The 228311-nt window shown below is 63.2% G+C and carries 206 protein-coding genes and 2 tRNA genes (2 of these 208 cut by a window edge); 116 read left to right on the top strand and 92 right to left on the bottom strand.

The genetic code is table 11. The features are described 5' to 3' along the window. The 5 genes in view from BM269_RS01270 to BM269_RS01250 are tightly spaced (at most 57 nt apart) and all read left to right on the top strand, a layout consistent with a single transcriptional unit that may run on beyond the window. Nucleotides 1-345: the 3' portion of a DsbA family oxidoreductase gene (locus BM269_RS01270; protein ID WP_090434817.1), read on the top strand. It extends 306 nt beyond the left edge of the window; only the last 345 of its 651 coding nucleotides appear in the window; the start codon falls outside the window, past its left edge; the stop codon is at nucleotides 343-345. Between the two features lie 57 nt (nucleotides 346-402). Beyond that, nucleotides 403-1446 carry a GGDEF domain-containing protein gene (locus BM269_RS01265; protein WP_090434814.1) on the top strand — a complete coding sequence of 348 codons (1044 nt, stop codon included), beginning with the start codon at nucleotides 403-405 and terminating at the stop codon, nucleotides 1444-1446. Nucleotides 1447-1463: 17 nt separating this feature from the next. Further along, nucleotides 1464-1754 carry a DUF427 domain-containing protein gene (locus BM269_RS01260; RefSeq protein WP_090434809.1) on the top strand — a complete coding sequence of 97 codons (291 nt, stop codon included), beginning with the start codon at nucleotides 1464-1466 and terminating at the stop codon, nucleotides 1752-1754. Further along, entirely contained in the window at nucleotides 1755-2981 is a 1227-nt protein-coding gene (locus tag BM269_RS01255) for a metal-dependent hydrolase (RefSeq protein WP_090434806.1), read from the top strand. Further along, nucleotides 2978-3817, top strand: a complete 840-nt coding sequence (locus BM269_RS01250) for an ion transporter (RefSeq protein ID WP_090434804.1) — start codon at nucleotides 2978-2980, stop codon at nucleotides 3815-3817. Before BM269_RS01255 ends, BM269_RS01250 begins: the two co-directional genes overlap by 4 nt. Here the strand turns inward: BM269_RS01250 and BM269_RS01245 are convergent. Continuing rightward, the gene (locus BM269_RS01245) at nucleotides 3814-4668 is read right to left on the bottom strand and encodes an oxidoreductase (RefSeq protein ID WP_090434801.1); all 855 of its coding nucleotides are present in this window, start codon (nucleotides 4666-4668) and stop codon (nucleotides 3814-3816) included. The genes BM269_RS01250 and BM269_RS01245 overlap by 4 nt on opposite strands. Nucleotides 4669-4774: 106 nt before the next feature. On the opposite strand from BM269_RS01245, the gene BM269_RS01240 reads away from it, so the two are divergent. The 6 genes from BM269_RS01240 to BM269_RS29320 all read left to right on the top strand — a co-directional run bounded on the left by BM269_RS01240 (nucleotide 4775) and on the right by BM269_RS29320 (nucleotide 9880). Then, on the top strand, nucleotides 4775-5677 hold the full coding sequence (locus tag BM269_RS01240; protein WP_307152256.1) for a LysR family transcriptional regulator: 903 nt from the start codon (nucleotides 4775-4777) through the stop codon (nucleotides 5675-5677). Continuing rightward, nucleotides 5659-6567: a LysR family transcriptional regulator gene (locus BM269_RS01235; protein ID WP_090434798.1), complete on the top strand. Its 909-nt coding sequence runs from the start codon at nucleotides 5659-5661 to the stop codon at nucleotides 6565-6567. The genes BM269_RS01240 and BM269_RS01235 overlap by 19 nt, the downstream gene beginning before the upstream one ends. Before the next feature lie 116 nt (nucleotides 6568-6683). After that, a complete protein-coding gene (locus BM269_RS01230) occupies nucleotides 6684-7904 on the top strand; it encodes a CmpA/NrtA family ABC transporter substrate-binding protein (RefSeq protein WP_090434795.1) in 1221 nt (406 codons plus the stop codon). A gap of 11 nt (nucleotides 7905-7915) precedes the next feature. Further along, nucleotides 7916-8845, top strand: a complete 930-nt coding sequence (gene ntrB / locus BM269_RS01225; RefSeq protein ID WP_090434793.1) for a nitrate ABC transporter permease — start codon at nucleotides 7916-7918, stop codon at nucleotides 8843-8845. 1 nt (nucleotide 8846) lies between these two features. After that, entirely contained in the window at nucleotides 8847-9641 is a 795-nt protein-coding gene (locus BM269_RS01220) for an ABC transporter ATP-binding protein (protein ID WP_090434790.1), read from the top strand. Nucleotides 9642-9712: 71 nt separating this feature from the next. Beyond that, complete coding sequence (locus tag BM269_RS29320) at nucleotides 9713-9880, top strand: hypothetical protein (protein ID WP_170860248.1); 168 nt, start codon at nucleotides 9713-9715, stop codon at nucleotides 9878-9880. Here the strand turns inward: BM269_RS29320 and tsaD are convergent, their stop codons facing one another. After that, the gene (tsaD, locus tag BM269_RS01215) at nucleotides 9881-10915 is read right to left on the bottom strand and encodes a tRNA (adenosine(37)-N6)-threonylcarbamoyltransferase complex transferase subunit TsaD (RefSeq protein ID WP_090434787.1); all 1035 of its coding nucleotides are present in this window, start codon (nucleotides 10913-10915) and stop codon (nucleotides 9881-9883) included. 87 nt (nucleotides 10916-11002) lie between these two features. On the opposite strand from tsaD, the gene BM269_RS01210 reads away from it, so the two are divergent. Both BM269_RS01210 and BM269_RS01205 read left to right on the top strand, forming a co-directional pair. Then, on the top strand, nucleotides 11003-11632 hold the full coding sequence (locus tag BM269_RS01210) for a GntR family transcriptional regulator (protein ID WP_090434785.1): 630 nt from the start codon (nucleotides 11003-11005) through the stop codon (nucleotides 11630-11632). Then, nucleotides 11629-12096 carry an OsmC family protein gene (locus tag BM269_RS01205; RefSeq protein ID WP_090434782.1) on the top strand — a complete coding sequence of 156 codons (468 nt, stop codon included), beginning with the start codon at nucleotides 11629-11631 and terminating at the stop codon, nucleotides 12094-12096. Before BM269_RS01210 ends, BM269_RS01205 begins: the two co-directional genes overlap by 4 nt. On the opposite strand, the gene BM269_RS01200 is transcribed toward BM269_RS01205, so the two are convergent. After that, nucleotides 12093-13151 (bottom strand): 3-deoxy-7-phosphoheptulonate synthase, encoded by a 1059-nt coding sequence (locus BM269_RS01200; RefSeq protein ID WP_090434779.1) that lies wholly within the window; start codon nucleotides 13149-13151, stop codon nucleotides 12093-12095. The genes BM269_RS01205 and BM269_RS01200 overlap by 4 nt on opposite strands. Before the next feature lie 74 nt (nucleotides 13152-13225). Here BM269_RS01200 and ybiB point away from each other — a divergent pair, with 74 nt between their 5' ends. From ybiB to BM269_RS01150, 10 genes are all read left to right on the top strand, one after another. After that, nucleotides 13226-14185 (top strand): DNA-binding protein YbiB, encoded by a 960-nt coding sequence (gene ybiB / locus BM269_RS01195; RefSeq protein ID WP_090434776.1) that lies wholly within the window; start codon nucleotides 13226-13228, stop codon nucleotides 14183-14185. A gap of 36 nt (nucleotides 14186-14221) precedes the next feature. Continuing rightward, nucleotides 14222-15433 (top strand): BaiN/RdsA family NAD(P)/FAD-dependent oxidoreductase, encoded by a 1212-nt coding sequence (locus BM269_RS01190; RefSeq protein WP_090434773.1) that lies wholly within the window; start codon nucleotides 14222-14224, stop codon nucleotides 15431-15433. 197 nt (nucleotides 15434-15630) lie between these two features. After that, complete coding sequence (gene rpsU, locus BM269_RS01185) at nucleotides 15631-15843, top strand: 30S ribosomal protein S21 (protein ID WP_005665410.1); 213 nt, start codon at nucleotides 15631-15633, stop codon at nucleotides 15841-15843. Between the two features lie 125 nt (nucleotides 15844-15968). Further along, nucleotides 15969-16418 (top strand): GatB/YqeY domain-containing protein, encoded by a 450-nt coding sequence (locus tag BM269_RS01180; RefSeq protein WP_090434770.1) that lies wholly within the window; start codon nucleotides 15969-15971, stop codon nucleotides 16416-16418. A gap of 212 nt (nucleotides 16419-16630) precedes the next feature. After that, the gene (dnaG, locus tag BM269_RS01175) at nucleotides 16631-18427 is read left to right on the top strand and encodes a DNA primase (RefSeq protein WP_090434767.1); all 1797 of its coding nucleotides are present in this window, start codon (nucleotides 16631-16633) and stop codon (nucleotides 18425-18427) included. A 217-nt stretch (nucleotides 18428-18644) separates the two neighbouring features. After that, nucleotides 18645-20840 carry an RNA polymerase sigma factor RpoD gene (gene rpoD / locus BM269_RS01170; RefSeq protein ID WP_373994369.1) on the top strand — a complete coding sequence of 732 codons (2196 nt, stop codon included), beginning with the start codon at nucleotides 18645-18647 and terminating at the stop codon, nucleotides 20838-20840. Between the two features lie 45 nt (nucleotides 20841-20885). Continuing rightward, nucleotides 20886-20964: transfer RNA gene (locus BM269_RS01165), tRNA-Ile, on the top strand. 133 nt (nucleotides 20965-21097) lie between these two features. After that, nucleotides 21098-21346, top strand: coding sequence for a type II toxin-antitoxin system Phd/YefM family antitoxin (locus BM269_RS01160; RefSeq protein WP_090434761.1), 249 nt, complete (start codon nucleotides 21098-21100; stop codon nucleotides 21344-21346). Further along, nucleotides 21343-21729, top strand: coding sequence for a type II toxin-antitoxin system VapC family toxin (locus tag BM269_RS01155; protein WP_090434758.1), 387 nt, complete (start codon nucleotides 21343-21345; stop codon nucleotides 21727-21729). The genes BM269_RS01160 and BM269_RS01155 overlap by 4 nt, the downstream gene beginning before the upstream one ends. 310 nt (nucleotides 21730-22039) lie before the next feature. Next, on the top strand, nucleotides 22040-23092 hold the full coding sequence (locus BM269_RS01150; RefSeq protein ID WP_211482646.1) for a DUF5694 domain-containing protein: 1053 nt from the start codon (nucleotides 22040-22042) through the stop codon (nucleotides 23090-23092). Between the two features lies 1 nt (nucleotide 23093). Here the strand turns inward: BM269_RS01150 and BM269_RS01145 are convergent, their stop codons facing one another. Together BM269_RS01145 and BM269_RS01140 are read right to left on the bottom strand one after the other, a co-directional pair. Further along, on the bottom strand, nucleotides 23094-24014 hold the full coding sequence (locus BM269_RS01145; protein WP_090434755.1) for an alpha/beta fold hydrolase: 921 nt from the start codon (nucleotides 24012-24014) through the stop codon (nucleotides 23094-23096). A gap of 83 nt (nucleotides 24015-24097) precedes the next feature. Continuing rightward, complete coding sequence (locus BM269_RS01140; protein ID WP_090435564.1) at nucleotides 24098-25033, bottom strand: GlxA family transcriptional regulator; 936 nt, start codon at nucleotides 25031-25033, stop codon at nucleotides 24098-24100. 141 nt (nucleotides 25034-25174) lie between these two features. On the opposite strand from BM269_RS01140, the gene BM269_RS01135 reads away from it, so the two are divergent. Then, complete coding sequence (locus tag BM269_RS01135) at nucleotides 25175-25756, top strand: DJ-1/PfpI family protein (protein WP_090434752.1); 582 nt, start codon at nucleotides 25175-25177, stop codon at nucleotides 25754-25756. Here BM269_RS01135 and BM269_RS01130 read toward each other — a convergent pair. Further along, nucleotides 25753-26334, bottom strand: coding sequence for a TetR/AcrR family transcriptional regulator (locus BM269_RS01130; RefSeq protein ID WP_090434748.1), 582 nt, complete (start codon nucleotides 26332-26334; stop codon nucleotides 25753-25755). The two genes, BM269_RS01135 and BM269_RS01130, sit on opposite strands and share 4 nt — an antisense overlap. A 115-nt stretch (nucleotides 26335-26449) precedes the next feature. Between BM269_RS01130 and BM269_RS01125 the strand changes: the two genes are divergently transcribed. After that, entirely contained in the window at nucleotides 26450-27097 is a 648-nt protein-coding gene (locus BM269_RS01125; protein ID WP_090434745.1) for a glutathione S-transferase family protein, read from the top strand. Between the two features lie 9 nt (nucleotides 27098-27106). Here BM269_RS01125 and BM269_RS01120 read toward each other — a convergent pair whose 3' ends face one another. After that, nucleotides 27107-29257 carry a hypothetical protein gene (locus tag BM269_RS01120; protein ID WP_229204449.1) on the bottom strand — a complete coding sequence of 717 codons (2151 nt, stop codon included), beginning with the start codon at nucleotides 29255-29257 and terminating at the stop codon, nucleotides 27107-27109. Nucleotides 29258-29363: 106 nt separating this feature from the next. On the opposite strand from BM269_RS01120, the gene nosZ reads away from it, so the two are divergent. From nosZ to BM269_RS01060, 12 genes are all read left to right on the top strand, one after another. Continuing rightward, nucleotides 29364-31301 (top strand): TAT-dependent nitrous-oxide reductase, encoded by a 1938-nt coding sequence (gene nosZ / locus BM269_RS01115; RefSeq protein WP_090434742.1) that lies wholly within the window; start codon nucleotides 29364-29366, stop codon nucleotides 31299-31301. Between the two features lie 24 nt (nucleotides 31302-31325). After that, nucleotides 31326-33488, top strand: coding sequence for a 4Fe-4S binding protein (locus BM269_RS01110; RefSeq protein WP_373994372.1), 2163 nt, complete (start codon nucleotides 31326-31328; stop codon nucleotides 33486-33488). Between the two features lie 4 nt (nucleotides 33489-33492). Next, nucleotides 33493-34776, top strand: coding sequence for a nitrous oxide reductase family maturation protein NosD (locus BM269_RS01105; protein WP_373994368.1), 1284 nt, complete (start codon nucleotides 33493-33495; stop codon nucleotides 34774-34776). Then, on the top strand, nucleotides 34757-35677 hold the full coding sequence (locus tag BM269_RS01100; RefSeq protein WP_090434736.1) for an ABC transporter ATP-binding protein: 921 nt from the start codon (nucleotides 34757-34759) through the stop codon (nucleotides 35675-35677). Before BM269_RS01105 ends, BM269_RS01100 begins: the two co-directional genes overlap by 20 nt. Beyond that, nucleotides 35661-36485, top strand: coding sequence for an ABC transporter permease (locus BM269_RS01095; RefSeq protein WP_090434733.1), 825 nt, complete (start codon nucleotides 35661-35663; stop codon nucleotides 36483-36485). The genes BM269_RS01100 and BM269_RS01095 overlap by 17 nt, the downstream gene beginning before the upstream one ends. Then, nucleotides 36482-37000: a nitrous oxide reductase accessory protein NosL gene (locus BM269_RS01090; RefSeq protein ID WP_090434730.1), complete on the top strand. Its 519-nt coding sequence runs from the start codon at nucleotides 36482-36484 to the stop codon at nucleotides 36998-37000. Before BM269_RS01095 ends, BM269_RS01090 begins: the two co-directional genes overlap by 4 nt. A gap of 33 nt (nucleotides 37001-37033) precedes the next feature. Further along, on the top strand, nucleotides 37034-37357 hold the full coding sequence (locus tag BM269_RS01085; protein WP_090434727.1) for a c-type cytochrome: 324 nt from the start codon (nucleotides 37034-37036) through the stop codon (nucleotides 37355-37357). After that, nucleotides 37357-38418, top strand: coding sequence for an FAD:protein FMN transferase (locus BM269_RS01080; RefSeq protein WP_090434724.1), 1062 nt, complete (start codon nucleotides 37357-37359; stop codon nucleotides 38416-38418). The genes BM269_RS01085 and BM269_RS01080 overlap by 1 nt, the downstream gene beginning before the upstream one ends. Continuing rightward, the gene (locus BM269_RS01075) at nucleotides 38375-38686 is read left to right on the top strand and encodes a cupin domain-containing protein (protein ID WP_090434720.1); all 312 of its coding nucleotides are present in this window, start codon (nucleotides 38375-38377) and stop codon (nucleotides 38684-38686) included. The genes BM269_RS01080 and BM269_RS01075 overlap by 44 nt, the downstream gene beginning before the upstream one ends. 67 nt (nucleotides 38687-38753) lie before the next feature. Beyond that, nucleotides 38754-39332: an MEDS domain-containing protein gene (locus BM269_RS01070; protein ID WP_090434716.1), complete on the top strand. Its 579-nt coding sequence runs from the start codon at nucleotides 38754-38756 to the stop codon at nucleotides 39330-39332. A 7-nt stretch (nucleotides 39333-39339) separates the two neighbouring features. Next, on the top strand, nucleotides 39340-39708 hold the full coding sequence (locus BM269_RS01065) for a YbaN family protein (protein ID WP_090434713.1): 369 nt from the start codon (nucleotides 39340-39342) through the stop codon (nucleotides 39706-39708). Between the two features lie 7 nt (nucleotides 39709-39715). After that, nucleotides 39716-41569, top strand: a complete 1854-nt coding sequence (locus BM269_RS01060; RefSeq protein ID WP_170860247.1) for an NHL repeat-containing protein — start codon at nucleotides 39716-39718, stop codon at nucleotides 41567-41569. 1 nt (nucleotide 41570) lies between these two features. On the opposite strand, the gene BM269_RS01055 is transcribed toward BM269_RS01060, so the two are convergent. From BM269_RS01055 to BM269_RS01020, 8 genes are all read right to left on the bottom strand, one after another. Further along, the gene (locus BM269_RS01055) at nucleotides 41571-43703 is read right to left on the bottom strand and encodes an alpha-amylase family glycosyl hydrolase (protein WP_090434707.1); all 2133 of its coding nucleotides are present in this window, start codon (nucleotides 43701-43703) and stop codon (nucleotides 41571-41573) included. 109 nt (nucleotides 43704-43812) lie between these two features. After that, entirely contained in the window at nucleotides 43813-45105 is a 1293-nt protein-coding gene (locus tag BM269_RS01050; RefSeq protein ID WP_090434703.1) for an FAD-dependent oxidoreductase, read from the bottom strand. A 7-nt stretch (nucleotides 45106-45112) separates the two neighbouring features. Continuing rightward, nucleotides 45113-45427, bottom strand: a complete 315-nt coding sequence (locus BM269_RS01045; RefSeq protein ID WP_090435561.1) for a hypothetical protein — start codon at nucleotides 45425-45427, stop codon at nucleotides 45113-45115. 115 nt (nucleotides 45428-45542) lie between these two features. Then, nucleotides 45543-46817, bottom strand: a complete 1275-nt coding sequence (locus BM269_RS01040) for an HD-GYP domain-containing protein (protein WP_090434700.1) — start codon at nucleotides 46815-46817, stop codon at nucleotides 45543-45545. A 118-nt stretch (nucleotides 46818-46935) separates the two neighbouring features. Further along, nucleotides 46936-49884, bottom strand: a complete 2949-nt coding sequence (locus BM269_RS01035; RefSeq protein WP_090434697.1) for a TonB-dependent receptor — start codon at nucleotides 49882-49884, stop codon at nucleotides 46936-46938. 128 nt (nucleotides 49885-50012) lie between these two features. Further along, nucleotides 50013-51815, bottom strand: coding sequence for a glycoside hydrolase family 28 protein (locus BM269_RS01030; RefSeq protein ID WP_229204448.1), 1803 nt, complete (start codon nucleotides 51813-51815; stop codon nucleotides 50013-50015). A 95-nt stretch (nucleotides 51816-51910) separates the two neighbouring features. Then, the gene (locus BM269_RS01025) at nucleotides 51911-53122 is read right to left on the bottom strand and encodes a DUF4861 family protein (protein WP_090434692.1); all 1212 of its coding nucleotides are present in this window, start codon (nucleotides 53120-53122) and stop codon (nucleotides 51911-51913) included. 9 nt (nucleotides 53123-53131) lie between these two features. Continuing rightward, nucleotides 53132-54535, bottom strand: coding sequence for a glycoside hydrolase family 88/105 protein (locus tag BM269_RS01020; protein ID WP_090434689.1), 1404 nt, complete (start codon nucleotides 54533-54535; stop codon nucleotides 53132-53134). 162 nt (nucleotides 54536-54697) lie between these two features. On the opposite strand from BM269_RS01020, the gene garD reads away from it, so the two are divergent. The 4 genes from garD to BM269_RS29710 are packed head-to-tail and all read left to right on the top strand — an operon-like array spanning nucleotide 54698 to nucleotide 60492. Beyond that, nucleotides 54698-56254, top strand: a complete 1557-nt coding sequence (gene garD / locus BM269_RS01015; RefSeq protein ID WP_090434686.1) for a galactarate dehydratase — start codon at nucleotides 54698-54700, stop codon at nucleotides 56252-56254. A 16-nt stretch (nucleotides 56255-56270) separates the two neighbouring features. Continuing rightward, nucleotides 56271-57086 (top strand): NAD-dependent epimerase/dehydratase family protein, encoded by an 816-nt coding sequence (locus BM269_RS01010; protein WP_090434683.1) that lies wholly within the window; start codon nucleotides 56271-56273, stop codon nucleotides 57084-57086. Next, complete coding sequence (locus tag BM269_RS01005) at nucleotides 57083-57964, top strand: aldose 1-epimerase (protein WP_090434680.1); 882 nt, start codon at nucleotides 57083-57085, stop codon at nucleotides 57962-57964. The genes BM269_RS01010 and BM269_RS01005 overlap by 4 nt, the downstream gene beginning before the upstream one ends. After that, nucleotides 57961-60492: a family 43 glycosylhydrolase gene (locus tag BM269_RS29710; protein ID WP_090434678.1), complete on the top strand. Its 2532-nt coding sequence runs from the start codon at nucleotides 57961-57963 to the stop codon at nucleotides 60490-60492. The genes BM269_RS01005 and BM269_RS29710 overlap by 4 nt, the downstream gene beginning before the upstream one ends. On the opposite strand, the gene BM269_RS00995 is transcribed toward BM269_RS29710, so the two are convergent. Further along, nucleotides 60489-62258, bottom strand: a complete 1770-nt coding sequence (locus BM269_RS00995; protein ID WP_090434675.1) for a pectate lyase family protein — start codon at nucleotides 62256-62258, stop codon at nucleotides 60489-60491. The two genes, BM269_RS29710 and BM269_RS00995, sit on opposite strands and share 4 nt — an antisense overlap. 73 nt (nucleotides 62259-62331) lie before the next feature. Further along, nucleotides 62332-63033 carry a FadR/GntR family transcriptional regulator gene (locus BM269_RS00990; protein ID WP_090434672.1) on the bottom strand — a complete coding sequence of 234 codons (702 nt, stop codon included), beginning with the start codon at nucleotides 63031-63033 and terminating at the stop codon, nucleotides 62332-62334. Nucleotides 63034-63178: 145 nt separating this feature from the next. Here BM269_RS00990 and BM269_RS00985 point away from each other — a divergent pair, with 145 nt between their 5' ends. The 7 genes from BM269_RS00985 (at nucleotide 63179) to BM269_RS00955 (ending at nucleotide 70413) form a co-directional block, all read left to right on the top strand. Then, nucleotides 63179-63910, top strand: coding sequence for a FadR/GntR family transcriptional regulator (locus BM269_RS00985; RefSeq protein WP_090434669.1), 732 nt, complete (start codon nucleotides 63179-63181; stop codon nucleotides 63908-63910). Nucleotides 63911-64028: 118 nt separating this feature from the next. Beyond that, a complete protein-coding gene (kdgD, locus tag BM269_RS00980) occupies nucleotides 64029-64940 on the top strand; it encodes a 5-dehydro-4-deoxyglucarate dehydratase (protein ID WP_090435560.1) in 912 nt (303 codons plus the stop codon). Beyond that, the gene (locus tag BM269_RS00975) at nucleotides 64940-66520 is read left to right on the top strand and encodes an aldehyde dehydrogenase (NADP(+)) (RefSeq protein ID WP_090434666.1); all 1581 of its coding nucleotides are present in this window, start codon (nucleotides 64940-64942) and stop codon (nucleotides 66518-66520) included. Before kdgD ends, BM269_RS00975 begins: the two co-directional genes overlap by 1 nt. A 51-nt stretch (nucleotides 66521-66571) precedes the next feature. Beyond that, nucleotides 66572-68002, top strand: a complete 1431-nt coding sequence (locus BM269_RS00970) for an MFS transporter (protein ID WP_090434663.1) — start codon at nucleotides 66572-66574, stop codon at nucleotides 68000-68002. After that, a complete protein-coding gene (locus BM269_RS00965; RefSeq protein ID WP_090434661.1) occupies nucleotides 68002-68883 on the top strand; it encodes an SMP-30/gluconolactonase/LRE family protein in 882 nt (293 codons plus the stop codon). Before BM269_RS00970 ends, BM269_RS00965 begins: the two co-directional genes overlap by 1 nt. A gap of 82 nt (nucleotides 68884-68965) precedes the next feature. Next, nucleotides 68966-69697, top strand: a complete 732-nt coding sequence (locus BM269_RS00960; RefSeq protein ID WP_090434658.1) for a PEP-CTERM sorting domain-containing protein — start codon at nucleotides 68966-68968, stop codon at nucleotides 69695-69697. After that, nucleotides 69694-70413, top strand: a complete 720-nt coding sequence (locus BM269_RS00955) for a PEP-CTERM sorting domain-containing protein (RefSeq protein WP_090434655.1) — start codon at nucleotides 69694-69696, stop codon at nucleotides 70411-70413. The genes BM269_RS00960 and BM269_RS00955 overlap by 4 nt, the downstream gene beginning before the upstream one ends. On the opposite strand, the gene BM269_RS00950 is transcribed toward BM269_RS00955, so the two are convergent. After that, complete coding sequence (locus tag BM269_RS00950) at nucleotides 70410-71228, bottom strand: helix-turn-helix domain-containing protein (RefSeq protein ID WP_090434653.1); 819 nt, start codon at nucleotides 71226-71228, stop codon at nucleotides 70410-70412. The two genes, BM269_RS00955 and BM269_RS00950, sit on opposite strands and share 4 nt — an antisense overlap. Before the next feature lie 116 nt (nucleotides 71229-71344). On the opposite strand from BM269_RS00950, the gene BM269_RS00945 reads away from it, so the two are divergent. After that, the gene (locus BM269_RS00945; protein WP_090434649.1) at nucleotides 71345-72355 is read left to right on the top strand and encodes an alpha/beta fold hydrolase; all 1011 of its coding nucleotides are present in this window, start codon (nucleotides 71345-71347) and stop codon (nucleotides 72353-72355) included. A gap of 10 nt (nucleotides 72356-72365) precedes the next feature. Here the strand turns inward: BM269_RS00945 and BM269_RS00940 are convergent, their stop codons facing one another. After that, entirely contained in the window at nucleotides 72366-73202 is an 837-nt protein-coding gene (locus BM269_RS00940; RefSeq protein WP_090434647.1) for a class I SAM-dependent methyltransferase, read from the bottom strand. A gap of 100 nt (nucleotides 73203-73302) precedes the next feature. Here BM269_RS00940 and lpxO point away from each other — a divergent pair, with 100 nt between their 5' ends. Next, a complete protein-coding gene (gene lpxO / locus BM269_RS00935; RefSeq protein WP_090434644.1) occupies nucleotides 73303-74202 on the top strand; it encodes a lipid A hydroxylase LpxO in 900 nt (299 codons plus the stop codon). A gap of 12 nt (nucleotides 74203-74214) precedes the next feature. On the opposite strand, the gene BM269_RS00930 is transcribed toward lpxO, so the two are convergent. Genes BM269_RS00930 through BM269_RS00910 form a run of 5 tightly spaced genes read right to left on the bottom strand, consistent with a single transcriptional unit; the run spans nucleotide 74215 to nucleotide 79871 of the window. Further along, nucleotides 74215-74982, bottom strand: coding sequence for a substrate-binding periplasmic protein (locus tag BM269_RS00930; RefSeq protein WP_090434641.1), 768 nt, complete (start codon nucleotides 74980-74982; stop codon nucleotides 74215-74217). 3 nt (nucleotides 74983-74985) lie between these two features. Then, nucleotides 74986-75318 carry a hypothetical protein gene (locus BM269_RS00925; RefSeq protein WP_090434638.1) on the bottom strand — a complete coding sequence of 111 codons (333 nt, stop codon included), beginning with the start codon at nucleotides 75316-75318 and terminating at the stop codon, nucleotides 74986-74988. Between the two features lie 5 nt (nucleotides 75319-75323). Continuing rightward, nucleotides 75324-76586 (bottom strand): NRAMP family divalent metal transporter, encoded by a 1263-nt coding sequence (locus BM269_RS00920; RefSeq protein ID WP_090434635.1) that lies wholly within the window; start codon nucleotides 76584-76586, stop codon nucleotides 75324-75326. Between the two features lie 10 nt (nucleotides 76587-76596). After that, on the bottom strand, nucleotides 76597-76794 hold the full coding sequence (locus BM269_RS00915) for an oxidoreductase-like domain-containing protein (protein WP_090434632.1): 198 nt from the start codon (nucleotides 76792-76794) through the stop codon (nucleotides 76597-76599). Beyond that, nucleotides 76794-79871 (bottom strand): ligand-binding sensor domain-containing diguanylate cyclase, encoded by a 3078-nt coding sequence (locus BM269_RS00910; protein WP_090434629.1) that lies wholly within the window; start codon nucleotides 79869-79871, stop codon nucleotides 76794-76796. Before BM269_RS00910 ends, BM269_RS00915 begins: the two co-directional genes overlap by 1 nt. Before the next feature lie 118 nt (nucleotides 79872-79989). On the opposite strand from BM269_RS00910, the gene BM269_RS00905 reads away from it, so the two are divergent. Continuing rightward, a complete protein-coding gene (locus tag BM269_RS00905) occupies nucleotides 79990-81423 on the top strand; it encodes a DEAD/DEAH box helicase (protein WP_090434626.1) in 1434 nt (477 codons plus the stop codon). A 94-nt stretch (nucleotides 81424-81517) separates the two neighbouring features. Here BM269_RS00905 and BM269_RS00900 read toward each other — a convergent pair whose 3' ends face one another. After that, on the bottom strand, nucleotides 81518-82399 hold the full coding sequence (locus BM269_RS00900; RefSeq protein ID WP_090434621.1) for a sulfurtransferase: 882 nt from the start codon (nucleotides 82397-82399) through the stop codon (nucleotides 81518-81520). Between the two features lie 144 nt (nucleotides 82400-82543). On the opposite strand from BM269_RS00900, the gene BM269_RS00895 reads away from it, so the two are divergent. Next, nucleotides 82544-83104, top strand: a complete 561-nt coding sequence (locus tag BM269_RS00895; protein ID WP_090434618.1) for a DUF1444 family protein — start codon at nucleotides 82544-82546, stop codon at nucleotides 83102-83104. A gap of 59 nt (nucleotides 83105-83163) precedes the next feature. Here the strand turns inward: BM269_RS00895 and BM269_RS00890 are convergent, their stop codons facing one another. Then, complete coding sequence (locus BM269_RS00890) at nucleotides 83164-83466, bottom strand: c-type cytochrome (RefSeq protein WP_211482645.1); 303 nt, start codon at nucleotides 83464-83466, stop codon at nucleotides 83164-83166. A gap of 168 nt (nucleotides 83467-83634) precedes the next feature. On the opposite strand from BM269_RS00890, the gene dnaE reads away from it, so the two are divergent. From dnaE to BM269_RS00870, 4 genes are read left to right on the top strand one after another with little or no spacing between them, the layout of a single operon-like run. Continuing rightward, complete coding sequence (gene dnaE / locus BM269_RS00885) at nucleotides 83635-87171, top strand: DNA polymerase III subunit alpha (RefSeq protein ID WP_090434613.1); 3537 nt, start codon at nucleotides 83635-83637, stop codon at nucleotides 87169-87171. A 33-nt stretch (nucleotides 87172-87204) separates the two neighbouring features. Next, nucleotides 87205-88725: an MBOAT family O-acyltransferase gene (locus BM269_RS00880; protein WP_090434610.1), complete on the top strand. Its 1521-nt coding sequence runs from the start codon at nucleotides 87205-87207 to the stop codon at nucleotides 88723-88725. Nucleotides 88726-88727: 2 nt separating this feature from the next. Next, nucleotides 88728-89942 carry a hypothetical protein gene (locus tag BM269_RS00875; RefSeq protein ID WP_090434608.1) on the top strand — a complete coding sequence of 405 codons (1215 nt, stop codon included), beginning with the start codon at nucleotides 88728-88730 and terminating at the stop codon, nucleotides 89940-89942. Nucleotide 89943: 1 nt separating this feature from the next. Next, entirely contained in the window at nucleotides 89944-90207 is a 264-nt protein-coding gene (locus tag BM269_RS00870; RefSeq protein ID WP_090434606.1) for a KTSC domain-containing protein, read from the top strand. 77 nt (nucleotides 90208-90284) lie between these two features. Here BM269_RS00870 and BM269_RS00865 read toward each other — a convergent pair whose 3' ends face one another. Then, entirely contained in the window at nucleotides 90285-90515 is a 231-nt protein-coding gene (locus BM269_RS00865) for a DUF6139 family protein (RefSeq protein WP_055931772.1), read from the bottom strand. Nucleotides 90516-90695: 180 nt separating this feature from the next. On the opposite strand from BM269_RS00865, the gene BM269_RS00860 reads away from it, so the two are divergent. Next, entirely contained in the window at nucleotides 90696-92255 is a 1560-nt protein-coding gene (locus BM269_RS00860; protein WP_090435559.1) for an ATP-binding protein, read from the top strand. 2 nt (nucleotides 92256-92257) lie between these two features. Next, nucleotides 92258-92857, top strand: coding sequence for a response regulator transcription factor (locus tag BM269_RS00855; protein ID WP_229204447.1), 600 nt, complete (start codon nucleotides 92258-92260; stop codon nucleotides 92855-92857). On the opposite strand, the gene BM269_RS00850 is transcribed toward BM269_RS00855, so the two are convergent. Beyond that, on the bottom strand, nucleotides 92854-93687 hold the full coding sequence (locus tag BM269_RS00850; RefSeq protein ID WP_090434600.1) for a glycosyltransferase family 2 protein: 834 nt from the start codon (nucleotides 93685-93687) through the stop codon (nucleotides 92854-92856). The two genes, BM269_RS00855 and BM269_RS00850, sit on opposite strands and share 4 nt — an antisense overlap. 108 nt (nucleotides 93688-93795) lie before the next feature. Between BM269_RS00850 and waaF the strand changes: the two genes are divergently transcribed. The 3 genes from waaF to BM269_RS00835 all read left to right on the top strand — a co-directional run bounded on the left by waaF (nucleotide 93796) and on the right by BM269_RS00835 (nucleotide 96006). After that, the gene (gene waaF / locus BM269_RS00845; RefSeq protein WP_090434594.1) at nucleotides 93796-94815 is read left to right on the top strand and encodes a lipopolysaccharide heptosyltransferase II; all 1020 of its coding nucleotides are present in this window, start codon (nucleotides 93796-93798) and stop codon (nucleotides 94813-94815) included. A gap of 15 nt (nucleotides 94816-94830) precedes the next feature. Continuing rightward, complete coding sequence (locus BM269_RS00840) at nucleotides 94831-95514, top strand: alpha/beta fold hydrolase (RefSeq protein WP_090434592.1); 684 nt, start codon at nucleotides 94831-94833, stop codon at nucleotides 95512-95514. 114 nt (nucleotides 95515-95628) lie between these two features. Beyond that, entirely contained in the window at nucleotides 95629-96006 is a 378-nt protein-coding gene (locus tag BM269_RS00835) for a hypothetical protein (protein WP_139232641.1), read from the top strand. Between the two features lie 23 nt (nucleotides 96007-96029). Here BM269_RS00835 and BM269_RS00830 read toward each other — a convergent pair whose 3' ends face one another. After that, entirely contained in the window at nucleotides 96030-97565 is a 1536-nt protein-coding gene (locus BM269_RS00830; RefSeq protein ID WP_090434587.1) for a methyl-accepting chemotaxis protein, read from the bottom strand. 168 nt (nucleotides 97566-97733) lie between these two features. On the opposite strand from BM269_RS00830, the gene BM269_RS00825 reads away from it, so the two are divergent. Then, nucleotides 97734-98504: a substrate-binding periplasmic protein gene (locus tag BM269_RS00825; RefSeq protein WP_139232640.1), complete on the top strand. Its 771-nt coding sequence runs from the start codon at nucleotides 97734-97736 to the stop codon at nucleotides 98502-98504. On the opposite strand, the gene rng is transcribed toward BM269_RS00825, so the two are convergent. The 8 genes from rng to BM269_RS00785 all read right to left on the bottom strand — a co-directional run bounded on the left by rng (nucleotide 98491) and on the right by BM269_RS00785 (nucleotide 105457). Continuing rightward, nucleotides 98491-99957, bottom strand: coding sequence for a ribonuclease G (rng, locus tag BM269_RS00820; RefSeq protein ID WP_090434580.1), 1467 nt, complete (start codon nucleotides 99955-99957; stop codon nucleotides 98491-98493). The two genes, BM269_RS00825 and rng, sit on opposite strands and share 14 nt — an antisense overlap. Further along, nucleotides 99957-100577 (bottom strand): Maf family protein, encoded by a 621-nt coding sequence (locus BM269_RS00815; RefSeq protein WP_090434577.1) that lies wholly within the window; start codon nucleotides 100575-100577, stop codon nucleotides 99957-99959. The genes rng and BM269_RS00815 overlap by 1 nt, the downstream gene beginning before the upstream one ends. A 15-nt stretch (nucleotides 100578-100592) precedes the next feature. Next, complete coding sequence (rlmH, locus tag BM269_RS00810) at nucleotides 100593-101063, bottom strand: 23S rRNA (pseudouridine(1915)-N(3))-methyltransferase RlmH (protein ID WP_090434574.1); 471 nt, start codon at nucleotides 101061-101063, stop codon at nucleotides 100593-100595. Then, the gene (rsfS, locus tag BM269_RS00805) at nucleotides 101064-101771 is read right to left on the bottom strand and encodes a ribosome silencing factor (protein ID WP_090434571.1); all 708 of its coding nucleotides are present in this window, start codon (nucleotides 101769-101771) and stop codon (nucleotides 101064-101066) included. A 3-nt stretch (nucleotides 101772-101774) separates the two neighbouring features. Beyond that, nucleotides 101775-102422 (bottom strand): nicotinate-nucleotide adenylyltransferase, encoded by a 648-nt coding sequence (locus BM269_RS00800; protein WP_229204446.1) that lies wholly within the window; start codon nucleotides 102420-102422, stop codon nucleotides 101775-101777. Continuing rightward, entirely contained in the window at nucleotides 102419-103330 is a 912-nt protein-coding gene (hemF, locus tag BM269_RS00795; RefSeq protein ID WP_090434565.1) for an oxygen-dependent coproporphyrinogen oxidase, read from the bottom strand. Before hemF ends, BM269_RS00800 begins: the two co-directional genes overlap by 4 nt. A 124-nt stretch (nucleotides 103331-103454) precedes the next feature. Further along, nucleotides 103455-104726, bottom strand: a complete 1272-nt coding sequence (gene purD, locus BM269_RS00790; protein WP_090434562.1) for a phosphoribosylamine--glycine ligase — start codon at nucleotides 104724-104726, stop codon at nucleotides 103455-103457. A 5-nt stretch (nucleotides 104727-104731) separates the two neighbouring features. Continuing rightward, entirely contained in the window at nucleotides 104732-105457 is a 726-nt protein-coding gene (locus BM269_RS00785) for a YebC/PmpR family DNA-binding transcriptional regulator (RefSeq protein ID WP_057259822.1), read from the bottom strand. Between the two features lie 200 nt (nucleotides 105458-105657). On the opposite strand from BM269_RS00785, the gene BM269_RS00780 reads away from it, so the two are divergent. From BM269_RS00780 to BM269_RS00720, 14 genes are all read left to right on the top strand, one after another. Beyond that, nucleotides 105658-108141, top strand: a complete 2484-nt coding sequence (locus BM269_RS00780; RefSeq protein ID WP_090434559.1) for an alkaline phosphatase D family protein — start codon at nucleotides 105658-105660, stop codon at nucleotides 108139-108141. A 78-nt stretch (nucleotides 108142-108219) separates the two neighbouring features. Further along, nucleotides 108220-109143, top strand: coding sequence for a DMT family transporter (locus tag BM269_RS00775; protein ID WP_090434557.1), 924 nt, complete (start codon nucleotides 108220-108222; stop codon nucleotides 109141-109143). After that, entirely contained in the window at nucleotides 109140-109538 is a 399-nt protein-coding gene (locus BM269_RS00770; protein WP_090434555.1) for a methylglyoxal synthase, read from the top strand. Before BM269_RS00775 ends, BM269_RS00770 begins: the two co-directional genes overlap by 4 nt. A 65-nt stretch (nucleotides 109539-109603) precedes the next feature. Then, entirely contained in the window at nucleotides 109604-111178 is a 1575-nt protein-coding gene (locus BM269_RS00765) for an alpha/beta hydrolase family protein (RefSeq protein WP_170860246.1), read from the top strand. Nucleotides 111179-111188: 10 nt separating this feature from the next. Continuing rightward, nucleotides 111189-112163 carry a quinone oxidoreductase family protein gene (locus tag BM269_RS00760; RefSeq protein WP_090434548.1) on the top strand — a complete coding sequence of 325 codons (975 nt, stop codon included), beginning with the start codon at nucleotides 111189-111191 and terminating at the stop codon, nucleotides 112161-112163. A 6-nt stretch (nucleotides 112164-112169) separates the two neighbouring features. After that, nucleotides 112170-112298, top strand: a complete 129-nt coding sequence (locus BM269_RS29945; protein ID WP_255372298.1) for a hypothetical protein — start codon at nucleotides 112170-112172, stop codon at nucleotides 112296-112298. Nucleotides 112299-112508: 210 nt separating this feature from the next. Continuing rightward, nucleotides 112509-113255 (top strand): PEP-CTERM sorting domain-containing protein, encoded by a 747-nt coding sequence (locus tag BM269_RS00755; protein ID WP_170860245.1) that lies wholly within the window; start codon nucleotides 112509-112511, stop codon nucleotides 113253-113255. A 23-nt stretch (nucleotides 113256-113278) separates the two neighbouring features. Next, nucleotides 113279-114091, top strand: a complete 813-nt coding sequence (locus tag BM269_RS00750; RefSeq protein ID WP_090434543.1) for a sterol desaturase family protein — start codon at nucleotides 113279-113281, stop codon at nucleotides 114089-114091. A gap of 52 nt (nucleotides 114092-114143) precedes the next feature. Continuing rightward, nucleotides 114144-115643, top strand: coding sequence for a glycosyltransferase family 2 protein (locus BM269_RS00745; protein WP_229204445.1), 1500 nt, complete (start codon nucleotides 114144-114146; stop codon nucleotides 115641-115643). Further along, nucleotides 115640-116734: a polymer-forming cytoskeletal protein gene (locus BM269_RS00740; RefSeq protein WP_090434541.1), complete on the top strand. Its 1095-nt coding sequence runs from the start codon at nucleotides 115640-115642 to the stop codon at nucleotides 116732-116734. Before BM269_RS00745 ends, BM269_RS00740 begins: the two co-directional genes overlap by 4 nt. A gap of 41 nt (nucleotides 116735-116775) precedes the next feature. Further along, complete coding sequence (wecB, locus tag BM269_RS00735; RefSeq protein ID WP_090434538.1) at nucleotides 116776-117909, top strand: non-hydrolyzing UDP-N-acetylglucosamine 2-epimerase; 1134 nt, start codon at nucleotides 116776-116778, stop codon at nucleotides 117907-117909. Then, complete coding sequence (locus tag BM269_RS00730) at nucleotides 117899-118687, top strand: YaiO family outer membrane beta-barrel protein (RefSeq protein ID WP_090434536.1); 789 nt, start codon at nucleotides 117899-117901, stop codon at nucleotides 118685-118687. Before wecB ends, BM269_RS00730 begins: the two co-directional genes overlap by 11 nt. A gap of 2 nt (nucleotides 118688-118689) precedes the next feature. Continuing rightward, nucleotides 118690-119496: a hypothetical protein gene (locus BM269_RS00725; RefSeq protein ID WP_090434534.1), complete on the top strand. Its 807-nt coding sequence runs from the start codon at nucleotides 118690-118692 to the stop codon at nucleotides 119494-119496. Then, nucleotides 119483-120232, top strand: coding sequence for an alpha/beta hydrolase (locus BM269_RS00720; protein ID WP_090434531.1), 750 nt, complete (start codon nucleotides 119483-119485; stop codon nucleotides 120230-120232). The genes BM269_RS00725 and BM269_RS00720 overlap by 14 nt, the downstream gene beginning before the upstream one ends. On the opposite strand, the gene BM269_RS00715 is transcribed toward BM269_RS00720, so the two are convergent. Together BM269_RS00715 and BM269_RS00710 are read right to left on the bottom strand one after the other, a co-directional pair. After that, nucleotides 120233-121624: a C13 family peptidase gene (locus BM269_RS00715; RefSeq protein ID WP_090434528.1), complete on the bottom strand. Its 1392-nt coding sequence runs from the start codon at nucleotides 121622-121624 to the stop codon at nucleotides 120233-120235. Then, complete coding sequence (locus BM269_RS00710) at nucleotides 121611-122249, bottom strand: DUF4136 domain-containing protein (protein WP_090434525.1); 639 nt, start codon at nucleotides 122247-122249, stop codon at nucleotides 121611-121613. The genes BM269_RS00715 and BM269_RS00710 overlap by 14 nt, the downstream gene beginning before the upstream one ends. Before the next feature lie 162 nt (nucleotides 122250-122411). On the opposite strand from BM269_RS00710, the gene pepN reads away from it, so the two are divergent. The 3 genes from pepN (at nucleotide 122412) to BM269_RS00695 (ending at nucleotide 126201) form a co-directional block, all read left to right on the top strand. Next, nucleotides 122412-125027, top strand: a complete 2616-nt coding sequence (gene pepN, locus BM269_RS00705) for an aminopeptidase N (protein ID WP_090434521.1) — start codon at nucleotides 122412-122414, stop codon at nucleotides 125025-125027. Between the two features lie 23 nt (nucleotides 125028-125050). Beyond that, complete coding sequence (locus BM269_RS00700) at nucleotides 125051-126058, top strand: class 1 fructose-bisphosphatase (RefSeq protein ID WP_090434519.1); 1008 nt, start codon at nucleotides 125051-125053, stop codon at nucleotides 126056-126058. 67 nt (nucleotides 126059-126125) lie between these two features. Continuing rightward, nucleotides 126126-126201 (top strand) — tRNA-Thr (locus BM269_RS00695). 49 nt (nucleotides 126202-126250) lie between these two features. Here the strand turns inward: BM269_RS00695 and BM269_RS00690 are convergent. From BM269_RS00690 to BM269_RS00640, 11 genes are all read right to left on the bottom strand, one after another. Continuing rightward, nucleotides 126251-126517 carry a hypothetical protein gene (locus BM269_RS00690; protein ID WP_090434516.1) on the bottom strand — a complete coding sequence of 89 codons (267 nt, stop codon included), beginning with the start codon at nucleotides 126515-126517 and terminating at the stop codon, nucleotides 126251-126253. 150 nt (nucleotides 126518-126667) lie between these two features. Next, nucleotides 126668-127015: a hypothetical protein gene (locus BM269_RS00685; protein WP_090434512.1), complete on the bottom strand. Its 348-nt coding sequence runs from the start codon at nucleotides 127013-127015 to the stop codon at nucleotides 126668-126670. 43 nt (nucleotides 127016-127058) lie between these two features. Further along, the gene (locus tag BM269_RS00680; RefSeq protein ID WP_090434511.1) at nucleotides 127059-127283 is read right to left on the bottom strand and encodes a hypothetical protein; all 225 of its coding nucleotides are present in this window, start codon (nucleotides 127281-127283) and stop codon (nucleotides 127059-127061) included. 263 nt (nucleotides 127284-127546) lie between these two features. Next, on the bottom strand, nucleotides 127547-127882 hold the full coding sequence (locus tag BM269_RS00675; RefSeq protein WP_090434507.1) for a hypothetical protein: 336 nt from the start codon (nucleotides 127880-127882) through the stop codon (nucleotides 127547-127549). Between the two features lie 188 nt (nucleotides 127883-128070). After that, nucleotides 128071-128562 (bottom strand): SMI1/KNR4 family protein, encoded by a 492-nt coding sequence (locus BM269_RS00670; RefSeq protein WP_170860244.1) that lies wholly within the window; start codon nucleotides 128560-128562, stop codon nucleotides 128071-128073. Between the two features lie 77 nt (nucleotides 128563-128639). Beyond that, nucleotides 128640-129245 carry an Imm26 family immunity protein gene (locus tag BM269_RS00665; protein WP_090434502.1) on the bottom strand — a complete coding sequence of 202 codons (606 nt, stop codon included), beginning with the start codon at nucleotides 129243-129245 and terminating at the stop codon, nucleotides 128640-128642. Between the two features lie 49 nt (nucleotides 129246-129294). Then, entirely contained in the window at nucleotides 129295-129879 is a 585-nt protein-coding gene (locus BM269_RS00660) for an SMI1/KNR4 family protein (protein WP_139232639.1), read from the bottom strand. A gap of 32 nt (nucleotides 129880-129911) precedes the next feature. Beyond that, the gene (locus BM269_RS00655; protein WP_170860243.1) at nucleotides 129912-134171 is read right to left on the bottom strand and encodes an RHS repeat-associated core domain-containing protein; all 4260 of its coding nucleotides are present in this window, start codon (nucleotides 134169-134171) and stop codon (nucleotides 129912-129914) included. Between the two features lie 62 nt (nucleotides 134172-134233). Further along, a complete protein-coding gene (locus BM269_RS00650; protein WP_090434493.1) occupies nucleotides 134234-134665 on the bottom strand; it encodes a DcrB-related protein in 432 nt (143 codons plus the stop codon). Nucleotides 134666-134673: 8 nt separating this feature from the next. Continuing rightward, a complete protein-coding gene (locus tag BM269_RS00645; RefSeq protein WP_090434490.1) occupies nucleotides 134674-136695 on the bottom strand; it encodes a type VI secretion system Vgr family protein in 2022 nt (673 codons plus the stop codon). 188 nt (nucleotides 136696-136883) lie between these two features. Next, nucleotides 136884-137813, bottom strand: a complete 930-nt coding sequence (locus BM269_RS00640; RefSeq protein ID WP_090434487.1) for an alpha/beta fold hydrolase — start codon at nucleotides 137811-137813, stop codon at nucleotides 136884-136886. A 159-nt stretch (nucleotides 137814-137972) separates the two neighbouring features. On the opposite strand from BM269_RS00640, the gene BM269_RS00635 reads away from it, so the two are divergent. Then, nucleotides 137973-138926, top strand: a complete 954-nt coding sequence (locus BM269_RS00635; RefSeq protein WP_090434484.1) for an alpha/beta fold hydrolase — start codon at nucleotides 137973-137975, stop codon at nucleotides 138924-138926. On the opposite strand, the gene BM269_RS00630 is transcribed toward BM269_RS00635, so the two are convergent. Next, complete coding sequence (locus BM269_RS00630; RefSeq protein WP_090434481.1) at nucleotides 138877-139776, bottom strand: LysR family transcriptional regulator; 900 nt, start codon at nucleotides 139774-139776, stop codon at nucleotides 138877-138879. The genes BM269_RS00635 and BM269_RS00630 overlap by 50 nt on opposite strands. Before the next feature lie 128 nt (nucleotides 139777-139904). On the opposite strand from BM269_RS00630, the gene BM269_RS00625 reads away from it, so the two are divergent. The 14 genes from BM269_RS00625 to entS all read left to right on the top strand — a co-directional run bounded on the left by BM269_RS00625 (nucleotide 139905) and on the right by entS (nucleotide 162665). Further along, complete coding sequence (locus BM269_RS00625) at nucleotides 139905-141854, top strand: TonB-dependent receptor domain-containing protein (protein ID WP_090434478.1); 1950 nt, start codon at nucleotides 139905-139907, stop codon at nucleotides 141852-141854. Nucleotides 141855-141941: 87 nt separating this feature from the next. After that, on the top strand, nucleotides 141942-143054 hold the full coding sequence (locus tag BM269_RS00620) for an isochorismate synthase (protein ID WP_090434475.1): 1113 nt from the start codon (nucleotides 141942-141944) through the stop codon (nucleotides 143052-143054). Further along, a complete protein-coding gene (locus tag BM269_RS00615) occupies nucleotides 143051-144625 on the top strand; it encodes a (2,3-dihydroxybenzoyl)adenylate synthase (RefSeq protein WP_090434472.1) in 1575 nt (524 codons plus the stop codon). The genes BM269_RS00620 and BM269_RS00615 overlap by 4 nt, the downstream gene beginning before the upstream one ends. 15 nt (nucleotides 144626-144640) lie before the next feature. Continuing rightward, nucleotides 144641-145501 (top strand): isochorismatase, encoded by an 861-nt coding sequence (locus tag BM269_RS00610; RefSeq protein ID WP_090434469.1) that lies wholly within the window; start codon nucleotides 144641-144643, stop codon nucleotides 145499-145501. A gap of 8 nt (nucleotides 145502-145509) precedes the next feature. After that, on the top strand, nucleotides 145510-146343 hold the full coding sequence (dhbA, locus tag BM269_RS00605) for a 2,3-dihydro-2,3-dihydroxybenzoate dehydrogenase (RefSeq protein ID WP_090434466.1): 834 nt from the start codon (nucleotides 145510-145512) through the stop codon (nucleotides 146341-146343). A 16-nt stretch (nucleotides 146344-146359) separates the two neighbouring features. Then, nucleotides 146360-147514 (top strand): efflux RND transporter periplasmic adaptor subunit, encoded by a 1155-nt coding sequence (locus BM269_RS00600; protein WP_090434463.1) that lies wholly within the window; start codon nucleotides 146360-146362, stop codon nucleotides 147512-147514. Nucleotides 147515-147517: 3 nt separating this feature from the next. Beyond that, nucleotides 147518-150631, top strand: coding sequence for a multidrug efflux RND transporter permease subunit (locus BM269_RS00595; RefSeq protein WP_090434460.1), 3114 nt, complete (start codon nucleotides 147518-147520; stop codon nucleotides 150629-150631). After that, nucleotides 150609-150857 (top strand): hypothetical protein, encoded by a 249-nt coding sequence (locus tag BM269_RS00590; RefSeq protein ID WP_090434457.1) that lies wholly within the window; start codon nucleotides 150609-150611, stop codon nucleotides 150855-150857. The genes BM269_RS00595 and BM269_RS00590 overlap by 23 nt, the downstream gene beginning before the upstream one ends. Further along, nucleotides 150854-151150 carry a hypothetical protein gene (locus BM269_RS00585; RefSeq protein WP_090434454.1) on the top strand — a complete coding sequence of 99 codons (297 nt, stop codon included), beginning with the start codon at nucleotides 150854-150856 and terminating at the stop codon, nucleotides 151148-151150. The genes BM269_RS00590 and BM269_RS00585 overlap by 4 nt, the downstream gene beginning before the upstream one ends. A gap of 3 nt (nucleotides 151151-151153) precedes the next feature. Further along, nucleotides 151154-152800 carry a PepSY-associated TM helix domain-containing protein gene (locus BM269_RS00580; RefSeq protein WP_090434451.1) on the top strand — a complete coding sequence of 549 codons (1647 nt, stop codon included), beginning with the start codon at nucleotides 151154-151156 and terminating at the stop codon, nucleotides 152798-152800. Further along, the gene (gene fes / locus BM269_RS00575) at nucleotides 152797-154014 is read left to right on the top strand and encodes an enterochelin esterase (protein ID WP_090434448.1); all 1218 of its coding nucleotides are present in this window, start codon (nucleotides 152797-152799) and stop codon (nucleotides 154012-154014) included. Before BM269_RS00580 ends, fes begins: the two co-directional genes overlap by 4 nt. Next, nucleotides 154011-154223 carry an MbtH family protein gene (locus tag BM269_RS00570; protein WP_090434445.1) on the top strand — a complete coding sequence of 71 codons (213 nt, stop codon included), beginning with the start codon at nucleotides 154011-154013 and terminating at the stop codon, nucleotides 154221-154223. The genes fes and BM269_RS00570 overlap by 4 nt, the downstream gene beginning before the upstream one ends. Before the next feature lie 9 nt (nucleotides 154224-154232). Next, nucleotides 154233-161420 (top strand): amino acid adenylation domain-containing protein, encoded by a 7188-nt coding sequence (locus tag BM269_RS00565; protein ID WP_090434442.1) that lies wholly within the window; start codon nucleotides 154233-154235, stop codon nucleotides 161418-161420. 21 nt (nucleotides 161421-161441) lie between these two features. Then, nucleotides 161442-162665 carry an enterobactin transporter EntS gene (entS, locus tag BM269_RS00560; RefSeq protein ID WP_090434439.1) on the top strand — a complete coding sequence of 408 codons (1224 nt, stop codon included), beginning with the start codon at nucleotides 161442-161444 and terminating at the stop codon, nucleotides 162663-162665. On the opposite strand, the gene pcaD is transcribed toward entS, so the two are convergent. After that, a complete protein-coding gene (gene pcaD, locus BM269_RS00555) occupies nucleotides 162662-163453 on the bottom strand; it encodes a 3-oxoadipate enol-lactonase (protein ID WP_090434438.1) in 792 nt (263 codons plus the stop codon). The two genes, entS and pcaD, sit on opposite strands and share 4 nt — an antisense overlap. Before the next feature lie 103 nt (nucleotides 163454-163556). Between pcaD and BM269_RS00550 the strand changes: the two genes are divergently transcribed. After that, nucleotides 163557-164462 carry a LysR family transcriptional regulator gene (locus tag BM269_RS00550; protein ID WP_090434436.1) on the top strand — a complete coding sequence of 302 codons (906 nt, stop codon included), beginning with the start codon at nucleotides 163557-163559 and terminating at the stop codon, nucleotides 164460-164462. Here the strand turns inward: BM269_RS00550 and BM269_RS00545 are convergent. Beyond that, complete coding sequence (locus BM269_RS00545; protein ID WP_090434433.1) at nucleotides 164425-165549, bottom strand: branched-chain amino acid ABC transporter substrate-binding protein; 1125 nt, start codon at nucleotides 165547-165549, stop codon at nucleotides 164425-164427. The two genes, BM269_RS00550 and BM269_RS00545, sit on opposite strands and share 38 nt — an antisense overlap. A gap of 183 nt (nucleotides 165550-165732) precedes the next feature. After that, on the bottom strand, nucleotides 165733-167901 hold the full coding sequence (locus BM269_RS00540; RefSeq protein WP_090434430.1) for a coiled-coil domain-containing protein: 2169 nt from the start codon (nucleotides 167899-167901) through the stop codon (nucleotides 165733-165735). Between the two features lie 136 nt (nucleotides 167902-168037). Here BM269_RS00540 and BM269_RS00535 point away from each other — a divergent pair, with 136 nt between their 5' ends. Genes BM269_RS00535 through BM269_RS00515 form a run of 5 tightly spaced genes read left to right on the top strand, consistent with a single transcriptional unit; the run spans nucleotide 168038 to nucleotide 174787 of the window. Continuing rightward, on the top strand, nucleotides 168038-168298 hold the full coding sequence (locus BM269_RS00535) for a hypothetical protein (protein WP_057259799.1): 261 nt from the start codon (nucleotides 168038-168040) through the stop codon (nucleotides 168296-168298). Between the two features lie 15 nt (nucleotides 168299-168313). Next, the gene (locus BM269_RS00530; protein ID WP_090434427.1) at nucleotides 168314-170593 is read left to right on the top strand and encodes a catalase; all 2280 of its coding nucleotides are present in this window, start codon (nucleotides 168314-168316) and stop codon (nucleotides 170591-170593) included. Between the two features lie 38 nt (nucleotides 170594-170631). Next, nucleotides 170632-172257, top strand: coding sequence for an MFS transporter (locus BM269_RS00525; protein ID WP_090434424.1), 1626 nt, complete (start codon nucleotides 170632-170634; stop codon nucleotides 172255-172257). Further along, nucleotides 172254-173387, top strand: coding sequence for an HlyD family secretion protein (locus BM269_RS00520; RefSeq protein ID WP_090434421.1), 1134 nt, complete (start codon nucleotides 172254-172256; stop codon nucleotides 173385-173387). Before BM269_RS00525 ends, BM269_RS00520 begins: the two co-directional genes overlap by 4 nt. Continuing rightward, nucleotides 173384-174787, top strand: coding sequence for an efflux transporter outer membrane subunit (locus tag BM269_RS00515; RefSeq protein ID WP_229204444.1), 1404 nt, complete (start codon nucleotides 173384-173386; stop codon nucleotides 174785-174787). Before BM269_RS00520 ends, BM269_RS00515 begins: the two co-directional genes overlap by 4 nt. Here the strand turns inward: BM269_RS00515 and BM269_RS00510 are convergent. From BM269_RS00510 to BM269_RS00480, 7 genes are all read right to left on the bottom strand, one after another. Beyond that, nucleotides 174784-175302, bottom strand: a complete 519-nt coding sequence (locus tag BM269_RS00510; RefSeq protein ID WP_090434418.1) for a hypothetical protein — start codon at nucleotides 175300-175302, stop codon at nucleotides 174784-174786. The genes BM269_RS00515 and BM269_RS00510 overlap by 4 nt on opposite strands. Further along, nucleotides 175299-176081, bottom strand: coding sequence for an archaeosortase/exosortase family protein (locus BM269_RS00505; RefSeq protein ID WP_170860242.1), 783 nt, complete (start codon nucleotides 176079-176081; stop codon nucleotides 175299-175301). Before BM269_RS00505 ends, BM269_RS00510 begins: the two co-directional genes overlap by 4 nt. Continuing rightward, nucleotides 176078-178426: a VIT domain-containing protein gene (locus BM269_RS00500; RefSeq protein ID WP_090434415.1), complete on the bottom strand. Its 2349-nt coding sequence runs from the start codon at nucleotides 178424-178426 to the stop codon at nucleotides 176078-176080. Before BM269_RS00500 ends, BM269_RS00505 begins: the two co-directional genes overlap by 4 nt. A 90-nt stretch (nucleotides 178427-178516) precedes the next feature. Next, complete coding sequence (locus BM269_RS00495; protein ID WP_090434412.1) at nucleotides 178517-178981, bottom strand: AraC family transcriptional regulator; 465 nt, start codon at nucleotides 178979-178981, stop codon at nucleotides 178517-178519. A 10-nt stretch (nucleotides 178982-178991) separates the two neighbouring features. Beyond that, a complete protein-coding gene (locus tag BM269_RS00490; protein WP_090434408.1) occupies nucleotides 178992-182090 on the bottom strand; it encodes an efflux RND transporter permease subunit in 3099 nt (1032 codons plus the stop codon). Between the two features lie 9 nt (nucleotides 182091-182099). After that, on the bottom strand, nucleotides 182100-183254 hold the full coding sequence (locus BM269_RS00485) for an efflux RND transporter periplasmic adaptor subunit (RefSeq protein ID WP_090434405.1): 1155 nt from the start codon (nucleotides 183252-183254) through the stop codon (nucleotides 182100-182102). Nucleotides 183255-183267: 13 nt separating this feature from the next. After that, entirely contained in the window at nucleotides 183268-184671 is a 1404-nt protein-coding gene (locus tag BM269_RS00480; protein WP_090434402.1) for an efflux transporter outer membrane subunit, read from the bottom strand. A 140-nt stretch (nucleotides 184672-184811) separates the two neighbouring features. On the opposite strand from BM269_RS00480, the gene BM269_RS00475 reads away from it, so the two are divergent. Together BM269_RS00475 and BM269_RS00470 are read left to right on the top strand one after the other, a co-directional pair. After that, a complete protein-coding gene (locus BM269_RS00475; protein ID WP_090435555.1) occupies nucleotides 184812-186173 on the top strand; it encodes a DUF1800 domain-containing protein in 1362 nt (453 codons plus the stop codon). Nucleotides 186174-186184: 11 nt separating this feature from the next. Then, complete coding sequence (locus tag BM269_RS00470) at nucleotides 186185-187432, top strand: DUF1501 domain-containing protein (protein WP_090434399.1); 1248 nt, start codon at nucleotides 186185-186187, stop codon at nucleotides 187430-187432. A 219-nt stretch (nucleotides 187433-187651) separates the two neighbouring features. Here the strand turns inward: BM269_RS00470 and BM269_RS00465 are convergent, their stop codons facing one another. The 8 genes from BM269_RS00465 to BM269_RS00430 all read right to left on the bottom strand — a co-directional run bounded on the left by BM269_RS00465 (nucleotide 187652) and on the right by BM269_RS00430 (nucleotide 197140). Further along, the gene (locus BM269_RS00465; protein ID WP_090434396.1) at nucleotides 187652-188470 is read right to left on the bottom strand and encodes a response regulator; all 819 of its coding nucleotides are present in this window, start codon (nucleotides 188468-188470) and stop codon (nucleotides 187652-187654) included. After that, entirely contained in the window at nucleotides 188452-189813 is a 1362-nt protein-coding gene (locus tag BM269_RS00460) for a hybrid sensor histidine kinase/response regulator (RefSeq protein ID WP_090434393.1), read from the bottom strand. Before BM269_RS00460 ends, BM269_RS00465 begins: the two co-directional genes overlap by 19 nt. Before the next feature lie 42 nt (nucleotides 189814-189855). Next, nucleotides 189856-190569 carry a 2OG-Fe dioxygenase family protein gene (locus BM269_RS00455; protein ID WP_090434391.1) on the bottom strand — a complete coding sequence of 238 codons (714 nt, stop codon included), beginning with the start codon at nucleotides 190567-190569 and terminating at the stop codon, nucleotides 189856-189858. A 14-nt stretch (nucleotides 190570-190583) separates the two neighbouring features. Next, entirely contained in the window at nucleotides 190584-192509 is a 1926-nt protein-coding gene (locus BM269_RS00450) for a TonB-dependent receptor (protein WP_090435554.1), read from the bottom strand. A gap of 55 nt (nucleotides 192510-192564) precedes the next feature. After that, nucleotides 192565-193053, bottom strand: a complete 489-nt coding sequence (locus BM269_RS00445; protein ID WP_090434387.1) for a DUF6702 family protein — start codon at nucleotides 193051-193053, stop codon at nucleotides 192565-192567. Beyond that, nucleotides 193053-195416 (bottom strand): M1 family metallopeptidase, encoded by a 2364-nt coding sequence (locus tag BM269_RS00440; RefSeq protein WP_090434384.1) that lies wholly within the window; start codon nucleotides 195414-195416, stop codon nucleotides 193053-193055. The genes BM269_RS00445 and BM269_RS00440 overlap by 1 nt, the downstream gene beginning before the upstream one ends. A gap of 173 nt (nucleotides 195417-195589) precedes the next feature. Continuing rightward, nucleotides 195590-196588, bottom strand: coding sequence for an alpha/beta hydrolase (locus BM269_RS00435; RefSeq protein WP_090434381.1), 999 nt, complete (start codon nucleotides 196586-196588; stop codon nucleotides 195590-195592). A gap of 96 nt (nucleotides 196589-196684) precedes the next feature. After that, a complete protein-coding gene (locus BM269_RS00430) occupies nucleotides 196685-197140 on the bottom strand; it encodes a MarR family winged helix-turn-helix transcriptional regulator (protein WP_090434378.1) in 456 nt (151 codons plus the stop codon). Between the two features lie 123 nt (nucleotides 197141-197263). Between BM269_RS00430 and BM269_RS00425 the strand changes: the two genes are divergently transcribed. From BM269_RS00425 to BM269_RS00415, 3 genes are all read left to right on the top strand, one after another. Then, nucleotides 197264-197575: a hypothetical protein gene (locus BM269_RS00425; RefSeq protein ID WP_139232638.1), complete on the top strand. Its 312-nt coding sequence runs from the start codon at nucleotides 197264-197266 to the stop codon at nucleotides 197573-197575. A gap of 40 nt (nucleotides 197576-197615) precedes the next feature. After that, a complete protein-coding gene (locus tag BM269_RS00420) occupies nucleotides 197616-198683 on the top strand; it encodes an HD-GYP domain-containing protein (RefSeq protein WP_090434372.1) in 1068 nt (355 codons plus the stop codon). A 77-nt stretch (nucleotides 198684-198760) separates the two neighbouring features. After that, nucleotides 198761-201076, top strand: a complete 2316-nt coding sequence (locus BM269_RS00415) for a CHASE domain-containing protein (RefSeq protein ID WP_090434369.1) — start codon at nucleotides 198761-198763, stop codon at nucleotides 201074-201076. On the opposite strand, the gene BM269_RS00410 is transcribed toward BM269_RS00415, so the two are convergent. The 4 genes from BM269_RS00410 to BM269_RS00395 all read right to left on the bottom strand — a co-directional run bounded on the left by BM269_RS00410 (nucleotide 201045) and on the right by BM269_RS00395 (nucleotide 202815). Further along, nucleotides 201045-201668 carry a CPBP family intramembrane glutamic endopeptidase gene (locus BM269_RS00410; RefSeq protein WP_090434367.1) on the bottom strand — a complete coding sequence of 208 codons (624 nt, stop codon included), beginning with the start codon at nucleotides 201666-201668 and terminating at the stop codon, nucleotides 201045-201047. The genes BM269_RS00415 and BM269_RS00410 overlap by 32 nt on opposite strands. 4 nt (nucleotides 201669-201672) lie before the next feature. Next, a complete protein-coding gene (locus BM269_RS00405; protein ID WP_090435553.1) occupies nucleotides 201673-201909 on the bottom strand; it encodes a hypothetical protein in 237 nt (78 codons plus the stop codon). 154 nt (nucleotides 201910-202063) lie between these two features. Then, a complete protein-coding gene (locus tag BM269_RS00400) occupies nucleotides 202064-202387 on the bottom strand; it encodes a low molecular weight protein tyrosine phosphatase family protein (RefSeq protein ID WP_090434364.1) in 324 nt (107 codons plus the stop codon). Continuing rightward, nucleotides 202384-202815: a nuclear transport factor 2 family protein gene (locus BM269_RS00395; protein ID WP_090434361.1), complete on the bottom strand. Its 432-nt coding sequence runs from the start codon at nucleotides 202813-202815 to the stop codon at nucleotides 202384-202386. The genes BM269_RS00400 and BM269_RS00395 overlap by 4 nt, the downstream gene beginning before the upstream one ends. Nucleotides 202816-202956: 141 nt before the next feature. On the opposite strand from BM269_RS00395, the gene BM269_RS00390 reads away from it, so the two are divergent. Genes BM269_RS00390 through BM269_RS00385 form a run of 3 tightly spaced genes read left to right on the top strand, consistent with a single transcriptional unit; the run spans nucleotide 202957 to nucleotide 205565 of the window. Beyond that, a complete protein-coding gene (locus tag BM269_RS00390) occupies nucleotides 202957-204678 on the top strand; it encodes a ribonucleoside triphosphate reductase (RefSeq protein WP_090434358.1) in 1722 nt (573 codons plus the stop codon). Between the two features lie 10 nt (nucleotides 204679-204688). Continuing rightward, nucleotides 204689-204862, top strand: coding sequence for an anaerobic ribonucleoside-triphosphate reductase (nrdD, locus tag BM269_RS28945; RefSeq protein WP_139232637.1), 174 nt, complete (start codon nucleotides 204689-204691; stop codon nucleotides 204860-204862). Next, the gene (locus BM269_RS00385) at nucleotides 204855-205565 is read left to right on the top strand and encodes an anaerobic ribonucleoside-triphosphate reductase activating protein (RefSeq protein WP_090434355.1); all 711 of its coding nucleotides are present in this window, start codon (nucleotides 204855-204857) and stop codon (nucleotides 205563-205565) included. The genes nrdD and BM269_RS00385 overlap by 8 nt, the downstream gene beginning before the upstream one ends. Nucleotides 205566-205584: 19 nt before the next feature. Here BM269_RS00385 and BM269_RS00380 read toward each other — a convergent pair whose 3' ends face one another. From BM269_RS00380 to BM269_RS00325, 12 genes are all read right to left on the bottom strand, one after another. After that, the gene (locus tag BM269_RS00380; RefSeq protein WP_090434352.1) at nucleotides 205585-205890 is read right to left on the bottom strand and encodes an NIPSNAP family protein; all 306 of its coding nucleotides are present in this window, start codon (nucleotides 205888-205890) and stop codon (nucleotides 205585-205587) included. A gap of 53 nt (nucleotides 205891-205943) precedes the next feature. Then, nucleotides 205944-206420 (bottom strand): cupin domain-containing protein, encoded by a 477-nt coding sequence (locus tag BM269_RS00375; RefSeq protein WP_090434349.1) that lies wholly within the window; start codon nucleotides 206418-206420, stop codon nucleotides 205944-205946. Between the two features lie 22 nt (nucleotides 206421-206442). Next, entirely contained in the window at nucleotides 206443-206940 is a 498-nt protein-coding gene (locus BM269_RS00370) for a hypothetical protein (RefSeq protein ID WP_090434345.1), read from the bottom strand. A gap of 62 nt (nucleotides 206941-207002) precedes the next feature. Further along, nucleotides 207003-207455, bottom strand: coding sequence for a nuclear transport factor 2 family protein (locus tag BM269_RS00365; protein ID WP_090434342.1), 453 nt, complete (start codon nucleotides 207453-207455; stop codon nucleotides 207003-207005). A 45-nt stretch (nucleotides 207456-207500) separates the two neighbouring features. Further along, a complete protein-coding gene (locus BM269_RS00360) occupies nucleotides 207501-207872 on the bottom strand; it encodes a hypothetical protein (protein ID WP_090434338.1) in 372 nt (123 codons plus the stop codon). 2 nt (nucleotides 207873-207874) lie between these two features. Continuing rightward, complete coding sequence (locus BM269_RS00355; RefSeq protein WP_090434335.1) at nucleotides 207875-208297, bottom strand: hypothetical protein; 423 nt, start codon at nucleotides 208295-208297, stop codon at nucleotides 207875-207877. A 7-nt stretch (nucleotides 208298-208304) separates the two neighbouring features. Next, nucleotides 208305-208607, bottom strand: coding sequence for a hypothetical protein (locus BM269_RS00350; RefSeq protein WP_090434332.1), 303 nt, complete (start codon nucleotides 208605-208607; stop codon nucleotides 208305-208307). 72 nt (nucleotides 208608-208679) lie between these two features. After that, nucleotides 208680-209252, bottom strand: coding sequence for a hypothetical protein (locus BM269_RS00345; protein ID WP_139232636.1), 573 nt, complete (start codon nucleotides 209250-209252; stop codon nucleotides 208680-208682). A 106-nt stretch (nucleotides 209253-209358) separates the two neighbouring features. Beyond that, nucleotides 209359-209775, bottom strand: coding sequence for a hypothetical protein (locus BM269_RS00340; RefSeq protein WP_090434327.1), 417 nt, complete (start codon nucleotides 209773-209775; stop codon nucleotides 209359-209361). A gap of 43 nt (nucleotides 209776-209818) precedes the next feature. Further along, nucleotides 209819-210325 carry a DUF4240 domain-containing protein gene (locus tag BM269_RS00335; RefSeq protein WP_090434324.1) on the bottom strand — a complete coding sequence of 169 codons (507 nt, stop codon included), beginning with the start codon at nucleotides 210323-210325 and terminating at the stop codon, nucleotides 209819-209821. 83 nt (nucleotides 210326-210408) lie between these two features. Further along, nucleotides 210409-211227 (bottom strand): sugar phosphate isomerase/epimerase family protein, encoded by an 819-nt coding sequence (locus tag BM269_RS00330; protein WP_090434322.1) that lies wholly within the window; start codon nucleotides 211225-211227, stop codon nucleotides 210409-210411. After that, a complete protein-coding gene (locus BM269_RS00325; protein WP_090434319.1) occupies nucleotides 211224-212063 on the bottom strand; it encodes a phytanoyl-CoA dioxygenase family protein in 840 nt (279 codons plus the stop codon). Before BM269_RS00325 ends, BM269_RS00330 begins: the two co-directional genes overlap by 4 nt. A gap of 104 nt (nucleotides 212064-212167) precedes the next feature. Between BM269_RS00325 and BM269_RS00320 the strand changes: the two genes are divergently transcribed. The 3 genes from BM269_RS00320 to BM269_RS00310 are packed head-to-tail and all read left to right on the top strand — an operon-like array spanning nucleotide 212168 to nucleotide 214653. Then, nucleotides 212168-213103: a LysR family transcriptional regulator gene (locus BM269_RS00320; protein ID WP_229204443.1), complete on the top strand. Its 936-nt coding sequence runs from the start codon at nucleotides 212168-212170 to the stop codon at nucleotides 213101-213103. An 18-nt stretch (nucleotides 213104-213121) separates the two neighbouring features. Then, nucleotides 213122-213475 carry a DUF6404 family protein gene (locus BM269_RS00315; RefSeq protein ID WP_139232635.1) on the top strand — a complete coding sequence of 118 codons (354 nt, stop codon included), beginning with the start codon at nucleotides 213122-213124 and terminating at the stop codon, nucleotides 213473-213475. Further along, the gene (locus BM269_RS00310; RefSeq protein WP_090434310.1) at nucleotides 213472-214653 is read left to right on the top strand and encodes a DUF418 domain-containing protein; all 1182 of its coding nucleotides are present in this window, start codon (nucleotides 213472-213474) and stop codon (nucleotides 214651-214653) included. Before BM269_RS00315 ends, BM269_RS00310 begins: the two co-directional genes overlap by 4 nt. On the opposite strand, the gene BM269_RS00305 is transcribed toward BM269_RS00310, so the two are convergent. After that, complete coding sequence (locus BM269_RS00305; protein WP_229204442.1) at nucleotides 214620-215648, bottom strand: M29 family metallopeptidase; 1029 nt, start codon at nucleotides 215646-215648, stop codon at nucleotides 214620-214622. The two genes, BM269_RS00310 and BM269_RS00305, sit on opposite strands and share 34 nt — an antisense overlap. A gap of 109 nt (nucleotides 215649-215757) precedes the next feature. On the opposite strand from BM269_RS00305, the gene BM269_RS00300 reads away from it, so the two are divergent. Together BM269_RS00300 and BM269_RS00295 are read left to right on the top strand one after the other, a co-directional pair. Beyond that, nucleotides 215758-216213 (top strand): hypothetical protein, encoded by a 456-nt coding sequence (locus BM269_RS00300; RefSeq protein WP_090434307.1) that lies wholly within the window; start codon nucleotides 215758-215760, stop codon nucleotides 216211-216213. 56 nt (nucleotides 216214-216269) lie between these two features. Next, nucleotides 216270-216551 (top strand): hypothetical protein, encoded by a 282-nt coding sequence (locus BM269_RS00295; protein ID WP_090434304.1) that lies wholly within the window; start codon nucleotides 216270-216272, stop codon nucleotides 216549-216551. Here BM269_RS00295 and BM269_RS00290 read toward each other — a convergent pair. Next, on the bottom strand, nucleotides 216535-217173 hold the full coding sequence (locus tag BM269_RS00290; RefSeq protein WP_090434300.1) for a hypothetical protein: 639 nt from the start codon (nucleotides 217171-217173) through the stop codon (nucleotides 216535-216537). The two genes, BM269_RS00295 and BM269_RS00290, sit on opposite strands and share 17 nt — an antisense overlap. A gap of 51 nt (nucleotides 217174-217224) precedes the next feature. On the opposite strand from BM269_RS00290, the gene BM269_RS00285 reads away from it, so the two are divergent. Continuing rightward, the gene (locus BM269_RS00285) at nucleotides 217225-217548 is read left to right on the top strand and encodes a hypothetical protein (RefSeq protein ID WP_090434297.1); all 324 of its coding nucleotides are present in this window, start codon (nucleotides 217225-217227) and stop codon (nucleotides 217546-217548) included. Here the strand turns inward: BM269_RS00285 and BM269_RS00280 are convergent. Further along, entirely contained in the window at nucleotides 217545-219617 is a 2073-nt protein-coding gene (locus BM269_RS00280) for a tetratricopeptide repeat-containing diguanylate cyclase (RefSeq protein ID WP_307152103.1), read from the bottom strand. The genes BM269_RS00285 and BM269_RS00280 overlap by 4 nt on opposite strands. A gap of 278 nt (nucleotides 219618-219895) precedes the next feature. On the opposite strand from BM269_RS00280, the gene BM269_RS00275 reads away from it, so the two are divergent. Together BM269_RS00275 and BM269_RS00270 are read left to right on the top strand one after the other, a co-directional pair. Beyond that, nucleotides 219896-220771, top strand: coding sequence for an ABC transporter ATP-binding protein (locus BM269_RS00275; protein ID WP_090434295.1), 876 nt, complete (start codon nucleotides 219896-219898; stop codon nucleotides 220769-220771). Then, nucleotides 220768-222321, top strand: coding sequence for a hypothetical protein (locus BM269_RS00270; protein WP_090434292.1), 1554 nt, complete (start codon nucleotides 220768-220770; stop codon nucleotides 222319-222321). The genes BM269_RS00275 and BM269_RS00270 overlap by 4 nt, the downstream gene beginning before the upstream one ends. Here the strand turns inward: BM269_RS00270 and BM269_RS00265 are convergent. From BM269_RS00265 to phaP, 4 genes are all read right to left on the bottom strand, one after another. Continuing rightward, nucleotides 222318-224234, bottom strand: coding sequence for a methyl-accepting chemotaxis protein (locus BM269_RS00265; protein ID WP_090434290.1), 1917 nt, complete (start codon nucleotides 224232-224234; stop codon nucleotides 222318-222320). The genes BM269_RS00270 and BM269_RS00265 overlap by 4 nt on opposite strands. A gap of 78 nt (nucleotides 224235-224312) precedes the next feature. Further along, the gene (locus tag BM269_RS00260) at nucleotides 224313-225971 is read right to left on the bottom strand and encodes an ABC transporter ATP-binding protein (protein ID WP_229204472.1); all 1659 of its coding nucleotides are present in this window, start codon (nucleotides 225969-225971) and stop codon (nucleotides 224313-224315) included. Nucleotides 225972-226086: 115 nt separating this feature from the next. Continuing rightward, a complete protein-coding gene (locus BM269_RS00255; protein WP_090434284.1) occupies nucleotides 226087-227838 on the bottom strand; it encodes an ABC transporter ATP-binding protein in 1752 nt (583 codons plus the stop codon). Nucleotides 227839-228030: 192 nt separating this feature from the next. Next, on the bottom strand, nucleotides 228031-228311 hold the final stretch of the coding sequence (phaP, locus tag BM269_RS00250) for a TIGR01841 family phasin (RefSeq protein ID WP_090434283.1). It continues 337 nt past the right edge of the window; only the last 281 of its 618 coding nucleotides appear in the window; the start codon falls outside the window, past its right edge; its stop codon occupies nucleotides 228031-228033.

Here is a 228311-nt window from a genome sequence, read left to right as displayed (position 1 = left end):
ACTTTTGATGCGCATCGCCTGCTGCATTGGGCCGGCGAGCACGGCAAGCAAAAGGAGCTGAAGAAGGCCTTGTTCGAGGCGTATTTCACGCGCGGCCAGGACCCCAGCTCGCGCACCGTGCTGGTACAGGTGGCCGGCAAGGTCGGCCTGGATGAAGCAGAAGCTGTGCAAGTTCTGTCATCTGGCCGCTACGCGCAGGAAGTGCGCGATATGGAGCACTTCTATCACCGCAACGGCATCCAGTCGGTGCCGGCGGTCATCATCGATGAAAAACACCTGATTTCGGGCGGACAACCACCTGAAGCCTTTGAGCGGGTGCTGCGGCAGATCCTGGCCGCCAAATAAAGACTATTATCTTGCTAATAACCTTGTTACACTTGGTAAAGTAACAAGGGAGAGAGCATGTCTGCCGCAGCAAAAATCATAAGAACCCTGTACCCTCGGCAGTCGGACGAACACCAGCGCCTGGCTGCCCTGCACCGCTACGATGCCCTTGATGCGCCCACTAGCGAAGAATTCACCTTCCTTACCGAGCTGGCCGCCAAGGTCTGCGACGTCCCCTATGCGTTCATCACGCTGGTCGATGCCGAGCGTGCCGTTGTCACATCCTGTGCCGGGCTGGCGCTGGGCCCGATGCCGCGCAGCCAATGCTATTGCTCACTGGCGATGAGGGGCGACGCGGCCACCGAGATCTGCGACCTGAGCAAGGATGCCCGCACCGAGGCCATGCCGCTGACGAGGGAAGCACCGTTCATGCGCATGTACAGCAGCGTGCCGTTGAGCAGCAGCGATGGGTTCACCATCGGCACCCTGAGCGTGATGGACAGCAAACCCGGCCGCCTGTCGACTTCGCAGCGCGACATGCTGCGCAAGCTGGCGCGCCAGGTCATGGCCCTGTTCGAGCTGCGCGCCAACGACAAGGCACTCAAGGCCTCGGTGGATGAGCTGGAAACGCTGGCTACCACCGATGAGCTGACGGGGCTGCATAACCGCCGCTCGCTGCTGAACCGGCTCCGTTTTGAAGTCGCCCGTACGCGCCGCTTCCGTACGCCGCTGTCGGCGGTGATGGTCGACGTCGACCGCTTCAAGAACATCAACGACGAGTTCGGCCACCAGCTTGGCGACGACGTGCTGGCCGCGATCGGCCGGCTGGTGCGCGAAAACGTGCGGGTGATCGACGTGGCTGGACGCTACGGCGGCGAAGAATTGTGTATCCTGTTGCCGAACACACCGCTCGAAGGGGCGCGCAAGTTCGCAGAGACGTTGCGGTCGCGGATCGAAGCCCAGGTGCACAGCGCCGGGGCACGCGCAGTAACGGTGACGGCCAGCCTTGGCGTCGGTTCCTTCAATCATATGGATATTGATGATGCCGACATGCTGCTGAAGCAGGCCGACGCCGCGCTGTACCGGGCGAAAGCCAATGGCCGCAACCGTATAGAAGGTTGAACAGGACAGGAGTTTGCATGCCGAAGGCAATTTGGAACGGCGCCGTGATTGCGGAAGCCGATAGCAGCGAAGTCGAGATCGTCGAGCACAATATCTATTTCCCGCCATCGCGGGTCAAGCAGGACTATCTGCAACCGAGCCAGCACACCACGCTCTGCCCATGGAAGGGCGTGGCCAGCTATTACAACGTGGTGGTGGACGGCAAAGTGAACGCCAACGCGGCCTGGTACTACCCGGCGCCGAAAGAAGCGGCCCACAACATCAAGGACCGCATCGCCTTCTGGCATGGCGTGGAAGTCCAGCATTAATTGGACAATATCACCCATTCTGTCGTTGGTCTCGGCGTCGGCGAGCTGGTTCAGCGCTCGCTGCCGCCGGAAGCCGATCCGGCGCGGCATAAGACGCGCCATCGTTTGCTATTGACGGCTTGCGCTGTCGCCAGCAATTTCCCCGACCTCGACCTGGTGTTCACCCGGCTGGCGCCGGCGCCGCTGGGCTATTTGCTGCATCATCGCGGACATACCCATACCTTGCTGTACCTGCTGCCGCAGGCCTTGCTGTTGCTCGCCCTGTTGTGGGCACTATGGCCGAACGCGCGCGCGCTGCTGCGCGAGAGCCGCGATGCGCGGCGCGGCTTGCTGCTGGCGCTGGCCGCCGGCTTCCTGCTGCACATCGGCATGGACTCCATGAACAACTACGGTGTTCATCCGTTCTATCCATTCAGCGGGACCTGGTATTTCGGCGATATGGTCTACATCATCGAACCGGTGTTCTGGGTGGCGTTCGGGGTACCGCTGGCGATGGTGGCACCTTCGCGGCGGATGCGCATCGTGTTGCTGGCGGTGCTGCCGGTGGTACTGTTGTATGTGACGATGCATGGCTACCTTGGCTGGGCGTCGTTCGCGGCGCTCGTGGCGCTGGGCGGCACTGTGGCGGCGCTGCGCTTCATGCATATGCAAAGCCGGCGTGCACTGCTGCTGGCGCTGGGCGTGGCCCTGGCATTTGCCGGCATCCAGGCCTCGGCGTCGTACAAGGCGCGCCAGGCCGTGACGGCGGCACTGGTATTGCAAGACCCGCAGGCGCGCGTGCTGGATGTGGCGCTGACGGCTTTCCCGTCGCAGCCACTGTGCTGGAGCTTCACCTCGATCGAGTCGGACGGCAAGACTTACCAGCTCCGGCGCGGACACTTGAGTCTTGCTCCTTTGCTGCTGCCGCCGCGAGAATGCCCCGCGGCGCTGACGGCCGACGCTTCGCAGGAGATGGCCGGTACCGTGCCGGGCGTCCTGGTTTCTGGCTCGTGGCAGGGCGATGTGGCTGCCTTGCGTGCCCGCGCGGCTGCCGATTGCCAACTCGCCGCGTGGCTGCGCTTTGCGCGCATGCCGGCGGTGGATGCGGCGCAGGCCAGCGACCTGCGTTTCGCCACTACGCCGCGCGGCAATTTCACCACGTTGCTGCTGGCGGCGAAACCGGAATGCCCGTTCGACGTGCCGGGTTGGGGGAAGCCGCGCGCTGACCTGCTGGGGAGCGCGCAATGAAGACCTACGATCCACACCAGCGCTTCGGCCGGCCGGAAGGCGGCTGGCGCGAAAAGCTGTATGCCGTGATCTTCGAGTCCGACACGCGGGCCGGCATGATCTTCGACCTGGCGCTGATCGGTGCCGTCCTGCTTAGCGTGACGACGGTGGTGCTGGCCAGCGTGTCCGAGGTGGCGCGCGATTACGGCGACTGGCTGTTCGCAGCCGAGTGGTTCTTTACGGCGCTGTTCACCATCGAATACGTTTGCCGCCTGCTGAGCGTGCGGCACCCGCTGCGCTATGCCCGCAGCTTCTTCGGCATGATCGATTTGCTGGCGGTGTTGCCAAGCTATATGGCGCTGTTTGTGCCAGGCGCGCATGTGCTGCTGAATGTGCGGATCCTGCGCTTGCTGCGCATGTTCCGTATCCTCAAGCTCACGCTGTATATCGAGGAATATGGCATGCTAGGCCGCGCTTTGCTGGCCAGCCGCCGCAAGATCCTGATCTTCCTGTCGGTGGTGTTCATGATCGTGTTCCTGCTGGGGACCGTCATGTACGTGGTGGAAGGACCCGTGCATGGCTTCACCAGTATCCCGACTTCCGTCTACTGGGCGATTTCCGCGGTGACCACGGTGGGCTTCGGCGACCTGGTGCCGAAGACGGACCTGGGGCGCGGCATCGCGTCCATCATGATGCTGCTGGGGTGGGGCATTCTCGCGGTCCCGACCGGCATCATCAGCGCCGAAATCAGCCAGCAGCGCCGCTCGAGCCGTACTTGCGCCGGCTGCCTGGCCGGAGACCATGAGCAGTCGGCGCGTTTCTGCAAGAGCTGCGGGAGCAAGCTGCCGGGGAATTAAGCGGCCTGCCTGGCCGCTTGTTCGAAGTCGGTCGAGAGGGCCAGTTCCTTCCATTGCGCCAGCTCCTGCTCCACCTGCTGGTGCTTGGTATACGCACGGGCGACCGCATCGCTGCCCAGTTGCAGGCGCAGTGGCGGCTGCGCCGCGTCGGCCAGTTTCAGCAAGGCTTGCGACAGCTTGGCCGGATCGCCCGGCTGCGCGTGATTGGCAGCGGCCGCGAAGGTACGCATGGCGCCGACTGTGTCCTTATAATCTTCGATGCGTCTTGTGGTCTCCACCAGCGAGGTGGCGTCGAGGAAGTCGGTGCGGAAGAAACCCGGTTCCACCACAGTGACGTGCACGCCCAGCGGCGCAAGTTCCAGCGCCATCGCTTCGCTCAAGCCTTCCACCGCAAACTTGGTGGAGCCGTAGACACCCCAGCCGGAATAGGCCTGGTAACCGCCCAGCGAGGAAATGTTGATCACATGGCCGCTGCGCTGCTCGCGCATGACCGGCAGCACCGCGCGGCTGACGTTCAGCAGGCCGAAGACATTGGTCTCGAAGTTGCGGCGTACTTCCTCCGCCGAAGTCTCTTCGACGGCGCCGAGGATGCCGTAACCGGCATTGTTCACCAGCACGTCGATGCGGCCGAAGCGTTCGACTGCGGCCCGGGCGGCGACGACGGCAGCGGCTTCCTTGGTGACGTCCAGCTGCACCGGCAGCAGCTTGGGATGCACGCCCAGGGAGTCGACGATCGCTTGCGGGTTGCGGGCGGCAGCCACCACGGAATCGCCGCGCGCCAGGGCGTCGCGGGCAATCAGCAGGCCGAAGCCGCGGGACGCGCCAGTGATGAACCAGACTTGGTTGGCCATGATATTGCTCCTTCATTTGGGTGGGTTGGTGAAGGGAATATTAGGCTGTGGAAAGCTGTTACACTAGCCATGGTAAAGGTGATTGATCTTCAACCAGCGGTTGTAAATGGTGGACAAGGCGCGCGTCATCACACTATTCATCGGCGTCGTGCACGCCGGCAGCTTCAGCCAGGCGGCGGTAAATGCCGGCCTGTCCGCGCAGGCGGTCAGCAAGGCGATCCGGCAGCTGGAGGAGTACCTTGGCGTGCGCCTGTTCCACCGCACCACGCGCAGCCTGAGCCTGACCGACGAGGGCCAGCGCCTGTTCGAGCTTGCCCACCCTGGCCTGCGCTTGCTGGACGAAGCGCTGGACCATGTGCAGAACAGCCGCGCGGCGGTGGATGGCATGATCCGCGTCGCCGCGCCTACCTCGCTGGGCACGGTGATGCTGGCGCCGTTGCTGCGCGAATTCCAGGAGTTGTATCCCAGCGCGCATTTCGACATGCATTTCGACGACCATTTCACGGACCTGATCGAAGCCAAAATCGACGTCGGATTCCGGGCGGGGAATCCGCCGGAGCGCAACCTGGTCGCACGCCAGATGGGCAGGATCCCGTTGTATATCTGTGCTTCGCCCGGATATATCGCGCGCCACGGTGCGCCGCACATAGCGGAAGACCTGCTGCAGCACCGCTGTACCGGCTTCCGCCAGCCGAACAGCGGCCGCGTGATCCCGTGGGAGCTGAAGGGGCAGGGCGGCACGGTCTACCAGGACGTGCCCTGCGTGGCGACCTTCAACACGGCGGAAGGCGAAGTGGAGGCGGTGCGCGCCGGGGTCGGCATCGGCCAACTGGCGCTGTATATGGTGGAGCGCGACCTGGCAGAGGGGCGCTTGGTGCACCTGTTGCCGACCCACGTCACGGCGAATGCGGCGGTTTACATGTACTATCCGCAGCGCAGCCGCATGCCGATGCGCGTGCGGCACTTTATCGACTTCATGGTGAAACGCAAATGGACCGCCTTTACCTGATGACCGTCTACGTGGCCGTCGCCGAGGAGCAGGGCTTCGCGGCAGGCGCGCGCCGTCTCGGCATGTCGCCGCCGGCCGTCACGCGCGCGGTGGCGGCGCTGGAAGAAAGGCTGGGCGTCAAGCTATTGGACCGCACCACGCGCCATGTGCGGGTGACGGAAGCCGGCCAGCGCTACCTGGATGATGCGCGCCGCATCATCGCGGAAGTCGATGAGGCCGACGATGCTGTGGCCGGCATCAACGCCGCGCCGCGCGGCCACCTGACCGTGACGGCGCCGGTGCTGTTCGGCCGCATCTACATCGTGCCGGGCATCGTCGATTACCTGCAGCGCTATCCGGCGATGGATATCTCGACTGTTTTCGTCGACCGCGTGACCAACCTGCTGGAGGAGGGCATCGACGTCGGCGTGCGCATCGGTGAGTTGCCCGATTCGAGCATGCGCGCCATTCCGGTCGGGCAGGTACGACGCATGATCGTCGCCTCGCCCTCGTATATAGCCAAGCATGGCGCACCGCGCACGCCGCAGGAACTGGAACAGCACACCGTCGTCGCCTCGTCAGGATCCAGCGTGCCGCCGGACTGGCGCTTCCAGAACGGCGGCAGCACGCAATCGCTGCGCGTGAAGCCGCGCCTGGGCGTGAACAATAACGACTCTGCCATCGAGGCAGTGCGCAGCGGCTTCGGCATCGCGCGCCTGCTGTCCTACCAGGCGGCCGCACTGCTTGCTGCCGGCGAGCTGGTGGAGGTGCTGCAGGAGTACGCCATGCCGGCAGTACCCATCCATATCATTCATCGCGACAGCCGCCAGGGGTCGACCCGTATCCGCAGCTTCGTCGACTTGATGGCCGAGCGTTTGCGCACCGATCCGAGGCTCCGCCCGGTGCGCTGACAGCGCTAAATTGGTGCAGTGCACAAACAAGGTGCTGGTTTGCCACCGTTTTTCCCTCTGAAAGCGGGGTGGCACGACGCTTGCAATATCCCCATTATTTACAACCGGGGATAGCGATGGATCGCACGTTCAGCCTTACCCGTCGCCGCCTGCTTGCCGCGGGCGCTGCGACTGCCTTATCGAATTACGCCTGGGCTGCGGGCTCCGACAAGCCGGAGAAAGAAGAAGTCAAAGTCGGCTTCATCCCGCTTACCGATTGCGCTTCGGTCGTGATGGCGTCCGTGCTGGGTTTCGACAAGAAATACGGGATCAGGATCGTCCTGAGCAAGGAGGCTTCCTGGCCTGCGGTGCGCGACAAGCTGGTCAACGGTGAACTCGACGCAGCCCATGTGCTGTATGGGCTGGTGTATGGCGTGCACCTTGGCGCCGGCGGCCCGAAGAAGGACATGGCCGTGCTGATGAACCTTAATCACAATGGCCAGGCGATCACGCTGTCGAAGAAGCTGGCCGACAAGGGCGCAGTCGACGGCGCCTCGCTGGCGAAGCTGATGCACGTCGATCCTCGCGAGTACACCTTCGCGCAGACGTTCCCCACTGGAACCCACGCAATGTGGTTGTACTACTGGCTCGCGTCGTACGGCATCAATCCGATGAAAGAGGCGAAGGTGATTACGGTGCCGCCGCCGCAGATGGTGGCCAATATGCGGATCGGGAACATGGATGGCTTCTGCGTGGGCGAACCATGGAATCACCGCGCGATTGTGGATGGCGTCGGCATCACGGCCGCTACCACGCAGGATATCTGGCGCGACCACCCGGAGAAGGTGCTGGGCACCAGTGCCGAGTGGGTGAAGAAGTATCCCAACACAGCACGCGCGCTGGTTGCGGCGGTGCTGGATGCGGGGCGCTGGATCGATGCCTCCTTGTCGAACAAGGTGAAGATGGCGGAAGCCATTGCCGACAAGTCCTACGTCAACACGACGGTCGACGTGATAGGCCAACGCATCATGGGCCGCTACCAGAACGGCCTGGGCAAGACCTGGGACGACCCGAACTCCATGAAGTTCTTCAATGACGGCGCGGTGAACTTCCCATACCTGAGCGACGGCATGTGGTTTCTCACGCAACAGAAGCGTTGGGGCCTGCTGAAGGCGGAGCCGGATTACCTGGCGGTTGCCACGCAGATCAACCGGATCGACGTGTACCAGGACGCGGCGGCCATGGCCAAGGTAAGCGTGCCGAAGTCGCCGCTGCGCAGCGTGAAGATGATCGACGGGACGACCTGGGACGGTAGGAATCCCAAGGCCTACGCCGACTCGTTCAAGATCAAGGCGTAAAGGGAGGACGTATGAGTGCAATTTACGGATCGATAAGCGGTGCCGGCGCGAGCGAGCGCGATGCAGTTGCGGGAGCATCAGTGCAGGCGGTGCAGGCGGTGCCCGGAAGACCGACCCGCCGCATGCGGCTGGCGGCGAAGGGCATCCGCCTGGCGCCGGAGGGCGGGCGCTTGCGGCCCTTGGTGATGAAAGTGCTGCCACCGCTGCTTGGCCTGTCGTTGCTGGTGCTGGCCTGGCAAATCCTGGCGGTGCGCAATGCGGGCTTTCCCACGCCGCTGGAGACCTGGCATGAGGCGGTGAAGCTGTTTTCGGAACCGTTCTATCGCAAGGGCCCGAATGACCAGGGCATCGGCTGGAATATCCTTGCCTCGCTGCGCCGCGTGGCGCTGGGCTTCGGGCTGGCCGCACTGGTGGGCATCCCGCTCGGCTTCCTGATCGGCCGTTTCAACTTTGTGTACGGCATGTTCAGCCCGCTGATCAGCCTTCTGAAACCGGTATCGCCGCTTGCCTGGCTGCCGATTGGGCTGCTGGTATTCAAGGCCGCCGATCCCGCTGCAATCTGGGCCATCTTCATCTGTTCGATCTGGCCGATGATCGTCAACACCGCCGTTGGCGTACAACGCGTGCCGCAGGACTACCTGAACGTGGCGCGCGTGCTGAACCTGTCCGAATGGAAGGTGGCGACCAGGATTCTGCTGCCCTCCGTGCTGCCTTACATGCTGACCGGCGTGCGGCTCGCCATTGGCACTGCATGGCTGGTGATCGTCGCCGCCGAAATGCTGACCGGCGGCGTGGGCATCGGTTTCTGGGTGTGGGACGAATGGAATAACCTGAACGTGCCGCATATCCTGATCGCCATCGGCGTGATCGGCGTGGTCGGGTTGCTGCTGGAACTGGCGCTGGTCGGGCTGGCCAAAGCCTTCAGCTATGAGGAGAAATGAGATGGGGTCGAAATACATCGATATCAGCAGGGTCGAGATGCGCTTCGGCCCATTTCACGCGCTGAACGACATCAACCTGGCGGTGGAACAGGGCGAGTTCGTTACGCTGATCGGCCATTCGGGCTGCGGCAAGTCGACGCTGCTCAACCTGATCGCGGGCCTGAACCGGCCGAGCAGCGGCGTGCTGGTTTGCAGCGGACGCGAAATCGCCGGGCCGGGACCGGAGCGCGCGGTCGTGTTCCAGAACCATTCGCTGCTGCCCTGGCTGACCTGCTTCGAGAATGTCCACCTCGCGGTGGAGCGCGTGTTCGGCGGCAAGGAGACGCGCGCGCAACTGGACGAACGCAGCTGGAAGGCGTTGGAACTGGTGGGGCTGGCGGCAGCCGGTGGCAAACGTCCAAGCGAAATCTCCGGCGGAATGAAGCAGCGCGTCGGCATCGCCCGCGCGCTTTCGATGGAACCGAAGGTGCTGCTGATGGACGAACCGTTCGGCGCACTCGACGCACTGACCCGGGCCCACCTGCAGGATGAATTGATGCGTATCGTTGCCGCCACGGGGGCAACGGTGGCGATGGTGACGCACGATGTGGATGAAGCTGTCCTACTATCGGACCGTATTGTCATGATGACAAATGGGCCAGCCGCGACCATTGGCGGCATCGTCAAGATAAGGCTGGAGCGCCCGCGCGACAGGCTGGCGCTGGCGCAGGACCCGCTGTATCTTGACTATCGGACAAGCGTGCTGGAGTTTCTTTACCAACGACAGGGACGTCCGGTACAACGTTTTGCTGCATAGCAACGCGCAAAAGTGTGGCAGCGGGGCGACTCTGCTGCTACATTGGTGGTCTATACAAACGGAGATACCTGATGAGTACCGAAGTACAGCAGCACGAAGTTATCAAAGAAGCAAAGCGGGAAGAGAAGCCGAACCGCCACGAACTGGTGCGCCAGCAGATGAACCACACCGGTTTTCGTACCGGTATTGCAGCCGGCCTGCTGGCCCTGGTAGGCCTGAGCGCCTGGCTGCTCGCCTGATCAAATGACCCGCAGTTCGTCCAGCGGCCAACGCGGACGGACATTGAAGGAATAATCCCGCTGCGCCGCCTGCGGATTGATCTGCAAGCGCATGGCGCCGGCGAAGGCAATCATTGCGCCGTTATCGGTGCAAAATTCCAGTTCCGGGTAGTAGACCTTGAAGTGCTTCTTCCTGGCTGCCGCGTTCAGCGACGCGCGCAGTTGCGCGTTTGCGCCTACACCGCCGGCAATCACCAGGCGTTTCAGGCCGGTCTGCTTCAGCGCGGACAGGCATTTGGCCGTCAGCACGTCCACCATCGCATCCACGAAACCACGCGCGATATTCGCCTTGTCCTGCTGGCAGACATTGGCGGCGCCGCCGTTGTTGTTGACGACGGTCAGCACCGCTGTTTTCAAGCCGGAGAAGGAGAACATCAAATCCTTCGAATGCAGCATGGGGCGCGGCAGCTTGTAGGCTTCCGGATCGCCGAAATCGGCCATGCGCGAAATGGCCGGGCCGCCGGGGTAGCCCAGGCCGAGCAGCTTGGCGGATTTGTCGAAGGCTTCGCCGGCCGCGTCATCCAATGTTTCGCCCAGCAGCTCGTACTGGCCGACGCCGTCCACCCGCATCAATTGCGTATGGCCGCCTGAAACCAGCAGCGCCACGAAGGGAAACTCCGGCGGTTCGCTGGCCAGCAGCGGCGACAGCAGGTGGCCCTCCAGGTGGTGCACGCCCAATACCGGCTTATCCAGCGCCATGCCCAGCGCGCAAGCGATGGCCGAACCCACCAGCAAAGCGCCGGCCAGGCCGGGCCCTTGGGTGTAGGCGATGGCGTCGATCGCGCCGGCCTGCATATTGGCCTTGGCCAGCGCCTGCTCCAGCAATGGAATGGCGCGCCGGATATGGTCGCGCGAGGCGAGTTCCGGCACGACGCCACCGTATTCCTCGTGCATCGCCACCTGCGAGTGCAGGGCGTGCGACAGCAGGCCGCGCTGCGTGTCATACAGGGCCAGGCCGGTTTCGTCACAGGAGGATTCAACGCCGAGAACGATCATGGGAGTGCACAAAGGGAAAAGGGCAATCCGCCATTGTAATGGAAAGCCTGCTTGCGATCATTTGTATACGTGTATACAATTTATCGCATGAAGACACCTCCACCCCGTGCGCAAGGTGGTCCGGCCATCCTGGCGGCCCTGCGCGCCGACATCAGCAGCGGCAAGCTGGCGCCCGGCGCCGTGCTGCGCCAGGCCGAATTGGCCGAACAGTTCGGCACCAGCCGCATTCCGGTGCGCGAAGCGCTCAATGCGCTGCAGGCGGAAGGCCTGGTGCAGATCGAGCCGAATCGCGGCGCCTTCGTCACCACCTTGAGCGCCGAGGAGCTGCATGAGCTGTTCGACCTGCGCCTGCTGCTGGAAACCGATGTGCTGCGGCGCGCCGTGCCTTTGCATACGGAGCGCAGCCTGCGCCGCCTGGAGGCGATCCAGCACGAACTGGATGGCGAGACAGTGCCGCTGGAATGGCTGCGCCTTGACCGCGCCTTCCACGACGAGCTGTATGCGCCCAGCGCGCGGCCGCGCAGCCTGCAGCTGGTGGGGAGCCTGAGGGCATCGGTCGAGCGTTTTTACCTGGCGCGGCTGGGGCCGGAGGCGCGCCGTCCCGAATGGAACGATGAGCACCAGCGGTTGATCGCGCTGGTGAGGGCAGGGGATGCGGAGGGGGCTTGCGCCATGCTGGCAGGGCACCTGCGCGAAACTGAAAGGAGTATGCAATGAGCAGCCATACCAGCATTCATACCGCGCAAGTCGCATGGCATCGGCACGGCGCCAGATTCACCGATAACCGTTACAGCAGGCTGCACCAGTGGACGTTTGACGGCGGCGCGGTGGTGCCGGCGTCGTCGTCGCCGCATGTGGTGCGGGTGCCGCTGTCCGACCCTTCCGCGGTCGATCCTGAGGAGGCGTACCTGGCTTCGCTATCGAGCTGCCATATGCTGTGGTTCCTGAGCCTGGCGGCGCGCGATGGCTATGTGGTCGACAGCTATGTCGATGCGGCGGAAGGGGCGATGGAAGATGGCTGGATCAGCATGGTGACGCTGAAGCCGCTGGTTGCATTCTCGGGCGGGAAGGCGCCGACGGATGCGGAGCTGGACCGGCTGCACCATGAAGCACATGGAGCGTGCTTCCTGGCGCGTTCGGTCAAGTCCGAGATCAAAGTCGAAGGTGGCTGGCGCTATTAAGGACGGGCGCGCAGCTCGCGGTCGGCGTCTTTCAGCACGCGAACCGTGGTCTCCCAGTCGATGCAGGCATCGGTCACCGAGCAGCCGTATTTGAGTTCCGACAGGTCCGCCGGAATCTTCTGGTTGCCCGCCACAATGTTCGACTCGATCATCACGCCGACGACAGAGTCGTTGCCGTGCACGATCTGGTTGACCACATCGGTCATCACCAGCGGCTGCAGTTCCGGCTTCTTGTACGAGTTGGCGTGCGAGCAGTCGATCACGATATTGGCCGGCAGCTTGGCCTTCTGCAGCGATTGTTCCGCGATTGCCACCGACACGGAATCATAGTTAGGCCGGCCGTCGCCCCCGCGCAGCACCACGTGGCCATGCGGATTGCCGCGCGTGCGCACGACAGACACGGTACCCTGGCTGTTAATGCCCAGGAAGGCGTGCGGATTGGCCGCCGACAGGATCGCGTTGATCGCAATGCCGATATCGCCGTCGGTGCCGTTCTTGAAGCCCACAGGGGTCGACAGGCCCGACGACATTTCGCGGTGGGTCTGCGATTCAGTGGTGCGGGCGCCGATGGCGGTCCAGGCGATCAGGTCGCCCAGGTACTGCGGCGAGATCGGGTCCAGCGCCTCGGTGGCGGTTGGCAGGCCCAGTTCGCAGACGTCGAGCAGGAACTGGCGCGCTTTCAGCATGCCTTCGTCCACGCGGAACGAATCGTCCATATACGGATCGTTGATATAACCCTTCCAGCCGGTGGTGGTGCGCGGCTTTTCGAAATACACGCGCATTACCAGCAGCATGGTGTCCTTGACTTCTTCCTGCAGCGCTTTCAGGCGGCGTGCATAGTCCAGGCCCGCGACCGGGTCATGGATGGAGCAAGGACCCACGACCACGAACAGGCGCTTGTCCTTGCGCTCCAGGATGGCGCGCAGGTCGGCGCGGCCCTTGGTGACGGTGTCGGAGGCCTTGTCGGTCAGCGGCAGTTTCGCATGCAGCTCCTCGGGGGTAGGCATGGATGCGAACGAAGTAACGTTAATGTTTTCGAGGTTTTGGGCAATCATGATGAGCCTGCTAAATCAATGTGTTTTTGCTTATGGGGTCTAACAGTGTAGCCGAAATGCCGTAAACTGGTCGAATGACGACTAAACAACCTTTCCAGGCCGCCCCGTACATCAAGGAAATCGGCCGGGGCGCGAAGGGCGCCCGCAGCATGGAGCGCGAACAGGCACGCGAATTGTGGGGCGCGATCCTCGACGGGCGCGTATCGGACCTGGAGCTGGGCGGCATCTTGCTGTCGATGCGCATCAAGGGCGAATCTGTGGAGGAACTGGAGGGCTTCCTGGAAGCGTCCGAAGCCTCGTTCGGCAAGCTGCGCGCACCGGACGGCGCGTTTGCGCCGGTGGTCATCCCCAGCTATAACGGCGCACGCAAGATGGCCAACCTGACGGCTTTGCTGGCGCTGCTGCTGGCGCGCGAAGGCGTGCCGGTGCTGGTGCACGGCGTGGCGCACGACGTGGGCCGCGTCGCCACGGCGGAAGTGTTCGAGGCGCTCGGCGTGCATGCCGCGCCAGACCACGCGGCAGCCGAAACCGCGCTGGCAAATGGCCGCGTGGCCTTCATTACCATCGACGCGCTGGCGCCACGCTTGGCGTGGATGCTGTCGCTACGGCGGATTCTCGGCGTGCGCAATTCGACGCATACGCTGGTGAAGATCATGCAGCCATTCGAGGGAGCTGCGCTGCGGCTGGTCTCTTACACCCACCCGGAGTACCTGGAATCGCTGGGCGAGTTTTTCACGCTGAACAAAGGCCACGCCTTCCTGATGCGCGGCACGGAAGGAGAGACTGTCGCCAACGCCAACAAGGCGCAGAAGATCGACTGGTTCCACGGCGGCGAGCGCACCGTGCTGGTCGAGAAGCAGACCCTGGTCGAAAAACTGCCCGAGCTGCCGGAAGATAAGAGCGCCGCATCGACTGCCGCCTGGATCCAGGCCGTGCTGCGCGGAGAAATCCCGGTGCCGGATTCGATTGCCCAGCAGGTGGCGCACTGCAAAGATGTCGCGCGCGCGCTCGCTAGCAGCGCCACCCTCCTGTAAAATGGTGGGTTTGGTCTCAAGGCAGGGCGGCAGGAAATGGCAAATCAGTACGATGTAGCGGTGATCGGCGCGGGCGCGGCAGGCATGATGTGCGCGGCGACGGCTGGCAAGCGTGGCAAGCGCGTGGTCCTGCTCGACCACGCGGGAAAGCTGGCGGAGAAAATCCGCATCTCCGGCGGTGGACGTTGCAACTTCACCAATATTAACGCCGGCCCCGCCAATTTCCTGTCCGAGAACCCGCACTTCGCCAAGAGCGCGCTGTCGCGCTTCACGCCGCATGATTTCCTGGCGATGGTGAAGAAGCACCGCATCGGCTTCCATGAAAAGCACAAAGGGCAGCTGTTCTGCGACGACTCCGCCGAGCAGATCATCGAGATGCTGAAGGATGAATGCGCGGACGGCAATGTGCATTGGCGCATGCCCGCGAAAGTGGATGCCCTGCAGCAGAACGGTGCCGGCTACCTGTTGCAAACGGACGAAGGTGAAGAAATCCATGCGGCCTCGGTGGTTGTCGCCACTGGCGGCCTGTCGATCCCGAAAATCGGCGCCACCGATTTCGGTTACCGGATTGCCAAGCAGTTCGGCTTGAAACTGGTCGACCCGCGTCCCGCCCTGGTGCCGCTGACATTCGACGCCCAGGAATGGGCCCCGTTCGTGCCGCTGTCCGGCGTATCGCTGGAAGTGGATGTGGAAACCGGCTCCCTGAAGGGCCGCAACCCGACCGGCGCCCGCTTCCGCGAAGACCTGCTGTTCACCCACCGCGGCCTGAGCGGCCCGGCCATCCTGCAGATTTCCAGTTTCTGGCAGCCGGGCACCCCGATCACCATCAACCTGCTGCCGGAGATGGACTTGGCGCAGGCACTGATCGAAGGGAAGGGCACGCTGAAGAAGCAACTTGGCAACCTGCTGTCGCAATGGTTGCCAAGCCGCCTGGCCGAAGGCTTGCTGCAAGTGCAAGGCCTGGACCCCGAAGCGCGCATCGCCGACATGAAGGACGACACCCTGCGCAAGCTGGGCCGCGCCGTCAACCAATGGACCATCACGCCGAACGGCTCGGAAGGCTACCGCAAGGCCGAAGTCACGCGCGGCGGCGTCGATACCCGCGAGCTGTCCCAGCAATCGATGCAATGCAAGAACGTGCCGGGCCTGTACTTCATTGGCGAAACGGTGGACGTGACGGGATGGTTGGGCGGCTACAACTTCCAATGGGCCTGGGCATCCGGGGTGGCTGCTGGCCTCGCGATCTGATATCATTCCGCTTCCGGCAACGCATTTTTCGCCGGATTCATGATGTTAGCTCGGCTGAAATATTGCCCGCGAAAGACGTCGATATCCCCTTCGGAACCGCCTGAGTGGCCGGTTTGGCGTCTATTGTCTCTTCCATTTTTGAGCAAAACCTGCTAATATCGCTGTCTTTCCTGAACCCTAACGGTTTGAATTTTTACATGACTACTATCCGCCTTAAAGAAAACGAGCCGTTCGAAGTCGCAATGCGTCGCTTCAAGCGCACCATCGAAAAGACCGGTCTGCTGACCGAACTGCGCGCCCGCGAGTTCTACGAAAAGCCAACCGCAGAGCGCAAGCGCAAGCTGGCAGCTGCCGTGAAGCGCCACTACAAGCGCATCCGCAGCCAGCAACTGCCTAAGAAGCTGTACTAATTCAGCTCTCGTCGGCATTCTTGCAGGCGCATTGATCGCCACGGATGCCTACGCCAGAGTTTCAACCCGCTCCGGTATACGCCGCAGCGGGTTTTCCTTTTTCCACGCACACTTTTGAGGTAGCTATGAGCCTGAAAGCCAAGATCACTGATGACATGAAAGCCGCCATGCGCGCCAAGGAAGCCGGCAAGCTGGCCACCATCCGCCTGCTGCTGGCCGAGATCAAGCGCAAGGAAGTGGACGAGCAGATCGAAGTCAACGACACCCAGACCGTGGCCATCGTTGAAAAGATGATCAAGCAGCGCAAGGATTCGATCACCCAGTTCGAAGCCGGCGGCCGTTCCGACCTGGCCGACATCGAGAAAGCCGAACTGGCCTTCCTGGTCGACTACATGCCAGCCGGCCTGTCCGACGAAGAGATCGCCGCCGAAGTGAAAGCCGCAGTGGCCGCGTCCGGCGCCGCCGGTCCACAAGACATGGGCAAAGTCATGGCCATCGTCAAGCCAAAGCTGGCTGGCCGCGCCGACATGACCGTCGTATCCGCACTGGTCAAAAAGGCCCTCACCCCGGCATAATCTACAGCCGAGTTCGTGTCCCACCCTGGGGTCACACCCGAAACGGGACACGGCCTCGGCCATGACTCGGCTGAGGCCGTGTCTCATTTGGGGTGTGACCCCAGGGTGGGACACGAACCCAGCCATATCGTGGGCCGCGTGCGTTGAGGTGGATCAAATTCCCTTTGTGCGCGGCGGTATAGTCTGATTTATAACAAATACCGTTCAGCCTCGTGATTCCACAGTCATTTATTGCCGACCTGCTGAACCGCGTCGATATCGTCGATGTGGTGGGGCGCTACGTCCAGTTGAAAAAGGGCGGCGCCAATTTCCAGGGCTTGTGCCCTTTCCACAGCGAAAAATCCCCGAGCTTTACCGTCAGCCCGAGCAAGCAGTTCTATCACTGCTTCGGCTGCGGCGCGCACGGCACGGCGATCGGTTTCCTGATCGAATACTCGGGCATGGGCTTCGTCGATGCGGTCAAGGACTTGGCCCAGAACGTCGGCATGGTGGTGCCTGAGCAGGATGACAAGATTCCGCCCGCCCAGCGCGCTGCCCAGCAACAGCAATCCATGGCCTTGTCCGATGCCATGACCAGGGCTAACGAGTTCTATCGGGCACAGTTGCGCCTGGCGCCGCAGGCGATCGGCTACCTGAAAGGCCGCGGCCTGACCGGGGAAATCGCTGCCCGTTTCGCGCTGGGTTATTCGCCTAGCGGCTGGGATGGCTTGAAAGCCGTGTTCGCGGATTATGAAAACCCGGTCCTCGTGGAAGCCGGCCTGATCATCCAGAACGTGGACGAGGATGGCAAGCGCACCAAGCGCTATGACCGTTTCCGCGAACGGGTGATGTTCCCCATCCGCAACACCAAGGGCCAGGTGATTGCCTTCGGCGGCCGCATCATGGACCAGGGCGAACCGAAGTACTTGAATTCTCCGGAAACGCCTTTATTTTCAAAGGGCTCAGAGCTGTATGGCTTGTTCGAAGCGCGCCAGGCGATCCGCGATGCGGGCTATGTGCTGGTGACGGAAGGCTATATGGACGTGGTGGCGTTGGCCCAGATGGGCTTCCCCCAGGCGGTCGCGACGCTGGGAACCGCTTGCACCACGACTCACGTCCAGAAGTTGTTGCGTCAAACCGACAATGTGATCTTCAGTTTCGACGGCGACAAGGCTGGCCGCCGCGCCGCACGGCGTGCGCTGGAAGCCTGCCTGCCGCATGTGTCGGATGACAAGACGATCAAGTTCCTGTTCCTGCCGGCTGAGCACGACCCGGATAGCTATGTCCGCGAATACGGCGCCCAGGCGTTCGAGCAGCAGGTGCATGAAGCGATGCCGCTGTCCCAGTTCCTGCTGCGTGAAGCAGCCGGCGAGCATGATTTGACATCGCCTGAAGGCCGGGCCCGCGTCCAGTTCGACGCCAAGCCGCTGCTGCAGGCCATGCCGCCAACCTCGCTGCGCCTGCAAATCGTGCGCGGCCTGGCGACCATGACGCAGAGCACGCCGGGCGAGGTGGAGCAGTTGTTCGAGCTGGCCAAGCCGGTGGCCGCTAATAAGGTGGCGCCGCCCAAGAGCCGGCGCGTGCAGCCGGTGGGGCTGGAGTTGAAGCTGATCCGCGTGGTGCTGACCCACCCGACGCTGGCGCTGGAACTGGATGATGAGGCATTGCTGGCCTTCAGTCACTTTGGCCAGGAACCCGCCGAGCGCCTGGTGTGGCTGATGGTGCAGGCGCAATCATTGGGAGAGCAGGGTAGTTTCGCAGCCTTCTGCCAGTTGGTGAAAGAAACCGGCAGCGATTATGATGCACTCATCGGTGAGATTGCCGCCGCGCCGGAGCCGGATATCGAAGGCGAGCGCCTGTGGCTGCTGGCTACTGTGCGCCATTTGAAGATGGATGCGTTAAAGCAGGAGCTGGACCAGCTATTCACCGCCGGCCTGTCTTCTGAAGAAATTGGCGTACGCTACCGCGAAATTACTGCCAAGCAAGATCAACTAAGGAAGGAAGCTGAAGCTGATTTAAGCCCGAGGTAATTGCCCGCACGCACGGAAACCTTCCCGTCTGGTAATTGTAAAGTGGCGTGCTATAATAAAATGCTAAATATTGCAATATTTAGCGGGTCTGTTTTTTCGTTTGTTTTCAGTAAGTTACAGTAGTAGTTGTTGCGGTTTGTAGTGGACTTAACTATTCCCGAAAGCGCCTGTGCCAGCAAAGAAACCTGAAACCAAAGCGGCTGAAAAGCCTCGCAAAGTGACCGCCAAGCCTGCGACCAAGTCGGCTAATAAACCGGCAACTCGCGTCACGGCACCGCCGGTGGTTAGTCAGACAACGGACGCAGCTGCCCTGGCTGCCATCGATACTTCCGGATACGTGCTGCCATCCGTCAAGGTGCCGGGTCGCCGCGGCCGCAAGCCGAAGGAATTCACGCCGGAAAACGACGAGGTTGCAGCACTGAACGCTGTTGAGCGTGCCGAGCTGAAGGCTGCGGACAAGGCGAAAGCCAAGGACCGCAAGGCCAAGGAAAAGGCACTGCTGAAAGATGCGTTCTCGTCCGACACCGAGGCGACGGAAGAGGAACTCGAACGCCGCCGCCAGAAGCTCAAGACGCTGATCAAGTTCGGCAAGGAGCGCGGCTTCCTCACTTACGCTGAAATCAACGACCACCTGCCCGAAAATATCGTCGATCCGGAAGCGATCGAGGGCATTATCGGCACCTTCAACGACATGGGCATCGCCGTGTATGAACACGCGCCCGATGCCGAGACCCTGCTGCTGTCGGATAACGTCGCCACCGTCACCAGCGACGACGAAGCCGAAGCCGCTGCCGAAGCCGCGCTGTCCACCGTCGATTCCGACTTCGGCCGCACCACCGATCCGGTCCGCATGTATATGCGCGAAATGGGTTCGGTCGAGCTGCTGACCCGCGAGGGCGAGATCGAAATCGCCAAGCGTATCGAAGACGGCCTGCGCGACATGATCCAGGCGATTTCCGCCTGTCCGGTGACGATCGCCGAGATCCTTGCCACTTCCGAACGCATCCGCATCGACGAAATCAAGATCGACGAAATCGTCGATGGCCTGGTGGATGAGGATGGGGAAAACATCGCCACGGCTGCCGCCGCTTCCGACGACGAAGAAACGGACGAAGACGAGGAAGAAGAGGACGAAGAAGAAGAGGACGAAGCCGCCAGCCCAGGTGGCGCCGCGGCCGGCTACACCGCCGAGCAGCTGGAAGCGATGAAGCAGCTTGCCCTCGAAAAATTCGACAATATCGCCAACCAGTTCGAGCGCATGCGCAAGGCCTTCGAAAAGGATGGCTACAACTCAAAAGCCTACCTGAAGGCACAGGAATCGATTTCCGGCGAGCTGCTGGGCATCCGCTTCACCGCCAAAGTGGTGGAGAAGCTGTGCGACACCCTGCGCGGCCAGGTCGATGAAGTGCGCCATATCGAGAAGCAGATTCTCGACGTGGCGGTGAACAAGTGCGGCATGCCGCGCGCCCACTTCATCAAGGTCTTCCCGGGTAACGAAACCAATCTGGAATGGGTGGATGGCGAAGTCGCCGCCGGTCACGCGTACAGCGCTATCCTGGGCCGCAACATCCCGACCATCAAGGAACTGCAGCAACGCCTGATCGACCTGCAAGCGCGCGTCGTGCTGCCGCTGCCGGACCTGCGCAACATCAACCGCCAGATGGCGGCCGGTGAAATGAAGGCGCGCAAGGCCAAGCGTGAAATGACCGAGGCCAACCTGCGTCTGGTGATCTCGATCGCGAAGAAGTACACCAATCGCGGCCTGCAATTCCTCGACCTGATCCAGGAAGGCAATATCGGCCTGATGAAGGCCGTCGACAAGTTCGAGTACCGCCGCGGTTACAAGTTCTCCACGTACGCAACGTGGTGGATCCGCCAGGCGATTACCCGTTCCATTGCCGACCAGGCGCGTACCATCCGTATTCCGGTGCACATGATCGAAACGATCAACAAGATGAACCGGATCTCGCGCCAGATTTTGCAGGAGACGGGCGCCGAGCCGGATCCGGCCACCCTGGCGATCAAGATGGAAATGCCAGAGGATAAGATCCGCAAGATCATGAAGATCGCGAAAGAGCCGATCTCGATGGAAACGCCGATCGGTGACGACGACGACTCCCATCTGGGCGACTTTATCGAGGACAACAACACGCTGGCACCTTCGGACGCAGCGCTGCATGCCTCGATGCGCGGTGTCGTCAAGGATGTGCTGGATTCTCTGACGCCGCGCGAGGCCAAGGTGCTGCGCATGCGCTTCGGTATTGAAATGTCCACCGACCACACGCTGGAAGAGGTCGGAAAACAGTTCGACGTGACCCGGGAACGTATCCGCCAGATCGAAGCCAAGGCACTGCGCAAACTGCGCCACCCATCGCGCTCGGACAAGCTGAAGAGCTTCCTGGAAGGTAACTAAGACTTGACGGATGGGGCCTGCGGGCCCTATCCTGCCGAGTTCTCAGGGCCCTTAGCTCATGCTTGGTTAGAGCAGAGGACTCATAATCCTTTGGTGCGCGGTTCGACTCCGCGAGGGCCTACCAAAATTCGTTAATTGAAGAAAGGGTTAGCATTTGCTAACCCTTTTTTATTTCGGACACCGCTCGGCGCAGAGCTTTTTATTGAATTCCTAGCTTAGCCAGACTAGACTAAATCAAGCATCTAAAAGTGTTTGATATGAAAACGGTCAATATGCTGGAAGCCAAGTCTTCCCTGTCTCGTCTTGTCGAGGCCGTCGAGAACGGCGTGGCGAAAGAGGTCATCATCGCGCGCAATGGTCGGCCAGCGGCGAAGCTGGTGCCTGTAGATAACCATCCTACAGAGCGGAGAATTGGTGTCGCTAAAGGGAGGTTCGAAGTTCCAGATGACATCGATCAGCATAACGATGAAGTCGCACGGCTGTTCCAACGTGGCACAGTTAAGTGAACTTACTGCTGGATACTCACGTAGCGCTATGGGCGATTGCTGACAGTCCTAAATTGTCCAAGACTGCACGAGACTTGATCACATCCCCTAAAGCAGTTGTGTGGATCAGCACCGCTACTGTGTGGGAAATCGCTATCAAGCATGCTCTCGGTCGTGGGGATATGCCAGTGTCCAGCAGTGACGCCGTTCGCTATTTTCGCGAAGCCGGCTTCCGCTTTCTGGCAATTGAGGCCGAACACGCGATTGCAGTCGAGCGCTTGGCACCGATTCACCATGACCCGTTTGATCGCATGCTCGTCGCGCAAGCGCTCTTCGAGCCGATGCGCCTGATCACTCACGGCCCCTTGCTTGCACGTTATAGCGATCTGGTCATCAGCATATGAAGCGTGCATGAGTTGGTTGCTGTTCTGGTAATATTTCTCTCAAGCACATTTTTCGAATTCTGGAACCATCTTGGGCCAGCCTTGCGTTTTCCAACGCCTTGGCAGCGCCCCTCCAATTTAGCGCGAGGAAGTTCACGCCATTAGCTATTGCAGCAAGAACGGCGGCAAACTTTCCCTCACATTCACAGCGATTGGCGCGCGCCCCTAAATGCCATCCATCCGCTTAATCCTGCGGCCTGTCGGATTGTGAGGGCGCACACGCGCGCGCGATTCTAGAATCGGGCTTCCTATTAACCGTCAGGGGAGTGCAATGGGCATGTGGAAGAAAGCGATATGGGGGCTGGCTGCGGCATCGCCATTGATGGCGCAAGCGCAGGTGGATTTGACGAAGCTCGATCGCGACATGGTAGGACCGAAGTCGCGGGTATTGGTGCTCGGCACAGTGCACCTGAGCGAATTGCCGGCTGGCTTCAACGCCGCTTCGCTGGGCACCGTTATCGATCGTCTTGCTGCTTACAAGCCTGACATCATCACCATTGAGCACGAACCTGGTGAGGACTGCGACCTCGCGGCGCGGCACCCGGCAAAGTATGGTCCGGACTGGTGTCCCAAGACTGACGCGGCGAAGGCTGCAAGCGGACTCGATATGCCGGCCGCGCTGGCGGAAGTGGATAAAACGCTGAAGGAATGGCCCGCCCAGCCGTCGCCGTCGCAGCGCCGCCGGCTGGCTGCGGCGTTCCTGGCGGCGAACGATCCGGCATCTGCACTGGTGCAGTGGCTGCAATTACCCGCAACAGAGCGGCGTGCCGGCGATTCCCTGGATGGGGCGCTTGTGGCTACGCTGGAGAAGCTGGAGAAGCGCAAGAATGAGGACAGTCTGATCGCAGCTCCCCTGGCTGCGCGGCTTGGCTTGCAGAGGGTTTATCCGGTCGATAACCATACTGGCGACCGTATCGATGTGCCGGACATCAAGGCCTTCGTCAAGTCGATCGAGGCGGCATGGGCGACTGGCAACGGCGAGATGAAATCGCTGGAGAAGCGCAAGAACGAAATGGTGCTCGCAAACGATATGCTGCCGCTGTACCGCTACATCAATAGCCCGGAAAGCGTGCGTATTCACGCCGAGTCGAACATCGTCGGGCCGATGCGTGCGAAATCCGCAGAGGCTTATCCGCAGATCTGGGTCGGCGGTTGGGAGATTCGCAACCTGCGCATGGTGGCGAATATTCGCGAGACCTTCCGCGAGCGTCCAGGCGCTCGCGTGCTTTCCATCGTTGGCGCATCGCACAAGCCCTGGTTCGACCAGTGGCTGGGGCAATTGCAGGGTGTGGAAATCGTGGACGCGGCCGAAGTGCTGAAGTAGTTCACTCGAACGCGGCGCGTATTTCGCTGCTGGTTTGTTGCGGGGCTTGCAGGTGCGGGTAGTGACCAAGCTTGGGCAGGACGCTGAAAGGGTTGCCTGACTTGGCCGCAAATTCTTCGCCCATTCTCTTGTCGATATAGATGTCCTTCTCGCCCCACACAATTTGCACCGGCGTTTTCAGGCGTGCCAGGTTGGCTTCGAAATATTGCTGGTCACGCGTGAAGTGCGAGTAGTAGTGGAAAAAGGCGTCGCCGGTGCTTATGGTGCCTTGCGTCCAGCCGTTGCGCATGTCTTCCTTGAAATCAGCGGGCACATTGAATTGTTGGTTCATTTCCAGACCGCGGTGGAAGGTGTTTTCGATGATCTCGCTGCGGTTCTGGTTGATCGCGTTGCGGATCGCTTCCGAGGTTTGCGGGGCCTTTAGGCTGCGCAGGCGATCGGACATGTGTTGCGGCCGGTCGAACGGGGCGAAGTCGCCGACGATGATCTTCTTTGCGATATCCGGTTGCTCCAGTGCGAGCAACAGTGGCGGCAAGGCACCGATGTCGGTGGCGTAGATTACGAGCCTGGATTTGTCGATGCCGGCTTGATCGATGTAGGCCTTTACGACTTGGGCATAGTCGCGCGGCGCGTAAGCGAATTTTTCGGAGGAAGGACGGGATGACTGGCCATAGCCTGGCCAGTCGAATGCGTGCACTTCGTAATCGCGGCCAAGCTCCAGTGCGAGTTCGCGCCAGGTGAGTAATGTTTCGGGGAAGCCGTGCAGCAACAGTACCGTGCCCTTGGGGGCGGCATTCTGGAGGACCATGCGGCGCAAGGTGATATCCGGCTTGAGCTTCACATAGCTGATTTCCTGGGCGGCGGCTCCCGTTAATGCGAGGGTGCCTGCGGCTGCGATAACTAATTTCTTGAGCGCGGACATATCGAGGATCCTTGGTAAATGGTTCGAGATGCCTTCAATATAGGTTCCGCCCCTGATGTCGTAAATGACGTATTTCCCTCTTTTTATGACATGCGCGCAATGCGGCGCAATGCCTGTGGTGGCTGGCCGTAGGCGCGCAGGAACGCGCGCCGCATGCGTTCTGTATCGATAAACCCTGTTTCTGCGGCGATCTCTTCTACAGTGTGACGGCTTTGCTCGATCATCAGCCGCGCAGCTTCCAGGCGCAGATGTTCGATCCCCTTGGCCGGGGATTGGCCCGTTTCGGTCGTGAAGGCGCGGCTGAATTGGCGCGGGCTGAGATGGGCAATACCAGCCAGTTCCTGTACCGTTAACGCTGAGCTCAGGTTATTGCGCGCGTATTCGAGCACGCGCTGGATGCGGTCGGACTTGGCGCCGAGTTCCAGCAGGGCGGAATGTTGTGACTGGCCACCGGCGCGGCGATGGTAGACCACCAGCTTTTTCGCGACAGCCGCTGCGATTTCGGCGCCGAAGTCGGCCTCGATCAGTCCGAGCGCAAGGTCAATACCGGTGCTCATGCCGGCGGAAGTCCAGAGCGGGCCATCGTTGATAAAGATGCGATCCGCGTCGACTCGCGCCGAGGGAAATTGTTGTTGCAGCTCGCGGGCGAACAGCCAGTGCGTTGTTACGTGTCTGCCGTCGATCAATCCCGCTTCGCCAAGCAGGAAGGTGCCCGTGCAGACGGATGCGGTGCGGCGGGCGAGCCTGGCGGCGGAGCGAAGACGGTCCAATGTCAGCGTGTCGGTAGGCGTGGGGGCAACCAGCCCGCAGACGATCAGCGTGTCCAGCCGCCGCCGGGCAAGCGGCTGGGTTTCCACTGTCGCGCCGAACGAGTTGCCGACCGGGCCACCGGGTGCGGAGAACAAACCGATCTCGTACAGGCGCTCGCGCGCTGTGGTGTTGGCCAATTCGAAGGCGGAGGCGGCGGCCAGTCCCATGATCTGGAAGCCCGGCGGCAGCAGGAATCCAATTTTCAGCAAAATGGGACCTATGGCGTAAAAGGAGGTATTTAGATCATACGCGCCATTGGCGGCGAACCCCTGCATCCAATGTTATCCTCGTTAATCGCGCCGCAACTCGTGGGCGTATTTCGTCATGCAAGTTTGAACAAGGAGATCGGAATGGCAATCAAGAAGATCCTGTTTTTGACGGGCGATTTTGCGGAAGACTATGAAACCATGGTGCCGTTCCAGGCGCTGCAGATGGTTGGGCACACCGTGCATGCGGTCTGCCCCGGCAAGAAGGCGGGCGAGAAGATCAAGACCGCGATCCACGATTTCGAAGGCGACCAGACCTATACCGAAAAGCCTGGCCACCAGTTCGCATTGAATGCGAGCTTTGACGAAGCGCGTGCGTCGGCGTACGACGCGCTGATGATTGCTGGCGGACGGGCGCCGGAATATTTACGCCTCAATCCGCGCGTCTTGGAATCGGTGCAGGAATTTGCCAAGGCGGGCAAGCCAATTGCAGCAATTTGCCACGCTGCGCAGATCCTGACTGCGGCAGACGTCATCAAGGGCAAGCGTATCTCGGCTTACCCCGCATGTGCGCCTGAGGTACGCTCGGCCGGTGGAGAATATGTTTCGGTAGAGATGGACCAGGCGGTCACCGATGGAAACTTCGTGACGGCGCCAGCCTGGCCTGCGCATCCGCAATGGATGGCGCAATTCCTCAAGGTTCTCGGTACCGAGATCAAGCCTTAGTTCGCACCCAGCAGCGTTAGTGCTTGCTGGCGTGCCGCCGTACGCAGGGATGCGCGCAGCACAGGATCGTCGGTGGTACGGGCCAGCACCATGCCGCCGACGCAGAGCGCCACAATCGCTTGCGCGCGCTGTTCGCCATCGCTGAAGCCCTTCAAGGCATGGGCGTAAATGCGGGTAAGGTTGCGGATCAGGTCTGTGTATGCGCGTTGCGGCGACAGGCCGGCGCGGGCCACGTCGCCGGGCAGGGCATACAGCGGACAGTGGTTCTCAATGTCTTCCAGAACTTCGTCGCTCAGGTAGAGGTTGACCAGGCGGTGTGCCATGTCGCGCGGATCGCTCGTGGGTGCGCTCGCGATGTCCTTGCGGAAGGGGTTGCAGGTGGCGAAGCTGGCTACGGCCGCAGCGTACAGTTCATCCTTGCTTTCGAAGTGGTTGTAGAAACCACCGCGTGTCAGGCCGGCTTCAGACATGATGGTCTCGATCGATACCTGCTCGAAGCCGTGGCGGTTGAACAGCTTGCGGGCCGACTCGACGATTTTGGCGCGGGTACGTTCTTTGTGCTCTGCGGTGTAAGGCATGGGGTGACTCCTCCTTGTGCGGCATTATGCGTCCGATTCAAAATATGTTCTTGAACATATTAAGTATCTCCGTAATCTGGCCACATGTTCACACCCCAACCCTAAGGAGACAAACATGTACACCCTGATTACTTTGCGTTCCGTGCCCGATTTCGCTGTTGGTTACGTGCGCGACCTGCGCGTGCGCTGGGCGATGGAAGAAGCGGGCCAGCCGTATTCCGTCAAAACCATCGACCCGGAAGAGCAGAAGTCATCGACCTACCGCCAACAGCAACCGTTTGGGCAGGTGCCGGTGCTGCTGGACGGCGATCACGCGATCTTCGAGTCGGGTGCCATCCTGCGCCACCTGGGCGACAAGCTGGGATTGATGCCGGCCGGCGCGCGCGAACGCCAGCTGGCGGAAATGTGGCTCTATGCCGCCTTGAACTCCGTCGAACCATACTTCGGCAACTTCGTCGAACTTGCAGTCTTTCACGAGGGCGAGGCGTGGACAGTTGAACGCCGGCCTGTGCTGGAGGCCATGGTGAAGCGTCGCCTGGATGACCTGGAGGGATGGCTGTCGGGTAGCGACTACCTGGCCGGCACGTTCAGCGTGGCAGATATCATGATGTCTACCGTCCTGCGCCTGCTCGATGGCGCCGAGTTGCGCGAGCAATTCCCTACGGTCGAGGCTTACCAGCAGCGATGCATCTCGCGTCCGGCCTACCAGAAAGCCCTGGCGGCCCAGGTGGCGCTCTACTCCCCGGCGGAGGCGGCAGCATGACGATCGCCTTCAGCGCGGCACAATGGCGAACTGCGGCCGCTCGCTGTAGTTCGGTTTGACGCTGCGGTTGATGAAGCGGCTCCACGCCTCACGGGCATTGGGGATGCCGGTGACTGCAGCCATGGCCAGCGCCGGCTGCATGTTCGAAGGATAGCCTTCCTGCGAGGCGGAGTAGCCGGTCATCTCGCCGGCCAGCCATGGTGTGCGCCAGACCTTGGCATCCTTGTCGGCCTGCGTACGCCAGTTGGCCTGGGCCTGGCTGCCGCAGGGCTGGTCCAGGTAGCGTGCACCCGTGCTGTTGACCATTGGTGAGCCGTCGTTATTGCGCAGGGTGGCCTGGTAGGCTTCGGCGAAACTGGTGAAATAGCCGGACGTCGCGCTTGGCCGCACCATCAGGGCGTAGACCGCGCCGTCAATCCAGCAGTAGCCGCTGGCCATCATGCGGCCGACCGGGAAGCGCGCCTTCCACGTCAGGATCGGCTCCGCTGCCGTAAATCCCATTTCGTTCAGATGCCCGACGGCAGAGGTGAAGAAGTCGTCCATCCATGGGGCGACGCCGGTACCCGGCCCGGTAGGGCCGCCGTAAGCCACTGCGTAGCCGGTGGCTGTGTTGTCGATGAAGCCCAGCTGGTTGGTGGCACTGCCGGCGAAAGTCGTGTTGTAAAAATCCAGGTTGTCTTTCAGGACCTGGTTGAAGTAGGCCTTCATCGGATGCGCATCGGGCGTGATGTAGGCGGCGTGCCCCAGCGTGCGCAGCGACCATGCCTGGGCACGTACCTGGTTTCCCTTCACCAGGCCTTTGGAAAGGGCGCGGTAATGCGGGTTCATTGTGACCAGGTTCCAGTTCGCCCAGAACTGCAGTTCGTCCAAGTAATAGGTATCGCCGGTGAGGAGGTAGGGCAGGTAGGCGAAAGAAGGCTGATGGGCTGAATCGGGCGTATAAGGCGTTGCGCAAGCACCGGCTTCGGTTGAAGTACAGCGCGGCATGTCCTCGTGCTTTTTCGTGACCGGGTTGTAGCTGTCGGAGCCGATACGCAGGTCGCGTACATAAGGGTACTCAATGATCGATACCACCTGGTCCGTGTTCTTGTCGCGATAGTGGACCGGCCAGCTGCCCGCCAGATCGCCCAAGCCGGCTGTCACCTGCCTGGCGCGAGCATCCATGCTGAGGATGTACATCGCGGCCCAGGCGTGCTGCAGCCCGATATCGGGCCGTCCGCCAGTCGAAGGCATGTATTTGTTCACCAGCGGCATGGCCATCGGGCCACTGTCGGCCGCCTCCCAATCGGTCTTCATCCTGGCAAGGCCGGTTTGCGAGGGTACTACGGTCCGATCGTAATTGGGCAGGGCGCGCGTGCCAAGCAGGTACGCGATGTCGTGTTTGACGTGCACTTTCGGCTCAGCGCCGGCCCAGAACACCTTGCGCCAACGGGCGTGATGGAAGTGGCTTAGCGCGGCTCTGCTATACGTCAGCTGGTTGTTCACCACGACTTCGGCATCGTAAGTCACGTTTTTCGGGTTGGGCTCATAGGCCCAGTTGTTTTCGACCGTCACGTCGACCCGCGTCGGTCCCGGACGATCGGTGCCTGGCAGGCGGTAGCTTCGGATTGCGAAGCGCACGGCAAGGTGCGGGTGCGCGAGACCGTTCGCCAGCACAGGGCCGGCTACCTGCCATTCGTTGACCAGTGGCCCGGCAAGCCAGGTTTTATATGCTTTGCCAGCCAGCAGCTGTGCAGCGTCCGCACTGTAAGTGACGCCCCCTACGTTGAGCCGGACGACGGCGTTGAAGCCACTGGCCAGCAGGGCATCAGGGCCAGCGCCACCGGATGGAACAAGGACGGGTATCGTCGCTAGCGCCACGTCGGCAGTTTCTCCGCCGGCCAGCTGCGGCAGCACGGTAGTGAGTACGGCATGGCGTATCGAGCCATCGGCATGCGTGGCCTTGACGTCGGCCTGCAGCGGTATTGCGACGCCCTTGAACGTCGCCGCGATCGTTTCGCCGGCATTCACGTCCCCTTTTGCGAACACGTGGCCGACAGTGACAGGCACGCCGGCTTGCATCTGCGCCGACATGTCGTTCACTTGAAGCGCTGGTAGTTGCGCCGCGGCGGCGGTGCCTGCGGACAGTAAGGCTGCGAGGTAGGACAGGAATGATTTCATGGACGGTTCCTCTCAGATTGAAAGCGCTTGACCTGAATCAATTTAATTAATTGGCAAACTACGTAGAGTCCTGCACTGGAATAACACAGAGTAGGAGTATTGAAACATGGGTAGCGACAATGAGGTAAACGACGTGCAAACGAACAGCCGTCGGCGATTCCTGGGTAAGAGTGCTGCGCTAGGCCTGGCCGGCGCGGGCGTGCTGGCAGGCTGCAAGGAGAACGGTGCGGGGGCGCCCGGTTCTGCTGCAGGTTCGGCCAACGGCGCGGCGGCAGCGGGCAAGTCGCATGGCGCGAGCAAGTCGCACGTGGAGCCGGGCCAGCTGGACGACTATTACCTGTTCTCCAGCGGCGGCCACTCCGGCGAGGCACGCATCATGGGCGTTCCTTCCGGGCGAACTTTACGCCGTATCCCTGTTTTCAATATCGATCCTATGGTTGGTTGGGGTATCACCAACGAGTCCAAGGCCATCATGGGCACCAAGCCGGATGGCAGCCTGAAATACACTACCGGCGATACCCACCACGTGCACGGCAGCTACAAGGACGGCACCTACGATGGCCGCTTCCTCTGGGTGAACGACAAGATCCACTCGCGCCTGGCCCGCATCCGCATGGACACCATGGAGTGCGACAAAATCACCGAACTGCCTAACGTACAAGGCTTCCACGGCATCTTCCCGGACAAGTGCGACCCGGTCGACAAGTCGATCAACCACACCACGCGCGTGTTCTGCGGCGCGGAGTTTGCCATTCCCTTCCCGAACGATGGCCGTGACCTGGACGATCCTTCCAAGTGGGGCTCGCTGTTCACCTGCGTGGATGCGGAAACCATGGACGTGCGCTGGCAAGTGCGCGTGGACGGCAATATGGATTTGACGGCGACTTCCTACGATGGCCGCTTTGCCTGCTCCAACCAGTACAACTCCGAGAATGCGCCGGACCAGGCTGGCATGATGGCGGCCGAACGCGACGCCTGCGTGTTCTTCGACGTGGCGCGTGTGGAAGCGTTGGTCAAGGCCGGCAAGTTCACCACCATCGGCGCGTCCAAAGTGCCGGTGGTTGACGGCCGCAAGGCAGCCAATGCTGATCCCAAAACTGCCGTGACCTGCTACGTCCCGGTCGGCAAGAACCCGCACGGCGTCAATGCTTCCCCGGACGGCAAGTACATGGTCTGCTCCGGCAAGCTGTCGCCGACTGCGACGGTGATCGAGGTGGCGCTGGTGGCCAAATGGTTCGACGGCGAGCTGAAAACCGAGCGCGATGCCGTCGTGGCGGAGCCGGAAATCGGCCTGGGCCCGTTGCACACCGCTTTTGACGGGAAAGGCAACGCCTTCACCACCCTGTTCCTGGACAGCCAGATCGTCAAGTGGAACGTGGCGGCGGCCATTGCGCAGTTCAAGGGGGATAAGACTGTCAAACCGGTGGTGGACCGCGTGGACGTGCACTACCAGCCGGGTCACGGCTACGCTTCGATGGGTGAAACCAAGGAAGCGGACGGCAAGTACTTCAATTCCGGGAACAAGTTCTCAAAGGACCGCTTCCTGCCGGTCGGACCGCTGCATAGCGAAACGGAGCAGTTGATCGATATCACCGGCGACAAGATGGTGATCATCTCCGACCACACTGCCTATCCGGAACCGCACGACGCGATCATCGTACGCCGCGATATCGTGAAGACGCGCCAGATCTACAACATGGACGACTTCCCGAACAAGGTGACGGCGGATAACGCGGGCATCACGCGCAACGGCAACAAGGTGCACGTGCGCCTGATGTCCCAGGCACCGGCCTTCAGCATGCCGGTCATCAAGGTGAAGAAAGGTGACGAGGTGACGATCACGCTGACCAACTACGACAAGGTGGAAGACCTGACCCACGGTTGCGCGATCCCGACCTACGACATCAACTTCATCGTCAATCCGCAGGAGACCAGGTCGGTCACCTTCAAGGCCGATCATGCCGGTGCGTTCTGGATGTATTGCACGCACTTCTGCCACGCGCTGCACCTGGAAATGCGCAGCCGCTTCCTGGTGGAGGCGTAAGCCCGCGAGGGCGGTTCATTCATGCTGTATCGACTGATTTCCCTGCTTTGGGCGGCGCTGCTGGCGATGGCGTGCGCAGCCCCTGCCGCGGCCACTTCGATGTACGACACCGTGCTGTCCGCGGGGTTGATGGGTGGTCCCGATTTGTGTGCCGAAGCGCCATGCAGCGACGTGCTGCCTGCCGCGACGGCGTTCTCCAAGCGCAAAGGCACGCCGCCCTACGTTGAAGGCTACGTGCTGGAGCAGGGCAAGCAGAAGGTGGTGGGCTATGTGTTCCTGTCCACCGACGTGGTGGATATTCCAGCCTACTCTGGTAAGCCGGTCATCACGCTGATCGGCATGGATGCCAAAGGTTTGATTACCGGAGTGCGTATCCTGAAGCACTCCGAACCGATTTTGTTGGCGGGTATTCCCGAAACTGTGTTGACGAAGTTCGTCCGCCAGTACCTGGGCAAGCCCGGCGATGCCAAGCTGGAACTCGGTCTTGGACGTGATGGTGGTGATCTTGATGCGATCAGCGGGGCCACCGTTACTGCCATAGCCGAGAACCAGACCATTGCGCAAAGTGCGTACGAGATAGGCAAGCAGGTGGGCATCTTCAAGGGGATGGTCAAGCCGCGCGCACATTTCACGCAGCTACGCGAACGTCTGGACTGGGCCGCGCTCGTTGAGGAGGGCGCGGTCCAGCACCTGCGCGTTGAAAGCACTGATGTCGGTTTGCCGCCCGGCGGCAAGCCCTATATGGACCTGCATTTCGGCTACCTGAACGTGCCGAGCGTCGGCATCAGCCTGCTCGGCGAGCGCAATCACCAGCGCCTGATGCAGGACCTGAAGGAAGACGAGCATGCGATCTTTATCATCGGCACCGGCCTTGAATCGTTCAAGGGTTCAGGCTTTGTGCGCGGCGGCATTTATGACCGCATCCAGGTGCGCCAGGATGCGGACCGCTTTACTTTCCGCGACACCGATTACCTGAACCTGTACCACCTGGAGCCGGCCGATGCGCCGGACTACAAGGAATCGGCGATCTTCATCATTCGCTCGGCAAACTTCAATCCCGCATGGCCGTGGCAACTGAGCTTGCTGGCCAATAAGCTGGACATGCAGACCCACGCCAAGGTGTTCGTGCACTTCGACCAAGAGTACTGGACTCCGGCGCGCTATCTGGAAGGCGGCCGGCCAAAAGTGGAGCGCCCGGTGCCGGCGTGGAAGTCGGCCTGGCTGGCGCGCAAAGGCGAAATCGCGTTGTTCGTGCTGGCGCTGCTGGCGACTGCCGTCCTGCACTCGCAGCGCGACCGCCTGGTACGCGCCTCGAATCGCAAGAGCAAGCCTCTGATCAGCATCCCGCGCACCATTCTTTGGGTGATCGCAGTCGGCTTCATTGGCTTGTACCTGAAGGCACAGCCTTCGATTACCCAAGTGATGACCTGGTTCCATTCCCTGGTCCACCAGTGGAAGTGGGAGCTGTTCCTGTCCGATCCGTTCATCTTCATATTCTGGTGGTTCATGGTGGTCACCGTGGTGCTGTGGGGACGTGGCCTGTTCTGCGGCTGGCTATGCCCGTTCGGCTCGCTGCAGCACCTGGCGTACAAGCTTGGCACGCTGCTTGGCCTGGGCCGCTTCCAGGGACTGCTGCCCAAGCGCGTGCACGACAAGCTGAAATGGGTGAAATACGGCGTATTCGCGATGCTGGTTGGCGTGTCCTTCTACTCGATGGAACTGGCGGAGCAGCTGGCTGAGATTGAGCCGTTCAAGACGACTTTCCTGGTGGGCGTGCTGAATCGCGGCTGGCCGTTCGCAACCTTCGTCGCGGTCATCCTCGGGATTTCGATCCTGAGCGAGCGCCCCTACTGTAAATACATTTGTCCGTTGGGCGCCGGGCTGGCCGTGCCGAGCTTTTTCCGCCTGTTTAGCCTGAAGCGCAAGCAGGAGTGCGTGACCTGTACCGCTTGCGCCAAGGGCTGCGGCTCGCACGCTATCGATGCGCAGGGCCGCATCGACCAGAAAGAATGCCTGCTTTGCCTGGACTGCATGGTGATGTATTACGACGACCACGCCTGCCCGCCACTGGCCAGGGAGCGCAAGACGCGTGAGAAGGACGGCCAGCCGCTGACGCCTATCGATGAACGCGGCTACTTTATTTCGCTGGATGCGGTTCGTAGTGAGCTGAAAAGAAAGGCAGGGTAAGACCATGAGTGTCCGCACGGTTTGCGCGGCCGCCCTGGCCGCGTCCTTCACCGCGATGCTGGCCAGCGCCTCGGCAGGCGCCTACGCTGCCGTGCTCCAGGTCCGTGCCGGTCAGTCGATCGCCGCGGCCGTCGGCCTGGCCCAAACCGGCGACACCATCCAGGTCATGGCCGGCACTTACCAGGAGCGCATCGTGATCGACAAGCCGCTGCGCCTGGAGGGCATCGGCAAGCCGACGATAGCAGCCGGCTATGAGGGGGACGTCATTCGCGTCAAGTCGGCCGACGTATCGATTCGCGGCCTGATCGTGCGCGACAGTGGCACCGATCTTGGTTCGCAAAACGCCGGCATTTATGTGATGCCGGGTTCCGATCGCATCGTTGTCGCCAACTGCGACCTGGTCACCAACCTGTTCGGCATCTGGCTTGAGCAATCGCGTGATGCCGTCCTGCAGGGCAACCTGGTCACCGGCCGCCGCGACCTGATGTCGCAAATGCGGGGCAACGGCATCCAGGTCTACAACACCGACGATACCCAGGTGATCGACAACACGGTCAGCTACGTGCGCGACGGTATTTATGTCGATTATTCGCGCCGCGCGACCTTCCGTGGCAATACCGTGCACCACGTGCGCTACGGAACGCACTATATGAACACCCACAACAGCACTTGGGAAGGCAACACCGTGTACCAGAGCCGTGGCGGCCTGGCGCTGATGGAAGTGCGGAACCTCGTTGTTCGCAACAACGTCGCCTGGGGGAACGAGGATCACGGCATCATGCTGCGCACTATTCAGGATTCGCTCATTGAAAACAACATCGTAGCCGGCAACGGGCGTGGATTCTTCATATACGACGCTGAATTCAATACCCTGCGCGGCAACCTGGTGATCGGCAACCGTACCGGCGTGCACCTGACGGCTGGGTCGAGCAATAACGCTGTGGATGGAAACGACTTTATCCACAATGCCGAGCAGGTCAAGTTCGTAGCATCGAAAGACGTCGAATGGGGCCGCAGCAAAGGCAACTACTGGAGCAACTACAGCGGCTGGGACCAGGACAACGATGGTAACGGCGACATTCTTTACCAGGCCAACGACATGGTCGACCGCCTGCATTGGCAATACCCGCTGCTCAAGCTCCTGCTTAGCAGCCCCGCCGTGCAAACGCTGCGCTTCGTGTCGCGGCAGTTCCCCTTGCTGCGCGCACCCAGCGTGATCGACAAACACCCGCGCATGCAGCCCTGGAACACTGATTGGAGAAAATGGCATGGACGACAAGCTGATTGACTTGCGTGCCGTGGGCAAGCGCTATGAAGCGCTGCAGGCGGTGGATAGTCTCGACCTGTCCGTTGGGCGCGGCCGCATGGTAGGCCTGATCGGGCATAACGGTGCAGGCAAGAGTACTGTATTCAAGATGATGCTTGGCTTGCTGGAGCCGACTTCGGGCGAAGTGCGGATTTGCGGGGTCCGTACCAATGACGGCGCTTTCCGAGACGTACGGCGCCGTATCGGCTATCTGCCGGAGAGTTTTGTCGCCTACGATAACCTTACCGGAATAGAGCTGCTGCACCTGTTCGCGGATTTGAAGAAAGTCGCGCGCAGCGCCTGCGGCAATGTGCTGGAGCGGGTTGGCTTGTCGGCGGCAGCGCAGCGCCGTGTAGGCGGCTATTCGAAGGGTATGCGCCAGCGCCTGGGTTTCGCCCAGGTGCTGCTTGGCGCGCCGGAACTGGTCTTCCTCGACGAGCCGACCAATGGCCTTGATCCGGACGGCATTCATGACTTCTATCGCATCCTGCACCAGCTGCGCGAGGAAGGCGCCACTATCGTCATCACTTCCCACATCCTGGCCGAGATCCAGGAGCGGGTCGACGAGCTGGTGATCATGAGCCGCGGCCGCATTGCGGCGCAGGGCACCCTGGCGCAGTTGCGTGCCGGGGCGGCGATGCCGGCCGAGATCCGGCTGGTGGCGCGAGCGGGAGCGACCGGCCGCGTGATTGCCGCACTGCGCGGCCACCAGGTGCGCGTGGAGCGCGATTGCATCCGCGTTCCATGCGCACCGCGGCAGAAGATCGAGATGTTGCGGATTATCGCCACCCTCAGCGATTCCATCGATGACGTGGCGATCCACGAGCCGTCGCTGGAAGACCTGTTCTTTGGCATGGGAGGCCGTCATGCACGCGCGGCTTGACTGGTCGGCGGCGGCTACCATCGCTTCGCGCGAATTTCGCGATCGCTTGCGCAACCGCTGGGTGCTGGCGGTGGCGCTGGTGTTCGCCGTGTTTGCGCTGGCGATTGCCTGGTTTGGCACGGCGCAGCAGGGCAGCGTGGGTTATCGCGGCATCGATGTCACCATCGTCAGCCTTTCCAGCCTTGTCACCTACCTGGTGCCGCTGATCGCGCTGCTGCTTGGCTACGACGCGATCGTCGGCGAGCGTGAGCGCGGTTCACTCGAGTTGCTGCTGTCGCTGCCGATCACGCCCTTTGAACTGCTGCTCGGGAAGTTTACCGGCTTGGCGGCCGCGCTGGCGGCATCGACCGCGCTTGGCTTTGGCGTGGCATTGCTGGCACTCTCAAACCAGCTCGATGCGCGCGATGCCATGCATTTCTTCGGCTTTGCCGGCAGCGCCATCCTGCTGGGGCTGGCCTTCCTGAGCATGTCGCTGTGCCTGTCGGTGCTGGCGCATAACCGCATCCGGGCCAGCGGCCTGGCGATCGCCCTCTGGTTCATGTTCGTGCTGGTGTTCGACATGGTGCTGATGGGAGTACTGGTGCTGTCGCAGGGTGCGTTTGACAGCAGCGTGTTCGGTGCCATCCTGTTGCTCAATCCCGCCGACGTGTTCCGCCTGCTGAATATCTTCAGCTCCGAGCAGGTGCAGGGGCTGTATGGCCTGGCCACCGTGATGCCGGAGCATATGACCAATCCCGGCCTGCTGGCTGGTGTGATGCTGGCCTGGATCGCCGTTCCGTTTGCCTTTGCCGCCTGGAGGTTCAAATGAGCGTCAAGCGAAACGCCAGCGTCATCGTGGTGTTGCTGTTGCTGGCTGCGTGCGGCGACGCCCCGCGTTCGCCGACTGCAGGCGAACCGGCAGACGATGCGGTTTGCGCGCTGGATGGCATGAGTCTCAAGGATTATCCCGGTCCCAAGGCGCAGATCGTGTTCATGGACGGTCGCATCGATTACTTCTGCAGCCTTGCGGAATTGTTCGAAGTCCTGTTCGGGGAGGAAGGCCAGCGCGGCATCGGTGCCAGCTACGTGCAGGACATGGGCAAAGCTGCATGGGATAAGCCGCGCGGCCATTGGATCGAAGCCCGCAACGCGTCTTACGTGATCGACAGCCGAGCCCAGGGCGCCATGGGGCCGACCGTGGCCACCTTCGCCAGCAAGGAGGATGCGCAAACCTTTGCTAAACGTGAAGGCGGCCGCGTGCTCGATTACAGCCAGGTCCGGCCGGATGTGCTCAAGCTGGGCACCAGGCCGGCGCATGAGGCGCATGACGACTCAATGCGCTGAGTATTTTTCAACACCAACCAAGAGGAAGACAACATGAAAGCATATACCAAACTGACCGTCGCTATCGCCGCCGCCGTCCTGGCGCCTGCGGTTATGGCTGCAGCACCTGCCAAAGGCGCCGGTATCAACGGCGAAAAGATCTACGCCGCCAATTGCGCCTCCTGCCACGCCGCGGGCGTGCTGGGCGCGCCGAAAGCCGGCGACAAGGCAGCCTGGGCCCCGCGTGTCAAGCAAGGCAGGGAAGTGCTATACACCCACGGCTTAAATGGCTTCAAGATGATGCCTGCCAAGGGCGGCAATCCTGGCCTGAAAGACGACGAGGTGAAGGCCGCCATCGACTTCATGGCCAAGAGCTGATGACGCAGCGCCGACAGCTTTTGGCTTGCGCCGTGCTGCTGCACTTGCTGGCGGCCTGCACGGCCAGGGATGAAGTGCACCGCGTGCAAGGGCATGTATTCGGCACGCAGGTGGAGATCAGCATTTACGGTCCTTCCGAACCGGAGGCGCGCAAGCAGGGCGACGCCGTGCTGCGCGAGTTCGACCGCTTGCACCACAAGTACCACGCCTGGCAGCCAAGCCAGCTGACGGCGCTGAATGCTGCCATCGCCCGCGGCGAGCCGTTCGAAGCAGACGAAGAGATGGTGGCACTGCTGCGCTCCGCTGCCGATTTGTCGGCCCGCTCCGGCGATACTTTCAACCCCGCAATCGGTCGCCTGATACGGTTGTGGGGTTTCCAGAAGAACGATATTTCGGCCGGCGGTCCGTCGACGGCGGAGATCGGCAACCTGGTGAAGGCAAATCCGCGCATGGCGGATTTGCATTTCGACGGCAACCGCGTTTCGAGCAGCAACCGTACCGTCATGCTGGACTTGGGAGGGTATGCCAAGGGCTACGCGCTGGACCGTGCGGCGCAGATCCTGCGTCAAGCCCATGTCAAGGCGGCCCTCGTGAATGTGGGCGGCAATGCGATTGCGCTGGGCCAGCCGGGTTCCCGGCCGTGGATGGTCGGCATCCGCAACCCGCGCGGACCGGAAATGGTGGCGCGGGTTGCCTTGCACGACAACGAAGCAATCGGCACCAGCGGCGACTATGAACGTTACTTCATGAAGGAGGGCAAGCGCCATGCCCACGTCATCGATGCGCGCACCGGGCAGACGGTGGACCTGGTGGCCTCCGTGACCATCATTACCTCCGGTGGCAGCGATGCGGGTTTGCGCTCGGACGGCAATTCCAAGCCGCTATTCGTGGTCGGCCCGCAAGGCTGGTGCGATATGGCGCAGCGGCTTGACCTGACGGAAGCCATGCTGATCGACGCGCACGGCGAGGTGTATGCTACGCCTGCCATGATGGCCCGCACTGACCAGGGAAAAGGAAATGGGAAATCTGTACGAGGATGCACTGCCGCCCGTAACGGGTGAGCGCTTCGATACGCTGCTGTCGCACCAGGGGGTGGTGATCGAGCGCATCGTCAGCACATCAAAGATCGAATCGCAGGAATACGTGCAGCAGCAGGATGAATGGGTGGTGCTGCTGACAGGCGAAGCCACCCTTGCAGTGGGCGGCCGCAAGGTGCCGCTGAAGGCAGGCGACTATCTGTTCCTGCCGGCGCGCACGCCGCACACGGTCAAAAGCGTTTCCGATGGCGCCCTGTGGCTGGCTGTGCATCTTCATGGGGGGGGGGCGTGACAAAGCGCGCATCTTTTAACCGTTTCGATCTGCTACTCTTGGTTACTTTAGCTCTGGAGCCAATACAATGCAGTCGACGCAGCAGCAGGAAGCGATAGAGGAATTCTGGCAGCACATCTCGCATTGCGACCATGTGGTGCAGATGTATGAGAACGAAGACTCGTTCCTCGATACGCTGGAACGTTTTGTGCTCGAGGGTTTCCGCAAGGACGACGCCATCATCATCATTGCCACGCCGGAGCATCGCACCGCGTTGGCCGAGCGCCTGGAGCGCCACGGCATTGATGTAGCCGCTGCGGCGTCGAATGGCCAGTACATCGTACGCGATGCCCGTTCCTGCCTGGCGCGCTTCATGTTCGATGGCTGGCCGGCCGAGTCGCGTTTCATTGCGATGATCGAGGAATTGCTGGCCAAGGCGCGCGAGAAGCATCCTACGGTGCGCGCATTCGGCGAAATGGTCGCTTTGCTGTGGGACGAACAGCTGTATCGCGCCACCATGCGGCTGGAGCATATGTGGACGCAGTTGTGCCAGCGCGAGTCCTTCCCCCTGTTCTGCGCCTACCCCAAGGCCAGTTTCGATGCCGGCCCCCCGGCCGACTGCCGCGAGGTGCACAACGCGCATACGAGGGCTTGCCCACCGCTATAATGGGGCGATGAAAATCGTCCTGGTCACTTTCGGCTGCCTGTTCATGGTCCTCGCGGTCCTGGGCGTATTCCTGCCGTTGCTGCCCACCACGCCCTTCCTGTTGCTGGCGTCGGCCTGTTTCGCGCGCAGCTCGGACAAGCTGCACAACTGGCTGCGCAACCACGGCCGCTTCGGCCGCTACCTGCGCGACTATGAAGACGGACGCGGCATCCCGCTGCGCGGCAAGGTGCTGGCCATGGTGATGATGTGGCCGTCGATGTTCTATTCGATGTACAGGGTGCCTTTTCTGTCGCTGAAGGTCATGCTGTTCCTGATTGCCTGCTGCGTGACAGTCTATCTGTGGCGCCTTCCCACCTCCCGCCCGCTGGATGAATAAAAAAAGCTTGATTGCCGCTGCAGCCGCGCTGCTGCTGTCCCATACTGCCGTTGCCGCCAGGTGGGAGGTGATTGCGGGTGCCCCCATGGCCTTGCGCAGCGAACGGCTGGAGACGCCGCGCGGCATCGCGGTGGGGCAGGACGACACGATTTACTTCACCGATGGGGCGACAGTGAGGGCGTTAAAGCCGGATGGGCTGCTGGTGACCTTGCCGGGCCGCTTCATCGCGCCGGCTGGACTGGCCGTGGCGGCCGACGGGACAGTGTACGTGGCTGATGCAGGGAACCACGCTGTGAAGGCAATTTCGCCGGCGGGCGACGTGCGCACGGTGGCTGGCCAGGCGGGCACCGCCGGGCGTAATGACGGCAAAGGCATTGCAGCACGCTTTAACCAGCCGGCTGGGCTGGCACTCGATGGGGCGGGCGAACTTCTGGTGGCGGATGCAGGCAACAGCGCGCTGCGGCGGATATCGGCGTCCGGCGTGGTCAGCTCGGTGGTCCAGGGCTTGCCACTACAACCGCAAGGCATCGCGCTCGATGCGCGCGGCGGCGTGGTGTTGTCTGACGCAGCCAGTGCGCTGCTGGTAGATGCTGCCGGCAATTGGCAGGCGCTCGATTCTCCACCGCACACGGCGCCGGCGCAGGAAGAATGCCAGCGCGGACAATGCCTGCGGCGCTACCTGGCCCCGAGCATGCCGACGCTCGCCAAGGCGCGCACCTTGCCCGCCGGGCAGATGGCCGCCGATTCCCAAGGCCGGCTGCTAGCGACAGCGCCTGCCACCGGCACCATCTATCGCATTGAACGTAACGGCATGATCGTGCCCCTGCTGGGGACGGGCGACGTGACCGGCGAACTGTCCGGGGGCGCGCGCGACCGGGAGGGCGGCCTGCGTGTGCTGCTGGCTGAACGCCAGGCGGCAATGAGCTGGGACGCCAATGGCAAGCCGCAGCCCTTCGCCCTCCAATACGCAGCCTCGCTCAACCGCGACGGCCCGGCAATGCAGGCGCGCTTCGGCGATATCACCCAGCTCGCAGTGGGCCGCGACGGCGGGCTGTATGTGCTGGACGGCGACCAGCTGCGACGCATCGATAAGGAGGGCGTGGTGCGCACCCTGCTGGAAGCCGGAAGTTTCCGCAAGCTGCGTGATTCCCATACGGCGGCCCAGGTTGACTTGCATGGTTCGATGGTGGCGCGACCCAGCACCGGCGTATTCGTTACGGCCAACGGCGGTCTGGCCGGCGTCAGCACGGAAGGCTTGATTTCACTGGTAAGCGGTCCGCCGGGCATGACGCCCGAACAGACCGGTTTCGTACCGGCGCTGCGGCGCATCTGGGCCTATGTCGCGAAGGATGCCGAGCCCTTCATGCTGCCCGGCCTGGGCCAGCATCGCATCGCGGCGGATGCCACCGGCCAGGCCTGGTATTGCGCCGATAACGTGCTGTGGCGCATCCGCCCGCGCGGCGTGGCGCGCAAAATTGAGGTACAAGGGGCGGACGGTTGCGGCGACGTGCTGGTGGCTCCAAGCGACGATGTCTTCATGCTGCACGGCCAGTATGTGAGCCGGGTAGGCGCCGATGGCTATCAATGGCTGGCGGCGGGCAGCCGCGAACGCAAGGGGAGCAACGACGGGGCAAGCTTGTTGGCACGCTTCCGGAACATCACCCATGCGGCGCCGGACGCCGATAACAATATTTACCTGATTGACGATGGAGTGTTGCGCAAGATGTCGGCGAACGGGGAAGTCTCCACCGAAGGAAAGGATCTGCCCGCGGATGCCGGAAAACTGCGCGCCCTTGCCGTGGACAGGAAGGGCGCGCTTTACGTCGCTACTCAGCGTACGATTTTCAAGTTGAAGCCCTGATTCAAGGCTGCCAGTTCACGTTTACCGTTGCCGTGCCGCTGGCCGGCGTGGTGAAGGTGTGGTTGCTGCCGCCTTCCCACACGGTCGGATTGGCGCTCTTCTTCAGGAATTTATAGCTGACCGTGGTGCCGGCCGGTACGCTGACATCGGTGTACCAGTTAGGGTAGCTGTAGACCACCTGGTTGAACAGCGGGCCAAGTGGTGCGGTAGCGCTCCAGTTGGTAAGTTCGAACTTATCCCCCGCCAGGTTGACGTTTTCTCCTGATACGGTGGTGGCGCTGCCGACTACAAAGCGTACTGTGACTTGCGGCCCGCTGAGAATTTCGAAGTTATTCCAGCTGTCGCTGGTCACCGCACCTGCCGTGACAACGCTGATCCCGTTCATGCCTGCCGCCACGCTTGGCACCAGCACCTTGACCTGCGTGTCTTCCCAGGACAGGATGTTGGCGCCGCTCACCACCGTGCTGCCGAATTTCACCGTACCCTTGGCGGCGCCGAAGCCGCGGCCGTCGATGGTGATGGTCTTGCCGGGCATCGACATATTCGGCCCCACGTGACCCAGCTTTGGCGAGGCGGCGGCGGCGGTGTACTGCCAGACGGAGATGGCGCCGGCGGCCAGGGTGAAGTTGCTGACCGCGCCATTGGCTCCGACCGTGATGTTGTTGCCGTTGAAGCCCAGGCCATTCAACACGTCGGTGTAGCTGCCCGCAGGCAGGCCGGCGATGAAGCCGCTGATCGACGTAGCGGTGGACAGGTTGCGGTTGATCGCCACCACGGCCACGTTGTTGCCGAAGTTGCGTTCGTAGATCAGCACATCGTTATTGACCCAGCGCTGCTGCGTGCTGCCGTAAGCGATGGCGGGATTGGACTTGCGCAGTGGTGACAGGCGCGCCACCATGCGGTATGCCGGCGTGGTGGTGGCAAAAGAGGTCATCATCGCGCGGTTATCCGGATCGCCGGTGCCCTGCATGTATTGCTCGGTGCCGTAGTAGATGGCCGGCACGCCGCGCGAGGTAAGGGTAAAGGCCAATGCCTGCTCCAGCTTGCGGCCGCTGGCGCCAGCCACCTGGAAACGCGGCATGTCGTGGTTGTCGATGAAGGTGACCTGGTCGCCAACGTGGGAATACTGGCCGGCGGTATCGCTCACCATCTGGTTCAGCGATGTCATATTCGCAGAACCGTCCTTGAAGACTTGGCGCACCTTTTGCGCGAACTGGAAGTCGAGCAGGCTCATGCCGCTGCGGTTGGCGAAGTAATGGTTGGCCGGATCGACTTCATTCTCGCTCAGGTACCATTCGCCAAACGTGAACACCGGCTTGTAGCCATGGATATAGGACATCAGGCTTTTTTGCCAGCCGAAAGGCATGTGCTTGACGGCGTCCATGCGGATACCGTCGATGCCCAGGTCCAACCAGACCTTGATGGCGGCCTTCATGTAGGCGTCCACGGTGGCACTGTTGTGGTTCAGGTCCGCGAGGTCGAACAGGTTGCGGTAAATGCCGCTTTCCAGTGTGGAGAAGTCGGTGCCGCCGTTGTGGTGGAAGTAGCCGTTCGGGTCGGAGCCGTAGCCGGCCAGCAGCGCGCCGTTGTCGTACAGCTTGCCGTTCTCGCCGAAAGTAGTGTCGGCGGCTGAAGCAGGCGAGGTATGGTTAGGCGCGAAGTCGATGATCACCTTGATGTTGCGGGCGTGGGCCGCGTTGATCATGTTGGTGAAATCGGTCATGGTGCCGAAGGCTGGGTTGGCGCGCTTGAAGTCGCGCGCCCAGTAGCCGTGGTAGGCGGTGCTGTTGGTGCCCGAGTAGTTCAGCACCGCGGTGATGTTTTCGACCGGCTGCGAAATCCAGATGGCAGTGATGCCCATGCCGGTCAGGTAGCCATCTTCGAGCTTGTTCTGGATGCCTTTCCAGTCGCCGCCGCAGAACAGTTTTTTCTGCGTGCAGCCGGAACTGAAGGCGCTGCCGGCGGGATTGTTCGCGCTATTGCCGTCCGCCAGGCGGTCGGTCACGATCTGGTAGATCACATCCGTGTTGAAGCCTTGCTTGTTGCCGACCGAGGTGTCGGGCGCGGCGAGCGCGTGGATGCTGAAAGCGGCCAGGATGGCTGCCAACATGGCCTTGCGTTGAGTCTCCATCATCTTTCCTTCCTTTGTTTTGGTCGACAAAGTATGGAGTAGTTTTACTACGCGCACGCTTATGCTGTGGTGTAAACGCAGCAAAAAAAGCGATTAAATTTAAGTATTTTGACTACAAAAAATCCTGTAGTCGGCGTCCCAGCCACTTGCCCAACGCAAGCAGCGTGAGGGTGGGTGGCAGGCCCCAAGGGGCGGGCAGGACAGAGGCATCGCATACATGGAGGCCCGGGGTGGACGTGCGCAAATCGCTGTCCACGGCGGCCGCCCCACCGCCGCCCACGGCCAGCGCGCCGCCGGGATGGGCTGCGAAATGCCAACTCTGGAATACATGACGGGCGCCGGCCTGCGACAGGATGCGCCGCGCCAGCGCGGTGCCGTGACGGAAGCGTTCGTGGTCCGCCGCTTGCAGCGTCTTGTCGACCCGGTGCGGGCCGATGCCGCCGCCGGCCTGGTCCCGGATCTTGACCATGATGCTGAGCGTTCTGCGGTGAGCGAACAGGCGGTCGATGCGGCCGACTTGTAGCGCGAAGGCCTGGTACATCGGCTTGGGGAGGGTCAGGTCCGCGAAGGACAGGCCTTCTTCCGGCAGCGCCATTCCCGCTGTCATAGGCACTTCGGCGCCGCCATCAATATTGTCTACCGCGCCCATCACTGCCACCACAGGATCGCTGATGAAGGGCATGCTGCGCGGCGCCAATCCGGACGCATGCAGCAGGCGCGGGCTGCCGATGCCGCCGCCGGCCAGTATCACCGTAGCGGCGTGGGCGGTCTGGAGCGTGCCGCCGCGCACATATTCAACGCCGGTTGCACGGCCTCGCTCGAGCAGTACGCGCCTGGCTTGTGCATTGTCGAGAATATGCGCACCGCGCAGGCGCGCTTCGTCGAGCAGGTCGCGCGCAGTCCACTTGGCGCCGTACGGGCAGCCGTAGACGCATCGCCAGCAGCCGGTGCGGCAGACAGCGGGGCGGATCATCTTGTCGAGTTTTTGCCAGGGCAGGCCGCAGGACAGCGCGGCCTGCATGATGCGTTGGGCCATGGGGCCGAGCAATCCATCAGGCAGTTGGCCGATCGGTAATTCGGCACGGCATTCAGCCAGCGCCGGGGCCAGGTCGATGCCAAGCGCCGCAAAGCGTTCCAGCGGCGGCGCGGCGGCCGTGGCGAAATTCAGGGTGGAACTGCCGCCGGTTGCCAGACCGCGCACCAGCAGCGATGCATCGCGGTGGAAAAAAGCACCCTTGCCGGGGATGGCGCCGATGCTTGCCATGTGGGCCAGGGTGCCCCGCAACGGAGCGCCGCTGCCCTGTTCCAGAACCAAAACGCGCTGCCCATGCCGCGCCAGCGTATGCGCGACGCTGGCGCCACCGGGACCGCTGCCGACAACGATGGCGTCATAGCGCGTTAGCATTCGTGGATCAGCGGGTTTGCTTGTCGTGCTTCTGCTGATGGATGGCGGCGCTGTTGCGGTCTGCTTCCCGCTGCAGCTTATGGCGTTCCTTGCGGGTGACTTTGCCGTCGGCCTTGGCCATTGCTTCGTCGTTTGCCAGCTTGGCTTCGCGCGCTTCGAGGTGCTGCGCTTCCTTAGCGGTCAACTGGCCGGACGCGATACCTTGGGCGATGCGGGCCTGCTGGCGGTCTTCGCGCTTATCCAGGTTCGGGGTGGATTGGGCAAAGGCAGGCAAGACAAAGGCCGATACCAGGACGGCAGCGAACAGCTTGGTGGTTTTCATGGCGTTCCCTTTCATTTGTTGATTTCCGCAAGTCGCGTGGCTGCAGTATATGGCTGGCGGAGCCGGCGAAAAACATCGTCCCATGTAATCGGTGTAAGCATTTGCAACCGTTTTGTTAATGAATTTCAGGCCGAAGGCGCTGCATCAGGCCTTGCAGCGCGCCCTGCGACAGGCCGTCCAACTCTGGAGAGCGGCGGTCGATTTCATTGGCCAGGTCGGCCAGCAGCCAATCCATTTCATCAAGCATGGAGCGCAACTCGGCCAGCACTTCCGGATCGTCCTGCATCATGGCCAGCATGCTGGTCATATCGTCCGGGTTGAAGCCGGCTTGCAGAACCAATGAGCGTACAGATGCCATGCGCTCGAACAGGAATGCCAGCGGCGAGCCTGGCGAATCGGCGGCGGGGCGCTGCTCCAGCATTGCCCTCAGGTCGAACCAGGCTCGCAGCAAGTCCGATAGATGGTTCAGGCGCCCCGACGGATCGGCGATCGGGCCGGGTTCTGCCGGCTGGCTGGCTTGCGCTTGCAGCAGGTCGCGCAGGGCGGCCAGGACGTCGCTGTCGAAACGCGGCTTGTTAATCCGGTACAGCATTTCCAGGCGCGGCATGTCGAGGCGGCGCAGCACCGTCTCGGTCACGTCGGCTGCCGCCAGGATGCGCGCCAGCCGGTCGATTTTCGCACCGTGCAGTGCGTGCGGGTAGCCGCTGCCATCGAGGCGCTCATGGTGTTGTAGTACAGCTTTGCTGGCGGCGGAGGGAAAGCCCGGCAAGTCCTTCAGCAGGACATAACCGGTGACGGGATGCACGTGCACAAAGCGGCGTTCTTCGACCGTGACGTGGTGCGACAGGTCGAGGATGCGCGGGTCGGTGTGCATTTCGCCGAAGTCGTGGCACAAGGCCGCCAGCAACACGGCGGGCAAGTCGGCAGGCGGGACACCCATGCGCTGGGCACAGGCGAAGGCAATGATGGCGGTGCGCAGGGTATGTTCGAACATTTCGGCGTGCTTGTCCGACATGACGGTCAGGCGCAGCTCGACGGTCGAATGCAGGCGCAGGTTGGCGGTGCAGTGCTTTAGCTGGCGTGGGTCGCCGGCGCGCGATAGCAATTGGCGGTAAGCGGCATCGCGTTCGAGGATCCGGTCGAATTCGATCGCCAGCGTGGCGGCGTCGACGGCCTTGTCGGAGGAAAGTACCTGGTCGAGCGGGGCCGAGAGCTTGTAGCGGGTGAGCTTTTCGAACTGCTTGCTGTCGATGCGGGCGCCCTTGGCCAGCAGCTTGGTGCCGTTGCTGGCGTAGATATCTTCGCTGGCGATGACGTCGCGCGTGTCGCCCATCTCCGTCACCGAGCGCACGAAATGCGGGCTCTCGCCGGGAACCTCACTAAGTTGCATTTCGCTAGCCAAAATGTCCACCTTGGGGTCAGGAACCAAGTGGACATTCTGGCAGAAAAAAAAGGCCCCGCGCTAGGCGGGGCCGGAAGCAGAGGCGGAGAGACGCCTTTGAAACACCTTAGAACTTGTAGCGCAGGCCAGCCAGGAATTCGCGGCCGGTCACGTTGTTCACCACGACGCTGTTGCGCGCGCGGCTCACGAACTGGTCGTTTTCCTCGTTGGTCAGGTTCACGCCTTCCAATGTAAGTTCCAGCTTGTCGTTGACTTTGTACGACAGGGAGAGGTCCACGTTCAGCGACTTGTTCTTGCCTTCGACATCGTTGTTGTTCTGGCCCGGTACGCGGGTCACGAATGACGAGCGGGAAGACGCCGAGATGCGGGCACTGAGCTTGCCGTTGTCGTAGTACAGCGTGGCGTTCCAGGAACGTGGCGACAGGTTCAGCAAGTCGTCGGTAATGCGGGTATCGCTGGTCGGCGAAACCACGTACTCGATCTTCGACTTGACGTGGGTGTAGTTCACCAGCGCGCCGAAATCCTTGCCCCATGCTGGCAGGAAGGTGAACGGCTGCTGGTAATTCAGTTCGAAACCTTTCAGCTTGCCGCCATCGGTGTTGATCGGTGCAGTCACCTGGAATACTTCTTCGCCGGTGAAGTTGGACGGCAGCAGCGACAGCGGCAGGCCGGTGTCCTTGAACGCCACATTGGTGCGCAGCGACTGGATGTAGGTCTCGATGTTCTTCTGGAACAGGCCCAGGCCGAGGAAGGCATTCTTGCCGAAGTAGTACTCGAAGCTGGCGTCGAACGTCTTGGCGCGGAATGGCTTCAGGTTGGGGTTGCCGGTATTGATCGACAGCGTGCCGGTGGTGGCGATGGTACCGCCCGGCGACAGCAGGCCCAAAGGTGGGCGGGTCATCACTTTGGCCGCCCCAATGCGGGCGATGAAGTCCTGCGTCAGGTTGGCGGCCAGGTTGAACGATGGCAGCGTGTCCGAGTACTCGTTCGCCACGGTGACTGCGGTACCGCCGCCGGTCGCCAGGTAGCCGGTGGCGCTCAAGTCGGTTTTCACGTAGCGGGCGCCGAAGTTGCCGCGCAGCGGGATGTTGGCCAACTCCGTCTTGAATTCACCCATCAGGTAGAAGCCCTTGTCCTCTTCGCCGACAGCGCGGTTGTTGCCGCGTGCATTGCCGTTGGTGATCGAGGACAGCGTAAAGTCGCCCGGGCCGCCGGCAGGTCCGCTCTTGATGCAGTTGCAGTAGATGTCGTAAGCCTTGGCGATGGCGTTCAGGTCCGGTATCAGCCAGGTGGTGTAGGTACCAGCCGGCAGGTTCTGGCCTTTGCCGAAACCGCTCAGGGTGGTGGTCAGGTTGCCTGAGCCTGAAGGCGGCGCGAAGATCGTATCGTTCTGGTTCACGCGGCGCGATTCATAGGAATCGAAGTCGTACTTCTTGCGATTCAGGCCGCCCTTGAAGGTCAACGCGTCCGACGCTTCCCACGACAGGTCCACGGTCGCGGTGTCGTTGCGGTTGGTGGCGCCCTGCGGGCGAATGCGGATTTCGCTGGTGGTGGTGTTGGGGACGGTGGTCGGCTGGGTGCCGCTGGCAACCTGCGGTACGCCGACAATGCCCATGCTGCCGCCGGCAGCCGGGTCGAATGGCAGCGAAATGACCGGGTGGCGGTCATCCTGGCGGAAGTCGATGGTGTAACCGTTCACGTTCAGCGCATCGAGCGTGGTGGTGGTCTGTACCGGGTTGCGGAACTTCGACGTAGCGCGGCCAACGCGAGCTTGCAGCTGCAAGGTATCGGTCAAGCGCTGCTCGATGGTCAGTGTAGGCTGCGTGAACGTGGTGGACAGCTTGTCGAAGCGCGATTCCGCGCGCATGTCGACGCCGTTGAATTTACCGTACAACAGGTTGCCGTTCGAGGCGTACTGCGCTTCCACCACCGAGGTTTGCGGTTTGCCGCCCTGGCTGGCGGAGCGGCTGAACGAGATCGCTTCAAGGAAGTCTTCCTGGCGCGTTGCATCAAGCTTCGCGTACAGCATGTCGAAGGTCACCAGCGAGCCTTGCATCGGGCGCCATTGCACGGCACCGGTCAGGCCGATGCGGTCCTGGTCGTGGGTCAGGCGGCCATAGCGCGGCAGGCGTGGATGGAAGTTGTTGGCATTGCTGGCCAGGTTGTAGGCATCTGTGGCCGCTTGCGAAGCGGGCAGGCGCGCCACCCCTTGTGCGGCAGGCCCGCAAGTGGTGGCGGTGGAATTGGATGGGTTGGCAGCGACGCCTTGCGGTGCGCACCAGCCGCCGCTCGATGGGCCGTTGTCCCAGCGCACGGTGGAAAAACCTTCTTCCAGCAACTGGCGCTTGGAGAAGGCACCTGACAGCAGCACGCCCACCTTGCGGTCGGCGAAAGTATCGGACAGCAGGAAGGCTACGCGCGGGTCGGTCTTCTTCGACAGGTCGTTGTACTTGCCCTTGGCAGTGATGGTGGCGTTGAAACCCTTCAGGTCGAAGGGACGCATGGTTTGCAGGTCGACGGTGGCGCCCAGCGAACCTTCATCCACGTCGGCGGAGGAGCTCTTGCGCACGGTCAGCGACGAGAACAATTCGGAGGCGAACACGTTGAAGTCGAAACCGCGCGAACGGTTGGTGCCACCCGAGCTGTCGGTGCCGCCGGTGGTGGCCAGCGCTTCCAGGCCGTTGATGCGTACCCGGGTGAAATCCTGGCCCAGGCCGCGCACAGTAATGCTGCGGCCTTCACCGGCGTCGCGGTCAATCACCACGCCCGGCACGCGCTGGAGCGATTCGGCCAGGTTGGTGTCGGGGAATTTGCCCATGTCTTCGGCCTTGATGACGTCGACGATGCCGTTGTCCTCGCGCTTTTTGTTCAACGCCGATTCCAGAGCGGCGCGCAAGCCGGTGACGACCACCTTCATTTCTGGTTCTGCTGCTGGCGCGGCCGGTGCGGTGGACTGTGCGTGGGCGAGGCCCATGGCGAGCGCGGTGACTGAGTAAGTGCCGACGAGACGCAGCGCGAATTTGCGCAAGGCCTCGGATTGATCCGTAAACTTCATGCCATCTCCTGTTTTATCGTTTCTTTCGGCTCTTGTAATTGGTCAGGCCGGTTTTGGTATTCTATGCTAATGTTTTTGCAATGTGGTCAGTCCAAAGTGATTTATTTTAAAAAATTGGCCTGTCCACATTAAGCGTCGGCGGAAAATTCCCCGCTGTAGCGCTTGTCGCCTATGGTGACGTTGTCGAGAACCAGTCCGCGGACGTTGTGCAGAAGCCACGGTTGCCCGGCATTGCGTGGCGTTCCGAAGTCGCAGTCGTGGATTTTTACGCGCGTGATGGGCGGAATCGATACGCCGGCGGCGCCGTTGTAGCTGCTGGCGACGGGGCCAAGCAGCACCATCGCCTGGTAGCAGGAGACCGTGCCGGCGGGCGTGGCGACGTTGCCGACCTTGAGGCCGGAAATTTCAATATCGGATACTTGCGGCGGGCGATTGCGCACGGCATCGTCGGCCGGCGCGTAATCGCAGTCGATGGTGATGACTGCGCCGGCGCCGGAAGCGATCTGGCCGGACGGCCTGGTGCTGCCGGGTAGCGGCTTGTACAGGCCCGGGCTGGTTTGCACGCCGTTCGGCAGGGTGCAGTTGCGAACGTAGAGGTGGCGCAGGAAACCGCCGCGATTCATATTGGTCTTCAGGCGGATGGCGGTGTTGAGCGCGTCGCTGGCCCAATGCAGGTTCTTGAATTCGATCTGCTCCGCGTAGACGTGCTCGATGCCGCCTGCCATTTCACTGCCAAGCGTGACGCCGCCATGGCCGCTATTCATCACGCAGTGGCGGATCAGGATATTGCGGGTCGGGCCATGCTGCGTGTCCTTGTTCTTGCCGGCCTTGATGGCGATGCAGTCGTCGCCGTTGTTGAAGGTGCAGCCTTCCACCAGCACCCCGTCACAGGCCTCGGGATCGAAACCGTCGCTGTTCGGACCGAGGCTTTCCATGTTTACGTCCTTGAAGTGGACGTTGCGGCTGGCGACGGGATGGTGCACCCAGAATGGCGCACCGACGATGTGATAGCCCTGGAGCAGGACGTTTTCGCATTCGATCAGTTCGACCATGCAGGGACGCAGGAAGTGGCCGTGGCCGAATATGCGTTCCTTGGCCGGGATGCCGGCTTCGGACAGCGCCGGCAGGTAACGCGAATCGGTCTGCCATCGGTTTCCCTGGCCTTCGATCAAGGCGCGTTCTTCAGGCGTGACGTTGGGCGCGCGTTGGACGAGCGGGGCGTTGTTCGGGTTCGGGGCGATTTCCGTCCGTTCACGCGCTGGCTTGCCGCGGCCTTTCCAATCCCACCAGCATTCGTTCGGCTTGTTTTCGAACGGGACGCCGCCCTGGCCGTCCAGCACGGAGGTCCAGTCTTCGCCGGTGAGGGCGATGTTTTTCTGTCCGTATGCGTAGACCAGGGGGGAGAAGTTGAGGCAGTCGTTGCCTTGCCAGCGGCTGCGAACCAGCTGGCCGTTCTTGCCGCAGTCGATGTCGCCGTATTTGGCGTAATCGTCCGGATTGGCGCTGAACACCAGGCGCGCGTTTTTCTCCAGGTGCACGTGGACGTTGGAGCGCAGTACCAGCGGGCCCTTGATGTACCACACGCCTTCAGGGATGACAACGCGGCCGCCGCCGGCTTTGTGGGCAGCGGCGATGGCAGTGCTGATGGCGCGATAGCAGTCATGGCTGCCTTGCGCTGGCGTTTGCAACGTGCCTGGTTCGAGCGAGGCTACCTGGCCTTGTACCTCGACCAGCTTGCAAGGCCTGGCGCCATATTTCGTCACCAGGAAATCCTGCTTGCGGAAGGTGAGCGGCTGGGCAAAGCGCGCAGCGATTTCCTGTGCCCGCGTCCATGGATCGCCATTGGCCGCTTCCGCGGCGGCAAGCGCGATGCGTGCAAGCGCGGGCTGCGCAGCGAGCAGCGCGCCGCCAGCGACGATCGCGCGAAGCACAGCGCGGCGCTCACGTGCCGTTGGGCTCGTGTCCCATTTGGGGTGTGACCCCAAGGTGGGACACGGGCTCGGCTGGACTGGGTCGCGTGGGCCGCTCATTTGCTTGCCGCCAGGGTTGTGCGCACGGGGTTGGCGGCGCGGGCGGCGGCGTTGGCGATGTAGGTCTCCCACTGCTCGCGGGTGGTCACTTCGCCGGCGCGGCTCCAGGCTCCGCCGGCATAGTAGCGGAGTGGTTTTCCTGCCGTTGCCGGGGCGAGGATCAGTTCATTCAAACTGTCTTCTGCAAAGCCTTGTGCGGCCGGTATGATGACGGCTGTGCCAAAGGCGCCGTTGCTGGACTGCTCGACCCATTGCAGCAGTACCTTGCCTTCGCGCCTGGTGGAGACTTGCGGGCTTTGGCCTTTGTCGCTTGGTGTCTTGTTCAAGCCTACTGCAATGGTCAGTGGTTGATCGCCTGCATATGAGAAGGTCGATTCGATCATGTCGAGCTGCTGGCCGGCGTCGACCGTGAAGCGCTTGGTTTCGGTGACCGGCAGGCCGGCGGCGTCCCACGCTGCGTACGACAACTCGAATATCGAGCGCACCGGCCCGTTGGCCAGCACTTTCCAGCTTGCGTAGTTGGTGGACACATACAGCTTTCCGCCTTCCCACACCCCGGTACCGCCGGCGCCGCGCGAACGGCCGACGTTGTACATGTCCATGCCTTCACCTTCGTCGTGGTGGTAGTGGTCGTGGCCTTTGTTGTACCAGCGGTCGACGATAGGGTAGGGCACGCGCTTGAACCACAGGTCCAGGCCGGAGGTCACCAGCACTTCCTTCACGACGCCCGCAGGGGCGGGGGCAGCCAGGGCCGGACCGTAGGTGCGGTGGCCGATCTTGTCGTTCTCCCAGCCGAAATCGTCCAGGCGCTCGGGTACATAACGGGCGAAGGTTTGTGCGGCGAAAACCGGCGCAACGCCATCGATCTTTTCAACCGTATAGGTGGTGGACTTTTCGCCGGGTTTGAAGCTGTGCTGGAAAATCAGCTCGCCGTAAGCAACGCCGATGTTCTGTGGATCTTTCGCTTGCGGGGCGACATTGGTGACCTGGTGCGGCACCACCCGGCCGGAAGCATCGCGCACGGCGATTTTCTGCACCAAGGCATGCGGCAAGGCCTTGTTCACTTCCGACCATGGCACGGTTACGGTTTCCGCAGGACGTGCGATGTCGAGGTCGTGCTGCAGCGTGATGGTCAGGCGCTCCGCTGCGCTGGCGGCAATCGCGGGCAGGGCGGCGGCCAATGCGGCCAGGATGCTGGTGGTCTTCATGGCTGCTCCTCAGTGGTGTTCGCGGTAGTCGGTCTCGCCGCCTTTCGGCAAGTAATGGTAGGTGCGCACGCGGTACTGGATATCGAGCTTGGGATTGCTGATCAACTTGATCATCTCGGCGCCGGCCAGCAACATGGGGCCGTAACCGTGCAGTGCGTGTTTGCTGGTAGGCCGGTTGTAGTAGTACACCTGATCGCCGGCCAGCGTGGTGCCGACGCAGGTGCCTTCCACCTCGCCCTTCTCCGTGACCCTGGTCTGCAGGCCTGCCCAGCCGGCTTGTGCGATGGAGCCGTACGGCGCCGGTGCAATCCAGCCTTGATTGACGGCGTGTGCAATGACATAAGTGAAGATGGCGGAGGCCGAGGTCTCCAGGTAAGAATCGTTACGGTCGATCATCTGGTGCCATAAGCCTGTGCCGGACTGGCGTTCGCCGATCCCTTTCAGCGCCAGGCGCAGTTGCGCCAGGACTTTCGGATAGCCTGGGTGGTCTTTCGGCAGCACGTCCAGCAGGTCGGACATGGCCAGCACCGCCCAGCCATTGGCGCGCGACCAGTAGAAGTTCGGCGCGTCCTGCATGCCGGCGTGCCAGCCGTGGGTGTACAAGTTGGTCTGCGGGTTGAACAGGTAGCCGGCCATGTTGAGTACATTGTTCACCGCGTCGTCGTAATAGGCGCGCTTGCCGGACATGCGGCCCAATTCGGCCAGCGCGGGAACGCCCATGTACAAGTCGTCGCCCCATAGCGACTCGGCTTGCGGGCGCTTGCGGGCCAAGGTGCCGTCCTTCAGGCGGAACTGCTTGTTGGCGACCCAGTCGCTGCAGGTGGCGATCATGTCCGACAGGTCGGGACCTACCTTGGCGGCGCGGGCGCGCATCAGCGCGGCGCACATCGAGCCCGAATCATCAAGTGAACGCGGGTCGAGGAAGCGCGAGAAGCTGTTGGCGCGCTCCAGCTTGAACTGCTTTTCCTGCGCGGTGAAGTAAGGCTTGCTCGACTTGAAGAAAGCGAAGTGACGCTCGGTCATTGCAAGGAAGTTGCTGTCGCCGGTTGCTTCGGCTGCCCGCAGCAAGCCGGAATGGACGACGCCCATTTCGTAGACCTGGATGCCGAAATCACCCTTGCTCGGCTCGAAGATCGCATCGGCCACCGGGGTTTTCAGGTCGGAGATCGGTTGGCCGGTCTTTTTGTTGATGATGCGGGTCGGGGTGACGCCGTCCATGTAGCCGCGCACCTTCTGCAGCGTGCCGGTGATCTCCGCCACGGTCGGCATCTTGTAGGGCACAGGGTAGGTGCCTTCGCCGGCATCGTTCGGGTTCTTGTTGTCTGAATTGCGGTAGGGGCCTTCCGCGTGGGCCGGGGTGAGGGCGAACAGGCAGGCCAGGGCGGCTGCCAGCAGGGACGATGTCGGCTTCATAGGTCTCCGGTGCGACGTTTTAGTGTGGTGAAAGTGCGTCATCTGGTCAGGCCATTCTAATTTGGTCAGACCAAATATGCAAGGTGGACTAGCCAATCGAGATTTTTGTGTGGCATACTGAAAACGAAGGCAAGGAACAATGCAAGTACCCAAAGGATTTCTATGAAGATTGCACGCTACATCAAGATGCACGAGGCAGACAATGTCGCCATCGTGGTCAATGACGGCGGCTTGCCGGCCGGCGCAGTATTCCCGGACGGCCTGATGCTGGTCGAAGGCGTGCCACAAGGGCATAAAGTCGCGCTGCTCGACCTGGCTGAAGGCGATCCCGTGACGCGCTATAACGTGACTATCGGTTACGCCGACCAGGCGATTCCACGCGGCTCCTGGGTGTCGGAGAAGGTACTGCGCATGCCTGGGGCGCGTTCGCTGGATGGCCTGCCGATCGGCACCCGCAAGCCGGCGCCGTTGCCGCCGCTGGAGGGCTATACCTTCCAGGGCTACCGCAATGCCGATGGCTCGGTCGGCACGCGCAACATCCTGGCTGTGACCACCACCGTGCAGTGCGTGTCGGGCGTGGTCGACCACGCGGTCAAGCGCATCAAGGAAGAACTGCTGCCTCGCTATCCGAACGTGGATGACGTGGTGGGGCTGGAGCATATCTACGGATGCGGCGTGGCGATCGATGCGCCGGGCGCCGATGTGCCGATCCGCACGCTGCGCAATATCAGCAAGAACCCCAACTTCGGCAACCAGGTGATGGTGGTCAGTCTTGGCTGCGAAAAGCTGCCGCCGACGCGTTTGTTCCCGACCGGGAGCATCCCGATTGCGTCGGCCAACCTCAATTCGCCGGCCGGTGAGCCGGACGTGGTGTGCCTGCAGGACGGCGCGCACGTTGGCTTCAATTCGATGATCGATTCGATCATGCGCACAGCGGAGCATCATTTGATGGCGCTGAATGCGCGCCAGCGCGAGACCGTACCCGCTTCGGAACTGGTGGTGGGGGTGCAATGCGGCGGCAGCGACGCCTTCTCGGGCGTAACGGCCAATCCCGCAGTAGGCTTTGCGACGGACCTGCTGGTGCGTGCGGGCGCCACCGTGATGTTCTCGGAAGTGACGGAAGTGCGCGACGGCATCGACCAGCTTACCTCGCGCGCCGAGACGCCGGAAGTTGCAGCGGCGATGATCCGTGAAATGCAGTGGTATGACGATTACCTGAAGCGCGGCGGCGTTGACCGCAGCGCCAACACCACGCCGGGCAACAAGAAAGGCGGCCTGTCGAACATCGTGGAAAAGGCCATGGGCTCGATCGTGAAGTCCGGCTCGGGCGCGATCAATGGCGTGCTGGCGCCGGGCGACAAACTGTCGCAAAAAGGCCTGATCTACGCTGCGACGCCGGCCAGCGATTTCATTTGCGGTACGCTGCAGATGGCGGCTGGCATGAACATCCATGTGTTTACCACCGGCCGCGGCACGCCGTACGGCTTGGCGGCTGTGCCGGTGATCAAGGTGGCCACGCGCAACGACCTGGCGCAGCGCTGGCATGACCTGATGGACGTGAACGCGGGACGCATCGCCAGCGGCGAAGCTACCATCGAGGACGTGGGCTGGGAACTGTTCCGCCTGATGCTGGACGTGGCAAGCGGCAAAGAGACCTGGGCCGAACACTGGAAGATCCATAATTCACTGGCGTTGTTCAACCCGGCGCCGGTAACCTGATGACGGAGTAAAAGGCATGACTCAAACTGGAAAACCATTCAAGCGCATCCTGATGACCGGCGCCGCCGGCGGCCTGGGCAAGGTGCTGCGCGACCGCATCAAGCCTTGGGCGGAAGTGGTGCGCTTGAGCGATATCGCCGACATGGGCGAGGCGCGCCCCGGCGAGGAGCTGGTGCAGTGCGACCTGTCCGACAAGGCGGCCGTGATGAAACTGATGGAGGGCGTGGATGCGGTGCTGCACTTTGGCGGCATCTCGACCGAAGCCCCGTTCGAGGCCATCATGCAGGCCAATATCCTGGGTGTCGCGAACCTGTACGAGGCAGCCTACAAGCACGGCGTGAAGCGCTTGATGTTTGCCAGCTCGAACCACGCGATCGGCTATTACAAGACCACCGATATGCTCGATGCGAACATGCCGACGCGGCCGGACAGCATGTACGGCATCTCGAAGGTGTTCGGCGAGCAGATGTCGCGCTATTACTACGATCGCTTTGGCATCGAGACGGTTTGCATCCGCATCGGCTCAAGCTTCCCGCAGCCGGCCAACAAGCGCATGATGTCGACCTATCTGTCGTACGGCGATCTGACGGAGCTGCTGCGCTGCTCGCTCTTCGCGCCGCGCGTTGGACACACCATCGTGTTCGGCATGTCGGACAATGACTCGGTGTGGTGGGACAACCGTTATGCGGCCCACCTTGGCTATCGGCCAAAGGATTCATCGGCCAAGTTCTCCCATCTGTTCCCGGATACGTCCGACTTCCCGGAAAAGGACGACGTCACCACCATTTACCAGGGCGGTAAATTCCTGCTGGACGGCCCGATCTTCAAATGATCGTACTGCGCAGCGGCAGCCTGCGGGCGGTGGTGCTGCCCGCTGCCGGCGGCGGGCTGGCGCGGCTGGACTGGCTAGGTGGCGCAGCACCGGAATCGGTGCTGCGTCCCGCCCCCGACGGCGTTGCGAAGCCGCTGCCCGGCCAACTGGCCTGCTTCCCTCTTGTCCCCTGGTCCAACCGGATCGCGCCTGACGGTTTTGAATTTGAAGGCCGCCGTATCACGCCCGCGCCAACGCGCGAGGGCGAGCCCTGTCCGATCCACGGCGACGGCTGGCGCATGCCTTGGCACGTCGAGGCGCGGGACGAAAGCAGCGTCGTACTGTCACTGTATCGCCGCGATGCTTCGCCATTCGCGTTCACCGCGCATATGGCTTACACGCTGTCGGACAATGCTTTGCGCGTGACGCTCAAGGTTACCAATAACGGCCGGCACCCGCTGCCGTTCGGCCTGGGACTCCATCCCTGGATGCCTAACCCTGAGGACGCGCGCCTGCGTGCCGTGGCGAATGGCGTGTGGCTGTCCGGCGCCGATAAGCTGCCGGCCGTGCGCAGCGCGCTGCCGCCAGCGTGGGATTTCTGCACCGAGGCGACGCGCCCATTGCCGTGTGAAGGCGTCGATAACGCCTTTACCGGCTGGGATGGCCAAGCACAGATCGACTGGCCGGAGCGCCGTTTGCGGCTGCGGATCAGCGCCGACATGGGCTATTACATCCTGTACGTCCCCCGGGGCAAAGACTTCTTCTGCTTTGAACCGGTCGACCATCCGGTCAACGCGCACAACCTGCCCGGCGGCGCGGCAGCCAATGGCCTTACCGTTCTGGCGCCGGGGCAGGATTTGCGGCGCACTGTGCGTTTCGCCGTCGAGGAGATTGCATGAGGACGTTGCAAGCGGCGCTGGGCGCCGCCTGGCTCGCCGCCGGCGCGAACGCTTTGGCGGCTTCCGAGGTGCCGTATAACGCTGAAACCACATACGCCAAGCTGGTTGGCCAGTATCCGAACATCGCGATTGCCAGCCCGCAAGCATCTGCGCCGGTGCGGATGCTGCGCGACCTGACTTACGTCCAGCGCGGCGCGCATGCGTTGAAGCTCGATCTTTACCTGCCCGGCCCCAACGCCGTCGGGCCTAACGCTGTCGGCCGCGAACCTCTTGCGCCATTGGTCGTGCTGGTCCATGGGGGCGGATGGCGTAGCGGTACGCGGGAGAATATGGCACCGCTGGCCGCACGTCTTGCAGCCCGGGGTTTTGCCGCCGCCACGGTCGACTATCGCTTGTCCGGCGAAGCGCAATATCCAGCAGCGGTGCACGACGTCAGGCAAGCGGTTAGCTGGCTGCGGACGGCAGCGCCGAAATTTGGCCTGGATGGCAAGCGCATTGCCGTCGCCGGCGGATCGGCGGGCGGCCAGATTGCCGCGCTGGTCGGCATGACGGACGGCGGCGACGAGACCGGCGCCGTGCAAGCGGTCGTCAATATTGATGGCTTGTCCGACTTCACTTCCGAGGAGGCGCGCAAGCATGAAGACGATCCGGTCAAGAATCCATCCGCGGCCGGCGCCTGGCTCGGCGGCCGCTATGCTGAACAGGAAGCGCGCTGGCGCGATGCATCGCCCTTGACGCATGCGGGTGCCGGCAGCGCGCCGATACTGTTCATTACCAGCAGCCAGCCACGCTTCAGTGTTGGGCGAGCGGCGTTGGCGGAGCGCCTGCGTCAATTCAAGATATCGACCGAGCACGTGCAGCTGCCTGGAACGCCGCATTCATTCTGGCTATTCGACCCTTGGCTGGCTCCCACCGTCGACGCCATGCAAGGTTTCCTGGAGCGCACACTTGGTGTGCCGCAGATTGCGCGCGTGCCTTGGTCGGCGGATCTGGGCGATGGCCGCTACCGCAATCCGGTCCTTCACGCGGACTATTCCGACCCCGACGTGATCCGCGTCGGCAAGCGTTATTACATGACCTCTTCGAGTTTCACCAACGTGCCTGGCCTGCCGTTGCTGGAGTCCGACGATATGGTGAACTGGCGCCTGGTTGGCCATGCCTTGTCGCGACTGGTGCCGGAGGATGCTTTCCGCATGCCGCAGCATGGGAAAGGCGTGTGGGCACCATGCCTGCGCTATCACGACGGCAGGTTCTGGATCTTCTATCCCGACCCGGATTTCGGCATTTACGTGATCACCGCAAAAAGCTTCGCAGGACCGTGGAGCAAGCCCAGGCTGCTCATGGCCGGCAAAGGCCTGATCGATCCCGCACCGTTGTGGGACGACGACGGCAAGGCCTGGCTGTTGCACGGATGGGCCAAATCGCGTGCAGGCTTCAACAACGTTCTTAGCCTGCGCTCGATGGCGCCGGATGGCAGCCGCATGCTGGAAGATGTCAGCCGCGTGGTCATCGATGGCAATACCCTACCGGGCTACCGCACTCTGGAAGGGCCCAAGCTCTATAAGCACAATGGCTGGTACTACGTGTTCGCGCCGGCGGGGGGAGTGGAGACGGGGTGGCAGTCGGTGTTCCGCTCGCGGAATGTCGACGGCCCGTATGAAGCGCGCATCGTGATGGAGCAGGGCAGCTCTTCCATCAACGGGCCGCACCAGGGAGCCTGGGTGCGCGCGCAGGACGGGAGCGACTGGTTCTATCATTTCCAGGACAAGCGAGCGTTTGGCCGTGTGGTGCATTTGCAGCCGATGCGCTGGCAGGATGATGGCTGGCCGATTATCGGCGAGCCTTCCGGCAGGCCGGATGTGGGCCAACCTGTGGTCGAATACGCAAAGCCGATAGCGCGATCGGCGCCGTTCTCGCCTGCAAGTGGCGACGAGTTCGCGGGAATGCGCCTCGCGCCGCAATGGCAATGGGTGGCGAACCCGGCGCCCGATTGGTACTCGCTGGCTGCACGTGCCGGTTTCCTGCGGCTGTATGCGCAGGCTGCGCCAGCACGAGAGGGCGGCGCAGCGTCCATCGCACCGCTGCGGTCATTGCCTGCAGTGCTGACGCAAAAGCCGCCAGCGCCGACCTTTTCCGCGGTGGCAAAGCTGGACCTGCACGCCGTTGCCGATGGCGACACGGTCGGCCTGGCGATGTATGGCCAGAACTACGCTTGGCTGGGCCTGCGCCGTGAGCAGGGCGCACTGCACGTCGTCTACGTGCGCTGCGAAGCAAGCAACGGCAAATGCACGGAGCGACTGGAAGCGTCGGCTCCGCTGCCGCTGAAAACTTTCGCCCACTTACGCGTCGACGTTGGCGCAGGTGGCCAAGCCACTTTTTCCTACAGCCAGGACGGCGTGAACTTCGCGCCTGCCGGCACGCCGTTCACCGCCGCCATGGGCCGCTGGGTCGGCGCCCAGATCGGCCTGTTTGCCACCGGCGTGAAGGGCGCCTACGCGGACATCGATTATCTGCGCATCACTCCTTAGCGGGCTGCGGGACGGAGTTTTCCAAGGTGGCCGGCGCCGGCGTTGCTCATGACGTTGGGCTGGACATCGGCTGCGGGCAGGGCGGTGAAGACATAGGGGACACTCCAGCCAACATCCTGCGGGAAGGCACAATCGGCCAGCGCTTTGCCGTTCAACTGCGAGCCGCGCTCCAGCACCGCCCCCGGCTCGGACTTGCCAGGGTTGCGCAACACGTCGGCGCAACCGTGCGCACCGTCGATGTCGTAGGCGTTTGCGTCGATGATGACGCGCGCCTGCTTGGCGATGCCGACGCTGTACTCGTGCGCATATTCGGCATGCTTGCGCGAGCCCTTGTGGAAGTTGTTGAACAAATGGACTTGGCCGAAGCGAACGCGTGGCGCACGCGCCGTCACGTTATCGAAGAAATTGTTAGAAAAACTCACCCGCAGGTGGCCTTCGTCACTGGTGGCGCGATCGCTGGCGCCAACCAGCGTGTTCTTTTCGTGCAGCGCGAAGTGGTTGTACGACACGGTGACGAAGTCCGACGCCGATGTGATATCGAGCGCGCCATCGTGGCACTGTTTCAGCATGCCGTTCTCTTTTGGCGACTGCCCATCGGTACGCGGCGCGTCGGTGAAGCTGTTATGGTCGATCCACACATGATGCGAACCGGTGACGCTTATGCCGTCGTAATTCGAATTCCAGTTGCCGTGCGGGCCATCCTGCGGATCCCACTTCGGATCGGGATCGCATGGATTGCTGATCGAGAGATTGCGGATGATGACCTGGCTCACGTTGGCGACAACGATACTGGCGTTGATGAAGCCGGCATCTTCGCCAAGCCCGATTAACGTCGTATGGGACGGCAACCGCACCAAGCCCGGTTTGGCGCCATCGGCCATGTCGAGGGTGCCCCGTACCTGGATAATGCGTGCATCCGCAGCGCCGGCGACTGCGGAACGCAGTTCGGCCGCTGTGGCGACCGTGTATACGGCGGAAGCGGGAGCTGTGGCACCGCCATGCGTGCCACCTTGCTCGCCGGCCCAACCGTCGGCAGGCGCGCGTTCGCGCGCAGCTTGTTGCGACGTATCTGCAGGATCGGTAAGCGGGCCGAGTGCAGGGAACATTTGCAGCAACTCCCGTGCGGCCATGTCGCCGAAGAAGCGGCCGCCCTTCGGCCCCAGATGCGTGTAATCGAAGCCTGCGCCTTTGGCTTGGGCCAGTGTGTCCGCTTGTTCCGGCCCCATGGCCTGCACAGCCGCCAGCGAGAGAGCGTTCAAGTCCAGGATCGCCACCTGCTCACGTTTTGCCACTTCGCGCGCTGCCGACGCCCACGGCGCCAGGTCATTCCATACATGGCCGTTGCGGAAGCTGCGGCGGGTCAGGGACGTCACCAGCACCGGTACGCCGCCGCCAGCCTTTACGTCGGCTACATAACGCGCAAGGTTCGCCGGATATTCCTTGACCAGGTCCGTCGAGCGGCCTGGCTTGCCCGGCTGGTCGTTGTGACCGAATTGCATCAGGACATAGGTTTTGCCGAAGCGGGCGCTATCGCGCAGCAAGGCTTGCACTTCGTCCCAGCGCCCCTCGGCGCGGAAGGAACCGGAGCTGCGGCCATTCTTGGCGAGATTGAGGCAGGTGGTGTCGGGGCGCTGGCGTCGGCACAGGTAATCACCATAACCGCCACCGCTGGCGACCGTGGAATCGCCGACCAGGATGATGCGGTCGGCCGCGTAGGCAGGCAAGGTGGCCGCGCAGGCCAGGGACAAAAGGATGTGACGCAACATGAGGCTTCCCCTGAAGTTCGCCTCATTTTATTTTGGCCTGACCGCGATGGCAAGTGGTCAGGCCAAAATTATTTTAGCCGCGCGAGAAGGTCTTGGTAACCCGTTCCAAGTGGGCGCGCATGGCCTGGCGTGCGCCGGCCGCATCGTGCGCCGCGATGGCCGCCACAATATTGCGATGGTCATCCAGCGTGTTCTGGCGCAGTTCTTCCGTCTGGAAGTGCTCTTTCAGCTTATGCCACATGGTGCCACGCTGGTTCCACAGCGTTTCGACCACGCCCACCAGGGCCGTATTCCCGGTGGCGCGGGCAATCGCCAGGTGGAAGTTGCGGTCGGCCTGTTCGTTGGTCGCGCGGTCGGAGTGGTGCTGCTCCATCTCGGCTGCCGCGCGCAGGATCGCATCGATCGCCGAGTCGGTCGCCATCTTTGCCGCGATTGCCGCGACTTCGGATTCGATCAGGCGGCGCGCCGCCAGCACTTCGAACGGCCCGGGACCGCCTTCGGCCACGTCGGAAGGCGAGGAAGCCTTTTCGCTGACATATACGCCGGAACCGCCGCGCACCTCGACGATGCCCGACAGCTCCAGCGCAATCAAGGCTTCGCGCAGCGAGGCGCGGCTCACGCTCAGTTTGGCAGCGAGGTCGCGTTCGGCCGGCAAACGGGTGCCGGGCTTGATGTGCTCTTCGCGGATCAGGTCCTGGATCTTGGCGGCGACCACGCGGTACAGCCGTTGTTCGGCTGCTGGATTCGGCTCCGTTGCAACGATTTTTTTGTTCATGCGGCCAGGGCCTTCTATATAGGGGGAGGATGGTCGCCCGATTTTAATTTGGTCCGACCAATTTCGCAAGAAAGCAAAGGCCGGCAACGTCTGCAGATGTCTCTGATAAGATGTCTGACATCTTTTTCGCGTGTATAATGAAGCGATGACTATCCTTCCTCGCAAGCGACACACCCTGGCCCAGGGCGTGGTCGAACAGATCAGCGGCAGCATCAATAGCGGCGTGCTGAAACCCGGCGACAAGCTGCCCACCGAATCGGCCATCATGGAGCAGCATGGCGTCAGCCGCACCGTGGTGCGCGAAGCGATTTCGCACCTGCAGGCGGCCGGCCTGGTGCAGACCCGTCACGGCATCGGCACCTTCGTGCTTGAGAAGCCGCGCAATACCGGCGGCCTTGGCATCGACGCCGAGAGCATCGTGACGGTGCGCGACGTGCTGGCCATCCTCGAACTGCGCATCAGCATGGAAACCGAAACCGCCGGCCTGGCCGCAACCCGCCGCAGCGACGAACAAGTGGCTGAACTGGCGCAGGCGCTTGCCGATATGCGGCAAGCGATGGAGCAGGGGCGCGCTTCGGTGGAGGCCGACCGCCGCTTCCACCTGGTGATCGCCAAGGCCACCGGCAACCGCTATTTCGTCGACATCCTCGGCCAGCTTGGCCAGGCCATCATTCCACGGGCCCGCGTGAATACCGCCAACCTGTCGCAGGACCGCCCGGCCGACTACCTTGAACGCGTGCATCGCGAACACGAAGACATCTTCCGCGCCATCCAGCGCCAGGACCCCGAAGCCGCGCGCGCCGCGATGCGCACCCATCTCTCCAATTCCCGCGAACGCCTGTTACAGGCACAGCAGCGTTTCGAAAACGCCGCATAAAAATGGGGTACGTCCCCATTTTTTTGCTTGCGTTGATGTCGATTGAGTTGTACGATGACTTACAACTGAGCTCGCGCTCGATTCGTGCAAAAACCACACTTAGGAGTCAACGATGTCCATGTCCCCGCAAGAACTCAAGAAAGTCATGTCGTCCGGCCTGCTGTCCTTCCCGATCACCGACTTTGACGCCGAAGGCAACTTCAACGCCAAAACCTATGCCGAACGCCTGGACTGGCTGGCTCCTTACGGCGCCAGTGCATTGTTCGCCGCCGGCGGCACCGGCGAGTTCTTTTCGTTGACCGCTCCGGAATACTCGCAGGTCGTCAAGGTTGCCGTGGAAAGCTGCCGCGGCAAGGTGCCGCTGCTGGCCGGCACCGGCGGCCCGACCCGCCAGGCCATCGCGCTGGCACAGGAAGCGGAGCGTCTGGGCGCGGACGGCCTGCTGCTGCTGCCGCACTACCTGACCGAAGCCAGCCAGGATGGCCTGATCGAACACGTGGCACAGGTGTGCGAGTCCGTGAAAATCGGCGTGATCGTGTATAACCGCGCCAACTGCCGCCTGAGCGCCAACTCGCTGGCCATCCTGGCTGCACGCTGCCCGAACCTGATCGGTTTCAAGGATGGCGTAGGCGAGATCGAACTGATGGTGCAGATCTACCGCAAGCTGGGTGACCGCTTCTCCTACCTGGGCGGCTTGCCGACTGCGGAAGTCTATGCGGGGGCCTACAAGGCGCTGGGTACGCCGGTGTATTCCTCTGCCGTGTTCAACTTCGTGCCGAAATTGGCGATGGACTTCTACCATGCCACGGCCGCCGGCAACACCGCCGAAACCGACCGCATGCTCGACGAATTCTTCCTGCCATACCTGGAGATCCGCAACCGCAAGGCCGGTTACGCCGTCTCCATCGTCAAGGCCGGCGCGCGCCTGGTCGGCCACTCGGGCGGTCCTGTGCGTGCTCCGCTGACCGACCTGACTGCGGAAGAAGACGCCATGCTGCTGGCGCTGATCAAGAAGCAAGGTGCCCAATAATGCAAATCACCGGTGAAATGATCATCGGCCGGCAACTGGTGCGCGGCGCGGCCGGCAACCAGTTGGCCTTCAATCCGGCTACCGCGCAAAGCCTGCTGCCGGGGTTCGGTCAGGCCGAACTGGCGGACGTGGAGCGCGCTTGTGCGCTGGCCGAACAGGCCTTCGATACCTATCGCGCCACCACGCCGGAAGTGCGCGCCGGCTTCCTGGAAGCAGTCGCCGGCAATATCGACGCGCTGGGTGCAACCCTGACCGAGCGCGCCATGGCCGAAACCGGCCTGCCGCAAGCCCGCCTGGAAGGTGAGCGTGGCCGCACCGTCAATCAGCTGCGCCTGTTCGCTAAAGTGGTGCGCGACGGCCATTGGCTGAACGCCACGCTGGATTCGGCACTGCCGCAACGCACGCCGCCGCGTCCCGACCTGCGCCTGCGCAAGATTGCGGTCGGTCCGGTGGCCGTATTCGGCGCCTCCAACTTCCCGCTGGCATTCTCCGTCGCAGGCGGCGATACCGCGTCCGCACTGGCTGCCGGCTGCCCGGTGGTGGTGAAGGCGCATGCCGCCCACCCTGGCACGTCCGAGCTGGTCGCGCGCGCCGTGCAGAAAGCGGCAGCGGATTGCGGCATGCCGGAAGGCGTGTTTTCCATGATCCATGGCGATGGCCGCGTGGTGGGCCAGGCGCTGGTCGCGAACCCGTCGATCAAGGCTGTCGGCTTTACCGGTTCGCGCCAGGGCGGCACTGCCCTGATGCGCACCGCTGCCGCACGCCCTGAGCCGATCCCGGTCTACGCGGAGATGAGCAGCATTAACCCGGTCTTCATGCTGCCTGCGGTCCTGGCTGCGAACGCCGAGGCATTGGGCGCGGCTTTCGTCGACTCGCTGACCATGGGTGTCGGCCAGTTCTGCACCAACCCCGGCCTGGTGATCGGCGTGGCCGGCCCGGACTTCGACCGCTTTGCTGCCGCCGCTGCGGCGGCGCTGCAGCCGAAGGGGGCGGGCACCATGCTGACCGCCGGCATCCACAAGGCTTATCAGTCGGGCGTCGGCCGCTTGTCCGAAGTTGCCGGCGTCAAGCTGCTGGCATTGGGACAGGAGGAGGGCGCCGGTTGTGCCGCGCAGGCAGCGCTGTTCCGCGTTGACGCGGAAACTTTCGTCGCCAGTCACGCGCTGCAGGAAGAAGTGTTCGGCCCGGCCTCGGTGTTGATCGCTTGCCGCGACGAAGCCGAAGTGCTGCGCCTGGCCGTCAGCCTGGAAGGGCAGTTGACCGCCACCGTGCACTGCGCGGCAGACGACCATCCTCTGGCTGCGAAGCTGTTGCCGACGCTGGAGCGCAAGGCTGGCCGCGTGCTGTTCAACGGCTTCCCGACCGGCGTCGAGGTGTGCCACGCAATGGTGCACGGCGGCCCGTTCCCTGCCACTTCGGACACCCGCACCACGTCCGTCGGCGCCATGGCCATCGAGCGCTTCCTGCGTCCGGTCAGCTACCAGAATGTGCCGGCGGCCTTGCTGCCAGCCGCTTTACAGGACGATAATCCACTGCGCCTGGCACGCCTCGTGGATGGGGAGCTGCGCACGGCAGTTTGATGATGTAGTACGGCCGGGGGAGACACCGGCCGCTTTCGACTATAAGAAACCATGAATCAGCCTAACCCGCAAGCCGTCGGCCTGGCAGCCGAACCGGCCGCCGCCATCGGCAAATACCGCTGGACCATTTGTGGCCTGCTGTTCTTCGCCACCACCATCAACTACCTCGACCGCCAGGTGCTGTCGCTACTGGCGCCTGCGCTGTCGCAGGAATTCGGCTGGTCGAATACCGACTACGCCAACATCGCAGCCGTGTTCCAGTTCGTGTACGCGATCTCGATGCTGTTCGCCGGCCGCGTGATCGACAGGATGGGCACGCGCCGTGCCTTCGTGCTGGCGATTGTGATCTGGTCGTTCGGCGCAATCCTGCACGCTTACTCGGTGGGAATCGGCAGCACGCTGTCGAATCTTCTCGCTGCCGTGGGCATTGCGGCAGTCCCGGTGTCAGTGGCCGGCTTCATGGTGGGGCGCGCAGTGCTGGCACTGGGCGAGGCGGGCAACTTCCCGGCCGCCATCAAGGCTACCGCTGAATATTTCCCGAAGAAGGAACGCTCTTTCGCAACCGGCATCTTCAACTCCGGCGCGAATATCGGTGCGATCCTGGCGCCGGTCACGGTGCCGCTGATCGCCGATCTGTGGGGCTGGCAATCGGCCTTCATCATCATCGGCGCGATCGGCTTTGTCTGGATGGGTTTCTGGCTGTATTTCTACGATGTGCCGTCGAAGCAGAAGCGCCTGTCGCGCGCCGAACTGGATTACATCAATAGCGATGCGGCCGAGAATTCGGCTACAGCGGCTATGGCGGCTGCAGCGCCGGCCGCCGGGGCGGAGCCGCGCAAGGCATCCTGGTTCAAGCTGCTGGCCTACCGCCAGACTTGGGCGTTCACGGCTGGCAAGTTCCTGACCGACGGCGTGTGGTGGTTCTTCCTTTTCTGGCTGCCGAAATTCATGTCGGCGCAATACGGCATATCGGCGACCGAAATGGTGGTGCCGCTGGCGGTGCTGTACTCGATGACCATGTTCGGTTCCATCGGCGGCGGCTGGTTCCCGACCTTCTTCATCAACCGCGGTGCCAGCGTCTACCAAGGCCGTATGCGTGCCATGCTGACCATCGCCTTCTTCCCATTGGCGGTATTGCTGGCGCAGCCGCTTGGCTACCTTGGCATCTGGGTGCCGGTGATCCTGATCGGCATCGGCGCCTCGGCGCACCAGGCCTGGTCTGCCAACCTGTTCACGACGGTGTCGGACATGTTCCCGAAACACAGCGTCGGCTCCGTGGTCGGCATCGGCGGCATGGCCGGTGGCCTTGGGGGCGTGCTGATCACCAAGGTGGCCGGCAAGCTGTTCGATCACTACAACGCGCTGGGGCAGATCCAGACCGGCTACATGATCATGTTCACCTTCTGTGCGCTGGCTTACCTGATCGCCTGGTGCATCATGAAGGCGCTGGTCCCGGCGCACAAGGAAATTACTGACCTGTGATGGAAAAAGTAAGCGGTGTTCATTGCACGGTGGGTGAAAGCCCCACCTGGCACGCGGGCGAAGGCGCCTGGTATTGGGTCGACATTCCGGCGCGCCGCATCTGGCGCCTGGATGACGCTAGCGGCGCCACGCGCTTCTGGGAGGCGCCGGAGATGGTGGCATGCATATCGCCTGCTGCGCGCGGCGGCTTCATTGCGGGCATGGAGACCGGCATCTTCCACCTCGCACTGCAAGAAGACGGCAGCGTATCGGCCGAACGCCTGGCCGCGCCGCCCGGGTCCGAGCTGGGTGAGGGGATGCGCTTCAATGATGGCCGTTGCGACCGGCAAGGACGCTTCTGGGCCGGCACCATGTTCATGGACATGGCAGCGGAAAGGGCGGTCGGCCAGCTTTATCGCTACAGCGCTGGCGAAGGCCTGTCGGCGCCATCCGTGTCCGGTTTGCTGACTCAGAACGGCACGGCATTCTCGCCCGGCGGCGATGTGATGTACCTGTCCGATTCCCATCCGAAGCGGCGCATGGTGTGGGCCTTCGATTACGACATTGCCGGCGGCACGCTGCATAACAAGCGCATCTTCCTCGACCTGGGCGCGCAAAAAGGCCGTCCTGACGGCGCCGCCGTCGATGCCGACGGCTGCTACTGGACCTGCGCCAACGATGGCGGCCTCTTGCAGCGCTACACGCCGGCCGGTGTACTGGACCGGGAGCTCGCGCTGCCATTCGCCAAGCCATCGATGTGCAGCTTCGGCGGCCCTGACTTGTCCACGCTGCTGGTGACCTCGATCGACCCCGGCAATGCCGCCGATGGCTGGCCCGGCGCAGTGCTCTTGCTGCGGCCTGGTGCGCAAGGCTTGGCCGACGCCCTGTACGCAGAAGATTGATCTGTTGCAATCTTGCGTCAGGGAAGTTTTCTTTTTGTTAATTTTATTGCATACTTTATATTTTGAAAATTAAATATAAAGTATGAAACTTCTCGCCCTGCCAGCCATGCTGCTGGCCCTGGTCGCCGGAACGGCCCAAGCCGGCATCGCAAGCCCATTTACGGTCGATTTCGGCAAGCATTGGACCGGCAATAATCAAAGCTTCAACTATGACGACAAGGTCCTGAAATCGTTCAGCGGCACGCTGCGTTCCGACTTGAGTTCGTTGCGCAATTGCCTTAACAGCGTCAGTGGGGATGCGCATAACTCGACCTGTTTCTTCGCCGACCAGTCAGACTGGAAAACGCCGTATTTCCAGGATTATCGAAGCCGCTTTGACACCGATGTTCCGATAACGGCCAGCCTGCAGAGCCGGCTTCAAGTAAAGAGAGATGGTAGTTACTCCGGTTACTTCTCGTTCGTACACTTGATGGACGAGTTCATCCAAGGCGGGAACGGTAGCTACGTGAACAACTCCTTGACGATTTATATGTTCAGGTTCCGCGGTGAGGGCTTGGCATGGGATACGACCATGAATGCATCCCTCGCAGAAGCGATGTGGAACAAAGAAACGATGTACTCAAAGACGTTCAGTACCGATTGGCTACGTGAGACGATTGATCCCCTGACTGGCGAGTCGTTGAGTGTCATTGGCGAGGGCTGGGACGGTACTGTGGACCTCGATGCAGCAGCAGCGGTTCCTGAACCTGCCGCCCCGGCGCTGTTCGGTATCGGCTTGGCTGCCCTCGTTGCCCTGCGCCGGAGGAAAGGGTGAAGTCCCTCGTGTTGCCAGCCATCCTCCTGGCTTCGACTGGCTTGGCGCATGCCGGCATCGCGACGACATTTAATGTCGACTCCGGCAAGCACTGGAGCGTCAAAGACGATGTCCTCAGTTATGACACGCAGATCTTCACGCCGTTTGGCGGCACCTTGCGTTCAAACCTGACTTCCCAGCGCGATTGCCGCAACCGATACGTCGGCACGGCGCACAGTTCGACCTGCTTTTTCGACTTTGACCAATCGGGTATCAAATCGCCGTTCGACAACGGCTATCTTGCCCGGTTCGAATCTGCGGAACCTCCCGATCAAGTCCTATATGCCAATATTCAGGTAGCACTCGATGGCAGCTACACGGGTCACTTCATTTTCGCTGTCGAAAAGAATGAATACAATTGGAACGATAGTACATCGCTTTTCTACAGCGCCAGCTACCAGCTGCTCTTCAAAGGGACTGGAATGGACTGGGCGACTTCAATCGATGCTGCCTTGGCGGAAACGCTGTGGCACCGGGAGTCTCTATCGGAGGTGACGTTCGGCACAGTGTGGAGCCGTGTCCGGAATGACTGGAGCACCGGCGCTGAAACGTGGCTGGAATGGGAGGGTTGGGAGAGTGACTTGAAGGTGGCCGCTGTCCCTGAACCAGCTACAGCGGCGCTATTCGGTATCGGCTTGGCTGCCATCGCGGGCCTGCGCAGGCGAAAGCGCAACTAAGCTGCGCTGGCAATTGCAAGATCGCGGCAGAAGGCGGCGCTGGCCTCGTCGGAAGGGAAGCACGCTTCGACGTGCAGTTCCTCCAGCGTGACGTCGCGCGGGGTGCCGAAGGTGGTGATGGTGGAGAAGAACGCCACGCGCTGCCCGTCGCGCTCGAACACCGTTTCAAGCAACGGCGCCGGTACGCTACGCAGGTCGCGCTGGCGCCATTTCTCGGGCACGCCGGGATAGGCGAGGACTTCGTCCAGCAGGGCGCGCGCCTTGGCGTCGTTGGGCGTTGTCGCAACCAGCTTGTGCAGGTGGGCCAGCAGGTGGCCTGCGATTTCTTCCCAGTTCACCAGTGCGGCGCGCAAGTCCTGCGGGTCGAATGCGTGGCGCAGCATATTGCGGTGCGGGCTGTCGCGACCGCCCAGCAGCCAACGGTTCATGCGGATGGCGGCCTCGTTGGCCATCACGATATCCCAGTGGCGGTTCATCAGGAAGGCGGGGTAGGGTTCCTGCTGCTTCAGCATGGCCTCGATCGCGCGCCGCATCGGCGCCAGTTCGGGATTGGCCAGCGCGGATTCCGTGTAGCGCGGGGCGTAGCCGGCGGCCACCAGCAGCGCATTGCGGTCGCGCAGCGTCATGTCCAGCGTGTCGGCGATGCGTGTCAGGATGTCGCGGCTGGGCTGGGCCTTGCCGGTTTCGATGCAGCTCAGATGGCGGGTGGAGAGGCCGGCGTCCAGCGCCAGGTCCATCTGGCTCAGGCGGCGGGCGGAGCGCCATTCGCGCAGCAGGGCGCCAACGTGGACGATCGGGGTCGGGTTTGCGTTCATGTGGCGATATTAGCAAGGTTTTGTGAGGCAGTTCCATGACCTCCGAGGTCATTGCTTCGCGTCGCTCTCGGACCGATCATGCATTCCATCGATAACCTGTCTTGAAGGAGATGAGCATGATTCGCCGAAGCTTTTTAAAAGCCGCCGCCGCATTGACCGCCATGACCAGCGCGGGACGCTTCGCCAGCGCCGCACCAGGCGTTGGATCGGGAGGTGCGGTGGGCGTCGCGGTGGGCGACGCTGCATTGCGGACCGAGGCGGCGCGCGATGCCAGGCGCTGGCAGGCGGCGCGGCGCTTCGTCGCCACCAGCGCCGGACGTGTGGCTGTGGTCGAGCGGGGCCACGGGCCGCAGGCGGCCCTGTTCCTGCACGGCCTTCCTCTGAACAGCTTCCAGTGGCGTGGCGCGGTGGCGCGCCTGGCGCCCCATCGCCGCTGCATCGCGCCGGACTTCCTCGGCCTTGGCCACAGCGAGCCTGCGCCGGACGCCAAACTCGATCCTGAAGGCCAGGTAGCCATGCTGGCCGAACTGCTCGACAAACTGGGTATTGATAAGGTCGACCTGGTCGCCAGCGACAGCGGCGGCGCCGTGGCGCAGCTATTCCTGGTGCTGCATCCGGAGCGTGCGCGCAGCCTGCTGCTGGCCAACTGCGATACCGAAATCGATTGCCCGCCACCGGCCATGCTGCCGGTGATCGAACTGGCCAAGCAAGGCAAATTCGCGCAGGAGTGGCTGGAGCCCTGGCTGGCGGACAAGGACAAGGCGCGCTCGCCCGAAGGCCTGGGAGGCCTATGCTACGCCCGCCCTGCCGCGCTGGCGGACGAGGTATTCGAAACTTACCTGCGCCCCCTGGTCGACCATCCGCAGCGCTTGCACGGCTACATCGCGGCGCTGGAACGCAACGCGCTGCACGGCATCAAGCCCGCGCTGAAAACCAGCACGGCCCCGGTACGCGTGTTGTGGGGCATGGCTGACGGCATCTTCCTGCCGCGCGGTGCCGACTATCTCGAACAGGCTTTCGGCAACAGCAAGGGTGTGCGCCGCATCGAAGGCAGCAAATTGTTCTGGCCCGAAGAGCGCCCGGACCTGATTGCGCGCGAAGCGCTGGCGCTGTGGCGCAGCGCCTAAAACCTAACGCCTAACGCTTGCGGTAGATGCAGACCATGATATCGCTGGGGAAGAGCCGCATCAGCGGCAGCACCACCCAGCGCATGCCAAGGTAGCGCAGCGGCGCCTTGAACGGATGTACCTGGCCGAACACCGTCATCCAGCGCCACATGCCTTCCTTCTTCACGGCGGCCAGTTCGGTGCTGTGGCGCAGGGTAAAGCCCTCGCGTTCCACCAGCCTGGTGAGGTTGGCCGGATTGAAGTAATGCACATGCGGCGAAGGCATGCCCTTTTGCCACAGCCGGTCGAACGGCGCATGGAGGCCGAAGCGCGCGAACAGCTTGGACAGTCGGTAACACAGCCCGTGGCTGCTCGGCAGGTTCAGCACCAGGGTGCCGTCCGGCGCCAGGCGCTGGTGGCAATCGCGCAGCGCGGCACGGATGTCGGGAATATGTTCGATCACTTCGTTCAGGACGATGATGTCGAATTGTTCCCCCTCCGCCAGCGCCTGCGGGAAGTAGCCGATACGCACCGGCAGCCCGCGCACGGCCGCTTGCCGTGCCAGCGCTTCGTCGGGCTCGACGCCCAGTACGTCGAAGGCGCAGGATGCCGCTTCCAGGAACCAGCCATGGGCGCTGCCCACGTCAAGCAGGGTGTTGGCGCGCGGCGCGGCGAACTGGCGGGTGAGGGCGACGACGGTGCGGCAGTTCTCCTGGCGCAGCGCATTCAGCGACGCTTCCCGCAAGTCCTCGTCGCTTGCTGCGGGTGTAACAAAATGGGCCGCGCCTTCGTAGGCGCAGCCAGGGCAGGTACGGTGCCAGCCTGAGAGGCCGGCCTTCAATGGGGCGTAGCAAATAATACAAGTCATGCGCGCCACGATAGCATGCTTACATTGTTGCGATATTCACAAATACTCACTTTGCAGACTGCGGTAGAATCGCAGGTTTGGATCTTTCCGAGGTTTCGCAATGAAATGGGCTGTTGTCGGCTTTTACATCTTGTCCGTCCTGCATATCCACTTCCGTGGCAAGGTACGCCTCCCGTTCGGCCGCCAACTGTTCGACCACTCGTCGTTCATGGCTCCAATCAATATCTTCATGCACTGGTTCTCGCGCGTGCCATCCACGCCTTACCTGCCGGTTGACACCTTCAAGGAACTCAAGCCGCTGGAAGACAATTGGCAAGTGATCCGCGCCGAGGCGGAAAACCTGCTGCGCCTGCAGAAGATCAAGGCTTCGGAAAAGAACGACGATGCCGGCTTCAACTCCTTCTTCAAGAATGGCTGGAAGCGCTTTTACCTGAAGTGGTACAACGCCAGCCACCCGTCGGCCCAGGAACTGTGCCCGCAGACCTACGCCCTGCTGGCCTCGATCCCAGCGGTGAAGGCCGCCATGTTTGCCGAACTGCCGCCGGGCGGCAAGCTCAATCCGCACCGCGACCCGTTCGCCGGTTCGCTGCGCTACCACCTGGGCCTGGCCACGCCGAACGATGACCGCTGCTTCATCGACGTTGACGGCGAGCGCCATAGCTGGCGCGACGGGCAGGGCGTGATTTTCGACGAAACCTATATCCACTGGGCCATCAACGGCTCCGAGAGCGACCGCATCATCCTGTTTTGCGACGTGGAGCGCCCGATGCGCTATCGCTGGGCGCAGGCAGTCAACCGTTTCCTGGGCCGCACCATGATGACGGCGGCCGCTTCGCCGAACGAGCAGGGCGACCAGGTCGGCCTGGTGTCGAAGCTGTTCCGCGTGTCCTTCTACGCCGGCAAATACCGCCGCGCCTTCAAAGCCTGGAACAAGACCGTCTATAAGATCACCAAGTTTGGCCTGATTATCGGCGTAGCAGCAGCGATCTATTACATCTGAGGCGGCGGCGTTTCAGCGGCACGCGGCGACGGTGAACTGGTAGCGCAGGGCGATGCGGCGCCATTCGCGATCGCAGGGCATGGCGGCTGCGATCTTGTCCAGTTCCGCTGCCAGCTCGCCGGCGCCGCGCGCCAGCACGAAATGGCGGCCGAACTGGCTGAAGGGCTTGTCGCCCAGATGCAACTGCCCCACCGCAAGCTTTTCCCTGTCCATCTGGCGCCGCAGGTAGCGGAACGAGCTGAGCGGCATCACGGTGAAATCGGCCTGGCCCGCCACCAGCTTGCGCAGGTTCGACATCGCATCGGGCGCGTTGCTGCGTGTCAGGCTCTTGCCGACATATTCGTCGATGCCTGAATAACGGTTGCCGTAAATGCCGGCAAAGCGCAAGCCCACCAGGGACGCCGGTCCTTGGTAGCGCACCGGATTATCGATGCGCGACACGATGGCATTGCTGTCTTCCAGGAAGGCCGGGCTCCAATGGAAACGCTTGCGCGGCACGTCGCCGACGAAGGCCGGCGACAGGAACAGCGCCACGCCGTCGAAGCCGGCGGGTGCTTCCATCAGCTGGTTCAACTGGCGGCGCTGCAGCGACACCAACTGCAGCGTGTAGCGGCCTTCCAGCTTGCGGTTCACATAGCGCACCAGTTCCGGCGCAAGGCCGCTATTGCCGTCGGAGTAGGGCGGCCCGCGATAACTGTTGTAGGCCTTGACGATGGTGTCGGCGCCGGCCGGTGCCGCGGCCGCAAGCAGCAGGGCGAAGGCAAGGCGGCGCCGCGGCATAGGTCAGCGCGTGTTGGCTGCCGGCAGGCGCATTTCGTCCTGCGTCAGGATCCAGATGCGGTCGACATAGCCGTTCATGTCTTCCGTGTAGTTGACGATGAAGGTCGCATCGGCCAGCATGTTCGGCACCACGGTCAGGTTCTCTTCGCTGAAGATGCGCGCCGCAGGCGAGAGCTGGCGCGGCTTGCCGTCGATGGCGATGTCGGGCGCATACCCGAACCTGATCTTGCCGCGCTTGGCCTTTGCCGGGAATGGGCGGGCATCGTTGGCCAGCGCAGGCAGGGAGGGAAGGGTGATTGCTGCCGCAAGGGCCAGCAGGAAGTGTCGTTTGTTCATGCGCGCTAGCTTACCATGCTGGCGAACATGGCCAAAACAGCCAGGGCCATCACTGTTGTACAGGACCAGCCCAGCACACGCAGGCGGCGTGACAGGACCACCCCGCCCATCACTCCGCGCCGGGTCGACAGCAGCATCGTCACCACCATTACCGGCACCGCCACCACGCCGTTGATGACGGCGCTCCAGAACAGGGCCCGCATCGGGTCCATGGGGAGGAAGCCGATGCCAACGCCGGCCAGCGTGGCGGCGGCGATGATGGCGTAGAACTTGCGCGCAGCCCGCGGCTGCAGTTCCAGGCTGCTGCGCCAGTTGAAGGCGCCAGCCACGGCGTAGGCAGCCGAACCGGCCAGCACGGGAATGGCCAGCAAGCCGGTGCCGATGATGCCCAGCCCGAACAGCGCAAAGGCCAATTCGCCTGCAATCGGCCGCAACGCCGCCGCAGCCTGCGCCGACGAGCCGACATGGAAGATGCCATGCGCATGAAGCGTGACCGCGGTGGTCAGCATGATCGACCACGCCACCAGGTTCGAAAAGCCCATGCCGATGGCGGTATCGAGTTTGATGCGGCGCAGTTGCGGGCGTACCTGGCGCGGCGCGCGCTTGAGTGGTTCGGCCTGTGGGTCGGCGTGCAGTTCCTCGACTTCCTGCGCAGCCTGCCAGAAGAACAGGTAGGGGCTGATGGTGGTGCCGAACACCGCGACCATGGTGGTCAGGTACTCCTTGTTCCACTGGATGTGCGGCGCGAAGGTGTGGATGGCTACTTCGCGCCAGGGCACGTCGATCACCAGTACCGTGGCGGCATAGGCCAGCAGCGCCAGCGTCAGCCATTTCAGCAGGCGCGCATAGCGCTGGTAGGGGATGAAGACTTGCAGCAACACCGACAGCAGGCCGAAGGCCAGCGCATGCCATTGCGCCTTGCCGCCTGCCACCAGGTGCAGCGCATCGCCCATGGCAGCCAGGTCGGCGGCGATATTGATGGTGTTGGCAAACAGCAGCAGGCTGACCATGGCATACAAGATCCAGGCCGGGAAGCAGCGGCGCATATTGGATGCCAGGCCGCGCCCGCTGGTGCGGCCGATGCGGGCGCTGGTTTCCTGGATGCCGACCATCAGCGGATAGGTGAACAGTCCCAGCCACAGCATGCCGAAGCCGAACTGGGCTCCGGCCTGGGAATAGGTGGCGATGCCGCTGGGATCGTCGTCGGCGGCCCCCGAGATCAGGCCCGGGCCGAGCTTGTCCAGCCATGATTGGCTCTGCTGTTCCATGCCACCGATGCTAGCGGCGGCGCGCTTTCCCTTCTGTTCGCGCACTCACATGGCGCTTTTCCCATGCAGCAAGGGCGCTGCGGTAGCGCTCCAGCTCTTCGTAGTAGAGGTCGAGCACGCACCAGGTGCAACCGCTGCGGCAGCAGTCGTCCGGGCCGGGTTCGGCCGGCGGTTGCGGCTTGGGATCGTCAGGCGCGACCACGTCCATTATTCTTCCATGGCCAGCAAGGCCTGGTTGCGGCCGCGCTGCTTGGCGCGGTACAGCACTGCGTCGGCCAGGCGCACCAATTGTTCGGGGCGGCTGTTTTCGGTGGGTACCAGCACTGCCACGCCGATACTGATGGTCACGTGGCCCAGCGGCGAGGCATCGTGCGGCAGCTGCAGCCGCGCCAGTTCGCTGCAGATGGTCTGCGCCACGCCGATCGCGTCGGCGCCAGGCGTGGCGACCGACAGCAGCGCAAATTCTTCGCCGCCGTAGCGCGCCACCAGGTCGGAGCTGCGCCGGCCGTGTTCGGTGATCACGCGCGCCACCGCGCGCAGCGTGGCATCGCCGGCCAGGTGGCCATAGCGGTCATTGTATTTCTTGAAGTAGTCCACATCCAGCATCGACAGCGCCAGCGGCTGGCCGGTGCGCTGGGCACGCCGCCATTCCGCTTCCAGCGCCAGGTCGAAGCCGCGCCGGTTGCTGACGCCGGTCAGGCCGTCGGTCTGGCTCAGCGCTTCAAGCTTGCGGTTGGAATCTTCCAGCTCGACGGTACGGGCGGCGACTTGCTGTTCGAGCACGGCCTGCAGGCGCGTCAGGCGCCGGATGCGCCAGTGGTACAGGCTCCACAAACCGCCCAGGATCAGGGCTGCGGCGGCCAGGCGGAACCAGCTGGTCTGCCAGTACGGTGGCGTGATGGTCACGTCCAGCGTGGCGGCATGTTCGCTCCAGCTGCCGTGATGGTTGGCCGCGCGCACCCGGAACAGGTAGCGCCCCGGGTCGAGGTTGGTGTAGGTGGCCACACGGCGCTCGGCATCGGTTTCCTGCCAGTCGGGGTCGAAGCCTTGCAGTTGGTAGGCGTAGCGGTTCTGCGACGGTTCGGTGAAGTGCAGGGCGGCGAATTCGATGGTGAAGGCGGTGGCTTGCGACGACAGCACCAGGCCGGTGGGCGCCGTCAGCGGGCCCTCCAGCCGGGCCTGCTCGCGGAAGCGGCCTTCGCTTAGGGAGTGGCTGAACAGCTTGATGTCGGTGATGGCTACCTGCGGCGGCACCGAATCGCTGCGCACCTGTTCCGGGTCGATGCCGGTCATGCCGTGCACGCCGCCGAAGTACAGCTTGCCGTCCGCGCCGGGCGCCGAGGCATTGGTGGTGAAGCCGTCGGTCATGCCGTCGGCCACGGTATACAGCTGGGCCGAACCATTGCCGGGATTCAAGCGGAACAGGCCCGCCAGCGTGCTGGCCCAGATCCTGCCCTTGGCATCGGACTGGATCGACAGCGTTTTCAAGTGTTGCACGGCCGCGGCGTGCGAGCGCAGGCGCAGGCCGCCGCGGGCCGTTTCTTCCACCTGCACCAGGCCGCGCGAGGTGCCGACCCACAGCCGGCCTTCGGCGTCCTCGTGCAGCGAAGTGACGTTATCGTCGATCATGCCTTCCGGGCCGCCGGCGCGCAGGTGGCGGAACTTGCCGGTGGCCGGGTCCAGCAAATCGAGCCCGCCGCCGTTGAATTCCGACCCCATCCACACGCGGCCTTTGCTGTCTTCCAACACCACGCTGGCGCCGCCGACACTGCGGCTGTCCGGATTTTGCGGGTCGTGATAAAACAGCAGGGAGCGGTCGCGCTGCGTGTCGTAGCGCACCAGGCTGTTGCCGGTGCCGAGCCACAGCACGCCATCCTTGCCCGGCGCAATGGAGTTGATGAAGTCGCTTGCGGTATTGCCAAAGCGTACCAGCTTGAATTTGCCGTCCGGCGTATCCAGCCGGTTCAGGCCGTTGGCCGTGCCGACCCACAACGGTCCGGCGGGCTGCTGGTACAGGCTGTAGACGATATTGCTGTTGATCGCACCGGGCCGGCCGTCGGCCTGGTAGCGCCGCAGCACCGCGCCCTTGGCCGGATCGAACTGGCCGACGCCGAGGTTGCCGGCTACCCAGACTGTGCCGTGCGGGCCGGTTTCCAGGCTCAGCAAGGCGTTGTTGGCGCGGCCGTGGCGTCCGTCCAGGCGGTAGGGCAAGTAGCGCGTGAAGCCGCTGCTGCTCAGGTTGACCAGGGCAATGCCATCGGTGAAGGAAGCGATCCACAGCATGCCGCCGCGGTCCTGCAGCATGGCGCGCAGGTTATCGCCCGGCAAGGAATATGGGTCGTCGCTGTTGTGGCTGTACTGGTCGAAGCGCTGGGCCACGGCATCCCAGCGCAGCAGGCCGGCCGACAGGGTGGTGGCCCAGAGTGTGCCGTCGCGGTCGAAGTAGAAGCTGGTAACCCGGCTGTCGGGCACGCTCACGGTTTCGCGCGTGTCCCATGGCTTGCTGCTGTCCCAGCGCCACACGCCGCCCTCGGTGCCAATCCACAGCACGCCGTTGCGGTCGAATTGCAGGGCCCGTACGATGTTGGCGCGTGCATTCGGGTCCTGGCCCTTGTCCACGCGGCGGTGCTCGAATTCGCTGGTGCCGGCGGGCAGGTAGTCCAGGCCGCCGGGCCAGGTGGCGGCCCAGACGCCGCCCTTGCCATCGACCGCCACTGCATTCAGGTCGTTGCCGCCCAGGCTGCCTGGACGGGCCGGATCGTGCAGGTGCAGGGTGAACTTGCCGGTGCCCGGCGCGAAGTGCTGCAGCCCGCCCCAGGTCGCCAACCACATGCCGTCTCCCCCATCCGACACCATGGCGCGGATGATGCGGCCGCTATGGGGTGCATTGCTGGGCACGAAGGCTGTGAAATCGTTGCTTTCCGGGTTGAAGCGCGCCAGGCCATTCTGGGTCCCGGCCCACAGCCGGCCCTGCTTATCTTCAAACAGCGCGGCGACGCGGTCATGCGGCAGCGTGCGCGGGTCGCCCGCCTTGCTGCGGTACTTGGTGACGCGGTAGCCGTCATAGCGGTACAGGCCGTTCGCTTGGGTGCCGATCCACATGAAGCCGCGCTTGTCTTGCAGCAGCGATAACATGGAGGGTTCGTCATTGCCGAGCGGCCCCAGTTTGCGGAAGCGCAGCGATGGCGCGGCGGCCTGGGCGGCAGCCGCGAACAGGCTGCTTGCCAGGACGACCAGCAAGAGAATGCGGCTCAGATGCCAGCCGCGAGCGTTAATAGCATTCATTTAGTGACATTATAGCTTCCATCTCGGCAATAATTTCCGCTCCGGAGCCCCAATCCATGCGCTTTACCACAGTTCTCGGGTATCATGCGGGGTTGGCCGCCGTTAATTAAAGAATTGTATGTCTGATATTGAGAACACCCCTGAGCAAGTAAAGTTCGCCGATTTCGGCCTGGCGCCGGAAATCGAGCGCGCACTGACCGACCAGGGATACGTGCACCCTACGCCGATCCAGGCGAAAGCGATCCCGATCCTGCTGCAGGGTCGCGACGTGATGGGTGCTGCCCAGACCGGTACCGGTAAGACGGCCAGTTTTTCGCTGCCGATCATCCAGCTGCTGCTGGCCCATGCGAACACGTCGATGAGCCCGGCGCGCCACCCGGTGCGTGCCCTGGTACTGGCGCCGACCCGCGAACTGGCGGTGCAGGTGGCGGAAAACGTGGCCGCCTATTGCAAGCACACTCCGCTGCGTTCCACCGTCGTCTTCGGCGGCATGGACATGAAGCCGCAGACTGAGAAGCTGCGCAGCGGCGTGGAAATCGTGATCGCCACCCCGGGCCGCCTGCTGGACCACGTGGAGCAAAAGAATATTTCGCTGGGCCAGGTGCAGATGCTGGTCATGGATGAAGCCGACCGCATGCTGGACATGGGCTTCCTGCCCGACCTGCAGCGCATCATCAACCTGCTGCCGAAGAAGCGCCAGAACCTGATGTTCTCGGCCACCTTCTCGCCGGAGATCAAGAAGCTGGCATCGAGCTTCCTGACCGATCCGATCACCATCGAAGTGGCGCGCTCCAATGCCACGGCGGAAAAAGTGACGCAGGTGGTGTACAAGGTCAACGAAGACCACAAGCGCGATGCCGTTGCCCACATCCTGCGCCAGCGCGAGATGAAACAGGTGATCGTGTTCTCCAATACCAAGATCGGCGCTTCGCGCCTGGCGCGCGGTTTGGTGACCGAGGGCATGAAGGCCGCAGCCATCCACGGCGACAAGACGCAGCAGGAACGCATGCAGGCGCTGGAGGCCTTCAAGAAAGGCGAGATCGACGTGCTGGTGGCCACCGATGTGGCGGCGCGCGGCCTGGATATTTCCGACCTGCCTTGCGTGATCAACTTCGATTTGCCGTACAACGCGGAAGACTATGTGCACCGTATTGGCCGTACCGGCCGGGCCGGCGCATCGGGCGACGCGATTTCGATCTACTCGGACAAGGATGAACGCCTGCTGGCCGACATCGAAAAGCTGATCAAGCAGACCGTCCCGCGCGGCACGCTGGAAGGCTTTGTGCCGGGCGGCTTCCGCAGCGACGAGCGCCATGGCGACCGCCGCCGCGACCGCACCCAGAGCGACCGCGCACCGCGCAGCGGCGAACGCCGCGAAGGCCGTGGCGACGGACCGGCGTTCCCGCCACGCCGCGAGAAAGTCGATCCATGGTTCCTGAAGCCGTACGAGCCGACTCGCGGCAATGCTGCCCCGGCTGCTGCGGCGCCGGCCGCACCGGCCAAGCCGAAACAAAAAATTGCCGCCCTGCTGGGCGGACTGCCGAAAGGCTAAGACGAAAAAAAAGCCCGCTGGCCAGCGGGCTTTTTTTTCGATCGTGGACGATGGTGCCTGACCCTGAGGGTCTGGCACTCGGGGTCTGACTCGATTAATGCTTGCCGAAGCAGGCCGGGCAAGAAACCCCCGCCACGTATTCCGGTGCCAGCTGCTGGCGCGGCGTCACCACGGCGCGGCAGGCGAAGCATTGCTTGGTTTCTGTCGGCTCGAGCTGAGGGTTCAGCGCCGTGCGGTAGTCGAACACGAAACAATCGCCGGTGTAGTGCGCGCCGCCCACTTCCTCGAAGTACTTCAGGATGCCGCCTTCGAGCTGGTACACATTGTCGTAGCCGATGTTCTGCATGTGGATCGCGGCTTTCTCGCAGCGGATGCCGCCGGTGCAGAAGGTCACCACGGTCTTGCCTTCGAAATCAGCCTTGTGCTTCTCGATCACTTCCGGAAATTCGGTGAACTTGGTCAGGCGGTAGTCGACGGTGTTGTTGAAGGTGCCCACGTCCACTTCGTAGTCGTTGCGGGTTTCGACCATCACGACCGGCTTGCCGTTATCGTCGTGGCCCTGGTCCAGCCAGCGCTTCAGGGTCTTCGCTTGCACATGCGGTGCGCGGCCTTCCTCCGGACGGATCAGCGGATGGCGCATGGTGATGATTTCTTTCTTGATGCGCACCAGCATGCGGCGGTGCGACTGCTCGGCCGACAGGCTTTCCTTGACTTCCAGGTCCGCCAGGCGCGCATCGCTGCGCACCCAGGCCAGGTACGCGTCGATATTGCCGCGGGTGCCGGACAGGAACATATTGATGCCTTCCGGGGTCAGCAGGATGGTGCCCTTCAGGCCCAGGCGGGCGCAGATGTCCTGGTATTGCGGGCGCAGTTCGTCCAGCTGGTTCAGGGTGATGAATTTGTAGGCCGCGATATTGACGTAAACGGCTGGTGCCGCGCCGGGCGTTGCAGGCGCGTTGTCGATGGTTGCTTGCATGGGATTGGTAATCGATTGAATCCGGAACAGCCGACATTATAGCCGCACTCGGCGAAATGCCCAAATAATAGGCAGGGATTGCCAAATGGTTAAATGATCTGGAATAATTGCTATCAAATGATGCAAATTAGAAAGGTCGACTCAATGAAAGATGGCGCAGCATTCAATCCAACGTACGATTTCCTGACGCGTGCCGTGGCATACCTGAAAAGCACGGTCGAAGCAGATGGCGAGGCAGCGCTTGCCTTGCCAGAATCCGATAGCCCGGTATTGCGCCCGGTGGGTTGCGGCCTGATGGCGGCGTATGTCGTCGATGAACCGGAAGGCCTGGTCTACGTACAGCATCGCCATCTGGCTGAAGGCGGCATGGACGCGGCGCAGTTGCACCGCTCGGCCATCGCCAACCTGGACCAGCTGTGCAGCCAGCAGATGCGGGTCGAGCAGCATGGGCCGATCTTCGGCGTATTCGTCGATGGCAATTTCGAGGCCAGCATGTTCCTGCTGCAGGCGCTATGGCAGCGCGACCTGGCGGACCTGGTCGACGAAGGCTTCATGGTCGCTGTGCCGGCCCGCGACATCCTGGCGTTCTGCGACATGGCCTCGGAGGAGGGCGTCGCCACGCTGAAGGAAATGGTGGAGCGCGTCCAGCAGAACGGAGATCACCTGATCAGCGGGAACACCTTCCGCATCCGCAAACCCGCATGACGGCATTGCGCCTTTCACTGCCAGCGCTACGCGCGGTGGAAGGCCGCCCCGGTTAGTGCTTACTTCTGCGCCAGGACCCAGCGCACCAGTTGGTGTGCTTCGGCGTCGGTCACCTGGTTCGGCGGCATCGGAACCGCACCCCAGACACCGGAGCCGCCCTGCAGCACTTTCAGCACCAGCTTGTCTTCAGCGCCCTTGTCGCTTTTGTATTTGGCCGCGACATCCTTGAACGAAGGTCCCACCAGCTTCTTGGCCATGGCGTGGCAGGCGAAGCAGCTCTTCGATTTGGCCAACTGCTCAGGTTCTTCCGCATAGGCCGCCAGCGAGGCGGTCATCAGCAGGGCGGCAGCAACAATTTTCATCTTCATCTCCAAGGGTGGATTTGCTAAAGGTGATTCTAGCCGCGCCATGCGGCCATAACGCGCTCATTTGTAACAATTATGGCGCGTATCCGCCCGTCGACGAATAGCAGTCCAGTCAGCTCAGGCGTTAAAATAGGGGGATATTCGACTTAACATCCCGCCCGCCCCATGAGCATTGAAGCAATCGACCAGCCAGTAGACGCCACGCCAGCCGCAGGGCCCGTGGGACCGCAATTCGTCCACCTGCGCGTGCATACGGAATACTCGATTGTCGACGGCCTGGTGCGCTACGACGACATGATCAAGAAGGCGGTGAAGGACGGCCAGGGTGCCCTGGCCATCACCGACCTGGCCAATATGTTCGCCATGGTGCGCTTCTACAAGGCGGCGCGCGGCAAGGGCATCAAACCTATCGTCGGCGTCGATACCTGGATCACCAACGACGAGAACCGCGACAAACCGCACCGCATTATGCTGTTCGCGAAGAACCGCATGGGCTACCTGCAGTTGTGCGAGCTGCTGTCGGAAGCGTGGTTGAACAACCAGTGGAAGGGCCGCGCGGAGATCCGCACCGAATGGCTGCGCGACTTGCCGAACAAGCAGTATCCGCTGCTGCCGGACGAAGATCCGCGCAATTGCCTGATCGCCTTGTCCGGCGCCCATTTCGGCGACATCGGCCAGGCCATCGAGAACGGCAACCTGGAACTGGCGGAAGCCAACGCCCGCAAGTGGGCGGAGATTTTCCCGAACGGCCATTTCTACGTCGAGATCCAGCGCGCCGGCCAGGCCAACCAGGAAGTGCAGGTGCGCCAGTCGGTGGCGATTGCCGCCAGGCTTGGCCTGCCGGTGGTGGCCACGCACCCGGTGCAGTTCCTGTCGCAGGACGAATTCATCGCCCACGAGGCGCGCGTCTGTATCGCGGAAGGCGAAATGCTGGCCAACGCCAAGCGCGTCAAGCGCTTCAACGAGCAAATGCGCTTCCTGACCCAGGCGGAGATGGCCGAGCTGTTCCACGACCTGCCTGCCGCGCTGCAAAACTCGGTGGAAATCGCCAAGCGCTGCAACCTGTCGCTGGTGCTGGGCAAGCCGCAGCTGCCGAACTTCCCGACGCCGGGCATGACCATCGACGAGTTCCTGGTCTCGGAAACCACCAAGGGGCTGGAGGAGCGCCTGATCCAGCTGTTCCCCGACCCGGAGAAGCGTGAGAAGGAGCGCCCGCGCTACGAGGCGCGACTGAAGTTCGAGAACGACACCATCATCAAGATGAAGTTCCCGGGCTACTTCCTGATCGTTGCGGAGTTTATCCAGTGGGGCAAGAATAACGGCGTGCCGATCGGGCCGGGCCGTGGTTCCGGTGCGGGCTCGCTGGTGGCCTACGCGCTGAAGATTACCGACCTGGATCCGCTGAAGTACAACCTGCTGTTCGAGCGTTTCCTGAACCCGGAGCGGGTATCGATGCCCGACTTCGATATTGACTTCTGCCAGGAAAAGCGCGAGCTGGTGATCCAGCACGTGAAGGACCTGTACGGCCGCGAGGCGGTGTCGCAGATCGCCACCTTCGGTACCATGGCGGCCAAGGGCGCGATCCGCGACGTGGGCCGCGTGATGGACTTCGGCTATATGTTCTGCGACGGTGTGTCCAAGCTGATCCCGTTCAAGCCGGGCAAGCCGGTCTCGATTGCGGAGGCGATCGAGGAAGAACCGCTGCTGAAAGAGCGCCAGGAAAACGAAGAAGAAGTACGCCAACTGCTCGATCTCGCGCAGCAGGTGGAGGGCATCACCCGTAACATCGGCATGCACGCCGGCGGCGTCCTGATCGCGCCGGGCAAGCTGACCGACTTCTGTCCGCTGTACACCCAGTCCGGCGATACCGGCGTGGTGTCGCAGTTCGACAAGGACGACGTGGAGGCCATCGGCCTGGTGAAGTTCGACTTCCTGGGCTTGACCACGCTCACCATCCTGGATCGCGCCGTCAACTACATCAAGGACCTCGATCCTGAGCTGGCCGAGTTCGACCTGGCCAAGCTGCCGTTGAACGACCGCCCGACCTACGAGCTGCTGACCAAGGCGAAAACCGTCGCCGTGTTCCAGCTTGAATCGCGCGGCATGCAGGGCATGCTGAAAGATGCGCGTCCGGACCGTTTCGAAGACATTATCGCGCTGGTGGCGCTGTACCGTCCGGGCCCGATGGACCTGATTCCGGACTTCTGCAAGCGTAAGCACGGCGAGAAGTTCGACTACCCCGATCCCCGCACCGAGGGCATCCTGTCCGAAACCTACGGCATCATGGTTTACCAGGAACAGGTTATGCAGATGGCGCAGATCATCGGCGGCTACTCGCTGGGCGGCGCGGACATGCTGCGCCGTGCGATGGGTAAGAAAAAAGCCGAGGAGATGGCGGAGCATCGCGAGTTGTTCCGCAAGGGCGCGCAAGAGGGGGGGCTGACCGTCGAAAAGGCCGACGAGATCTTCGACTTGATGGAGAAGTTCGCCGGCTACGGCTTCAACAAATCGCACGCGGCGGCGTATGCGCTGCTGTCGTACCACACCGCCTACCTCAAGCATCACCACACCGCAGCGTTCATGGCAGCCAACATGTCGCTGGCCATGGACGATACCGAGAAGGTCAAGATCCTGGTCGAAGACTCGATCGACGTCTGCGGCCTGACCATCCTGCCGCCGGACGTCAACCAGTCGGCGTACCATTTCCGTCCGGATGGGGAGCCTGGCAAGAAGGCCACCAGGATCCGCTACGGCCTGGGTGGCGTGAAGGGCGCGGGCCAGAACGCGATCGAGGCGATCATCGCAGCGCGCACCAGCGGCGGCCCGTTCACCAGCCTGTTCGACTTCTGCAAGCGCGTGGACAAGAAGCAGATGAACCGCCGCACCATCGAAGCCCTGATCCGCGCCGGCGCGTTTGACGGCTTTGGCGTCGATCGCGCGGTGCTGTTTGCCTCGGTCAGCTTCGCCATGGAATACGCGGACCAGGAAGCCAAGTCGGCCAACCAGGTCAGCCTGTTCGGGGGCGACGATTCCGACCTGGTGGCGCCGCCGGATTATGTACAGGCCACGCCCTGGACCGACCGCGAAAAGCTGGCGGAAGAGAAGATTGCGCTGGGCTACTACCTGTCCGGCCACATGTTCGACTCTTACCAGCAGGAAGCGCGCCGCTTCGCGCGCACCAAGTTGTCCGAGCTCGAACCTTCGCGCGAACCGCGCATGATGTGCGGCGTGATTTCCGGCATCCGCACCCAGATGACCCAGCGCGGCAAGCTGCTGATCGTCACGCTGGACGACAAGACCGCCGTGGTCGAAGTCACCGTCTACAACGAAGTCTTTGAACCGAACAAGCATATGTTCAAGGAAGACGAGTTCCTGTGCGTGACGGGCAAGGTGTCGGAGGACCGCTTCTCGGGCGGCCTGCGCATTTCGGCGGAAAAGGTCTACAACATCACCGCGGCCCGCATCCAGTTCGGCCGCCAGATCGGCTTGGCGCTGCCCAAGGCCGTAGCGCCGGCCAGGCTGGCGGAAATTCTCGGCCCGCACCGCGACGAATACGGCTTGCCGCTGTCGATGCGCGTCAAGCCGCAGGGCATCGACTGCGTGTTGCAACTTGGCGACGATTGGCGCGTGGCGCCGTCCGATGCACTGAAAATCGCACTGGAACAGGGCTTGGGAGCGCAGGAAGTAGCGATCGAGTATTGATGTGTTATTGCATGGGTGATAACATTTTCACCCATGCTATTCAATTCATTCAGCTTCCTGCTAGGCTTTTTACCGGTCACCCTGATCGGCTATTTCCTGCTTGCGCGCCGTGACCCGGCGTGGGGCGTGGCGTGGCTGGCGCTGGCCTCCCTGTTCTTCTACGGCTGGTGGGACGTGCGCTACGTGCCGCTGCTGCTTGGCTCCATCGTCGCCAACTATGGCTGCGCGCAAGCCATTCGGCGCGCCCAGGGCCGGGCGCGCAACTGGTGGCTGGGCGGCGCCGTCGCAGCCAACCTGCTGCTGCTTGGCTACTACAAGTACGCCAATTTCTTCTACACCAGCCTGACCGGCCAGCATGCCGACGTGCTGCAGGTGGTGCTGCCGATCGGCATCTCGTTCTTCACCTTCACCCAGATTGCCTTCCTGGTCGACACGGCGCGCGGCTTCGTGCAGGAAGGGCGCTTTATCCACTACCTGCTGTTCGTCACCTACTTCCCGCACCTGGTGGCCGGGCCGGTGCTGCACCACAAGGAAATGATGCCGCAGTTCGCCGACCCGCGGAACGCATTGCCGCGCGCCGAAAACTTCTCGGTCGGCGCCACCATCTTCATCATAGGCCTGGCCAAGAAAACGCTGCTGGCCGATACGCTGGCGCCGTACGCCAACGCGCTGTTTGCCGCGCCTGGCGAGCCGACGCTCCTGATGGCGTGGGGCGGGGTGCTGGCGTACTCCTTCCAGCTGTATTTCGATTTTTCCGGTTACTCGGACATGGCGATCGGCCTGTCGCGCATGTTCGGCGTGCACCTGCCGCTGAACTTCAATTCGCCCTACAGATCGCGCAATATCGTCGACTTCTGGCGGCGCTGGCATATGACCTTGTCGCGCTTCCTGCGCGATTACCTGTACATTCCGCTGGGCGGCAACCGTCACGGTGCCGCGCGCGCCGAGGTCAACCTGATGGTGACCATGCTATTGGGCGGCCTGTGGCACGGCGCCAGCTGGAATTTCGTGTTGTGGGGCGGGCTGCACGGCGTCTACCTGGTCATCGCCCACGCCTGGCAGATGTTCAAGGCGCGCCTGGGTTGGCAGGGCGGCGGCCGGGCCGGTGCAGTCGCAGCCTGGGCGCTGACCTTCATTGCGGTGGCTTATGCCTGGGTCTTTTTCCGCGCGGCGGACCTGCCTTCTGCCCTGCGCATCGTGGCCGGCATGTCGGGCCAATATGGCGTGGCATTGCCCGATGCCATCGGCGCCCGCCTGGGCGGGCTGCGGGAGGCGCTGGCGCCGCTGGGAATCAAGTGGTCGCTGGGCGGCGCCACCCAGTTCATCGAAACCTGGTGCTGGGTGGTGTTGGCCGCGCTGGTGGCCTTCTGCGCCCCCAATACACAGCAGATCATGCATCGCTTCGAGCCCGCCCTGGACCATGACGGCACGGCGGCGCCGGCGCGCCTGGCCTGGCTGCCGGCGCCGCGTCCCGCACTGGCGGCCGGCATGCTGGCCGTGCTTTGCCTGCTGGCCCTGTCGCGGCCGAGCGAATTCCTTTATTTCCAGTTCTGACCATGTCTAACGCCTCGCACCATCATTACCTGCGCAAATTGGGCCTGGCCATGCTGGCGGGGGTGCTGCTGGTGGCCAGCGTGGTGGTGCTGGCCGACCCCTATGGCCTGTACGGCGTGGTGCGCAAAGCCGGCCTGAATGCGGAGAAGCCGGTGCCGCAGCACTTCCGCAACGAGATCAAGCTGACCGGGGCCAGGCGCCTGGGGGCCACCCAGTTTCTGGTTGGCAATTCGCGGGTGGAAGTGGGCTTCGATCCGGACAGCCCGCTGCTGGGCGGCGGCGCGTATAACCTGGGGTTGGCGGGAACCGGCACCATGGTGGCGGTCGGGCAGTTGCGCTATCTGCGCAGCCTGGGCGTGACGCCTGCGCGCGTGATTGCCGGCGTCGACTTCCATGATGCCTTGCTGGCGCCGGGCCAGCGCGGCGGCGCGCGCCGGCCGCCGGTGGCGGGAGCGGCCAAACTGGGCTGGCGCGTGGAGAGCCTGTTCTCGCTGGCCGCCTTGCGCGATGCGGCAACCACCTTCGCCATGCAGGGCGACCGCGAGGCCGAGACGATGACCGAGCGCGGGCTGAATCCCTTGAACCAGTACGTCAAATTCGTGCGCTACGACGGCTATTACAAGATCTTCCGCCAGCGTGCGGAAGAGAACGCGGCTTCGCTGGTAAAGAAAGCGCGAGGCGGCCTAGACCGCGAAGGTCTACGGACAGAATTGCGCGCCCTGGTCGACGCCGCGGCGAGCGATAATCCCGGTGTCGACGTGCACCTGATGGTGTACGCTTACCATGCACAGTTGCTGGCGCTGTATGAGGCCAGCGGCATGTGGCCGCGCTTCGAGGAATGGAAGCGCATCGTCCTGGAAGAAGCCGAGGCCGCGCGCACCCGCTACCCGGATGCACGCATCGCGGTGCATGACTTCAGCGGTTTCGGCGAATTCAACTGCGAGGCCATTCCGGGGCCGAACGAGAAGGGCACAACCCAGTGGTATTGGGAGGCAGGGCACCAGAAGCCTGCGCTGGGCGAGGAAATGATGCGGCGCATGCTGGCCGGCGCACCGGAGAATGGCTTCGGCATGGCGCTGTCCTTGCAGAACCTGGAACAGGATCGGCGGCGTATTGCCGCCGAGCGCGCCGCTTGCGCTGCGGCGCAGCCGGCCCTGTTCGCGGAAGCACAAGAACTGGTGGCGCGCGCGGCGCGCCGCCTGGAACAGGAGCGATGAAATGGACATGAAACGCATCAACGCAGGCAAGCTGCGCGCCATCGGCTACGACGAGCGGGCACGCATGCTGCGCGTCGAGTTCGACGACGGCAGCGCCATCGACTATGAAGGCGTGGGCCGCGACGTCTGGCAACGCCTGTCCACCTCGGGCAGCGCGTGGAGCTTTTATCGCGACAACATCGAGGAAGAATTCACCGGCCGCAAAGGACGCGCCACGCCACAGGCGGGAACGCGCCCCGCCGGACTTGACGACCTATTCGGTTGAAAGTCGGGGTCAGCTCTGGCAACAGGACATTTTGCGCGCAAAATGTCCTGTTGCCAGAGCTGACCCCGACTTTCGAATTACATGTCTTTCAATCCGGTGATGGCGTAGCCTTTGCTGCCCATCTGCTGGGTCAGCCGGTCGATGTGGTAATCAGGCAGGCCTTGCACATCATCATCGACTTCCAGCGATTGCTCGGCTGGCAGCCAGTCGGTGTTGATGGCTTCCTGTGGGATGGGTTTGCCCTCGGGCACGGCGAGGTAGGAAAAAATGCCGTCATGTTCGGCACGGCGGTAGATATCCAGGCGCATCTTCATCTCCCTTCAACTAGTCCTACGCACAGGCTGGCGTAACGCTTTGATTCTACTCCGCTTGGATGGCCGTGGCCATGCAAGTTTGCTGGGCCAGCGAACTCCCGGCCGTAAAGTTAACCTGGATCAACAACCTGGCGCGCCGGATGATTGCTTTGGTTCAATGATATAGTGGGCTTCATGCGCTTTCCGTTTTTGCTGCCGGCCACCGGATTCTTCGCCGCCTACCTGCTGTTCGACTGGATCACCTATGTCGAGCCGCTGCTTGGCCTGAACATCACCCCCTGGAACCCCGACACCGCACTGGGCCTGGTGTTCTGGCTGGTGTATGGCCGGCGCGCGGCGCTGCCCTGGTACGCGGCCCTGGTGGCGGGTGACGTGCTGGTGCGCGGCTTGCCGGGCGGCCTGGCCGGCACCCTGCTGACCGCTGCCTGGCTGACTTGCGGCTACGGCCTGCTGGGCGAGTGCCTGCGCCGGGCCTTGGGCGGCGGCACCATTTTCAGTTCGCGTACCAGTTTCTACCGCTGGCTGATGATTGTGGCCGCCGGCACCATGCTGAACGCGGTCGGCCATATCAGCCTGTTGGCCTGGCTCGGGCTGGTGCCCTGGGCCGATTGGCTGCGCGCCGTCTGGCGCTTCGGCTTCGGCGATATGGTGGGGGTGGTGGTCAGCATGCCGCTGCTTTGGAAACTGGTCAACCCGCAGGACCGGGCGCGCCTGCGCGAAGCGGCCTGGAAGCCGGAAACCGTGGGCTACCTGGCGCTGGCGATCTTCGTGTTGTGGGCGGTGTTCGGCTACATCATGACGGCCGAGTTCAAGCACTTCTATTTCCTGTTCCTGCCGCTGATCTGGGCCGCTTCGCGTCAGGGCGTGCATGGCGCGGCGCTGGTGGTGTTCGTGCTGCAGCTGGCCATCGTGGCCCTGGTCAGGGCCAACCACGCCGATAACATCACCGTGTCCGAGCTGCAGATGCTCGATGCGGTGCTGGCGCTGGTGGGTTTCTTCATCGGTATCGTGGTCGATGAACGGCGCCAGGTGGCGGAGGAATTGAAGCAGACCTTGCGCCTGGCCGCAGCCGGTGAAATGGCCGCTGCGCTGGCGCATGAACTGAACCAGCCGATGACGGCGCTGGCGGTGTACGGCAAGGCATGCGAGCACCTGCTGGCACGCGGCGAGGCGGGTGACTTGCTGAAAAATGCGATCGGTCAGATGATCAATGAATCGGCGCGCGCGGCGGAAGTGGTGCGCCGCCTGCGCGACTTCTTCCGCACCGGCGCCATGCAACTGGAGTCGGTCGGCGCCGCCACCCTGCAGGCCGGCATCGTCCAGCAATTCCGGCCGCAGTTCGCCGAGCACGGGGTGCAAGTCAGCGTCGCCGAAGCGCCGGCGCTGGCAGTGCAGGTCGATCGCCTGCAGGTGGAACTGGTGCTGCGCAACCTGTTGGCCAATGCCCTGGATGCGGTGCGCATGCGTCCCGCAGGGCAGCGCAGCATCAGCCTTATGGCGGAGAACATCGGTGGCAAGCTGCGCTTCACGGTGGAAGACAGCGGCGACGGCCTGACGCAGCAAGCGGCAGGGCGCCTGTTCGAGCCGTTCGTGTCGACCAAGGCCAGCGGCATGGGCCTGGGACTGGTGCTGAGCCGTTCCATCGTGGAGGCGCACGGCGGAACTTTATGGGCGGAAGTTGCCGATCACGGCATCTTTCGATTTATACTGCCGGCGCTGGACTCTGGAGAATAGCCTTGTCAAACCTTACCGTTTTCATCGTCGACGATGATCCCTCGCTGCGCGATGCCCTTGGCCTGCTGCTGGCCGTGCGCGGCTACCGCACCGCCGTTTTTGCCAGCGCCGAAGCCTTCCTGCAGGCCTGGCTGCCCGAATGGGCCGGCTGCCTGGTGGCCGACATCCGCATGGACGGCATGGACGGGCTGACCTTGCAACGCAAGCTGAACGAGATGAATTGCCTGCTGCCGGTGATCATCGTGACCGGCCATGGCGACGTCAGTTCGGCGCGCGAAGCGTTCAAGGCGCGCGCCGTCGATTTCCTGGAAAAGCCGTTTGACGACGACAAGCTGATTGCCGCCATTGAGGAAGCGTTCTCGATGCAGTTGCGCCAGCGCCAGGACCAGGACCGCCGCCAGCAGCGCGACCAGCTGTTGGGCGAGCTGACCCCGCGCGAGCGCGAGGTGTTCGAACTGGTGGTCATGGGGCGCCACAATCGCGAAATCGCGCCACAGCTGAACATCAGCGTGCGCACTGTGGAAGTGCACAAGGCGCGCCTGATGGCCAAGCTCGGCGTGGATAACGTCGCCGACCTGGTGCGCGTCGCCTTGCGCGATTAGGCAGCGCTAGCGCGCAGCTCGCGCAGGCCGGCGACGGCTTGCGTGGTCTTGTCCTCGGCCCGCTTCAGCACCACCGAGCGGTTGCTCGATTCCTGGTCGCGCTTCGCTTCGCGGTGCCAGAGGTGATACACCTCGGTGGCGAAAGCGCCGCTCTTGCGCATGACACCGGCGTTGAACAGGCGCACCACCAGGTCGGAATCTTCATGGCCCCAGCCGGTGAAACTTTCGTCGAAACCGTTCACCAGGTCCAGGTCGCTGCGCCAGACCGCCATATTGCAGCTCTTGATGCGGCGCCAGGTAAAGCGCTTGCTTTCGCGCCCCAGGTCCGGCAAGGTCAGCATCGTCTGCAGGAATTTATTGGCGCTGCCGGCCAGGTACAGCTTGAACTTTTCCATCGCGCCCAGGCGCTGGATGTCGAGGTGCTGCTCCAGCAGGCGGCGCGTATAGGTTTCGCTGAGCAGCACCCGGCTGCCGGTCACCACGTGGCCGCGCTTGGACAGGCGCCGGTGGTTGGCGACGAAGTCTTTCTGCGGCACGCAGTCGCCATCGATGAAGATGATGTATTCGCCTTGCGCCGCCAGGGTACCCAGGTTGCGCGCCCGCGCGGCGCGAAAGCCGATATCTTCCTGCCACACATGCTTCATCGGCACCGGCGAGCGCGCCAACAGGGCCGCTACGGTTTCCCGTGTGTTGTTGGCCGATCCGTCATCGGCGATAATGATCTCGAAGTTGTTGTCGTCCTGCGCAAAACAGGCCTCCACCACGGCCGACAGGGCGTCCGGACGATTGTATGTGGTGATAATTAACGAGATGGTTGAAGCTTGTGGCATGGATGCTAAAAAATTAATAAAAACGGCCGTCCTGCTGGCGGGCGCCAATCCGGCAGTATACCAGCGCTGGATCACCGGTAGCGCTTGCGCCGCGCAGGAGGGGCGTCAATGAGGACCCTGGTGATCTCTCCCAACTGGATTGGCGACGCCGTGATGGCGCAGCCGCTGCTGCAGCGCCTGAAAACGCTGCAGCCTGAGCGCCCGATCGACGTGCTGGCGCCGCCGGCAGTGTCGCCGATCTGGCGCCAGATGCCGGAAGTGGCCGAAGTCCTGGAAACGCCGTTCCGCCATGGCGCCCTGCAGTTGAAGGAGCGCTGGCGCTTTGCGCGCCTGCTGCGCCGGCGCGGTTATGCCGAAGCCTATATCCTGCCAAATACCCTGAAATTCGCCCTGATCCCGTGGCTGGCCGGTATTCCGCGCCGCGTCGGCTACAAGGGCGAGAGCCGCTATGGGCTGATCAACGTCATGCACCATGACGACACCCCGCCGCGCCCGATGGTGCCGTTCTATGCCGCACTGGCCGCCGCGCCGTCGGCGCCGCTGGATGGCAGCCTGCCGAAGCCGCGCATGGCCGCCAGTGACGCGCAGGTGGCCGCTGCCTGCGCCAAGGCCGGCCTGGACCCGGCGCGCCCGCTGGTGGTGTTTGCGCCGGGCGCCGAATTCGGCGGCGCCAAACGCTGGCCGCCTGCACATTTCGGCCAACTGGCGCAGCACATCCTGGCGCGCGACCCGCAAGCCCAGGTTGCGCTGCTCGGTTCGCCCAAGGACGGCCCCAGCTGCGATGAAGTGATTGCCGCTGCCGGCGCGCCCGCTGGCCTGGTCAGCCTGGCCGGCAAGACCAGCCTGTCCGATGCCGTGGCCCTGATTGCCCGCTCGGCGGCCGTGGTGAGCAACGACTCCGGACTGCTGCACGTGGCTTCCGCCCTGAACCGGCCGGTGATCGCCATTTACGGCCCGACCGACCCCGATCACGCGCCGCCATTCTCCGACCTGGCGGCCTCGATCTCGCTGCGCCTGGAATGCTCGCCGTGCCGCCAGCGCGAATGCCCGCTTGGCCACCAGAACTGCATGCACGGCATCAGCGCCGGCCAGGTATGGCAGACGCTGGAGCCGATGCTGGGCCGCTGAAGGCAGGCAAGGGCGATGGCGCCACTGGTCCTGATTCCGGGCTATATGCTGGACGACGCCTTATGGGATGGCATGCTGCCGTTCCTGCCGCCCGCACTCGCGCTGCATTTCGCCAGCCTGGCCGAAGGCGATTCCATCGCCGCCATGGCGCAGGCCGTGCTGGCCCGTTGCCCGCCACAATTCAACTTGCTTGGCTTCTCGATGGGCGGCTATGTCGCGCGTGAAATCGTGCGGCTCGCCCCCGAACGCGTACTGTCGCTGGCGCTGGTCGCCACGTCCAGCCGGGCCGACTTGCCGCTGCAGGTAGAGCAGCGCAGCAAGGCGGCCCGCGCCACGCCGCTGGGCGCCTTCCGCGGCCTGGGGCGCGCCGCCATCGCGCAATCGCTGCATCCGGATCATTGCGCCAACGAAGCGTTGCTTGCACAGGTGCGCCTGATGGGCGAACGCCTGGGCCGCGAAGTCTTTGTGCGCCAGTCATTGATCGTGCGCGATGCCGATACCGGGCGCCTGTCCGGCATCCAGTGTCCAACGCTGGTGGTCGCGGCAGCCGAGGACCGCTTGCGCAGCCCCGAAGAGGCACGCGAACTGGCTGACGGCATTCCCGGCGCAAAGCTGGTGACGGTGGCCAATGCGGGCCACCTGATTCCCCTCGAGCAGCCGCAGGCGCTGGCCGGCCTTCTGCCGGTGATTTTTCGATAGCATATTATCGAAAGCTTAAGGCTATACTCGGCCGTCATGGGCTATCACATCTCCATTCTGCGTACGCATTCGAATCCGATTTTGATGGAGGACGTGCGGCTGGCAATCAGCCGGATGTCCGACCGTCTCGCGTTCGACCAGGATGCGCAACCGGACCCGCAGGTGTACCAGCCGGCGAGGGGCGACGAGAGCGAAATCATGTTGCTGGAGGACGGGGAGTTGTGGGCCAAGAACCCGAGCGAGGAATTCCTCGGCCTGATGATTGAACTGGCCGGCCTGCTGGGCGCCCGGGCGCGCGGCGATGAATTCGAAACCTATCGCTCGCTGGACGAAACCTACCACCATCCCGACGACAGGGAGCTGATTGCGCAAGCGGCGGAGCGCTCGCGCAAGCTGGCCAGCGAAGTGCGGCGCAAGGACTGGATGGTGCGCATCGCGACGGTCGGCGTAGCGGCATTGATCGGTTGGAGCTACGCCCGTTTCATCAAATGACCGGGCCGCAGCTGGAGTAACGGTCACGCCAGCTTGAAGCGGCCGACCTGGCCGGTCAGGCGGCCTGCCTGGTCCTGCATGGCGCTGGCCGCCGCTGCCGCCTGCTCCACCAGCGCGGCATTCTGCTGCGTCACATTATCGAGCTGTACGATTGCCTGGTTGACCTGTTCGATGCCCACCGTCTGCTCGCTGCTGGCCGACGCGATCTCCGACATGATGGAGGTGACGCGCTGGATGCTGGCCACCACTTCATCCATGGTGCTGCCGGCCTGGTTCACCAGCGCACTGCCAGCCTGCACCTGCTGCACCGTGTTGTTGATCAACTCCTTGATTTCGCCTGCCGCTTGCGCGCTGCGCTGCGCCAGGCTGCGCACCTCGCTCGCCACTACGGCAAAGCCGCGCCCCTGTTCACCGGCGCGCGCCGCTTCCACTGCGGCGTTCAGCGCCAGGATATTGGTCTGGAAAGCGATGCCGTCGATGACTGCGATGATGTCCACGATCTTGGTCGACGCCGCATTGATCGAACCCATGGTGTGAACCACCTCGCTCACCACGCTGCCGCCGCGTGCTGCCACATCGGAGGCGGTGGCCGCCAGCTCGCGCGCCGTGCGCGCGTTGTCGGCATTGGTGCGAACTGCGGAAGTCAGTTCTTCCATTGACGATGCGGTCTGTTCCAGCGTGCTGGCCTGGTGTTCGGTGCGCGCCGACAGGTCATGGTTGCCGGAGGCGATCTGCTGCGATGCGGTGGCGATGCTTTCCGTGCCATGCCGCACTTCGCTGACGATGCCGGCCAGGCTGTCGTTCATCGACTTCAGGGCTTTCAGCAATTGGCCCGCCTCGTCCTCGCCGTGCGCCTCGATGCGGCGGCTCAAGTCGCCATCGGCCACGGTCTGGGCAATGTGAACCGCTTCATTGAGAGGCTTGACGATGGAGTGGGTGGTCAGCCAGGCAAAGCCCACGCCCAGGGCGACCGCCGCCACGCCCAGCATGACCAGCAGGTTGCGGCCACTGCGGTTGCTGGCCTGGATGTCGGCGGCCAGCGCATCCAGGTTGCGGTGCTCGGCATCGGTGACTTCATCGAGCGCGCCCAGGTAGCTCACGCGGCGCGCTTCCATGTCGACGAACAGGCGCTGCGCGGTTTGCATATCGCCGTCCGCCTTGGCTTTGTAGACAGCCTTGCGCTGGTCGACATAGGCCTTGCGGTTTTCCAGCACTTTTTCGTAGGCGCTGCGGGAGGCGGGGGTGCTCAGGAGCTTGGCCAGCAAGTCCTGGATTTCGGTGGCGCGGCCAGAGGCGGCCTTCATCTGCGCTTCGATGGATTTCTGCTGTTCCGGGTCCGCGACCATGTACGCCGCCGTGGTGCGCGCCGCATTCACTTCGACCACCTTCTGCCACTCGGCCACCAGGCGCTCGTTGCGCACGTTATCGGCAACCAGCGCCTCGGTTTTCACGCTGGCGCTGTGCAAACGCATGATGCCGACCACCGTCATCGTGGCCAGCAGCACCAGGACAACTGCAAAAGCCAAACCAAGACGCGCCCCGATTTTCAGGTTCTTCATGGCGATATTCCCCAGTTTTCGTCACAGCAGGTTGCTGTCGTTTGTTTCACGATGGTAACGCCAAATCGACGCTGCTTCAGCAAGAAAATTGTCACAAGACAAATCGAAACATTTATACCTGCAAGGCAACTTCAACGCTGCTTGCGTTTTATGGGCTAGCATAGGGGCATGCCAAGACTGTTTCGTACCGGCTTGCTGCTGTTGCTGGCGTGCCCCATCTGGGGCGCGGCTGCCACCTATACGGCCTACAACACCTATCTTCATCCACCGTTCGTGCGGCAGGACGGGGACGGGCTTGCGGCGGAATTGGTGCGGGCCCTGAATCGCCACATGGGCGACGACCAGTTCGTGCTGGAGAACGTGCCGCGCGCCCGCTTCCTTGCGATGGCGGGACAGGGGCGCAAACGGATCGATGGCATTGCACTGTTCCTGTCGCCGACTTTCCTCAAGGAGCCGCTGGCCAGCCGCTACGGTTGGAGCGCGCCTTTGTTCGCCGACCATAATGTGCTGGTGTTCAAGGCCGGGAGTGTCCCCGCCGGCCCGATGCCGGCCTCGCTGCGCGGAATGCGGTTTGGCGCCGTGCGCGGCCACGTCTACCGCTTCCTGGGCGACATGGGCCGCCGCGGGGAACTGCACGTCGACGAAGTGGGGGATGAAATGAACAACCTGCGCAAGCTGATCGCCGGCCGCATTGATTTTACGGTGGTGAACCGCCTGCATTTTCGCGCGCTGGCGGAGAACTCGTCCGAATTGCAGCAACTGGTGGCGACGCCGGAACCGGGCGGCGATTTCCTGCGCCATGTCCTGCTGTCGCCGCGCTTGCCGTCCGGTACGGCGCAGCGCGTGGCGGCCGCTGTACACGCGCTGCAGCACGATCAGGCGTGGCAAGCCACCCTGGTGCGCTACGGCGCCGCGCCAGCCAGGCCTACATCAGGATGACGTCGTACTGTTCCTGGTGGTAGCTGGTTTCGACTTGCAGCGAGATTTTCTTGCCGATGAAGTCGCCCAGCATCGCCAGGTGCTGCGATTCCTCCTCGAGGAACAGGTCGACCACTTCCTGCGAGGCGAGGATGCGGAATTCGCGCGGATTGAACTGCTTGGCTTCGCGCAGCAGCTCGCGCAGGATTTCATAGCAGATGGTGCGCGAGGTCTTGACCTGGCCCTTGCCCTCGCAGGCCGGGCAGGGCTCGCACAGGATGTGGGCCAGCGATTCGCGCGTGCGCTTGCGCGTCATTTCCACCAGTCCCAGCGCCGAGAAGCCCGACACCGACACCTTGGTGCGGTCGCGCGCCAGGGCTTTCTTCAGTTCCGCCAGCACGGCGTTGCGGTGCTCGTTGTTCTCCATGTCGATGAAGTCGAGGATGATGATGCCGCCCAGGTTGCGCAGGCGCAGTTGGCGCGCAATCGCGTGCGCCGCTTCCAGGTTGGTCTTGAAGATGGTGTCGGCAAAATTGCGGCCGCCGACGAAACCGCCGGTGTTGACGTCGATGGTCGTCATGGCTTCGGTCTGGTCGACGATCAGGTAGCCGCCGGACTTGAGGTCGACGCGGCGCCCCAGTGCGCGATGGATCTCCTCTTCCACGCCGTACAGGTCGAACAGCGGGCGTTCGCCGGTGTAGTGCTGCAAGCGCGACAGCACGGACGGCGTATACACGCGGCCGAACTCCGTCAGCGCCACGAAATTCTCGCGCGAATCGACCTGGATGGTCGCTGTCTCGTCGTGCACGAAGTCGCGCAGCACGCGCTGCGCCAGGTTCAGGTCCTGGTGCAGCAGGGAGGTCGGCGGGCGGGTGCGCGCGCCGTGGCAGATCGCGCCCCAGGTCTTGCGCAGGTATTCGATGTCGGCCTGCAGGTCGCTGTCCGAGGCGTCTTCCGCCTGGGTGCGCACGATGTAGCCGCCTTTTTCGTCTTCCGGCAGCAGGCCTTGCATGCGTGCGCGCAGCGCTTCGCGGTCGGCTTCCTTCTCGATCTTCTGCGAGATGCCGATATGGCCGTCCTGCGGCAGGTAGACCAGCATGCGCCCGGCGATGGAAATCTGGGTCGACAGGCGCGCGCCCTTGGTGCCGATCGGGTCCTTGATCACCTGCACGGTCAGCACCTGGCCGTCGAACAGCAGTTTCTCGATCGGGGTCGGGGTGGCGTTCTGGGCGCCGTCATGCGGGCGCGCTTCCCAGATATCGGCCACGTGCAGGAAGGCTGCGCGTTCCAGGCCGATATCGATGAAGGCTGACTGCATGCCGGGCAGCACCCGCACTACTTTGCCGGAATAGACGTTGCCCGCCAGGCCGCGCGTCAGCGTACGCTCGATGTGCAGTTCCTGCACGGCGCCCTGCACGATGAGGGCGACGCGGGTTTCCTGCGGGGTGATATTTATGAGGATGTCTTCGTTCATCAGGGGAGTTTCAATCCTGCCTGGCGCAGCAATTGCGCCGTTTCGTACAGCGGCAGGCCCATGATGCCGGAGTGGCTGCCTTGGATATGTTCAACGAACAGGGCGGCCAGGCCCTGGATGCCATAGCCGCCGGCCTTGTCGTAAGGCTCGGTGGTGGCGCAGTATGTCTTGATCTCGGCCTCCGTCAGCTTGCCGAAGCGGACATCGGAGACCTGGGTGATATGGCCGGAAAAATCTTGCGAATGCACGGCCACCGAGGTCAGGACCTGGTGGGTGCGGCCCGACAGCTTGTGCAGCATGTCGGTGGCTTCGCGCACATTGGCCGGCTTGCCGAGGATGTCGCCGTCGATGGTGACGGTGGTGTCGGCGGCCAGGATCGGGCGCAGGATCAGGCGGCGGCGCTGGATCATGTCCCAGGCGAAATCGGCTTTTTCCTGGGCCACGCGGCCGACATAGGCCAACGGCTCTTCGCCGGCATGCACGTTTTCGCTCACGTCCGGCCCGCGCGGACCGTCGTTGCGCAGCAATAGCAATTCAAAGTCCACGCCGATCTGGCGCAACAATTCGCGCCGGCGTGGACTCTTGGAAGCCAGGTAGATCTTCTTTTCGACCAGTTTCATCGTTTGCCTTAAGGGTTAGACACGATGATAAGGGTGGTTTTGTGTAATTGTCCACGCCCGGTACAACTGTTCGGCCAACATGACGCGCACCATGCCATGCGGCAGGGTCAGGCTGGACAGGCGAAGCATGCCTTCCGCCTTGGCCTTCAGCCCCGGATCGAGGCCGTCGGCGCCGCCGATCAGGAAGGCGGTATCGCGGCCATCCTGCTGCCAGGCTTCCAGTTGCTGGGACAAGCCCACGCTGGTCAGGTCCTTGCCGCGTTCATCGAGGGCGATGATGCGCACCGATTTCGGCAAGGCCGCCTCGATGCGCTCCCGTTCCAGGGCCATGGCGGTGGCGGCGGTCTTGCTGCCGGAGCGCTCAACGGGCTTGATTTCCTTCAGCACGATGCGCAGTTCCGGCGGCATGCGCTTCACGTATTCGGTGAAGCCATTCTCGATCCAGGCCGGCATTTTGTGGCCGACCGCAGCGATGATCAGCTGCACTTACTCAGCCGCAGCAGCCTTCTTCAGGCGCTTGATGACGGTCTTGACCGGGGTTGCGGCGGCAGAGGCGGCTTTCTTCTCCTTGGCGGCCTTGGCGGATGCCTCGGCGGTCTTGGTGGAAGCGACCTTCACTTTCTTGCCTTCCGGCGCGACGACCTTCGGCGCCGCCTTCTTGGCGGCGGCTTTCTTCGCTACTGCGCCGGCCGCGGCGGTTGCCTTGGCGGTGCCCGGCTTCTTGGCGGCCGGCTTTTTCTCGATCACCGGTTCGGCGGCTTTGGCAGCCTTGCTGGCAGCCAGGTGGCCGGATTTCTTCGGCGTGGCTTCCTTGGCGGCTGCTTCCTTGCCTTCGGTGGTCGACTTGCGCTTGGCGGCGCCCAGTTTGACCGGCTTTTCACCCCAGATTTCTTCCAGGCGGTAGTAGGCGCGGATCGGCGCCTGCATGATGTGGACGATCATGTCGCCCAGGTCCACCAGCACCCATTCGCCGGTATCTTCACCCTCGATGCCGATCACGTCGCCGCCCGCTTCCTTGACCTTGTCGCGCACCGAGGCGGCCAGGGCCTTGGTCTGGCGGTTGGAGGTACCGGAAGCGATGGCGATGCGGTCAAAGAGGCTGGTCAAGCCGGTGGTGTCGAATACGACGATTTCCTGGCCCTTGACGTCTTCCAGGGCGTCCACGACGAGGGTTTGCAGTTTTTTGATATCCATTATTTAGTTCTTATACAAATTATGTTGTTCAATATAGTCTAGCACTACCGGTGGCAGAAGCGAGTTCGCCCCATCCCCCCGTTGTAATGCAGCACGAATGGCAGTGGCCGAGATGTCGACGGCCAAATCGGCCGCCAGCATGGTCCTGCCCGCCGGGGTGTTCCTGACCTGCTCCGGCGTGGCCAGGCGGCGCTGGAATTCAGCTGCCACCTCGGCCGGCACGTGGGCGTCGTCCAGCTCGAAGCCGGGCCTGGCCGCCACGCAGAAGTGGGCCAGGTCGAACAGGTTGCGCCATTCGTGCCAGGTATTCAGTCGCTGCAGCTGGTCGGCGCCCATCAGGAAGGCCAGCGCTACATCGGGCCCCACGTCGGCGCGGATCGCCCGCAGCGTTTCGATCGTATAGGTGGCGCTGCCGCGCGCCAGTTCCTGCCAGTCGACCGTGACCGGGCAGGGCAGGCCGGTAAAGGCCAAGGTCAGCATCTCCACCCGCTGCTGGGGCGTCGCCACCAGCGCACCCTTTTGCCAGGGCAGGGCTGGAATCACCAGCAGTGCATCGGCGTTCAGCAGTTGGACAAATTGTTTGCCAAGCGCGACGTGGCCGTTGTGCACCGGATCGAAACTGCCTCCCAGCAGTGCGATGCAGCGTTTCACTCGGCCAGCCAGTCGCGGTGCGGCAGGAAGGCGGTATACAGCGCCGCTTCCGCGCTGCCGTCTTCCGGATGCCAGTCGTAGCGCCATTTGACCACCGGCGGCATCGACATCAGGATCGCTTCCGTGCGGCCGCCGGACTGCAGGCCGAACAGGGTGCCGCGGTCGAATACCAGGTTGAATTCGACGTAACGTCCACGCCGGTAGGCCTGGAAATCGCGCTCGCGTTCACCGTATGGCGTGTCCCTGCGGGCTTGCACGATCGGCAGGTAGGCGGCCAGGAACGCGTCGCCCACGCTGCGGGTCATTTCAAAACTCTTCTCGAAGCCGAGCGCGTTGAAGTCATCGAAGAAGATGCCGCCCACGCCGCGCGCTTCCTTGCGGTGCTTCAGGTAGAAGTACTCGTCGCACCATTTCTTGAACTTCGGATGCAGCTCGTCGCCAAATGGCGCCAGCGCATCGCGGCAGGTCGCGTGGAAGTGCTTCGCATCTTCCTGGTTGCCGTAATACGGGGTCAGGTCCATGCCGCCGCCGAACCACCATACGGGCTTGCCCTCGGCAGTGGTGGTGCTGAAGAAGCGCACATTCATGTGCACGGTCGGTGCGTACGGGTTGCGCGGGTGCAGCACCAGGCTCACGCCCATGGCTTCCCACGGCTGGCCGCCCAGCTCCGGACGGTGCGCCGAGGCCGACGGCGGCAGCTTGGCGCCGGTCACGTGGCTGAAATTGCAGCCGCCGCGCTCGAAGACATTGCCTTCCTCGATCAGGCGCGAAATGCCGCCGCCGCCTTCCGGGCGCTCCCACGCATCGCGCAGGAATGGCTTGCCGTCCACATTCTCCAGGGAGGAGATGATGCGGTCTTGCAGGGCTAGCAGCCAGGCTTTGACGTCTTGCGGGTTGGGGGCGGTCATTCTTCTTTTTGCTTTCTCTCTTCAACCGGTAAACCGGTGTCTGACCCGCAGGGTCAGACACCTTGCTACGCGGCGGTCGCGGGCCAAGTGTCAGACCCTGCGGGTCTGACACTGTTTGCCGGTTTTAATGCTTCAGGCCCCGCCAGCCGATATCGCGGCGGAACTGCACGCCTTCGAAGCCGATCTTGTCGACCGCTTCGTATGCCTGCTTTTGCGCCATCTTGATATTGTCGCCCAGGCCCACCACGCACAGTACGCGGCCGCCGGCGGTGACCAGCTTGCCGTCCGCATCGTCGGCGGTTCCGGCGTGGAAGGTGACGGAATCAGGCGTTTCAGCCGGGATGCCGTGGATATGGTCGCCCTTGCGCGGCGCGTCGGGGTAACCGGCGGCTGCCAGCACCACGCCAACGGCAGTGCGGCGGTCCCATTCCAGTTCCACCTGGTCCAGCGTGCCGTTGACGGCATGCTCCATCACGCCCAGCAGGTCGGTCTTCAGGCGCGACATGATCGGCTGGGTCTCAGGATCGCCCATGCGGCAGTTGAATTCCAGCGTCTTCGGGTTGCCGGCAGCGTCGATCATCAGGCCCGCGTACAGGAAGCCGGTGAACTGGATGCCGTCTTTCGCCATGCCCTGGATGGTAGGCATGATGATCTCGCGCATCACGCGCGCATGCATGGCCGGGGTCACGATCGGGGCTGGGGAGTAGGCACCCATGCCGCCGGTGTTCGGGCCCTGGTCGTTGTCCTGCAGGCGCTTGTGGTCTTGCGAGGTGGCCAGCGGCAGCACGTTCTTGCCGTCGCACATGACGATGAAGGAGGCTTCTTCGCCGGCCAGGAATTCTTCGATCACGATGCGCGCGCCGGCGTCGCCGAAAGCGTTATCGGACAGCATGTGGTCGACCGCGCCGTGCGCTTCTTCCAGGGTCATGGCAACCACCACGCCCTTGCCGGCGGCCAGGCCGTCGGCCTTGATCACGATCGGTGCGCCGACTTTGTCGATGAAGGCGTGGGCCGCCCTGGCATCGGCGAAGGTTTCGTATTCGGCGGTCGGGATGCCGTGGCGCTTCATGAAGGCCTTGGCGAAATCCTTGGACGACTCGAGCTGCGCCGCTTCCCTGGTCGGCCCGAATACCTTCAGGCCGCGCGCGCGGAACAGGTTGACGATACCGGCAGCCAGCGGCACTTCCGGGCCGACCACGGTCAGGCCGATGTGCTCTTTCTCGACGAAGGCAGCGAGTTGCTCCAGGTCGGTGATCGGCACGTTTTCCAGGCGCACGTCGCGCGCGGTGCCGCCGTTGCCAGGTGCAACATAGACCATCTGTACGCGTTCCGACTGCGCCAGTTTCCAAGCCAAAGCGTGTTCACGGCCACCCGAGCCGACTACCAGGATCTTCATAAGGATTATTCTTCGATGACAGCGTTGGTATAGATTTCCTGGACGTCGTCCAGGTTTTCCAGTGCATCCAGCAGCTTTTGCATCTTGGCCGCGTCTTCACCGGTGAATACGGTTTCAGTGGCTGGCTTCATGATCACTTCCGCCACTTCCGCCTTGAAGCCGGCCGCTTCCAGCGCGTCTTTCACGCCCGGGAAGTCGTGCGGGCCGCACAGCACTTCGATGCCGCCTTCTTCGTCGGTCACCACATCTTCGGCGCCGGCTTCCAGCGCAGCGTCCATCAGCCTGGCTTCGTCGGTGCCCGGCGCGAACAGGAACTGGCCGGTGTGCTGGAACATGAAGGCCACCGAACCCTCGGTGCCCATATTGCCGCCGTATTTGTTGAATGCATGGCGCACTTCGGCCACGGTACGCACGCGGTTGTCGGTCATGCAGTCCACGATGATGGCTGCGCCGCCGATGCCGTAGCCTTCGTAGCGGACTTCTTCATAGTTGGCGCCGTCGCCGCCACCGGTGCCGCGGGTGATCGCGCGGTTCACGTTGTCCTTCGGCATATTGGCGTCAGCGGCCTTGTCGACTGCCAGGCGCAGGCGCGGATTGGAGTTCAGGTCGCCGCCGCCCATGCGCGCGGCCACCGTGATTTCCTTGATCAGGCGCGTCCAGATTTTGCCGCGTTTCGCGTCCGTTGCAGCCTTTTTATGCTTAATATTGGCCCATTTGCTGTGTCCAGCCATGTTCAATCTTCCTTAGACGGTATCCAATCGAGGGCGACATTCTAGCATACCGGTACCTCTCTGAAATTGTCGCGCCGGCGCGACCAAAAGCGCTTCCACACGCCGTGCCGGCATGTTTAGTAGCTTTCCTCGGGGTTATTTCATCTGCTTGTAAAGTTAATATCGTAGAACAATAACTTTATTAATCATCAAGGAGACTTATGGATCGTCGGCAATTTATTAAATTGGGCGGCTTCATTACTGTATCGGCTGCGACCAGCGGCCTGGCAGGCTGCGGCGGCAGCGATTACACCCCGCCGGCACCCGGCCTGCCGCCCGCGACCGGCGCCAACTGGAAATTCCCGCAAAGCGTCGCCTCCGGCGATCCCCGTGCCGACAGCATCATGCTGTGGACCCGCGTGGTGCCGACCTCGCTGGACGACGTGGCGACCGTCACCGCCAAGAGCGGCGTGACGGTACGCGTGCAGGTCAGCGCGGCCGACAATGCCGCCGCCCTGGGCAGCAACCAGGCCATCGCAGGCACGCTGGTAGTCGACGCCCAGATCGAGCTCAACGCCGATTTCGATAACACGATCCGCCACAAGGTCACCGGCCTGCAGCCGAATACTGTTTACTTCTACCAGTTCAGCGCCGGCGACGTACGCTCCAACGTGGCCCGCTTCAAGACCGCGCCGGCGGCCGATGCCAGCGTGTCGCAACTGCAGTTCGCCTACCTGACCTGCCAGGACTGGAGCATCAACCATTGGGGGGCGCTGGACCATATTGCCAAGAATGAAAAGCTGGACTTCATCGTCCACCTCGGCGACTACATTTACGAGACCGTGGGCGAAGCTTTCCAGGTCGGCTCGGTCGAAGCCCGCCACGGCGCACTGACCCTGCCGGACGGCACCTTCAAGAACGGCAGCTCGGGCGCGAAATACGCCACCACCCTGGCCGACTACCGCTACCTGTATAAGAAGTACCGCACCGATACCCGCCTGCAGGCCGTGCACGAGCGCTTCGCCTTCATCGCGATCTGGGACGACCACGAATTCAGCGACGATTCCTGGGGCGATACCCAGACCTATTCGGAAGGCGAGAAGCACGACACCAACCGCCGCCGCAGCGCCAACCAGGCCTGGTTCGAATTCATGCCGGCCGACGTCACCCTCGACAGCGCCGCTACCGGCTTCCAGAACATCAAGATCTACCGCGACTTCCAGTTTGGCAAGCTGATGCAACTGGTGATGACCGATGAACGCCTGTACCGCGCCGACCACGTGGTGCCGGAGCAGATGGCCAATCCCGCCACCGGCCAGCCGCTGGGCAGCATCGGCGCGCGCTACCTGGTGGCGCAGGACCTGTACAGCGCGGCGGAAGCGCAAAAGGTGGCAGCCGCTGGCGGCAGCGATCCGCTGGCTGCCATCAGCATGCTGGGCGCCACCCAGCGCGACTGGTGGAAGAGCACCATGAAGGCGTCCACCTCGACCTGGAAACTGTGGGGCAATGAAGTATCGCTGCTGCGCATGGGCCTGGGCGGCACCGACGCCATCGCCACCCTGGTGGCATTGCAGGCAGTGGCCAAGCTGGCCACCGACATCGGCACCACGGCTGCCAACTCGACCGGCGGCAATGTGCCGGTGGCCGCTGCGATTGTCGGCGCGATGACCGCCGGCGCCTCGGTTTCCGTCGCGGCGGCTGGCGCGACCGCGATCGGCACATCCGCCGCCGGCGGCGGCGATACCAGTGCGCGCCTGACGGCCGCCGTCGGCGCCGGCCTGACTTCGGTCCAGGCCAGCGTGGCGGTGCTGGCGTTCGGCCAGGCGGAAGCCAAGTCGGGCGCCGTGGCCCAGGCTACCGCAGCGGCGCAAGGCATCGCCATCGGCTACATCAAGCCGGACGTGCAGGCCAACAAGGCGGCATCGGTGTTCGTGGTCGCCTCGGGCCAGGCGGCCGCGCTGGCGCCTTACTTCCGCAAATTCCTGATCAACTGCGACCAGTGGGACGGCTACAACGCCGAGCGCAAGGCGCTGATGTCGCACCTCAAGACCAACAACATCGGCAACGTGGTGGCGCTGACCGGCGACATCCACTCCTTCTTCGCCGGCACCGTCAACGACGATTACGACGCGGCCGGCGGCGGCACGCCGGTCATGGTGGACCTGGTGTCGGCCGGCGTCAGCTCCGATTCCTTCTTCACCTACCTGCGCGAAGCTTCTGCCAGCCTGGGCTCCCTGGGCACGCTGGTGTCCTTGCCCCTGTCGGTGCCAGTGCCGAACGTGGGCACCATCGCGCTGAACGTCAACCTGCTGGACTACACGATGGGCAAGGTGGCGCCGACCGCCGATTCGCTGGCGACTTCGCTGATGATCCAGTTGCGCGGCGCGCTGGGAGCCAAGGGCGTGCCGGAAGCGGTGCTGGACGCCACCATGGACGCGGTGCTGTCGGCCATCAAGGCCGATGCCAATTTCGCCACCCTGGTCGGCCTGGCGCAGCAATTGGCCAGCCTGAACAGCAATCCATGGCTGCGCCACGTGAACACCGACGCGCAGGGCTTCACGGTGGTGACGCTGACCCCGGGCTCGCTGGTCGCCCAGTTCAAGCAGGTCAACAAGCTGGTCGGCGGCAACGCGCCTTCGACCGTGATCGCCAGGGTCACGACCGCCACGGTGAGCGCAGGCCAGGCTGCCGTGGTCGTCTCCTAAGCAGAGGCAAAGGCGGGCGCCTGCCCGCCTTTTTAGCGGCCGCCAGCAAGCCTGGCGGCTTGCCGCTACAATGGTGGCATGGAAATAGCCACATCGGAACCGCAGGGCAAACGTGCCGCCTACCTGGGTGGCTTGGCCATTGCCATCGGCGGTGCCGTCCTGTTTTCCACCAAGGCCATCGTGGCCAAGCTGCTGTACCGGTATCACCTTGACGCCGTCACGGTGATTGCCTTCCGCATGTTGTTCTCCCTGCCTGTCTTTGCCGCCATCGCGCTGTGGAAGATGCGCACCGAACCGCCTTTGAGCCGCGCCGACGCCTGGCGCCTGATCGGGCTGGGCCTGGTCGGCTATTACCTGTCTTCCTACCTCGATTTCCTCGGCCTGCAATTCATCACCGTCGGCCTGGAGCGCCTGATCCTGTTCCTGACGCCGACCTTCGTTCTGCTGGGCTCCGCGCTGTGGCTGAAGAAGCATATCGGCCGCAGCCAGTGGCTCTCGCTGCTGACCGCGTATGCCGGCATTGTGCTGGTGTTCTTCCATGACCTGCGCGACGGCGGCAGCAATGTGGCCCTCGGCTCGCTGCTGGTGCTGGGTTCCGCCCTGGCATATGCCTTGTACCTGCTGGCTTCCGGCGAAATGGTCAAGCGCCTTGGCGCGCTGCGCCTGGTGTCGTATGCCATGTGCGTGTCCAGCGCTGCCTGCATCGGCCAATTCTTCCTGCTGCGGCCTGCCGCGATGCTGCTGCAGCCGATGGAGGTGTATGGCCTGTCGCTGGTGAACGGCATCCTGTGCACTGTGCTGCCGGTGTTTATGACCATGAGCGCCGTGCAGCGCATCGGCGCGGGCCCTGCCTCGCTGGCGGGTATGATCGGTCCTGTTTCCACGCTATTCCTTGGCGCCGTCATCCTGTCCGAACCCGTCACCAGTTGGCAGCTGGCGGGGACGGCCCTGGTGCTGGCTGGTATCTACCTGCTGTCGAAAGTGAAAGGTAAAGAGACATGACGCCCCGCATTGCCCTGATTGCCCACGACAAGAAAAAAGACGACATGATCGCGCTGGCCCGCGAGTACGCGCCATTCCTGCGGACCTGCAAATTGTGCGCAACCGGCACCACGGGCGGCCGCCTGATTGCCGAAGTGGGCCTGGCGCTGGAGCGCAAGCATTCCGGCCCGCTGGGCGGCGACCTGCAGATCGGCGCCTTGCTGGTGGACGGACATATCGATGCCATCATCTTCCTGCGCGACCCGATGACACCGCAGCCGCACGAACCGGATATCAATGCGCTGGTGCGTGCCTGCGACGTGCACAACGTTGCTTGCGCTACCAACCTGGCGACTGCCCACCTGGTACTGTCCCAATTGCAGGCTGCTGCCGCAAAATCGCAGCCTGTCGCATGATTGTTGGCCGGCGCCCCGCGCGCTGGCAATGTAGCGCCCTCATGACTGAATCGGGGAGACTGCATATGAAAACCATCCTGGGCGGCATTGCCGTATTGGCTATTGCCTCTGCTGCGCACGCCGCGGCGCCGGGGCTTGCCGGGCATTGGGTCGGCACGTACGGTGTCGGCAACGACGCCAACTTCCTGCGGCCGCATTTTGGCGCCGATGGCAAGGCCACGGTGGACATTCCCGCCTTCGAGAAGAAAGGCCTGGCGCTGGATGCGGTTGCCCGGCGCGGCAGCCATGTGCACTTCGCCCTGCCGGGGCCGGACGGAGTGCTGCAATTCGACGGCAAGCTGCAAGACGGGCTGTTGTCCGGCAAGGTAAGCCTGAACGGGAAAGACGGAAGATTTGCCTTCCGCCGCACCCTGGCCGACGATCCTGCACGCCACCAGCCGCTGCTGGGCGCCTATGAATTCCCCGGCAAGCGCGTCGTGGTGCTGTCGGAGTGGGGCGATTTCCCGCAAATGTTCTACAGCGATATGAGCAGCGGCCGCTACGCCTCCATGTTCGCCGAAAGCCCGAACGTGTATTACGCCGGCGCCGGCAACCTGAATCCCGCCGTGCGCGAAACCACCATGCGCTTCGATGGCGACAAGGTGGTATGGCAGCAGGCCGGCAAGAAGGAAACCGGCCGCCGCCTGCAGTTCCGCTCCGAAGAAGTCACGTTCAGGAATGGCGACGTCACCCTGTCCGGCACCCTGGTGCTGCCGGAAGGGAAGGGACCATTCCCGGCCATCGTGCTGACGCAGATGTCCAGCCCCGCACCGCGCGGCGCCTATGCACTGCAGGCCTATTACTTCGCAGCCCATGGCATGGCCGCGCTGATGTACGACAAGCGCGGCGTCGGCAAATCCAGTGGCGAATTCAATAAGGCCACCATGGAGCAACTGGCCGACGATGCCATCGCAGGCATCGAGCTGCTCGGCAAGCGCAGCGACATCAAGGCCGATGCCATCGGCGCCTGGGGGCATAGCCAGGGCGGCTGGCTGGCGCCGCTGGCGGCGATCCGTTCGCAGAAAGTCGCCTTCGTGATCGCACAAGCCGCGTCGGCCGTGCCGCCGGCCGAGCAGGAGGTCTATCGCATCGAAAATTCCCTGCGCGCGCAAGGATTCAGCGAAGAAGAGGTGACGGCCGGCGCCGCCTACCAGGAAAAGCTGATGCGCTGGGTGACCAGCCGTGGCGCCAACCGCGCGGAGTTGCTGGCCGCGGCCCGTGCCGGCGAAACCGCGCGCTGGGCCAGCCAGGTCGAAATCGTGCCCGATACATTGAAGGAGAAGCCGAGCGAAACCAGCACGGCCTTCTACAGCTACGACCCGCTGCCGGACCTGAAGAAGCTGAAGGCACCCGTGGTGTATATACTCGGCGAGAAAGATGCCTTCGTGCCGGTGCATAAGAGCGCCAAACTGTTCCAGCAAACGCTCGATGCGAACGGGCACAAGGATCACCAGATATGGATGTTGCCGCGTGCGGCGCACGGCTTGTGGGAAACCGATGTTGACGGCGGCAGCGCCTATATCAACTCCACGCACTGGGCGCGCGAGCACTATCCACGCATGACGCAATGGCTGCGCGAGCGCGGCTTCATCACACACTAAGGAGTATGGAATGGTTAAGGCGATACGCATGTCCCGCAGCGGCGGGCCGGAAGTGATGGAATACGTCGACCTCGAAGTCGGGGCGCCAGGCCCCGGCGAGGCGACCGTGCGGCACGAGGCGATCGGCCTTAACTTTATCGATGTGTACTTCCGCACCGGCCTGTACCCGCAGCCGCTGCCGGGTGGCTTGGGCCAGGAAGGCGCTGGCGTGGTGGAGGCGGTGGGCGAGGGTGTGAGCGATGTGCGGGTGGGCGATCGCGTGGCCTACGCCGGCCGTCCGAACGGCGCCTATGCACAGGCGCGCAATATGCCCGCCAGCCTGCTGGTCAAGCTGCCGGACGCCATCGGCAGCGACACGGCTGCCGCCATGATGCTGCAGGGGATGACGGTGCAGTACCTGTTCCATAGCGCAGCGCCGGTCAAGGCCGGCGACACCATCCTGTTCCATGCGGCCGCCGGCGGCGTGGGCCTGATCGCATGCCAGTGGGCGCGTGCCCTGGGCGTGAACCTGATCGGCACCGCCGGTTCCGACGAGAAGGTGGCGCTGGCGCTGCAGCATGGCGCGACCCATGCGATCAACTACAACAAGGAGAACTTCACCGAACGGGTACGCGAGGTCACCGGCGGCAAAGGCGTCTCCACCGTGTTCGATTCGATCGGCAAGGATACCTTCATCGGATCACTCGACTGCCTGCAAGCGCGCGGCATGATGGTCAGCTTCGGCAATGCCTCCGGGCCGGTGGCCAATTTCTCGCTGGGCGAACTGGCTTCGCGCGGATCGCTGTACCTGACCCGTCCAGCGCTCGGCAATTACACCGCAACGCGCGCAGACCTTGAGGCCTGTGCGCAATCGCTGTTCGACGTGGTGGCGCGCGGCGACGTCAAGATCGAGATCAAGCAGCGGTATAATCTGGCCGATGTGGGGCAGGCGCACCGCGACCTCGAGGCGCGCCGCACCACCGGCTCCACCATCCTACTGCCTTGAGTGACCATGACCGACCAGAAACGCCCGGCCGAAGACGACGGCACCCCGAAATTTGGACGACTGCTGATTGTCCTGCTGAGTGCCGTGGCCCTGATCGGTCTCATCACCTTTGCCAGTGAAGCTTATTACCGCTGAACTTCAGATAGTCAATGTCGAATTTCTTTACACTCAATTCATTTGGCATTCAAATAATGAGTGTTTCCATAGAGAATCTTCATTGCGCTCAATAGTTTACTGATGAGTTATTGAATTTGGCATAATTCTTGCTTATGTTCCGTCAGGACATTTGAATTTCAAGGAAGAATTATGAAAAACTCAGTGTTGAGTAGAGCTTCGCGTTGCGTTATGGCATTTGCAGCCTGCATGCTGGCTTCGTCGGTACTGGCCGGTCCGGTTAACCTGATACAGAACGGCGGCTTTGAGCTGACTTCCAATGGCAATGGACAGGTGGATTTCAATACTGCCGTCTCGGGCTGGACTTCGCCTGGCGGCTACAATTTTGTGTTCGCTTCCGGCACCGCCGACACCACCGGTGCCGTCACCTGGTTCGGCAGCGAGAATGACATCCCCCTGACGCTGTGGGGTGCCAATAACGGCGGCGCCAACGCGCTGGCGCACAGCGCCAACGGCGGCAATTTCCTCGCCGCCGACGGTGCGTATGGGGTGGTCCCGATCCAGCAGGCGATCAACAACCTGGTGATCGGCACCACCTATATGCTGAAGTTCGAATGGGCGGCTGCCCAGCAGTGGGGCTTCCACGGCGAGACCAGTGAAAAGTGGAGCGTGAGCATCGACGGTAATACCTTCGAAACCGCTGCTTACAATAACCAGAGCCACGCTTCGAGCGGCTGGATGCAGGAAGCGTTCACTTTTACCGCCAAGTCCGGCGGTAGCCTGCTGTCCTTCCTGGCCGCCGGAACGCCGGAAGGCCATCCGCCGTTTTCCCTGCTGGACGGCGTTTCGCTGTTTGCCATCAATACGCCGGACGACGGCTCGCCGCCAGCGGAAGTGCCTGAGCCTGCCAGCCTGCTGACCATGCTGACCGGACTGGGCCTGCTGGCAGTGGCGTTGCGCCGCCGTCGCCAGCCTTGAGCTGAAGCCCTGCCGTGACAGCCATGGCCGAACAGCTTTTGCGACTCGTAGTATGGCTGTGCGTGCTGTGCGCCATCTTCCTGCCGCTGGAGCGCTATTTCGCTGTGCGCCAAGCGCAGCCGGGTGAGCGCCAGCGCTGGCCGGACCTGTTCTATTATTTCGCCAATAGCCTGCTGCCGATGCTGGTGCTGGCAGTGCCGCTGGCGCTCGCCGCGCAGCTGTCACGCGCCTTGATTCCCACCGCCGTTCCGGAAACGCTGGCGGCCTTGCCACTAGGGCAGCGTCTGCTGTTGGCACTGCTGGTCGGCGACCTCGGCGCCTACTGGGCCCACCGCCTGGCGCACCGCTGGCCGCCGTTGTGGCGCTTCCACGCCGTGCACCATAGCGCTGCCCACGTCTACTTCCTGACCAACACGCGCGCCCATCCGGTCGACCTGCTGTTCACACGGCTGTGCAGCCTGCTGCCCCTGTATGTGCTTGGCCTGGCAGGACCGGGCGTGGCCGGCAGCGCCACGCCGGTGGCGGTGATCTTGGTTGGCAGCGTGTGGGGCTTTTTCATCCACGCCAATCTGCGCGTGCGCCTGGGACCGTTGGAGTGGCTGCTGTCGACGCCGGCCTTCCACCATTGGCACCATACGCGCCATGACCATGTCGACCGCAATTTTGCCGCCATGCTGCCGGTGCTGGACCGGATTTTCGGCACCCATCACCTGCCGCCGGGCTGGCCGGCGGAATATGGCAGCGATACACCGGTCTCCAACCATCTGGGTGGACAACTGGCCGCACCGTTCTCGCCGGCAGTGCCGGCCGTCACGGTTGACCGAACTGAAAATTGATTTGCTAGAATGTCCCATCGACCAATTCCACTGAGCGGCGGAGGCTGAACCGATGACAGAACGCCACCGTTTCACCCTGCAAATCCTCGCGCTGTTTGCCGGATGGTGGCTGTCCCTGTCGCTGGCCCTGGCCGCTCCGGCTCCTGCGGCGCCCGCGGCGGAAGCCGCCGCGCCGGCCTTCAGCCTCGATCCCACATCAGCCTTGCACCGCAAAGCCGAAAACGGCAACTGGCTCGGCATCCACGACCAGGTCCGTTCGCGCCACCAGCAGGTCCTGTCGTCCCGCACCTTGACCGTCATGCTCTACCTGCTGTGGGCCGTGATCGTGCTGGTGCTGGTATACACCGTGCGGCACTATTACTTCACCTTCAACCGCCTGTACGGCGCGCAGCGCCATCCCTACCTGGACGTTGATAGCGGTAACTGGCCGAGCGTGACGGTGCTGGTAGCTGCGCATAACGAGCAGGCCGTGATCGCCGATTCCTTGCGCGCCCTGCTGGAAGTGGACTACCCGCGCGATCGCCTGCGCATCATGCCGGTCAACGACCGCTCGACCGACGACACGCGCCGCATCATCGACGAGATCTGCGCAGCCCATCCCGGCCGCATTACGCCGTTCCACCGCAGCGGGGGCAAGCCGGGCAAGGCTGCCGCGCTGAAAGATGCGACAGCACAGGTGGACAGCGACATCCTGATCGTGTTCGATGCCGATTATGTGCCGGGGCGCGGCCTGCTGCGCCAGCTGGTGGCGCCATTCTTCGATCCGGAAGTGGGCGCCGTGATGGGCCGCGTGGTGCCGCTGAATACGGGCAGCAACCTGCTGACCCGGCTGCTGGACATGGAACGCTCCGGCGGCTACCAGGTGGACCAGCAGGCACGCATGAACCTGTCGCTGGTGCCGCAGTACGGCGGTACCGTTGGCGGCGTGCGGCGCGTAGCGCTGGAAGCGATCGGCGGCTGGCACGACGACGCGCTGGCCGAAGACACCGACCTGACTTACCGCTTGCTGTTAAGCGGCTGGAAGACCGCCTACCAGAACCGCTCCGAATGTTACGAGGAAGTGCCGGAGACCTGGCCGGTGCGGGTGCGCCAGATCATGCGCTGGTCGAAGGGGCACAACCAGGCAGCCTTCCGCTATGCGGGCGCCCTGATGGCCAGCAACAAGGTATCGCTGCGCGAGAAGCTCGATGGCATGCTGCTGCTGGGCGTTTTCGCCATGTCGCCGATCCTGCTGGCCGGCTGGGTACTGGCCATCATCTTGTTCTATTTCGACGCCAATCACTGGCTGACGGGCGTGCTGGCCCTGTTCTGCCTGATGTCATACAGCGCGCTGGGCAACTTCGCCGCGTTCTTCGAGATCGGCGCCGCAGTCTACCTGGATGGCAGCCGCGAACGTATCCGCCTGATGCCGCTGAATTACTTCGGCTTCCTGGTCAGCCTGCTATCCATCACGATTGCCACCTTCCGGCAGGTGCTGTTCGACGGGCTGTTCAGGCGCAGCCTGGAATGGGACAAGACGACGCGCTATCGCCAGCCGGAGGCCAGGCCATGAGCTGGATCGTACTGTTCTTTGCTTTCCAGGTAGTGCTGTTCATGCTGCCTTTGCTGCCGGCGCTGGTGGAGTGGCGCGTCAGGCGCGACGCGCAGCCGTTGAAAGTGGTGCGCGACTACGATGGCAACATCAAACATTTCGCCAATCGTTTCCGCCAGTTCCTCGGTGAGCAGTTTGCCGAGCTGGCGCAGGCCGCCGGCGCCGCCACCGTGCCGCGCAACGGCCGCCTGGCGACGGGCGACCGCTACCAACTGGTCGGTGCCGACGGCACGCCCTCGATCACGGAACAGGAGCGCGCAGCGCAGGCGATGCAGCAGTTGGTACTGGGCACGGGGGCGCTGGAGCTTGGTCAGGGGCTGCTGTACGAGAAGGAAGTCTTCGCCGCAGGTGCGATCCGCACCGGCAACGGGAACTCCTTCCGTGCCTTGCTGGCGCGCGGCGATATCGTGCTGGGCGAGCAATGCGACGTGCTGCGCTGGGCGCACAGCGATACCCGCTTGACGGCGGGCCGCCGCGCGCGCCTGTTCGGCCGGGTGTCGGCCAATCAGGAGCTGGTGTTGCATGGCGAAACCCGCTTCGGGCGCATGCATGCGCCGACTATCCGCTTCGGCGCTGCGCTGCCGGCGCCGCTGCCGCAGCCGCAGCCGGCCAGCCGCAAAGCACTGGAGCGGCCGGCGGCCTTGCTGGACGATGCCGCAGGGCGCTGGCTGGCCGGCGGCGACCTGGATGTGCCGGAGGCCTGCCTCCATCATGGCAACCTGGTGGCGCGCGGCAGCATGACGCTCGGCATGCACGCCATGATCGAAGGCAGCATCAAGTGCCACGGCGACCTGCATGTGGCGGCCGGTGCGCGCATCGACGGTGCGCTGGTCTGCAGCGGCAATATGTTCATTGGCCCCGGCTGTACGATCCGTGGCCCACTGGTCTGCGAAAAATCCATCGAGATCGATGCCGGCACGGTGCTGGGATCGGATAGTGCGGAAACGACGGTAACGGCCGTTGAGATCCGCGTGCGCGAAGGCGCGGTAGCGCACGGCACCGTGTGGGCACGGGAGCTTGGCTACGTCGTTCCTGCCGCAACCATCAGCTGATACAGGGAGCCACATTGGGCGCAAACAGGATCCTCCTTTGCATGGGCACCAGGCCCGAGATCATCAAGATGGCGCCGGTCTACTACGCGCTGAAGGACGATGGCCTGGAGCCGCTGCTGCTGCATACCGGCCAGCACGAAGACATGGCCGACCCGATGTACCGGTTCTTCAAGATCCTGCCCGATTACAGCTTGCCGCTGCAGCGCACCTCCGACGCCTTGCATCACCTGTCGGCCATGTTGCTGGAGAAGCTGGGCGCGGCCTTCGAGGCCGTCAAGCCGGCAGCGGTGCTGGTGCATGGCGATACCGCCAGCGCGGCCATGGCGGCGTTGGCGGCGTTCTACCAGCATATCCCTGTCGGCCATGTGGAGGCGGGCTTGCGCTCGCACAACCGCTTCAATCCGTTCCCGGAGGAGAAGAATCGTGAGCTGATCGGCCGGCTGGCGGACTGGCATTTCGCACCGACCGACAACGCGCGCTTCAACCTGCTGCGCGAAAATGTCGAAGGCGATCGCATCCATATGGTCGGCAATACCATTGTCGACGCGGTGCGCCTGGCAACCACGGATCCGGAACTGGCGGGCAACCCGGATGAATTATCCAGCCCCCAGCTGCGCGGCCTGCACCATGTGCTGGCAGGGCGGCGGCTGGTATTCATCACGGCGCATCGTCGTGAAAACCTGGGGCATCCCCTGATGTCGATTTCGACCACGGTACGCAAGCTGCTGATGGCCGACGAAGACCTGGTCATCGTGTGGCCGGTGCACAGCAACCCAAAGATCCGTGCCACGGTGGACGAAGTCTTTACCGACTTGCCGGAAGAGGTTTCGGCGCGCATCTTCCTGACCCGGCCACTGAATTATTCGACCACGCTGCAATTGCTGCGCCAGTCCTGGCTGGTACTGACCGATTCCGGCGGCATCCAGGAAGAGGCGGCTTGCCTGCATGTGCCTGTGTTGATCCTGCGCGAAGCCACTGAACGGCCGGAGCTGGTGGCAAGTGGCGGCGGCCGCCTGATCGGCACCGAAAGCAGCGCCATTATCGGCGCCGTCGATGCGCTGCGCGCCGACGCCCAGGCATACGCGGCAATGCGCGCCGCCGCCAATCCATTCGGCGACGGCTTTGCCGCCGCGCGCATCAAAGAGATCCTGATACGGAGCATGCATGATTCGTAAGTTACACCAGCCCTTTGTTTGCCTGGCAGCCTTGCTGGCAACCGGTAGCGCCGTGGCACAAGCTGCGACCACCGGCACGGTCGAAGCAGGTTTGCTGCATCACAGCCTGAGCGACGGCTTCGGCACCTGGAACCAGCAATTCGTCCGCGGCTCACTGCGGACCTCCGACGCAACGGTGTGGAACGCGGACTTGGTGAATGCACGCCAGTTCGGGGCGCATGGCACGCTGGTGGTCGGCGGCGTCAGCCACGTCTTCAATGAAGATTGGTACGGCAGCCTGGCCGGCAGCCATGGCAGCAGCTTCTTCTACCCGCAAGCGCGCGCCGATGCGGTGATCAACCGCAAGCTGGGCGCGGCGCGCGATGTGGTAGCCACCGTCGGCGTGACGGCGGTGAATGCGCATGACGGCCATCGGGACCGCAGCTTGTTGCTCGGCCTGTCGTGGTACCTGCCCAATGCGTGGGTGCTGCAGGGCGGCACGCGCATCAATCGCAGCAATCCCGGCGGCGTGATGGCCAACGTCAAGTATGTTGCCGCGACCTGGGGCTACGACAAGCAGCAATACGTCGCGCTGCGCTACGATATGGGCGAAGAGGCTTACCAGTACATCGGCGCCGGCTCGGCGGACCTGCTGGTGAATTTCCGCAGCAACGTTATCAGCGGCACCTGGCGCAAATGGCTGGCCCCGACCTACGGCTTCCAGCTGCGCGCCGAGGCCTACCATAACCCGTTCTATGACCGCCGCGGCCTGGAAGCCGCCTTGTTCAAGGAATTCTGAGCGTGAAGCAATTGCATGCATTGCAGCGCAAGATCGACGATTTGCGCTTCCGCGGCTTCGGCGGCAGCGCGATCCAGCTGCACCGCTCGATGTACCAGATCAAGTTGAGCCGTATTAACCTGCTGGGCTCGCTGGCGCTGCCCGCAGTATTCACCATTGCGCTGCTTTGCCTGCTGTCGCCGATCCTCGCGCTGTGGCGCGGCCTGTTCGAATTCTGGCTGCCGCGCATCGCTCCGCAGGGCAGCGTCGCGGTTCGCCAGGTCGACCTGGGAGCATACTACCTGGACCTGCCATTCCCGCTACTGCCTGCCGGGGAACCCGGCAACCAGCTGTGGTGGATAACGCTGGCCGGTTGCGTGCTTGCCTTGCTGGCCACTTTCCTGGTGTCGCGCGACCGCTTCCTGCCGTTGCAATACATTGTGCGTGCCTGCTTGCTGGTGCAGGCTACGGCGCTGATTTTCTTCCACTACCTGCCAGGCGAGTTCCCATACGACTCGGCCCGCTATCTGGGCGATGCGCTGACCATGGCGCTGATCTTCCTGTTCATGATGCCGTGGGGACTGGGGGCGACCTATTACATGTTCGGGTTTTCGCTGTGGCGCAAAGTAGGCTTGACCGTTTGCACGCTGGCCTATTTCATTGTGGCCTTTCCGATGCAGTATCTGCTGCACGCCTATGTGCTGCACCATCTGACACTGCTCTTCCTGCCATTGTTATACTTGGTATTTGGCATCTTTATGGATGTGATGATGTTTGTCGCTTTGTATTCCTGGGGCATGAGTTGGGGGCGCGCGGATGCGCGCGCGTAAGCCGGTGGCGCACATGGCCATGTCGCTGCTGCTGATCGTGCTGGCTGTCTACATTGCCGTGTGCGCGGTGGTGTTTTTCCGCCAGCGCAGCATGATCTACTTTCCCCAGGCGTTTGATGGCGGCACCGTGCTGTCGTTGGGCGGGGCACGCGTTGGTGTCACATTGCACGAGCAGCCGGGCACTTCCGCCGTGATCTATTTCGGCGGCAATGCGGAAGCGGTAGGGTACAGCCTGGCGGAGTTGCAGGCTGCCTTTCCCGGCCAGGCGCTATACCTGATGCACTATCGCGGTTATGGCGCCACACCGGGCGCGCCGACGGAAGCGGGCCTGTTTGCCGATGCCCAGGCGCTCTATGAATATGTGCGTGCCCTGCACCCGCAGGTGACGCTGGTCGGCCGCAGCCTGGGAAGCGGCATCGCCACCCGGCTTGCCAGCGACAAACCGGTGGACCGGCTGGTGCTGGTCACGCCATACGACAGCATGGCTGGCGCGGCCTCACACCATTTCCCGTGGCTGCCGGTGCGCTTGCTGCTGCGCGACCGCTACGACTCGGTGAGCTATGCCGCCAAGGTCAACGCCCCAACCACCATCCTGGCCGCCGAGCGCGACGAGGTCATTCCCCGAGCCAGCAGCGAAGCCCTGTACCGCGGTTTCCGCTCCGGCCTGGCGACTTTCCATGTCGTCCCCGGAGTCGGTCACAACGATATTTCCCTGCGCCAGTTGGCGCCGCATTGATCATTGAAAGGCGGCGAGCTTGGCACGAATGGCGCTGCCGACCGAAATTTGCGGGTTCGAATAGCCGTCGTCCTTGCCCGCTTCGACTTCGCGCTTACGGATGACTTCCCGTGCGGCGGCGTGGGCTTGCTCGAAGGAGCGCGTGTGGCTGCGCAACTGTTCGTCGAACATGGCGCGGCCGAAGAAAGTCAGTTCGGACTTGTAGCCGCAACCGTATGAGGTGTGGTCGGCGTCAGCTGCGGTCAGCACCATGGTGGCATCGTCCTTCAACGATGGAATCCAGCTACCGGAGAAGCAGGCAGACACCGCAATCACGCGATGCTTGATACCCGCTTCATCGAGCCACTTGCGCAACGTGGAAGGCGTCAGCTCGGTCAGTTCGAACGGCCAGAAGTCCGCCGCCAACTGCCCTTCGCGCGCGCCGTGCGAAGTCAGGTAGATGAACAGCACGTCTTCGTCCTTGTCCATGGTGCGTGAAACGCTGCGGATCGCCTTGCGCAGGTTCACCGTCGTCGCCCAGGGCAGTTTTTCCGCCGTCTGGAAATGGTTCACCAACTGCATCGTGCGCCCGGCAGTGTCGAAGCGCTGCGACATCACGTCCGCCACCATCTGGCTCTCCCTGCGGAACACTTCGTCGCCGTAGGGCGCAAAGGTCAAGGCGTAGATATCGACCTTGCCGGGACGCTGCGGCGCCAGCGCAGCCAGTTGGCGCGACAACAGCACCGGCTGCGACTCCATCAGTTCCGCGGTCAGTTTCAGGTAGCGCGACGCTTCTTCGTTATTGGCTTCCTGCTTTTTCGGATACCAGAAGTCCGGCTGCTGGGTGGCCACGCCGAGCGCCACCACGCCCGCCATCAAACTTGCGCAAAGCGCCAGCGGCCAGCGCCTGCCGCGCCCACCGCGCGCCAGCAGCACAAGTTGCGACAGGATCATCAGGGTGACCGGAATGCCCCACAAAATCCATGCGCCCCATTGCCCCAGGTAGCGTACCGACCACGCCTCGGATCCGCTGTACAGCATGGCGGTAAAGCACAGGTCAACGAACAGTTCCATCCAGACGCCCTGCGCCAGCAACAGGGTGGTCAGCAGCGCCAGGTCCGGGGCTGCGCCGGGACGCCCGCTCGGTCCCGTGCCGCGCGCCAGCAAGGCGTAGAAGGGCAGCAGGGCGAACGTCAGCCAGCCGTAGGCGATGGCCTTCCAGTAAAAGATGGCGGGCCCGTTGATATACAGGCGCTGGAACACTACCGACAGCCCCAGCACCAGCAGCACCAGGATTGCGATGACGCCCGGCCCGGTGGCCAGTCCTTCCCAGCGCGGCGGACGGAAAAAGGCGGTGGATGCGCCTTCGCGCAGCCACCGCCCGGTCGATTTGATGAAATTATTGGAGCTCAAGATCTACGCGCTTGGCCTTTCCGCTTTCGCCAGGGAAGCCGGTGAAGGCGCTTTGCACCAGTGCCGGCATGACCAATGGGGTCGACTGCTTGCGGCTGGTGTTCTGCACGGTCACGTCAAACAGCTTTTTGCCCTGCAGGTTATTAATGGTGACGCGCAGGTTGCGGTCGTAGTTATGCTGGATGGTTTCGCGGTATTCCATCGGCCCCCACATCCATGGATCGTAGTAAGGGCGGTAAAAACCGTAGTAACGATAACGGTAAGGGTAGTAGCCCCAGCGTGGGTAATAGCCCCACGGGCCAGGCCCATACATCCACGGGTCGGTCGCGGTCAGGACCTTGACCGGGCGGTCGATGGTGCTGAACTGCATGCCGACGCGCAGCTTGGCGTCCTTGGTAGTCGCGGCCTGGGTGAAGCCCAGCTTGGCCAGTTCACCGCTCACCAGGTTCTGGTAGCTACGGAATTCCAACGTATCCTCGCCCGGGGACGGCGTTTCGAAGGTGTATGACTTGTCCGGCAGGTCGCTCGGCCACTCATGGAAGACCGTAACGTTGCTGCGCAGGGTAGTGGCACAGCCGCTCAGCAACAAACTGGTGGCTGCCACCAAAATGGCTAGCGCTTTCATGGCGAGACTCCTTTTTATCCTATAGGCCAGTTTAATCCGGCAACATGCGTTTCACCTAATTATTACAGAATGTTACCCCCGCAGGGACACTGGAAAAGAATCGGGCGTACCCCTTGCCTGGTATTGGTAAAATAGCCTTCTTTGTCCTCGCTCGCCCAAACCATGCGCACCGACAGCCCTCAAGCGATTTATCGTAAAGACTACACCCCGCCCAGCTACCTGGTGGAGACCGTGGAACTGGGCTTCGACCTCGATCCCGCCTGCACCATCGTCGCCAACCGCGTGCAACTGCGCCATAACCCCGACAGCAAGAGCCGCGACCTGGTGCTGCACGGCGAAGCCATTGAACTGGTCACCCTGCGCATGAACGGGGCGGAGCTGGATTCCGGCCAATATATTATTGGCAACAATACCCTGACCATCCGCAATGCGCCGGTCGACGTCTTGCTGGAAATCGAAACCACCTGCGCCCCGGTCGAAAACACGACGCTTTCCGGCCTGTACACCTCGGGCAGCGGTTTCTACACCCAGTGCGAGGCCGAAGGCTTCCGCCGCATCACCTATTTCCCGGACCGTCCGGACGTGATGGCGCGCTACACGGTCATGCTGCGCGCCGACAAGGAGCAGTACCCGGTCCTGCTCTCCAACGGCAACCTGCTGGAAGAGGGCGACCTGGGCGACGGCCGCCATTATGCAAAGTGGGAAGACCCGTTCAAAAAGCCGTCCTACCTGTTTGCCCTGGTGGCCGCGCGCCTGGTATGCCAGGAAGCGAAATTCACGCTGAAGTCCGGCCGCGAAGTGCTGCTGCAGGTGTGGGTGGAAGAGGGCAACCTCGACAAGACCGACTACGCGATGGAGTCGCTGAAAAACTCGATCCGCTGGGATGAGGAACGCTGGGGCCTCGAACTGGACCTGGACCGCTTCATGATTGTCGCGGTAAGCGACTTCAATATGGGCGCCATGGAGAACAAGGGCCTGAACATCTTCAACACGAAGTTCGTGCTGGCCAACCCGCGCACGGCGACCGACGTCGACTACTCCGGCATCGAAGCCGTGGTCGGCCACGAGTACTTCCACAACTGGACCGGCAACCGCGTGACATGCCGCGACTGGTTCCAGTTGTCGCTGAAAGAAGGCCTGACCGTGTTCCGCGACCAGGAGTTCAGCTCCGACATGATCGGCACCGACAGCGGCCGCGCCGTGACTCGTATCGACCAGGTGCGCACGCTGCGCCAGGCCCAGTTCCCGGAAGACGCAGGCCCGATGGCGCACCCGGTGCGTCCCGACTCCTTCGTCGAGATCAACAACTTCTACACGGTGACCGTGTACGAAAAGGGTGCCGAAGTAGTGCGCATGTACCAGACCTTGTTGGGCCGCGAAGGCTTCCGCAAGGGCATGGACCTGTACTTCGAGCGCCATGACGGCCAGGCCGTGCAATGCGACGATTTCCGCGCCGCGATGGCCGATGCCAACCAGCGCGACCTGAAGCAGTTCGAACGCTGGTACAGCCAGGCCGGCACGCCGGTGGTCAACGCCAGCGGCCGACACGACGGCGCCAAGCAGGTATACGAGTTGACGCTGCGCCAGTCCTGTCCTGCCACGCCGGGCCAGGCCGAGAAGCAACCCTTCCATATTCCGGTGGCCGTCGGCCTGCTGGATCGCAACGGCAGGGACCTGATCCCGACCAAGGTACTGGAACTGACCAAGGGCGAGCAGACCTTCCGCTTTGAAGGCATTGCCGAAGCGCCGGTGCCTTCGATCCTGCGCGATTTCTCCGCGCCGGTGGTGCTGGAATACCCTTACACCGACGACGAGCTGCTGCACCTGTTCCGCTATGACAGCGACCCGGTGAACCGCTGGGAAGCCGGCCAGCGCCTGGCCATGGAACGCCTACTGTCGCTGACCCGGTCGGTGCTGGACGACAAGCCGCTCAAGCTTGACGACACCTACATTGCCGCACTGCGCGCCGTCCTGACCGACAAGGAACTGGATCCCGCTTTCCGCGAGCAATGCCTGATCCTGCCGTCGGAAACCATCATCGCCGAGCAGATGGAAGTGGTGCACCCGCAAGCGATCCACAGCGCACGCCAGTTCATGCGCCACGCCATCGGTACCGCGCTGCATGCCGACTTGCTGCAGGTGTACGCCGCCAATGCGACGCCAGGTCCTTACAGCCCTGACGCCATTTCAGCCGGCAAGCGCGGTTTGAAAAACGTGGCGCTGGCCTACCTGCTGGTGCAGCCGAACGCCGAAGCGGCGCGGCTGGCCGGCGAGCAGTTCGCCGCGGCCACCAATATGACCGACCGCGCAGCCGCCTTGTCGGCCCTGATCCACAGCGGTGCCGACGCCGGCAAACAGCTTGACGCCTTCTACAAGGACTTCAAAGGCGAAGCACTGGTGGTGGACAAATGGTTCGCCATGCAAGGCTCCGCACCGCATACCAATGTGGCTAAGGTGCGCGAGCTGATGAAACACCCGGCCTTCACGCTGAAGAATCCGAACCGCGCCCGCAGCCTGCTGTTCAGCTTCTGCAACCAGAATCCGTCGCAGTTCCACGCCGCCGACGGCAGCGCCTACGAGTTCTGGGCCGAGCACGTGATCAAGCTCGACGCCCTGAACCCGCAAGTCGCCGCCCGCCTGGCGCGCAGCATGGATCGCTGGCGCCGTTATGCCCCGGCGCTGCAAATCCATATGCGCCACGCGCTGGAAAAAGTCGCCGCCGCCACCAAACTGTCCAACGACGTGATGGAAGTGGTCAGCAAGGCACTCGCAAACTAATTAAGCACAAACCTAGGGAAATAATGAAACGTATCAGCCTGACCCAATACCTCGTTGAAGAACAACGCCAGCACCACAGCATTCCTGCCGAACTGCGCCTCCTGATCGAGGTCGTCGGCCGCGCTTGCAAAACCATTTCCCACAGCGTCGGCAAGGGCGCACTGGGCGAAGTGCTGGGCGCGCTGGAATCGGAGAACGTGCAGGGTGAAGTGCAGAAGAAGCTGGATGTGATCTCCAACGAAATCCTGCTGGAAGCGAACGAATGGGGCGGCCACCTGGCGGCGATGGCTTCGGAAGAAATGGAAGACATCCACCCGATCCCTAACCGTTACCCGAAAGGCGAATACCTGCTGGTGTTCGACCCGCTGGACGGCTCCTCCAACATCGACGTCAACGTATCGATCGGCACCATCTTCTCCGTGCTGAAGGCACCGGACGGCATGACCGAACCGAGCGAGCAGGATTTCCTGCAACCAGGCGCCAAGCAAGTGGCCGCCGGCTACGCCGTGTACGGCCCGCAAACCCTGCTGGTGCTCACCACCGGCAATGGCGTGAACTGCTTCACGCTGGACCGCGAGATGGGCTCGTGGGTGCTGACCCAGCGCAATATGCAGATTCCTGCCAAGACCAAGGAATTCGCGATCAATTCGTCCAACCAGCGCCACTGGCACGCACCGGTGCAGCGCTACATTGGCGAACTGCTGGCCGGCTCCACCGGCCCGCGCGGCACCGACTTCAATATGCGCTGGATCGCCTCGATGGTGGCCGACGTGCACCGCATCCTGAACCGCGGCGGCATCTTCATGTACCCGGCCGACCTGCGCGATCCATCCAAGCCGGGCCGCCTGCGCCTGATGTACGAAGCGAACCCGATGGCCTTCATCGTTGAACAGGCGGGCGGCATGGCCACCGACGGCAAGCGCCGCATCCTCGACATCCAGCCAGAAAAGCTGCACCAGCGTGTGCCGGTGTTCCTCGGCTCCCGCGACGAAGTGGCACTGGTCACCAGCTACCACCAGGAAGCCGTGTAATTTTTGCAATGATGGCGCCCTGATACTAGCAAACGCGCAAGTTTGTTTGTTATAATCCGGGCTCTTTGCCGGTGTAGCTCAGTTGGTAGAGCAGCTCATTCGTAATGAGAAGGTCGTAGGTTCGATTCCTATCTCCGGCACCAGGACGTACAGAAACCCTGTCAGGTCATTGATCTGGCAGGGTTTTTTCGTTTAGCTGGTCGCGACCAGCGCGACCAGCGCAAGGAAGACTGCCACCTGTATGCCGATGATCATATAAGTTTGCGAGTCCATGCGGGTATTGAGCTTTTCCATTGCAGCGAATAGTTGCGCGTCAAAATGAGCGCGTTGCTCGATGAAGCGGCCATCAATGTGCGATCGCAATGTTCTCAGGTCGCAGGAGAGGTCATTCACGGTTTTCTCCAGTTGCGTCGTGCGTAGCTCGTATGCAGCGAGCTCGGGTGGGGGAGTGGCTTCCATGGCAGCTCCTTAAGTGGATCCTATCATTTTCACCACTGCTTGAAGCGCGCATTTGATATGGCTCAAAAGCGCTCTGCGATCCGTTACCTCGTGTTACGGCGCTTCTCGGCTCACCGGCGACTGCGAAAGTTTTCTGTGGACCTTCTTCTGTCACCGCTTAAAGGTATCAAATTCAAGGTAATAGTTGACCTGGTCAATGAATTCTTGCGGACTCTCCATCTTCCAATTTATAGAATTCGAGATATGTGCAAGGACATTAACCAGCATCCATTCCTTCAAATTTTTATCTCTCAAAGCAAGTGGGAGTTCCAAGCCATCATTGTTTACAAAGACCTCATCGTCTGCCAGGCTTTGCATGTAATCCCAAGGCAAATAATAAAAGTCCGCCTTTTCTGGGTTTGATCGCCAAACTTCTATATTCGTATGAATCCATGCTTCCTGCTTTAGGAATTTTAAGCCTGCTATCAGGTGCGAAATAGATTTAATGTACTCAGTCATTTGGCGCTTCTATTCTTTAGTCCTCATTGAACACGTCGTACCGTCACTCGGCAAAGATCGATTCAAGGCATTCGGTGACTTGATCAAGGATGGCAAGCCCTTCAGGAAATTTGACCTTCAATTGCTGGAGCGTTCGCTGTCTGTCAAAGTATTCCTCATCGAATAAAATCAACTGCAGGATTCTTTCCTCTAACTTGTACTCGAGCCGCTTCGGTTTGAAGCCATTTATTTGATCCAAAAATTCACACTCGATATTGCCCTCATCCATTTCCCTTGCCAGTGCGATATAGCCTCCTTTGTCAAGCCAAACACACAATGACGAAAGGTCATCGTCGTCGTCCGTAATTGCTTCGACTTTGGTCGCAATCGCTTTCCATAACTCCGCTTTTCATAGAACCCACCATGCAGCTGAAAGATTGACTTTTTATCAAGGTCGTCTTACTGACCTACTATCCAAGCATAGGGCGAGCGTTACATCCTCCCTGCCATCCGGAGCGATCCCTGCGCACGTTGGCCTTCGCCAATAATCTTTCACATGTGCTTGAAAGTATCATACTCAAGGTAGTAGAACATCGCGTCCACAATCTCCGCAGTTGACGCACCCGGAACATGCGACAGCTTATTGCTGATCACAGCTCGCACCATAGGAGCTTCTAACCATTCAAAGTAGCCTTTCCCAGCCAATTCTTCCGGAATGTATCCTCCTTTTTCGTAAAAACACTCCTCCATTTCCATGCTTGGAATGACTACAAATTCAGCTTCCAGAATCGTTTTACGGTCGATCTTTGGTTTCGTATAAAGGCCACCGGAATCGGGGAAATCGTCAACAGCGTTGCTCAACGCAATAAAACCTACGTACCTGTTCATATTGAAATCGATATTTTCGTGTGCGACTTAATCCGCGTCCTTAAAATTATCAAGTTCAACGTATTAGAAGGCCGCGTCAACAATATCAGTAATCGGTGGTTAAAATCTTCGTCGACCACCTTGTAATTGAAGGCGTCCGACTGAATCGTCACGGCCTCAGCCTTGACCTGGAAGAAACTGGGGAAGTCCTACCAACTCGCATCTGGGTTGGGCTCTAAAATTTCGAGAAAATGCTCGAATGACCTCGCAACGTGTCGTTGTGCTTTCTTGTAATTCTCCGCTTGGCTGAGCGCCGGATCGAACACATCGGTCGCGTAGTAGGCAACTCCCTCATCACGAAGATCAAGACCGAAAAAGTTTCCGCCCGGATCCCAAGCAAATGGCAGGAAAAAATCTGGTATGACTCTCTTGGCACGCATGGCCTGGAAGTGATTCAGCATTTCCGATGTGCTGTCCTGCCCGGGCAGCGGGTGCTTAATCGAATAAAACATTGCAACTTCTGTTGGCTCCCACGCGTCGTCACCGGGTACTTGGGTGTCACTGGGTGCTCCGCCGTTGTAGCGAATGTAGTGCTGTTTGAACGATTCGGGCAAAAGATACCCCAGTGCTTGTTCGAGGTCGCCGAAATCTGCCATAGAAATTGCGGGAGCCACTGTGTTAAAAACGTTGCTATCAGCCATATCATTCTTCGCTAACATCCGGGCCTTAATCGCCCTGTTGGACTACCTCGTAGCCGCCCTTAAGGCTGAGCCACTTGTCACTTGCGAGGCTTGCTCGCCTTTTCCTCTTCTGCCCAACCTTTGAATCGCGCATCCATCGCTTCAGCCAAGGCAAGTACTTCTTCCTTTGCCGCTGGGTCGTCTACGCGCTGTCCTTTTGGTACGCGGTGGTAGTCATACCAATCATTGGGACCGAAGATTCCGGCCGGGTTTGCATTGACCCTAAAAACGATGTGATGCATGCGCCAACAGGTCGAGTCCTCAAACTCCCTTAGTTCATCCTTTATTGCGCTACGGCTCTTGCCGCCAATCCAAAGCTTTGTATCAAACGCGATGGCAATACTGTCATAGTCCGATTGGCTTTTGTCGTAATCGGGATCGCTGAACAGAACCTTCCATCTTGGAATTTCGGCGAATCGAAGTGAACACTTGATCGGGCGGAATAGCCGCTGGCTTTTATCAACCTCACTGATCGACTGGGGGTGCTCTGTGTAAAACCTTGCAAATACCTCGATCAGATGACCAACATTCGTAGGGATAAGCTCAATATAGCGCCCGATCACAAAGCCAGTCTTGCCCTCCTTGTTCTTGGCCGGGACGTAAAACAAATCTCCCGGTTTGGCTTTGCTGCTTAGCGGCTTCATGCTGTTTTGCTGCCTTGTCATACGGCCCGTTGCGCTATGAGTTGCGCGCTTAGCCGAAGAAGAATTCCATGAAGCCGGCCTCACCATCAGGGCCAAGAATGCGCATCGCAATCGCACTGACCGCATCAAGAAAGCCTGGAATGGGGTTGAGCTCGTCGTCGAGCACGTCGTAATTGAAGGTGATCGCTTCAAGCGTCATAGCCTCTGCCATCACTTGGAAAAAACTCGCGAGATCATCGGCAATCTTCACACTATAAGAGCCAATGTGGCCGGTCACTACGCCGCCGGCGGTACTGTTATCGACAACGATTGCATCGCCATTGCGATCCGCGATGACGATCCAGTGCTTGTTCCAAACCGGATTTTCCGTGATCGTGCCGTCTTTGTTGCGTATCCAGCGCCATCCATGCTGAGCCGCCTCTAACCAATCGAGCGTAAACAGCTTCAGCATGAGCCTCGCCCCCACTAGAGGTCTGTCACTAAATCGAAGTCTCTCATAATAGTCTCGCAAGACTGATCCAAGTGGAATCGGCTCAACGAATGGTTGGGGGGGGCGATACTCAACAGTTCCGATATTTTCCGACCCAGCTGCAAAAGCGTCAGCAAAATTCTTCAATGCAACGTCGAGCGACATTCAATTTCTCCAGTAACTTTAGGTCCAACGCATTAACTTCGGCATCGCAGTGTAGCCATCCGATCAATCAAACGGCCGCGTGAAGTGTTGGTAGTGGTCCCACGGTGACCTTGATCCGAATGGAAATGCTCATTGTATGCGTTCGGCATGTTGGTACTATTCGGATGCTTATCATTCTCTAGGAAAACGATGTTGCGAGGATCTCCCTTCCACTTGAGACCTAGGGCACCATTATTTTTAACTGAATTAATGTGGTGTCCTGTATAGCCGTGCTCGCTCATCACGCTTGTTAAGCTGCCGTTTTTCGTATTTTTGATCAGTTCGATCTCCGATGGGCTCCAATCGCGCGTTCCCATCCCTGTTTTTTCGATCAAAGCTTTTTCCTGAACCCAAGCTCGATCGATCGCGGTTCCACGAGCACCCTGCTGGGCAGTCATTTCGGCCCGCGGCTTGTAGCGAACGACATCCGGTAGCCCCGCGAGCCCAAGTGGATCGCTCCACCCGACGGGGTTAGGGGCGTACTGGTACAGGTTAATGCCGCCCGCAAGCCCGATGGGGTCAGGCGAAATGAATCGCCCAATATCCGGGTCGTAATAGCGAAAGGTATTGTAGTGCAGGGCACTCTCACGGTCCAGGTACTGCCCCTGGAAGCGCAGATTCTGCGGCAGCGGAGACTCGTGCAGCGCTTGCGCATCCACAGGCTCGGCAGTCCAGCTCTCGGCAACCGTGTTGCCCCATACTTTATATTGTGCGCGCCACACGAGGTCTCCGGAGGCGGCGGTCAATTCCTCCGGCAAGCCTGAAACATCGCAATGGAAATAATACGTAGGCGTCTTCGAGCTTGCGTGCTTCGTTCCGCCGTCACCCAACGTATCGCCGCCAGCAGCGCTGTCGATCCGGGCGACCGGTATGTAGCTGTTCGCTTCATAGAGGTAGGTGGCCGCCTGCGTTCCCCGCTGCTCCTGCAGCAGGCTCATTCCATCCCACAGGAACAACGTGGTGCCGAATTCATCATGCTTGCGAATGCGGCGCCCCAAGGCATCGTAGTCGAAGCTCACCTGCTGCGTTACGCCCGCGCGACGTGTTTCGACGTGGCTGAGCCGGTGCTCGCCGTCATAGGTGAAATGCTGTTCGGTGTGTGCGCCGGTGCGCTTGGTTTCAAGCCGTCCGTGCACATCGTATTCAAAGCGCCGGTCACGGAACATGAGGATACGGTTGTGTCGAACGTAGCCGCCGGGCTGAACGGAGTCGACCAGATTGGCAGCGCCATCCCAATGGAACATTTCGCGCTGCGCTTCCTGGCCCGCGTAGCAAATCCTTCCCAACGGGTCGTAGGTGTAGGAAGTGCGTCCATTGAGGGAGTGGTCTTTGCGAACCATTTCGCCGGACGGGTCGTAAGCCCATTCCTTGGCCAGCACGGCCCGGCCGTCACGCATGGACTGGGCGCGGGTACGCCTTCCCGCGCTGTCGTAATTAAAGATGGTGTTCAGTACGCCCTGGCTGCGGCCAATTTCCCGGTGCAGGTCGTCGCGCTCCAGATCGCAAATCAGCTCACCGTCCAGATTGATCTGGTGGATATGCCCCGATCCGTAGTGCAGGGACTGGATCGTCCTTCCGTCAGGCAGTATCGTGCTGACGCGGTTACCGAGTTCATCGTAGCTATGCGCGAGCAACCCCATGTGCCCAGTTTCGTTGAGCAGCTCGCCGCGCTTGCTGTAGGCGAAGGCCAATTCGTCATAGACTTTGCGCGCGCCCCCGTAATCGCTGAAGGTGGCGGCATGCACGAGCTGACTCAACTGGTCATAGCGGAACGATGTACTGAACCCGCGTGCATGGCGACAAGTGAGGCGCCCCAACAGGTCGCGCTCCATCCGTACCGTCAGTTCATCGGGCTCGCCAGCGGCGCTGGTGACCGCTATCGCAAGGCCACGCTGGTCGTAAGCAATGCGCTTCGTGACGCCGTCCAGCCCGACTTCGGCAATCACGCGATCATTCTTGTCGTACGCGAAGCGGTACGATTCCTCGTTCTCGTTGACCAGTTCGACCAGCCTGAAAGCGGCGTCGTACCTGAACTCAACGCTTCTCCCCAAAGCATTGCGCCGGCGCGTGATCAATCCCCGCGCGTTGCGTTCATAGCGTGTGGTCCGGTCGTCGCCAATCCGGCTGGCGCTTACTCGACCGGCAGCGTCGTATTCAAAACTCTCCTCCGTGCCGTCGGGATGAACGATGGAGACAACGCGTCCGTGCTCATCTGCGCGGTACACAGTAATTTGTCGCAGGGCGTCTATGCTCCGGGCCAGGCTGCCGCGCGCATCGTATTCGTAGACGGTGCGCTTTCCCGAGCAATCGACATGCGCTGTCAACTGTGCTCGCGCATTCCACTCGAGATGCTTGATGCCGCCGCGTGCGTCGCGCAACGTATGCGGCAAGCCCCTCGCATCGTGGAACTGCTCCGTGACGTGGCCGAGCGGGTCGGTGATGGCGGTGAGATTGCCCACCTTGTCGTAGTGGTATTCGGTGCGGTTGCCGGCGGCATCGATTTCGGCGACCGGCAGGTCCAGGCGATCGTGCCATTTCACCGATTCGATCTGCCCAAGCGCGCTGATGCTCTTGACCATGCGACCGGCTTCATCGTATTCCCATTGTGTACGCGCGCCCAAGGGATCGGTCATCTGCGTCAGCTTGCGGCGCTCGTCCCAGTCGTAGTTCCAGGTATTTCCCTCAGGGTCTGTGTATGAGGTTGGCTGGCAGTCGCGGTTCCATTCCCAACGATTGACGCGGCCGATCTGATCGGTGACGGTGGTGACTCCGTGGAGCAGGTCATACTCGAAAGCATAGGCTTCGCCGTCGTCGGTCCAGTGGCGAGCCACGCGCGCATCTGGGCCGCTGCCGTTCCAGGCATAGTGGCAGCGCAGTCCGCCGGCCGTGCGGTGTTCACTCATCAAGCCTTGTTGATAAGCGAAGCAGCGCGTCGTTTGCCGATCGCGACCGACGACCTCGGCCAGTTGCCCCTGCAAATCGTAGCGGTAGCAAACAAGGGTTTCCGGTGGTTCGCCATCGACACCTTGAATCAGTTCGATTCGTTCGACCCGAAGCGGGTGGGCAGACCCATAATGCAGATTGAGCGTGCGGCCGCAGCTGTCGTTCAGCTGGCGTAGCTTATCGGCGGAGTCATAACGCAGCGCGTTCCAGTTGCCGTTGCGGTCTTCGATACGCTGCAGCTTGAGCGTGCCACTGAATTCAGGAGTGGGGACGCCAAAATCGAAATACAGGCCATCGACACTTTCGATGAGGTATTGCCCGAGTTCCGTACAAATCAGGTAGTAGCCTTCGGCAGTGCTGTAGTGGCTTTCACCTGGCAGCACGGCGGGAAATGCCATGGTCCTGCCCTGGGCATCGGTGAATTCCAGGGACGTAAGTGTGCCAGCGCTATTGCGTACAACTTTCAAGGTTAACTCGAACGGCACACTCCAGCCGCGGCCAAGCAAGCCATCCTCGCGGGAATCGTGGCTGCTGTAGAAGCGCTCCCAGTTCAATGCGAGAGGGCCCGCCAGCGAAAAATCAGGCGGATCGCTCAGTACTTTGCCGCCGGTGATGACGTTGACAGGATTGCCCATCGTGGTACGGATCTGATGGCCAGCCATGCTTCCCGCAAACGAGGCGCCGAAATTGAGCAGCAGGCAAGGCACTGCCGACTTCAGCGCCGATAAATTCATCTTCCCGCGACCGCACAGCGTCAACGCGACGCCAATGGCCACCCCGAGCGCGGTGATCCACCATGGCCTCTCGTCTTCGATTTCACGCACTGTCACCGTGCCGCCGCCGACGAAGACATCTTCCGAACCTTCGGCGACGGTACCTCCGCAAGTGGTCATGTCCCCTTTGCGGACCGCCGGCTGGTCATTGATGAAGACGTTATCGGAACCTTGCGCCAGCATGGGTGGCGGGCCCGACGAGTGCTTGCCACATGCAATGGTGTCAAGTTCGCCAGGCGAGGCGGCACGCGCGGCGGGGAGGGAATTGAACTTGACGTCCGGCGACCCGCTGACGATCTTGCCCTCAATCGAAGGTGGAATGAATTTGTCGACAGCCCGATTAACCTGGTTGTCTATAAACCCATTTAGCCCGCTTGCTTCCATCGCCATGCTGACGCCAAAGCCGATCGCCAGCACTGCGCCCAGGCCGAGACCGCCTGTCGCCACGGTTGCCACAACCGCGGCGACAACCAGGGCCGTGAGCGCGGCGCCGACCAAAGCCCCGACCAACAGCGAGCCGCCCATCTTGGCGAGCATGCCCATGGTCGAGGTGTGAGCGATCGGATCGTCAAGACGAGCTGCAGCCGGGCACATACAAGTCAGGCCTGGTCGCTGGGGGCGAAGCTGTCGAGCATTTGCTGCGCATAGGCAGCTTGCTCTGCATTCAGCGGCGCCGCGCAGGTGATAGTGAACACCAGCACCGCTTTACCGCGCAGTGCAACCATGGTCTGCAGCTGATGCACGGTGGCGTTATTCTGTTTGAATGTGACTGCTACCTGGAGCGCGGACAGGGATGCCGGCCCCACCTGCAGGGCCACGGGTTCCTGGTGCTTCAATTGCTTGACCTGGGTACCGAGCGTACGTAGCTGGCGGCGCAGCATGCCGTCGAGCGCTTCTCCCTCCTGCATGAGATCGCGCGTGACGACCAGCGTCAGCCCGCCGGGGCCATGGTTGAGTACCAGCATGTTGACGCTGCGGTCCTGGGCTTGTGCAGGCACCGTAAAGACGCCCTCCTGGATTTGATAATTCATTGTTTCTGTTATGTTTGGTTGCTTGGAAACTGCGCGTCGACGTCCGCGATAATGGCCCCGCCACCTTTGGGGCTTGGCGTGACGGCTGCCGCGCCGCCGCTGGAATTCAGGTCGATTGTCTTGCCGTTGACCTGTACCGGGCCGTCGGAGGTGATGTTGATGCTTTTGCCGGTAATCGCCACGTTGCCGCTTTTATCCATATAGAACTTGGCTTGCCCGCAAGTGATCTCGAAAGATTCGCCGGCCTCCACCTTGTAGTGCTTGCCGACCAGCGTGTTCTTTTCGCCGCCGATCTGCTGCAGGGCGTCAACCTTGATGGTTTCCATCAGGCTGTTCTTGATGCGCCGGTTATGGTCGTTTCCGACAAATACGCTTTCGTCCTGGGCCACTACCTTGCTGCGGTTGTTCCCAACTGTCAGGGACTGATCGTTGCCGACATCGGAGTCGAAGTTGCGTTCAGCTTTGATCCAGACTTGCTCGGAGCCTTTCTTGTCCTCAAAGCGCAGGGCATTCGCGTTCTGATTGCCACCGCCGGGGCTGGAACGCGACATCATGCCACTTTGGGTTTTGTTGGCGGGCAGGGTCCAGGCAGGCATCGTGTCGATGTTCGGCACCATGCCCGTAATGATCGGGCGGTCGGGATCGCCGCCGATGAAGGAGATGATCACCTCCGTCCCGATGCGTGGAATCGAGGTCATCCCGAAGTTGGACCCGGCCCATGGGGTAGCGACCCGGATCCATGTGGAGCTGTTCTCATCGCGCAGCCCTACGCGATCCCAGTGGAATTGCACGCGCACGCGGCCAAATTCATCGGTGTGAATCTCTTCGCCGGCCGGACCGGTGATGGTGGCAGTTTGCAGGCCGTAGATTTTTGTTTCCACGCAGTTGAACGTCCGGCCCGGCCGCCATGGAATGATCTTGCGCAGGCAGCTCACCTGGTTCTCATACTGGGAAGGCAGTTCCGATTTGACCTGGTAATTGTTGGAAGCGCGATGTCGCGCTTCAACGACGAGAAACTCATTGGCAGAGTCGCTGCCACCGGTCGCTCCGCCATCGAAATGCCCGGTCATCCGGAACCAGCGGCCAGGCGCCAGGCGACGATTGTTGCCCGCGCCGTGAAACTGCTTTCCAGCAGCTTCCAGTTCTTCCATACGTAGTCGCGCCAGTGTTTCACCAGTGGCGCTGTCGCTAAAGCCAAGGGCGCCAGTGTACTCATATGATTCGATGATCGGCACGCTGCCTTGCTGGTTTACGGTCGGCATTGAACTGACTATTGGCTTGCCGCTCTTGAAGTCGTAGCTGGCAACCGCCACACTGCCTTGAACCATATGGCGCACTGGCGACCATTCGCCGATGCCGTCTTCTTCCAGCGCACCGCCATGGCGTTGGAACGGCACCTCCTCGCCGCCGTCGATCGGCATGGCACTCATGGTGTCGTCGGAAATGACCAACTTGTGGCCGCTGGCATCATGCTCGAACCAATAGACCAAGCCTGCCGCATTCCAGCGCCGTTGCAGGTAATTGCTGTCGGTTTCGTCAAACTGGCATGCGTCGTTCATGACTTTCTGATTGCCGGAGACCCGCCAGTCCCAATTGCAAAGTCCGTCGTAATCAGAAAACACACTTGATGTCTGGTCGTACAAGGTCGCGTTATGGAATAGATAGTTATCCTTACGCAGGCTCAAGAATCTGAACCAAGGCCCCAATGTAGCTTCGTAATAGGCAACACCTCCATCGACTTTGGACAGACCGAAGCTGAATACGTATCCCGTGAAGTAGCGAATACTGCCGTCACCCAGCACAAGACAGATCGATAGCAGCTTGCCTTGCATATCTTTGAGCGCTATATGCGCGGACTCGGAAAGGAGTTCGACCTTGTATTCGAAAGGACGGGACAGCCCTTCGTCAGCATCGAGACGATTGACAAGCAAACTGCCGGGCGAATCCTGATTGGGGAATTCAAGTCGTAGGAGCCGATTGTGTTGACGGTCTGCAATTGCAGCTAGCACGGATTTAGCCTCATCGCGCATTACGTAGCCTTACTTGTTGAGTTCATTCGAGTATTCCGCGCCATTGCCGGGCCGCACGGCCCGGCTTGTTGTTACTGAGGTGCGCGACTGTAACGTTGAGGACACCATTTCCCAGGCGAACAAGATACTAAAAAAACATTTAACTATTTGCAACTAGCGTTCAATCGTGCGCATTAACTTTTACTATGCTACTGAGTCTTGCGTGCCAAAAAATCGCGCACCAGCTTGCCGATTTGCTCGCCGTCTTCTTCAAGGGCGAAGTGGCCGGTGTCGAGCAGGTGCAGCTCGGCTTTCGGCAGGTCGCGCAGGTAGGGCGCGGCGCCGGCGGCGGGGAAGATCTTGTCGTTCTTGCCCCAAGCGATCAGCATCGGCGGCTGGTGCTTGCGGAAGTAAGCCTGCCACTCCGGATAGCGCGCTGGATTGCTGCCGTAGCTGTAGAACAGTTCGAGCTGGATGTCCTTGTTGCCGGGGCGGTCCATGTAGGCCTGGTCCACGGTCCATGCGTCGGGGCTGATCTTGCTGGCGTCGCGCACGCCGTGGGTGTACTGCCACTTGGTTGCGCCGATCTCGAAGAAGGGTTTCAGCTTGGCGGCGTTCGCATCGGTCTTGTCAGCCCAATAGACTTTGAACGGCGCCCAGAATTCATTGTCGATGCCCTCGTTGTAGGCATTGCCGTTCTGGACCACGATCGCGGTCACGCGCTCGGGGTGTGCGGCAGCAAGGCGGAATCCGATCGGGGCGCCGTAGTCCTGCACGTACAGGGCGTACTTCGATGCGCCAACGGCGGCGGTAAATTTGTCGACCACATTCGCAAGATTGTCGAAACTGTAGGCGAATTTGTCGACGGCCGGCGCATCGCTTTGGCCGAAGCCTGGATAGTCGGGGGCGATCACGTGATAGCGCTCGGCCAACTGCGGAATCAGGTTGCGGAACATCTGTGACGAGGTGGGGAAGCCGTGCAGCAGCAACACGGTCGGGGCGTCTTTCGGGCCGGCTTCGCGGTAGAAGATGTTGACGCCGTCGACCTTCACGGTGCGGTAGCTTACCTCCGTGGCGGCGGTTGCAGTGGCGGTTGCAAAGGCCAGGACCAGGGATGCGGCGATGCGGGAGGTGTTCATGTTCGCTTCCTTCAAAAATGGTTTGGATGGAATGGATTGTAGGAAGCCGCCCGGCGTGCCGGAACTACGCCGAGCGAAACAAACCATTTCGCCGGGCGAGGTTCCGCCGTTGCGCGAGCGCCGATAGAGTGGGGCCATCGACATCCACTGGAGAACAAGATGAAAACACTCGTAGCCGCGGCCGCCATTGCACTTGCAGGAACCGCACAAGCCGCCCCGGTCGCTTACCGCACGGTTGCGGTGGACGGAATCAATATCGCCTACCGCGAAGCCGGCGACGCCAGCAAGCCGACCATCCTGCTGCTGCACGGTGTGCCAAGCTCCTCGCGTATGTACGACGGCCTGTTGCGCAAGCTGGGCGACCGTTACCACCTGCTTGCGCCGGACTATCCCGGCTTCGGCAACAGTGATGCACCGGACCCGGCGAAGTTCGCCTACAGCTTCGACAACCTGGCCACGGTGATGCAGAAATTCACAGACGCCGTCGGTGCGCCGCGCTACGTGCTGCTGATGCAGGATTACGGGGCTCCGGTCGGCATGCGCATGGCGTTGGCGCGGCCGCAGGCGGTGCAGGCGCTGGTGTTCCAGAACGGGAATGTGTACGAAGACGGGCTGGGTGCCATATGGGCCAAGCGCAAGCCGTTCTGGGCGGACCGCACGGCACATGAGACGGATGTCATCGCCGTGCACCAGTCCGTGGCGGCCACGCGTGCGCGGCATGTCGGCAGCGACCCTGCAATCGAAGCCTACGATCCGGACCTGTGGATGGATGAATATGCCTATCTCAATCGCCCGGGCCAGGCGCGCATCCAGGCCGACCTGATTTACGACTACCAGCACAACCTGGCTGCCTATCCCGAATGGCAAGCCTGGCTGAAGCAGCGCCGGTTGCCGACCCTGGTAGTGTGGGGCAAGCACGACCTGGCGTTCACGGTGCCGGGCGCCGAGGCCTTCAAGCGCGACAACCCGTCGGCGGAAGTGCATATCCTCGATGGCGGACACTTTGTGATGGATACGAAACTGGACGAAGTGGCCGCCATCACCGGCGCCTTCCTCGGCAAGCTCAGTTCAGGTGCGGGTGCGTCCGCAGGTGCTGCGCCAGCAGGTCGATGAACTTGCGGACCTTGGTGGAGCCGTACTTGCTCTCCCTGTGCAGGATATGCACCGGCCACGGCTCTTCTTCGAATTCGGGCAGGATGATTTTCAGCCGGCCGGTCGCCAGTTCGTCGGCCATCTGGTAGGACAGCAGGCGGCAGATTCCCAGTCCATCCACGGCAGCGCGGATTGCCGCGTCATTGCTGGTGACAGTGAAGCGCGGCTTCATGCGGACGGTCAGCGGATTCTCTCCCTTGCCGAACTTCCATTCGACGCGCGGCGTGATATTGCTGGCGGCAATAATCGTATGCCGTTGCAGTTGCTCGGGGTGTTGCGGCACGCCGTTCCTGGCAAGGTATTCCGGCGCGGCGCATAGCACGCGCCGCATCTGGCCGACGCGCAGGGCTTTCATGCTGGAGTCGGGCAGGGGGCCGAGGCGCACCGCGACGTCCATGCCTTCTTCGATCAGGTTGACCACGCGGTCGAGGAAGTAGGCCGAGACATCGACCTCCGGGTACTGCTTCAGGAATTGCACGATGCAGGGCGTGACGAAGTTCTTCCCGAACAGGACGGAGGCGGTGACGGACAGGTTGCCTTGCGGTTCGGCGTTGATGCCGGAAGCGGCGCCATTGGCTTCTTCGATGCTGGCCAGGATGTTGCGGCAGTCGTCCAGATAGCGCTGGCCGGCTTCAGTGAGGCGCACATTGCGCGTGGTCCGCTGCAGCAGCTGGGCCCCCAGCTTTTCCTCCAGCGCCGCAATGGCGCGCGTGATCGCCGCCGGCGACATGTTCAGGCTGCGCGAGGCGCCGGCAAAGCTTTCCTGCTCGCCCACTGCCACGAAGACCGTCATCAGGTGCATGTGATCCATGAATTTCCTCCTGAAGAGGATGGTAGCTGTTAATAATTAAGACAGATTAACTTTTTTGCCTTATACTTCTTGCACTATTGAATGAGAATGATTATCATTTGCGTTCTTTTTCAAACCTGAAGCCTGTTATGTCCCTTTCCAAAACCCTCCTCGCGGCAAGCCTGGCCGCCATCGGTCTTCCTGCGCTTGCCGATGATGCCGGCGGCGTCGGCGACGGCAGCATCGTCGTGGTGACTGCCTCCATGCGTGCCCACACCGTAGCTGCCGCTCCCGCCTTCACCACCGTCATCACGGCCGAAGACATCGCCAGGTCGCCGGTGAACGGCCTGGCCGACCTGCTGCGCGACAGCGTCGGTGTCAACAACCAGACCGACGACAATGGCCGCGACGAAATCCGCATCCGGGGCCTGGGCGGCAAATACACGCTGATGCTGGTGAACGGCAAGCGGGTATCGTCCGGCGGAGCGCTGTGGCGCGGCGGCGATTTCGATTTCAGCTCGATCCCCCTGTCCAGCATCAAGCGGGTGGAAATCGTGCGCGGCCCGATGGCGGCGCTGTATGGTTCCGACGCGATGGGCGGCGTGATCAACATCATCACCTGGCCGGCCACCAGGGAATGGAAGGGCAGTGTCAGCGGCGAATACCGCACCGTCGGCAGCGGCTACGACGGCGACCAGTACCGCGTGGGCGCCAACCTGTCGGGCGCGTTGAGCGACACCTTCAGCCTGTCCCTGGCCGGCGAGCGCTATGACCGCGACGCATGGTGGGGCGCCCCCGCCAGCGACAAGACGCGCACGCCGCGCCTGGAAGAGAAAAAGGCCAGCAACCTGACCGGTACCCTGACCTGGCAGCTGACGGAAAACCAGTCGCTGGACTTCGACCTGGGCTACAACAAGGACGAGCGCCCGCGCGTGATGTACTACTATGCCTTCTACCCGGAATGGAATTTCGAATCGAAGGACATTCGCGACCAGGAAATCGAGCGCAATACCTATGGCCTGACCCACCGTGCCAACTGGGCCTGGGGCAATACCACTGCCTACATCACCCGCGAGAGCGCTGAAATCCATGACTTCAACACGCGCTACGACGCGCCGCAACAGCGCACCCTGAAGGAAGAGAACACCTACGCCAAGTTCTACGGCAATACCACCCTTGGCATCAACGCGCTGACGGCCGGCGTCGACCTGCGCCGCCAGGTGATCCGCGATGCGGTCAGCTACAAGGATACCGGCAAGGTCAGCACCGACAGCAAGGCTGTTTTCGTCGAGGATGAACTGGCCCTGGCCAAGGACTTGCACCTGACCCTGGCCGGCCGCCTGGACGACCACAGCGTGTTTGGCAGCCACTTCTCGCCCAAGAGCTACCTGGTATGGCAAAGCAATGATTCGCTGACCGTAAAAGGCGGCATCAGCAAGGCCTTCAAGGCCCCGGACTCCTACCAGTTGAGCAAGGAATACCGCATTGTCAGCTGCGGCGGCAGCTGCTTCCTGGCCGGTAATCCGGAACTGTCGCCGGAAACCAGCACCAACTATGAACTGGGCTTCGAAGTCCACCAGAAGGGCTGGGACCTGACCGCCGTCGTATTCAAGAACGATGTGGACGACATGATCGTGGCGACTTACGATGCCGCGGCCAATGCCCGCCGTTGGGTCAACGTCGCACAGGCCAAGACCAAAGGGCTGGAACTGGAAGCGAGCGTGCAGTTGCATCCTTCCCTGACGCTGTCCGGCAACTTCACCCACCTGAAGGCGGACTACGTGAACGAGAACGGCAAGACCACGGTGCTGGACAACCGTCCGGAAAACGTGGGCCGCGTCGGCCTGGCCTGGACTGCGGTGCCGGGCGTGCAGGCATCGCTGTCGGCGCACTATACCGGCAAGCAGTTCTACTCCGAGAAGGAGCTGCCGGCCTATACCCGTGTCGACCTCGGCATGTCCGCCAAGGTGGGCAAGCACTGGACGCTGCGCACCGGCGTCAAGAACCTGACCGACGTCGACCTGTCCAAGAAGAGCAAGGACTTCAGCTTCTTTGAGCTGGGCCGCAACTACTACGTCAGCGCCAGCTACGGCTTCTGATACCCGCAGGGGCTTGTGCCTCTGCCACCCCCCCCCTTTAGCCAGCGTAAAGCCAGCGAACCCTTCAAACAGTTTGCGAGGTAGAACATGGCTACAAGCTTATTCCTGTCGCCGCACCGTTCACTGCGTGGCAGTGGCGTTGCGGAACGCATCGATACGCCGGCATATCATGCCGGCCGCCTGCAGGCCGATGTGGCGGCAGCCTTGCGCCGCGCGCGCACGCGCGGTAATCCGCATCCGGTGGCGCTGGGCGCCATTCCATTCGATACGCGCCAGCCATCCGCATTGGTGGTGCCGCAGGTATCGGAATTTGTCGACCGCAACGCAGTGCTGCACGGCGGCGCGGTTGAGCTGCCTCCCATCCTGCACGCCCAAAGCATTCCCGGTGAAGAGCGCTTCAAGCAGGGCGTGCGCCAGGCCGTCGCCAATTTCGGCCTGAGCGAAATCCGCAAGGCGGTGCTGTCAAGGCTGCTGGACGTCGAGCTGGCCGGGCAGGCTGATGCAGGCGATATCTTCCGCCGCCTGGTGGCGCGCAATCCTTCAGGCTTCCAGTTCCGCCTTCCGCTGGCGGACGGCTCCGAGCTGGTGGGCGTCAGCCCGGAGCTGCTGGTGCGCAAGGAGGGCGCGCGCATGGAGTCCAATCCGCTGGCCGGGTCGGCGCGGCGCGATGCGGACCCTGCGCGCGACCGCCAGGTCAGCGATGCGCTGCTGCGCTCGTCCAAGGACGCATACGAACACCGGCTGGTGACCGATGAAATCCGCCGCGTGCTGGCGCCGGTTTGCCAGGAGTTGTCGATTCCAGAGCATCCGTCGCTGCTGTCCACCGCCGCGATGTGGCACTTGTCCACCCCGATCGAGGGCGTGCTGCACGATCCCGCGATGGGCGCGCTGGAACTTGCCTGCCGCTTGCACCCGACGCCGGCAGTCTGCGGCTTCCCCACGCGCCTGGCGCGCAAGCTGATCGACCTGGTCGAGCCGTTCGACCGCGGCCTGTTTGCCGGCATGGTGGGCTGGTGCGATGACGAGGGCAACGGCGAATGGGCGGTCACCATCCGCTGCGGCCGCGTGGCCGGCAACCGCGTGCAGTTGTTCGCCGGCGCGGGCATCGTGGCCGACTCCTGCCCCGACGCCGAATGGGCGGAAACCCAGGCCAAGCTGCAAACCATGCTGGGCGCGCTGACGGCGAGGGAGGCGGCATGATCGAATTCACTGCGTGGCCGCAGGACGCGGCACAAAGCTACCGCGCGCAGGGCCTGTGGGCCGGCCTGCCGTTGAACGAAATCCTGGAACGCCAGGCACGCGAGCATCCGCACGGCATTGCCGTCATCTGCGGCGAGCGCATGCTCAGCTACCGCGAACTCGACGATCAGGCGGAGCAGCTGGCGCAAGTGCTGGCGCGGCGCGGCCTGGGCGTGGGCGATACCGCCCTGGTGCAGCTGCCCAATGTGGCCGAGTTCTATGTCGCCTTCTTCGGCCTGCTGAAGGCCGGGGTGGCGCCGGTCAATGCGCTGTTCAGCCATCAACGCCTGGAGCTCACGGCGTATGCGCAGCAGTTGCGCCCCAGGCTGCTGATCGCTTCGGCCAGCCATCCCTTGTTTGCCAACGACGCCTTTGCGCGCGAGCTGGCGGTGCCGCACACCATGGTGCTGGGCGCGGACGGCTTCCGCGAGCAGGCGCAGGGCATCGGCCCGCGTCCGCAGCATTCGCCCGTGCATGAAGCGGCGTTCTTCCAGCTGTCCGGCGGCAGCACCGGCACGCCCAAGCTGATTCCGCGCACCCATGACGATTACTACTACAGCGTGCGGCGCAGCGCAGAGATCTGCCGCCTGGACCGCGGCACGCGTTTCCTGTGCGCGCTGCCGGCCGGGCACAATTTCCTGCTCAGTTCACCGGGCGCGCTCGGCGTGTTCCACGCGGGCGGCACCGTGGTGCTGGCAAGCGCGCCGGAGCCGCTGGCCTGCTTCGGCCTGATCGAACGGCACGGCGTGAACATGGCGGCGCTGGTGCCTTCCGCCGTCGCCTTGTGGCTGCAGGCCGCGCAGCAGCCGGAGCGTCGCGCGCAACTGGCTTCGCTGCGCCTGCTGCAGGTGGGCGGCGCCAGCTTTGCCGAGGCGCTGGCGCGCCGCGTGCCGCAGGAGCTGGGTTGCGCGCTGCAGCAGGTGTTCGGCATGGCCGAAGGCCTGGTCAACTACACGCGCCTGGATGATCCGGACCAGGTGGTCTACACCACGCAGGGCCGCCCCATGAGCGATGCCGACGAAGTAAGGGTGCTCGACGCCGACGGCCGGCCGGTGGCAGACGGGGAGACCGGCATGCTGGCCACGCGCGGGCCGTATACCTTCCGCGGCTACTACCGCGCCCCCGAGCACAACGCGCGCGTGTTCGATGCGGATGGCTTTTACCACACGGGCGACCTGGTGCAGCGCAGCGCCGATGGCAACTTGCGCGTGGTCGGCCGGGTGAAAGACCAGATCAACCGCGGCGGCGAAAAGATCGCGGCCGAGGAAGTGGAGAACCTGTTGCTGCGCCATCCCGGCGTGCTGCAGGCGGCCCTGATTTCGGTGCCGCATGCGCTGCTGGGCGAGATGAGCTGCGCCTGCATCGTGCCGCGCGCCGACGCCTTGCGCCCGGTCGAACTGCGCAAGTATCTGCGCGGCTTGGGGGTGGCCGACTACAAGCTGCCCGACCGCTTCGAAATGCTGGACCGCCTGCCGCTGACGGCGGTCGGCAAGACCGACAAGCTGGCACTGCGCGCCAGCATCCCCAATTGAGATGGAGCCTGGATCATGAGCATTCCCGTAATTTCTTCCTACCCGATGCCGCAGCCGGAGGCGCTGCCGGTCAATAAGGTGGCGTGGCAACTGGAGGCGCGCCGCGCGGTCCTGCTGGTGCACGATATGCAGGACTACTTCCTGCGTTTCTACGGCGCGGACAGCGAACTGCGCACCAAGCTGGTTGCCAATATCGCAGCCTTGTGCGCCTGGGCGCGCGCCTGCGGCGTGCCGGTGGTGTACACCGCGCAGCCGGTCGAGCAAAGCGCCGAAGAGCGCGCGCTGCTGAACGATATGTGGGGTCCCGGCCTGACCACCGCCGACCCGGCGCTGCAGCAGGTGACGGCGGCGGTGGCGCCGGCGCCGGGCGATACGGTGCTGGTGAAATGGCGTTACAGCGCCTTCCAGCGTTCGGAACTGCAGCAGCTGATGCGCGACTGGGGTCGCGACCAGCTGCTGATTGTAGGTGTCTACGCCCATATCGGCTGCATGACGACGGCGCTGGACGCTTTCATGCGCGACGTGCAGCCTTTCATGGTGGCCGATGCGCTGGCCGACTTCAGTGAAGAGGAGCACCGCATGGCGTTGCGCTATGTGGCCGGGCGCTGCGGCAGCGTCACGCACACGGCCCAGGTGCTGGCGCAACGCCCGCAGCTGTCGATCGATTGGCTGCGCGCCAGCTTGCTGCCGCGCCTGGAAGAGGGCGGCTTCGGCCCGGACGACAACCTGGTCGACTACGGGCTTGATTCGCTGGAAGTGATGGCGGTGGTGGCCGAATGGCAGCGCCTGGGCTTGCGCGTCAGCTTCGAGGAGCTGGCCGGCACGCTGACGCTCAACGCGTGGTGGGAAGTGCTGCAGCGCAAGCTGGCGGCATGAGGTGAGCCATGTTCCTGGCTGACCAGAACAACCTGACTTCGGCCCGCCCGCCAGCGCCGCCGCGTCCACCGGGCTTGCATTTCGAAGGGCGCCAGGTGTGGGTGACGGGCGCGGGGCGCGGCATTGGCTACCAGGCGGCGATGGCTTTCCGCCAGCTGGGCGCGCGCGTGATCGGCATCGACCGCCAGTTCGATACCGAACTGGGAACGGTGCACGGCAAGAAGTATCCGTTCAAGATCGTGCAGCTGGACATCACCGACCGTGCCGCGATCGCGACAGCCTGCCAGCAGTTGCTGCTGGAGACGCCGCGCGTGGACGTGCTGGTCAACGCGGCCGGGGTGCTGCGCCTGGGGCGGCTGGAGGACACCAGCGCCGAGGACTGGCAGGCTTGCTTCGACATCAATGTGAGCGGGGTGTTCCACATCCTCAGCCAGCTGCTGCCGCAGTTCAAGGCGCAGCGCTCCGGCAGCATCGTCAATGTCGCCTCGAACGCGGCGCACGTGCCGCGCCTGAACATGGTGGCCTATTGCGCTTCCAAGTCGGCCCTGGTGAGCCTGAGCCACTGCGCCGGGCTGGAGCTGGCGCAATACGGAGTGCGCTGCAACCTGGTGTCGCCCGGCTCCACCGATACGCCGATGCTGCGCTCCATGCTGCCGGACGAAGAAGGCATGCAGCGCACGATCGCGGGGTTGCCGGAGCAGTTCAAGCTGGGCATCCCGCTGCGCAAGATCGCGTCGGCGCGCGAGATCGCCAACACCATCGTTTTCCTGGCGTCGGACCTGGCCAGCCACATCACCATGCAGGACCTGGTCGTCGACGGCGGCGCCACGCTGGCCGCATGAATTTACTGGAGCAATTATGCAATTGATGAAGTACCTGCCGGCCGTGGCGCTGCTGCTGGCGGCCTGCAGCGCGAGGCAGGAAGTACCGACGGTTCCGCCGGTGCCGGAAGTGGCGGTGGCCACGCTGGCGCTGGAACGGCTGCCGCTGCACAGCGACCTGGCGGGGCGCGTGGCAGCCGTGCGCGTGTCGGAGGTGCGCCCGCAGGTCGATGGCGTAATTGTGCAGCGCTATTTCGAGGAGGGCGCGGACGTGCGCGCGGGCCAGCTGCTGTACCGCATCGACAGCGCAAGCTATGCGGCGCGCCAGGAACAGGCCAGCGCCGAGCTGGCGCTGGAGAAGGCCAGCCTGGTCAACCTGCGCGTGATCGCGGAGCGCTACGTGCGCCTGCTGGATTCGCATACGGTGACGCAGCAGGATCACGACCTGGCGCAGGCCAACTACCAGCAGGGGCTGGCCAGGGTACGCGCGCGCGCCGCATCGCTGCGCGCGGCGGAAATCGACCTGCAGCGCACCGAGGTGCGGGCCGCGATCGCCGGCCGCATCGGCCGCGCGGAAGCGACCGAAGGAGCACTGGTGTCGCGCGCGCAGCAAGAACCGCTGGCGCGCGTGCAGCAGCTGGACCCGGTCTATGTGGATGTGGTGCAATCCAGCCAGCAGATGCTGGCCTTGCAGCGTGCGCTGCGCAGCGGCAGCATCAAGCCGGGCGCGCGCGCCGTGACGCTGGCGCTGGAGGACGGCAGCCAGTACGCCCATGCCGGCGAGCTGCAGTTCGCCGAGATGCAGGTGGACCAGCAGACTGGCATGGTAACGCTGCGGGCACGCTTCCCCAATCCCGAGCGCTTGCTGGTGCCGGGCATGTATGTACGAGCCCGCGTCGAGCACGGAATTCAGCCGGAAGCTGTCATGTTGCCGCAGCAGGCGGTTCGCCTGGGCGAAGGCGAGCGGGCTTCCGCATTGGTGGTCAATGCCAAGGGCGAGGTCGAGCCGCGCCAATTGGTGCTGGCCGGTGCCCACCAGGGCCGCTGGGCGGCGCTGTCCGGGGTGCGCGCCGGCGAGCGCGTGATCGTTGAAGGCGGCATGAAGGCCGCGCCGGGCGGCCGGGTCAATGCAGTCGAGTGGCGCGACCCCGCGCGCGCCGCCGGCGCGGTGCAAGCAGGGCGCGAGGGCTGAGCGATGGTGGCGCGTTTCTTCATTGCCAGGCCGGTCCTGGCCTGGGTGCTGGCAGCGGTGGTCATGCTGGGTGGGCTGCTGGCGCTGGTGCTGCTGCCGGTAGCGCAGTACCCGAATATCGCACCGCCGACGGTGCGGGTGGCGGCCAGTTACCCGGGGGCAGCGGCGCAGGTGGTCGAGCATAGCGTGGTACAGGTGCTGGAGCAGGAGCTCAAGAACCTGAAGCACCTGACCTATTTCGACGCCAGCAGCAGCTCCTCCGGCGAAGCGGAGATCATGCTCACCTTCGCGCAGGGGGCCGATCCCGCACTGGCCCAGCTCGAGGTGCAGAACAAGGTCAACCAGCTGGCCTACCGCCTGCCGCGCGCCGTCCAGCAGAACGGCCTGAGCGTGACGGCCATGCAGAACAGCTTCCTGATGGTGGTGGTGTTCAGTGACCGCCGCGGCACGCTGGGCGAGGCCGCCCTGTCCGACTGGATGAGCAGCCAGGTGATCGATGCGGTCAGCCGCGTGCCGGGCGTCGGCGAGGTGCGCAACTTCGGTGCACCGTATGCCATGCGGGTCTGGCTGCACCCGCACAAGCTGCACAGCTTCGGGCTGATGCCGGCCGACGTGATCCGCGCCATCGAAAGCCAGAATACCGAAGTGCCGGTCGGCGAACTGGGCGCCCGTCCGGCGCCGGCGGGGCAGGCGCTGAACGTGTCGGTGACCGCTTTGTCGCGCCTGAAAACGCCGCAGCAGTTCCGCGAACTGGTGCTGAAAACCCGGCAGGACGGCGCCGTGGTGCGCCTGTCCGACGTGGCGCGCGTGGAAATCGGCAGCGAATCCTACGGCGCCGCTTCGCGCCTGGACGGCCAGCCGGCCTCCGGCTTTGCCGTCATGCTGGCGCCCGGTGCCAATGGCCTGGCCACGGCTGCGGGCGTACGCGAGCGGATCGCTGCCCTCCAGCCATCGTTCCCGCCCGGCGTGGAAGTCGCCTACCCGGAGGACGCCACCCGCTTCGTCAAGCTGTCGATCCGCCAGGTGGCCGTGACGTTGGCCGAAGCGGTGCTGCTGGTGGTGCTGGTGATGTTCGTCTTCCTGCAGGGCTGGCGCGCCACGCTGGTGCCGGTGATTACCGTGCCGGTGGTCCTGTTGGGAACCTGCGGCGTGCTGGCCCTGGCCGGCTTCTCGATCAATACCCTGACCCTGTTTGCCATGGTGCTGGCGATCGGCTTGCTGGTGGACGACTCGATCGTGGTGGTGGAAAACGTCGAGCGCATCATGTCGGAGCAGCGCATTGGTGCGCGCGAGGCCACGCTGCAGTCGATGCGCGGCATCACCGGCGCGCTGGCGGGCATCGCCATCGTGCTGGGCGCCGTATTCCTGCCGATGGCCTTCTTCCCCGGTTCGGTAGGGGTGATCTACCGTCAGTTCTCGATCACGCTGGTCACTGCCATGGCGCTGTCCGTGCTGGTGGCGATCAGCCTGACGCCGGTGCTGTGCGCAGCCTTGCTGCGTCCCGCCGCAGCGCATGCCGCGGACGGACGCTTCGCCCGCGCCATGGCGGCGCTGCAGCGGCGCTATGACAGCCTGCTGCAAAAGCTGCCGGGCCGGCCCTGGCGTCTGGCGCTGGTGTATGCGGTGCTGCTGGGCGCTACCGCCTGGGGCTACCAGCGCCTGCCTGCTTCGTTCATACCGGTCGACGACCAGGGCACCGTGATGGTGCGCTTTGCCCTGCCTGCCGGCGCCACCTATCCGCGCACCGCCGAATTGGCGCGCGAAGTGGAGCGCCATTTCCGGGACAAGGAGAAAGCCAACGTCGCCATGGTGTACACCATCGCCGGCATGGGCATGGGCGGCGCCGGCCAGAACGCCGGCATGGCCTTCGTCAACCTGAAGGACTGGTCGCAGCGCAAGGGCGCCGAAAACTCGGCGCAAGCGATCGCCGCGCGCGCCACCGCGGCGCTGGGCAAGCTGCGCGATGCGCGCGTGTTTGCCATGGTGCCGCCGCCGATCGATGGACTGGGCGAGGCCAGCGGCTTCGAATTCTGGCTGCAGGATACCTCCGGCGCGACGGCGGAAGTGCTGGCCGCGCGCGCCGCCGCGCTGGCCGCCGGCGCCGGCGAGTTGCCCGGCGTGATGTACGCGGAAGCCGACGGCAGCGAGAGCAAGGCCCAGCTGCGCATCGACATCGACCAGGCCAAGGCGCTCACGCTGGGCCTTGACCTGGACGATGTCAACAGCACGCTCAGCGCCGCCTGGGGCGGCACCTACGTCAACGACTACCTGCATGAAGGACGCGTGCGCAAGGTGCTGGTGCAGGCCGACGCGCAGTGGCGCGCCGCGCCGGACGACCTGCAGCACTGGTCGGTGCGCGGCAGCGGCAATGCCATGACGCCGCTGTCGGCCTTCGCCGCCACGCGCTGGGACAGCGGCCCCACCCAGCTGCGCCGCTTCAACGGCCTGCCTGCCGTGCATATCAGCGGTGCCGGCACGCCCGGCGCCAGTTCGGGCGAACTGATGGCGCGCCTGGAAGCGCTGGTGGCCGCGCAGCCGTCCAGCCGCCTGGCCTGGAGCGGCCTGTCCTACCAGGACCAGCTCTCGCGCGGGCAGGCGCCGCTGCTGTACGCGGTGTCGGTACTGTTCGTGTTCCTGTGCCTGGCCGGCCTGTACGGCAGCTGGTCGATTCCGTTCTGCGTGCTGCTGGCCATTCCGCCCGGCGTACTGGGCGCGGTCGCCGGCGCCGGCCTGCTTGGCCTCGAGCGCGACATCTTCTTCCAGGTGGGCGTGCTGGCCACGGTCGGCCTGTCGGCCAAGAACGCGATCCTGATCGTGGAATTCGCCGAGGCCGCGGTGCGCGCGGGGCAGGCACCCTGGAACGCCGTTACGGCAGCGGCCAGCCAGCGCCTGCGGCCGATCCTGATGACCTCACTGGCCTTCGGCGCCGGCATCGTGCCGCTGGTGCTGGCCAGCGGTCCGGGCGCAGCCGCGCAGCAGGCCATCGGGGCCAGCGTGCTGGGCGGCGTCCTGCTGTCGACGGCGCTGGGGGTGTTCCTGGTACCGCTGTTCTATCTCTCCATCCTGAAACTCGGCCAACGCCGGGCATCTGCAAATGATCCTGTTCCTACTGCTTGATATCGCGGGCTGCTGCCTGCTGTACCTGAGCCACCGCCACCAGGGCTGGCTGGCGCAACCCATCGGCCCGCTCGGCGCCGCTGCCGGTGCGCTGGCACTGCTGCTGGCACTGGCCGCCGCCTGTCTCACGCTGTCGCCGCTGGCTGCGGTGTTTGCGTGGACCGTCGTCAGCATGCTGGCCTTCAGCCTGCTGCCGTTCGCCTCCCTGTTGAAAGCAAAACCATGAGTGCCAAACCTGACGCAATCCGCCCCGACTGGTGGAGCAAGACTTTTGCCGGCGCCGTGCTGGGCGGCGCCCTGGCGCTGGCCCTGGCCGGCTTGTTCGCCTGGGCCGGTCCCGGCGGCATCGGCGCCGGCGAGAAGGCCCAGGTCGTCATGTGGAGCATCGCGCCGCTGTGGATGACCGTGTTCGCGCTTGTCTACCTGTTCCGCACCGGCCTGCGCGCCGGGTTGTGGCTGGGCGGCGCCAATGTCCTGGCGTACAGCCTGTTGTTCTATGTCCGTTCCAGCCTGGGGTAAGCCATGAAAGTTCGCAGCGATATTCTTCGCATCTACCAATCCCTGCACACCTGGACCGGCATCTGCGCCGGCATCCTGCTGTTCATCGGCTTCTTCGGCGGCGCGCTGACCATGTTCAAGCACCCGCTGGAGCGCTGGGTCAGCGCACCGTCGGCGCCGGTTGCCGCATTGGCGCCGCAACAAATCGATACCGTGGTGCGCGAGGTGCTTGCCGCCCATCCCGCCGCCCGCGAGGAATTCACCCTGCACCTGGTGCGGCATGAAAACAACCCGGCACCGGTCACCTGGAGTGCCGCCCATGCGGGGCGCGACATCGACCTGAACGCCATGCGCTGGCAGGGCACGCTGGACGCGCAAGGCAAGCTGGCCGCGCAGGAAGTGCGGCCATCCCTGTTCGGGGAACTGGTGGACATGTTGCACCGCACGGGCGGCGTTCCCGGCACGCTGGGCGACGAATACCTGGGCGTCTACCTGATGGGCGTGGCGGGCGTGCTGTACTTCCTGGCGCTGGTTTCGGGCGTGGTGCTCTTGCTGCCAACGCTGGTGAAGGACTTCTTCGCCCTGCGCAAAGGCAAGAACCGCAAGCGCTTCTGGCTTGACGCCCACAATGTGATCGGCATCGCCAGCCTGCCTTTCCATATCGTGATCAGCCTGACGGTGATCGTATTTGCCTTCCACGACCAGTTCTACGACAGCCTGCAGCAGGTGGTGTATGGCGAGCGGAAGATGTGGTCGCGGCCGGCCGGTACGCCGGGACCGGGCGACGTGTCGAAGCTGGCGCCGGCCAGCAAGCTGGTACGCCGCGCGCAGCAGGAAGCACCGGGCTTCGAGGTGACGGAGATGCTGTTCATGGACCTGGAGAGCCCGCGCCCGCTGGTGCGGGTGGGTGTGGCGAACGATGACTACGTGGTGCGCGGCGCCGTGTCGGGCTACCTGCTGATGGACCCCTACAGCGCGCAGGTGCTGAACACCAGCATGCTGCCTCCAAAAAGCGATGCCTGGAGCAGCATCGCTGCATCGTTCTTCGCGCTGCACTTCGGCAGCTATGGCGGCAACTGGATGCGCTGGGTGTACTTTGCATTCGGCCTGTCGGGTGCCTTCCTGTTCTACTCCGGAAACCTGCTGTGGGTCGAAAAGCGCCGCAAGAACCAGCTGCGCGACCAGGCGCCGCCGGTGCAGCCGCGCCGCACCGCCTTGCTGGCGGCAGCGACCGTGGGCATCTGCCTGGGCAGCGTGGCCGGGGTGGCGGGAGCGCTGCTGGCGGCCAAATGGCTGCACGCGTCGGCCGGCAACCTGAATGCGGCGTTGATGACAGCTTATTACGTGGTATTCCTGTCCTGCGTGGCCTGGGCCTTCTGGCGCGGCGCGGCGCGCGCGGCGCCGCAACTGCTGGCGCTGTGTGCAGCGGCCGGTTTCGCCATCCCCGTGACTTCGCTGATTGCGCGTCTCCTGCCTTCGCTCGGCATGTGGGCCCACGGCAGCGTGGGCGCGGTAGCGGTGGACCTGACGGCCTTCGTGCTGGCCCTCGTCCTGGCGTGGGCGGCCCGCCTGGCTGCACGGCGCGCCCGCAGCGGTCCTGCGGATAGCGTATGGGCGGCGCCTGCCGCCGAAGCGCCGGCGCTGGCCGGGGCGCAGGAGCGCCAGGCATGATGGACCGCGGCGACCTTGGCAGCGCCGCATGGTGGAGCGCAGCAGCGGCACACGGCACGCCGCTGCTGCGCGCCGCCAACGATGCGGATGGCATGCACGACCTGACTTTCCTGTGGCGCCAGCCGCCCGCAGTCCAGGCAAGCGCCGTATACATCGATGTGTACTCGCACACGCCCCATCCCAGCACGGGCCCGGCCGCGCTGCGCCACCATGCCGGCACCGACGTCTGGAGCTGGAGCACCCGGCTACCGTCCGATTGGCGCGGCAGCTACTTCCTGATGCCGGTGGCGGCGGACCGTCCGGCGCCGGAACAGGGCGGCGGCGCCGCGCTGCGGCGCTGGTGGGTCGGCCTGCTGGAAACGAATGCCCAGGCCGACCCGCTGAACAGGTGGCCTGCGCATGGCGGCAGTTGGGGCCAGCCGCTGTCGGCGCTGCTGCTGCCGGAGGCTCCCGTGCACCCGGCATGGACCGGGGCCGGCCAGCCGCAAGGCCGGCTGCAATGCTATCGCTGGCACAGCGCCGCCCTTGGGGGCGCCCGCGATACCTGGATCTACCGCACCGCGCCGCACGCGGCGGCCGGCGATCCTGCGCTGGCCGTGCTGCTCGACGGCCACTATTGGGCGCACCAGGAAAACCTGTTTGGCGCCCTCGATAGCTTGACCGCGCAGGGCAAGTTGCCGCCGGCAGTCTACCTGCTGGTCGACGCCGTGTCGCCGGAGCGGCGCGCGCAGGAGTTGCCGTGCAACGCGGCGTTCTGGAACGCCCTGCAGCAGGAGTTGCTGCCGGCAGCACACGGGCTGGAGCCTTTCACCGCCCAAGCCGGCCGCACCGTGGTCGCGGGCCAAAGCTTCGGCGGCCTGGCCGCGGCCTACGCGGCGCTGCATTGGCCCGGGCGCTTCGGCAATGTGCTGAGCCAATCCGGCTCTTACTGGTGGCCCGACGCAAGCGATACGGCCAGCGGCGGCTGGCTGGCGGGCGAAGTGGGGCGCGGCCTGGGGGCCGGCATGCCGCTGCGCTTCCTGCTGGAAATCGGCTGCTACGAAGACAGCATGCTTGACCCGAACCGTTCCTTCCACCGGGCCTTGTGCGCTGCAGGCCACCGGGCCGAGTTGCGCGAAGTGCGCGGCGGCCACGACTGGCTGTGCTGGCGCGACGGCCTGCTGGAAGGCCTGTGTGAACTGATGAAAGACTTTGACTGGATCCAACAACCATGAGTAACGAGAACAACACCAATCCTTTTGACGATGAAAGCTACCAGTTCACCGTGCTGCGCAACGGCTCGGGCCAGTACAGCCTGTGGCCGGAATTTGCGCCGCAGCCGGCGGGCTGGCGGGTGCAGCATGGCCCTGCGCCACGCAGCGAATGCGTGGACTACATCGAGCGCCACTGGCATGCCATCAATCCCTTTGCGGCGCACGCCTGAGGAGTCGCCATGGATCCACATTATTTGCCGCTGAACGGCAGCCAGCTCGGTATCTGGCTGGCCGACCAGGTGGCCGAAAACAAGCAAGGCTATGTCATTGCCCATTGCATCGAAATGCGCGGCGCCTTGCAGGCGGAGCTGCTGTCGCGCGCGATCCAGCACGGGCTGGCGGAAGCCGATACCGTGACTGCGCGCTATGTGCAGGCAGAGGATGGCGCCAGGCAGCAACTGCGGGAGGCCGGCGCCATGGACACCGTCGGGGCGCCGCTGGAATTCGATTTGCGCCGCCACGCAGACGCCAGGCAGCAAGCCGACGCCTGGATGCGCGCCGACATGGCGGAGCCCTTCGATCTGTCCAGCGGGCAGCATTGCCATCGCCAGGTCCTGTTCCAGATCGGCGCCGACCACTGGCTCTGGTACCAGCGCTTCCATCACATTATGCTGGACGGCTTCAGTTTCCTGGCCTTGACGCGCCGCATCGCGGCCCATTACACCGCGCTGGCGACCGGCGCCGATGCCGGGCCGTCGCCCTTCGTACCGGTTTCAGTAGCGGTCGAGGAATATGAGGCATACCAGGGCAGCGACACGCGGGAACGCGACCGCGCCTTCTGGGCCGGCTTTTGCGAAACGTTGCCGCCGGCCGCCAGCCTGTCCCTGCGCAACGCGCCGCCTTCCGGCCAGGTGCACAGCCTGGCATGGGAGCTGCCGGACGAGGCGGCGGTGACGTTGCAGCGGCATGCGCTGGACGCCGGCCTGGCGGTGCCGGACCTGCTGCATGGCCTGTTGGCAGCCTACCTGTACCGGGTGACGGGCCAGAAGCGCCAGGCTATCGGCATGCCCTTCATGCGCCGCATGGGATCGCGCGCCATCAACGCGCTGGCCCCGATGGTCAACGTGCTGCCCTTGGCAGTCGACATGGAAGGGGCAATGGACTGGTTCGCGGTGTCGCGCGCGTTCCGCGCCTCGGCGCAGGCCGTACGGCCGCACCAGCGCTATGAAGCCGAGCAGATTCAACGCGACGCGGGCCTGGTGGGCAGCGGCCGCAAGCTGTATGGTGCGCTGGTCAACTTCAAGATGTTCGATTACCGGCTGGAGCTGGCCGGGCTGCAGGGCACCACGCATCACCTGGCGACAGGCCCGGTGGACGACCTTGAATTCAACTTGCAGGTGGGGGAGCGCATCTCGATCGAACTGCGCGCCGATGCCGCGCGTTATGACGCAACGGAGCTGGAGCGGCACGTGGCCCGGCTGGAATGCATGCTGGAGCAATGGCTCGCGGCGCCGCAACGCGAACTGCAAGCGCTGCTGCCGGCAACGGCCGAGGAACGGAACGACATTGCGCGATGGTCGCAAGGGCCGGCGGTGGCTGCTCCTGCAGTAGACCGCCTGTCGGCCATGCTGGCGCGCCAGGCGGAAGCAGGGCCGGATGCCGTCGCGCTGGTATGCGGCGGTGCGACGCTGCACTTCGGCGAGCTGTCCGCCCGGGTCGCCCGGCTGGCGCGCCTGCTGCGCGAACACGGGGCCGGCCCCGGGCGCGTGGTAGCCGTCGCCGTCCCGCGTTCAGTGGAGTCGGTGGTGGCGATGCTGGCGGTCCTGGAGTGCGGTGCAGTGTTCCTGCCGCTCGACCTGGATTACCCGCCAGACCGCGTCGCCATGATGTGCGAGGATGCCGCGCCCGTGCTGCTGTTGTCCACCGGTGCGGCAGCATTTGCCCCGCCGCCCGGCATCGCGCGCCTTGACCTGGACAGCGAGCCAATCCTGGCGGCCCTGGCCCGGCAGCCGGCGTCGCCGCTGAACGAAGAGGAACGTGGTGGTGCGCTGCCTGCCGATGCGGTGGCCTATATCATCTTCACTTCCGGCAGCACCGGCCGGCCGAAAGGCGTGATGAACACGCACGGCGCGCTGCTCAACCTGTTCCTGGCGCATGAGGACACGATCTACGGCCCGGCGCTGGCTGCGGTGGCGCAACGTTATCCCGGCCGCGCGCTGCGCGCTGCCCACACCCATTCATTCTCCTTCGACTCGTCCTGGCTGCAGCTGTTCTGGATGCTGCGCGGCCAGGAGCTGCACGTATTCGACGAAGAGATGCGGCGCGATGCATACGGCCTGGTGCAGGAGGTACAGCGCATCGGCATCGATGCGATGGACTTGCCGCCTTCCTTCCTGGCCCAGATGCTCAGCAATGGCCTGATGGTGCCGGATAACCATCAGCCGACGCTGATCCTGATCGGCGGCGAGGCGGCGCCGACTGCGCTGTGGCAGCAGCTGCGCTCCTTCCCCGGGCTGCAGGCACACAACCTGTACGGGCCCACCGAATACACGGTCGATACGCTGCGCGCCGCACTGGTTGACTGCATGCAGCCGGTGGTCGGCCGCCCGATCGGCAATACGGTGGCGCACGTGCTCGATGCGCGGCTGCAGCCGGTGCCGCTTGGCGTGGCGGGCGAGTTGTATGTCAGCGGCGCCGGCCTGGCGCAAGGCTACCTGGCACGGGGCGGCTTGAGCGCTTCGCGCTTCGTCGCCTGTCCATTCGGGCCGGCAGGCAGCCGGATGTACCGTACCGGCGACCTGGTACGCTGGAACGCCGCCGGACAGCTGGAATTCCTTGGCCGCGGCGACGACCAGGTCAAGGTGCGCGGCTATCGCGTCGAACTGGGCGAGGTGGAAAATGCCCTGTCGTTGCTGCCGGGCGTGGAAAGCGTGGTGGTGCTGGCGCAGGCAGTCAACAACACGCATCGCCTGGTCGGCTATTGCGTGGTGCCGGGACTGGATGACGCGCAGCGCGCTGCGCGCGGCGGCGAACTGCTGGCGGCGCTGCGGCATGCGCTGCCGGACTATATGGTGCCGGCCGCGCTGGTGGTGCTGGAGCGCTTCCCGCGCAACGTCAGCGGCAAGGTGGACCGCAAGCAGTTGCCGCTTCCTCACGCCAATCCGGCAGGCGCGGTGGCCGCCCAGGAAGCCGACGCCGGGCCATTGCCCCTTCTTGTAGCACGCGCGATGGCAGACGTGCTGCAGTTGGCCGAGGCCTCGGTCGATGACGACTTCTTCGCCCTTGGCGGCGACAGCATTGCCGCCATCATGTTGTGCACCGCCATGCGGCATCTCGCCTACATGTTGCGTCCCGCGACGGTCTTCGCGCAGCGCACCCCGCGCGCCATGGCGGCGCAGCTGGCGCCTTTCGCCGCGCAGCATGCTACGCCGGCAGAGACCGCGCCGGCAGCGCATGCGGTGAGCGCGCAGCAGCGCGCGCTGCTGATGCGCCGGCATGGGCCATACGGCGAAATACTGCCGGCCCTGCCGCTGCAGGAGGGCATGCTGTTCCATGCGCAGACAGCGCAAGGGCAGGGCAGCTACAACGCCTTCACCCTGCTGCATCTTGACGGCGATGTCGACGCGGCCCGCCTGCACGGCGCACTCTGTGCGGTACTGCGCCGATATCCACAACTGGGCGGCATGTTCGACCTTGACGCTGCGCAGCAGCCGCTGTTCCTGATGCCGGCGCCAGATACCATCCCATCCTGGCCGTGGCAGCAGCGCAACTTCAGCCACCTGCATCAGGGGGAGGCGGAAGCACGGCTGGCGGCGCTGCAGGAGGAACTGCTGGCGCAGGACGGCTCTACCGTACGCTTCGGCGGCATGCTGCAGGCGGCTCTGGTCAAGTTGGCCGAGCGTCGCCATGCGCTGCTGCTGGTGGTGCATCACCTGGTGATCGACGGCTGGTCCACGCCGCTGCTGCTGCGCGATTTGTTGTCGGCTTACGCCGAACCCGGCGCGGCTTTCACCCCGCTGCGCGCCGGCTACGGCCAGCTCGTGCAGCGGCTGGCGCAGCGCGATACGGCGCCGTCCCAGGCTGCGTGGCGGGACGACCTGGCGGGCGCGGAACCGTTGCTGCTGTTCGACGCCGCTGCGGCCAGTGCCGCGATGCAGGAATATTCGCTGCAACTGCCCGCATCGCTGACTGCGCGCCTGCAGGAAGAGCTGCGCGCGCGCGGCATCACGCTGAATGTACTGATGCAGGCCGTCTGGGGCCAGGTACTGTCGGTCATGTCGGGGCGCGCCGACGTGCTGTTCGGCAGCCCGGTTTCGGGCCGCCACAGTGAATTCGACGGCATTGAACAGCAGGTCGGCCTGTTCCTGAATACGATCCCGGTGCGTACCCGCCTCGATGCGGCGCAAGGGCTGTGGGAACAGTTGCCCGCGCTGCAGCAGCGCCATATCGCGCTGATGGAACACGACGGTCTTGGCCTGGCGGCCATCCAGCGCGAAGCTGGCGTGGCTGCGCTGTTTGACACGCTGCTGGTGGTGGAGAATTATCCCGACAATGCCTATCTAGCGCAGGAGCTGCCGGGCCGCGACGGCCGTCCGCTGCGCATTGGCGAGGTGGTGAACAGGGGCTACAGCCACTATCCGCTGGCCCTGCTGGTGTTGCCGGGCGAACGCTTGACGCTGCTGGTGGAAAACCGCGGCGCGGTGGCTGATGCCGCCGCGCTGGCACAGCGTGTGGCGATGGTGCTGCGCACGGCGCTGGAGCAGCCGCAACTGCCATTGTCGCGCTACCCTGTGCTGACGCCGGGTGAGGCGCAGTCGCTGGCGGCGGCCAACGATACCGCCGTGGCGCTGTCGATGCAGACCCTGCGCGGTGTGCTGGCCGCACAGGCGCGGCGAACGCCGAACCGTCCCGCCCTGGCAGACGCGCGGGTGCAGCTGGATTACGCTGAAACACGGCGCCAGGTGTGCCTGCTTGCGGCGCGCCTTATCGAACAAGGCGTGCAGCCGGGCGATATCGTCGCGGTGGCCGTGCCGCGTTCGGTGCGCCTGAGTATTGCGATCATGGCCGTGATCGAAGCCGGTGCCGCCTACCTGCCGCTGGAGTTGGGCTATCCGGCCGAGCGCCTGGCGTATATGCTGGCCGACGCCGCACCGCGCCTGCTGGTGACGGACAGCGCGCACCAGGCGCGCTTCGCGGCGGCCGGCACGCCACAGCTTTGCTTCGACGAGCTGGCTGGCATGGAGCTGTTCGCGCCGCAACTGGACGTCGCCTGCAGCCCGGCACACCCGGCTTACGTCATCTACACGTCCGGCACCACCGGGCGGCCCAAGGGCGCCATGGTGCCGCACCAGGCGATCTACAACCGCATCGCCTGGATGCAGTACCAGTACCAGTTGCGCGAAGGCGACGTGGTACTGCAGAAGACCCCCTGCGGTTTCGATGTCTCGGTCTGGGAATTCTTCTGGCCCCTGATGCAGGGCGCTTGCCTGGTGATGGCCGAGCCGGATGCACACCGCGACCCGGCGGCCCTGTTGCAGGCGATCGAGCGGCATGGCGTGACCTGCCTGCACTTCGTGCCGTCGATGTTGTCGGTGTTCTCAGGCTACCTGGCCGAGCAGGGCGAGCGGCGTTGCGCCAGCCTGCGGCTGGTGTTCTGCAGCGGTGAAGCGCTGGGCAAGTCGCTGGCGCGGGAGTTTGCGCAATTGAGCCCGGCGGCCCTGCACAACCTGTACGGGCCGACCGAAGCGGCGGTGGACGTCAGCTTCATGCCGGCTTTCGGCGACATGGGGCAGGGCGGTGCCGGGGTGCCGATTGGCCGCCCGGTGTGGAACACCCAGTTGCGCGTGCTCGACCGCTGGCTGCGCCAGGTGCCGCCGGGTGCGGTCGGCGAGTTGTACCTGGGCGGCGTCCAGTTGGCTGACGGCTATGTCGGCAAGCCGGGCCTGACCGCCGCGCGCTTCGTGGCCGACCCGTTCGTGGCGGGGGCACGGCTGTATCGCACCGGCGACATGGTGCGCTGGCTGGAAGGCGGCGTGGTGGAATACCTGGGCCGCGCGGACGACCAGGTCAAGATCCGTGGGCAGCGCATCGAGCTGGGTGAAATCGAGGCGGTCTTGCGCGAACAGCCCGGTGTCGCCGAAGCGGTGGTGCACGCCGCGGTGCTGGGCGGGGATAGCGGCGGCGCGGATGCGCGCCAGCTGCTGGCCTATGTGGTGGCCGCGCCCGATACGCGCCCGGATAGTGCGCAGTTGCGCAGCGCATTGGCGGCACGCTTGCCGGCCCATATGGTGCCGGTGGCCGTGCTGGAGCTGGAGCGGCTGCCGCTCAGCGCCAACGGCAAGCTCGATCGCAAGGCGCTGCCGCTGCCGGCACGTGGCAGCAAGGAGGCTGGCCGGGCTCCCGCGCGCGGCCTGGAACAGCGCCTGGCTGACGTGTTCGGGCGTGTGCTGGGGCTGGAGGCAGTCGGCGCCGACGACGATTTCTTTGCCATCGGCGGCCACTCGCTGCTGGCCATGAAGCTGGCGGCCGAAGTGCGGCGCACCTTGCAACGCCGTATCACGGTCGGCCAGGTGATGACCGCGTCGACCGTGGCGCGGCTGGCCGCCCTGTTGAACAGCCAGGGCATGGTCAACGATTTCGGCAACGACGGCTTCGATCAAGTGATCCAGCTGCGCCAGGGCGAAGGCCCGCCGCTGATCTGCTTCTATCCCGGCTCGGGCTTCGCCTGGCAGTACAGCGTGTTGTCGCGCTACATTGGTGGAGGCAGGGCCATCGTCGGCCTGCAGTCGCCGCGTCCGCTCGGCCTGGTGGCGTCCAGCGCAAACATGGAGGAATTGCTGGAGCGCCAGGTGGAGATCGTGCGCGGAGTACAGGCAACAGGGCCGTACTACCTGCTGGGCTACTCGCTGGGCGGCACCGTCGCGTATGGCGTGGCCGAGCGCTTGCGCGCGCAAGGCGAGGAAGTCAGCTTCCTCGGCCTGCTGGATACCTACCCGGCCGAGGTGCACGACTGGACCGACCCGCAAGGCGCGGAAGCGGCGTTGGGGGCGGAACGCGAGCAGGAGCGCCTGTTGGGAGATGCCTACGAAGGCGAAACCGACGAGGTGCTGCGCCAGGAGAAGGAGGCGATGCTGGAGCAGGTATTCGCCAACTACCGCGACGCGGTGCGCCTGCTGGCGCAAACGCGCACGCCGGACTACGACGGTCCGGTCACGCTGTTCATCGCCGGCCAGTCGCTGCCCGGCTACATCCGCCCGCTCGAGGCCTGGCGCAGGCATGTGCCGGACCTGGAAGTGCACCATCTGGCGCACTGCTCGCACGAGACCATCCTGTCGCCGCAATCGCTGGAAGTGCTTGGTCCGCTGCTGGACCGTGCAATCGGCGGCGCCGCACAACGCCTGCAACTGCGCCAACGACGCAGCGCCTGAACCTGAATGAGGAAATAGAGTATGAAATTGTTTGTCGACCTCGGCCTGCTGCGCCGCAACCGCGACTTCCGCAGCGTGTTCATCGCACGCACCATTTCGCTGCTGGGACTGGGCATGCTGTCGGTGGCGGTGCCGATGCAGGTCTACGCCCTGACCGGCGACAGCCTGCAGGTGGGGCTGGCGCTGGCCCTGGAAGGCGGCGGCATGTTCGCCGGGCTGCTGCTGGGCGGCGTGCTGGCCGACCGCTACGACCGCCGCAAGTTGATCCTGCTGGCGCGTGCCATTTGCGGCCTGGGCTTCGTCGGCCTGGCCGCCAACGCCTGGCTGCCCGTGCCATCCTTGTGGGCAGTCTGCCTCCTGTCGGCCTGGGACGGCTTTTTCGGCGCACTGGGCGTGACGGCGCTGCTGGCCTGCATGCCGGCCATTGTGGGGCGCGAAAACCTGATGCAGGCGCGCGCGGTGAGCATGGTCTCGATGCGCCTGGCAACGGTGATCTCGCCTGCCATCGGCGGCATGCTGATCGCCGCCACCGACGTGGGCTGGGTCTACGCCATCGCCGCCATCGGCACCGGCCTGACCCTGCTGCCTTTGCTGCGCCTCCCCACCATGCTGCCGCAGCACGCAAGCGACGAGCATCCCTTGCGCGCATTGGCGGATGGCGTGCGCTTCCTGTCCACCAGTCCGGTGCTGGCGGCGACGGTGCTGGTCGGCACGCTGGTGACGCTGACCACGGCGGTGCGCGTGCTGTTTCCGGCCATGGCGCCCGGTGCGCTGGAGCTGGGCCTGATGTATTCCGCGGTGTCCCTGGGCGCGACGCTGGGCGCCATCATCAGCGGCTGGATCGAGCGGCTGCAGCGTCCGGGCCAGGCCATGCTTGCCGCCAGCCTGGCCGCATTCGCCTGCCTGATGCTGCTGGGCACCCAGCCGGCCTTCCCGCTGGTGCTGGCGTTGCTGGCCTGCTTCGGCTACTGCGTATCCATTGCATCGCTGCTGCAGTATGGCCTGGTGCAGGGCCATACGCCGGACCATTACCTGGGACGCGTGAACGGCCTGTGGGCGGCACAGGATGCGGCAGGGGACTCGCTGGCCACGATCGGCATCGGCCTGCTGGGCAAGCTGCTGTCGGCCACGGCGGGCATCTTTGTGCTGGGCGCCACCGCAGGCGTGCTGGGCCTGGCAATGCTCGGCCTGTGCAAGCGGCTGCGCAGCGTTCCGCTGAACGATCCATCGCTGCCCGCCGCTTAGGAAGGGAAAGGTGAGCGCAGGAAGTCCAGCACGGCTGCGGTGAACTGTTCCGGCAACTCAATGTTTGACAGGTGAACTGTCGGCAGGGTGTGCAGGCATGCGCCGGGGATGGCGGCCGCGATGTCGGCGCCGTGCCGGGCTGAAGTCACGGTGTCGTCGCGTCCGGCAATCACCAGGGTCGGCGCTGCGATCAGCCTGATGGTGCGGCGCAGATCCGCGTCGCGCACCGCAGCCAGGCTGGCGGCCAGGCCCTGGCGCTCCGTTGCCAGCAGCATGTCGCGGAACTTGCCGACCGGTGGGTGCTGCGCAGCAAGCATATGCGGCGGGAACCAGCGGGAAAGGAAGCCTTCGGCTGTGTCGCGCATGTCGCTTGCCGCACGCACGGCCGCGATCTGCTCGTCAAAACCTTCCGGCCCCAGGTTGGCGGCGGTGTTGGACAAGACCAGGCGCTCCAGGCGTTCGGGCGCATGGATGGCCAGCCATTGGCCGATGAAGCCACCCAGCGAGAGGCCGAGGAAGTGCGCGCGCCGGATGCCGAGAGCATCCATCATCTCCAGTACGTCGCGGCCCATGCGGTCGAGGGAGTAGTCGCCGGCCGGCACGTCCGATGCGCCGTGGCCCCGCGTATCGAAGCGCAGTACGCGGAAATGCCGCGACAGTGCCTCCACCTCACCGTCCCACATGTGGTAGCTGGTGCCGATGGAGTTCGACAGGATCAGGACGGGCAGGTGCTCAGCGCCGTCGAAGCGGTAGGCGATGCGGACATTGTCGCCGGTGGTGATATACATGGTAGTGGTCCTTTCAATGGCTGGTTGATGGACCGGATCTTAGCTGCGCCCAGAGTGGAAATATATTATAAAGACCGGTATATCCTTGTAAGAAAAGTGGACAATGAGCACATTCACCCTGCATGACCTGCAATGCTTCGACGCGGTCGCCCGCAGCGGCGGTTTCCAGCCTGCCGCCGAGCTGTTGCATCGTTCCCACCCAGCCGTGCACGCGGCGGTGACGCGCCTGGAGCAGCAAATCGGCCTGCAACTGCTCGATCGCAGCGGCTACCGGGTGGCGTTGACCGCGGCCGGCAAATCGTTTCACCGCAAGGCGCAAGCCACGCTGATGGAAATGGCCGGGCTGCAAGTGCATGCGCAGCAACTGGCAATGGGCGAGGAAGACGAGCTGCGCGTGGTCATCGGCGATATATGCCCGCAGCGCGAAGTGCTGGCAACGCTGGCCGAATTCTTCCGCAACCGTCCGGCAACGCGACTGCATGTGCAGGTGGAGGCGGTCACCGGGCCGATCGAGCGGCTATACGACGGCGATGCGGACCTGATCGTGCATGGCGTGGACCAAAGCGATCCGGGCATCGAATGGATGCCATTGTCGAAAATCCCCTTCGTGCCGGTGGTGGCGCCGGGATTCCTGCGTTTCCCTGTCGGCCGTGCGGTTAAGCCTGCACAATTGCGCGAATATACCCAATGCGTCATCCGGGACACTGCGCGGCATACCCAGGGCAAGGATTACTTCATGGTCCAAGGCGCGCACCAATGCTCGGTGCCGGACCAGCAGATGAAGAAGGAAATCATCCTGCAGGGCCTCGCTTGGGGCCATCTGCCGCGCTTCCTGGTCGAACGGGAATTGGAGGAGGGGTGTTTGCTGTCGATTGCCGGCAGGTACCTGCCGGGCAGCGTGGAGCAATTGGTCGCTGCGCGCCGCAGCGACCGGCCGCACGGGCCGGTCGCGCAGGAATTATGGGAATTCCTCAGAGGCTCGAAATCGGAGACGGCTGGCCGTTCTTGAAGTTGAAGATAGTGACCGGCGAAGACTTCATATCGCCTTTGGCATCGAAAGCGTAGGTGCCGGACACGCCTTTGTAGCTGCCGGCGGAAATGTCGGCGCCAACTTTGGCCGGGTCGATCGAGTTCACCTTCTGCATCGATGCCGCGTACATCAGCACCGCATCGTAGTAGGCCGATGCGTACACGTCAGGTTCCGCATTGAAGCGCTTCTTGAACTTGGCCTTGAAGGCCGGGCCGGAAGCCGCTTTCTCCAGCAGGGCGCCGCCCTGCGCGCACAATACGTTTTCGCCGACGGCGTCGCCGCCCAGCTTACCCATCTCCGCGGTGCAGATGGTGTCGCCGCCCAGCAGCTTGGCCTGGATGCCCAATTGCTTCATCTGGCGCGCCATCGGTGCGCCTTGAGGCGCGTAGCCGCCGAAGAAGATGGCTTGCACGTTCTTTGATTTGAGCTTGGTCAGGATGGAGGTGAAGTCGACCGCCTTGTCGGTGGTGTATTCGTGCCCGGCCACCTGCAGGCCGGAAGCGCGCGCCTGTTTCTTGAATTCTTCCGCCAGGCCCTGGCCGAACGCGGTACGGTCGTCGATCACCGCGACGTTCTTCACCTTCAGCTCATTGGCAGCATACAGTGCCATCTTGGAGCCGAGCTGGGTGTCGCTGGCGTTGATGCGAAAGATGTTCTTGTAACCTTGTTGCGTTAACTTGGGGTTGGTTGCCACCGGTGCGATCAGGGTGCCGGCTTCGTTGTAGATGCGGGAGGCCGGGATGGCGACGCCGGAATTGTAAGGGCCAACCACGTATTTGACGCCCGCATCGGCCAGCTTCTGCGCCGCGGAGACGCCCGCTTTCGGGTCGCCCTGGTCGTCTTCCGACATCAGTTCGAATTTAAGCTTCTTGCCGCCGATGGTGATCGGCTTGGCGTTCAGTTCTTCGACGGCCAGGCGGGCGCCGTTTTCATTATCCTTGCCGGAAAACGCTTGTGCGCCGGACAGTGGGCCGCTATGGCCGATCTTTACCACCATGTCCTGCGCGCAGGCGCCAGCGGCCATTGCCAGCAGCGCCACAGCGCTTACCGAGTGCTTCAGCTTCATCGAAGGGTCTCCCTTTGTTTGTCGATGGCGTGATTATCCACAATCCGGGCGGCGCGGCAAGCCGCACCGCATCATGCCGGATCACGGCCAAGCGACCGATTCGGGACGGCGGCTTCGATTCTGCCGCGTTCTGCCTGGTGGACGATGAAAGCGGCATAGCGCCGGCGCGCACGGCCTTGGCGGTCATGCATTGCTGTCGATGCGGCTGCCGGGGGCTGGTGTTGCGCCCGGACCCGCTGCCAGGGCCGCGGCGGGCGCCGCATTGCCGCGCGTGTCGCGCGGCAGCGCGCCTTCGCCTGGCGTCCCGCCGCCGGTGGCGCCCCCGGCCGTCCCCCCGGCCGCTCCGCCACGCGCTTGCGTGCCGGCGCCGCTATCGTAGCCGGCTGCCGTTTCGGCACCACGCTGGACGGGGCGTGACTGGACCGGGGCGACTGGCGTGGTGGCAGGTACGGCAAGCGGCGGCGGCACGGGCTCGAATGGCGTTGCGGGGGCCGGTGGCCGTCCGGCTGCCGCCGCGATATCGCCGGTACGATAGGCTGCCACGGCAGCAGCGGTGGCGGGATCGGCGGCTTGCTGGCGTTGGGCTTGCAACGATGCCGGGGCAGCGGCGCGGCGTGCCGCGTCGGCAGCCTGGGCGGACCTTTCGGCGGCGGCACTGGCTTCCTGGGCAGCGGCGGCAGCGGCAGTTGTCGTCGCGGCAGTGGCGATGCCGGCGGCCGCCCCCGGCCCAGCTCCTGGCGCGATGCCGCTGGCCGTGGCACCGCTGACCTGGGGACCGGCAGCGCTGATGGCGGCTTCCGGCGGGCGGATTGCGGTGTTGCCTGGCGGGACGGTGCCGGGCGGCGTGGCGGGCGTGCCCGCAGTTGCCGGGGAAGGTGGTGCGCCCGGCGGCGCGATGCTTGCGTTGGCGGCCAGGGCCGCTGCGGCTTGGGCCGCCGCCTGCGCTTCGCGTAGCGCCTGGCGGCGCGCTTCCAGGCGCGTTTCCGTTTGTTCGGTAGCGATGTCCCGGGTGGCGTCGCGCGCCTGGTCCAGGCGTTGGGCAGTCAGGCGGTCCTGCAGGGATAACGCTTCAGTGGTCGCCGCCGCGTCAGCCCGTTCCGCCTCATCGGCGGCCCGCCTTGCCTCAGCGGCTGTCGCGTTGATCTGTGCCTGTCTGGTGCGTGCGGCATTGGCCGCGGCGTCGGCAGCTTGGGCTTCAGGCGTGTCCTGGGGGCCTGCCGCCGCGGGCGCGAGGCGTTCTGCAGCGGCGGCTTGCTGACGTGCCAAGGTCAGGCGGGCGTCGCTGGCAGCGTTGGCGTCCGCTTCGGCGTTGGCGTCCGCGGTCTCCTGGCGGGCTTGGGCCAGGCGTGCGGCCGTTGCAGCGTCAGTTTGGACCTGGATATTGGCGTTGGCTGCCTGCTGCCGGGACAGGGCAAGACGCGCTTCGGTCGCCGCGGCGGCATCCACTTCCGCATTGGCAGTCGCGGCCTGCTGGCGCGCCACGGCAAGACGTGCCGCCAGCAGTTCTTCCGACTCGGTCGTTTCGGCCTGCTCGGCAACCAGGCGGCGCGCCGTGTCGAGGCGATCGGCGGCAGCGCGCTCGGCCCGGGTGCGTCCGAGCTGGCTGGCTTCGGCATCCTGCAGGGCTGCGCGGCGCGCGGCGTCGAGGCGGTCGGCCAACGCTTGCGCTGCCAGGTCTTCCTCGCGCGTACTGTCCAACTGCCGTGTTGTCGCAGCCTGTGCTTCGGCCAGCCGTTGTTGCTGCGTATCTTCGAGTTCATTGGCTGCGAGGGCCTCGCCGGCCAGCCTGCGCGTTTCGGCTGATTGCTCCGCAGCGATGCGCTGCTGGGTGGTCAACTCGGCCAAGTTGGGCGACGGCGGGACAGCGGCTGGCGGGCGGGCCGCCGCGGCCTGCGCAGCGGCATTGGGCTGCAGGGCTGCGGCAGCATTGCCGACAGCGTCGAGGGCCTCGCCCAGCCCGGACAACGCTCGTTGCGGCGCTGCATTGAACGCCGCCGTCAACGCGCCCTCGTCTGTGGACAGGGTGCCGCCGCTGGCAACGTCAATGCCGGCCCGACCGAGCGCCGCTTGCTGGGCTGTCAGGACGCCGGCCAAGGACGGCGGCGCATTGGCATTGAGGTTATCGACCAGTTGCCTTGCGGCCGCCGCAAACGCGGCCGCATCCCCGCCTTCGGCCGCCAGATCGCGCAAGCGCCGCTGCGCCAGCACCAGGTTGGACAGGAACAGCCCAAGCGACGACACCGAGGGCGTGGCCGTGGTGGGAATCGGCGTGGCGGTAGCGGGCGCGAGGCGATCGCCCAGCGTTGGCGGGGTGGCGGCGGTGGTACTGCTGACAGGGTCGATGGGAATCACGCGGCACCTTTCAACGGGGACAACCGCAGGTTGCCAGAATTCGCCCGCGCACATCGTTAGCTGGCGCACGGTGGATGCAGCCGTGCGGCTTTATCTTGACCCTTCCACTGCAACCCTAACGATGAGGAACCCGATCATGGATAACAACATCACCCGCAGCGAAAATCCGGCCAAAGACTTGCGTGCCGGCATGCACAGCACCATCGATAAAGTGGCCGACAATATCACCAGCATCACCGACCAGGTTGGGGCCAAAGGCGACCAGTTGAACGCCGCCTACAAACGCTTTGCCGAATCCGGCCGCAACTATGTGCGCCAAAGTCCCGGCAAATCGCTGCTGGTAGCGCTGGCCGCAGGCTACGCCGTCTCCAAGCTGCTCGGTTCGCGCAAGCACTAAGCCGGGGAGTGCGCCGTGCCCACAAGCAAACCTGACCCGGCTAAACGCGGCGCTGGACTGGCCGCGCGATTTCCCTTCAACGTCAACAAGGCTGCGGAGCATGGCGCGGGCGTTCCGCCCGCCGGCGCCTCTGCCAGCGCTGCGAATCCGGCAGACACTGCCAGCACCGCCAGCGAAAGCGCCGTTTCGCCGAAGACCGGTGCCGGTGTGCCGCCGCAGGGCGGGAATCCCAACAACGAAGCGCTCGACCGGGTGCGCACCGATGCCGGCGGCCGTGCGCTGACGACCAACCAGGGCGTACCGGTTTCCGACAACCAGAACTCCCTGAAGGCCGGCTTGCGCGGTCCCGCGCTGCTGGAGGACTTCATCCTGCGCGAGAAGATCACGCACTTCGACCACGAACGCATTCCCGAACGGGTGGTGCATGCCCGTGGCTCGGCGGCGCACGGGTTCTTCGAGTGCTACCGCGAACTGGCGCAGCTGACGCGCGCCGCGCCGTTTGCCGCCGCAGGAAAACGCACGCCGGTCTTTGTGCGCTTTTCGACCGTGGCGGGCGAGCGCGGGTCGACCGATACTGCCCGCGACGTGCGCGGTTTCGCGGTCAAGTTCTATACCGATGAAGGCAATTGGGACCTGGTCGGCAACAACATCCCGGTCTTCTTCATCCAGGACGCGATGAAATTCCCGGACCTGGTGCATGCGGTCAAGCCCGAGCCCCACCATGCCATGCCGCAGGCCGCCAGCGCGCACGACACCTTCTGGGACTTCGTGTCCCTGATGCCCGAATCGATGCATATGCTGATGTGGGTGATGTCGGACCGCGCGATCCCGCGCAGCTTCCGCACCATGCAGGGCTTTGGCGTGCATACCTTCCGCCTGGTGAACGCGGCGGGGCAGTCGCGCTTCGTCAAATTCCACTGGTTGCCCAAGCAGGGCACCTATTCGCTGGTATGGGACGAAGCTGTCCGTATCTCGGGCGCCGATCCCGACTTTCACCGCCGCGACTTGTGGGAAGCGATCGAGATGGGCGAGTATCCGGAGTGGGAACTGGCGCTGCAAGTCTTCACGGAAGAAGAGGCGGCCCAATTCCCCTTCGACGTGCTGGACCCGACCAAGATCGTGCCGGAAGAGCTGGTGCCGCTGCAGGTGGTGGGACGCATGGTACTGGACCGGAATCCGGACAATTTCTTTGCCGAAACGGAGCAGGTGGCGTTCTGCGCCGCCCACGTCGTTCCCGGCATCGATTTTACCAACGACCCCTTGCTGGCGGGCCGCATCCACTCTTACGTGGACACCCAGATCAGCCGCCTGGGCGGGCCGAACTTCCACGAGATTCCGATCAATGCCCCTGTCGCGCAGGTCCACAACAACCAGCGCGACGGCATGCACCGCCAGGCAATCCACCGCGGCCGCGTAGCGTACGAACCGAACTCGCTGGGCGGCGGCTGCCCGTTCCAGGCCGGCCGCATGGGCTTCATGTCCTTCCCCGAGCCGGTGCAGGAAGACAAGGTGCGCGGCAAGCCGGAACTGTTTGCCGACCACTATTCGCAGGCGCGCCTGTTCTGGCAAAGCCAGACGCCGGCCGAGCAGATGCACATCGCCCATGCCTTCAGCTTCGAATTGAGCAAGGTGCAGGTGCCGGCGATCCGGGAGCGCACCTTGTCCATGCTGGTGAACGTTGATGCCGCGCTGGCCGATATGGTGGCGCTGCGCCTGGGGACCATGGTGCCTGACCCGCAGCCGATGGCCACCACGCGCGCGCTGCCTACTTACCAGCCGTCGCCGGGGCTGTCGCTGATGTCGCGGCCCGGGCAGGCCGGCATCCGTGGACGCAAGGTGGCGATCCTGATCGCGGCCGGTTGCGACGAGGCGATGGTCGATGCGTTGCAGGCCGAGCTGGAAGCACAGGGCGCCGTCACGCGCCTGGTCGCGCCGCATGTCGGCATGGTGGGCGGGCTGGAAGCCGACATGTCGCTGGAAACCGGCCCGGCGGTGTTGTTCGATGCCGTGCTGGTGCCCGATGGCGCTGCCGCTGTCGAAACCCTGGCGGCCAACGCGCTGGCAGTCGAATTCGTGACATTGCAATACCGCCATTGCAAACCGCTGATGGTGGTGGGCGCCGGCGCCAAGCTACTGGCAGCGGCAGGCATTCCGGCCACCCTGCCGGGGGGCGCGCCCGATCCTGGCCTGATCGGCACGGCGCCGGCCGACCTGCAGGCCGCGCTGGCCGCTTTCGTGGCAGCCTTGGCGGGCCCGCGCGTGTTCGACCGGGAGACCGATCCGCCGGTGGTGTAAATGTGGGCAGCCAGGCTTGGCGGGTGTAGACTGATCCAATGGATGAGTATGCCCCACAAAAATGGCTGCCTCACGAGCGTCCGCTGTTGCCGGGCTCTCCCTCCACGCCGCTGCACTCGGCGCCCAAGCGGCTGGCTTTCCTGCTGGTAGGGCTGGTCGTGGCACTGACCGGCGGCCTGGGTAACGCGCTGGTCACGGTCAACCTGGTCTACGCCCAGGGTGCGCTGGGCGTGACCAGCGCGGAAATCCAGTGGCTGCCGGCGGCCTACGTCATGGGCAACGTCTCCATGAATCTGTTGCTGGTGAAGTTCCGCCAGCAGTTCGGCCTGCGCCTGTTCACCGAATTGTTCCTGCTGCTGTATGCCGTGGTCACGGTGGCCCACCTGTTCGTGCACGGCCTGGGGTCGGCCATCGCGGTACGCGCGGCGCACGGCATCAGCGGCGCCGCCCTGACGGTGCTGGGGCTGTATTATGTGCTGCAGGCTTTCCCCGCCCAGCACCGCCTGAAAGGCGTGGTGCTGGGCATTGGCTTTGCACAGCTGTCGCTGCCGCTGGCGCGCATCTTTTCCTCCGAGCTGCTGTCCATCGCCGAATGGCGCGGCCTGTACTCCTTTGAACTGGGAATGGCCCTGCTGTCCTTCGGCTGCGTGTTGCTGCTCAAGCTTCCACCGGGCGACCGCGTGAAAGCATTTGAGAAAATGGACTTCGTGACCTTTGCCCTGTTTGCGCCCGGCGTGGCTTTCCTGTGCGCGGTGCTGGCGCTGGGGCGCACGGTGTGGTGGCTCGAGGCGCGCTGGATCGGCTGGGCGCTGATCGCCTTCATTGTGCTGTTCACGGCGGCGGTGGCGATCGAACATAACCGGCGCAGGCCCCTGCTCAATACTCGCTGGCTGACCACGGCCAGCATGACGCGCCTGGCGATATCGGTGCTGTTGATCCGCGTGGTGCAGTCGGAGGCCGGCGGCGCGGTCGGCTTCCTGCAGGGGATCGGCTTGAACAACGACCAGATGCAAACCCTGTGGCTGGTGGCCCTGCTTGGCTGTACCCTCGGCATAGCGACCAGCGCCCTGATCATCACGCCGCAGCGCCTGCAGCCGATGCTGATGTTCGCGCTGGCGCTGATGGCGGTGGGGGCCTGGATCGATTCGCAGGCGACCAGCCTGACGCGCCCGGAGCAGATGTATTTCAGCCAGTTCCTGCTGGCGTTCAGCGGTACTTTCTTCCTGGGGCCGATCTTCGTGTCGGGCTTTGGCGCCGTGATCGCGCAGCCGTGCAACCTGATCAGCTTCTCGCTGATGTTCTCGATGACGCAGAACCTGGGCAGCCTGCTGGGCGCGGCGCTGGTGGGTACTTTCCAGGTGGTGCGCGAAAAATTCCATTCGAGCCAACTGGTCGAGCACTTGACGCTGCAAGACCCGCAAGTGGCGGCGCGCGTGCAGGCGTTCGGCCTGCCGTCGCTGAGCGGAGCTGCCACGCGCGAGGCCAACATCCTGGCCTATAACGACGTCTTCCTGATGATCTTCTTCGTCGCCTGCGGCACGCTGGCGTGGATGGCGCTGCATCATGCGTGGCAGGTTTGCACGGCCACCCGTGCCGCGGCACCGGTACAGAACGCGCAGACAGGCATGGCGCAGGTTTCTCTTTCCAACTCGGGAGCCCAATGAGCACACCACCACCAGCAAGCGAGACTGCCGCGCCCGAGGCAAGCGCCGTCCCTCCTGCACCCGACCGGCGCGCCCAATGGCTGTCGGGGGTCGGTTTTGCCCTGATCGCCCTGGTTGGTGTGCTGATCGTATTGTATGCGTGGCGCCTGCCGCCATTCACCAGCCCGATCGTGTCGACCGAAAACGCCACCGTGCGCGGACAGGTGACGGTGATCGGCTCGCAATTGCCCGCGTACGTGGCGGAGGTGAAGGTGCAGGACTTCCAGTTTGTGCGCAAAGGCGATTTACTGGTGGAACTGGATTCCCGGATCTACCGCCAGCGCTTCGAACAGGCGCTGGCGCAGCTGGCCGCGCAGAAGGCGGCGCTGGCGAACTGGGAACAGTCGCGTTCCAGCGCCCGGGCCGGCATTGCCTTGCAGGAGGCGGTCCTGTCGAATGCCCAGGCGCAGGCCGCGCGCGCCGCGGCCGACTACGGGCGGGCGGAGCAACTGGTGGGCGACGGTTCGCTCTCGGTGCGCGAACAGGATGCGCAGCGAGCTGCACGGGCGCAAGCGCAGGCGGCGGTCGCGCAGGCCAAGGCGAACGTGGATATCGCCCGGCAGCAAGCGCTGTCCGTCACCGTCAATCGCGGCGCGCTGGAGGCAGCGGTGGCAAATGCGCAGGCGGCGCTGAAGGCCGCCACCGTGGATATGGACAACACGCGCATCACCGCGCCGGCCGATGGGCAACTGGGACAGGTGAATGTGCGGCGCGGCGCCTATGTGGCATCCGGCGCGCAGCTTATGGGATTGGTGCCGCGCGAGATGTGGGTAATCGCCAACCTCAAGGAAACGCAGATGAACGGCGTGCAGGTGGGGCAGGGCGCAACCTTCAAGGTCGACGCGCTGGACGGTGCTACACTGACCGGGCAGGTTGAGCGCATATCGCCTGCCACGGGTTCCGAGTTCGCCGTGCTGCCGGCGGATAATGCGACGGGCAATTTCGTCAAGATCTCGCAGCGGATACCCGTGCGTATCAAGATTGACCAGGGCCAGAAGCTGGCGCAGCGCTTGCGGCCAGGGATGTCGGTCATCGTCAGCATCGATACATCCGCCGTCCTGAACGAAAAGGCGGATGGAGCGAGGCCATGATGCGCAGCGTTGCGAGGTGCGCGGCCCTCGCGTTGGCCCTCGCCTTGGCCGCTTGCGCGGCACGCATTCCGGCACCGGTTGAATCGCAGCTGACGGTGCCCGAGGCTTGGCGCAGCGAGGCGTCCCCAGGTGCGCCCCAGGTGGGGATGCAGCCGGTACTGGAGCGGGAATGGTGGCAAGCCTATGGCGACCCGGCGCTGTCCGAATTGGTGGCGCGGGTTTTGGAGCACAACACGGATGTGCGGCTGGCGCAACTGCGTGTGGCTGAATTCCGCGCGCGGCTTGCTGCAGCCGATGCAAGCCGGGCACCGACACTGGGCGCCACCCTGGCGCCGGTCCGTACCCGCACCCTGGCCGCCAACGGCGTGCCGTACACCACCAGCCTGTTTGCCGGCGAATTCCAGGCCGCGTATGAAGTCGATTTGTGGGGCCGCCTGGCACATGCCAGCGAGGCGGCGGCGCAATCGCTCGCCGCCGAGCGCGCCAACGCGGGCGCTGCGCAGCTGTCGGTGTCAGCGCTGGCGGCCAACGGCTACCTGCAACTGCGCGGGCTTGATGCACAGCTTGAGCTGGCCCGCGCGACGTTGGGCCTGCGCGAGCAATCGCGCCGGCTGGCGCAACGGCAGTTCGAAACCGGCTATACCTCGCGGCTGGAATGGCTGCAGGCGCAGGCCGAGTATGAAGCAGCTGCCGAGCAAATCCCGCAACTGCAGCGGCAGATCAGCGACCAGGAGAACGCCTTGTCCCTGCTGGCCGGCAGCAGTCCTGGCCCGATCCCGCGCGGCAAGGCGCTGGACGAATTGGCCCCGCCTGCAATCCCGGTCGGCCTGCCGTCAACCCTGTTGCAGCGGCGCCCCGACATCGCCCGTGCCGCGCACAATGTTGCGGCGGCGAAGGCCGGCGTGCGATCAAGCAGCGAACAATTGCTGCCCAGCTTCCGCCTGAGCGCCGCCGGCGGGCTGCAATCACCGGATTTCAGCAAGTTCCTGCATGACCCAAGCTACCTTTGGCGGGTTGGCGCTGGACTGGCTGCGCCGGTCTGGGATGGCGGCCGCGTGCAGGCGCAGACCGACGCCGCCGCCGCACAGCGCGATCAATCGCTGGTCGCTTACGTGCAGGCGGTGCGCGTGGCGCTGGTCGAGGTGGAGAACAGCCTGACTGCCTTGCAGCGCCTGCAGGAGCAGTCGGTGCAGAATGATGCGCGCCGCGCGACGGCAGCCGAGACGCTGCGCATTGCACGCAACCGCTATCGCAATGGCTACGCGTCCTACCTTGAAGAACTCGATGCGCAGCGCACGCTGTTCAACGCCGACGTAACACGCTTGCAGTTGCGCAGCCGCTGGCTGGGCGCCAGCGTGGACTTGTACCGTGCGCTGGGCGGCGGCTGGGCCGGCGACTAGTTGCCGACGTTCTGCGCAACGGTGATGGCCCACCACGGTCCATTGGTCTGGCCCAGTTGAGCCGCCCAATACCAGGCCGAGACGTCGCTCCACTGACCACCATGGCCATCGGCAATGCGTTCCCGCACCTCGAGCTTTTGCGTTCCCCGCATCGCGATGAAGCCGGACCAGCGCTCGGCATCGGCTATTTTTACCGGCTGTAAGGTGAGCTGGTAACCGTTCGCCTTGAAACAGTCTGCGCTCGCATGGAGCTTGCGTGTGCCCTGGTCCACCCAGCGGATCACGACTTCCCGCTTGCCATCGCTAAAGCGCCCCACGCGGCCCGGAAAGTTCTGCTGGAAGCGGGCCTCGATCGCGGTAAGCGGGAGCGGGGTAAGCTTTCTGCCCTCGAAGCTTGCGGGCCACCCCGGGAAGCCGGCGGCGACGGTGCCGCTTGTGCTGCCGTCGAAAGCCAGTGGGGCGAGGGCGGACAAAGCGCAAAGGGTGGCGAAGGTAATGGTCGCAACGGATCTCATGCTGCACGCCTCTCCATGCGGTGGGTCATGAACAGGATGCCGGCACCCGCCGCGGCAAAGCTGACGACGCCGATGGCTTCGTGGGCCGATGCGGGGAGGTGTACGATGCCAGCCTCCATATAGAACAGCGCCGCGGCGCGGATGGCGTTGGCTGCGACGACGGCGGCGATGGCCAGCATCAGCGCGACGGCCGTGCGCAGCGAGGACAGCCGGACAGCGCCTGCCAGTGCACCTGCCAGCAGCAGGCCGGCCCACAGCATTTTCACCCCGCTGCAGGGGGCGTCGATGGAGACCAGCTGCCCTTGCCAAGCCAGCATGGCGCCTTCGCGCGCTACGGCGATGCCGTTCATGCGCAGCAGGAACGCGGACAGGTCACCGGCAAGCACGCGCAGCGGATATCCCAGGTAGAACTGCAAGGTCGCGGAGAGCGGCAAGGCCAGGATGCACAGCGTGAACAAGGCCACGTCGAAACGCTTGCCCAGCCGGAGGCTGCTGGCTAATGCGGTAATGGCCAGCGCCAGAAGCGGAGAACGCGCCGGCGCCGGCACCTGGCATGCGGTTGCCGCAAGATATACGGCAAGGCAAGCGCAGGGCAGCACGAGCGGGCGGGCCAGGGCTTCACGCGCTGGCGCCAGCACGATGATGGCCGCCGCGGCGGCCGCCAGCAGACCGGCGCAGTCGTTCGAACCGTCCAGTGTTCCTGCGACAAACCAGCGCAGGACGGGCCAGCACGCCAGGCATAAGGCGGCCAGCAGCAGGGCAAATGGCGGCAGCTTCATTGGGTGCGGAAGCGGCGATACCAGGCCAGCATGAGAGTCGCCACCAGTATCATCGCCCAGGTCTCCGGTTCCGGAATGGTCGGCACGCTGCCAGGCGGCACAGGCTCCAGGCCGGCATCCTTGTACTGCTCGCGCGTTTCCAGCACGACGGCGCCCGATACGGAAGTGACCAGCTGGTAGCGCGTGGCCAGCGCGATAGCAGCCGCACTCCGGCCCGGATCGAGGCTCATGGCGGCGACTTCGTCGGCCGCCCACAGCCGCGCCAGGTGCGGGGAGGTGCGGCTGGATTGAGCCAAACCATCGCCGCTGCGGCGTTCGCGTAGCATGACCGTTTGCGCCGCGCCCGGCTGCCATTGCGCAAACAGCTTGTCCAGGTCCTCGCGCAAGTTGCCGAAGCTTGGTACGGCGTGTACGCCCTTGAGCTGTTGCGCAATCTCGTTTGGCCCACGCTCCACGGCCAGCTCATACACGGCGACCTGGTTTGCCCGGCGCTCGAAGCGCTGCCGCAAGGCAGCCGCCGAGCGGGATGCCAGGGGCTGTGCGCCATGAATCCATACGATCGCCCCGCGTGAGGACATGCCGGCCCAGTCCCATGCCGCACCCAGCGCGTCACTGTTATCGCGCCCGCCGGCGAAGTCCAGTTGTGCGAGGTATTCCCGCGTGGGGAGCGAATTGCTGCCGTCATGGAGGAACAGCGAAGGTGTTTGATCGCCGGCAAACACCACGGCCAGCTCGGTGTTTTTGGGGAAGGAAGCCAACGCGTCAAGCAATTGGCGCTTGCGCTGCTGCATTGAGGACGAGCCGTCGATGACGACTGCCACGCGCTGCGGCGGCATGGCGGCCGCTTCGCTGGATACCTGGACGACGACCTTGCCGTCAGCGCTTTTGTCGTCGGTGCTCCAGGCCAGCGGTGCGGGCCGGGCGCCGGGCGCCCAGACCGTATGCATGGGCTGCGCGGGCATGGGTTCCTGCAGTTGGCCGCGCACGGCGTACAGGCCGCGAGGACCGGCTTGCGCGATCAGCCCAGGGCTGCCTTTCAACGGCGCCGTCGATTCGAACCAGATGGCATGGCGCAACTCCGCTGCCAGGTCGAAGTTTCGCTCGCTGAACGCCGGCAACTGCAGATGCATGGCTCCCTGGCCTGGAGGAGCCATGGGAATGGTGATACCCAGGCGGATCTTCATGTCGCCCGATGGCGGAATCGGGAACATCTGCACCAGGATCCGATCGTTCCCCGCTGTGGTGACCAGCAGTGGATCGCGCCGCTGGCTGACCACCTTGGCGTAGGCTTCGCGTACCTGGGCGCGGCCGCCGAAAGCGGCCTCACGCTCTTCGCCGTCGATCCACAGCGTCGCGCGGGATACCACGGCGCCAGGCGGCAGGACGACTTGGGCCCGGCCTTCCTGCTGGCTTGGCGATTTGTTGTGGAACTCCATGGTCCATTCCATATAGCCCAACGCGGCATCGGTATCGATCGATCCATCCATGCGCGAGGCGACAAGCGCTACGTCGTTGACGCGTTGGCCCACGTTGGCGCCACCCAGGTCATCGTCGAAGGTTCGCTCCCACTCACGCATCGAGCGCCGCGGCGGGGCGGGATGGGAATTGAAGACGGTTCCTGTCACCTGGTAGAAGGTGGTGCGGGCTTGCTGCGGGTCGCTCTCCGTCCGGCTTGCGAACAAGGTGCCAAGCAAGTCCGTCGCCTGTCCTCCTTGCTGGTAGCACAGGCGCAGCATCAAGTCCTCATCGCCTGCTTTGCGCAGGAGCTGAATGCCGCGCAGCTGCGTCTCGGCGGAGTCCGATGCGGCCATCTGCATGCCGATACGGGTCAGGGTGGAGGGGGCATCAAGGGCCAGCAACGCCAAGCATGCAAGCGCCATGCCTCGCCATAGCTTGCCGGGTGCCTTCCCGCTGCCATTCCTCAATGAATTCCGGGCGAGGAAGACGCATGCCACGGCAAACATTGGCGAAAGGCCGAACAGGCCAATGCCGAAGGCGATGATTCCGATTGCAGCAATGGGGGATATCGGCAAGAACACCAGGCTGTAAAAAACCGCGACCCCGGCCGAGAAAGTATGCAGCAGGCCCCAGCCGGGCGGCAATGCCTCGCAGCGCATCAGGGCCCTCAATAGCCGCACGTTTGCCACCGGAATCGTGGCGTACAAGGCGAAATGAATCGGCGTGGGCAGGGGATCGAAGAAGATCTGGCGGCACATGCCGGTGACCGATTCGAACAGCAGTGCGACGGCAGGCAGCAAGACCCCGAACAGCGCGACAAAAGCGATGGTTGCGCGGGGTATGCGGTACGGGGTTGGCAGGTCTTCTAAGGCGGCTTTCGCTGGCATTGCGCTTCCAATGGTCGATAGTGGAAGCGCAATTGTGGACGGCGAATATGCGTTGATTATGTGTTTCGTGTGAAGCTGCCGGCCGGCAGCCTAGTCGATGGGGATGAAGAGCTCGCAGGCGAACTCGCCCGATTGCGGGTCGGCGCGGAAGTCGGCCGCGTAGCGTTCGAAACAGGGACCGGGGCGCGATGCCAGTCCTGCCGCGGGCAAAGCCTCGCTATAGAAAGCTTGCCACACCTCGCCAATGCCGGACGGCGCGCCGTAATAATCCACCACCGCGTAGCGGCCGCCTGGGATGGTTGCCAGTGCCGCGGGCGGCGGCGCCGGATCATCGTGGCCGATTTCGACGCAGGCGTCGTAGCGGCACTTCTCAGGCGGCGTGATGCCGGGGTCGTCCATCGCGACGCCGTAGGTGACACGCTGCGCCAGGCCATTGGCCTGCATCCACGGGCCCACCACGTCGCGCCAGAATTCTCCCAGCGCCGGGCCGAAGGGCCCGGTGTGGCGCAGGTAGGCTACCCGGGCAGGTTCAATTTCCACAGCGCGGACTTTCATGGCAGGCTCCTTATTCGGCGATGGGCGCCGGTGCGTGCTTATGCGGTTTGCGCAGCTTGTGCACGATGCGCTTAAATAGGTGCTCGGCATCGTCCACATAGGTGAATACGGCCGGCACCACCAGCAGCGACAGCAGGGTGGAGGTGATCAGGCCGCCGATCACCGCAATTGCCATCGGCGAGCGGAAGCTCGGATCGGCGCCCCAGCCCATGGCCAGCGGCATCATGCCGGCGCCCATGGCGATGGTGGTCATCAGGATCGGGCGGCTGCGCTTGTGGCAGGCGTCGACCAGCGCATCGAAGCGGCTCATGCCCTCGGCCCGCGCCAGGATCGCATAGTCGACCAGCAGGATCGAGTTCTTGGTCACGATCCCCATCAGCATGATCAGGCCGATCATGGACGGCATCGACAGCGCTTTCTGCGTCACCAGCAGCGCCACGAAGGCACCGCCGATCGACAGCGGCAGCGCGGCCAGGATGGTCAGCGGCTGCAGGAAGTCGTGGAACAGCAGCACCAGCACGCCGTAGATGCACAGCACGCCGATCAGCATGGCGATGCCGAAGCTGGCGAACAGGTTCTGCATCTCCTGCGTGTCGCCCAGTTCCGCGCGGGTCACGGTTGGCGGCAGGTTTTTCATCGACGGCAGTTGGCGCGCTTCCTCGTCCAGTTCACCCAGCGAGCGGCTGCCCAGCTCCACGTCCAGCGTCACGTTGCGGCTGCGGTTCAGGCGGTCGATCTGGGCCGGGCCGGACTCCATCGTGATGGTGGCGACATTGGCCAGCATCACCGGTCCGTTGCGGCCAGGAACCGTCAGGCGCCCGATGGCATCGAGGTCGGCGCGCACGCTGTCGGGCAGCTTGACGCGGATCGGCACCTGGCGTTCGGCCAGGTTCATCTTGGTCAGTTCGAAGTCGTAATCGCCGGCGGTGGCCACGCGCACCGTTTCGCCAATGGCGTTGGCGGTCACGCCCAGGTCGGCCGCCTTGGCAAAGTCGGGGCGCACGATGATCTCAGGACGCACCAGCGAAGCGCTGGAGCTCACGTTGCCGATGCCTTGCAGGGTGCGCAGGTCGCGCTCGACCTTGCGCGCCGATTCGATCAGCGCCACCGGGTCTTCCGAACGCAGAACCAGCTGCATCTTCACGCCGGTGTCCGGCGGTCCGACCGTGAAGCGGGCGCCGGGCAGGATGGAGAGTTTTTCGCGGATCATGTCGTCGATCTGCGGCATTGACTCCTTGCGGTCATTGCGGTGCCTGGTGGTGATGGTCAGCACCGCGCGGCGCGCTTCGGCCGCGGCCCCCGGCGCAAAGGCGTCGCCCGACGAGCCGCCGCCGATGGAGCTGAATACATTGGTCACCGGCTTCACTTCCATGATGGCCAGGCGCGCCCGTTCGGCAATGGCGCGGGTCTCGGCCAGGGTGGAGCCCGGCGGCAGTTCCAGGTTGACCATGGTCTGGCCGCGGTCCGCCGGCGGCACGAAGCCGGTCGGCAGCAAGCCTACCAGCATGATCGAGCCGGCGAAGAAGGCGCCAGCCGCCAACGCCGTCTTGCCGCGGTTGCGCAGGCACCAGCGCATGGTCGTCATGTAGCGCTGCATGATCCAGCCGTCTTCGTGCTGCGGCTTGTCGGTCGCTTTCAGCAGGTGGGCCGCCATCATCGGGGTCAGCAAGCGCGCCACGACCAGGGAAGCCAGCACCGCCAGCACGGCGGCCCAGCCGAACTGCTTGAAGAATTTGCCGGGAATGCCGCCCATGAAGGCGGTCGGCAGGAACACGGCGACCAGGGCAAAGGTGGTGGCAATCACCGCCATGCCGATTTCGTCGGCCGCTTCCATGGCCGCCTGCATCGGCGTTTTACCCATGTGCAGGTGGCGTTCGATGTTCTCGATCTCCACGATGGCGTCGTCCACCAGCACGCCGACCACCAGGGCCAGCGACAGCAGGGTCACGGTGTTCAGCGTGAAGCCCATCCAGTACATGCCGAGGAAGGCCGGCAGTACCGACAGCGGCAGCGCCGATGCGGCCACCAGCGTGGCGCGCCAGTCGCGCAGGAACCACCACACCACCAGCACGGCCAGGATGGCGCCTTCGTACAGCAGTTCCATCGAGCCGGCGAAGTTTTCGTCCACCGGTTCGGCGTTGTCGATCGATTGCGTGATGTCGATGGTCGGATGCGCCTTGCGCAGTTCTTCCACCGCGGCGCGCGCATCGGCGGCAACCTGGGTTTCGCTGGCGCCCTTGGTGCGGAAGATCTCGAAGGCGACCACTTTCCTGCCGTCCTGGCTTGCTTCGGAACGCGGCTCGGCAATGGTGTCGGTCACGTTGGCCACTTGCTCAAGACGAATGTGGCGGCCGTCGCCCAGCGGGATGTCCATCTGCGACAGCTCCTGCGCGCTTTTCACAGTGGCGATGGTGCGCACCGATTGCTCGGCGCCGCTGATATCGCCGCGCCCGCCCGGTGCTTCCTTCTGCACCTGGCGCAGCATGCGCGACACGTCCAGCGCCGACACGCGCAGGGCGGCCATGCGCTCGTCATCCAGCTCGACGCGGATTTCCCGGCTCACGCCGCCGACCCGCTTGACCGCGCCGACGCCTGGCACCGACAGCAGCTTCTTGGAGACGGCATTGTCCACATACCAGCTCAGGTCGGCGTCGTCGACCTTGGTGCCTTGCTTCGGCGCGACGGTGAAGGCCAGGATCACGCGGCCGGCGGTGGAGACCTTGCTGACCACGGGGTCGCGCATCTCGCCGGGCATGTCGGCGCGCACCTGGGTCACGGCGTCGCGCACCTCATTGACCGCGTCGGACAGGTTCTTCTCGAGGATGAATTCGACGGTGATGGTGGCGGTACCGTCCAATACCTTGGAATAGATGTTCTTCACGCCTTGCAGCGTGGCGACCGAATCCTCGATCTTGCGCGCCACCTCGGTCTCCAGCTGGGCCGGCGCGGCGCCGGGCAGGGAGGCGGAAACGGTGACGATCGGCAGTTCGATGTCGGGGAAGTCCTGCACCGGATTGGCGCGGTAGGCCATCCAGCCTGCCAGCGACAGCAGGATGAACAGCATGATCGCCGGAACCGGGTGCTTGATGGAGAGGGCTGAAAAATTCACGGCATCTCCTTAGCGGGCCGGCTTGGCCGGCGTGGCGGCCTGCGCCGGCGCGCCGACGTTGCGCACCAGGTCGCCGTCGTTCAGGAAGCCCGCGCCGGTAGCCACGATCTGCGCATCGGGCGCCAGGCCGGACAGCACTTCGATGCGCTCGCCGATGCGGCGGCCCGGCTGCACCTTGACCTGGCTCACGCGCTGGTCCTGGTTCAAGCGGAACACGTAGCTGAACCCATCGCGCACCGTGATCGCCTGCTGCGGCACGGTCAGCGCATCGGAGGCGCCCAGTTCGAACTGGCCGGTGGCGAACATGCCGGCCTTGAACGGGGCCTGCTTGCCGTTATTCGGCGGCAGGTCGACATACACCAGGGCCGAGCGGGTCTGCGGGTCGATGGTCGGCGCCACCATGCGCACCTTGCCGGTCAATTCGCTGCCATTGGCGGCCTTGATGAGGGCATTGCCGCCGACCTTGACGTTGCGCAGGTCGGCGGCCGTGACTTCGGCGCGCCATTCCAGGCGGCCCTGGCGGATCATGCGGAACAATTCGGTGCCGGGACCGGCGACCGCGCCGACGGTGGCGCTGCGGGCCGAGATCACGCCGGCGTCCGGCGCGACCACCTTGGTGTAGCGCAGGCGCAGTTCGGCCGAGGCCAGCATGGCCTTGGTGGAGGCGGCACGCGCCTTGGCGGTGGCTTCGGCCGTGGTGTACTGGCTGATCTGCTGGGCGCTCAAGGCGCCGGTGTCTTCAATCGACCGAGCGCGGTCGGCATTGGCCTTGGCTTCGGCGGCGGCGGCTTCCGCTTCCATCAACGCAGCCTTGGCTTGCGCCACTTCCGCCTGCGGGGTTTCCGGCGCAAACACGGCCAGGACTTCGCCCTTGTTGACCACGTCGCCGACGTTCACCTTGACGTCGGACAGGCGCAGGCCGTTCGATTCGCTGCTGATGATTGCTTCCTGCCAGGCGGCGACGTTGCCATTGGCGGTCAGGCGGATCGGCAGGCTGTTTTTTTGCGGCCGGACCGTGGTCACGGTCAGCGAAGGCTTGGCGGCGGACGGTTTCTTGTCTTCCGCCATGGCGGACGGCGCCTGCGCCAGGGCGGCCAATGCCGCGGCAAAGGCGATGGCATGCTGGACGAATGCTGCGGAGGGAGTGCGGTGCAGTGGTTTCATAAGTTATCCAATCTCATTGCGCTGCGGGCGCGGTCCAGCCGCCGCCTGCTGCACGGTACAGGGCGATCCAGGCGGCGCTGCGTTCGCGCTGCAGGGTCACTACTGTGTTTTCTGCGGCCAGCCGCGTGCGGCGGGCGTCTTCCAGTTCTATCAGGCTGGCCAGCCCGTTCTTGTAGCGTTCTTCGGTTGCGGTGAAGAAGGTGCGATAGCCGTCCAGCGCGGTCTGCGCGTCCGCGGCACGCTCCTGAGTGCTTTGCAGCGTCACCAGCGCCTGCTCCACTTCCGACACGGCCTGGCGCACGCTGGCCTTGTAGCCCGACACGGCGGCGTCGTAGCGGGCGCGGGAAGCCTCCACGTTGGCGCGGCGCACCCCCCAGTCGATGATCGGCAAGGTCATTTGCAAAGGGCCGATGGTCCAGACATTGGCGGTGATGTCCTGGCCCCCGGCATGCAGGCGGCCGCGCCCGATGGAGCCGGAAAGGCCCAGGCGCGGCAGGCGCTCGGCGCGCGCGCTGGCGACGTCGTAGCTGGCCGCCGCCACTTCACGCTCGGCGTTGAAAACGTCCGGGCGCTGGGCCAGCACCTGGGCCGGCATCGAATCGACGGCCACGCCGGCCTCCGGCGACAGCACGGCATTGGCCGCGCTGTCGGCCAGGCGTGCGCGCAGCTCCGGTTCAGGCATGGCGGTCAACGCCACCAGCACTTTCAATTCGTTGTCGCAGGCGGCACGCTGGGCCACCGCGCGGCTGTTGCCGTCGGCGGCGCTGGCGCGGGCCAGCGCGTTGGCGGCCGTCGACTGGAAGCCGGCCTTGGTGGTGATGTCGGTCAGGCGCGCCGTATGGGTGCGCGAGGCGGCGTCCATGCGCGCCACCGTCAACAGCTTTTCGCAGGCGCGCAGGCTGTAATACTGGTTAGCCGTCTCGGCTGCCACGCTGACGCGGGCTTCATGCCAGCCTGCCTGTGCGCCTTCATGGCGCGCAATCGCCGCATTGCGGCGCGCACGGCCGCCGCCGAACAGGTCGATTTCCCACTGGGCCTGGGCCAGCAGCTGGGTGGTGGTATTGGTCGGAGCGCTGGCGGATTGCTGGCTCATGCGGGTGGAACTCAGCACCCCGGTCAGCGACGGGGCCAATGCGGCGCCCGCTACGGCGCGCTCGGCACCAGCCGCGGCGAAACGGGCCTGGGCGCTGGCAATGGTGGGGCTGGCCGCCTGGGCCGCTTCAATCAATTGCACCAGCAGCGGGTCGGACTGGCGCTGCCACCAATTGGCCAGTTCACCGGTGCTGCCGTTGTGCGGCAGGGGCGCCTGCCACTGTTGCGGCGCATCCGCCGCGACCTTGTTCGCCGGTCCGGTAATGCCGCAGGCGCCAAGCGCCAGCATGGCCACCACCGATAGCGGGACCTGATATCTCTTCATGCCGTCCTTTCATTTTGCGCAACGTGAATTAGAGCATACAAATCAAACAATTAACATCCTGATACAAAGGAGTCTTTGCCCTCAATTCGGCGCCTAGCGTATAAAGAAAGTCCCGGAAATCATTGTATTGGGACGACATCATGCGAGGCTGGATACTCGGTGCCGTGCTGGCGGCGCTACCCCAAGCCGCCCTGTGGGCGGCGCCCCTGGCCGGCGAGCAGGCTGCTATCCATGTACTGAACCGCCTGGCTTACGGGCCGCGGCCCGGCGATATCGAGCGGGTGCGCCAGTCCGGGGTGGCCGCCTATATCGATGAACAATTGAACCCGCCGGCCCTGCCGGTGGCGTTGGTCGAACGGCTGGACAAGCTGGAAACGCTGAGAATGAGCGCCGGCGATGCGCTGGAACGATTCCAGGAAGCACGAAATGGCGAGCAGGGCGAGCGCCGCGCAGTGGTGCAGCAGATGGCGGCCGAGGCGGCCGAAGCGCGCCTGCTGCGCGCCATTGACAGCCCGCGCCAGCTGGAAGAGGTCATGGTCGACTTCTGGTACAACCACTTCAATGTATTTTCGGGCAAAGGCCAGGACCGCGCCCTGGTCGCCAGCTATGAGCGCGACGCGATCCGGCCGTACGTGTTCGGTTCTTTCCGCCAGATGCTGGGCGCCACGGCCCATCACCCGGCCATGTTGTTCTACCTGGATAACTGGGTCTCGAAGGCCGGCGGCCTGAATGAAAACTATGCGCGCGAGCTGATGGAGCTGCATACCCTGGGGGTGGATGGCGGCTATACGCAGAAGGACGTGACCGAACTGGCGCGCATGCTGACCGGCTGGACCTACCGCCCGAAGCGCGACGCGCGGTTCGCGTTCGACCCGCGCCGCCACGACAACGGCGCCAAGACCTGGCTGGGCAAGCTGGTCGCGGCGCGCGGCGAGGCGGAAGGCGAGTATGCGCTCGACGTGCTGGCGGCGCATCCGTCCACGGCGCGCAATATAAGCCGCAAGCTGGCGCAGTATTTCGTGGCCGACCAGCCGCCGCCGGCACTGGTGGAGCGCATGGCGCAGGCCTGGATCGCCAGCAAGGGCGATATCCGCACCGTGCTGCGCACCCTGTTCGCCAGCCCGGAATTCATGGACCAGCAATATGCCGGGACCAAGTTCAAGACGCCGTATCAGTACGTGGTGTCGGCCTCCCGTGCGGCAGCCATGCCGATGCCCGAAGTGAAGCCGCTGGTTGGCATCCTGAACCGCCTTGGCATGCCGCTGTACGGCTGCCAGACGCCGGACGGCTACAAGAATACGGAAGCGGCCTGGCTCAACCCCGATGCCCTGAGCCGCCGTATCGGCTACGCGCTGGCGCTTTCCTCCGGTGCCGACGCCGATACGGTGCAGCAGGCGCTGGGCTCCTCGGTGTCGCAGCAGACTGCCGCCATCGTTGCCGACAGCAATGAGCGGCTGCGCGCCGCTCTGCTGCTCGGCAGCCCCGACTTCATGCAACGCTAACGGAGCGCGCCATGCAACGACGCCAATTCCTGAATGCCTTTGCCGCCAGCGCCGGCTTGATGCTGCCGCTTGGACCCAATGCCTGGGCGGCTGCCATGGCCTCCGGCGGCACTGCGCCGACCGCGAAAAAACTGATCGTCGTCATGCTGCGCGGAGCGGTCGACGGCTTGAACGTGGTGGCGCCGGTAGCCGACCCCGAATATGCGCGCCTGCGCCCCAACATCGCCCTGGCCAGGCCGGGCGCGGACGATGGAGCGTTGAACCTGGATGGCTACTTCGGCCTGCACCCCGCGCTGGCGCCGTTAATGCCGCTTTGGGAGCAGAAAAAGCTGGCTTTCGTCCACGCCAGCGGTTCACCCGATGCCAGCCGTTCCCACTTCGATGCGCAAGACTATATGGAATCGGCCACGCCGGGCGTGAAGAGCACGCAGGACGGCTGGATGAACCGCCTGCTTGGCGGCCTGCCAGGCGACCCCACGCCGACGCGGGCGCTCAGCATCGGCCCCGTGATGCCGCGCGTGCTGGCCGGCGCGCTGCCGGCCACCAACCTGGCCAATGGCGCCGCCGGCACCCGTTCCACGCCGCTCGACCGGCCGCAGATTGCGCAAGCCTTCGACGCGCTGTATGCCGGCAACCAGCGTTACGGCAAGGTGTACCAGGCCGGGCGCAAGGCGCATGAGGAAGTGATGGCCGCCGCCAACAGCGGCATGATGTCCGAGATGCAGGCGGCCGATAACGGCGCTCCCTTGCCGAACGGCTTCCCCGACGATGCCGGACGCCTGGCCACGCTGATGCGCAGTAACGCCAATATCCAGCTTGCCTTCATTGCGCTGGGCGGCTGGGACACCCACGCCAACCAAGGCGCCGCCAGCGGCCAACTGGCCAACCGCCTGCAGCCGCTGGGGCAAGGGCTGGCGACGCTGGCGCAGCGCCTTGGCCCGCTGTTCGACGACACGGTAATCGTGGTGATGTCCGAATTCGGCCGCACCGCGCGCGAAAACGGCAACCGGGGCACCGACCATGGCCATGGCAACGCCATGTGGCTGCTGGGCGGGAAGTTGCACGGGGGCAAAGTGGCCGGTGCATGGCAAGGCCTGGCCGAGGCCCAATTGAACGAAGGACGCGACTTGCCGGTGAGCACTGATTTCCGCCATGTGCTGGCCCACGTTGCCGAACGTCACTTGCGCTTGCCCGATGTGGCACTGGCGCGCACCTTCCCTGGCTTGCCCGCCGCTTCGCGCCTGCAGTTGCTGGCATGAAAGCGAGTCCGCGCTGGCGCTGTCAGTTCAACGCTGTCAGTTCAGCGCTGTCAGTTCAGTTTTGGTAGTAGAATCAAGCGGGCAGGTAGCGATGCGGTTGGGGACAAGAATGTTGAAATTTCTTTGGAAGTTGACCAGCGCCGATGAACGGTCGGAGAACACGCTTGGCATGCTCGCCGCGGTGTTCTGCCTTGTTGCGCTGGCTTGGCTGGTGCTGGCCTAGCGAGCGGCTCGGCCGAGCAAGCCGTCAATGGCCGCCACCAGTTGTTGCGGGTCGAGCGGGTGGGACAGTGCGCCGCTGATGCGTCCTGTTCCCAGGTTACCGAGGTTGTCCTCGTCATCCGGGCGGATGACCAGCACCGGCAGCCCCGGCGCCATCTCCAGCGCATCCCGCAAGAAGGACAGGCGGCCCTCTTCCAACACTCCCAGTTCGCACAGCACCAGGTCGTAGGTATGTCCGTCCATCAGGGCGCCGGTATCCATGGGATTGGAAGCTGTGCTGACGGTGTAGCCGCTGTGCGCCAGGATGGCCGCGACCAGGCCGGCATTCTCGGGAGCGGCATCGAGCAGCAGCACGCGGGCACGCGCAGCCGTGGCTGCGGGCGCTGCGGCGGCGGATGGCGGCGAGGCCGCAGCTGTCGGCACAGGGTGTGCGCTGGCGGAGCGCAGGTGCGTAGGCAGGAAGGATTCAAGTGCCGGGATCAGGACATCCGGCTCCAGCGATTTGGGCAGGCAGCCGGAAAAGCCGGCGCGGCGCAAGGCCGCACAACCATCGGTGACCGGAAGGGCGCTGGCGGCCAGCACCGGGATCGCCCGCGTGGCCGGATCCGCGCGCAGGCGCGCCACCACGCCAAGGCCGTCCAGCTTGGGCAGGTGCAGGTCGCTCAGGATCAGGTCGGGCTTTTCGCTGATGGCCATCGCCACCCCCGTCTCACCGTCGGTGGCGCAGAGAGGGCGATGGCCGAAAGCCTGCAGCAGATAGGTCATCAGGTCCATATTGGCCTGGTTATCTTCGATGATCAGGATGCGTGCCGACATTTGAGCGCGAGCGTGAAAGTGCTGCCTTTACCGAAGTCGCTGCTGAAAAACAGCGAGCCGCCCAGCAGGTTGGCCAGGTTCTGGCTCAAATAAAGTCCAAGGCCGGCGCCTTCCGCATGCCGGGTCGACGTGTTATCCAGCTGCGAGAATGCCTGGAACAGCTTGGCCTGGTCCTCTTCCTTGATGCCGCTGCCGCTGTCGGTCACGCTGAACTCCGTGATCAATGCCTGCTCTTCGTCAGTGCGCTGGCTCAGTGCCAGCCTGACCATCCCTTTCTCGGTAAACTTGATGGCGTTATTGGCCAGGTTGATGATGATCTGGGCCAGGGCGCGCCGGTCGGTTTGCAGGACGATCGGGGGCTCCGGCATTTCGATGAAGACTTCCAGGCCCTTCTGCGCAGCCAAGGGACGCAAGGTATCGGCCACCTCGCCCATCAACTGCTGGCAGTGCACGGACTCCACCGTCAGCGTGACTTTGCCGGCTTCGATCTTGGCCACATCCAGGATGTCGTTGATCAGGGAAAGCAGGTGGCGTGCACTGGCACGGATGGTGTTGAGCTGGCGGTCCTGTTCATCGGTCAGCGGGCCTGGAAGTTTCATTAGCAGCGCACCGGTAAAGCCGATGATGGCGTTCAGCGGCGTGCGCAGTTCGTGCGACATATTGGCGATGAAAGCGGATTTCATGCGGCTCGCTTCGGCCAGTTCCAGGTTCTTCAGCGCGATCTCACGGTTGATGGTCTCCAGCTCCCCTGCATGGTGGGCCAACCGCATATTCAGTTCGATCACCTGCCGTTCGCGCGCCTGCAACTCGCTATTGACCTGCACCGCCTGTTCGTACGTGGAAATCAACAGGTCGAGGATCTGCTGGCGCTCGGCATTGATGAAGTGCTTCTGGTCGCCCAGGTAAAGGGCGATGCCGACTTCCATGCTGGAGTTCTTGCGCAGCTTCTGGTTGACCAGCATCTGGCCGATGCGGTTCAGCAGGTAGTCTTCGGCGTAGGGCTTGCGGATGAAGTTGTCGGCGCCGCATTCGATGCCGCGGATGATGTCCTTGGGGTCGGTCAGCGACGTGACCAGGATCACCGGGATATCGCGCAGGGCGGGATCGGCCTTGATGGCACGGCACAGTTCATAGCCGTTCATCTCGGGCATGACGATGTCGGACAGGACCAGGTGCGGCTTGTATTCGTGGATCTCGCCCAGGGCCAGTTTACCGTTGGCAGCGACCCGGGCCTTGTAGCCCGAGGACCTGATCAGCCGTCGCAGGCGCTCAGCCTGGGTCGGGCTGTCTTCGACGATGAGTATTTCCAGCTCATCGGGCGCGATATCGTAGCTGGAGTCCAAGTCACCTCCGAAATGGTTGGGTGATCAGACTATACCGTTTTTTTAGCCGCCTTGGAAACCGCCGTCACGATAGGTAAGGACCAGTGTGTCGCGGTGGCCGTTGCCGTCCAGCGGCTGGATCGGGGTCGATTCATGGATGACAGCCGCGTCGTCCAGCAGCAGCAGTGTCCAGGGTTCGGTCATGGTGAAGCGCTTGCCGTTCGGGCCGTCGGCCTCGAACACGCGGGTTTCGCCGCCCTTGATGCCGTGGCGGCCAACCAGCAGCACGGCCACGAAGTCGACGCCGTCGCGGTGCGCGCCTTCCGGAGTCGGGCGGCCGATGCCGTCGGTGGTGTCGATGCGGAACTGGTGGGCTTCCACATACCAGGGATGCTGGCCGCGCACCTGGGCGCAGGCCTGGCCGATGGCAGCCACCAGCCTGGTCCAGGCTGGGCTGGCGACCGTCTGCGCGGCGATCGGCTCGAACAGGCGGCGCATGCCGCCGTGCAGGGCGTTGTATTCGACCGGCTGCCAATGGGCGCGATGGGGTGTCTGGTCCAGGGCCAGGCCGTCCTGCACGAAGCAGGAGTGGCGGCGGCGGCGATAGCGGCCGCCGTCTTTCAGGTAGTTGTCCGGGGCCAGGTCGTTCCAGCTCGGGACCAGGGAGTTCAGTTCATCCAGGGTGCAGCCGGCCAAGCTGGCCACGTCGGCCGGCTTGAGCAGGGCGTAGCCTGCGCTGCGCAGGGTGTGGATCAATTGGGGCAAGGGCGTCATCATGCCCTTTATTGTACTTAGAATATGTAATTCAGGCTGAGGCGGAACGATCTGGCCTCGATCGGGTGGAAATGGATGCCTGGCGTGGACTCGGCTTCGTCCTTCAGGCGCGACTCGTAGAAGTAGTCGATGGCCGATACCTGGCGGTTGGCCAGGTTGAAGCCTTCCAGCTCCAGCGTTGCGTTGGTTGCCAGCTTGTAGGCCAGGCGGCCGTTGACGGTGGCGCTGGCCTTGGAGCGGACGGAATTGTCTTCCACCAGCGGCCGCGGGCCGAACCAGCGCAGGCGCAGGGCGCCGGACCAGGGAACGGCCGGAGTGACAGTCGCCGCAAGTTGCGCCACGCCTTCGACCGCACCGGGAATGCGGTCGCCTTCCGGGGCGGCACGCCGGAAGCGGCCGCGCGCGAAAGCCAGGTCGGCGTCCAGGGACAGCCATTTGAACGGCTTGTAGTAGTTGGAGAACTCGATGCCATAGCGGCGGCTCGGGCGTCCCGCTTCGGTGCTGCCGGCGTCGCCGAGGTAGACCAGCTCCGAATCGAAATCCAGCCGGTACAAGGCCAGCACGGTCTGCAGGCCCTTGACCGCTTCGCTGCGCAGGCCGAATTCGAGGCCGCGCGATCGGGCCAATGGCGTGGCGGGATCCTGTGCCTGCGTCACGCCGCGCGCATCATTGCTGTGGAAGCCGCGGCCGGCGTTCAGGTAGAACTCCGTACCGGACCAGGGGCCGAAGGCCAGGCTGATACTGGGACTGGCCAGCGTTTCGTCGGCGCGCGCGCCGCCAACGGCGAAGCGGTAGCGGTCCAGCCGCACGCCGGCTTCGCCCCGCAGCCATGGCGTGACGCGCAGGCGCTGTTGCAGGTAGACGGCGGCGCTGGTTTCGACGATATGGTCGGCCCGCACGGTCGCCAGCACCTGCCGCGCTTGTGTGTGTTGCAAGGCGTTGAAGATATTGTCGTTTTGCGCCTGCAGGCCCAGCGTGGTGCTCCACGCCATGTCGTCCAGATGGTCATGCCAGCTATGGCTTACATCGAAACCGCTGGTGACGCGGCGATCCGGCTGGGCAAACTGGTCGCCATGCACCGGGTCGTCCAGGAAGTAGGTGAAGTTGGAGAACAGCTCGAGCCGGTTGTTGATGATGTAGGCGTTGGCGCGGGTGGTCTGCTTTTCGTCGCTGCGCGCCCAGGCGGCGGACAGGCTGAACCGTCGCGCCTGGCCGCCGTCAGTCGGGTCGATGCCGTCAAAACGGCCCAGCAGGCCGCTGTCCACCGCGCGCTGCGGAATCTGGTCGGTCGCACTCCATGCGCCGCGATAGGCCATGGCGGTGACGGTGTAGCCGTTGTTGGCGAAGCCTTCGCTGTAGCGCAGCACCGCGTTCAGCTTGCGGTAGTTGTCGCCGCGCGTGAACGGGCCGTCGTTGTGCACGGTCTCCAGGGCGTAAAGCCAGGATCCGTTGCTGCCGGACTCGCGCGAGCCGGCCAGCAGGGCGCGGCCGTAGCCGTTCTGGCCCGCGGTGGCGCCGGCCTGGTCCTGCGGCAAACGGGCGGAATAGCTGATTGCCGCGGCGCCGGCGGAGGAAAAGTCGCCGGTGCCGGCGTTGTACGGACCCTTGTTGTAATCGAGACGGGCCACCAGTTCGGGAATGATGAAATTCAGGTCGGTCCAGCCCTGGCCGTGCGCGTGGCTGCGCTGGTTGACCGGCATGCCATCGACCGTGGTGCGCAGGTCGGTGCCGTGATCCAGGTTGAAGCCGCGCAGATAGAACTGGTTGGCCTTGCCTTCACCGCTATGCTGGCTGGCCACCAGCCCAGGCGTCGCTTCCAGTATTTCGCCGGGACGGTAAATGGTGCGCGCTTCGAGCTGGCGCTGCGACACGCTGCCCATACCGGCCGAATCGGCCATCCCGACCTGGCTGGCGCGCGCGCCTTCGATCAGCACGCGCTGCATGAATGGGTCGTCGGCATAGGCGGCGGCCGGCGCCAGCAGCCCTGCCAGGGCGAAGTTACGGAAGCGCTTGTTCACGGCGATCGCGATTGAAAACGATGGAAGCTGTCGGACGGCCAGGGCCGCTGACGTTGACGTTATTGACTTGCTGGGGCAGGAAATCGGTCAGCACGCCATCGAGCAGGACAGCGCCCGGCGGCAGTTCGGTCTGGTCGATCTCCTGGAATACCACGACATTGTCGACATTGGCTTGCAAGCCGACCCATTTCAGCGGCAAGGGCTTGCCGTCGACGCTGATGCGGAACCGCTTTTCAAGGTAGCGACGGAACACGGCCTGATCCTCCTCCAAACCAAGGTCGAACTGGCGCTGGTACAGGTTCATCAGCAGCGCCTCCACATCATGCGCCGTGTAAGTATGTACCACCTCCGTGCCGCCCGTGCGAGGGTTGAAGCTGATCTCCGTCAAGCCGACGTGATAATTGTGGGCTTGCGCGGCGGCGCCGCAACAGAGCAGCGCCGCCGCGAGGACGGCTTTAAAGCGCATCATCACTTGGTTTCGGATTCCGCTTCCTGCTTTTTCTTCAGCGGAGTGTTGAAGTCCTTCATCATGTTCTCCGGCTGGCGCGACTTGAACAGCTCCAGGCGCGAAGGCGTCACCTTGCGCGGCCAGGCGTTGTTCGACTGGTCGATGTCGGCTGTTTCCCAGTACGGGTCATGCACCAGCGATACCAGCGGCTCGTCGGTCACGATGACTTTGGTGATTTTCTTCGGCGAGTAGCGCCATACTTCGGCAGGAACGCGCTCGATGTACTTCTTGCCCGACTTCAGTTCGATCTGCAGGACCAGCGGGGTGACCAGGCCGCCCAGGTTCGAGAAGTCCACCAGGTACAGGTGCTTGCCTTGCGCCAGCAAGTCCTTCTCCCATTGTTCCAGGTCGCCGGTCGACTCGGCGAACTTGTTGCGGTCGGCATTGGTGACGGTGTACTCGTCGTGCTCGTTGTAGAAGTCCTTCAGGGCAGGCTGCTCGTCGACCTTGCGCGCCATGCCTTTGTTGCGCTGGTCGATGATGGAGACCGGCTCCGCATCGCGCTGCGCCTTCTTCCAGGCCTTTTCCGTTTCAGGATTCTTGGTGCTTACGCCGTACTCGCTGATGCCGTCGATCGACACGTCCACCGGATCGGTGGTGTAGAACCAGCCGCGCCAGAACCAGTCAAGGTCGGTGCCCGAAGCGTCTTCCATGGTGCGGAAGAAGTCGGCCGGGGTAGGACGTTTGAACTTCCAGCGACGACCATATTCCCGGAAGGCGTAGTCGAACAGCTCTCGGCCCAGTACAGTCTCGCGCAGGACGTTCAGCGCGGCGGCAGGCTTGGCGTAGGCGTTGTTCCCGAACTGGAGCAGCGACTCCGAATTGGTCATGATCGGCACCTGGTTCCTGGAACGCATGTAGTCGACGATGAAACGCGGGTCGCCGCGTCCGGCCGGATAGTTGTCTTCCCACGCTTCCTGGGCCAGCGACTGCACGAAGGTGTTCAGGCCCTCATCCATCCAGGTCCACTGGCGCTCGTCGCTGTTGACGATCATCGGGAAGTAGTTGTGGCCGACCTCGTGGATCACCACGCCGATCAGGCCATACTTGGCGCGCTTGGTGTAGGTGATTTCGCCGGTCTTCTTGTCTTTGACCGGGCGCGGGCCGTTGAAGGAGATCATCGGGTACTCCATGCCGCCCACCGGGCCGTTGACGGAGATCGCGGTCGGGTAAGGATAGTCGAAGCTGTACTTGTTGTACTGCTCGATGGTGTGGATGATGGCTGCGGTCGAATACTTTTCCCACAGCGGATTGCCTTCCTTCGGATAATAGGACATGGCCATCAGGTTGCTGCCATCCTTTTTGTAACCTTGCGCATCCCAGATGAACTTTCGCGAAGAGGCCCAGGCGAAGTCGCGCACGTTCCTGGCCTTGAAATGCCAGGTCTTGCTGCCCTTGGCCTGGTTCTTCTCGGCCTGCTCGGCTTCGGCCTGGGTCACGATGACGACGGGGGTCTTGCTGGTGCGGGCCTTGGCCAGGCGATCGCGCTGGGTGGCGGTCAGTACCTCGTTCGGGTTTTGCAGCTCGCCGGTCGACGCCACGATGTGGTCGGCCGGCACGGTGATCTGCACGTCGTAGTCGCCGAATTCCAGCGTGAATTCGCCAGCGCCCAGGAACTGCTTGTGCTGCCAGCCGTACACGTCGTAATAGGCCGCCATGCGCGGGAACCACTGGGCGATTTCGAATAACGCGTTCTTGTCCTCGGTGAAGTACTCGTAGCCGGAACGGCCGCCCAGTACTTTCTGCTCATTGATCTTGTAAGTCCAGTCGATGGAGAAGCTGAACTTCTCGCCCGGCTTCAGCGGTTGCTGCAGCTCGATGCGCATCATGGTGCGGTTGATGGTGGTCTTCAGCGGCGCGCCGCCGGAACTCTTGACGGAACCGATCTTGAAACCGCCGTCGAAATCGCGGCCGGCCAGGATATTGCGCAGGCCTTCGTACTTCATGCCTTCCTCGTCGCTCTTGGCATGGCCCCAGGCTTCGCGCGATGGCGCGGTCATGCTCATGCGGGCGTCGGAATCCGATTTGTAGATGTTCTGGTCAAGCTGCAGCCACAGGTAATGCAGCGTATCCGGCGAGTTGTTGTGGTAGGTGACCTGGCCGCTGCCGGAGATGGCGCGGTTGGCTTCGTCCAGCGTGGCGCGGATCGTGTAGTCCGCACGCTGCTGCCAATAGGCGTGGCCGGGAGCGCCGGAAGCGGTGCGGTACTGGTTGGCGGAAGGCAGCAGCTCTTCGAGCTGGCGGAACTTGTCATCGAATGGCTCGGCAGCGAAGGCCGTCGTCGTCAGGCAAAGTGCGGCAAGGCCGAATTGAAAGCGTTTCATCGAATCCCCATGCTTGTTGTAATAACTGCCGGGCTATTCTAGAGAGCTTTTCCCAACGACACTTCGTTTATTTGTAAAAAACCTGAAACAAGCGTTGTGAAAGTCGGGGTCAGCTCTGGCAATCGGACATTTTCGTTTCCTGAGAAGCCAGAGCCGACCCCGACTTTCATCTTTCACTTAAGGCGGAACTTCAGTTCTTCTCCTGCCTGGCGCATGGCGGTCCTGGTACCCGGCACGTTGCTCAGCACATTCAGCAGGCCGAAATCGTGGATCATGCCGTTATAGCGGATGGTGGTGGTTTCGACACCGGCGGCATCCAGCTTCTTGCCATACGCCTCGCCTTCGTCACGCAGTACGTCGAATTCGGCGGTCTGGATCAGGGTTGGCGGCAGGCCTTTCAACTGTTCGCTCGAAGCTTGCAGTGGCGATGCGTAGATTTCCTTGCGCTTGGCCAGGTCGGTCGTATAGTTGTTCCAGAACCATTTCATCGCGTTGCGGGTCAGGAAGTGGCCTTCGGCAAACTGCTGGTACGAGGCATTATCGAAATTGGCATCGGTGACCGGCCACAACAGCACCTGGGCGCGCAGCTTGGGCTGGCCCTGGTCTTTCGCCATCAGCGCCACGACTGCTGCCATATTGCCGCCGACGCTATTGCCGGCCACCGCGAGCCGCGAACCGTCGACTTTGATTTCCTTGCCGTTCTTCGCGACCCATTTGGTGGCGCCATAGGCTTGCTTGATTGCCACGCCATAACCGGCTTCCGGCGAAGGGGTGTAGTCGACGAAGACTGCCGCGGCGCCGGAATTCACGACCAGGTCGCGTACCAGGCGTTCATGGGTAGGAAAATCGCCCAGCACCCAGCCGCCGCCGTGGAAGAACATGAAGACGGGCAGCGTGCCCTTGGCGCCGGCGGGGCGCACGATGTGCAGCTTGATCTTTTCGCCGTCGACATCGATCACCTTTGCCGACACGTCGGCTGCCGGCAGCTTGGCGCCTTTTTGCGCGCCGACCAATACTTGCCGGGCATCGGCAGGACTCAGCGACTCGAGTGGCGCGCCGCCTTCGATGGCTTTCAGGAACTGCGCGGTTTGCGGCTCGACGCCTGGCAGGCTGGCGGCGAAGGCGGAACCGGCGAGGAAGGTGAGGGCAGATGCGGCGATAACGGTTTTCATGGTAAATCTCCTTTAGTTAACGATTTAATAGTGTGCTACTTAATTGATTTTAAAAGATGTCCACTCGGTTCCTGACCCCAGGTGGACATTTGCTTCTTAGGCGTTGTTCATCAGGCTGGTGCGCAACACGGACAGCTCGCGTTGCAGGCGGATCACTTGCTCCAGGTCGCAACCGCTGGCGCCGAGGACGCAGGCCGGCAGCTTGGCACCTTCATTGCGCAATTCGCTGCCATGCGGCGTGAGGGCAATGATCACCTGGCGCTCGTCTTGCGGGCAACGGGTGCGGGTGATCAGTTCGGCTTGCTCCATCCGCTTCAGCAGCGGCGTCAGCGTGGCCGAGTCGAGGAAGAGGCGGTCGCCCAGGGCAGACACGGTTTGCTCGTCCTGTTCCCACAACACCATCATCACCAGGTATTGCGAGTAAGTCAGGCCCAGCTTGCGCAGCAGCTTGCGGTACAGCTTGTTCATCGCCAAGGACGTCGAGTACAAGGCGAAGCACAGTTGCTGGTCGAGCTTGGGAACCTGTTCCAGGTCAAATGATGTCGTATCCATGAACCGGAGTATAGATAGCGCGCGATCTAATTGCAAGCAAATTTTTCCATTGACCTTGCCTGATGAGGAATATTTGACTATCGTTAAAGTGCCCGTAACCTGCGCTGGGCAAAGGGGATGACAATGAATCAAATGAATCACTATCATTCAGGTGCCTACCCAGTGCCCGACCAGCGCGGCGCGGAGCCCGTGCTTTTCCTGGTGGAGCTGGATCCGCAGCGCGTCGTCGATGGTGTGCGTTACGACGAAAACTACCTGGCGGACGATGTGCTGGCGTGCGGAACCATGCGCGAAACCTGCCCGATTTGCGAGGAAGGGCACCTGCAACTGGTCCTGCGCCAGAAGAATGTGCGCGTGGCCCACCTGTTCTGTATCGAATGCACCCGTTGTTTCGGCGCCTTCCTGCCGGATGGCTCGCCGGCACTCTCGGATTGAACGTTCCCTGTACGCAGTTCCCGTGCGGTATCATGCCGCAATGAAGAGTCCAAAGACCAAGCCGCTGCTGCTGATCGTTGACGGATCGGCCGACCACCTGCAACAGCTCAGCCATCTGCTGGAAGACAAGTATGCCGTGCGCGCGGTCGACGATGGCGACGCCGCCTTGGCTGCCGCGCAGCAGCTACCGCGTCCGGACTTGATCCTGGTCGACGTGGTGCGCGTGGGCTTTGCGGTTTGCCAACGCTTGCGCGGCAACCCGGACACCGCCAGCATTCCGTTGATCGCCATGATCGAACGCGGCCAGCCGGAACTGGAGCAAAGCGCTCTTGCCGAGGGTGCCTCTGACGTGGTGGCGCGCCCACTGGTGCCGGAATTGCTGCGCGCCCGCATCGGCACCCATTTGCAGTTGCGCGAAGCGCGCGCCAGGCTTCAACGCCAGCGCAACCAGCTGAACGAACTGGGCCAGATCGCGGACGCCGCGGCATGGGCCATCGCCAGCCTGGCCGAATGGCGTGATGAAGAAAATCCATCGCATTTGCGCCGCATCCAGCACATCGTGCTGGCGCTGGCGCGCCAGTTGCAGGGCAATCCACGCTTTGCCGAGGAACTGGTGGAGGCGCATATCCCCTTGCTGTTCAAGGCCGCCCCGCTGCACGATATCGGCAAGGTGCGCATCCCCGATGCGATCCTGCTCAAGCCGGGCCGCCTGACGCCGGAGGAATTCGAGATCATGAAGCAGCACACCGTGCATGGCCGCGACGCCATTGCCGGTGTGGAGCGTGAGCTGGGCTTCTCCAACGGCTTCCTGCGCTTCGCGCGCGAAATCACCTTTAGTCACCAGGAGCGCTACGACGGGTCCGGCTATCCGCAAGGCCTGGCCGGTGATGCCATTCCGGTATCGGCGCGCCTGGTTGCCGTGGCCGATGTCTATGATGCGCTGGTGTCCGAGCGCGTGTACCGTCCGGCCTTTACGCACGAGACTGCCATCGAGCTGATCCGCCAAGGCAGCGGTGAACAATTCGACCCGGACGTGGTCGACGCTTTGCTCGCCGCTGAGGAAAAGGTGATGGAAATTTCGAAGCGATACCAGGATGCGACGGACTAACAACGGCCGACCGTTTCCCCAGCGCATTACGGGTTTCCCTATGCTATAGTCGTCTCCACAGTCCCGTCGGAGCAAGCATGCGCATACACGGATACCTGGCCTTCATTGTCGGTATTTGCGTTACCGTGTGGGTCTGCATGTTCGTGGTGAATGTGCAGGACCGCCAGACCAATGAAGCCTTCCAGCGCGATACGCAAAAGATTGCGCGCGACACCCAGCTTCGCCTGCAAACCTACTTCGACATGCTGCTTAGCATTAAGGGCGTCTTCGCGGTCAAAGACGATGTCTCGCGCGTGGAGTTCAGCCGCTACGTGCGCGAGCTGGACCTCAAGCGCCGCTATCCCGGCTTCCAGGCCATTCAGTTCGTGCGGCGCGTGTCATCCAGTCAACTAGATACTTATGCAGCACGCATCCGCGCCGATGACAGCCTGCAAAGCGGCGGCTACCCGGACTACAAGGTGCACCCTGCATCGGTGCGGCCGGAGCACTTCCTGATCGAATACAACGAGCCGATGCGTGGCAATGAAAATGCCTTCGGCCTCGACCTGGCCGCATTGGCACCCCATTACAAGGCCCTGCAACTGGGGAAAGCCACCGGCCGCGTAGTGGCCACGGAACGCATTACGCTGGTGCAGGATGCCAGCGGCCAGCCGGGATTCGTGGCGCGCGCCCCCATCTATCGGCGCGGTGCGTCGCTGCTGACGGAACAGGAGCGCGATGCGGCGCTGGTGGGCTTTGTGGCGATCGTATTCCGCGTGAACGACCTGATGTCGGAAACCATCGACAGCCCGATGCTGCAGCATCTCTACGTCAGCATCAACGACGCCGGCTACATCAATGATGGCGGCAATATGCAGCCCAATGTCGATAACCTGATGTTCAACAGCTTCGGCAAGCTTGGGTCGGGCGACCGCTTGCCGGCGTTGCCTGGCCTGGTCGGCAAGATCCCGCTCGATGTCGGCGAACGGCGCTGGGTCATGAATTTTGAAGGCCATGCGGGCGAGCGCTATAGCCGCGATCTCAGGCTGATTACCGTGATTGCCCTGGCCGGTTTCATCATCAGCTCCTTGATTGGCGCACAGATCATGACGCTGCAGAGGCGCCGCGCCCTGGCGCAAAAGCTGCGCATTACGGCCGACGAATTGCGCGCGTTGCAGGACAGCGCCATCGTCGGCATCGGCTTGTTCGCCAACGGCGTGATCGTGCGCTGCAACCGGGGGCTGGAGGAGATGATGGGCTACCAGCCAGGCCAACTGGCGGGCCGTGCCTGCAATATGCTGACGGGCGGACTTAGCGATCCTTTTGCCTGCGTGGCCGATGACACGCCGATGCATTTCGAGTTGGAGCTGGCCAGCGCCAATGGCCGGCGCTTGTGGTGCATGGTGAATGGACGCATGCTGGACCAGAACGAGCCGCGCAAGGGCTGCGTGTGGGTGATTATCGATATTACGGAGCGCAAACAGACCGAGGCAGCGCTGGTCGACACCAAGCATGGCCTGGAACGCAGCCTGAGCGAGCTGGCGCTGCAGAAGGCCAACGTGGAGTTGGCGCACAAGGATTTGTCTGCCGTGCTGTTGACGTTGAAGCAGGCGCAGGCCAACCTGATCACCTCCGAGAAAATGGCGTCGCTCGGCGCGCTGGTGGCAGGCATTGCGCATGAACTGAATACGCCAATCGGCAACAGCCTGCTGACAGCGACGGCGTTGAGCGATATGTGCAAGGAGTTCGAACGCCAACTTACCGAAGGCGGCATCAAGCGTTCGGCCCTCGACACGCACTTGAAGGATGCGCGCATGGCGTGTTCGATCATCACCAACTCGCTGACGCGCGCGGCAGACCTGATCCACTCCTTCAAGCAGGTAGCCGTCGACCAGACGTCCGACAAGAGGCGTTCCTTCAACTTGCATGGGGTCGTGCACGACACGCTTGCTGCTTACTCTGCCCAGCTACGGCGCGCCAACTGCGAAGTGAAGGTGTGGATGCCGGAAACGCTGAACTTCATCTCCTATCCCGGCAGCGTGGGACAGGTGTTGAGCAACCTAATTCAGAACGCCATCATGCATGCATTCGAGGGGCGCGAGTCGGGACACATCACCATCAGCGGCGTTGAAATGGACGATGAGAATGTCGAACTGCGCTTCGCCGACGATGGCAACGGCATGAGCGCGCGCACGCTGCGCCAGGTGTACGATCCCTTCTTCACCACCAAGATGGGGCAGGGTGGTTCAGGCTTGGGCATGAATATCGTCTATAACCTCGTCACCGGTGTATTGCGCGGCACCATCCACGTTGACTCCGAAGTTGGCAAAGGCACTACCGTGATCATCGCCTTGCCGCGCAATGCTCCCGCCAAGGATGTGCTTACGGAAGTCGACCTGCTGCACGCGCAGTAGCTTGCGGGGCTGCCGTGCCCTGCATTGACATGCGGCGGATTGCGAGCAGGCCGGCGATATCGATGGCGGCATGAATAATCATTGCGGCGACCAGTCCGACATACTGCGCAACGAAGCCGAAGAAGACACTCACAACGAAGACGCCCCCGGCCTGGATCAGCACGCGGCCATTCAGCTGGTTGAAGTTGTAGGCCTTGATATGCGCGAGCACGAATAGCGCGGACGTGAGCCATATGCCAAGCATGGGCTGCAACGCGCCACGGAACAGCAGCTCTTCTCCAAAGCCAGCCGCCAATGCAATCCATACAGGGTTCCAGCCTCTCAAGTCCAAACGGCTGTAGCTCTCAACGGTGGCTTCGTTAGTCTTTCGCGCAGCAGCATATTTGAAGCCAATGACGCCGAATATCCAGTACAGCATGCCAACCGCCAGGCCTACGCCTGCCTGCTGAGGTAGGGGCAGCCCGGCCAGCAGCTTGGGCATATTAGGCTTGTCGTGCAGCAGCGCGATGATTGCGATGGCAATTGCGGATAGGATCGCGCACGTGCGAAGTTGCCGGCCGAGAGTGAACCGGATTTTGGCGTCTTGGGTCATAGGGTCAGGAGCGCAAGTCTTCCAGGATTTTCAATGCCGCGCGCTCCGCCTCGGCCTCAGCGGCATGCTGGTCAAGTAAAGTAAGGTCTGCCGACACGCGTCGTTTTGGGTAGATGTGGGTCATATGCATCGGGTTCGCGGATGGGGCGAAGATGGAAACGTAGGCGCCCCATTGCGTCGTGCCTTCCAGCAGTTCGCCTGTGAACTCGATCTCATAATCGTCAACGCTTTTGATGGGCATGGTCATTCTCCGCGTGGCGAGAAGCTCCAGCATAGCAAATAATCCGGTCCGCTCTTTTGGTAACGACGCGCATTGTCGATGCGCTTGAACTGGTATCTCTCGGCACGGACTCTAGCGTAGAACGATCGAATGATTGGACATTGGCGGCGTGCGATCAGCGCAGGAACTTGCCGGCTTTGATTTCCAGAAGCCGGACCAGCTCGGCCTGCATATATTCGTAATCGTCAGGTATATCGAGGCAGATCACGCGCTTTCCGTTCAGGTGCGCCCTGAAATTCCTGGAAAGGCGATTGCGATGAGCTTTCTCCATCACGAAGATGATGTTCGCCCATGCTATCTGCTCGGTCGACTGCGCTACGTCGGCATCATTGCCAAGGCCCGCCGAATCGGTCTCCACATCCGGCCATCCGGCAAATACGTGTTCCGCCGTCGGGCTGCGCAGACGGTTTTGTGTGCAAATGAAAAGTGCTCGCTTCATGGAATCCTGGTTACATGGCTTACTACAATCGTCCAACTACCCTTAACACGCACCAGGGTATCAGTGAATCGAACGTCCAGCGCAAACGGCTTTCCGCCCGAGCGGCCTTTGAGCGACGTAATGCCCTGGACGATGGCCGCATCGCCATACACGCGTGCGGACATGCTGTGGTTCTCAAAGCGATCGTACTGGGGATCGCCGTCGCGAACTTCCTGAATCGCTTGCGCGCGGCTTTGAATGTCGGAGTTTGAGCTCACGAGATTGAATTCGGGAGCCAGCAAGCGCTCCAGCGCTGGAATATCGCGCAATCGAAAAGCTTCACACGCCGCTTGCGTGACGGCCATCACTTCCTGCTCCGGCGTTGGTGCCGCTGTCGCTGAATTCAGGGTCAGGGCAGCAAAAAGACAAAGCGCGCGAACAAAGGTCATGGCTGATCTCCAAGAAATTTGCACGAATCTTATCAAATTTAAACCAGATCAAGGAAATCAAAAAACGGCATTTTTGCACATGCTTTTCACTATATTTAGTGTGTAACATTCAGTTCATCACAACATGTAGTTCATAAAGCGATGAGTCAAACCCGCAAAACCACAGTGGACGTGGAGTCCTCAATCAACGAATACCTCCAGCAGCTCGACTGGCGCGTGAATGCCAACGCCAACCAGGGCTATTCGCTGGGCGGGATGATCCTCAACATCTCCGGCAAGATGGTTGCCAACTACTGGCTCGATCACATCTACCCGTGCGAGGTCGGCGAGGCGCACCGCAATGCCGACATCCACATCCACGACCTCGACATGCTGGCCGGTTACTGCGCCGGCTGGTCGTTGCGCACTTTGTTGAACGAGGGCTTGAACGGGGTGCCGGGAAAAGTGGAATCGGCTCCGCCGAAGCACCTGTCCAGCGCGGCCGGCCAGATCGTGAACTTCCTTGGCACGCTGCAGAACGAGTGGGCCGGCGCGCAGGCATTTAGTTCCTTCGATACCTACCTGGCACCTTACGTCCGCAAGGACAAGCTGGGATACGAGCAGGTACAGCAGACCATGCAGGAGCTGATCTATAACCTGAACGTCCCTTCGCGCTGGGGCACGCAAACACCGTTCACCAACCTGACCTTCGACTGGACCTGCCCGGAAGACTTGCAGCAGCAGGTGCCCTTGATCGCCGGAGAGGAGATGCCCTTCACCTACGGTGACCTGCAGGCCGAGATGGACATGATCAACCGCGCCTACATCGAAGTAATGATGGGTGGCGACGCCAAGGGCCGCGCCTTCACCTTCCCGATCCCGACCTACAATATCACGCCGGATTTCGACTGGCACGGTCCGAACGCGGAATTGCTGTTCGAAATGACGGCCCGCTACGGCTTGCCTTACTTCCAGAACTTCGTGAACTCGGAACTCAAGCCGAACATGATCCGCTCCATGTGCTGCCGCTTGCAGCTTGACCTGCGCGAATTGCTCAAGCGAGGCAATGGCCTGTTTGGATCGGCCGAACAAACCGGTTCACTTGGCGTGGTCACACTGAATTGTGCCCGCCTGGGTTACCTGTATGCCGGCGACGAGGCGGCGCTGTTCGCCCGCGTGGACGAATTGCTCGAATTGGGGAAGACCAGCCTTGAGATCAAGCGCCAGGTCATCCAGCGACTGATGGATGGCGGCCTGTTCCCCTATACAAAGCGCTATCTCGGCACACTGCGCAACCACTTTTCGACGCTCGGCGTGAACGGCATCAATGAAATGATCCGAAACTTCAGCGGCGATCAGGAAGACATCACGACCGACGCTGGCGCTGCGCTTGCGGTACGACTGCTCGATCACATCCGCGGCCGCATGCTGGAGTTCCAGGAGCAGACGGGTCACATGTTTAACCTCGAGGCGACGCCTGCCGAAGGCACGACGTACCGCTTCGCCAAGGAGGACCGCGTGCGCATGCCGCAGATTCTCCAGGCGGGCACGAAGGAAATGCCGTACTACACCAACTCTTCGCAGCTTCCAGTCGGCTTTACCGACGATCCGTTCGAGGCGCTGGAGCTGCAGGACGGCCTGCAAAGGAAATACACCGGCGGCACAGTCCTGCACTTGTATATGACCGAGCAGGTCTCCAGCGCCGACGCATGCCGGCGCCTGGTGCAGCGGGCATTGACACGTTTCCGCCTTCCGTACATCACAGTCACGCCGACCTTCTCGATCTGTCCAAAACACGGCTACTTAAGCGGCAAGCACGAATTCTGTCCCAAATGCGATGAGGACATCATTGCGCGCAAGACGCGCGAACTTTCAATCAACTGAGGAGATATGCATGAACGCCAATCAACCAAACCAGGACATCACGCTGGACAACGCCGAGCGCCAGCCTTGCGAGATCTGGACGCGTGTCATGGGCTACCATCGCCCGTACTCGTCCTTCAACGTCGGCAAGAAAGGCGAGTTCAACGAGCGCACTTATTTTGTCGAGCAGCGGAATAATGGCTGACAAGAAGCTCAAGGTCGGCGGCTACACAAAGTTCACGTCGACCGACTATCCCGGCGAGCTGGCAGCCGTGGTGTTCGTCCAGGGCTGTCCCTGGCGCTGCGGCTACTGCCACAACCCCCACTTGCAGCCGCGGGACGGTACGCCTGCGCTGGCATGGGGTGAACTGCTCGCCTTCCTCGCCGGCAGGGCCGGGTTGCTTGATGCGGTAGTGTTTTCCGGAGGCGAACCAACCATCGACCCCGCGCTGGAGAGCGCCATGCGCAGCGTGAAGGCGCTGGGCTTCAAAGTGGGCCTGCACTCCGCTGGCATCTACCCGGAACGCTTGAAGCAGGTCTTGCCGCTGGTGGACTGGATAGGCCTCGATATCAAGACATCATTCGACGCGTACGACGACATCACCGGTGCCAGCGGCAGTGGGAAAGCGGCGCACGCCGCTGCTCGTCTAGTCATCGACAGTGGCGTGCCATACGAACTCAGGACCACAGTCCATCCCGCGCTGACCACCCGCCGGCATATTTCCGCGTTGACGCGGCAGATTGCCGACATGGGCTGCAAGACGTATGCACTGCAGGACTTCCGTTCAGTGGGTTGCCGCGCGCAAGATCTGATTGATTCGTCCAGCGAGGGCGCGCTGGACAGCGAGATGCTAGGACAGGTGAAGTCCAGATTTCGTCATTTCACGCTCAGGCGGGCGGATGGCTAACGCACTTCTTTTTCAGGACTTATGCGAAAACGGGACGGAAGAAGCTTCTTTCGTAGCTAAGGAAGCAGCGCGTTTCTTCTGCATATTTGAATGCAGCCTGGCACTCGGGGTCGTCGAAAGACTTGATGCGGTATTCCTCATACTTCGCCAGGCTTGGGAACGAAAACATCGCCAATGCGACATCGCTCGCGCCCTCGGAAGGCAGGAAGTAACCGTGGTGCGTGCCGCCAAATTTTTCGACCAGTGGAATCCAGATTTTCCCGTAATGCTCGAATTCCTTAAGCTTGTGCGGGTCGATAATGTAGCGGAGGTAGCAGGTAACCATAGTCGTGTTCAGGAATGGTGGAGGGGCCTAGTATAAGTCCTTGCCAAGAATATTCACGGAACCCATTCTTTGTAGGGGCTATCTGACGCTCGGCCTGAAGAGTCGGTCCAAAGATCTTCAGGTTGCGACCGGTCCCGGTGCAAGATCCGATCATGGTCGGGATAAGTGATGCGGTCAGTCGGTGCCCGCGTTCCGACAATCATGCAGTGGACTGGAGACTGGCTCTTGTTCCAAAGGTAGTGGCCAACAGCATCGCCTTGTGGGAACGTCGCCGCGTCGCCCGGGGCAAGGACGGATTCATTTTCACCTTCGACGACGGTTACTTCGCCATCGAGGACGTACACCAGTTCATCCTCCGATTGGTGCCAGTGCTTGATCGACGAGCGGGTTCCTGGCATGAGAACGTGGATGAACGCTCCAAACTGGGATAGTCCACCAGGTTCGCTGATCCACTCCTCGCGGTTCAACAATCCGGGGGACGACGTCTCAATAGTCTCGACTAGCCTTTGCGAGGCGCGAATGATCGGCATATGTGTCCCTTCAGTTTAGTTACTACGTGTCGGCTTTGCCCAGCAGTTTTCGCGAAAGCAGGATCGTTATCCCTATTGCTCCAGCGAGAACGCACAACCAGTGCAAGGTATCGAGAGGGATGGCCCTTAGAAGCGGGTTCGAATTGCTGAACGGTGCAAGCGGCATGATATCCGAATGCATGATGCTGTCGAATACGATGTGCGTGAAGCTGCCCAATGCGGCTCCAATAGTCACATTGGCCATGCCCAGCTCTCGCCAACCGAACAAATTCGGCAGCCGGATGTGATTGGCAATTGCGCGCGCCGCGATGAATAGTACGACGGTCAGCAAGACGATGAGCGTCGCCCCGAGGTAGGTATGAAAGAACCGGTGCAGCGGAAATTGCTCGGTGCGCATGTAGTAGAGCGGTTCCACGTCGATCAGGACGTTCGCTGTGCAAAAGGCAATGAAGCTGACCCGCTTGGGGGCGATAGTGTGAAGTGCGGCTCCCGGGCCAAAGTGGAATGGAGTGATCGGCATTGAGGAGGGATCAGTGCTCGTAGTCAGATTCAGTCGGAGGGTGTGGATGCATCGTCATGGAGTCACGAGATGATGGGACTTGCCATCGCTTCCGCCGTGCCTTTGGACGCAATGCGGTGCAGGGTTCGTTCCAATGCGGCGGTATCGGGGTAGATACGGACGCGGGTCACGCGGCCCCAGCGGATCTCGATCAGGTTTACGCCTTCTGCGGTGGTTCTGACTCCGTCGGTGCCATTGTTTGTCTCGGTCCAGATCGCCTCGACCTGCGTCCGCCATGGCCAGCCTGAAACCCTTACCTCGTGAAGAGTGAAGTTAATTCCTTGCAGCAGGCGAAGCAGTCGTTCGTACCAGGCGCGGATCGCTTCCGGTGTTCGGCGGGTTCCCGACAGTGCGTGCGTGCCAACGAAATAGTGCGTTGCGTCTGGAGCCAGTTCGTCGGTTACGGCTTCGATGCGGCCCGCGCTGAGCCCTGCGAAAACCTGCGTGATCTTGCGGCGTACGATAGCGTGGTACATCTCACTTCCCCTTTGATAAGCTGCTTAAACTCGGCGTCGGAGTCTTCACGCCATTCGGAAAGATCCTAACCAGAGCAGGGCGCCAACGGTGAAAAAAATGATCCAGGACAGATGCCGGCCACCGGTGAAGTAAAGTGGCAAAAGGCCGGAAACCAGGGCGACTATGCTGAAGACTCGAAGAACTGAAGCAGTATCGAGGTTTTGTCCTGATGCCAGCAAGACGATGGCCGAAATGCCCCACCAAACCAGAGTGAGAAGGTGCCAGACAAACCTCAATGTGCCCGTGGTGAAGTCAGTTCCGCCGAATAGTTTGGGCAGGTTATCGCGCTTGAAGAGGCGAATGAGGATGTAACGCTCGCCAAGGTATGAATGCGCGAGGCCTGTGAGGAAAAGCAGCAATGCGGCGATAGTCAGCATGTTCAAGGTTTGGGTGCGGCTACGATGGCTGGTTGAAAGATCCGCTTCCGGCGAGCGATGAAGAATATAGCAGCGCTTCCGAACATGAATGCCCAGAGCTTTAGTTCAAACAGCACCTGGACAAGCGCTATTGGCCCATTAATGAACGCAGCGGTGAACAGTACGAATACTGCACTCGCCAGCAGGTGAAGGTAAGGTGCTTGGGGCAAGCGCTGTCCTGCCCACACTGTCAGCAGCGCACCGACAACTCCGAAGAGAAATGAAAACAACAGGATTAACATCCCTAAGTCCAGTACAGGGCCGTCATCGGTATAAAGTGCGGCGTCAAGATAAAGGGCTGGCAGCACGGATCCAAACAGCCATACTGCCCCGGACAAGGCGCCGATGACAAGTATGAGCCCGGTCTTCAGTTTCGTGTTTTTCATGTTTAGCCTAATGATTGCTGGTCCACATCGGTTGACCAGGTCTGGGGATTCCAGCTACCAGCAAATGCTGGTGCCGGCGGCAGAACAGCTCCTGGTACCAGCCGTAGTGTGGATCATTGCATATCGAAGCTTCAATGATTTCCGGTAGTGCGTTTTTCGGTGTGGTGAGGTCTTTTGCCAAATGGGCGAAGACCGAGCCGCGATTCGGCCAATCGGTCACTGTCGGCGGTTCGGTCAATGAGTTGCCATTGGCAAGCTCCCTCTTGAGGATCGCTGCCAGGTCTTCACAAAATAGCGCTTTGGTTTTCATCGGTCTTTTTTATTGGTACAACGAAATCACTCGCCTCTGCTTCACCTATGCGGGTGAACGATTGAGCCGATGCTATGGTGATTCTGGCCGACGAACCACCTCGCCGGGCCTTGATGCGGGGGCGCCAAGCCCGGAAGACACGGAGCGGCGAAGCGATTCGAATGCACGGTTCATGGACTGGTCGTAACCTGGCGGATTGGCCGGGAGATGTGGCCATGCGAAGCGCAGGCCTACGACGACGTCTGCGAAGGGTTTCTTCTCATCGATGATGGTATATGTCGCCCCTTGCTGACTAGCCTCCTGCGTGTAGATGGCCCAGCCTTCGAGCGTGCTGATGGACGGCGGCAGCCTGCCGTATTGCTTACCTATGGCAGATGCAGCCGCTTGCCCGCGCTCAGTCTCAATATGGAACAGGCTGACCGCGACATTGCTGGAATGCGGCGTCCCCCCGTCAGCTGGATTCGCGACCTGGAAAGCAGCAACCGAAACGGGCGGCTTGGTTTGCATGGCCATTACTGCCCATTGGTCGGGAACGGCGAAGCGCACATATCCCTTAGCTGTAACAATGGTGAATTCGGCGGCGGACGCCAGCGAAGTGATTGCCAGCATGGCGAAAGCGATGACTGGCTTGAGCATGAGATTCAAGCGACCTATCATCGCTGCTTGCCGCCATGCCGGCCGAACTCGTTGCCACCTCTGATGGCTGAATCATCGCCGGCCGGGAGGGGGATTTTACTTCCGATCTTCTTCATTATTGCGTGCAGCTGTTCTTATTCAACGTGATAGACGCTACCGGTTTTTCATTCATATCCGAGTAGGTGAACGCCTCCGATACCCCATGTTGATACAGCTCTTTCGATTGCTGGTTCTGGCATGACTGTTCTTTGATGACAGGGAATAGTTTGGTCGTCAATTCCGCCTGCAGGGACTCGGAGGCTTGGGCCGTGACCAGCGTGTATCGCTTTTCCAGTGTACGTTCGGTCGCCATCACGGCGTCCAGCCGTGTCAGGTGATCAACCATCACTGGCAGCTCTTTGTTGGATTCTGCCGCGATCTGCTTGAGCGCGTCGGGTGAATAGCGCGCGGCGACTTCGCCCTTCATGTATTGAACGTAGCCCAAGCCAGCGGCAGCGACTACAACAGCAAAGCCGATCAGAATTTTGTTCATGGTGTTCTACTTTAATTCGTCGTCCGGATCTGGTCAGCCCCTATCAGTCGAACCTTTCAGTCAGTTCAGGGAACCTGGCATCCAGGTCTTCCTCTTCCCATGGCGTACCTTCGACTTCATGCCCCATTGGCAGGTCATGCGCGGGGAAGTCATCGTATGATTTTCCGGTCTTCTCTTCCCAGACCTGGGATGCGATGTACTGGTAGCCTTCAATCTGGCAGTCGCCGTCATGGTCTTCCACGAACCCTGCGAGCGAATCGGCGTTGGCCAATGCGGCTTCGTATACTTTCTCGCCTCGAGAAATCAGCCAGCCCCTGAAATCCATGAAGCCGTCGTCAGAGCATCCGCCACCAATGATGTAGGCGGCACCCCAAAGGTCCCAGTGGTTGGCGCGGGCATGGTAGGCGCTCAGGTGGTAATCGAAGGAGACAATTTCGTCCGGCGCAATATCGCGCAGTAGTTCGCCAAGTGCCTCAAGCTGTTCGTCCGGATCGCCGCCGGCAGCCTGCCGCGATTTGTCGATGATGCTCCAAAATCCTGCTTTGTCCATTCTGTTCTCCGTGCATCAAGGAAATATTGCGAAAATGCAAATATCAGTATGACACTGAACGGAGAAAAGAAAAAGGGCATGGGTTACATGCAGTAGCGCTGGCGTAACAGGCCCAGCATCGCCACATTCTGGTCCCACGCATTGCTGACCGGTTGGCCGGTGTAAGGCAGGCTGAAGGTGTACGGGGCAGGTCCGAATTCCGGCGTGAGCGCCATGCGTTCGGCGCCGTCGTTGCGGCGCAGTTCGATGATGCGGTCCCACCACGCAAGATGCGCTTTCAGTGCGTCGGCATTTTCCGGCGCGCGGAAGTCTGCCACCTGCGGGCCTTGCTGGTGACCGATGCGGGCGTGGATATGACGCACGCGCGGCAGTACTTTAGCCAGCATCAATTCCTGATCTTCCAGCAGCGATTCGCAGGCCACGCACCAGTGCGAGAGGTCTGCGTTCAACTGCAGTTGCGGCAGGCGATCGAGGTAGGGCAGCAGCAGCATCGGATGTCCGCTGAAGCGGCTGCGGTGGATCTCGTGCACCACCGGCACGCCGTATTCTTCCGAAATGTCGGCGGCGAGCGTGATCAGTTCTTCGTTCTGTTTTGGTGTGTACCAATCCTTGCCGGTGTGCGAGTTGACCAGGACCGGTTGCACTTCGCAGGCGTTGCGCAGCAATTCGCCGAGTGCCTGTTTGTGGGCATCGAAGTCGCTATGGAACACTGTCTCCCATTGGGCGACAATCAAATCCAGGCCGGCGTTGGCGATCTTGTAGACCCAGCTGTCGCGCTGTGCTCGGTCCAGCGGCAGCGACATTTCGATGCCGTCAAAGCCGGCTTCCTTCACCTTGGCGATGAAGACGTCCGGCGGCAAGTCGTTGCTGCCCCAGTGTGGCGCGAAGATGCTGATTTTCACAGGAAGCCTCGCACTGGCAAGGATGCGTCGCGCTGGATCCAGTTACGCTTGGAGTATTCGGCGCGGCCGTCGGTCACGTGCAGGGTGTAGGCGTGGCGCGAAACCGGGGAGCGGTTCGGGGCGCTGTAATGCGGCAGCAGACCGTGGAAACAGACCAGCGAGCCGGCCTTGCATTCGAGCGGCACGGCGGTTGCGTCGGTCGGCCATGGCGTGTTGTCCAATTTTTCCACGCGCACCTGGTCGCCTTCGCGGATGAAGCGCTCGCGCAGCGGCGAGCGATGGCCGCCCGGTTCCGCCCACATGCAGCCGTTTTCCAGCGTGGCGTCTTCCAGCGCGAACCAGAAGGTGGTGACGCTGATCGGCGTGGTGTCGAAGTAAGTGGCATCCTGGTGCCAGCGTACTTCGCCGCCAATGCCGGGTTGCTTGAAGATGTACATCGATTGCCAGACCTGCGGTTCGGCCAGGCCGATATCGCGGGCGACCTGCTCCAGGCGCGCGTCGGCCGTGAAGGCACGGAAAGCGGGATCCAGGTCGTGCATGGCGTGGCCGATCTTGTTGATCGACAGCTCCTTGGCCTGTTTCAGTTGGCCGTCCGGGCCGAAGGCTTCCTCTTCAAAGAAGCAGCGCATGGTGTTGTCCGAGCCGAGGAAATAGTCGTCGGCTTTCTTCTCCTGCTCCTTGGTGGTGAAGATGCCTTGCGCGACCGCCGGGTCGAAGTCGTTCACGACTTGCGCGGCGCGGGCACGCAGGGCGGCGATTTGTTCTGCGCTCTTGAAACCGGGGATGACGATGAAACCATCCTTGGCGTATTGGGCTTTCTGGGCGTCGGTCAGCATGTGGAGCTCCTTTTCTTAACTTGGGTCATTGTAGGGAAGCCATTGGTTGCGAACAATGCGCAAACGGTTGACACATTGTCTCCAAAATGGAGACAATCGACGACATGGACCAGCTCAGGGCAATGGAAATATTCGTGGAAGTGGCGCGGCAGCGAAGCTTCAGCGGCGCAGCGCGCCGGCTGGGCATGACACGCGCCATGGTCAGCAAGCACGTCATCGCGCTGGAGGAGCGGCTCAATGCGCGCCTGCTGCATCGCTCCACGCGCGATGTGAGCTTGACCGATGCGGGGCAGGCCTACCTTGAGCCGTGCGCCTTGGCGGTGATGCAGGCGCAGGAAGCGGCGCGGGTGGTCACGCACGCCGGCATCGAGTTGGCCGGGCCGCTACGCATACAGGCGCCGTCCAGCTTCGGCAGCGAATGGCTGGCCGATGCGGTGGCGCGGTTCAGCCTTCCGCATCCGCAGTTGTCACCGCTGCTGCACGTGGATGATGCGCTGCTCGATCCGATTGAGCATGGCTTTGACCTGACTATCCGTGTGGGCGGCATTCCCGACAGCCGCGCGCTGGCGATACGGCCCCTGGCTCCCTGCCGTGGCGTGCTGTGTGCCTCGCCGGCTTACCTGGCGCGGGCAGGGCGGCCGGAGGTGCCGGAGGATTTGCATCGCCACCAGTGCCTGCATTTCAGCCACCTGACCGGCGGTATCGCCTGGCACTTTGCACGCGGCGGGGAGCGGGTCACGGTACGGGTGACGCCGGGCTTTACCGCCAACAATGGGATGGTGCTGCAGCATGCTGCCTTGCGCGGGTTGGGCATTGTTTACACGACGACCTTCCTGGCCTGGCGCGACATCATCGAAGGGCGGCTGGTGCCCGTGCTGGCCGACTGGGAACTACCTCTGAACCATTTGAGCGCGCTGTACCCGGCAACGCGCCAGCTATCGCCAAAAGTGAGGGCGCTGATCGATTTCCTGGTGGCGGAATACCAGCCGGTACCCCCGTGGGACCAGGCATTGGCAGATGCGGGGTTGCTCATTTTGTAACTTGGGTGCGACAATCGGATGATGAAAAGTTCACGACATGAGCGCGCGATTGAATTGTTGGAGGCTGCAGGCTTCCCCCGCCGGGATTTGCTGCCGTTGTTACACCGGATGATGTGGCGTATCGGTATCCGGGTTCCGCCGCCCCTGTTTGCACCTTTCCACGTCAATGTGCTGGTGTTTTGGCTGGCTTACGGCGCTATCGCGATCCTGAGTATGGCATTTGGACCAGCGCAAAGACTGGTTGTGAAAAATTCGGTTGTGCTGACCGGCGCTTCGTTTGGCCTGGCGTTGGCCTTGCTGATGGCTGCATTTTTCCTGCGCACGAGACTGGTCAATAAGCTGCCGACGTGGCAGGCGCTGGGGCTGCGGTGAAGGAAAGCAAGGACCGCCTGCTTAATGTCGACGCCCTGCGCGGTTTTGCGCTGTTCGGTATTTTGGCCGTCAATATCTGGCTGTTTGCCGATCCCTATTTTGCCTCCGGCGTGAACAACCCGCGCTACACGGGCGCGCTCGATATCGCGGTGCGTTTCGTCGTCGCGCTGCTGTTCGAGACCAAGTTCTACCTGCTGTTCTCCTTCCTGTTCGGCTACAGCTTTACCTTGCAGCTGGCGGCAGCCGATCGCGCGGGCGCTGCCTTCCGTCCGCGCATGTTGCGCCGTTCCGCGGGCCTGGTGGTGCTTGGTGTACTGCATGGCTGCCTGCTGTTCTATGGCGACATCCTGCACTTGTATGGCTTGCTGTGCTCCCTGCTCCTGGCCCTGTACGGCAGGCAGCGGCGCGCGATAGAAGTTGCAGCGGTGCTTTTGCTGTTGGCTGCCTTGATGCTGGCAGCGCTCGGTGCAGTCGTCCTGCTGGCAGGCGAGGGGGCACCGGAGCTGAAGCCGGTGTTTGCCAAGCTGGCAGCCTTCCATGGCGATGCGCGCAGTACGCAAGCCTTCGTTACGGGCGAATTTCCCACGACGGTGGCGCTGCTGCTGTTTGGCCAGGGGCCGAGCGCGTTTGCCATGTTCCTGTTTGGGATGGCGGCCGGGCGGGAGCAGATGTTTGCCAAGGTCGACGCGTTGCGTGCCTGGCTGCCGCGCATCCTGCGGCTCGGCCTGGTGGGTATGGCGGGCGCAGTGCTGTACGCGCTGGCCTCCGAGCTCGCTCCCGGCGGGGCGATGATCATCTTCGCCACTGCACTGAGCGTGCTGACCGCGCCTTTCCTGACAGCGGCCTATGTGGCGGGTTTGCTGATGTTGTTCGACAGCCGCCATGGCGCGCGCGTGATCGCTGCCTTGGCGCCGATGGGCAAGCTCGCCTTGAGCAATTACCTGTTGCAGTCGGTGATCATGGCCTGGCTGTTCACCGGCTACGGCATGCGCCTGTGCGACGAACTCCCGCCCATCGCCGTGCTAGCGCTGGTGCCTGCGATCTACCTCGCGCAGATGGCCCTCAGCGCCTGGTGGCTCAAGCATCACACATATGGTCCCGCCGAATGGCTGCTGCGCGCCATTACCAACTGGCAGTGGATGCCTCAGGAAGCGGGAACCCAGCCACCGTCGCGGTAGACCTGGTCGTCGTCGAGGTGGACCGCGTCGGTCTGGACGAAGACGTCGACGTGGAAGCGGGCGTCCTTGCGCTTGAACTGGGGCTTCTGGTATTGGCCGTGCTTGGCGCCCAGCGAGAGGTGGATGCCGCACATGCGCTCGTAGGTGCCGATATCGTCCACCGTGCGTTCGCGCGAGAAGGCGCGGTTCATGCCGAAGCCGAGTTCGCGCACCCACACTTCGCCTTCATGCGCGCGGATGATCGCCAGCATATTGTCGAATTCCGGCGTGCTGTTTTCGGCGCCGACCACGCGACCTTTTTCCACGATCATGGTGATTGGAGTGGTCGGGCGGTTGACGTGGAAGGTGGTGTCGCCGAATACAAATACCTTGACGCGGCCGTTGACCGCTTCCAGGTCCTGTGCTTCGGTGAATACTTCGCCGATCGGGAACAAGCCGCCGACATTCTTCATGGCGCCGTAGTCGCCGATATTCAGCTTGGCTTCTTCAAACGGGGAGGCGAACACCAGCCGCTCACCGCCGCTTTCCACCACGCCCGACTGCGCCCGCTCGATGCGCGCTTTCAGCGCATGGCCCACGCCGCGGTAGTACACCGGGTCGTAAGCCAAGGCATCAATATAGACAAGACCTTGCGCGCCCGGCATGCGTGACAAATGCATATGCTCCATCACCTTCAAGCCGCGCTTGAACAGCTCCATGCGGATGCGGTATTCGTTCAGGCGGAAGCTGGTGGTTTGCACCAGCACCACCAGGTCGCCCGCCTGTAGTTGCTCGAAAGCCGCAAGCACTTCATCCGGCTGCACCGTGTCGAAGTCGATGAAACGGCCGTCGGGCAGGGCCGTACGGTAGGCATCGGCCAGCACCTGGGACAGCGGGCTGCGCTGGTCGAATACCACTAAAGCCCGCTGTGGCGCGGCGTGTTCGATGGCGTGGGCGAGCAGGTCGCGTACGTTGCGGGCTGCCGAATCGCGGGCGGCAGGTGGAAAAGCTGTCATTATCAGGCTATAAAGAGGATGAGGCATGCGCATTATACGGCGCGCCGCCGCTTGAACCGGGAAAGGGCGCGAGGTAGAATCGGAAGAATATAGCCGGGGAGAAACATCAATGGGTGTACAGTTTGGCCAGGACTTGCCGCTGCAGCGGCCCGACGAAACGGATAGCCGTGCGGCCATTTTCGTCCCGACCTCCAATATCAAGGAAGATATCCTGAGCGCCGTCCGCAAGGGCGCGGCGGTAGTCGGCTACGGCAATCACGACCACACCTTGACCATTTACTACGAAAGCAACCGCTTCAACGAGCCAACCCTGGCCAAGTGGGAGCAGAAGGCGCGCAAGGCATACGACCGCCTGCGCGACAACCTGCCGACCACCTCCAAGATGGTGTGCAAGCTGGATAACTTCGAGCAGATCGGTTACATCAGCAACAAGGGCATCACCATCCGCCGCCGTGCCAGCCTCGATCGCTGGCTCGAGTTTTCGGAGGCACAGGAGTCGGCGCCGGACGGCGATAACGTCGCCTTTGCCCCGCCGCCGCCGCCCAAAAAGATCGTCGCCGATTAAGACTCAGTGCTACCATCTGCCCAAAGCCGATAATCGGACCACGGTGCGGAGGGCAGATGCAAGTAAGCTTGTTGGCTGCAGGTGGCGCTTTCCTGTTGGTGTTGCTGGCATCCAACGTCATTCGGCGCGCCTTCATGCGCCATGTGCAAGAGCGGGGCACTGAAATGTCGGCTGCCGACACGGCCGGCTGGCTGCTGTTCTTCGGGCTGGCCTTCCTGGCTGCTGCCGTGCTCGGGGTGCTGAACCTTTCCAAATTCCTCAACCTGGCTTTTTGCAGCACCTTGCTGGTGTTCGGCGTCGCCGCACTGGTCGGCGCCTTCGTCATCGGTCGCCGTTAGCGTCGTCCTGCCAGGCGACTGGAATGTTGCGGATCTCGTTGCCGTTCCACGCAGTGACCAATCCTTCCACCCGCTTGCCATCAACTTTCAATGCTGCCACATGGTAGCGGTAGTCCGGCCCGAACTGGCGTTCAGCCGCGCGCCGCGCGCGTTGCGCGGCTTCACCATGCAGCATCAGCGCCAGCGCGCTGCACACCATCAGCGACAGTGCGGCGCCGCTGGCGGCCGCCAAGCCGATATGGCGCGGCTTGTGGCCGGCGGCTCGGCGCGCCGCCAGGACGGCAGGTGCGCTGAGTGTGCGGTACAGCCAGTGCAGCAGCACCAGCCAGGTCGCGCTGGTGGCCAGGGACGGCAGGATGCGCGGTTGCAGCTTGAGCTGGGTCAGGGTCAGGTCGACCGGCTGCATCAGGGGCCAGGCCAGCATCATCACGCCAAGGGCGCACAGCGCGAAGGCGGCGATCCAGCGCACCAGCGACGCCATGTGCAGGCTGCCGTACAGCAAGCCGACTCCGGCTGCTGCGCCGAGCAGGAAAAGGCCGGAGCGGATGGCCAGCAGGTCGCAGGTGCCCAGCACCACCAGCACCATGCCCGCCCGCTTAAGGATGGGAATGTGCGCGTCCATTGGAGTATTCTAGCGTAACATTTTCAGTATGCTGGATGGAAAGGAGACACCATGAAAAGCATGATTGCCGTGCTGTTTGCAACGCTGGCGCTGGTCCTGGGCGGCTGCCAGAAACCTGAAGACAAGCGCATTGGCCCGGCCGAGCAGGCCGGCCGTGAAATCGACAAAGCCGCCAACGTCGCCGGCGAAAAGCTGGACCAGGCAGCCAGCAAGGCTGAAGAAAAGCTCGGCCAGGCTGGCCAGAAGCTGGACCAGGCCGCCCAGCAAGCTGGCGAGAAACTGAACAAGGCAACCGAGAAGCTCGGCGAAAAGGTCGAGCAGGCCGGCAAGGAAATGCAGGAGTCGGCCCGCGAAGCGCGCAAGGAAAAGAACTAGTTGCCGGACTTGCTCTTGAGCGGCACCACATTGGACGGCGGCGGTTCGTCGGGCATGCCGCCCAACACCAGCGTCAGGTCGACAAAGCCGGCGCGCCAGGCCTGTTCCAGGTTCTGCTCGATGGCTTCCATCGAGGTCTGCTCGAAGTTGCTGAAGCCGCGCACGCCGTAGGCGCGGTTGCGGCCATGGGCCTTGGCCAGGTAAAGCGCCATGTCGACCAGGTTGACCGCGCGCTCCCAGGGCAAGGGCAAGCCGCCCGGCGCCAGCGGGAACGGCGCAAAGCCGACCGATACGTTGACGTGGATCATGTGGCCCTGGAACGGTACCGGTTGCGACGACACGCAGTTCAGGATGCGGCGCGCGATTTCGTCCACCCCGTTGCGCGGAATGGCGGGCAGGAAGGCCAGGAATTCCTCGCCGCCCCAACGCACGATCATGTCGGTTTCGCGCAGCGCAACACGCAGGCTTTCCGCGATCATCTTCAGCACGGCATCGCCGGCGGCGTGGCCGTAGGTGTCGTTGACGTGCTTGAAGTGATCGACGTCCAGCAGGAACAGGGCGCCCACGATATCTTCGCCGTTGACGCCGCGCCGTTCCACCTGGTTATGCGTGCGCATGTAATCCTGGAAGTGGCGCCGGTTGTAAAGCGTGGTGAGCGGATCGAGCGAACTTTGCGCTTTCAACTCCAGGTTCTTTACCTCAAGCTGGGCATTGGCCTGGCGCACCTTGCGATACAGCAGGCCGACGATCACCGAAGCCAGCGCGAACACGACTGCCAGCAGCCACCAGATGCGCTGCTGCAGGCGGCGTGCGGTCAGCTCCGCGCCCTTGGCCTGGTTTTCATGCGACAGCTGTTCGATCTGGCGCTTCTTCTTTTCGGTATCGTACTTTTCCTGCAGCTCCCACATGGTTTTTTTACGCTGCGATTCGAACAGTTCGTTTGAGATCTGGCGCTCGCGGTGATAGGCTTCCACCGCACCCTGGTAATCGCCCACGCGTTCCAGCGCTTCGCCATATTCGGTCAACAAGGCTTGCAGCTCGGGCTTGTCGCCGGTTTTTTCGTAATAGGCCATGCCCAGCGCAAACGACTTCTTGCCCTCGGCGACCCTGTTTGTGCCCATATAGGCCTGGCCGGCATTGATGCGCGCCGTGGCTTCGTTGGCATCGTCGCTGGCATCGCGTGCCGCAACCGACGCTTCGTTGGCAAAGCGCAGCGCGGTCGGGAAGTCGTGCAGCTTCAGGTTGATGTCGGACAGGTTCACCAGCGTGGTGGCGATCATGCGCTTGGCGCCAAGCTTGCGGGTCAGGTCCAGGTTGGCCAGCAGGGCGCGCATGCCGCGTTTGTATTGTTGCGTATCGACCGCCAGGCCGTATTCGGTATTGTTGGCAATTGCCATGCGTCCCGGTGAATCGAGGGTCTCCGACACTTCGAAAGTCTCGCCCAGCGTTTCCCATGCCTTCTCGTACTCGCGCACCTGGGTGTAGAACAGGGTGAGGGCATTCAGCGCACTGGCCAGCGGCACCTTGTCGTTCTCGATCTTTTGCGCCAGCTCCACGGCCGATTGCAGGCGGATCAGGGCCACCGGGTAGTTGCCTTGTTCGGCGTAGCTCTGGCCGGCCGTGATGGTGGACTGCACGCGCAGCACCAGGTCGGTGGTGGCGCTGGCCAGCTTTTCCGCTTCAAACGCCAGTTCGTGCGACACCTGGCGTTCGTTCATCGCCGAGCGTACATAGGCCTTGGTCAGCAAGCCTTTGGCGATGATGATCTTGTTGTCCTGCGCGCGGCCGAAGTCGTGCAGTTCCTCGGCCAGGGCCAGCGCCACGTCTTGCTTGCCGAGGCTGCGGTGGGTCAGGCTAAGCTGGGCCAGGAATTCGGCGCGGGTCAGGGGCGGGGCGGAGCGGGCCACCGGTTCCATCTGCTGCAACTGGACCAGGGCTTTTTCGGGAACGAAGCGGACCACCTCGCGGATCTCGGCGATGTCGCGGTCGAGGGGCGACTCGGCAAACGCCAGGCAGGGCGCAAGCAGGCAGGCGCCGACCAGCGTACGGAGGCGCTTGGAAATCGTCAAAACCGGAAAGCCTGGCAACTTGGGTCCTTGGGGTCGCATGAGCAGCGTGTGCGGTTCATTATATGCCTGTTGCAAGCAGGAAATCTCGCTGATGACTCACTATTTTCATGATAGACGCCTCAACTGTGGGGAAAATACAAGTGGAATTTCCACTTGTGTAATGAGTTGCGAAAAATTCCACCCGGCCATCCATTTCAACCGTTCGTCGCATCGCCCGCGCGGGCCAGGCGGGGTCCGGATACAGTCCGCCTCATTCCTATTCTTGAGGCGAAAACAACATGCTCGAACTGCGCAATGTCAGCAAGGCTTTCCGCGACCTGAAAGCGGTGGACGACGTATCCCTGAAACTTGGTAGTGGCGTAGTCGGGCTGGTTGGTCACAACGGCGCCGGCAAGACGACTTTGATGCAGCTGGTCGCGACCTTGTCGCGCCCGACTGCCGGCAGCATCCTGTTCGACGGCAAGGACATTGTGCGCAATCCGGATGCGATCCGGCGCCGCCTTGGCTTCCTGCCGCAGGAGTTTGGCGTTTATCCGAACCTGACGGCGCTCGAGTGCATGCAATATTTCGCTGCGCTGAAAGGGGTGCGCGATCCGGCCCGCATACGCGAACTGCTGGAATTGGTGAACCTGTCCGAACATGCGCGGCGGCCGGCGGCCTCGTTCTCGGGCGGCATGCGGCGCCGTTTAGGGATCGCCCAGGCACTGCTGAATGATCCCGACATCCTGATCGTGGATGAGCCGACAGCCGGGCTGGATCCGGAGGAGCGCTTGCGCTTCCGCCGGCTGTTGTCCGAGCTGGGCTTTGGCAAGCTGGTGATCGTGTCGACCCATATCGTGCCGGACGTGGAGAGCATCGCCGGCCAGCTGGCTATCATGCGCAAGGGTCGCCTGCTGGCGCTGGAAACGCCGGACGCCATCCTGCAGCGGGCGCGCGGCCAGGTGTGGCAGGCCAGTGTCGATGCGGACGAATACGATGCGCTGCGCAGCCGCTTCCACGTGCTGCAGGCGCAGCGCCAGGGTTCGCAAGTGCAGTTGCGCGTGGCGCATCCAGGGCAACCGATGGCAGGCGCGCTGGCGGTCGAGCCCAGCCTGGAGGAGGCGCTGATGGCGCAGCGTGACGCCTTGTCGGAACCGGTGGCGGTGGCGGCATGAACGCGCCGGCCTTGCGCGTGATCGCGCTCAACGAAGTACGCTTGCGGCTGCGCCGGCTGTCCACGCTGGTGGCGCTATTGGCGGCGATGGGCCTGTGCTGGCTTGCGATTGCCGATCCCGCCGATGGCATCACGATGATGGTGATCGATCAGAAGCGCGTGCTGTACACCAGCCAGGCGCTGGCCTTTGGCAGCGCGCACATCGCCGGAATGCTGCTGGGACTGGCGGGCTTTTACCTGGTGCGCGGGCGCGTGGCGGATGACCTGCAAAGCGGCATGGGTGCCGTGATCGGCGCGACAGGCGCCAGTAATGCCTTGCTGGCATGCGGGCGCTGGCTTGGCGGCGTGGCCTACCTGATGCTGTTCGTACTCGCTTACCTGGGTTCCACGCTGGCGCTGCATGCCTTGCGGGGCGAGGGGCCGATCGAGCTGCTGGTCTATTTGCAGACCTATGTGCTGATGCTGCTGCCGATTATCAGTTACGCGGCCGCCTGCGCGGTCCTGTTCGACAATATCGGAGCCCTGGTTGGCAAGCGCGGCGACGTGCTGTTCTTCTTCCTGTGGTGCATGCAGTTCGGCGCACTGGTTGGCGTGACGGAGAGCCCGGGGGCGCTGTGGCCGATGTTCCTCGATTTTTCCGGCCTGTCGGTGGCAGTGACGACCTTGCGCGAACATTTTGAAACGACTTACTTTGCCTTGGGCCGGCATGCTTTCGATCCCTCCGGGCCGACCATGGTGATCCCGGCATCCCTATGGAACCTGAAAGCGTGGGGGATCAGGGCGGCCACCTTGTCGTTGTCGTTCCTGCTGTTGGCACCTGCTGCGCTTTTCTTCCACCGCTATTCACCGGACCGGGTACGGCCGCGCTCTGCGCGCGGCAGCCGGCTGCTGGCATTGGCTCACCGCATGCTGCGCCCGGTGGCGATCGCCGTGCGGCCTTTGCCTGGCCTGGCGATGCGCGTTCCGGGTTTTGCGGGCGAGGTGCTGGCGGAGGTGGCGCTGGTGTTGTCGATGTCGCCTTCCGCAGCGCTGCTGCTGGCTGCAGGCACCGTGGCGGCGGCAGTGGTGGCGCCCGTGTTGCTGCCGGGCGTGATGACGATCGGGGTCGCGGGCTGGGGATTGATTGTGTGCGGCATCGCGCCGCGCGACTGGCAGAATGGGGCCGATGCCATGACCGGCGCGCTGCCGGGCGGCGTGCTGCGGCGCTACTTGCGGCAATGGAGCGCCAGCCTGGTGCTCGCCCTGCCGCTGCTCATGGCGGCATTGCGCTGGTCGTTTGATGCGCCGGCGCGCGCTGCCGCAGCGCTGGCCGGCGTGCTGGCGCTGGCGTCAGCCGCCAGCCTGCTGGGCGGCTTGACGCGTGGGGCGCGGCTGTTCCTCGCACTGTTCCTGTTCACATGGTACATCGCGCTCAATGCGCCGAAAGAGGCGGCGCTGGACCTGGTGGGCTTCAATGGCTCCGCCAACCTGGGCACGGCGGCTGCATGGGCATTGGCAGGCTGCCTGGCGTGGGCAGCGGGCTTTGCCCATAACCGCTGGCGCCGGGCTTAGAACTCTTCCCAGTCGTCGCCCGCCGGGGCGGTTTTGCGGTCCGTGGCTGCGGCTTGGGTTGCCTTCCTCGGCTGTGAGGAAGGCTGTGAAGATGGCTGTGAGGGCGGCTGCGACGGCGCGCTGCTTGCTGCGCGGTCCTCGGGCCGGGCGGCGCGTGCCGCCGGCAGGCGTGGCGCCGTCGATGGGGTTGCTGGGCGTCCGGTGCGGGGGGCGCGCGCCGGAATGGGCATTGCGGTGGCGCCGCTGCCGGCTTTCAAACGGAAGATGCTGACCGCCTGGGCCAGTGCCTGCGCCTGTTCCTGCAAGCTTTCCGCCGCCGCCGCCGCTTGCTCGACCAAAGCGGCATTCTGCTGCGTCATGGTATCCATCTGCCCGATCGCCTGGTTCACTTCACCGATGCCGCTGCCCTGTTGCTGGCTGGCGCTGGTAATTTCACCCATGATGCCGGCCACCTTGTGCACCGAAGCCACGATGCGCTGCATGGTGTCGCCAGCCGTATCGACCAGGCGTCCGCCTTCCTCGACTCTCGAGACGGAAGCGCCGATCAGTTCCTTGATTTCCTTTGCCGCTGCCGCGCTGCGCTGCGCCAGGTTGCGCACCTCCGACGCCACCACGGCAAAACCGCGTCCTTGCTCGCCGGCGCGCGCCGCTTCGACCGCCGCATTCAGCGCCAGGATATTGGTCTGGAACGCAATCCCATCGATCACCCCGATGATGTCGCTGATGCGCGCTGAACTGTCCTTGATCGCGCCCATGGTGACCACCACCTGCGACACCACGTCGCCGCCTTGCTCCGCGACGTGCGCGGCATCGGCCGCAAGCTGGTTGGCCTGCTGCGCGTTGCTGGCGTTCTGCTGCACGGTATCGGTCAGGTTTTCCATCGCGCTGGCGGTTTCCTCCAGCGAGGAAGCCTGCGTTTCGGTGCGGGCCGACAGGTCGGCATTGCCGGTGGCGATCTCGCTGGTGGCCACCGTCATCTGGTCGGTGCTGCTGCGGATATTACCGATCATGTCCGCCAGGCCCTTGTTGATGTGTTCCATCGCCTGCAGCAATTGGCCGATCTCGTCGCTGCGGCTGGTATCGATATCGCGGCTCAAGTCACCGCCCGCGATACATTCCGCGGTATCGATCGCCTGCTGCAGGCCGGAACGGATGTAACGGTAGGCAAACAACAGGCAGGCCACGGCCGCAATGACCGACATGGCTTGCAAGGCCTGCGCCAGAAACTGCGCCCGGTCGAAGGCCGCGCTGGCTGCCGTCACCTCGGCGCTGGTACGTTCGTCGAGCAGGGCCAGGAACTCGTTTACGGGCTGCATGATCTTGGCCTTGTTCTGGTGGTAGGCCTTGTCGTGCATGATCCGGCGCGCCATCTCGGGATCGGGCGCTGCCTCGCGTGTGAAGCCGCCCTTGCCGTCGTCAAACTTGCCCTTGACCGCATTCATCGCGATCACTTCGGTGCGAACCAGTTCGTTGGAGTTGGCTTCCGCCTCTTTCAGCTTGGCGAACTCCTGGTCGGTAAAGCCGGCGCGCTTCATCAGTTCCGACAGGGCGATGGTCTGGCCCGAAGAGGGCGGCACTGGCGCACCCGCGGCCACGAAGTCCCAGTAGATGCGCTCATAGTTTTTGGGGCGCGGCTTCTGGCCGTTGCGGATCGCCAGGATGTCCATGTACTGCTGCTCGTAGGCTGCTTCGCCCGACACCACATAGGTGCGCGCCAGGCGCGTAAGGTCGTCCGAGCTTTGCCGCAGTTCGTCCGCCAGCAAGTAAGACTGGTAGCGCGAATCCGCTGCCTGCTTGGCTTCGGCCTCCTTGCTGGAGACCCGCAGCAGGGCCAGCATGGTCAGCGCTGCCAGCACCACCGTGATGGCGAAGAACGCCAGGAAGATACGCTTGATGGATAGACTTTTTGTCATGGCATGGCCCCCCCTCTGGAGGACAGCATACCTCTACTACCAATCGACTAGTAATACTTTTCGCGCGGAAACAAGAAGTCAGGCGGCAAGCTGTTGCAAGAGATAGAGGCGCTGGTACAAGCCGTTATCAATTTGCATCAGTTCTTCGTGTGGCCCCTGTTCCACAATCCGTCCGTGGTTCAGCACGACAATGCGGTCCGCCTCGCGGATGGTCGATAGCCGGTGCGCGATGGCGATGATGGTGACCTGGCCGCGCAACTCGTTCAGCGCCACCTGCACGATCTGCTCGGTGTGCGAATCGATGCGCGAGGTCGCTTCGTCGAGCAGCAGGATGCGCGGCTTGCCCGCCAGTGCGCGCGCAATGGCGATCAGCTGCTTCTGGCCGGAAGACAGGCGCGAGCCGCCTTCGCCCAGCACGGTGTCGTAACCGTCTTCCATCGCCATGATGAAGTCGTGGCAGTGCGCCGCCCGCGCCGCGGTTTCGATCTCCTGCTGCGACAGGCCGCGGCCCATGTCGATATTCTCGCGCGCGGAGGCGGCAAGCAGGAAGGGGTCTTGCGGCACCAACCCGACGTCTGCGCGGAACTGTTCGTTATCAATCTCGTCCAGCAGCATGCCGTTCATGCGGATGCTGCCGTGCGGGGCAGGGTAGTAGCGCAGCAGCAGCGACAACAGGGTTGATTTGCCGCTGCCGGTATGGCCGACGATGCCGAAGAAGGCGCCTTGCGGGATCTCCAGCGACAACTGGTGCAGCACGCGCTGGCCCTCGATGTACTCGAAGTCGAGGGCGTGGATGTCGATCGCCGGCGCACCTTCGTCATTGGCGGCGTGCCGCGTGTGGGCGCCGGTGCCTGCACGATGCTCCGGCGCGCTCTGCTCGCCGAGCAGGATCGCCACACGCGACGTGGCCACCACCGATTGCTGCAACTGGCTGAACTGCATGGTGATCTGGATCAGCGGTTCGATCACGCGCGCGATGTAGCTGATGAACGCGTACAGCACGCCCACTTCCGCTGCGCTCATGTCGCGCTGGCCGAACATGTAGATGACGGAAGCCAATAGCAGGACGTTCAGCATGTCCAGCGCGGGGCGCAGCAGCCAGGCGTTGGCGCGGATTTCGGCCAGGCGCTGGGTGTAGTGTTCCGCGTTGGTGCCGGCGAAGCGTTCGCCGAAACGCTGCTCCGCGTTATTCGCCTGCAGCACGGTCATGCCGCCGATCGATTCGGCGATCTGCGCGTTGATGTCGCTGCGCAGCTGGCGCGCACGGGTCACGGCCGGAGCGCTCAGGCGCTGGTAGGCCCACACGATCACCAGCACGAAAGGCAGCAGCGCGACCACGATGGTCATCAGGCGCCAGTCCAGCCATGCCATGGCGGCCACGGTGCCGACCAGCACGATGGTGCTGTCCAGGATGACGAACAGCACCTGGATGTACAGGCCCTTGACCGCCTCGGTATCGTTGGTCACGCGCGACACCAGTTGGCCGGTGATGGCGCGGTCGAAGAAAGCCATCGGCAGCCGCAGTACGTGGCTGTAAACCCGTTCGCGCAGGCGCTGGACGGAGCGCATGGCCACGCCGGACAGGCGCAGCAGTTGCCGGTAACGCACCCAGGTGGCGATCCAGCCGGTCAGCAACACGCCGCCCAGCAGCAGGGCCATGCGGGTCCATTCAAGGTGCTTTGGCAGCAGGTGCTCGTCGATCAGGCGCTTGCCCAGCAGTGGGCCCAGCACCTCCATGCCGGCAGCAAAGGTCAGCCACAGCACGGCCCAGCCCAGATGGTGCAGGTCCGGGCCGGACGCTTCCTTCAAAAGGCCGACGGCCTGGCGCGTCTGTTCGCGGGCGCTGTGTTTATCAGGCTGCGTCAAGGCTGGCCTCCAGTTGTTGGTAGCGCCACTGGCTGGCGTACCAACCATTCAGCGCAAGCAGTTCTTCATGCGTGCCCGACTCGGTGATGCGGCCCTGCTGCAGGACCACGATCTGGTCGGCATCCACCACCGCGCTCAGGCGATGGCTGGCGATGATGGCGCTGCGTGTGGTGTGGGCGCGGCGCAGTTCTTCCAGGTGCTCGAGGATGGCGGTTTCGGTGCCGGTATCGACCGCCGACAGGGCGTCGTCCAGCAGCAGCAAGTCGTTGTCGGACAGCAGGGCTCGTGCAATGGCGACGCGCTGGCGCTGGCCGCCGGACAGGGTGATGCCTTTTTCGCCGACCTCCGTTTCATACTTGTGCGGGAACAGCAGGATATCGTCGTGGATCGCCGCCAGGTCCGCCGCGCGCTCGACTTCCGCACGGGTGGCGCCGGGCTTGGCCAGGGCGATATTGTCGGCAATCGAAGCGGAGAACAGGAAGGACTCCTGCGGCACCCAGCTGATTGCCGCACGCAGCGCCTGCAGGGTGTACTGGTCAAGCGGGTGGCCGCTCCATTTTGCGCTGCCCTGCGTCGGCGTGACCTGGCGCAGCAGCACGCGCAGCAGGGTCGATTTTCCCGAGCCGGTCGGGCCGACCAGGCCAAGCGTCTGGCCAGGCTTCAGCGTCAGCGAAACATCGGACAGCGCCGGTTCCTGTTGGCCGGGATAGGAGAAGCCCACGCCGCTCAACTCCAGGTTGCCCGGAGCGACGTGCGGCAGGCGGCCATGATCTTCGATGGTCAACGGCGCCTCCAGCATCGGCTGCAAGCGCGCATACGCGGCGCGGCCACGCTCGATCAACGACAACACCCAGCCCGCAGCGAACATCGGCCAGATCAATTGGCCAAGGTACATGCTGAAGGAAGTCAGTTCGCCAATGGTCAGCTCCCCGCGCCACACGAGCAGGCCACCCAGGCCCAGCGACAGGCCGGTAGCCGCGGTCAGGGTCAGGCCAACCGCCGGCTCATAAGCCGCTTCCCAACGCTGCGCGGTCAGACTGGCATCGGCAGCGGCGCCGGCCAGTTCCTCGAACCGATTGCTGCTGCGCTGTTCCAGTCCAAGGGCACGCAAGGTGCGCACGCCGGACAGCGTTTCCTGCACATGATCGTTCAACGCACTGAAGCGCTTCAGCGAATCGGCCGAAGCAGTATGGATGTGCGACGAGATACGCCAGAAAGCCCAGGCCATCAGCGGGAAGGGAATCAAGGCAAACAGCGCCAGACGCCAATCGACGCCGACCAGCATCATGCCCAGCACCAGTAACAACGTCAGCGAACCATCGAAGCCGGCCAGCATCGCCTCGCCGGCCGCCATCTCGATCGCATCGATATCGTTGGTGGCCAAAGCCATCAAGTCGCCGGTGCGCTGCTTCTGGAAAAATTGCGGGCCCTGTAGCGACAAGCGGCGATAGAAGCGCGTGCGCAATTCAACGCCCAATTGATAGGCAGCCGCAAACAGCTTCATGCGCCACGCCACGCGCAAGCCGTAGTTAGCCACGCCCAGCAGGAGCAGCAAGCCGATGGCCTGCCACAAAGCCTCGCGGCCAAGCTTGCCCGCCGCCAGGCCATCGACCATATAGCCGATCTGACGGGGAATACAGATACCGATGATTGCGACGCCGGTCAGCATGGCGCCGGCGGCTGCGTAAGGACGCCAATGGCTGCGGACGAAGCCACCGATCAGGCGCGATAAACTCATATGCTTAGAAGAAAAATGCTGCCAAGAGCCTGCAAGCATACCTCAGGGCAGGATTTTTCGCCGAGCACGCCCTCCGCGATGAAAGTCGGGGTCAGCTCTGGCAATCGGACATAAATTTCGCATGCGAAATTTATGTCCGATTGCCAGAGCTGACCCCGACTTTTAAATTGGGAGCTGGACCCGACTTCTAAATTACTTGTGAGCTTTGGCGCCGTTGGCGGGGGGGGCTTTGGGGTCGGGGAAGCTGGCGGATGGCTTGGATGGCTTGGCGTCGGCTTTTGCTTCAACCTTTGCTTCGGCTTTGATTTCCGGCTTGCTGTCGACTACTTCTGGCTTGGCTTCGATTTTCGGCACTGGCTTGGCTTCGGCTTTGGCTGCCTTCGGCGCTGCAGGAGCGGGAGCCGGTGCGGGAGCTGGCACTGGCGCCGGCGCTGCGATCGGTGCGGACAGCTTCGGCAACTTCTCGGCTTGCT

Origin of the sequence: Duganella sp. CF458, from assembly GCF_900113115.1 — a bacterium.
Lineage (GTDB): Bacteria > Pseudomonadota > Gammaproteobacteria > Burkholderiales > Burkholderiaceae_D > Rugamonas.
This window is presented reverse-complemented; position numbering and strand designations above follow the sequence as displayed.

Excerpts from the sequence above, each read along its gene's own strand:
- BM269_RS01265 (WP_090434814.1), top strand. The coding sequence starts at position 403 with ATGTCTGCCGCAGCAAAAATCATAAGAACCCTGTACCCTCGGCAGTCG.
- BM269_RS01260 (WP_090434809.1), top strand. The coding sequence starts at position 1,464 with ATGCCGAAGGCAATTTGGAACGGCGCCGTGATTGCGGAAGCCGATAGC.
- BM269_RS01250 (WP_090434804.1), top strand. The coding sequence starts at position 2,978 with ATGAAGACCTACGATCCACACCAGCGCTTCGGCCGGCCGGAAGGCGGC.
- BM269_RS01245 (WP_090434801.1), bottom strand. The coding sequence starts at position 4,668 with ATGGCCAACCAAGTCTGGTTCATCACTGGCGCGTCCCGCGGCTTCGGC.
- BM269_RS01240 (WP_307152256.1), top strand. The coding sequence starts at position 4,775 with ATGGTGGACAAGGCGCGCGTCATCACACTATTCATCGGCGTCGTGCAC.
- BM269_RS01235 (WP_090434798.1), top strand. The coding sequence starts at position 5,659 with ATGGACCGCCTTTACCTGATGACCGTCTACGTGGCCGTCGCCGAGGAG.
- BM269_RS01230 (WP_090434795.1), top strand. The coding sequence starts at position 6,684 with ATGGATCGCACGTTCAGCCTTACCCGTCGCCGCCTGCTTGCCGCGGGC.
- ntrB (WP_090434793.1), top strand. The coding sequence starts at position 7,916 with ATGAGTGCAATTTACGGATCGATAAGCGGTGCCGGCGCGAGCGAGCGC.
- BM269_RS01220 (WP_090434790.1), top strand. The coding sequence starts at position 8,847 with ATGGGGTCGAAATACATCGATATCAGCAGGGTCGAGATGCGCTTCGGC.
- BM269_RS29320 (WP_170860248.1), top strand. The coding sequence starts at position 9,713 with ATGAGTACCGAAGTACAGCAGCACGAAGTTATCAAAGAAGCAAAGCGG.
- tsaD (WP_090434787.1), bottom strand. The coding sequence starts at position 10,915 with ATGATCGTTCTCGGCGTTGAATCCTCCTGTGACGAAACCGGCCTGGCC.
- BM269_RS01210 (WP_090434785.1), top strand. The coding sequence starts at position 11,003 with ATGAAGACACCTCCACCCCGTGCGCAAGGTGGTCCGGCCATCCTGGCG.
- BM269_RS01205 (WP_090434782.1), top strand. The coding sequence starts at position 11,629 with ATGAGCAGCCATACCAGCATTCATACCGCGCAAGTCGCATGGCATCGG.
- BM269_RS01200 (WP_090434779.1), bottom strand. The coding sequence starts at position 13,151 with ATGATTGCCCAAAACCTCGAAAACATTAACGTTACTTCGTTCGCATCC.
- ybiB (WP_090434776.1), top strand. The coding sequence starts at position 13,226 with ATGACGACTAAACAACCTTTCCAGGCCGCCCCGTACATCAAGGAAATC.
- BM269_RS01190 (WP_090434773.1), top strand. The coding sequence starts at position 14,222 with ATGGCAAATCAGTACGATGTAGCGGTGATCGGCGCGGGCGCGGCAGGC.
- rpsU (WP_005665410.1), top strand. The coding sequence starts at position 15,631 with ATGACTACTATCCGCCTTAAAGAAAACGAGCCGTTCGAAGTCGCAATG.
- BM269_RS01180 (WP_090434770.1), top strand. The coding sequence starts at position 15,969 with ATGAGCCTGAAAGCCAAGATCACTGATGACATGAAAGCCGCCATGCGC.
- BM269_RS01160 (WP_090434761.1), top strand. The coding sequence starts at position 21,098 with ATGAAAACGGTCAATATGCTGGAAGCCAAGTCTTCCCTGTCTCGTCTT.
- BM269_RS01150 (WP_211482646.1), top strand. The coding sequence starts at position 22,040 with ATGGGCATGTGGAAGAAAGCGATATGGGGGCTGGCTGCGGCATCGCCA.
- BM269_RS01145 (WP_090434755.1), bottom strand. The coding sequence starts at position 24,014 with ATGTCCGCGCTCAAGAAATTAGTTATCGCAGCCGCAGGCACCCTCGCA.
- BM269_RS01135 (WP_090434752.1), top strand. The coding sequence starts at position 25,175 with ATGGCAATCAAGAAGATCCTGTTTTTGACGGGCGATTTTGCGGAAGAC.
- BM269_RS01130 (WP_090434748.1), bottom strand. The coding sequence starts at position 26,334 with ATGCCTTACACCGCAGAGCACAAAGAACGTACCCGCGCCAAAATCGTC.
- BM269_RS01125 (WP_090434745.1), top strand. The coding sequence starts at position 26,450 with ATGTACACCCTGATTACTTTGCGTTCCGTGCCCGATTTCGCTGTTGGT.
- BM269_RS01120 (WP_229204449.1), bottom strand. The coding sequence starts at position 29,257 with ATGAAATCATTCCTGTCCTACCTCGCAGCCTTACTGTCCGCAGGCACC.
- nosZ (WP_090434742.1), top strand. The coding sequence starts at position 29,364 with ATGGGTAGCGACAATGAGGTAAACGACGTGCAAACGAACAGCCGTCGG.
- BM269_RS01105 (WP_373994368.1), top strand. The coding sequence starts at position 33,493 with ATGAGTGTCCGCACGGTTTGCGCGGCCGCCCTGGCCGCGTCCTTCACC.
- BM269_RS01100 (WP_090434736.1), top strand. The coding sequence starts at position 34,757 with ATGGACGACAAGCTGATTGACTTGCGTGCCGTGGGCAAGCGCTATGAA.
- BM269_RS01095 (WP_090434733.1), top strand. The coding sequence starts at position 35,661 with ATGCACGCGCGGCTTGACTGGTCGGCGGCGGCTACCATCGCTTCGCGC.
- BM269_RS01090 (WP_090434730.1), top strand. The coding sequence starts at position 36,482 with ATGAGCGTCAAGCGAAACGCCAGCGTCATCGTGGTGTTGCTGTTGCTG.
- BM269_RS01085 (WP_090434727.1), top strand. The coding sequence starts at position 37,034 with ATGAAAGCATATACCAAACTGACCGTCGCTATCGCCGCCGCCGTCCTG.
- BM269_RS01080 (WP_090434724.1), top strand. The coding sequence starts at position 37,357 with ATGACGCAGCGCCGACAGCTTTTGGCTTGCGCCGTGCTGCTGCACTTG.
- BM269_RS01075 (WP_090434720.1), top strand. The coding sequence starts at position 38,375 with ATGGGAAATCTGTACGAGGATGCACTGCCGCCCGTAACGGGTGAGCGC.
- BM269_RS01070 (WP_090434716.1), top strand. The coding sequence starts at position 38,754 with ATGCAGTCGACGCAGCAGCAGGAAGCGATAGAGGAATTCTGGCAGCAC.
- BM269_RS01065 (WP_090434713.1), top strand. The coding sequence starts at position 39,340 with ATGAAAATCGTCCTGGTCACTTTCGGCTGCCTGTTCATGGTCCTCGCG.
- BM269_RS01055 (WP_090434707.1), bottom strand. The coding sequence starts at position 43,703 with ATGATGGAGACTCAACGCAAGGCCATGTTGGCAGCCATCCTGGCCGCT.
- BM269_RS01050 (WP_090434703.1), bottom strand. The coding sequence starts at position 45,105 with ATGCTAACGCGCTATGACGCCATCGTTGTCGGCAGCGGTCCCGGTGGC.
- BM269_RS01045 (WP_090435561.1), bottom strand. The coding sequence starts at position 45,427 with ATGAAAACCACCAAGCTGTTCGCTGCCGTCCTGGTATCGGCCTTTGTC.
- BM269_RS01040 (WP_090434700.1), bottom strand. The coding sequence starts at position 46,817 with ATGCAACTTAGTGAGGTTCCCGGCGAGAGCCCGCATTTCGTGCGCTCG.
- BM269_RS01035 (WP_090434697.1), bottom strand. The coding sequence starts at position 49,884 with ATGAAGTTTACGGATCAATCCGAGGCCTTGCGCAAATTCGCGCTGCGT.
- BM269_RS01025 (WP_090434692.1), bottom strand. The coding sequence starts at position 53,122 with ATGAAGACCACCAGCATCCTGGCCGCATTGGCCGCCGCCCTGCCCGCG.
- BM269_RS01020 (WP_090434689.1), bottom strand. The coding sequence starts at position 54,535 with ATGAAGCCGACATCGTCCCTGCTGGCAGCCGCCCTGGCCTGCCTGTTC.
- garD (WP_090434686.1), top strand. The coding sequence starts at position 54,698 with ATGAAGATTGCACGCTACATCAAGATGCACGAGGCAGACAATGTCGCC.
- BM269_RS01010 (WP_090434683.1), top strand. The coding sequence starts at position 56,271 with ATGACTCAAACTGGAAAACCATTCAAGCGCATCCTGATGACCGGCGCC.
- BM269_RS01005 (WP_090434680.1), top strand. The coding sequence starts at position 57,083 with ATGATCGTACTGCGCAGCGGCAGCCTGCGGGCGGTGGTGCTGCCCGCT.
- BM269_RS29710 (WP_090434678.1), top strand. The coding sequence starts at position 57,961 with ATGAGGACGTTGCAAGCGGCGCTGGGCGCCGCCTGGCTCGCCGCCGGC.
- BM269_RS00995 (WP_090434675.1), bottom strand. The coding sequence starts at position 62,258 with ATGTTGCGTCACATCCTTTTGTCCCTGGCCTGCGCGGCCACCTTGCCT.
- BM269_RS00990 (WP_090434672.1), bottom strand. The coding sequence starts at position 63,033 with ATGAACAAAAAAATCGTTGCAACGGAGCCGAATCCAGCAGCCGAACAA.
- BM269_RS00985 (WP_090434669.1), top strand. The coding sequence starts at position 63,179 with ATGACTATCCTTCCTCGCAAGCGACACACCCTGGCCCAGGGCGTGGTC.
- kdgD (WP_090435560.1), top strand. The coding sequence starts at position 64,029 with ATGTCCCCGCAAGAACTCAAGAAAGTCATGTCGTCCGGCCTGCTGTCC.
- BM269_RS00975 (WP_090434666.1), top strand. The coding sequence starts at position 64,940 with ATGCAAATCACCGGTGAAATGATCATCGGCCGGCAACTGGTGCGCGGC.
- BM269_RS00970 (WP_090434663.1), top strand. The coding sequence starts at position 66,572 with ATGAATCAGCCTAACCCGCAAGCCGTCGGCCTGGCAGCCGAACCGGCC.
- BM269_RS00965 (WP_090434661.1), top strand. The coding sequence starts at position 68,002 with ATGGAAAAAGTAAGCGGTGTTCATTGCACGGTGGGTGAAAGCCCCACC.
- BM269_RS00960 (WP_090434658.1), top strand. The coding sequence starts at position 68,966 with ATGAAACTTCTCGCCCTGCCAGCCATGCTGCTGGCCCTGGTCGCCGGA.
- BM269_RS00950 (WP_090434653.1), bottom strand. The coding sequence starts at position 71,228 with ATGAACGCAAACCCGACCCCGATCGTCCACGTTGGCGCCCTGCTGCGC.
- BM269_RS00945 (WP_090434649.1), top strand. The coding sequence starts at position 71,345 with ATGATTCGCCGAAGCTTTTTAAAAGCCGCCGCCGCATTGACCGCCATG.
- BM269_RS00940 (WP_090434647.1), bottom strand. The coding sequence starts at position 73,202 with ATGACTTGTATTATTTGCTACGCCCCATTGAAGGCCGGCCTCTCAGGC.
- lpxO (WP_090434644.1), top strand. The coding sequence starts at position 73,303 with ATGAAATGGGCTGTTGTCGGCTTTTACATCTTGTCCGTCCTGCATATC.
- BM269_RS00930 (WP_090434641.1), bottom strand. The coding sequence starts at position 74,982 with ATGCCGCGGCGCCGCCTTGCCTTCGCCCTGCTGCTTGCGGCCGCGGCA.
- BM269_RS00925 (WP_090434638.1), bottom strand. The coding sequence starts at position 75,318 with ATGAACAAACGACACTTCCTGCTGGCCCTTGCGGCAGCAATCACCCTT.
- BM269_RS00920 (WP_090434635.1), bottom strand. The coding sequence starts at position 76,586 with ATGGAACAGCAGAGCCAATCATGGCTGGACAAGCTCGGCCCGGGCCTG.
- BM269_RS00915 (WP_090434632.1), bottom strand. The coding sequence starts at position 76,794 with ATGGACGTGGTCGCGCCTGACGATCCCAAGCCGCAACCGCCGGCCGAA.
- BM269_RS00910 (WP_090434629.1), bottom strand. The coding sequence starts at position 79,871 with ATGAATGCTATTAACGCTCGCGGCTGGCATCTGAGCCGCATTCTCTTG.
- BM269_RS00905 (WP_090434626.1), top strand. The coding sequence starts at position 79,990 with ATGTCTGATATTGAGAACACCCCTGAGCAAGTAAAGTTCGCCGATTTC.
- BM269_RS00900 (WP_090434621.1), bottom strand. The coding sequence starts at position 82,399 with ATGCAAGCAACCATCGACAACGCGCCTGCAACGCCCGGCGCGGCACCA.
- BM269_RS00895 (WP_090434618.1), top strand. The coding sequence starts at position 82,544 with ATGAAAGATGGCGCAGCATTCAATCCAACGTACGATTTCCTGACGCGT.
- BM269_RS00890 (WP_211482645.1), bottom strand. The coding sequence starts at position 83,466 with ATGAAAATTGTTGCTGCCGCCCTGCTGATGACCGCCTCGCTGGCGGCC.
- dnaE (WP_090434613.1), top strand. The coding sequence starts at position 83,635 with ATGAGCATTGAAGCAATCGACCAGCCAGTAGACGCCACGCCAGCCGCA.
- BM269_RS00880 (WP_090434610.1), top strand. The coding sequence starts at position 87,205 with ATGCTATTCAATTCATTCAGCTTCCTGCTAGGCTTTTTACCGGTCACC.
- BM269_RS00875 (WP_090434608.1), top strand. The coding sequence starts at position 88,728 with ATGTCTAACGCCTCGCACCATCATTACCTGCGCAAATTGGGCCTGGCC.
- BM269_RS00870 (WP_090434606.1), top strand. The coding sequence starts at position 89,944 with ATGGACATGAAACGCATCAACGCAGGCAAGCTGCGCGCCATCGGCTAC.
- BM269_RS00865 (WP_055931772.1), bottom strand. The coding sequence starts at position 90,515 with ATGCGCCTGGATATCTACCGCCGTGCCGAACATGACGGCATTTTTTCC.
- BM269_RS00860 (WP_090435559.1), top strand. The coding sequence starts at position 90,696 with ATGCGCTTTCCGTTTTTGCTGCCGGCCACCGGATTCTTCGCCGCCTAC.
- BM269_RS00850 (WP_090434600.1), bottom strand. The coding sequence starts at position 93,687 with ATGCCACAAGCTTCAACCATCTCGTTAATTATCACCACATACAATCGT.
- waaF (WP_090434594.1), top strand. The coding sequence starts at position 93,796 with ATGAGGACCCTGGTGATCTCTCCCAACTGGATTGGCGACGCCGTGATG.
- BM269_RS00840 (WP_090434592.1), top strand. The coding sequence starts at position 94,831 with ATGGCGCCACTGGTCCTGATTCCGGGCTATATGCTGGACGACGCCTTA.
- BM269_RS00835 (WP_139232641.1), top strand. The coding sequence starts at position 95,629 with ATGTCCGACCGTCTCGCGTTCGACCAGGATGCGCAACCGGACCCGCAG.
- BM269_RS00830 (WP_090434587.1), bottom strand. The coding sequence starts at position 97,565 with ATGAAGAACCTGAAAATCGGGGCGCGTCTTGGTTTGGCTTTTGCAGTT.
- BM269_RS00825 (WP_139232640.1), top strand. The coding sequence starts at position 97,734 with ATGCCAAGACTGTTTCGTACCGGCTTGCTGCTGTTGCTGGCGTGCCCC.
- rng (WP_090434580.1), bottom strand. The coding sequence starts at position 99,957 with ATGAACGAAGACATCCTCATAAATATCACCCCGCAGGAAACCCGCGTC.
- BM269_RS00815 (WP_090434577.1), bottom strand. The coding sequence starts at position 100,577 with ATGAAACTGGTCGAAAAGAAGATCTACCTGGCTTCCAAGAGTCCACGC.
- rsfS (WP_090434571.1), bottom strand. The coding sequence starts at position 101,771 with ATGGATATCAAAAAACTGCAAACCCTCGTCGTGGACGCCCTGGAAGAC.
- hemF (WP_090434565.1), bottom strand. The coding sequence starts at position 103,330 with ATGACCGCCCCCAACCCGCAAGACGTCAAAGCCTGGCTGCTAGCCCTG.
- purD (WP_090434562.1), bottom strand. The coding sequence starts at position 104,726 with ATGAAGATCCTGGTAGTCGGCTCGGGTGGCCGTGAACACGCTTTGGCT.
- BM269_RS00785 (WP_057259822.1), bottom strand. The coding sequence starts at position 105,457 with ATGGCTGGACACAGCAAATGGGCCAATATTAAGCATAAAAAGGCTGCA.
- BM269_RS00780 (WP_090434559.1), top strand. The coding sequence starts at position 105,658 with ATGGATCGTCGGCAATTTATTAAATTGGGCGGCTTCATTACTGTATCG.
- BM269_RS00775 (WP_090434557.1), top strand. The coding sequence starts at position 108,220 with ATGGAAATAGCCACATCGGAACCGCAGGGCAAACGTGCCGCCTACCTG.
- BM269_RS00770 (WP_090434555.1), top strand. The coding sequence starts at position 109,140 with ATGACGCCCCGCATTGCCCTGATTGCCCACGACAAGAAAAAAGACGAC.
- BM269_RS00765 (WP_170860246.1), top strand. The coding sequence starts at position 109,604 with ATGAAAACCATCCTGGGCGGCATTGCCGTATTGGCTATTGCCTCTGCT.
- BM269_RS00760 (WP_090434548.1), top strand. The coding sequence starts at position 111,189 with ATGGTTAAGGCGATACGCATGTCCCGCAGCGGCGGGCCGGAAGTGATG.
- BM269_RS29945 (WP_255372298.1), top strand. The coding sequence starts at position 112,170 with ATGACCGACCAGAAACGCCCGGCCGAAGACGACGGCACCCCGAAATTT.
- BM269_RS00755 (WP_170860245.1), top strand. The coding sequence starts at position 112,509 with ATGGCATTTGCAGCCTGCATGCTGGCTTCGTCGGTACTGGCCGGTCCG.
- BM269_RS00750 (WP_090434543.1), top strand. The coding sequence starts at position 113,279 with ATGGCCGAACAGCTTTTGCGACTCGTAGTATGGCTGTGCGTGCTGTGC.
- BM269_RS00745 (WP_229204445.1), top strand. The coding sequence starts at position 114,144 with ATGACAGAACGCCACCGTTTCACCCTGCAAATCCTCGCGCTGTTTGCC.
- BM269_RS00740 (WP_090434541.1), top strand. The coding sequence starts at position 115,640 with ATGAGCTGGATCGTACTGTTCTTTGCTTTCCAGGTAGTGCTGTTCATG.
- wecB (WP_090434538.1), top strand. The coding sequence starts at position 116,776 with ATGGGCACCAGGCCCGAGATCATCAAGATGGCGCCGGTCTACTACGCG.
- BM269_RS00730 (WP_090434536.1), top strand. The coding sequence starts at position 117,899 with ATGATTCGTAAGTTACACCAGCCCTTTGTTTGCCTGGCAGCCTTGCTG.
- BM269_RS00720 (WP_090434531.1), top strand. The coding sequence starts at position 119,483 with ATGCGCGCGCGTAAGCCGGTGGCGCACATGGCCATGTCGCTGCTGCTG.
- BM269_RS00710 (WP_090434525.1), bottom strand. The coding sequence starts at position 122,249 with ATGAAAGCGCTAGCCATTTTGGTGGCAGCCACCAGTTTGTTGCTGAGC.
- pepN (WP_090434521.1), top strand. The coding sequence starts at position 122,412 with ATGCGCACCGACAGCCCTCAAGCGATTTATCGTAAAGACTACACCCCG.
- BM269_RS00700 (WP_090434519.1), top strand. The coding sequence starts at position 125,051 with ATGAAACGTATCAGCCTGACCCAATACCTCGTTGAAGAACAACGCCAG.
- BM269_RS00690 (WP_090434516.1), bottom strand. The coding sequence starts at position 126,517 with ATGGAAGCCACTCCCCCACCCGAGCTCGCTGCATACGAGCTACGCACG.
- BM269_RS00685 (WP_090434512.1), bottom strand. The coding sequence starts at position 127,015 with ATGACTGAGTACATTAAATCTATTTCGCACCTGATAGCAGGCTTAAAA.
- BM269_RS00680 (WP_090434511.1), bottom strand. The coding sequence starts at position 127,283 with ATGGATGAGGGCAATATCGAGTGTGAATTTTTGGATCAAATAAATGGC.
- BM269_RS00675 (WP_090434507.1), bottom strand. The coding sequence starts at position 127,882 with ATGAACAGGTACGTAGGTTTTATTGCGTTGAGCAACGCTGTTGACGAT.
- BM269_RS00670 (WP_170860244.1), bottom strand. The coding sequence starts at position 128,562 with ATGGCTGATAGCAACGTTTTTAACACAGTGGCTCCCGCAATTTCTATG.
- BM269_RS00665 (WP_090434502.1), bottom strand. The coding sequence starts at position 129,245 with ATGAAGCCGCTAAGCAGCAAAGCCAAACCGGGAGATTTGTTTTACGTC.
- BM269_RS00660 (WP_139232639.1), bottom strand. The coding sequence starts at position 129,879 with ATGTCGCTCGACGTTGCATTGAAGAATTTTGCTGACGCTTTTGCAGCT.
- BM269_RS00655 (WP_170860243.1), bottom strand. The coding sequence starts at position 134,171 with ATGCTCGCCAAGATGGGCGGCTCGCTGTTGGTCGGGGCTTTGGTCGGC.
- BM269_RS00650 (WP_090434493.1), bottom strand. The coding sequence starts at position 134,665 with ATGAATTATCAAATCCAGGAGGGCGTCTTTACGGTGCCTGCACAAGCC.
- BM269_RS00645 (WP_090434490.1), bottom strand. The coding sequence starts at position 136,695 with ATGCGCGATGAGGCTAAATCCGTGCTAGCTGCAATTGCAGACCGTCAA.
- BM269_RS00640 (WP_090434487.1), bottom strand. The coding sequence starts at position 137,813 with ATGAACACCTCCCGCATCGCCGCATCCCTGGTCCTGGCCTTTGCAACC.
- BM269_RS00635 (WP_090434484.1), top strand. The coding sequence starts at position 137,973 with ATGAAAACACTCGTAGCCGCGGCCGCCATTGCACTTGCAGGAACCGCA.
- BM269_RS00630 (WP_090434481.1), bottom strand. The coding sequence starts at position 139,776 with ATGGATCACATGCACCTGATGACGGTCTTCGTGGCAGTGGGCGAGCAG.
- BM269_RS00625 (WP_090434478.1), top strand. The coding sequence starts at position 139,905 with ATGTCCCTTTCCAAAACCCTCCTCGCGGCAAGCCTGGCCGCCATCGGT.
- BM269_RS00620 (WP_090434475.1), top strand. The coding sequence starts at position 141,942 with ATGGCTACAAGCTTATTCCTGTCGCCGCACCGTTCACTGCGTGGCAGT.
- BM269_RS00615 (WP_090434472.1), top strand. The coding sequence starts at position 143,051 with ATGATCGAATTCACTGCGTGGCCGCAGGACGCGGCACAAAGCTACCGC.
- BM269_RS00610 (WP_090434469.1), top strand. The coding sequence starts at position 144,641 with ATGAGCATTCCCGTAATTTCTTCCTACCCGATGCCGCAGCCGGAGGCG.
- dhbA (WP_090434466.1), top strand. The coding sequence starts at position 145,510 with ATGTTCCTGGCTGACCAGAACAACCTGACTTCGGCCCGCCCGCCAGCG.
- BM269_RS00600 (WP_090434463.1), top strand. The coding sequence starts at position 146,360 with ATGCAATTGATGAAGTACCTGCCGGCCGTGGCGCTGCTGCTGGCGGCC.
- BM269_RS00595 (WP_090434460.1), top strand. The coding sequence starts at position 147,518 with ATGGTGGCGCGTTTCTTCATTGCCAGGCCGGTCCTGGCCTGGGTGCTG.
- BM269_RS00590 (WP_090434457.1), top strand. The coding sequence starts at position 150,609 with ATGATCCTGTTCCTACTGCTTGATATCGCGGGCTGCTGCCTGCTGTAC.
- BM269_RS00585 (WP_090434454.1), top strand. The coding sequence starts at position 150,854 with ATGAGTGCCAAACCTGACGCAATCCGCCCCGACTGGTGGAGCAAGACT.
- BM269_RS00580 (WP_090434451.1), top strand. The coding sequence starts at position 151,154 with ATGAAAGTTCGCAGCGATATTCTTCGCATCTACCAATCCCTGCACACC.
- fes (WP_090434448.1), top strand. The coding sequence starts at position 152,797 with ATGATGGACCGCGGCGACCTTGGCAGCGCCGCATGGTGGAGCGCAGCA.
- BM269_RS00570 (WP_090434445.1), top strand. The coding sequence starts at position 154,011 with ATGAGTAACGAGAACAACACCAATCCTTTTGACGATGAAAGCTACCAG.
- BM269_RS00565 (WP_090434442.1), top strand. The coding sequence starts at position 154,233 with ATGGATCCACATTATTTGCCGCTGAACGGCAGCCAGCTCGGTATCTGG.
- entS (WP_090434439.1), top strand. The coding sequence starts at position 161,442 with ATGAAATTGTTTGTCGACCTCGGCCTGCTGCGCCGCAACCGCGACTTC.
- pcaD (WP_090434438.1), bottom strand. The coding sequence starts at position 163,453 with ATGTATATCACCACCGGCGACAATGTCCGCATCGCCTACCGCTTCGAC.
- BM269_RS00550 (WP_090434436.1), top strand. The coding sequence starts at position 163,557 with ATGAGCACATTCACCCTGCATGACCTGCAATGCTTCGACGCGGTCGCC.
- BM269_RS00545 (WP_090434433.1), bottom strand. The coding sequence starts at position 165,549 with ATGAAGCTGAAGCACTCGGTAAGCGCTGTGGCGCTGCTGGCAATGGCC.
- BM269_RS00535 (WP_057259799.1), top strand. The coding sequence starts at position 168,038 with ATGGATAACAACATCACCCGCAGCGAAAATCCGGCCAAAGACTTGCGT.
- BM269_RS00525 (WP_090434424.1), top strand. The coding sequence starts at position 170,632 with ATGGATGAGTATGCCCCACAAAAATGGCTGCCTCACGAGCGTCCGCTG.
- BM269_RS00520 (WP_090434421.1), top strand. The coding sequence starts at position 172,254 with ATGAGCACACCACCACCAGCAAGCGAGACTGCCGCGCCCGAGGCAAGC.
- BM269_RS00515 (WP_229204444.1), top strand. The coding sequence starts at position 173,384 with ATGATGCGCAGCGTTGCGAGGTGCGCGGCCCTCGCGTTGGCCCTCGCC.
- BM269_RS00510 (WP_090434418.1), bottom strand. The coding sequence starts at position 175,302 with ATGAGATCCGTTGCGACCATTACCTTCGCCACCCTTTGCGCTTTGTCC.
- BM269_RS00505 (WP_170860242.1), bottom strand. The coding sequence starts at position 176,081 with ATGAAGCTGCCGCCATTTGCCCTGCTGCTGGCCGCCTTATGCCTGGCG.
- BM269_RS00500 (WP_090434415.1), bottom strand. The coding sequence starts at position 178,426 with ATGCCAGCGAAAGCCGCCTTAGAAGACCTGCCAACCCCGTACCGCATA.
- BM269_RS00495 (WP_090434412.1), bottom strand. The coding sequence starts at position 178,981 with ATGAAAGTCCGCGCTGTGGAAATTGAACCTGCCCGGGTAGCCTACCTG.
- BM269_RS00485 (WP_090434405.1), bottom strand. The coding sequence starts at position 183,254 with ATGAAACCACTGCACCGCACTCCCTCCGCAGCATTCGTCCAGCATGCC.
- BM269_RS00480 (WP_090434402.1), bottom strand. The coding sequence starts at position 184,671 with ATGAAGAGATATCAGGTCCCGCTATCGGTGGTGGCCATGCTGGCGCTT.
- BM269_RS00475 (WP_090435555.1), top strand. The coding sequence starts at position 184,812 with ATGCGAGGCTGGATACTCGGTGCCGTGCTGGCGGCGCTACCCCAAGCC.
- BM269_RS00470 (WP_090434399.1), top strand. The coding sequence starts at position 186,185 with ATGCAACGACGCCAATTCCTGAATGCCTTTGCCGCCAGCGCCGGCTTG.
- BM269_RS00465 (WP_090434396.1), bottom strand. The coding sequence starts at position 188,470 with ATGTCGGCACGCATCCTGATCATCGAAGATAACCAGGCCAATATGGAC.
- BM269_RS00455 (WP_090434391.1), bottom strand. The coding sequence starts at position 190,569 with ATGATGACGCCCTTGCCCCAATTGATCCACACCCTGCGCAGCGCAGGC.
- BM269_RS00450 (WP_090435554.1), bottom strand. The coding sequence starts at position 192,509 with ATGCAGCGCGTGCTGATCGAAGGCGCGCGCGCCAGCCAGGTCGGGATG.
- BM269_RS00445 (WP_090434387.1), bottom strand. The coding sequence starts at position 193,053 with ATGATGCGCTTTAAAGCCGTCCTCGCGGCGGCGCTGCTCTGTTGCGGC.
- BM269_RS00440 (WP_090434384.1), bottom strand. The coding sequence starts at position 195,416 with ATGAAACGCTTTCAATTCGGCCTTGCCGCACTTTGCCTGACGACGACG.
- BM269_RS00435 (WP_090434381.1), bottom strand. The coding sequence starts at position 196,588 with ATGAAAACCGTTATCGCCGCATCTGCCCTCACCTTCCTCGCCGGTTCC.
- BM269_RS00430 (WP_090434378.1), bottom strand. The coding sequence starts at position 197,140 with ATGGATACGACATCATTTGACCTGGAACAGGTTCCCAAGCTCGACCAG.
- BM269_RS00425 (WP_139232638.1), top strand. The coding sequence starts at position 197,264 with ATGAATCAAATGAATCACTATCATTCAGGTGCCTACCCAGTGCCCGAC.
- BM269_RS00420 (WP_090434372.1), top strand. The coding sequence starts at position 197,616 with ATGAAGAGTCCAAAGACCAAGCCGCTGCTGCTGATCGTTGACGGATCG.
- BM269_RS00415 (WP_090434369.1), top strand. The coding sequence starts at position 198,761 with ATGCGCATACACGGATACCTGGCCTTCATTGTCGGTATTTGCGTTACC.
- BM269_RS00410 (WP_090434367.1), bottom strand. The coding sequence starts at position 201,668 with ATGACCCAAGACGCCAAAATCCGGTTCACTCTCGGCCGGCAACTTCGC.
- BM269_RS00405 (WP_090435553.1), bottom strand. The coding sequence starts at position 201,909 with ATGCCCATCAAAAGCGTTGACGATTATGAGATCGAGTTCACAGGCGAA.
- BM269_RS00400 (WP_090434364.1), bottom strand. The coding sequence starts at position 202,387 with ATGAAGCGAGCACTTTTCATTTGCACACAAAACCGTCTGCGCAGCCCG.
- BM269_RS00395 (WP_090434361.1), bottom strand. The coding sequence starts at position 202,815 with ATGACCTTTGTTCGCGCGCTTTGTCTTTTTGCTGCCCTGACCCTGAAT.
- BM269_RS00390 (WP_090434358.1), top strand. The coding sequence starts at position 202,957 with ATGAGTCAAACCCGCAAAACCACAGTGGACGTGGAGTCCTCAATCAAC.
- nrdD (WP_139232637.1), top strand. The coding sequence starts at position 204,689 with ATGAACGCCAATCAACCAAACCAGGACATCACGCTGGACAACGCCGAG.
- BM269_RS00385 (WP_090434355.1), top strand. The coding sequence starts at position 204,855 with ATGGCTGACAAGAAGCTCAAGGTCGGCGGCTACACAAAGTTCACGTCG.
- BM269_RS00380 (WP_090434352.1), bottom strand. The coding sequence starts at position 205,890 with ATGGTTACCTGCTACCTCCGCTACATTATCGACCCGCACAAGCTTAAG.
- BM269_RS00375 (WP_090434349.1), bottom strand. The coding sequence starts at position 206,420 with ATGCCGATCATTCGCGCCTCGCAAAGGCTAGTCGAGACTATTGAGACG.
- BM269_RS00370 (WP_090434345.1), bottom strand. The coding sequence starts at position 206,940 with ATGCCGATCACTCCATTCCACTTTGGCCCGGGAGCCGCACTTCACACT.
- BM269_RS00365 (WP_090434342.1), bottom strand. The coding sequence starts at position 207,455 with ATGTACCACGCTATCGTACGCCGCAAGATCACGCAGGTTTTCGCAGGG.
- BM269_RS00360 (WP_090434338.1), bottom strand. The coding sequence starts at position 207,872 with ATGCTGACTATCGCCGCATTGCTGCTTTTCCTCACAGGCCTCGCGCAT.
- BM269_RS00355 (WP_090434335.1), bottom strand. The coding sequence starts at position 208,297 with ATGAAAAACACGAAACTGAAGACCGGGCTCATACTTGTCATCGGCGCC.
- BM269_RS00350 (WP_090434332.1), bottom strand. The coding sequence starts at position 208,607 with ATGAAAACCAAAGCGCTATTTTGTGAAGACCTGGCAGCGATCCTCAAG.
- BM269_RS00340 (WP_090434327.1), bottom strand. The coding sequence starts at position 209,775 with ATGAACAAAATTCTGATCGGCTTTGCTGTTGTAGTCGCTGCCGCTGGC.
- BM269_RS00335 (WP_090434324.1), bottom strand. The coding sequence starts at position 210,325 with ATGGACAAAGCAGGATTTTGGAGCATCATCGACAAATCGCGGCAGGCT.
- BM269_RS00325 (WP_090434319.1), bottom strand. The coding sequence starts at position 212,063 with ATGCTGACCGACGCCCAGAAAGCCCAATACGCCAAGGATGGTTTCATC.
- BM269_RS00320 (WP_229204443.1), top strand. The coding sequence starts at position 212,168 with ATGGACCAGCTCAGGGCAATGGAAATATTCGTGGAAGTGGCGCGGCAG.
- BM269_RS00315 (WP_139232635.1), top strand. The coding sequence starts at position 213,122 with ATGATGAAAAGTTCACGACATGAGCGCGCGATTGAATTGTTGGAGGCT.
- BM269_RS00305 (WP_229204442.1), bottom strand. The coding sequence starts at position 215,648 with ATGACAGCTTTTCCACCTGCCGCCCGCGATTCGGCAGCCCGCAACGTA.
- BM269_RS00300 (WP_090434307.1), top strand. The coding sequence starts at position 215,758 with ATGGGTGTACAGTTTGGCCAGGACTTGCCGCTGCAGCGGCCCGACGAA.
- BM269_RS00295 (WP_090434304.1), top strand. The coding sequence starts at position 216,270 with ATGCAAGTAAGCTTGTTGGCTGCAGGTGGCGCTTTCCTGTTGGTGTTG.
- BM269_RS00290 (WP_090434300.1), bottom strand. The coding sequence starts at position 217,173 with ATGGACGCGCACATTCCCATCCTTAAGCGGGCGGGCATGGTGCTGGTG.
- BM269_RS00285 (WP_090434297.1), top strand. The coding sequence starts at position 217,225 with ATGAAAAGCATGATTGCCGTGCTGTTTGCAACGCTGGCGCTGGTCCTG.
- BM269_RS00275 (WP_090434295.1), top strand. The coding sequence starts at position 219,896 with ATGCTCGAACTGCGCAATGTCAGCAAGGCTTTCCGCGACCTGAAAGCG.
- BM269_RS00270 (WP_090434292.1), top strand. The coding sequence starts at position 220,768 with ATGAACGCGCCGGCCTTGCGCGTGATCGCGCTCAACGAAGTACGCTTG.
- BM269_RS00265 (WP_090434290.1), bottom strand. The coding sequence starts at position 224,234 with ATGACAAAAAGTCTATCCATCAAGCGTATCTTCCTGGCGTTCTTCGCC.
- BM269_RS00260 (WP_229204472.1), bottom strand. The coding sequence starts at position 225,971 with ATGGAGGTGCTGGGCCCACTGCTGGGCAAGCGCCTGATCGACGAGCAC.
- BM269_RS00255 (WP_090434284.1), bottom strand. The coding sequence starts at position 227,838 with ATGAGTTTATCGCGCCTGATCGGTGGCTTCGTCCGCAGCCATTGGCGT.